Origin of the sequence: Caballeronia sp. LZ043 (assembly GCF_031451075.1) — a bacterium.
Taxonomy (GTDB): domain Bacteria; phylum Pseudomonadota; class Gammaproteobacteria; order Burkholderiales; family Burkholderiaceae; genus Caballeronia.
Map to the genome: position 1 here is coordinate 2,035,667 of NZ_JARUXT010000001.1, position 228,225 is coordinate 2,263,891.

A 228,225-nucleotide genomic window follows, 5' to 3' on the forward strand; every position below is an offset into this window, starting at 1 on the left:
GGGACTGCCGAAGTCCTGATTTGAACACACCAAAGAAAAAAGCACCCGCGAGGGTGCTTTTTTCGGAGGACTCGTGCGCGGTCTTGCTGCGACGACTTACTCGGCAGCAGCAGCCGACTTGTCCTTGAAGACCAGCTTTTCCTTGATTCGAGCCGACTTGCCCGAACGCTCGCGGAGGTAGTAGAGCTTTGCGCGGCGAACATCACCACGACGCTTCACGACGATGCTCGCGAGCAGCGGCGAGTAGGTCTGGAACGTACGCTCGACGCCTTCGCCCGACGAGATCTTGCGGACGATGAAGTTCGAGTTCAGGCCACGGTTGCGCTTCGCGATGACGACGCCTTCGTAAGCCTGGACGCGCTTGCGCGTGCCTTCGACCACGTTCACGTTGACGACGACGGTATCGCCCGGCGCGAAGTCGGGGATGCTCTTCTCGCCCAGAACGCGTGCGATCTCTTCCTTCTCGAGTTGTTCAATCAGATTCATTACTGACTCCTTGTGCCATCTTGCCGGAGTTGTGTGCCTGAAAAGCAGGCCCCGGTAGAGGATGGGTTTGCTTCAGGCGCCGATGCGACTCGACGCCCCCTGTATCCCGCTCGTCGGCCCGAAACCTAGGCAGGCTTCGACGCTTCCTTTGCGAGTTCTGCGAGCCATGCCTCGTCGGCACGGCTCAACATCTTGCTCTTGCGCGCCCGCGCAATCAGATCGGGCCGCTTGACGAGCGTATTGCGCAATGCTTCGCGCCTGCGCCACGCCTCGATTTCCTTGTGATGGCCGCCGAGCAGCACATCCGGGACACGCACGCCTTCGTACTCTTCCGGCCGCGTGTAGTGCGGACAATCCAGCAGGGTGTCCACGAAACTGTCCTGCACCGCCGATTGCGCGTCATTCAGCACGCCGGGCAAATGCCGGACCACTGCGTCCATCAGCGCCATGGCGGGAAGCTCTCCGCCGGACAGCACGAAGTCGCCGAGGCTCACTTCTTCGTCCACTTCACGATCGATCAGACGCTGGTCGATGGCTTCGTAACGGCCGCACAGCAGCACCAGACCTGGCTGTTGAGCGAACTGCATCACGCGTTCGTGATTCAGGGTGGCGCCTTGCGGCGACAACATCACGACGCGTGTAGCTGCGATGCCCTGCTCGCGCTGCGCAGCTTTCGCCGCCTGCAGCGCGGCTTCCAGCGGACGCGCCAGCATGACCATGCCGGGACCGCCGCCATAGGGGCGGTCGTCGACGGTGCGGTAGTTGTCGGTCGTGAAATCACGCGGATTCCACGTGCGCAGACCGAACCGCTCCTGCTTGACCGCCCGGCTGGTGATGCCCCAGTCGGTCAGCGCGCGAAACATCTCGGGAAAGAGCGTCACGACATCGAACTGCATCGCTCTCTCCGTAACGTGCCGAGGTTCAATAGTCGGCGTCCCAGTCCACGACGATACGCTTCGCCGCGCGGTCCACCGTCTTCACATACACGCCGACGAACGGAATCAGCCGCTCGCCGGTGACGGGCGCGCCATCCTTGCTGGTATCCGGATATTCGATCCGCAGGATGGAATGTGCGCCGTTGTCGATCAGATCCGCGACGCGGCCTAGGGCCACGCCGGCTTCGTTTTCGACATCCAGGCCGAGCAGGTCGACCCAGTAGAATTCGTCTTCGCTGGCGAGCTTCGGGAAATCGCTGCGCGCGATATGCACCGTATGCCCTTTCAGCGACATGGCCAGATCGCGGTCATCGCAGCCGCCGAGGCGCGCGACAATGGTGTCGGCGTGCACCTTGGACTGCATGCAGCGCGCGGACTTGCGTTCGCGACCCTTTACGAGCCACCAGCGCTTCGCGCTCAGCAAGGCGTCGCCGCCCTGCTTGCCGCTGGCGTGCGGCACAACCTTGACCCAGCCCTTGAGACCGTAGGCATCGGCAATGAAACCGACTTCGACGGCGTCTTCAGGCAAAGCCTCGACCGGCTCGATTGCGCCGTCCGGCTGAGTACCGCTCGCGTTGCTGCTCGAAACCTTGCCACTCGAAACGTCGGTCGCCACGCGGCGCCCGCCCGGCTTGCGGACGAATGCGCCAAACGTGGCGGAACCTTCATCTTGCCCCGGCTTCGGCTGGCCGATGCTTCCGGCAGCGCGTCCGGATTCTGAATCGCGCGTGGACATCGGCGAGCCTTTGGGCAGGTTTCGAGCGTTGTGTTGCGTGGTCTAAGCCAGCATGCGCAGCGACTTAGGCAGCCGGCTGAGCTTGCTGAGCCTGCTTGACCAGGCGCTCGACCGTCGGCGACAGTTGTGCGCCGACTTCCTTCCAGTACGTCAGGCGGTCCTGAGCGATACGGAGCGATTCGCTTTTCGTGGCGACCGGGTTGTAGAAACCCACGCGCTCGATGAAGCGGCCGTCACGACGGCTACGCGAATCAGTTGCGACGATGTTGTAGAACGGGCGCTTCTTCGAGCCGCCACGAGCCAAGCGGATGATGACCATGCTGAAATCCTTGAAAACCGGGGTTCGGAACAACGAGAACAGGCGATTATAGCCGGATTCCGCAGCGCTAACAAACACTTGAAGCATTTTTTGGATGCGGGGTCGTGCGGAGGATCGTTTCGCAAGCTTGTCGGATACCGGAAATCAGTCCCGTGCGGCATCGTGGCATCGGTGTTCGGGGCGTGCGCGGGCGTAAAATGACGCCCGCACTCCCGCTGCACTCTCCCGCACTCTTCTTTACCACCGCCTTCGCTGATGACTTCCTCGTCCGTCGCCACGCCCTCCGGCTCGAAGCCTGCCGGCAAGCAGGTCCCGCCCTATTTCCGTTCGAAGACGCTCACCGCGGCACTCGCGTTCCTGTTCGGCTCGATCGGCCTGCATCGCTTCTATCTGTATGGACTGCGCGACAAGTATGGCTGGGCGCATATCGTCGGCATCGTGCTAGGGGCGTTCGGCTATCTGCTGTTGAAGGAAACCGAGCGCGCCTCGCTGCTCGGCTGGGCGCTCGCCTTTCCCGGCGCCGTTTCGCTGCTGGCGGCGTTTCTGTCGGCCATCGTCTATGGCCTGCGCCCCGACGCCAAATGGGACGCGCAGTTCAACGCCCACACCGGGCGCAACAGCCGCTCCGGCTGGACCGTCATCTTCATCGTGATCTTTTCGCTGCTGATCGGCGCCTTCCTGCTGATGACTGGTCTCGCGCTCACCTTCCAGACCTATTTCGAAGGACAGGTCCAGGCGGCCAAGACGCTGTCGCAATAAACGCTAGAACAGGTCGAGCTGCGGATTCGGCGGCGGCGCTGCCGCCTTTGCGGCAGCCGGTTTCTCCGGGCGCTGGAACTCGGACATATCCAGAATGCCGCGCTGCCGTGCGTTCAGTCCAAGCCGCCGGGTTGCCTGGCGAAAGCGTTGCCGCAGCATGTCGGCCCACAGACCCTCGCCTTTCATGCGCGTCGAAAAATTCGCGTCGTAGTCCTTGCCGCCGCGCATGTCGCGCACGCGGCTCATCACGCGGTCCGCGCGATCCGGAAAGTGCGCGGCCAGCCAGTCCTTGAACAGCGGCGCGACTTCCCACGGCAAGCGCAGCACGATGTAGCTCGCGCTCGTCGCACCCGCCTCCGCACAAGCTTCCAGCACCCGCTCCAGATCCGGCTCCGTGACGAACGGAATCACCGGCGCGATGCTGACGCCCACCGGAATGCCCGCATCCGCGAGCGTGCGCACCGTGCGCAGACGCCGTGAAGGCGTCGATGCACGCGGCTCCAGCGTGCGCGCGATATCCGCGTCCAGTGTCGTGATGGTAACGGCGGCCATGAATTGCCCGCGCTGCGCCATGGACGCTAGCAGGTCGATGTCACGCTCGATCAGCGAATTCTTCGTGATGGCAGCGAACGGATGGCCGCAGTCGTGCAGCACCTCGATCACGCGGCGCGTCAGCCGCAGGTCGCGCTCGACGGGCTGATACGCGTCCGTGTTCACGCCGAGCGCAATGGGCTCGGGCTCGTAATTCGACTTCGCGAGTTCGCGCTTGAGCAGTTCGGGCGCGTTGACCTTGGCGTAGATGCGGCTCTCGAAATCGAGTCCTGGCGACAGCCCGAGATAGCTGTGCGTCGGCCGCGCAAAACAGTAGATGCAGCCGTGCTCGCAGCCCCGATACGGGTTGAGCGAGACTGAAAACGGGATGTCCGGCGAGCTGTTGCGCGTGAGGATGCTTTTCGCGCGCTCTTCGAAGATCTGCGTGCGCAGCGGCCGCGCGCCCTCTTCCTCGCCTTCGGCCGTATGCAGCCAGCCGTCGTCGACGCTCTCGCGCTCGTCCTTCTCGTAGCGCCCCTGGAGATTCGTGACCGCACCGCGCCCTTTCAGCGGCGCGGGCGGCGCGACAGGATATTCACGGTCAGGCGAAGCCATTGCAGCAAACCCATCAGACAATACTGTACAAATATACAGTAGTCGGACGGCAACGCAAGCTAAGAATCACACCTCGACGAGAATCTTCAGCGTCTCCTTGATCTCCTCCATCACCACGTAGCTTTTCGACTGCACCGCGCCCGGCAGTTGCAGCAGGATGTCGCCGAGCAGCTTGCGGTAGTCGGCCATTTCGCCGATGCGCGCCTTGATCAGATAGTCGAAGTCGCCGGAAACGAGATGGCACTCGAGCACCTCGGGAATCTTCTGCACCTCGCGGCGAAACTGCTCGAACATGTTGCCGCTCTTGTGATCGAGCGTGATTTCCACAAACACCAGCAGCGCCGCGCCCAGTTCGGTGGGATTCACGCGTGCGTAGTAGCCCGTGATGACGCCGTCGCGCTCCATGCGCTTGACGCGCTCGATGCACGGCGTCACCGAGAGTCCCACACGCTCCGCCAGGTCCTTCATCGCGATACGGCCGTCCTCCTGAAGAATGTTCAGGATCTTGCGGTCGAGCTTGTCGAGGGTGCGGACGGGATTTCGTTGCGTTCTCATGTCTTTTTCCTGAAAACCGTCCAAATACAATAACTAAAACTGCCTCGATGTCCATACCATAGTCGATAACACTATACGAGCTTCAGATTGCCGCGTCGATCCACTTAAAGCACGCGCATTCGGAAGCGTCACCGAATCGGGTCGGAGTTTTCATGCGAATCGTTATTCTCGGAAGCGGCGTCGTTGGCGTGACGAGCGCCTATTACCTCGCACGCGCGGGCCACGACGTCACGGTCATCGACCGCGAAGCAGGCCCCGCGCTCGAAACGAGTTTCGCGAACGCCGGACAGATCTCGCCGGGTTATGCCTCGCCGTGGGCCGCGCCGGGCGTGCCGCTCAAGGCGGTGAAATGGATGTTCGAGAAGCACGCGCCGCTCGCCATCCGGCTCGACGGCACGATGAACCAGCTGCAATGGATGTGGCAGATGCTGCGCAACTGCACGCAGGATCGCTATACGGTCAACAAGGGCCGCATGGTGCGCCTCGCCGAATACAGCCGTGACTGCCTGCAGGCGCTGCGCGCCGACACCGGCATCCAGTACGAAGGGCGCACCGGCGGCACGCTGCAACTGTTCCGCTCGCAGCAACAGTTCGATGGCGCCGGCAAGGACATCGACGTGCTGAAGGAAGCCAACGTGCCGTTCGAATTGCTGACCGCGAACGAACTGAAGCAGGCCGAGCCGGCGCTCGCCGCCGTGTCGCACAAGCTGACGGGCGGGCTGCGCCTGCCGAACGATGAAACCGGCGACTGCCAGATGTTCACGACGCGTCTCGCCGCGATGGCCGAGGCGCTCGGCGTCAAGTTCCGCTACAACACGTCCATCGATGCGCTGCTCGTCGCCAACGGCCGAATCGCGGGCGTGCAGTGCGGTCAGGAACGGGTGACGGCGGATTCGTACGTCGTCGCGCTGGGCTCCTATTCGCCGAAGCTGCTGCGCGATATCGTGAAGATTCCGGTCTATCCGCTGAAGGGCTATTCGCTCACGGCGCCGATCGTCGATGCCGGGCGTGCGCCGGTTTCCACGGTGCTCGACGAAACCTACAAGATCGCCATCACGCGTTTCGACGACCGTATCCGCGTAGGCGGCATGGCGGAGATTGTCGGGTTCAGCAAGGAACTGAAGCAGGCGCGCCGCGAAACGCTGGAAATGTGCGTGAACGACCTGTTCCCCGGCGGCGGCGATACCGCGAAGGCCAGCTTCTGGACCGGCCTGCGCCCGATGACGCCGGACGGCACGCCGATCGTCGGCCGCACGCGCATGCCGAACCTGTTCCTCAACACGGGGCACGGCACGCTTGGCTGGACGATGTCGTGCGGTTCGGGCCAGTTGCTGGCGGACCTGATGTCGGGCAAGCAGCCTGCCATCCGTGCCGACGATCTTTCGGTGCATCGCTATGAAGGCAACGTCGGCGTGAACGGCCGCCCGGGCTACGCGAACGCCTGAGCTTTCCAGGCACCAGACACAAACGGCGCCTTTCACGGCGCCGTTTGTCTTGCTAGAACTGGTCTTCGCTCAAGGCCAGCACGCCTTCGCGGCCATTCGCGCTGACGATTGACGCCTCGATGCCCGGCGCCAGCGACAGGATATGCTCCGCGAAAAATTCCGCCGTCGCAATCTTCGCCGTATGAAAGCGTTCGTCCTCCGGGCGCTTCGCGTGGGAGACGAGCATCGCGCGCGCCATCTGCCATCCGCACAGCACGACGCCCGCCAGCCGCAGATACGGCACGCTGCCCGCGAACACCGCGTTCGGATCGCTCTTGAACTTCGCGATGACGAACTCGATCGCGCGCGCCAGCGACAGCGATCCCGCGCTCAGATGCCGATGCATCGACGTGAACGGCTGGCCTTCGATCTCGGCGAGCGCCGCGATGGTCTGGTCGATCTGTGCGAGCAGCGCCTGCGCGGTGCGGCCGCCGTCGCGCACGGTCTTGCGGCCAACCAGATCGTTCGCCTGGATCGCGGTCGTGCCTTCGTAGATCGGCAGGATGCGGGCATCGCGATAATGCTGCGCCGCGCCCGTCTCCTCGATGAAGCCCATGCCGCCATGTACCTGCACACCGAGGCTCGCGACATCGACGGACATCTCCGTGCTGAACCCCTTCACGATCGGCACGAGATACTCGTAGATGGCCTGATGGCTCTGGCGCGCGTCGTCGTCGGCGTGAGCGTGGGCCAGGTCGCTGTGCGACGCCGCCACATACGCGAGCGCGCGGGCGCCTTCGGTATAGGCGCGCATCGTCGAGAGCATGCGGCGCACGTCCGGATGATGAATGATGGTCACGGGGTCCTTCGCGCTGCCGTCGACCGGACGGCTCTGCACGCGTTCCTTCGCATAGGCCACGGCCTGCTGGTAGGCGCGTTCCGCCACCGCGATGCCCTGCATGCCCACGGCAAAACGCGCCGCGTTCATCATGATGAACATGTACTCGAGGCCACGATTCTCCTCGCCGATCAGATAGCCCACCGCCCCGCCGTGATCGCCGTATTGCAGCACGGCGGTCGGGCTCGCCTTGATGCCCAGCTTGTGTTCGATCGACACACAGTGCACGTCGTTGCGCGCGCCCAGCGAGCCGTCGTCGTTGACGAGGAACTTCGGCACGAGGAACAGCGAGATGCCCTTCACGCCTTCGGGCGCGTCAGGCGTGCGCGCGAGCACCAGATGCACGATGTTCTCCGCCATATCGTGCTCGCCGTACGTGATGAAGATCTTCGTGCCGGACAGCTTGTAGGTGCCGTCGCCCTGCGGTTCGGCACGCGTGCGCACCAGCGCGAGATCGGAACCGGCCTGCGGCTCGGTCAGGTTCATCGTGCCGGTCCATTCGCCCGAGATGAACTTCGGCAGATAGCGCGCCTTCTGTGCGTCGCTGCCGGCCGTGAGCAATGCTTCGATGGCGCCATCGGTCAGGAGCGGACACAGCGCGAAGGAGAGATTCGCCGAGTTGAGCATCTCGATGCACGGCGTCGCGATCAGCTTCGGCAAGCCCTGTCCGCCGAAATCCGCCGGATGCACGACGCCCTGCCAGCCGCCCTCCGCGAACTGCCGGAAGGCCTGCTTGAAACCGGGCGTCGTGGTGACTTCGCCGTTGGCCCACGCGCTGGGTTCCCGGTCGCCCGCGACGTTCAGCGGTGCAATCACTTCGCCGCAGAAGCGCGCCGCTTCCTCGACGACCGCCTGCGCGGTCTCGAAGCCTGCGTCCTCGTGACCGGGCAGCGCGGCGATGCCGTCGATATCGGCCAGCTCCTTCATCACGAACAACATGTCCTTGAGCGGGGCGTGGTAGCTCATCGTCCTGTCTCCTCCCTTACCTGGATAGCCGAAAAAAAGGGCGCAACATCCGTCGCGCCCTCGTTCGTGTCATGGCGAATGCGATTCACCCGGCGCGGCTTCAGCCCAGCTCTTTCACCAGCTCCGGCACGACCGCGAACAGATCGCCGACGAGACCGTAATCGGCCACGCTGAAGATCGGCGCTTCCGCGTCCTTGTTGATCGCGACGATCACCTTGCTGTCCTTCATGCCCGCCAAGTGCTGGATCGCACCCGAAATGCCGACCGCCACGTACAGCTGCGGCGCGACGATCTTGCCCGTCTGGCCCACCTGGAAGTCGTTCGGCACGTAGCCGGCATCGACCGCCGCGCGCGATGCGCCCAACGCCGCGCCCAGCTTGTCCGCCAGCGGCTCGAGCGTCTTCGTGTAGTTCTCGCCGCTGCCGAGACCACGGCCGCCCGACACGATGATGTGCGCGCTCGTCAGTTCCGGACGGTCCAGCTTCGTCACTTCGCGGCTCACGAACTGCGAGATGCCTGCATCGGCGGCGGCTTCGATCTTCTCGACTGCTGCACTGCCGCCTTCGGCTGCGACCGGATCGAAGCCGGTTGCGCGCACCGTGATGACCTTGATCGGATCGCTCGATTGCACCGTCGCGATGGCATTGCCCGCGTAGATCGGACGTTCGAAGGTGTCGGCGCTGTCGACGGCCGTGATGTCGCTGATCTGCGCGACGTCGAGATGCGCGGCGATCCGCGGCGCGATGTTCTTGCCGTAGGCCGTGGCCGGAGCCAGGATGTGCGAATAGTCCTTCGCGATGTTCAGCACCGTGCCTTCGACGTTTTCCGCAAGGCCGTCGGCGAGTTGAGGCGCATCGGCGAGCAGCACCTTGGCTACGCCTGCGATCTTCGCCGCGGCATCGGCTGCGCCTTGCGCATTCGAACCCGCGACCAGCACATGCACGTCGCCGCCGATCTTCGTGGCCGCTGCAACCGTATTGAGCGTCGCTGCCTTGATCGACGCGTTGTCGTGTTCCGCAATTACCAGAATCGTCATTTTTTCGCGTCTCCTTTACAGCACCTTGGCTTCGGTCTTCAGCTTCTCGACCAGCGTCTTCACGTCCGGCACCGTGATGCCGGCGCTGCGCTTCGGCGGCTCGACGACCTTCAGCGTCTTCAGGCGCGGCGCGACATCCACGCCGAGATCCGCCGGCTTCACGGTCGTGAGCGGCTTCTTCTTCGCCTTCATGATGTTCGGCAGCGTCACATAGCGCGGCTCGTTGAGACGCAGGTCGGTGGTCACGACGGCCGGCAGCTTCAGCGACAGCGTTTCCGCGCCGCCGTCCACTTCGCGCGAGACGGTGGCTTTGCCATCGGCGATCACGACCTTCGAGGCGAACGTCGCTTGCGGCAGTCCCGCCAATGCAGCGAGCATCTGGCCGGTCTGATTCGAATCGTCGTCGATGGCCTGCTTGCCGAGAATGACGAGTTCAGGCTTTTCCTGATCGACCAGCGCTTTCAGGATCTTCGCGACGGCGAGCGGCTGAAGCTCATCGGCAGATTCGACCAGAATGCCGCGATCCGCGCCGATTGCCATGGCCGTGCGCAGCGTTTCCTGACATTGCGTCACGCCGCACGACACCGCGATCACTTCGGTTGCAACGCCCGCTTCCCTCAGACGCACCGCTTCTTCCACGGCGATCTCGTCGAACGGGTTCATCGACATCTTCACGTTGGCGATATCGACGCCCGTGTTGTCCGATTTCACGCGGACCTTCACGTTGTAGTCGACCACGCGCTTGACTGGCACCAGAATTTTCATCCACACGCTCCAAAGTTACGATTACGTCAACCCAGCGTCATTATACGAGCGACGCGGCGGCTCACTTCCCCGCAATCGGGCAGGCCGGGTCATCGTGCAATAGGATTTTCTCTATTTTTATCGAACGGTCGTTCTATTCACATCCACGAAAACCCGTACTCGTCACCTTTTGATGCTGCTTACCACGCGGTGATGACCGCACCCGCGTACTTGCCTTCCACGAACTGCTTCACGTCCGGCGAGTGATACGCCGCCACCAGTTTGGCGACCCACGGCTTGTCCTTGTCGGCGGCGCGGATCGCGATGATGTTCACGTACGGGCCGTGCGGATCCTCGATGGCAATCGCATCCGACTTCGGCTTCAGACCCGCTTCCATCGCGAAGTTCGTGTTGATGGCGGCAGCGTCGACGTCGTCGAGCGAGCGCGGGATCTGCGCCGCGTCCAGTTCGACGATCTTCAGCTTCTTCGGGTTCTCCGCGATGTCGAGCGGCGTGGCCTTCAGGCCCGCGTCGGCGCGCAGCTTGATGAGACCTTGCTTCTGCAGCAGCAGCAGCGCGCGGCCGCCGTTGGTCGGATCGTTCGGCACCGCGATGCGCGCGCCGTTCGGCAGCGCCGCCAGCGACTTCAGCTTCTTCGAATAGATGCCCATCGGGAAGGTCACCGTATCCGCGATCCGGATGAGCTTGTAGCCGCGATCCTTCACTTGCGCGTCGAGATACGGCAGATGCTGGTAGCTGTTCGCGTCGAGATCGCCGGCGGCGAGTGCGGCATTCGGCTGCACGTAGTCCGAGAATTCGATCACCGTGATCTTGAGGCCGTTCTTCGCGGCGACCTGCTTCACCACGTCCATGATCTGCGCGTGCGGGCCGCCTGTCACGCCCATCTTGATGGCGTCTTCAGCGTGAGCGAGGTTGAACAGCGATGCGCTCAGGAGCGCGGCGGCGAACTTCAGGATGAATCGACGTTGCATGGTGTGGTCTCTTGGGATGATTTCTTGGGATGATTTATTTGTGGCTGAGGCGCCGCACGAGCCAGTCGCCGAACGACTGCACGAGTTGCACGAACACGATGAGAATCACGACGACGGTGATCATCACTTCCGGCAGGAAGCGCTGATAGCCGTAGCGGATGCCGAGATCGCCCAGGCCGCCGCCGCCGATCGCGCCCGCCATTGCCGAATAGCCGACCAGCGAGACGAACGTGATGGTCAGGCCGGCGACGACGCCCGGCAGCGATTCCGGCAGCAGCACCTTGAAGACGATCTGGCGGGTGGACGCGCCCATGGCCTGCGCGGCTTCGATGAGTCCGCGATCCACTTCGCGCAGCGCCGTCTCGACAAGGCGCGCGACGAACGGCGCGGCGGCGATGGTCAGCGGCACGACGGCGGCCGCCGTGCCGATCGACGAGCCGACGATCAGGCGCGTGAACGGAATCACGGCGACCAGCAGGATGATGAACGGCGTGGAGCGCACCGCGTTGACGATGCCGCCGAGCACGCGGTTCACCGCGATATTGGGCAGCACGCTGTCGCGGTCGGTCAGATAGAGCAGCACGCCAAGCGGCAAGCCCACGGCCGCGCCCACGAGTCCCGAGATGCCGACCATGACCAGCGTTTCCCAGAACGACTGCACGAACATGTCGAACATCTCACTCAACATGGGACAACTCCTCCACCACGACGCCCTGCGAGCGCAGATAGTCGATCGCTTCCGCGACCTTCACCGGTTGCCCGCCCGCCAGCACCGCGAGCGAGCCGAACGCCTGGCCCTGGATCTCATCGATCTGGCCATGCAGGATGTTGAAATCGAGCTCGTAGCGGCGGATGGTCTCGGAGAGAATCGGCTGATCGACGCCTGAGCCCGTGAACGCGAGCCGCAGCAGATGTCCGCTGCCGGTCTTGAGGCGCTCGCTCACGCGGGCCCTCAGCGCCGGCGGCAGTTCGTGCGCGATGACATCGCCGATCAATGCGCGCGTCACTTCGTGATGCGGCCGCATGAAGACATCGACGACCTTGCCCTCTTCCACCACGCGCCCCGCCTCCAGCACCGCGACGCGGTCGCACACCTGCTTGATCACTTCCATCTGGTGCGTGATGAGCACGATGGTCAGGCCGAGTTCGCGATTGATCCGGCGCAGCAGGTCGAGAATGGCGCGTGTGGTTTCGGGATCGAGCGCGGAGGTGGCCTCGTCCGAAAGCAGCACCTTCGGCTTGCTCGCCAGCGCCCGCGCGATGCCCACACGCTGCTTCTGGCCGCCGCTGATCTGCGCGGGATATTTGTCCTTGTGCTGCGTCAGGCCGACCAGTTCGAGCAGCGGCAGCACGGCGGCTTCGATCTCGTCGCGCTTCTTGCCGGCGAGTTCGAGCGGCAGCGCGACGTTGCCGTACACGGTGCGCGAACTGAGCAGGTTGAAATGCTGGAAGATCATGCCGATGTCGCGGCGCGCGGCCCGCAGGTCGTCGCGCGAGAGCGTCATGAGGTCGCGGCCGCCCACCACGACGCTGCCTTCGCTCGGCCGCGTCAGCAGGTTGATGGTGCGCACCAGCGTGCTCTTGCCGGCGCCGCTGCGCCCGATGATGCCGAAGACTTCGCCGGCGGGAATCGTCAGATTGACGTTGTGCAACGCCTCGACCCAGCCCCGGGGCCCGGCGAAACGTTGTGAGAGATTGTGAATTTCGATCATGGAAATGCAAACGGCGGAAGGCCTCGCCAGGTGCATGCACCCGCGCAGCCGCCGCCGCTTGATGAAGCTGAAGCTGGTTTTGTCCTGTTCGCCCGCGATTTTACAGGACCGGCTTCATTCTGTTTAATAATGATTTCAGATCACCTAATAACTCATCGAAATGACAGGCAAGGCACGCACGCTCTACTCGACAAGCATGGTTACGACGCGCCACGGCGTCGATTTGCTGCTGCATCGCTGGCAACCGGCGCGGGACGGCGAGACGCAGGCGGTGCTTGCGCGCGTGGCGCTCGTGCATGGCCTGGGCGAGCACGCGGGCCGCTATGACGCGCTGGCGCTCGCGCTGAATGCGGCGGCCATCGAATTGATTGCGGTCGATTTGCGCGGGCACGGCAAGTCGTCGGGGCCGCGCGTGCAGGTGCGCGTCTTCAACGACTATCTGCGCGATACCGACGTGCTGCTCGAAGCCTGCGCCGCGACGCCGCCCGCCGCCACGCCGCTCTTCCTGATGGGCCACAGCATGGGCGGAACGATTGCGGCGCTGTATGCGATCGAGCGCGCGCCGGAAAGGAAGCTGGCTGGGCTGATCTTGTCGAGTCCTGCGCTGAAGCCGGGGCCGGGCACGCCGCGCTGGAAGCTCGCACTAAGCCGGCTGGCAGGGCTGATCGCACCGCGCATGGCCGCGTTCAGCATCGACCCTGCGTTGCTGTCGCGTGCAAGCGGTGTGGTGAGCGCGTATCAGCGTGATCCGCTCGTGCATCACGGTCCGGTGCCCACGCGCACGGCCGCACAGATTCTCGCCGGCATGGAGCGCGTGGCGGCGCAGCGCGCGACGCTCGAGTTGCCGCTGCGGATCTTCCACGGCACCGCCGACGCCATCTGCGATCCCGCCGGCAGCCGTGAATTCGAAGCGCACGTCGGCTCGACCGACAGCACCCTCGCGATGGTTCAGGACGGCGCGCACGAGACGCTCAACGACCTGGATCGGGATCGCGTGATCCGTGAACTCATCGACTGGATCCTCGTGCGCGCCGAGCATGCGCGCACGCATGCGTCCGGCTAGATCTCCGCGAGCGCGCGCAGATGCGCGACCACGCTGCGGCCGAGCGCCGAGAGGTTGTAGCCGCCTTCCAGGCAACTGACGATACGCCCTTGCGCGTGACGTTGAGCCACCCGGCGGATCTGCTCGGTGATCCACGCGTAGTCGTCCTCGACGAGGCCCATGTTGGCCATGTCGTCTTCGCGATGGGCGTCGAACCCGGCGGAGAAGAAGATCATCTGCGGCTTGAATGCCTCGAGCCGCGGCAGCCACAGCATGTCGACCACTTCGCGCACTTCCATGCCCTTGGTGCGCGCGGCGAGCGGCACGTTGACCATGTTGTCCGCATGATTGCCGGCGCCGCTGAACGGATAGAACGGATGCTGGAAGAAGCTGCACATCAGCACGCGCGGGTCGCCGCTGAAGGCGGCTTCGGTGCCGTTGCCGTGATGCACGTCGAAATCGACGATGGCGACGCGCTGCAGGCCATGCACCTCGAGCGCATGCCGCGCCGCGATCGCGACGTTGTTGAAGAGACAAAAGCCCATCGCGCGCGCGGGCTCCGCATGATGGCCCGGCGGACGCACGCTGCAGAACGCGTTGTCATAGCGTCCTTCGATGACGGCATCGGTGGCCGCGACCGCCGCGCCCGCCGCGCGCAACGCGGCCTGATAGGACGCGGGGCACATCGAGGTATCGGGGTCCAGTTCGCTGCGTCCGTGCTCGGGCGTGCGGCTCTTGATGTAGTCGATATGCGCCTGCGTATGCACGCGCGCAAGTTCGGCTTCGTCGGCGAGCGGGGCTTCCTCGCGTTCGATCAGCGCGTCGATGCGGCTCGCGATCAGTTGATCTTCAATGGCCTGCAAGCGTGCCGGGCATTCGGGATGCCATTGGCCGTTGTCGTGCTGGAGGCAGTCGGGGTGGGAGTAGAAGCCGGTCGCCATGATGTCTCGCAATGCCGCTTTCGTCGGCTCTCGTCTCGTCTTTTTTCGTCATACACGACCTCGGGCCGCGCCTTTGACGCTAAGTTACCACAGCGTTCCCGATGACGGCCGCGCCCGCGGACTTGGCCGGTACGGGCGCGAGGCGTCGGTTATACTGCCCCGACGCCTTGCCGGCCGTGCCACTGCGCGCGGCCCGTCGCAGGCCGTTGCGTCCCGTTGAGAATCGTTGCGGATCGACCCCGGTCGATCCAGATCAAAGGCCGGCTCGAGCTATCTGAAGCACCGAAGCACCGCGGCAGAATCAAGGCCCACTCGAGACCGGCTCCACGAGCGTCGTGCCGTCCGAACATCCGGCATCGCTCCAACCGCCCCAACCACGCACACCATGACTTTTCAGTTTGCTCCGTCCGACCTCGCGGCCCCGTTCAAGCCGACTCCACGCGCGTTCCTCGCTGCACTCGTCTGCGCGCTCGGCTGCCTCGGCGCAACCGGCGCCGTCGCCCAGTCCCAGCAACCCCAGACCGCGACGCCGCAAGGCCAGATGTTCGAAGAAGAGATCGTGCCGCAGCGTTACGCGAACAATCCGAATGTCGAGGCGTTCATCAACGACATGGTGGCGCGCTACGACTTCGACTCCTCCGCGCTGCACGACCTGTTCGCGCGCGTCAGCTATTCGGCCACGGCGGCGAAGCTGGTGCTGCCCTCGCCCACGCCCGCGACCAAGAACTGGCGCGCGTACCAGGCGCGCTTCATCGAGCCGGTGCGCATCAATGCGGGCGTGAAGTTCTGGCGCGCCAATCAGGCGACGCTCAAGCGCGCCGCCGAGCAGTTCGGGGTGCCGCCGGAGATCATTGTGGGCATCATCGGCGTGGAGACGATCTACGGCCGTTACATGGGCAACTTCCGCGCGCTCGACGCGCTGACCACGCTCACCTTCGATTACCCGAACACGCCGAACCGCGCCGAGCGCATGGCGACCTTCCGCAAGAACCTCGAAGACCTGCTCGTGTGGACGCGCGATTCGCAGATTCATCCGACCACGGTGCTCGGCTCCTACACGGGCGCGATCGGCATTCCGCAGTTCCTGCCGAGCAGCATCGTGCAGTACGCGGTGGACTACGACGGCAACAGCCGCATCGACCTGCGCACGAGTCCGGCGGATGCCATCGGCAGTGTCGCGAATTATCTGAAGCAGAACGGCTGGGAAGCGGGCCGTCCGGTGGTGTGGCGCATTGCCGGCGACGAAGGCAGCCAGGGCATTGCCCAGGCGGCGGCGGATGGATCGCCGGAGCCGAAGTGGTCGCTCGCGCAGCTGACCAAGGCCGGCATGCTGCTCAACGAGCCGGGCCTGAATCTCGCGGCCGAAGCTGCCACGCCGCTCACGGTCGTCGATCTGCCCACGCCGGGGCGCGCGACGGAGTACACGCTCGGGCTGAAGAACTTCTATGTGCTGACGCGCTACAACCGCAGCTTTTTCTACGCGCTTGCGGTGTATCAGCTGGGCGAGGCGGTGAAGGCGCGCATGATCGCGGGCGATACGGGCGCGAATTCACAATAGCGCGCGGTTCGCTCGAACATAAAGAAAACCCCGGCACGCCGGGGTTTTCTCATTGAGCGCTACAAACCGTCTGGACCTTAAGCGGGAAACACGCCCGTCGACAGATACCGGTCGCCGCGATCGCAGACGATGAACACGATGGTCGCGTTCTCGACCTGACGCGCGATACGCAGCGCGACTTCACACGCGCCTCCCGAAGAAATACCCGCGAAGATGCCTTCGACGGAAGCGAGGCGCCGCGCCATGGCTTCCGACGCGGCCTGGCTCACGTTCTCGACGCGATCCACGCGGCTGCGATCGAAGATCTTCGGCAGATACGCTTCCGGCCACTTGCGAATGCCCGGAATACGCGAGCCCTCTTCCGGCTGCGCGCCGATGATCTCGATCTTCTCGTTCTGCTCCTTCAGATACTTCGACACGCCCATGATCGTGCCGGTCGTGCCCATGGACGACACGAAGTGCGTAATGCGTCCTTCGGTCTGCTTCCAGAGTTCCGGGCCCGTGGCTTCGTAGTGCGCGAGCGGGTTGTCCGGATTCGCGAACTGGTCGAGGATGATGCCGCGGCCGTCGCGCTGCATCTGGTCGGCGAGGTCGCGTGCGTATTCCATGCCGCCCTTCACCGGCGTCAGGATGATCTCGGCGCCATACGCCGCCATGCTCTGACGACGTTCCACCGAGAGATCCTCGGGCATCAGCAGCACCATCTTGTAGCCGCGCATGGCGGCGGCCATGGCCAGCGCGATGCCGGTGTTGCCGCTCGTGGCTTCGATCAGCGTGTCGCCCGGCTTGATGCGGCCGCGTTCCTCGGCCTTGCGGATCATCGACGCAGCCGGACGGTCCTTCACCGAACCCGCCGGATTGTTGCCTTCGAGCTTGCCCAGCACGACATTGTTGCGGCTGCGGATTTCATCGTCCACGACGCGGACGAGCTGCACGAGCGGCGTGTTGCCGATCGTGTCTTCGATAGTCATGTAAGCCATATGCGGAGCGGAATCAGGTTTCACGCACGAGTACGGCTGGCGTGAAAACAGAGGTAAGGGGGTTGGTCGATTGTAGCCCAGCGGTCCTTTCGACGTTCACGCGGCCCTGCCGCCCGGATGGTCTGCGCCGGCGCCGTAATCCCTTCGACAGCTTCAGCCACCCATCATGCATGCAAAAAGCCCCGCGGGAGGCACACCGCGGGGAGCCCAAACGCTCTACAGGCTGAAGGAGTCCGAAGCCCAAGGCCCGGTCACGCGCTGCGCACCAGAGCGCGCCCGGAGCCATTCAACGACGCTGCCGGTTACTTCTTGACCACCACCGGCTTGGCCGAGGCGGACGCCGACACCGGCGTGGCGACCGCCGCGTTGGCCGCGCCGGGCGGTGCCGCGTTGCCGGGCGGTGCAGCTGCTGTCTTGGTGGAGGCGCCGATGGTCAGCCCCTCCGCTTCCAGACGCTGGACGGTCTTGCCGCCCATGCCCTTCACGCGCGTGCTGAGATCGCCGGCGTCCTTGAACGGGCCGTGCGCCTGACGTTCGTCGAGAATGGCCTTCGCCTTGGCCGGGCCGATGCCCTTGACGCCGCGCAGCGCGTCGACATCTGCGGTGTTGACGTCGACGGCCGCGAACGCCGAACCAAGGGAAAGGATCAGCGCGAGCGCGGCAAGGGACGAGAGTGCGTGCTTGAACATGACTGAGTCTCCGTGAGGAACCGGCCGGCGACCTGCCGACCGTGAGACCCAGTGTAGTGAGGGAAGGCGCGCGTTTATAGCTGGCCGAACAGCCAGCGCACGTAGCGGTCGACGCCTTCCTGAACCGTCAAGAACGGCGCGTCGTAGCCGGCTGCGCGCAACTTCGACTGGTCGGCCTGCGTGAAGCATTGATACTTGCCGCGCAGCGCGTCCGGAAACGCGATGTACTCCAGCAAGCCGCGCTGCACGAGTTCCGCGAGCGACAGCGTGGCCTCGCCGTCGAGCGCGCGCAAGGAGTTCACGACGGTCGAGGCGATGTCGTTGAACGGCTGCGCGCGGCCCGTGCCGAGATTGAAGATGCCCGACTTCTCCGGATGATCGAAGAAGAACAGATTCACCTTCACCACGTCTTCCACCGAGATGAAATCGCGCGTCTGCTCGCCCGCTGCATAGCCGTTGTATTCGCCGAACAGCTTGACCTTGCCTTCCGAGCGGAACTGGTTGAAGTTGTGAAACGCGACCGACGCCATGCGGCCCTTGTGCGTCTCACGCGGCCCATACACGTTGAAATAGCGGAAGCCGACAATCTGGCTCTTCGCCTGCGGCAACACCTGGCGCACGATCTGGTCGAACAGCAGCTTCGAGTAGCCGTAGACGTTGAGAGGCTTCTCGTACGCGCGCTCTTCGACGAACTTGCTTGATCCGCCGTAGGTAGCCGCCGACGATGCATACAGGAACTGCGCCCCTTGCGCGAGGCACGTGTCCATCACGTCGCGGCTGTAGCGGAAGTTGTTGTCCATCATGTAGCGGCCGTCGGTTTCCATCGTGTCCGAACAGGCACCTTCATGGAACACCGCGCGTACCTTGCCGAAATCGCCGCGCTTGAAGCGCTCGACGAATTCGGTCTTGTCGAGGTAATCGTCGATGTCGCAATCGACGAGATTCTTGAACTTGTCGGCGCGCGTGAGATTGTCGACTGCGATCACGCGCTGTTCGCCGCGCTCATTGAGCGCCTTGACGATGTTGCTGCCGATGAATCCGGCCGCACCGGTAACGATGATGGTCATGGCGGTTTATCAGAGAGAGGGAATCAGGCGAAGAGTTCGTTGTAGTCGACGGTGGCCGTGCCCAGCTTGCCGACCACGATGCCCGCCGCGCGGTTCGCATACACGATGGAGTCGACCAGCGGCACGCCCGCGCCCAGCATGGTGGCGACCGTCGCGATGACGGTGTCGCCGGCGCCCGAGACATCATACACTTCGCGTGCTTCGGCCGATGTATGCACCACCTGGCCTTCGGTGAAGAGCGTCATGCCTTCTTCCGAACGCGTCAGCAGCAGCGCGCCGAATTCGAGTTCGCGACGCAGCTTCGCCACGCGCTCATGCAGGTCTTCTTCCGACTTCCATTGTCCGACGACCTCGCGCAATTCCGCGCGGTTCGGCGTGATGAGCGTCGCGCCGCGATAGCGGTCCCAGTCGTCGCCCTTCGGATCGACCAGGACCGGTTTTCCGGCGCGGCGTGCGTCGGCGATCATCTGCGTGACGTGCGTCAGGCCACCCTTCGCGTAGTCGGACATGAGGATCACGTCGTGCTGCGGCAGGATCTCGGCAAAGCGTTCGAGGCACGCGCGCAGCACTTCGTGATTCGGCGTGTTCTCGAAGTCCACGCGCAGCAATTGCTGCTGACGCGACAACACCCGCAGCTTGATGGTCGTGAGCAGTTCGGGATCGCGTTCCAGATGCGCCGCGACCTTGCTCTCGCCGAGCAATTCGACCACGCGTTCACCCGGCTCGTCGTGTCCCACGACGCACAGCAAACCCGCCTGCGCGCCGAGCGCCGCCGCATTGCGCGCGACATTGGCCGCGCCGCCCAAGCGATCTTCCTTCTTCTGCACGTGCACGACCGGCACGGGCGCTTCGGGGGAGATGCGGTTGACGTCGCCGAACCAGTAGCGGTCGAGCATCACGTCGCCGACCACCAGCACGCGCGCCGCCGCGACGCGCGCGCGCGGCACGACGGGAATCTCCGTCCTGGTGTCGTGCTTAATGTCGTGAGCCGTTGGAGTCGAGTTCGACATGGGGACGTCCTATTGCGTAGTAGTCGATGCCCAGTTCGGCCATCGCTTCCGGTTCGTACAGATTGCGGCCATCGAAAATCACCGGCGCCTTCAGCGCGCCTTTCAGATGAGCGAAGTCGGGGCTCTTGAATTCCTTCCATTCGGTCACGATGACGAGCGCATCGGCGTTCGTCAGCGCATCCTGCTGCGTCTTCACGAAGTGCAGGCGCTTCATGTCCTCCGCACGATCCGCGAGATCGAGCGCGAAGACGCGTTCGGCCTCGTCGCGCGCGACCGGATCGTAGGCCTGCACCGACGCGCCGCGCTTCAGCAGCGCCTCGATCATGCGGCGGCTCGACGCCTCGCGCATGTCATCGGTGTTCGGCTTGAACGCCAGGCCCCAGACCGCGAAGGTACGGCCGCGCAGATCCTCGCCCATGCGCCGCACGATCTTGTTGACGAGCACTTCCTTCTGGTCGTCGTTGACGGCTTCCACGGCTTCGAGAATGCGCAGCGTGTGGCCGTTTTCACGGGCCGTCTGCGCGAGCGCCTGCACGTCCTTCGGGAAACACGAGCCGCCATACCCGCAGCCCGCATACAGGAAGTGATAGCCGATGCGCGGATCCGAGCCGATGCCGCGCCGCACCGCTTCGATATCGGCGCCGACGGTATCCGCAAGATTCGACAGGTCGTTCATGAACGAGATGCGCGTGGCGAGCATCGCGTTGGCCGCGTACTTGGTGAACTCCGCCGAGCGCACGTCCATGTAGAGCGTGCGTTCGTGATTGCGATTGAACGGCGCGTACAGGCGCTTCATCTTCTCGCGCGCGAGCTGGCCGGCATGATCGTCGTCGATGCCGATCACGATGCGGTCGGGCCGCATGAAGTCATCGACGGCCGCGCCTTCTTTCAGGAACTCCGGATTCGACACGACCGAGAAGCCGTGCTTGTCCGAGCCGTCGAGGCCGCGCGCCTTGAGTTCCTCGGCGACGACGCGTCCCACCTGGAGCGCCGTGCCGACCGGCACCGTCGACTTGTCGACGATCACCTTGAAGCCGTTCGAATACTTGCCGATGTTGCGCGCCGCCGCGAGCACGTATTGCAGGTCGGCGGAGCCGTCTTCATCCGGCGGCGTGCCGACGGCGATGAACTGGATGTCGCCGTGCTCGACGCTCGCTTTCACGTCGGTGGAAAACTGGATGCGGCCCGCGGCGCGCGTGCGCCGGAGCATTTCCTGCAGGCCCGGCTCGTGGATGGGCACGCCACCGTTGTTGAGAATCTCGATCTTGCGCGGATCGACATCCACGCAAAACACGTCATTGCCAATTTCGGCGAGACACGCGCCGGTCACTAGACCGACATAACCCGTGCCGACGATGGTCACTTTCATACGCTTTCCAGTGAGGTCTGAATTGCCGGGGCGAACGCAGCGCCCGCTTTCACGCGTGTTCCGATTCTGCTCGCGCGGCTCAGGCCGAACTCGTGATCGGCTCGACGCGGCGCGGCGCGTAGGTCTCCCAGCCGCTGCAGCCGGGGCACTGCCAATAGAATAGCCGCGCGCGGAAACCGCAGGTCTGGCACGTGTAACGCGGCAGATTCTTGGTGCGCTGCTTCACCAGATTGCGCATCAGTTCGAGTTCGCCGCGGCGCGGTTCCTCGGCCGTCGCTTCCTGCGCTTCGAGCAGGCGCGTCATGCCCGCGAGATTAGGCGCGCTCTCCATTTGCTTGCGCGCCAGCGCGTGCGCCGCTTCCAGTCCGCGCAGTTCCTGCACGTGCTTGTACGCGACATCGAGCAAATCGTTCGACGGATAGCGGCTCGCGTACTCGGTCAGCAGCGCGACGCCGTCTTCCTTGCGCTCGAGCGCGCTGTAGGCCTCCATCAGCTTTTCGGCGACCAGCGGAAGATACGCCTCGTTCTGCTCCTCGACGCGCTTCCAGTGCGCAATCGCGCCGTCCAGGTTGCCGGCGGCCGCTTCCACGTCGCCGCCGAGGATGGTCGCGCGCACGTTGTCCGGATTCGACGCCAGCGCGAGTTTCAGCTCCGCGCGCGCGCCATCGGGATTCTTGCGCTGCAACGCTTCCTGCGCGAGCTCGCAATGGAAATGCGCGATCTCCATGTGCAGCGACGGTGCGCCCATCTTCTCGATCTGCTCGGCCGTCGCGATGGACTTCGGCCAGTCCTTCTCGATCTCGTAGATGGTCAGCAGCGCGCGTTTCGCGCCGAGCGAGTATTCGCCGGAATCGAGCGAGCGGAAGGTTTCCTCGGCGCGGTCCAGCAGGCCGGCTTTCAGGAAGTCCTGGCCCAGTTCGTAGAGCGCGTGATCGCGTTCCGCGACCGGCAGATCGGCGCGGCTCAGCAGGTTCTGATGCACGCGGATCGCGCGATCAGTCTCGCCCCGGCGACGGAACAGGTTGCCGAGCGCGAAGTGCAGTTCGATGGTTTCCGGATCCAGCTTGGCAACTTCGATGAAGGCGTCGATGGCCTTGTCGTGTTGCTCGTTGAGGAGGAAGTTGAGGCCGCGGAAGTACGAGCGCGGCAGGTTCGCATTCTCGGACAGCAGCGTTTTCAGGTCATAGCGGGACGTCATCCAGCCCAGCGCGAACGCGACGGGAATGACGAGCAGCCACCAGAAGTCTAGATCCATGCGATTAGTCGAGAAGAGTGAGGTGTCTGCCGGCCGCGGGCGTCCTGTTCAGATGAGCGGCGGCATCGGCGGTTCTTCCTTCACCACCGGCGTCTCGCGCGCCACGCGCAGTTCGCGCTTGAGACGGCCGTTCTCCATGCGCAGGCGCACGCGCGCCGGCAACGCGGAGACGAGTCCCGCCAGCAATCCAACGACGAAAAACGCCAGGCCGATCAGGATCAGCGGCGCTTGCCAGGCATAGCCGGCGAGGAAATTCAGCGTCGCCGTCTGGGTGTTGGCCAGGGCCAGCACCAGAAGCAGCACGAAAACCAGGACGCGGATCAGCCAGACAATGAATTTCATACGAGGTCTCGCGGGAGCGGTTGCGGGTGGTACACGTGGCGCATGCAGCGGTGCAGGATGCGGCCGTTTATTGTGGAACGGCGAGCGAAGCATGTTACGAGGTCAAAGTGACCGGTATTGTAATTGATGCTTATGCGCACCGGCAGTCGCCGGCGCTTTGCTCGTCTTTCAGCAAGCCACGCACCCGTCGAGTACACAGCGCGTGCAAATGCAGCGCCCATGAAAAAAGCACCCCGAAGGGTGCTTTCTCTGGTCGATGGCCCGCTGGCCGACGATACGTTCGGGGCATCCCCGCCGACAAACCCGGCCGATCAGAGATCGTCCGAATCATCGTCATTCGACATCTTCAGCGGCTCGCCCGAACGGCCGTCGACGCGTTCGCGCAATTCCTTGCCCGGCTTGAAGTGCGGCACGAATTTCTCCGGCACCAGCACTTTCTCCCCCGACTTGGGATTACGCCCGACGCGCGACGGACGACGGTTGAGCCCGAAGCTGCCGAAGCCGCGAATCTCGATGCGGTGACCGTTGGCCAAGGCCTCCGACATCGCATCGAGCATCGTCTTCACCGCGAAATCCGCATCCTTGAGAACAAGTTGCGGAAATCGCGACGCCAACTGGGCGACCAATTCCGATTTGGTCATTCTGCAGCCGTGCCGTTAAGGGCTTAGCTGTTCTGGCCGTCGAGCTTGGCCTTGAGCAGCGCGCCGAGGTTGGTCGTGCCGGTCGCGGCGGCGTTCGAGTCGCCCTGCAGGCTGCGCATGGCTTCCTGCTGTTCGGCCGAATCCTTCGCCTTGATCGACAGGTTGATGCCACGCGACTTGCGATCGATGTTGATGATCATCGCGTTGACCTTGTCGCCTTCCTTCAGCACGTTGCGCGCATCTTCCACGCGGTCCTGAGCGATTTCGGAAGCACGCAGGTAGCCTTCGACATCCGCGTTCAGCGCAATGACAGCACCCTTCGGATCCACCGACTTCACGACGCCGTCGACGATGGCGCCCTTGTCGTTGATCGCGACGAAGTTGCTGAACGGGTCGCCTTCCAGCTGCTTGATGCCCAGCGAGATGCGTTCCTTCTCGACGTCGATGCCCAGAACCACGGCTTCGACTTCGTCGCCCTTCTTGTACTTGCGGACGGCTTCTTCGCCGGTTTCCGACCACGACAGGTCCGACAGGTGAACCAGACCGTCGATGCCGCCAGGCAGACCGATGAACACGCCGAAGTCGGTGATCGACTTGATGGCGCCGGACAGCTTGTCGCCCTTCTTGTAGTTGCGGCTGAAGTCATCCCACGGATTCGGCTTGCACTGCTTCATGCCGAGCGAGATACGGCGGCGGTCTTCGTCGATTTCGAGAACCATGACTTCGACTTCGTCGCCCAGCTGGACAACCTTCGACGGCGCAACGTTCTTGTTGGTCCAGTCCATTTCCGACACGTGAACCAGGCCTTCGATGCCCGATTCCACTTCGACGAATGCGCCGTAGTCGGTGATGTTGGTGACCTTGCCGAACAGGCGCGTGCCCGACGGGTAACGGCGCGAGATGCCTTCCCACGGATCGTCGCCCAGTTGCTTGATGCCCAGCGAAACGCGGTTCTTCTCTTGGTCGAACTTGAGGATCTTGGCGGTGACTTCCTGGCCAACCGACAGGACTTCCGACGGGTGACGCACGCGACGCCATGCGATGTCGGTGATGTGCAGCAGGCCGTCGATGCCGCCGAGGTCCACGAACGCGCCGTAGTCGGTGATGTTCTTGACCACGCCTTCGACGATCGCGCCTTCCTTCAGCGTCTCGAGCAGCTTTGCGCGCTCTTCGCCTTGCGTGGCTTCGATCACCGCGCGGCGCGACAGCACCACGTTGTTACGCTTGCGGTCCAGCTTGATGACGCGGAATTCGAGCGTCTTGCCTTCGTACGGGGTCGTGTCCTTGACCGGACGCGTGTCGACGAGCGAACCCGGCAGGAACGCGCGGATGCCGTTGACCATCACGGTCATGCCGCCCTTGACCTTGCCGGTAATCGTGCCGGTCACGAGTTCGTTGTTGTCCAGCGCTTTTTCCAGCGACAGCCACGAAGCGAGGCGCTTCGCCTTGTCGCGCGACAGGATGGTGTCGCCATAGCCGTTTTCCAGCGCGTCGATCGCGACGGAAACGAAGTCGCCCGCCTGCACTTCCACTTCACCCGCGTCGTTCAGGAATTCTTCGAGCGGAATATAGGCTTCGGACTTGAGACCAGCGTTGACGACCACGAAGTTGTGGTCGACGCGCACGACTTCGGCGGAGATCACTTCGCCAGCGCGCATGTCCTGCTTGGTCAGCGACTCTTCGAACAGAGCCGCGAAAGATTCGGTATTCGGGGTGGAGGTTTGCAGGTCGGACATAAAAATCTGTATTTGCACAGCCCTTGCGCGGTGGTCCGGGAACAATCCCATGCTGGACCGGTGAAACGCAAAGCCGTACGGGGTTAAGGGGTTTTACACACGTCCCGCCTCCCGGCGGAACACCTTGCTGCCTGCGTCTACTGCTTGCTGCTTGCTTGTTGCTGCACTACGCGAATCCCGCTGTACCAGCCGATGATCTGCTCGACCGCCTGGTCGATGGACAGACCGGAGGTGTCCAGCGTCTTCGCATCCGCTGCAGGCTTGAGCGGCGCGACGCTCCGGTTTATGTCCCGGGCGTCCCGTTCGCGCAAATCGCGCAGCAGGTCATCTATGTTAGCAGAAAAACCTTTTTGCATCAATTGCTTATGCCGTCTGGCAGCGCGCGCCTCGACGCTCGCCGTCAAAAACACCTTCAGCGTGGCGTCCGGGAAGATCACGGTGCCCATGTCGCGGCCGTCGGCGACCAGTCCCGGGCGCTTGCGGAAGGCCCGCTGGCGCGCGACCAGCGCCTGACGCACCTCGTGGTGGACGGCGATGGCAGAGGCGCGGTTGCCCACTTCTTCCTGCCGGATTTCGCCGGACACATCCACGCCATCGAGCTGGGCGCAGCCTTCGCGGAAGGTGATATGGAGCGACTCGATCAGCTTTGCAAGGCCGGCCGCATCGTCCGTCGCGATCTGATAGCGCACGCTCGCGAGCGCCGCCAGCCGGTACAGCGCGCCGCTGTCGAGCAGGTGGAAGCCCAGCGTCGCCGCGACGACCGCGGCGACCGTGCCCTTGCCCGAAGCGGTCGGCCCGTCGATGGTGATCACTGGAATGGGGTCGAATGGACGGGTCGGTTTCATTGAATCTGGCCGTACTGGCCCGTTAGTGTTGCCGTTGAAATCAAAGTCATCGCGCTTCACGGTACCGCACGCCGGTTACGCCTTCACGAGGGCCGCGAAGCGCTCGAAGTAATCCGGAAACGTCTTGTTCACACATTTCGGATCGTTGATGCGCACCGGCACGCCGCCCAGGCTCACCAGCGAGAAGCACATGGCCATGCGGTGATCGTCGTAGGTGTCGATCGCGGCGCCCGGCGTGAGGGTCGCGGGCGGCGTGACCACGAGATAGTCCGCGCCCTCTTCCACCGTCGCGCCGACCTTGCGCAGTTCCGTCGCCATCGCGGCGATGCGGTCGGTTTCCTTCACGCGCCAGCTCGCGATATTGCGCAGCGTCGTCGTGCCGTTCGCGAACAGCGCGGCCACCGCGATGGTCATCGCGGCATCGGGAATCAGGTTGAAATCCATGTCGATGGCAGCGAGCCTGCCGTCGTCGGACTCGACGCCCCGCACCTCGATCCAGTCCTCGCCCATCATGATGTTCGCGCCCATGCGGTTGAGCGCATCGGCGAATCCGACATCGCCCTGGATGCTCGACCGCCCGACGCCTTCCACGCGCACCGGACCATGGCCGATCGCGCCCGCCGCCAGAAAATACGAGGCCGACGAGGCATCGCCTTCCACCATGATCGCGCCCGGCGAGCGATAGCCGGCGCCGGCCGGAATCGTGAAGCGCGCCCAGCCGTCGCGCTCCACGCGCACGCCGAAGCGCTCCATCAGGCGAATGGTGATGTCGATATATGGCTTCGAAATCAGCTCGCCCTCGATCTCGATCGTCACCGGCCCGTTGCGCCCTTCGGCCACCGGCAGGCTCATCAGCAGCGCGGTGAGGAACTGGCTCGACACGTCGCCGCGCACGCGCACGGGACGGTCCACCGCGATCTTCGCCGGGTGGATCCTGAGCGGCGGAAAGCCGTCGTTGAGTTCGTAGTCGATCTGCGCGCCGATCTGACGCAGCCCGTCGACAAGATCGCCGATCGGCCGCTCGTGCATGCGCGGCACGCCGTGCACGCGGTATTCACCGCCGTTGACGGCCAGCGCCGCGGTCAGCGGGCGCACCGCCGTGCCGGCGTTGCCGAGGAACAACTCCGCCGACTTCGACGGAAACGCGCCGCCCGTCCCGGCCACGACGATCCGCTCGCCTTCCTCGCGGACGCCAACGCCGAGCGTTTTGAGCGCGGCGATCATCACGCGGGTGTCGTCGGAATCGAGCAGATTGGTGATCGAGGTTTCGCCGCTCGACAATGCCGCGAGCAGCAGCACGCGGTTCGAGATGCTCTTCGACCCGGGCAAGCGCACCGTGCCGGACGCGCGCGAGAAAGGTCCGAGATCCAGATGTTCCATAGTGTGTCCTTGTTTTACTGCGTGCTTCTCCGCGGCTCACTTTTCCGCGCTTTCACCGGCCGGCCTGACGCCGCCACGTTCCTGCCATTCCCGGCGCGCCACGCGCGAGCGCGCGAACGCTGCTTCGAGCGCGGCGCCGTCCGATGCCTCGATCGCCGCGCGAAAACGCGCGAGCACGGCCGTGTAATCGTCCAGTTCGGCGAGCAGCGCGGCGCGGTTCGCCAGACAGATGTCGCGCCACATTTCCGGACTCGACGCGGCGATGCGCGTGAAGTCGCGGAATCCGCCCGCCGCAAACGAGAATTTCAGCTCGGCGTCGGGCGTGGCAAGAATCTGGTCGACGAGCGCGAACGACAGCACGTGCGGCAAGTGGCTCACCGAAGCGAACACGCGATCGTGCTGCGCCTCGCTCATCTCGCGCACGCAGGCGCCGGTGGCGCGCCACATCGAGGCGATGCGCTCCACGTCGGCGAGCGCGTTCTCCGTCAGCGGACACAGCACGACATTGCGCCCGACATACAGCTCCGGCAACGCCGCATCGACGCCGCTCGACTCGCGGCCCGCGATCGGATGCCCCGGCACGAATTGCGCGATCCGCGCGCCCAGCGCTTGCCGCGCGGCCGCGACGACGTCGCTCTTGGTGCTGCCGGCATCGGTGACGATGGCGTGCGGGTCCAGCAACGGCGCAATCCGCGCGAGCAGCGGGCCCGTCTGCGCGACCGGCGCCGCGAGCAGCACGAGGTCGGCGCCCTGGAGCGCGCGCGTCAGCGCGGGGGTGTCGTCGAGCGCAACGGCTTCGTCGATCACGCCTAGCTCGAGCGCGCGCGCCACCGACTGCGCCGAACGCCCCACGCCGACGATCCGCCCCGCGAGTCCCGCGCGTTCACGCAGCGCGCGCGCGAGCGATCCGCCTATCAGGCCGACGCCGAGAATAACGAGTTTGTTGAAAGAGAACGCAGCCACAGGGGACATCGAGAAAAGCGCGTCGTGCGACGCAGGAAACCGGACCGCCACGCATGCGCGGCGGCAACGAGCCGCTCAGCGGGCGCGCGGGTACGAACCGAGAATCTTGAGGAACGCGGCCTTGCGCCCGAGTTCGTCGAGGGCGGCGGCGACGGACGGATCATCGCGATGACCTTCGATGTCGATGTAGAAGTAGTACTCCCACGTGCCGGCACGCGCCGGGCGCGACTCGAAACGGTTCATCGACACGCCGTGCGCCGCGAGCGGCTCAAGCAGCTTGAACACCGCGCCCGACTCGTTCTTCACCGTGACGATCAGCGAAGTCTGATCGTGGCCGCTCGACCCCGTCGGCTCCCGGCCGATGATCACAAAACGCGTGCGATTGTGCGGATCGTCCTGGATCATCGAGAACACGACACCGAGGCCGTAATGCGTGGCCGCGCGGTCGCCGGCGATGGCCGCGACCGTCGCATCTTCCACCGCCATGCGCGCCGCCTCGGCGTTGCTCGATACCGCCTGCCGCTCGAGCTGCGGCGCATTGGCGGCGAGCCAGCGCTGGCACTGCGCGAGCGCCTGCGGATGCGCGCACACGCGCTTGACGCCGTCGAGCGTGCCGGACGCCGTCAGCAGGTTGTGATGGATCGGCAAGGCCAGCTCGCCGCCGATCAGCAAGGACGTGGACAGCAACAGGTCGAGCGTGCGCGACACCGCGCCCTCGGCCGAATTCTCGACGGGCACGACGCCGTACTGGGCCGCGCCGGCTTCGACCGCGCGGAACACTTCGTCGATCGAAGGACACGGCACGCCGTGGATGGAATGTCCGAAATACTCGAACATCGCCTGTTCGCTATAGGTGCCAACCGGGCCCAGGAATGCCGCGCTGATGCTCTGTTCGAGCGCGCGGCTCGCGGCCATGATCTCGCGCCAGATCGACGCGATGTGGTCGTCGGCGAGCGGACCCTGGCTCATCTCCTGAAGCCGCGCGATGACCTGCAGCTCGCGCTCGGGACGAAACACCGGCGCGTTGAAATGCTTCTTCACCTCGCCCACTTCGAGCGCGACGGAGGCACGCTGGTTCAGCAGCGCGATGAGTTGCGCGTCGAGCGCGTCGATGCGCTCACGCAGGGGTTTGAGTTGCGAATTGAGATCGTCGTCCATGCGGTGCTAGATGTGTGATGCCGGTTTAAGCGCTGGCGCGCTCGAAATCCTTCATGTATTCGACGAGCGCCTTGACGCCCTCGACCGGCACCGCGTTGTAGATCGATGCCCGCATGCCGCCGACGGACTTGTGGCCCTTCAGTTGCAACAGCCCGCGCGCCTTCGCGCCGGCCAGGAAATCCGCGTTGCGCGATTCGTCGGCGAGGAAGAACGGCACGTTCATGCGCGAACGGTTCTGCCGCTCCACCTTGTTGACGTAGAAAGCACTGGAATCGATGGTGTCGTAGAGCAGCTTCGCCTTCTCGACGTTGCGCGCTTCGATCGCTTCCAGTCCGCCCTGCTTCTTCAGCCATTTGAAGACGAGCCCCGCGATATAGATCGCATAGGTGGGCGGCGTGTTGTACATGGAATTGTTTTCGGCGACGGTCTTCCACTCGAACGCCGACGGACAGATGGGCAGCGCGCGGTCCAGCAAGTCTTCGCGCACGATCACGACCGTGACGCCCGCCATGCCGATGTTCTTCTGCGCGCCGCCGAAGAGCACGCCGTACTTGGCGATGTCCATGGGACGCGAGAGGATGTGCGAGGAAGCGTCGGCGACCAGCGGGATATCGCCGAGATCCGGAATCTCGAAGGCCTCGACGCCGTCGATGGTTTCGTTCGAGCACAGATGCACGTAGGCCGGATCGTCGGACAGCTGCCATTCGTCGAAGGCCGGCACGCGCGTGAAGCCCGCTTCCGTCTTGCCGCTCGCCGCGAGATGGGCCGTGCCGTATTTCTGCGCTTCCTTGAACGACTTCGTGGACCACGAACCGGTCACGACGAAATCCACCGTGTGCCTTCCGCCGAGCAGGTTCATCGGCACGATGGCGTTCTCGCCGAGACCGCCGCCCTGCAGAAACAGGATGCGATGCGAAGCCGGCACCCTCAGCAGTTCACGCAGGTCGGTGAGCGCTGCCTCGTGGATCGACATGAATTCGGCGCCGCGGTGGCTCATTTCCATCACGCTCATGCCGCTGCCTTGCCAGTCGAGCATTTCATCTGCTGCCTGCTGGAGCACTTCTTCTGGCATCGCGGCGGGGCCGGCGGAGAAATTGAACACGCGCATCTGAGAAAGTCCGGATGGCAGGCGCGAAACGAACAGCGGCCAGGTAATTACCGCGTGTTCACGCCCAAAAAAAGAAATGGCTGCTTGCGCTCACGCGCAAACAGCCATTATCGCACTGTCCAGGAAACGCGCCAACGAAAGGGGCCGTCAGCCCCTTCGCCTGGTCCGTCCGGACGATGCCGCCGTGCTTACTTGCCCGGCTTGACGCTCGCCACTTCCTGGTCGGCTTGCGTGCGCGTTGCCTTGATGGCTTGCGGCATGTACTTCTGCATCAGGCCATTGACCACATCGCGGCCAACCTGGTCCTGCACCTGAATGAACTTGCGGCCCGTCGGGCTCTTGTAGAACGTGGTCAGATCCTTGATCTCGTCCGTCGTGTAGTACTTCGCGTACGCGTCGTACTGAGCCTGCATGGCGTCCTTGCGGAATGCGTCGGTCGCGAAAACCTGGCCCGCGGAGTCAACCAGCTTCGGCACTGCGTTCTTCTGCAGCGTCGGGACGGCGGCCTGCTTTTGCTTGTCGTTCAGCGACTTGTTCTCCGAGAGCGCGTCCGAGAGGATGGCCGGGACGAGTTGCTTCGACTGCATCTGCGCGCTGTTGCCGATTGCGCCAACCAGCTTCTGCGCGTCAATGGCGTCGAGCAGGTCCTTGATCGCGGCTTGCTTGGCCGGATCAACCGGTGCTGCTGCCGGCGCCGGAGCTGCCGACGTGGCCGGCGCCTGGTTCTGGAGCGACTGAGCCATTGCGAAAGTCGGCACGAATGCGGCCAGCAACATCCACTGCTTGAAACGTCCTTGCATCATTACTCCCTGTAGAAAATATCCAGTTCAGCACTGGCCACGAGCGTTTGCGTTATCTGAAGCCGAATCGGCGGACGGCCGGTTACAGCATCTTCACGCGCTGCGTCGCGCAGCTTAACCAATCCAAGCTTACAAATGCTTAACCCCGGCTTGAACCGCGGCTACGACGAGTTGGAACGAGCGACACAACACAAGCGCCATCAGGCATCCTCATCGCCCGGCGCAGATTCGTTGCCGGACTCATTGCCATTCAGCGGTGCATCGCCTTCGTCGAGTTCCGCTTCGGCTTCCGCCTCGGCGATGTGCTGCAAGCCCGACAGCTTGGTTCCCTCGTCAAGGCTGATGAGTGTAACACCTTGAGTTGCGCGGCCCATCTCGCGGATCTCGGACACTCGCGTGCGAATCAGCACGCCCGAATTCGTGATCAGCATGATCTCGCTTTCCGGCTCGACGAGCGTTGCAGCCACCACGCGGCCATTGCGCTCCGACGTCTGGATCGCGATCATGCCCTTCGTGCCGCGGCCATGACGCGTGTACTCGTTGATCGGCGTGCGCTTGCCGTAGCCATTTTCCGTTGCGGTCAGCACCGACTGGTTTTCGCCGCCCGCCACCAGCAGAGCGATGACCTGCTGCCCGTCTTCCAGCTGCATGCCCCGCACGCCGCGTGCCTCCCGGCCCATGGCGCGCACGTCGTTCTCGTCGAAACGCACGGCCTTGCCGGAATCGGAGAACAGCATGACGTCATGTTCGCCGTCGGTGATCGCGGCGCCGATCAGGTAGTCACCTTCGTCCAGACCCACCGCGATGATGCCCTTCTTCAGCGGGCGGCTGAACGCCTCGAGCGGCGTCTTCTTGACGGTGCCGAGCGACGTGGCCATGAACACGTACTTGTCTGCCGAGAATTCCTTGATCGGCAGCACGACGTTGATCTTCTCGCCGTCCTGCAGCGGGAACATGTTGACGATCGGGCGGCCGCGCGAATTGCGCGAGCCCTGCGGCACTTCGTACACCTTGATCCAGTACACGCGGCCGCGATTCGAGAAGCACAGCATGTGATCGTGCGTGTTCGCGATGAACAGCGTGTCGATCCAGTCGTCTTCCTTCATCTGCGTCGCCTGCTTGCCGCGCCCGCCGCGCTTCTGCGCGCGATATTCGGACAGCGGCTGCGACTTCACGTAGCCCGCGTGCGACATGGTGACGACCATGTCCGTGGGCGTGATCAGGTCTTCGGTGTTGAGCTCGGTCGCGTTCATCTCGATGCGCGAACGGCGGTCGTCGCCGAACTCCGCACGGATCTGGCCGAGCTCGTCGACGATCATCTGGCGAATCCGTTCCGGACGCGCGAGGATGTCGAGCAGGTCGGCGATCTGCGCCATTACTTCACGGTATTCGCCGACGATCTTGTCCTGCTCCAGACCGGTCAGGCGTTGCAGGCGCATCTGCAGGATTTCCTGCGCCTGCACGTCGGACAGACGATACAGTCCGTCCTCCTGCAGGCCATACGCCGGATTCAGCCCTTCCGGACGATAGGCCGCGCGGCCGCCCGAGGCTTCGGTCTCGGTGCGCGTGAGCATTTCGCGCACGAGCGACGAATCCCACGGACGCGCCATCAGTTCCTGACGCGCGATGGGCGGCGTGGGCGCCGCCTTGATGATGGCGATGAACTCGTCGATGTTCGCGAGCGCCACCGCCAGGCCTTCGAGCACGTGGCCGCGATCGCGCGCCTTGCGCAGTTCGTAGACCGTGCGCCGCGTCAGCACTTCCCGTCGATGCGACAGGAAGCATTCGATCATCTCCTTCAGGTTCAGGAGCTTCGGCTGGCCGTCGACGAGCGCGACCAGGTTCATGCCGAACGTGTCCTGCAGCTGCGTCTGCTTGTACAGGTTGTTCAGGATGACTTCGGGCACTTCGCCGCGCTTCAGCTCGATCACGACGCGCATGCCGCTCTTGTCGGATTCGTCGCGGATGTCGGAGATGCCTTCCAGCTTTTTCTCGTTGACGAGTTCGGCGATGCGCTCGAGCAGCGTGCGCTTGTTCACCTGATACGGGATTTCGTCGACGATGATGGCCATGCGCTGGCCGCGGTCGATCTCTTCGAAGTGCGTGGTCGCGCGCATCACGACGCGCCCGCGGCCCGTGCGATAGCCGTCGCGTACGCCGGCGACGCCGTAGATGATGCCGGCGGTCGGGAAGTCCGGCGCGGGCACGATCTCGATCAGTTCGTCGACCGTGGCCTCCGGCGTGTGCAGCAGATGCAGGCAGGCGTCGACGATTTCGCGCAGGTTGTGCGGCGGAATGTTCGTGGCCATGCCGACCGCGATACCCGCCGAACCGTTGATGAGCAAATTCGGGATTCGGGCCGGCAGAACGAGCGGCTCGTTTTCGCTGCCGTCGTAGTTCGGACCGAAGTCGACGGTTTCCTTGTCGATGTCGGCCAGCAGCTCGTGGCCGATCTTCGCCATGCGGATTTCGGTGTAGCGCATGGCGGCGGCGTTGTCGCCGTCGACCGAACCGAAATTGCCCTGGCCGTCCACCAGCATGTAGCGCAGCGAGAAGGGCTGCGCCATGCGCACGATGGTCTCGTAGACGGAGGCGTCGCCGTGAGGATGGTATTTACCGATGACGTCGCCGACGATACGCGCCGACTTCTTGTACGCGCGGTTCCAGTCGTTGTTCAGCTCGTGCATCGAATACAGCGCCCGGCGATGCACCGGCTTGAGGCCATCGCGGACATCGGGAAGCGCACGTCCGACGATCACGCTCATCGCGTAATCGAGATACGAACGGCGCATTTCCTCCTCGAGGGAGATTGGCAGAGTCTCTTTGGCGAATTGATCCATTATCCGTGTCTTGAACTGTGCAGCGGCGACACGGCAGCGCGTTCGGGAGCGTCGAATTCCGGCTTCGAATGCTCGTCACGCGCCCGCCAGCCGCGTGACATGCGCCGCGCGGCCCGGGGCCGACATCCGCTGCATGCCTCGCTGTATGCCTCGCTTCGTGGCTTTGCTTCAGGCTTTTTCACACACTGCGAACGCAGCGCATCAAGAAATTCTAACATGCGCCACCTGCTCGACCGGACGCCGTGCGTATACATAGTGTGTGTGTCACGGATCAGCCGTCGTCACCGGATGGCGAACCCGAAGTTCGCAATGCGCAACGCTGTTCCAAACATTTACAAAATCGCGGGAACGCGTATCGTCGGTTGGTCATGTGGACGGGCTATGATGCCGCCTCGCCGTTTTGTCGGCGGCAAAAGATTCAGCGTTGAAATCCCGCAGAAAATGGCGTTCAGGCACGTAATGTGCGCACGTTTTGCGCCTTCTTTGGCGTGCGCCGCTTCCTGTCCCCATCATGTTGCGGAAGCACCACATAAGGTTGCGGGGCTTGAGGGTGCGGGGATATTTTTATCGTTGCAAGGGAACGATATGGCAAAATGCCAACGCACAAAGTTAGACACTGCTCGAAGTCTATACAGGGCGTTTTGTTCCGTAGGGAATGTTATACTTCGAGCAATGTATGACTTGTCTTCGTCTACAGGCTCGCAGTAAACCTGCGGTAATCTCAATTTCGAGAGGAGAAATATGAATAAACTTTCAAAGCTCGCGTTCATTGCAGCTACCGCAGTTATGGCTGCATCGGCCTCGGCACAGTCGGTGCCGGCCTCGCGACAAGCAGTGAATGACAACTGGGTGAACGGCACGGGCGAGTATGTGTGGATGAACGGCACGAACGAACTGTGCTGGCGCGATGCATTCTGGACCCCGGCTACGGCAAACGCAAAGTGCGATGGCGCGCTGGTCGCGCAAGCACCGACGCCGCCGGCACCGGTCGCTCCGCCGCCCCCGGTCATCCAGTCGCAAAAGGTTACCTACCAGGCTGACGCCCTGTTCGACTTCGACAAGGCAGTCCTGAAGCCGGCCGGCAAGCAACAGCTCGACGATCTGGCATCGAAGATCGGCGCGCTGAACCTCGAAGTCGTGGTTGCAACGGGTTACACGGACCGCATCGGTTCGGACGCGTACAACAACCGTCTGTCGCTGCGCCGTGCGCAAGCTGTCAAGGCTTACCTGGTCAGCAAGGGCATCGAATCCAACCGTATCTACACGGAAGGCAAGGGCAAGCGTGACCCGGTCACGGGCGGCAAGTGCCAGCAGAAGAACCGCAAGCAACTCATCGCCTGCCTCGCGCCGGATCGTCGCGTGGAAGTCGAAGTTGTCGGCACGACGCGTCAGCCGCAGCAGTAATCGCGAGTCGGATTACCGCAGATCAAACCCCCGCCTCGGCGGGGGTTTTTTTATGTCTTTTCGCGTGTCCCTGGGCATGTCCTGGACACGGCGGATTCACCCTTCCCGGCAATCCCGGGCCGGCCCCTTTTTGCCCGCCTTCGGAGACGCCTATATACTCGGCCTAATCGATAACCGAGCGTTTCACGACTCAATCCAGGGCAATTCCCAACATGACCAATGTCGATCCCCACGAACTACAGAAATTCAGCGAGCTCGCGCATCGCTGGTGGGACCCGAACGCCGAGTTCAAGCCGCTGCACGAGCTGAACCCGGTCCGTCTCGACTGGATCGACGCCCACGCCCACCTGATGAGCAAGCGCGTGGTGGATATCGGCTGCGGCGGCGGCATTTTGTCGGAATCGATGGCCACGCGCGGCGCCAGCGTCAAGGGCATCGATCTTTCGTCGAGCGCGTTGGGCGTCGCGGACCTGCATAGCCTCGAAAGCGGTGTCGAAGTCGCCTATGAGGAGATTTCAGCGGAGGCGCTCGCCGCGCGCGAGCCGGCCTCCTACGACGTCGTCACCTGCATGGAAATGCTCGAGCACGTGCCGAATCCCGCCGGCACCGTGGCCGCATGCGCCACGCTCGTGAAGCCGGGCGGCTGGGTGTTCTTCTCCACGCTCAACCGCAACGCGAAGGCCTACCTGTTCGCCGTCATCGGGGCCGAATACATCGCGCGCATGCTGCCGCGCGGCACGCATGATTACGCGCGCTTCATCAAGCCGTCGGAACTCGCGACCTTCGCGCGAACGGCATCGCTGCTGCCCGTGGATATCAAGGGCATCACCTATCGGCCGATCTCGAAGCACTTCGGATTGTCGAACGACACGAGCATCAACTACATGATGGCTTGCCGCCGCGAAGCCTGACGCCATGAACCCAGAAGATCCCCTCGTTACGGGTACCCTCGACACCCAGCCATTGCCGGACGACCCCACGCCCCTGCCCCAGCGCGTCGCCGAGCGGGACGGCCTCGGGCTCTGCCAGGCCGTGCTGTTCGATCTCGACGGCACCCTCGCCGACACCGCGCCCGACCTCGTCGCGGCCGTCAACAAGATGCGTCACGACCGCGGCCTCGAAATGCGGCCGCTGGAGCTGCTGCGGCCGTTTGCGTCGGCGGGTGCGCGTGGGCTGCTGGGCGGCGCGTTCGAGATTGGCCCGGAACATCACGACTTCGCGGCGATGCGCGACGAATTCCTCGCCAACTACGAAGCCGATTTGTGTATCGAGACGACGCTCTTTTCCGGCATCCTCGAACTGCTCGACCAGCTCGATGCGCGCGGCGTGCGCTGGGGCATCGTCACGAACAAGGTGACGCGGCTGTCCGAGCCGCTCGTTGCGCTGCTCGGACTGGACGCGCGCGCCGGCTGCCTCGTCTGCGGGGACACGACGCCGCATTCGAAGCCCCATCCGGCGCCGCTGCTGCACGCGGCCGAATTGCTCGATGTCGCGCCGGAACGCATCGTCTATGTCGGCGACGATCTCCGCGACGTGCAGGCGGGCTTCGCGGCCGGCATGATCACGGTCGCGGCGGCCTACGGCTATTGCGGCGACGACATTCCGCCGCGTCGCTGGCATGCCAACCACGTGGTGGACACGCCGGAAGAGCTGCAGCAGTTGCTGCGCGATATCGGTTGAGAGAGCGCTGAAAAGCGGCCGAAAGCGCGGCTTGAGAATCCTGCGGTTCGCCCCATCTGGTGTTTCGTGGGATAATCACCGTTCCGTTTCGGGGGCGACCTGGTTTCGACAGGGGTTGTGAAGCGGTCAGGGCATACCGAGGACCCGTCACCTCGTTAATCAATGGGAAAAACGTAACTGCAAACGACGATACGTTCGCACTGGCAGCCTAAGGGCTAGCCGTCCTCTCACTAATTCGCTGACGGGTTAGGGTAGCAATACCACGAGAGGTCATATACGTCAGATAAGCCTTTGCGGCGTCACGACGCCAAGGTCGAAAATTTAGTGAATCGCCGTCACGCAGCGTGTTCGTCCGCGTCGTGGCAGTTAAATCAAATGACAGAACTAAGTATGTAGAACTGTTCGTAGAGCGCTTCTGGACGCGGGTTCGATTCCCGCCGCCTCCACCAAAAATCCTCCGGAAAACCCGCATAAGGTCATCGCCTTACGCGGGTTTTTTTTCGCCTTCACTTCAGTCGACGCGATGTGCGCGCTGACCTCCTCTGTTTCAGATTTCTCCAGTAGCGCCCGGTGCGGTTTTTTTCGAGACTCTCGTCTGATAGACACCGCGTGTTTGGGCTCATGCATGGCATGCAGCGCTGGACATCGCGATGCACGACCTCGTCTCGAACAATCCAGGGGAACGAAAGGGAGAAGCATGATGAGCGGGGAACCGCCTGTGAAGCCACGCGCAGCGCGGCGCGTTCCGCTCGAAACCGTGTCCTTCTCCGACACGCGCGGACAGGTGAAAGGGTTCGCGCACGGCTGGTTCTTCTGGGTCCATGACGCATTCAAGTGCGCACTGGACATCCGGTTCGTCGAACGGATCGACGCGGATATCACCTCGGCATTGCGCGAGAAGAACGCTCAGGAACGGTTCGGATTGTCGCTCTCGGACTTGCGTCGCCGAGGACGCGAAAGCGCCGAGATGAAACGAGCCCTCCACGAGATCATGAAAATCTCGAGGAAGGTCATGCTCGAGACAGAGACTTCGTCGCCGGCTTACACGTTTAGAGCCGGCGATTCGTTCGAGAGCCGGTGCGGCAGGTGGTACTTGCAAGTGACGCATGAAACCGTCGAGAAGATCGTAGGCATCGGAGACGACACGTTGATCAGCCATGAAGTACTCGGCGTCACGCTCTATCGTCGCGCTGACGGCTCCGACACGCGCTGGGTCAGGCAACGGTTCGTCGAACTGCAGCAATCTGATCTTGCGGCGCTTCTCAGAACCGGCTCGGCCGCGTCCGTCGATCTGGTCGGCGATGGGGCGGACCGAGGTTCTGCAACGCAGATTGCGTTGTTTTGAACGGGCGGAAAGAGAGGGTGCGGCCTCAGGTTCCCCTAACCAAAAGCTTCGGTGGTCATCAAGCGGGCCAAGGCCACTCGAAGCACACAGCGTCACGCTCCGCGATTACGAATCGCGCATCGATTCGGATTCCCAATGCATCACCTCTGGCATTTCAACCGTTCGCTGATTCTCATCAAGGCGCTCGATCCCGCGACCCGCTCGCGCCCGCGCAGCGCCGTTGCAACAGCGGCCGGCGACCTCGACGATCCACCGTTATCTTCCGGCATGACATTCGGCGCGAAGCGTTTGCAAGCGCACCAGGAGGATCTCGCCCGCGTAAGCGATCGCATGGCGCCGGGTCACTACCGCATGCGATTCGTGAGCGGATCCGACTGGCAGGCAGGCGAATGCGTGTGCGAACGCTTCGATACACCGACCGGCGCATTCCTGCTGCATGGCCTGTCGAGCACCCCGGCGGAACTGCGCTATCTTTCCCGCGCGCTCGCGAAAGAAGGCCTCACGACTCACGTGCCGACACTCGCCGGCTACAGCGCCGGCATGGGCCACGCGCCGATGGAGCAGTGGATCGACGCGGCGCTCGCCGAATTCGATGCACTCGCGGCACAACACGAGCACGTCTTGGTGTGCGGCCTGTCGATGGGCGCGACGCTGGCGGCCGCCGTCGCGCAGCAGCGTCCGAACGTGCGCGCGTTGCTTCTGCTGTCGATCACCTTCAACTACGACGGCTGGGCCATGCCGTGGTATCGCTTCCTGGTGAATGCCCTGTAGCACACGCCCTGGCGCTTGCGCGCCCGTTACCGCGAGCGCGCGCCCTATGGCCTGCGCAATGAGGCGATGCGCGAAAAGATCGCCCGCGCGATGCAGAAGGGTGACATCAGCGAAGTGGGGCCCGCGTTCATTACGATGCCTGCGATCCACGAGGCCAACCGGCTTGCCAGGGCGGTACGCCAGAAACTGGACTGCATCGGCGCTGACTGCCTGATCATTCACGCCATCGACGACGAAACCTCCAGCCCTCACAACGCGCGTCTCGTCGCGGCCAGCATCAAGGCGCCCTTCCTTCGCACCATCTGGCTCGACGACTCCTATCACATGATCGCATCCGACAACGAGCGCGAAGTCGTCGCGCGCGAATGCACGCTGTTTCTGCGCGAGAGCGCCGCGTCGTCTGCGTCCTGCACGACCCCGTCCCCGGTCGTCTCGCGAGCGCTGGCGCGACGTCTACGACAGTTGAGCGCCGTGGCGATCAAGCCGTGACCTTCGCCGCAACGGCTGCAAGTGTGCTGCGGCGCTTGCCGCGTTCACCGCCTGTTGCACGACGAGCATCGCGCACGCCGATGAACCCGAGCCGCCAGCCGACTGGACAGTCTCCCAATATTCACTATGGCCCGAAGCTGCGTCTGTTCAGCGACTACACGGTGTGGGCGTTCACCGCCGCGGCGGCGGTGTATCAGGACATTGCGGGTACCTGCCAGGGCCTGACGGCAACGGGCGATCTGCTGGTGTCGGCGCCCGTCGGCAAGTGGCTGTTTTCGATGAGTCCAGGCCTCACGTGGGCCATCGGCGAATACACGCGAACCTTCTTCGGCATCACGCCGCAGGAAAGCGCGGCATCCGGCGTGCCGCGCTACGACACGGGCGCCGGCCTGCGCGACGTTCATTTCAACGTCAGCGCGACCGGCACGCTCAGCCGGCACTGGTCGGCGAACATCGCGGCCGTCGCAGTCCGCCTCGAGCACGACGCGGCAGGCAGTCCGGTCACCGAGCGCCGCCTCGACCTCAACGGCACGGCCTCTCTGCTCTACCGCTTCTGAACGCTTCGCCGAAGCACTCCCGCACCCCATCAAAAAAAACCCCGCACGAAGCGGGGTGAAGATCCAGAGAGACGTAGCAAGGACCTCCACAGTCCCGTCTACGGACAAAAGAATAGGCGCGCAAACCTTGCCTTCGAATCAGAGCGGTCCGAATACCCCGTCTCAGGCCATTTGCGACACCACGCCGCATGACCACTCCGCACCCGTGTTCGCTCGGCCACCGACCGCCTGACCCGCACAGGCGCATTCTCCTGCTTTATCCTGTGAACCAACAGGCGCGCCGGCGTCGCTGACGGGGACAGCATGGGCAAAGGCATATCGTTGAGTCGCAGCGTGGCCGTATGGGCATCTGTCGCGCGGGCCGCGCTGCTGTCGATCCTCGCGCTGGCGCCGCTCACGGCAAGCGCCGCCCCGCCCTCCGCCGATTGCAGCGCCGGCACGCTCGTCACCGTCGTCGCGCATCTCGACGACGACCTGCTGTTCGTCAACCCCGGCATCAGCGACAAGCTGAAGGCGGGCTGGTGCGTCACCGTCGTCCATCTGATCGGCGGCTCGAACGACGCGAAGTTCGACTACGTCGTGCTGCGCGAGACCGGCACCAAGCTCGCCTATGCCCGCATGGCCGGCGTCGCCGACGAATGGGACGAATCAACCGTCATGTTCGCGGGCAAGCCGGTCCATCAGATCGTGCTCAAGCCCCAGCCGAAGGTGAAGCTGCTCGAACTGCGCCTGCCCGGCGGACATGTGCGCGGCGGCAAGGTGCCGCTCGGCCTGCTCTGGGATCGCGGCCAGACCCTCACCACTCATCCGATGAACGCCGACGGCTCCGGCGCCACCCGCTACGACCGCGCCTCGCTGAGCGCCACGCTGCGCGAGATCCTGATGCCCGCCACGGACATCTACACGCTCAATCCGGATACGGTCGCGTTCATGGAGCACCCGGACCATATCTACGCCGCCCGCATCACCCGCGCGGTCGCGCAAAGCCTGAAGCGCAGCGTGCCGATCAGCTATCACATCACGTACCCAACTGGCGGACTGCCCAAGAACCTGAGCGCCGACGAGACCCAGGCGAAGCGCGATGTCGTCGGCAGCTATTTTGCGATCGATGGCAACGATGCAGGCCACGTCTTCGGCGAATACATGTGGGACGGCAACTGGGTGGCGCGGCGCTATCGCACGACGGCCCGCTCGAACGATCCGGGCCCGGATTTCCAGTTGCGCCCTTTCCAGCTCGTCAACGAATATTCGAGCCGCTGCATCGAATCGTCCGGCACGGGCCGCGCGCCACGGCTTGCGGCATGCTCGGGCGCGCCGTCGCAGAACTGGTTCTGGCAGCAGTTGCCGGTCATGCCAGGCGAAAAGAACGACGCCCTGCTCGTCAACGCCGCCACGCGCGGCTGCATTGCGGAGCGCGACGCCGGCTTCGTCGAACAAGCCTGCAGCCCGTCGAGCCCGGCGCAGCGCTGGACGCCGTGGGACTTCGGCTTCGTCTACACGCCGCTCGATCACTGCCTCGGCGAGAAGGACGGCCTGCTGGACGCCGGCCGCTGCTCGCTGCTGACCGCGCAATACCGCTGGTCGCCGTCGCCGCAGACGGTCTGGACCGACACGCGCCAGGAAGGCGCCCTCTATGGCGACGTGAAAGGCGCGGGCCGCGACAGCGTCGTCTACGTGCAGCGTCGCAAGGACGGGCCGGGTTTCAACGTGTGGGTGGCGGAGATGTCGCGCATGGACCAGGCGTCGCCGTGGTACCTGAACGCCGTGCCCTTCGATCCGCACGCGACGCTCACGCCCACCTGCACCGGCGACGCTCTCTGCTTCGACAGCGCCCGCTTTCTGCTCGCCGATTTCGACGGCGACGGCCGCGCCGACCTGATGGTCATCACGCCGCGCAACGGCGGCACCGCGTTCTGGCTGCTGAAGAGCACGGGGTCGCATTTCGCGGCGCCGCGTCTCTGGTATCAGACAAGTTCCGAGTGGACGCCTGCCGACGCGCAGCAATACATCGCAGGCGACTTCACGGGCGATGGCCGCGCCGACGTGCTGATCGCCCGCAAGCGCCAGGACGCGGGACTTGATCTCGACGTGCTGACGGCGGGTCCGTCGGGCGGCAACGCGCCAGCGCGCTGGCTGGAGGCGCCCGAACTCGACGCGAGCGCGCGCTTCATGCCCGCGCGCGTCGCGGGCGCGGCTGACGCGCGCCGTGCGGGACTGATCGCGTTCGAGGACGTGAACGGCGCGCTCACGCTCTCGCAGTTCACGAGCAGCGCAACCGGCTTCACGCCGGCCTATCGCACGAACGTCTGGCCGCAGTTCCGGGCGGCATTCGTGAAAGTGGTGGCGGGCGATATCGACGGCGACGGCATCGACGATCTCGTCGTCCTCGAACCGCGCGGCGATGCAACCGGCACGCGCGTCTTCACGATGAAGGGCGGCAAGGTGTTCGGCGCGGTCCACGAAACCGCGACGCTCGCCGACACCTCCTACGCCGATTCGATGCCCGCGCTGATCCGCCGCAACGATCACGACAATCACGCGACGCTGGTGCTCTTCAGGCGCGCCAATGCGCGTCTGGGCGAGTTCTACTACACGGGTGGGCCGCCGAGCGTGGCGGGCCGCGACTTCGACACCGGCTTCAATCTCGGTCCTGTGCAGCTCTGGGGCGATCTGCCGGGGCTGTTCTCCGAGTCGCTGTGGCTCAAGACGCTCGGCTACTGGGGCCGATGAAACCGGCCTCCACCCTCGAACCTAGCCCAGACCGACCCGCAGATTCAGCACATCGCGCGCGATCGCCAGATAACGGTCCGCCGTGCTCTGCAAGGTGAGACCGTTGAGCGGACGTTCGGCGCGCGGCTGCGTGAGCGCGTCGAGGAGCGCGCGGGCATAGGCGTCGATGTCGGCGGTATCGAGCAACTGCACGCCGGCAAAGTTGCTCGCGAAGGCAAAGGCGGCGATCGCGCTCGCCACCACCGGTATGCCCGATGCAAGCGCCTCCAGGAAGCTGATGCCCTGCGACTCGAAGCTCGACGGCATCGCGAACACCGACGACGCACGCAGGATCTGCGCGACCTGCATCTGCGGCCCGTCGATCGCCACGCGCTCCGTGAGCCCGAGCTGCGCGACGCGCTGGACCACCGCCGCGTGATACGCGACATTCTCGATCACGCCGCACAGCCGCAGGCGCGCATCGGGATCCACGCGGGCCACGTGCGCGAACGCCTCGACCGTCTGCAATTGGTTCTTCTCGGGAATGTAGCGGCCCACCTGCACGATCTGTCTGTGGGCGACGGGCGCGGCGGGCAGCGTCTCGTCCGTGAAGTGCGAGACATCGACGCCGTTTGGCACGACGATCATCGACGGATGCGAGCCGATTTCCTGCACGTACTCGTCGATGTTCTTCTGCGACACCCCGATCACCGCCTTCGCGCGCCCCGAGAGCAGGCGTTCCGCTCGCAGCAACACGCCGTTCGCGAAATCGTTCACACCGGAATGCATGACCCATACGATCGGCACGCGCGTCGGCAAGGCGCGGACGTAGAGCGCGGGAATCGTCGCGTGCGCAAAGATGATGTCGGGCTTGAAGGTGCGGATCGCCCGCTGCAGGAACAGCAGACGTCCGAGCCGCCCAAGCGGCTTTTTCGGAAACAGGCGGATCACGTCATGGGCCTGGAGTTCCGCGCTGATGTGGGCGAAATCGTCGTGCTCGGGCATCAGCGACGCAATGCAGACGCTGTGTCCTCCCTGCTGATGACCGATCGCCACGCCCTTCGCGATCACCTCCGCCCCCGAAAGGCGAGGCGCCAGTATGACCTGGAGAATTCGCATGTATGCTGTCCCTCGGCTATTCCGAAGCGCCCGGAGCCCGATCCATCCTGCCAACGTAGGGGTGTCCTCGTTGCCGCCGGCCGCGCGCGATGAATCGCGTCACCGGCCAGTCGGCGCACTTCCTGTTTTTATCGTTATGAGAATCAAGGCGCCCGCCAGAAAAACTCGGAGCGCCGCGCACGGTTAACGTACTCCTGACGTCATATCAAACGCACGCCATCAGGTAGTGTTTTTCGGTCGCGACAGAAAAGTGGGCGGAACCGTGCGGCGCCGCGTCAATCGAACGCGTTCGCGCGGAGGGTGCGGCGGGAGGGGAAAACGCGGCGCGAGAATACGCACCGCGGAAACACAGTTCTTGACGATCAGTTCGAGCCGTCTTTCGGGCACTTCAGGTTACAGCCGTCCGGATCGCCGGCGTCGCCGCGGCGGCGCATGGCGGACTTGCCGTTCTGATACTTGTCGGACGGCGCGGAGGCAGCGAACTGCATCTGCGGATGTTCGTTGAGACGGAACTGGTCTTGCAGGATGCCGCCGGGCAGGCCGGGCGAGTTCTGGGCAAAGGCAACAGGAACCAGATAAGCGGCGCCGGCGACGAGCGCGGCGGCGGAACAAGCGAGCAACGAGAGTTTCATGGCGATACGCGCGGCGAAACCGCGCCTTGAACGGAAAGTCTGACAGCAAGGCGTTAGGTTAACCCAATTCGCCGCCCATGGCAGTTCCGCAGCCGGTCCACTCGCTTACCGCGCGTTGCGGTGTATTACCCGCGCAGTCCTTCATCGACATCGACCACCGTGCCGCAGCGCGCCGGATCATAGCCCTCGAGGTGCGCGACGCTATCGGTGAAGCCGGGGCTGCGCAAGGTCCGCAGGACCGAGGCCAGACGCGCCTCGTCGAGCCGCGCGCGTTCGCAGGCGAAGAAATAGTCCTCGTCGATGATCGGAATGAAGTCGAGCGCGAAATGCTGCGCCGCGGGCTGCACGCCGAAGCCGAGATCGGCCATGCCGCTCGCGACGAACGCGGCAATCGCCGAATGCGTGAGTTCAGTGGTTGCGTAACCGTTGATCTGGTCCGGATCCACGCCCACGCGCCGCAGCGACAGATCCAGCAGCATGCGCGTGCCCGACCCAGGCTGCCGGTTCACGAAGCGCACGTCGTGGCGCGCCAGATCGCGCAGGCCCATGATCCGCTTCGGATTGCCCTTCGGCAGAAACAGGCCCTGCGTGCGGCGCGTGAGACGGATCAGCTGATGCTTGCGCTGATCGAGCCACGGACGATAGATGTCGGCACAGGTCGAGCGAAACTCGCCGATCGGCAGATGGAAGCCCGCCAGTTCGCACTCGCCGCGCGCCAGCGCACTCACCGCCTCCGCACTTTCCCGATACTTGATGTCGACCGGCACGCGCTGCTCGCCGAGCGCACGCACGAGTGTCGCAACCGCATAGCCGTGCGACGCATGGATCCGCACCTGCATGACATCGCCCGCGAGACGGCGGTTCAATTCGCCCGCCACCTCGGTCGCCACGGCTTCCAAAGGCGCGGCGAGCCGGTCGCCGCAGACCCGCTGCGCACGCAGCACGGACTCGCCCAGTTCGGAGAGCACCGAGCCGCGCCCGCGTGACTTGGTGATGAGCGCGCCGCCAAGGCGCGCTTCGATATCACGCAATAAACCCCATGCATGCCGATAGGACAAACCCTTAGCGTTCGCGGCATTCGCGATGCTGCCTGTTTGTGCGACGAGCTGCAGCAGCGGCACAACCGCGCTGAGACTGGTTTCCCGGCCATCGGCGTCCCGCAGGACCAGCTCGGCGCGGCATTCGACATCAACCATATGTACTCTCCCCTCCTATTGCCAGGATATATCACGACGCCTATTGTTCTTTTACAGGCTCGGCACCTGAAATTATATCGACTCAAATATGTACCACAAAACATATGCCGAGCGTTGGAGGAGCCCCCAATGACATCTACGCAGCCGAACGCCGCTGCATCCGAAGAGCTGGTGCGTCGTCACGCCGTGCAAGGCGCTACCTTGATGACCATCCTGCATGCCATCCAGGACGAAGTCGGCCATGTGCCGGAGACGGCTATCGCGCCGCTTGCACGCGCCCTGTCGCTGTCGCGCGCCGAAGTGCACGGCGTCATCACCTACTACCACCATTTCCGTTCCGCGCCGCCCGCGCGCGTCACCGTGCAGCTGTGCCGAGCAGAAGCCTGCCGCAGCATGGGAACGGAGACGCTTAAGGAACACATCGAAGGCCATACCGGCTGCCGCTTCGACAGCGGTCACGCGGAAGACACCGAGCTCGAATCGGTGTTCTGCCTCGGCCAGTGCGCGCTGTCGCCTGCGCTGATGATCAACGGCGAACTGCACGCGCGCGTGACCCCCGCGAAGTTCGACCGTCTCCTTGCCGCCGCACAGGCCAAAGTGTCAGAGGTGACGGCATGACGCGCATCTATGTTCCGATCGATTCCGCCGCGCTCGCACTGGGCGCGCAAGCCGTCGCCGAAGCCGTCGCGCGCGAGGCGCAGCAACGCGGCCTCGACGTGCAGATCGTGCGCAACGGTTCGCGCGGCCTCTTCTATCTCGAACCGCTGGTCGAAGTGGAAACGGCCGAAGGCCGCATCGGCTATGCGAACGTCGAGGCCGAAGACATCGCCGCGCTGTTCGATGCCGGTTTCCACGAAGGCGGCGCGCATGCAAAGCGCGTCGGCGTCGTCGACGAGATTCCGTATCTCAAGAACCAGCAGCGCCTGACCTTTGCGCGCATCGGCATCACGGATCCGCTGTCGATCGACGATTACGCCGCGCTCGGCGGACTGCAGGGCCTGCGCAACGTGCTCGACATGAACGGCGACGCCGTGGTCGAGTCGCTCATCGATTCCGGTCTGCGCGGACGCGGCGGCGCCGCGTTCCCCGCGGGCATCAAGTGGAAGACGGTGCGCGCGGCGCTCGCGGACCAGAAGTACATCGTCTGCAACGCGGACGAAGGCGACTCGGGCACGTTCTCCGACCGTCTCGTGATGGAAAGCGATCCGTACATGCTGATCGAAGGCATGATCATCGCGGGCGTAACGGTCGGCGCAACGAAGGGCTACATCTACGTGCGCAGCGAGTATCCGCATTCGATCGCGACGCTCAATCGCGCGATCGACCGTGCCCGCGACGCCGGCTGGCTCGGCGCGAGTGTGCTGGGTTCGTCGCATGCATTCGAGCTGGTGGTCGCGAAAGGCGCCGGCGCCTATGTGTGCGGCGAGGAAACGGCGCTGCTCGAATCGCTCGAAGGCAAGCGCGGCATCGTCCGCGCGAAGCCGCCGGTGCCGGCGCTGGTCGGCCTCTACGGCAAGCCGACCGTCATCAACAACGTCATTACGCTCGCCACCGTGCCGATCATCTTCGCGAAGGGCGCGGCGTTCTATCGCGACTTCGGCATGGGCCGCTCGCGCGGCACGCTGCCGTTCCAGATCGCAGGCAACGTGAAGCAAGGCGGACTCGTCGAACTGGCGTTCGGCGTGACGCTGCGCGAGCTGATCTTCGAATACGGCGGCGGCACCGCGAGCGGCCGTCCGGCGCGTGCGGTGCAAGTAGGCGGCCCGCTCGGCACCTATCTGCCGGAAAGCCAGTGGAACATCCCGCTCGACTATGAGGAATACGCGAAGGTCGGCGCGGTGGTGGGTCACGGCGGTCTCGTGATTCACGACGACACCTCGAACCTCGCCGAACTCGCGCAATACGCGATGCACTTCTGCGCGCTCGAATCGTGCGGCAAGTGCACGCCGTGCCGCATCGGCTCGACGCGCGGCGAGGAAGTCATCGCGAAGATCCGTGAAGGCGATACCTCGGTGAAGCAGATCACCCTGCTGCGCGAACTGTGCGACACGATGGTGTCCGGTTCGCTCTGCGCGATGGGCGGCATGACGCCGTTCCCGGTGATGTCCGCACTCGATCACTTCCCGGAAGACTTCGGTCTGCCCCGTACGCCCGCACAGAAGGCGGCCTGAGCACGCGACTGAGCGAACAGAAGGAGACAAAGACAATGTCCAATACCATCAACGGCTGCGGTTCCGGCAATTGCGCGTGCAAGAGCGCGGCATCGGTGCAGCGCCGCGACCCGTTCGACGAAACCGACTACGGCACGCCGCTGCGTCATGCCGATGTCGACGTGACGCTGGAGATCGACGGCGAAAGCGTGACGGTGCCCGCGGGCACGTCCGTGATGCGCGCGGCGATCGAAGCCGGCGTCAACGTACCGAAGCTGTGCGCCACCGATTCGCTCGAACCGTGGGGTTCGTGCCGCCTGTGCCTGGTCGAGATCGAGGGCAAGCGCGGCTATCCGGCGTCGTGCACGACGCCCGTGGAAGCCGGCATGAAGGTCCGCACGCAAAGCGACAAGCTGCAATCGCTGCGTCGCAACGTGATGGAGCTCTATATCTCCGATCACCCGCTCGACTGCCTCACCTGTCCCGCCAACGGCGACTGCGAACTGCAGGACATGGCGGGCGTGGTCGGACTGCGCGAAGTGCGCTACGGCTACGAAGGCGCGAATCACCTGAAGGACAAGAAGGACGAGTCGAACCCGTACTTCACCTATGACCCGTCGAAGTGCATCGTCTGCAACCGCTGCGTGCGGGCGTGCGAAGAGACACAAGGCACCTTTGCGCTGACCATCGCCGGACGCGGCTTCGAGTCGCGCGTCGCGGCAAGCGAGAACGTGCCGTTCATGGAGTCCGAATGCGTGTCGTGCGGCGCCTGCGTGGCCGCCTGCCCGACCGCGACGCTGCAGGAAAAGAGCGTCATCATGCTGGGCCAGGCGGAACACTCGGCGATCACGACGTGCGCGTATTGCGGCGTCGGCTGCTCGCTGAAGGCGGAGATGAAGGGCAACACCGTCGTGCGCATGACGCCGAACAAGAACGGCCAGGCGAACGAAGGCCACGCCTGCGTGAAGGGCCGCTTCGCGTGGGGCTACGCGACGCACAAGGACCGCATCAAGAAGCCGATGATCCGCGCGAAGATCACCGATCCGTGGCGCGAAGTCTCGTGGGAAGAAGCGCTCAACTACGCGGCGAGCGAATTCCGCCGCATCCAGGACAAGTACGGGCGCGACAGCATCGGCGGGATTACTTCGTCGCGCTGCACGAACGAAGAAACCTATCTCGTCCAGAAGCTCGTGCGCGCCGCGTTCGGCAACAACAACGTGGACACCTGCGCGCGCGTCTGCCACTCGCCGACCGGCTACGGTCTCAAGTCCACGCTCGGCGAATCCGCCGGCACGCAGACCTTTGCGTCGGTCGAGCAGTCGGATGTGATCATCGTGATGGGCGCGAATCCGACCGACGGCCATCCGGTCTTCGGCTCGCGTCTGAAGCGCCGCGTGCGTGAAGGCGCGAAGCTGATCGTGATCGATCCGCGCCGCATCGATATCGTCGATACGCCGCACGTGAAGGCGCAGTACCACCTGCAGTTGCGTCCCGGCACGAACGTCGCGATGGTCAACTCGCTGGCTCACGTGATCGTCACCGAAGGCCTGCTGAAGGACGATTTCATCGCCGAACGCTGCGAGCCGCGCGCCTTCGGTCAATGGCGTGACTTCGTGGCGCGCGAGGAGAATTCGCCAGAAGCGATGGAAGCGACCACCGGCGTGCCGGCACAGCAAGTCCGCGAAGCCGCGCGCATCTATGCGCTCGGCGGCAACGGCGCGATCTACTACGGCCTTGGCGTCACCGAGCACGCGCAAGGCTCGACGACCGTCATGGGCATTGCCAACCTCGCGATGGCGACGGGCAACATCGGCCGGGAAGGCGTCGGCGTGAATCCGCTGCGCGGCCAGAACAACGTGCAGGGCTCGTGCGACATGGGTTCGTTCCCGCACGAGCTGCCGGGCTATCGCCATATCGGCGATGCCGCCACGCGCGCGCTGTTCGAGGAAGCCTGGAACGTGAAACTGCAGGACGAACCCGGCCTGCGCATTCCCAACATGTTCGACGCCGCGATGCACGGCACCTTCATGGGGCTGTACTGCCAGGGCGAGGACATCGTGCAGTCGGATCCGAACACGCAGCATGTGGCGGACGCGCTCTCGTCGATGGAATGCATCGTCGTGCAGGACATCTTCCTCAACGAGACCGCCAAGTACGCGCACGTGCTGCTGCCGGGCTCGACCTTCCTGGAAAAGGACGGCACCTTCACCAACGCGGAACGCCGCATTTCGCGCGTGCGCAAGGTGATGCCGCCGCTCGCCGGCTTCTCGGACTGGGAAGTGACCATCAAGCTGTCGCGCGCGCTCGGCTACGAGATGAACTACACGAATCCGTCCGAGATCATGGACGAGATTGCGCGTCTCACGCCGACCTTCCACGGCGTGTCCTACGAACGCCTCGACGAACTGGGCAGCATCCAGTGGCCGTGCAACGAACGCGCGCCGGACGGCACGCCGACCATGCACATCGACGAGTTCGTGCGCGGCAAGGGCCGTTTCGTCATCACGAAGTTCGTCGCGACGCCGGAGAAGGTCACGCGCAAGTATCCGCTGCTGCTGACCACGGGGCGCATCCTGTCGCAGTACAACGTCGGCGCGCAGACGCGGCGCACCGAGAACTCGCAATGGCACGACGAGGACCGTCTCGAGATCCACCCGGTGGATGCGGAAGATCGCGGCATCCGGGAAGACGACTGGGTGGGCATCGAGTCGCGCGCCGGACAGACCGTGTTGCGCGCGAAGATTTCGGAGCGCATGCAGCCGGGCGTCGTGTACACGACCTTCCACTTCCCGGAATCGGGCGCGAACGTCATCACGACGGACTCCTCCGACTGGGCCACCAACTGTCCCGAGTACAAGGTGACGGCGGTGCAGGTGCTGCCGGTCGAGCAGCCGTCGCAATGGCAGAAGGACTATTCGCGCTTCAACACGCAGCAGCTCGAACTGCTGAACCTCGCTACCACATCAGGAAAATAACGCATGGACGTCGACAACCTGATCGAGATGGCGAACCGCATCGGCGAATTCTTCGATTCGATGCCGGACCGCGCCGAAGCCGTCGATGGCGTGGCGGATCACATCCGCCGCTTCTGGGAGCCGCGCATGCGGCTCGCGATTCTCGCCGCGCTGGACAATCCGGAAGCAAGCGCCACGATGGAGCCGATCCTGCGCGAGGCCTTGACACTGCACAAGCAGGACCTGCAACCGAAGACCGCGCCGGCCTGATCCGATACGCCTGAGCACCAAGCCCTGCACCGCAGGGGTTTTTTAGTCCTCGTGCGGCGCAGGCCGCTCGACGCTCGTGTCCTGCGCGCCAAACCAGGTTTCGCAGTGACGCAGCAGCGCGGGCACATCGGACGGCGCGCGGCCGCGCGCGGCGATATAGCCGTCCGGACGCACCAGATAGAACGCCGGACGCGTGCGCCCGTACTGGTCGGTGAGCGACTGCGCGCCCTCGCCGCTCGTGTCGGTGATGCGCCACACGCGCACGGCGTTCGGCAGGATCGCGTCGATGGCCTTCGCCAGGCCGTCGAGGTCCGGGTCGCGCATCGCGTGCGCGACGGTGATCGTGGCGGGCGCCAGCGCGATATCGTCCTCGCCGCTCGGATTCACGAGCAGGAACAGCGAGAAGCAGCCCGGATCGTGCAGGTCGAACAGACAGCCGACGCCCGGCAGACGTCCGAGCGGACCGTCGATCACATGCACGCGCGCATCGGGCGCACGCTCGCCCGCGCGCGGACCGCCATCGAGCAGACGCTCCAGCGTCAGCGGACTCTTGCGATAGTTGATGGACAGCTCGCTCACCGTGCGCCGCATCGCGTCGCGCAACGGGCCGATCGCGGCGAGCGCGGGCATCACGTGATCGCGCATCAGCTTCATCGGACCGTGCTCCGCGCCGGCCATCTGCGTGAGCAGGTTCGATTGCCGCAGCACGTCGCGCTCGATCGGATGCCGCTCCGCGTGATAGCTGTCCAGCAGCCGCTCGGGCGCGCCGCCCGCGAGCATCCGCGCGATCTTCCAGCCGAGATTGAGCGCTTCCTGAATGCCGGTGTTCATGCCTTGCGCGCCGGCCGGGCTGTGGACATGCGCGGCATCGCCGGCAAGAAACACGCGCTCCACGCGCAGACGGTCGACCATGCGGCTGTTCAAATGAAAGTACGACGACCACGTCAGGTTCGAGAGCGTCATCTTGTGATGCACGCGGCGCGCGACGAGCGCGCGGCATTCATCGAGCGTCGGACCGGTCTTCGTGCTGTCGGCCTTGATGGCATCGGCGACGGGCGCGGGCAGGTCGGCGATCAGGCGTGCGCGCTCGCCGCCCAGCGGAAAGAGCGCGGCGAGTCCTTCGCCCGAGGCGAAGATATGGAACTCGTCGTCGGGCCAGTCGACGTCCACCTGGAGATCCGCCAGCAGGTAAGTCTGGTCGAAGGTCTTGCCGTCGAAGCCGATGCCCAGCCGATGCCGCACGAAACTGTGCGCGCCGTCGGCCGCGATCAGGTAGGACGGGCGCAGCAGTTCGTCGCGCCCGTTGGGATGCCGCAGCGTGGCCTGCACCCCCGCGGAGCCCTGCGAGAAATCGATCAGTTCCACGCCGCGTTCGATCTCGACATGAAAGCCCTTCAGATGCTCGGTGAGGAGACGCTCGGTCTCGGTCTGGTCGAGAAACAGCAGATACGGATAGCGGGTCTGCAACGGATCGAAGTCGAGGCGCGCGAGGCGCTGCCCGTTCGAATAGAGATTGGCGACCCGCGCGCGATGACCGAGTTCGAGGAACGGCGCAACGGTGCGATGCTGCTCGAAGAGTTCGAGCGTGCGGGCCTGGATGCCGATGGCGCGCGAATACGGCAGCGGCTGCCGCGCCTTGTCGACGAGTCTCACCGGGATATGCGCGCGCGAAAGACTCATGGCGGCGGCGAGGCCCGTCGGACCGGCGCCCGCGATCAGGACGGGCGCCACGTCCAGCTTGTCGTTCGGATTCAGCTTTGGCGCGTACATGCGGTCCTCCGTGAAACGTCACGGCGTCTAGTGTACGCCCGCCTCCTGCGCGGCCGCTGCGGGTTGCGGCACGCGCAGGATCAATGCTCGTGCCCGCGCTCCTCGAGAATGCATGCATGGCAGGCCATGCCGAACTCGACCTGCACGGTTGCATGATGCATCGAATAGTCGCGGCGCAAGGTGCCGACGACGCCCTGCACGAACGCATCGCCGGGATGGCCTTGCGGCATCACGAGATGCACGGTCAGCGCGTTCTCGGTCGTGGAGAGCGCCCAGACGTGGAGATCGTGCACGTCGCTCACGCCCGGCAGTTGCACCAGATAAGTCCGGATGCGCGTCACGTCGACGCCCGGCGGGACGGCGGCCATGGCGAGCCGCATCGCGTCGCGTCCGAGGCCCCAGGTGCCGTAGACGATCACCGCGACCACGATCAGGCTCATCAGCGGGTCGAGCCAGCTCCAGCCGGTGAACAGGATGACGAGGCCGCTCACCGCGACGGCGGCGGAAATGGCGGCATCGGCGGCCATGTGCATGAAGGCGCCGCGCACGTTGAGGTCGTCCTTGCTGCCGCGCATGAAGAGCCATGCCGAGAAGCCGTTGACGACCATGCCGAGCGTCGCGACGACGAACACGTCGAGGCCCGCGACGGGCGCCGGATGGATGAGCCGCTGGATGGCTTCCAGCACGATCGCGCCGCACGCGAACAACAGCAGCGCCGCGTTGGCGAGCGACGCGAGGATCGACGAGCTGCCAAGTCCGAAGGTATAGCGCGCGCTCGGCTGGCGCGTGCCGAGCCAGACGGCGGCCCATGCGAGCAGCAGGCCGAGGACATCGGAGAGATTGTGGCCGGCGTCGGCGAGCAGTGCGGTGGAGTGAGCGAGGAAGCCGTAGATCGCCTGCACGACGACGATCAGCACGTTCAGTCCGACCGCCAGCGCGAAGCTGCGGCCCTGCCCCGCCTGCGGCGCGTGGTGATGATGATGACCGCCCGGGCCATGGGCATGTGAATGACCGTGGCCTTCATGCTTGTGGTCGTGGTCGTGCTTGTGTTCGTGTTCGTCGTGTCGATGCGTATCCATCGCGATGCTCTTCGTTGGTTGATTCAATCGAGATCGGCGGCTTCCGGCTGCGGCTCGGCGACGTGTTCCAGCAATTCGCCGAGCATCGCGCTGATGTGGCGGTCGGCGGCCACGTAGAAGACCTGCTTGCCCTGGCGTTCGGCCCGCACGATGCGCGCCGCGCGCAACAGCCGCAAATGGTGGCTCACCAGCGACGCCGACAGTCCCAGTCCCTGCGCGATGGCCCCCACCGCCCGTTTCTGCTCGACGCACGCCAGCACGATGCGCAGTCGCGTGGGATCGCCCAGCAGGCGGAACAGGTCGGCCAGCGGCACGACCCGTTCGTCGGAGGTGATTTCGCCGGGAGCAACGAACGGTGCGGACATGGCAAGCTCGAACAAACATATGAACAGGTATTCATATGTTAAGCGCCGTTATCGCCGATGGTCAACCGTGCTTTTGGAAAACCGGGGCCGCCGGTGTGGGAAAATACGAGGTTTGTATTTCCGGCCTGTGTCTCTTTTCCTTCATGGACACCGTTTTCGCCCGCGGTTTCGCGGCCCATCGTGACGGCCGCCTGACCGACGCGGAGCGCGACTATCAAGCCGCGCTCGCCGCCGAACCCCATCACGTCGACGCGCTCCACTACCTCGGCGTGCTGCGCCATCAGCAAGGCCAGCACGCGGAGGCGGCCGAGCTCGTGCGCCGCGCCGTGGACCTGCGCCCGACCGACGCGGGCCTGCAGCTGAACCTCGGCAACGCGCTGAAGGCGCTCGGCCGGCTCGACGACGCCATCGAGCGCTTCCGCAATGCGCTGACGCTCGCGCCCGGTTTTCCGCTCGCGCAATACAACCTCGGCAATGCCTACACGGCGGCGGGCCGTCATGAAGACGCCGCCGATGCCTTCGAGAAAGCGCTGCGCCTGCGTCCCGACGACGCCGCCGCCTGGAACAACTTCGGCAATGCGCTGTCGGCGCTGCGGCGCTTCAAGGACGCGGCGCAGGCGTTCCGGCGCGCGCTCGTCCTGCGCCCGCGCCACGCGGGGGCGCACAACAATCTCGGCATGGCGCTGAACGCGCTCGGCGATACGCCCGGGGCCATCGAACACTTTCGCGCGGCGCTCGATGTCGAACCGAACTACGTCGCCGCGCACTTCAATCTTGGCAATCTGCTCGATGCGAACGGCAATCCCGCCGACGCGCTGCCCGTCCTGCGTCACGCCGTCGGCTTGCAGCCGCGCTTCGCGCCCGGACATTTCGGGCTGGGTCATGCGCTCGCCCGCCTCGGGCGTCATGAAGAAGCCGTGCCGCACTTCGAGCGCGCGGTCGGGCTCGATCCGAAATACGGCGTCGCGTGGCTGTCGCTCGGCAATGCGCATCTGGCGCGCGGCGCGCATCAAGCGGCATTGCGCGCCTTCGATCAGGCGTTGCGGCTCGACGCCGGCATGCCTGCCGCGCAACTGAACCGCGCGCTCGCCCTGCTGGCGACGGGCGACTATGCGCGCGGCCTGCCGGCCTACGAGGCGCGTCTGGAGACGGCCGGGAGCGAGCCCGCGCCGGCGCTGCCGCGCTGGCACGGCGAACCGATGCCGGGGCGTACGCTGCTGGTTCGCGCCGAACAGGGTTTCGGCGACACGTTGCAGTTCGTGCGCTTCGTGCCGTTCGCGGCGCAGCGGGTCGGCAGGCTCGTGCTGGAGGTGCAGCCCGCGCTCGCGCCGCTGCTGGCGCCCGCGGCCAAGGCCGCGCGCGTCGAGTTGCGAAGCCGCGCCGACGACGCGCCCTCACGCGCGGACGCCTTCTGTCCGCTGCTGAGCCTGCCGCATGCGCTCGGCGTCGCGTCGCTGGACGCGGTGCCCGCGCGCACGCCCTACCTCGTCGTGCCGGCGGACTACCGGCGCAAATGGCGCGGCTCACTCGGCGGGCAGCACAAGCGCAAGATCGGCATAGCGTGGTCCGGACGGATGCAGCCGGGCGAAACGCGCTCGGCGCCCGTGGAAGCGCTCGCGCCGCTGCTCGCGCTCGCGGATGTCGACTGGATCGTGTTGCAGCCGTTCCTCACCCCGCATGAGCGCGCCGTGCTGCGCGCGCATCCGAATGCAAAGGCCATTTACGACTTCGAAGGCCGCCTGGAGAATTTCGCGGACACGGGCGCGATCGTCGACCGGCTGGACGCGGTGGTGTCTGTGGATACGTCGGTGGCCCACCTCGCGGGCGCGCTCGGCAAACCGCTGTGGGTGATGCTGGCGCATGCCGCCGACTGGCGCTGGGGCATCGATGCCGACCGCTGTGCGTGGTATCCCGCCGCGCGGCTGGTGCGCCAGCGTGCGCCGGGCGCCTGGCGCGAGATGATCGAAAACATTGCGACGGCGCTGCGGGACTGACCACGCACCGGAAGATCACGGATGGATGAGATTCTCGACGAAGTCTGGACCCTGCTCGACTCGGGCGCGAACGCCGGCGCGCAGCGCTCGCCCTTCACGATGCTCCAGGCCGCGACGCACGGGCTGGACGGCACGCCCGCCGTGCGCACCGTGGTGCTGCGGCGCACGTGTCGCGCGCAGCGTTCGCTCATGTTTCACACCGACTTGCGGTCGACAAAAGTCGCCGAGTTGCGACGCGATGCGCGCATTGCGCTCATCGGTTGCGATATGGACGCCGGCAAGCAGCTGCGGCTGACGGGCACGGCACGCATCGTCGAGGATCCGCGCGACACCCGGCCCGTATGGGAAGCCAGCCGGCCGCGCACGCTGATTGTCTATCGCGCGCCGGTTGCGCCCGGCACGCCGGTGTCCACGCCTGCCGAAGCGCATCCGGACCCCGCCACGACGGATGGCTTCGAGCATTTCTGCCTGATCGAGATCGCCGTATCAGGCATCGACTATCTTCATCTGGCGCCGGAAGGACACGTCCGGGCGCGCTTCCACTTCGATGCAGGAAGCTGGCGCGGCCAGTGGCTCGCGCCCTGACTGCGCTCAGGCCGTCTTGTACTGGTTGCGCGCTTCCGGCGAGCGATACAGCACGCACGTCGCGATCAGCCCGCACACGGCGGCGAGTCCCATCCACAGGCCCGGCGCGGCCTTGTTGCCGGTGACATGGATCAGATACGTGGAGATGGCCGGCGTGAAGCCGCCGATGGTCGTCGCAAGGCTATAGGCCATCGAGAAGCCGGTGGTGCGCACCTCGACCGGCATGACTTCGGTGAGCGCGACGACCATCGCGCCGTTGTAGCTGCCGTACAGGAACGAGAGCCACAGTTCGCACAGCAGCAGGCGCATGAAGGACGGATCCGCCACCAGCCACTGCACCACCGGATACGACGTGAGAATGGTGAGGATCGTGAATACCAGCAGCACCGGCCGGCGTCCCACGCGATCCGACAGGGCGCCCATCACCGGCAGCCACACCAGGTTCGAAATGCCGACGCACACGGTGACGACGAGCGCATCGGTCGACGAGAGCTTCAGCACTTCCTTGCCGAAGGTCGGCGTGTAGGCGGTGATCATGTAGAACGACACGGTGGTCATGATGACCATGCCCATGCCGGCCAGCACGATGCCCCAGTTCTGCGCGATCGAACGGGCGATCTGGCCCATGCTCGGACGATGCTTGCGCGCGAGGAACTCTTCCGTTTCACGCAGCGAACGGCGAATGATGAACAGGAACGGCACGATCAGGCAGCCGATCAGGAACGGCACGCGCCAGCCCCATGCGGTCATCTGGTCGGCGGGCAGCAGCCGGTTCATGATCACGCCGATGAGCGCGGCGAAGACCACCGCCACTTGCTGGCTGCCGGACTGCCAGGAGCAATAGAAGCCCTTGTTGCCCTTGGTCGCGATCTCGGACAGGTACACCGACACCCCGCCCAGCTCCACGCCGGCCGAGAAGCCTTGCAGCAGGCGTCCGCCGAGCACGATGATCGGCGCCAGCGCGCCGATGGTGGCATAGCCCGGCACCAGCGCGACGCAGGCGGTGCCGACCGCCATCAGCCCGAGCGTCAGGATCAGGCCTTTGCGGCGGCCATGATGATCGATGTACGCGCCGAGCACGATGGCGCCCACGGGACGCATCAGGAAGCCCGCACCGAACACGGAGAGCGCGAGCATCAGTGAGGCAAACTCGTTGCCGCTCGGAAAATAGGTCTTGGCGATGGCCGAGGCGTAATAGCCGTAGACCATGAAGTCATACATCTCAAGGAAGTTTCCGCTGACGACGCGAAACACCGACTTGAACTTTGATTCGTTGGCTGGGGCGACGTGGGCTGTGGACATGAACGTTCTCGACAATCGTGAGATGAGCGCGACGGGCCTCGCGGTGCGCGGTTCAGCGACCTGCGCAGGATCCGTACAGGGACGGATGGCGGCGCGCCGTGCCGACCGGGAGGATAAGGCTTCGTTGTTATGGTTGCGGCGACCTCAATCTTAACGCTTGCGCCTTGACGGCTGCATAGAACAGCGCCTAATTTCGTTCAAATTACATTAAAAATAGCTTACATGTGCCTAACGCAAAACCGACATTCGAGATGCCGCGGCCGCAACCCGTCATGCGCGACGCCACCCTCGGCGACCGCGATCTCATCACATTGATGCACGTACGCAGCTGGATGTCGGCCTATCGCGGCATCCTGCCGGACGCATACCTCGATCGCGAGATGCAGGCGGAACGCGCCGCGCATTGGGCAACGCGCCTGCCGGAGTTGACGCAAGGCGCGGGCCGCGTAGTGATCGCCCTGCATGACGACGAGGCGGTCGGCTTCACCTGTCTGATCGAACCCGACGAGCACGGCAGCGTGCTCGTCGACAACCTGCACGCGCTGCCGGGGCACAAGGGTCTCGGCACGGGCACCGCGATGCTTGCCGAAGCCATCCGCTGGGCGCGCGAGCGCGGCGCGCGGCAACTGCACCTGTCCGTGCTGGAGGACAATGCCGCGGCGATCGGCTTCTATGAATCGCGCGGCTGGCGACGCGAGGCGCGCGAAGCCGACCACCTGGCGGGCATCGACCTGTTCTGCTTCCGCTACGTCTTCCCTCTCGACTGAGGCTCGCGGCGCCAGCCAGAAACGCACGCGGTTTTCCACTGGCGCCAGTGAAATTAGGAATGCTCTGGTCGCGGGAAGGAAATCCGTTTCGTATGATTGCCGGTCGAAAATTCGGCTTGTCCGCCCGCGCGACTAGGCCGTTTTCCGCGCCATCAGGGTCGATGCATTCCGCTGCTGCCCGCGTGCGGCGCATGTCTGTGGAATCTCGATGAGCGAACCGTTGATCGTTGTGGAAGGCGAACTGCGTCTGCCGACGGTGCGCCCGCTGCCGGACCCCGCGCTGGACTTCGGCGTCGCATGGACGCTCGCCCGCGCGCGTCCGGTTCAGTCGCCGTTCGAGATCGCGCTGTATGCGGCACGGTTCAAGACCGCTTATCTGCCGGCGTTCCGTCTGTCCGATTCCACTTCGCGTTATCGCGCGGTCAGCCTGTGGAGCGTGTTCGCGCACGGCGAACTGCCGCGCGCCATCCTCGACCTGCTCGACAGCCAGCGCGCCCGCGCGCGCGCGGAAGAAGCGCCGGTGGATCCGCTACGCCTGAGCGCGCCGATCCATGCGGGACTTGGAGCGGCGCGCCGGGGCATGTCGCGCGCCGCGCAGATCCTGACCGGCGTGGCGATCTCCGTCGGCGCGCTGTTGCTGCTGTGGTTTCTGTTCGGCAACGAGCCAGCCGCGCCGGGCGCGATGCCGGCTGTGCCCTTGGCGGAAGCTGCACGGTTCGGGCCGACGGAGAAACCGTCCACCCCTTCCGCTCTTGCGCCGCCGGCGGCAGTCGAACCAGCCGTGGCCGCTCCAGCACGCGCTATTGAGCCGGAAGCGCCTGCCGACGTCTCACGGCCCACGCCGCAAGAACCGGTGGCGGCGGTTCCCGGCCGCACTACCGTCGCGCCGGAAGCGGATCGGGCGCGTGCCGTCAAGGTGAAACGTTCGCGGCTCGAGCGCACGGACGCGCCTCGCAAGACGGCGCGGGTGAAGCCTGCCCGACCCGGCGCGATGAATGTGCACTCGCTGTATGCCTTGCTGCAGCACTCGCCGACGCTCGACAGCAACGCCCCCGCACCTGACGCACGCGATGCCGGCGAGGGAGGCGCGGCAGCGGATTAACCGCGACGAACAACCGAGGATGCACGTCAGGAAGCAGCGAACCCGTCCGATCAACCTTTTCGGCCCGAACGCCAACATGAAGCAATCCAGACCCATCCGTCACACGACGCTCACGCTCGCGCTGTCCCTCTGCCTCTGCGGGACGCTCGCGCCGTTCGCGATTGCGTCCGCTGCTTCGAGCCAGCCCAGGACCGCTGCGACTGCGCCGCGCCCGGGTCCCGGTGCGGACGCCCGCACCGCGGACAATGCCGACAACGACGCTTCCAGTCCGGCAAGCGACCCGCGTGCGCCGCGTGCTGAAGGCAACATCGCCGAACTGCAAAGCCTGGTGCAGGCGGGCAGCCTCACCGAGCTGCGCGCCACCCGCAACGGCAGCTATGGCGCGAAGCTGTTCTTCCTCGCGCAGGAGATGCTGTACTACGTGGCGTTGTCGCAGGACGACCGCTGGTGGCGCGTGGTGAAGACGCAGGACGCGGGGCGCGCCGATTCGGTCTATGCGGAGTTCGCGCGCAAAAGTTTCTCGCTTGCGGAAGGCGAAATCCGCCGCATCCAGCTGACGGCGCAAAAGGCGTTGCTCGACCGGGTGATCGCCAAATCGGCGGATCGCGCGAACCGGCTTTCCGCCGATCTCGTGCTCGCGCAACAGCAGGACTCGCAGGTGTCGCAGCGTCAGCAGCAGTTGCAGGTCGAAGCCGCAACCTTGCAGAGCGACAAGCTCGAAGCCGAACGCAAGCTGCGCGCATTGCAGATGCAGGTGGACCAGTTGCAGCGCGCGACCGAAGCCGGGCTGGGCACGTCGAATACGGCGGCCGCGCGCCGATGGTCGGATAAGGCGGCGGACTGAGCGTCCAATCCGGCGTCCTTCAACGTACAAAGCCCGCTCACCTGGAGCGGGCTTTGTCTTGTCGGCACTGGAACCGTACGGCCGGCTCAGAAACGCGTCTCGCGCGCCACGCGCAGGAAGGTATCGAGCAGCGGCGTGCAATCGAGCAGTTCCGCACCGCCCGCGCGATGGAACTCCGGATGCCACTGCACGCCCACGACGAATGGCGCCTTGCGATAGCGCACCGCTTCGATGATGCCGTCCGACGCTGACACCGCCTCGATATTCAGGTCGCGGCCGAGCGTCCGCACCGCCTGATGGTGGATCGAATTGACGAGGGCGTCGCGTTGGTTCGGAAACATGTTGGCGAGCGTCGAGCCGTCCGGAAAGCGGATGGCGTGCCGATGCTGGTCATACTGCTCGTTGACGTGCACGCCGGCCATCGGGACCTCGGTGGCGATGTCGCCGTAGAGCGTGCCGCCGAACGCCACGTTGATCAGCTGGCAACCCCGACACACGCCCAGCACCGGCTTGCCCGACTCGACGAACTCATGCAGCAGTTCGAGCTCGTACATGTCGCGCACGCGGTCGCCGGGCCATTCGGGACGCGTCGTGACTTCCTCGTAGGATTGCGGCGAGACGTCGGCGCCGCCTTGCAGCAGCAGGCCGTCGAGATGCTTCGCGTAGTCGCGCAGACGGATATTGCTCGTATGCAGCATGCCCTGGTTGCCGACGGTCGGAATCATGAAGACCAGCACGTCGCGCGACATCACCCAATGAGCGATGGATTCCTCCAGGTATTGCAGCGTCTTGCCGCGCAGCCCCTTGGCGCCGGGCTCCGGGTGAAAGATCCGTGCCGAGACGCCAATCCGCAAGGTGCGCTGCGTGACCCGCTGCCCTGCCCGGTCGAAAATCTGGCGCGCGCGCGCCGCGATGATGCGGCCAAACACCGACCACGCCGAATCCGACTGCTTCAGGTACGCAGGCTGCGGCTGCGTGGCAGCCGCGTCGGGCACAGGCGGAACATTGAGCTTGCTGAAATCCGGCGCCTCGGCGATGCCGGAAGGAAAGCCGGCGGTCGCCGGCGGCGCGGTGCGGCCAGTGGGCGAGTCCGAAGACGCCGACTGGGCGTTCGTGGTGCGTGTGACTTCGGCTTCCGCTTCCGCTTCTGTCGCCGCTTCGAGGTTCTGCGCGAGACTCGACCTGGCATCCGCCGGCGCAGGCTTCACGTGAACCGCGGCTGCCTGCGCGTCGTCACGGCGGGCCTTCTGGGTATCGACGGGTTCGACGTTCGCCGCGCTGGAAGGCGCATCCGTCGACGCGCGTTCAGTGGCGCTGGCGGCCGGCCCGGGCGCCGCAGCAACAGCCGCGGCCTCCGGCGGCGCCGTGGGATTCGCACCGCGCGAGGCGTCGTGCTGCAAGCCGCCCGCTGCAGAAGAACCCGCGCCGCTCGTGCGCCCGTCTGGAGTGGTGCTGCCTTTGGAGGTGTTGTTATCGCTCATTCCGATGTCGGACGCCCGCGCGCCTTGAAAGAATGGACAAGCCCCAATTATCCGCCAGTGAACCATCTGCGGCAAACCGGCACACAATTGGTCACATTGGCTCACATTCTCCCGGGCGCCCGTAATACTCCATCGAGCGAACCGGCATCAGTGCTCGCGCGGTTCCTCGAAGGTTTCGCGCAAGGCGATCTGCATCGTCGCGTGAATCTTCACGCACCAGCGCCACAGCACCGTCAGCAGGAGCGCCGCGCACAGCAGCACGGCGATCATCAGCCCGAACGGCGGCAGGATCGCGCCCGACAACGCGGCCACCAGCAGGAACACGCCGAACATCGCGACGATCGGAATCAGCCCCGAGATCGCCGAGCGGATCGCGCGCGTGAAGCGTCCCGCCTTGGCTGGCTGCACGCTCACTTCGGCCAGCAACAGCGCGAGCGATTCGAGCTTGCGATACACCGCCACCAGGAACGGCATCGCCACCACCAGCGCGGCGCTCCACAGCACGACACGCTGCGCATTGTCGGAGTCGAGCCAGCGCGCGAGTTGCGCGAACGCAAACGGCGCCGCATACGACGCGCTGATGAAAATCGCCGCGACGAGCGCGAGATTGACCGCGATCTGCAACACGATGCGCTTGCTCATCGAAAACAGCGTCGGGCCGCCGGAGCCGGTCGTGAGGCTCGCGAGCCATTGCGAGTACAGCCCGAACGTGTTCGACAACGGTGCGGGCATCGCGCGGGCCACGCGCATCGTCAACGGATCGGCGGCGCGGATCAGATACGGCGTGAACAGCGTGGTGAGCGCGGACACGGCCACCGCGATCGGATACAGGAAGCCGCTCGTGACCTTGAGCGACAACCCGAGCGACGCGATGATGAACGAGAACTCGCCGATCTGCGCGACGCTCATGCCGACGCGCATCGACGTGCGTCCGTCCTTGCCCGCGAGAAAGGTCCCGAGCCCGCACGAGACGATCTTGCCGAACACCACCGCGACCGTGATGACGGCGATGGGCCAGGCATAGTCGACCAGCACGGTCGGGTTCAGCAGCAGGCCGATGGTGACGAAGAAGATGGCCGAGAACATGTCGCGCACCGGCGCGATCAGATGCTCGATGCGCGCGAGATGCTTCGACTCCGCCATGATCGCGCCGATCAGGAAGGCGCCGAGCGCGATCGAATAATCCAGCTTCACGACCAACAGGCAGAAGCCGAAGCAGAAGCCGAGCACGGTGACGAGCAGCATCTCGTCGCTCTTCGCGCGCGCCACGTAGTTGAGCGCGCGCGGCACCGTCAGGATGCCGACCACCAGCGACACCGTCATGAACAGCAGCAGCTTGCCGAGCGTCGCGAACGCGATGCCGGCGCTCACCGAACCCGTCTGCGCGATGCCCGACAGCAGCACGAGCATGGCAATGGCGAGAATATCCTCGACGATCAGAATGCCGAACACGAGCTGCGCGAAGCCTTCGCGTTTCATGTTCAGCTCGGACAGCGCCTTCACGATGATGGTGGTCGACGAGATGGCGAGCATCGCGCCGAGGAACAGCGAGTCCATCGCGTTCCAGCCGAACCAGCGGCCGATCTCGTAGCCGATCCAGATCATCAGCACGATTTCCGAGAGCGCCGCGACGAACGCCGTTGCACCGACCTTGAACAGCTTGCGCAGACTGAATTCGAGCCCGAGCGAGAACATCAGGAAGACCACGCCGAGTTCGCCGAGCGTCTGGATGGTGGCTTCGTCGTGAATGAGATTGAACGGCGGCGTGTACGGCCCGATGATCACGCCCGCCACGATGTAACCGAGCACGACCGGCTGCCGCATGCGGTGGAACAGCACCGTCACGACGCCCGCGATGGCCATGATCACAGCGAGATCCTGAATGAACCCGATCGCATGATGCATTCAGCGAATCCTTTCAAATATGTAATCGATCACCGATGTTACCGCACGGACGGTGAAATCCTGCGGTCGGGCAATAAATTGGATGAACAGCGAAAGACGGCGCGCATTCCGCGAGCGTGCGCAGAACGGCTGAAGAAAGGCTCGCGCGAACGGCGAGCCCTGAAACCGGAAGAACCGCGGCGCTCAGACTGCCGCTTCGTTTTCCTCGCCGGTGCGGATACGGATCACGCGCTCGACTTCGGCGACGAAGATCTTGCCGTCGCCGATCTTGCCGGTGCGCGCGGCGCCGATGATCGCATCGATGACCTGGTCGGTCTGGTCGTTGGCGACGACCACTTCGATCTTCACCTTCGGCAGGAAGTCCACCACGTACTCTGCACCGCGATAGAGCTCCGTGTGTCCCTTCTGCCGGCCGAAGCCCTTCACTTCCGTGACCGTGAGGCCGGTGAGGCCCACTTCGGCGAGCGCTTCACGCACTTCGTCGAGCTTGAAGGGTTTGATGATGGCGGTGATGCGTTTCATGGCGTGCCTCGCATGGAGTTCGGTTCAATGGATTCGAAAGAGGTCGTGTCCCGCGCGGGACAGATGATTTCGATTCTAGCTGCGTTTCATCGCGCAAGCGGTCCGGTAAACCGCGAGGTGCAAGAAAACGCGTCGCCGCTATTCGGTGACAGGCACGCGCTCCAGGTCCTTGAGCCAGACGGTGGCCTGCGAATCGCTGGGCGCGCGCCAGTCGCCGCGCGGCGAAAGCGAGCCGCCCGAGCCGACCTTCGGCGCATTCGGCACGCATGACCGCTTGAACTGACTGGTGCGGAAGAAGCGGTCCAGAAAGATCTTCAGGTTCTTGCGGATGTCGCCGATGCCGTACTGATTGCGCACCACCGCAGGGCCTTCCGGCCAGGCGCCGGCATCGCGGTCGCGCCATGCATGCAGCGCGAGGAATGCCACCTTCGTCGGCGCAAAGCCGAAACGCAGCGTGTAGTACAGGTTGAAGTCCTGCAACTCGTACGGGCCGATGACGCTCTCGGTCTTCTGCTCCACCACGCCGCTCGTCTTGCCGGGGATCAGCTCCGGACTGATGTCGGTGGCGAGGACGTTCTCGAGCACGTCGCTGCCGGTGCTGCCGATCTGTCCCGACTCCGCCACCCAGCGCACCAGATGCGTGATCAGCGTCTTCGGCACGCTGGCGTTGACGTTGTAGTGCGACATGTGATCGCCGACGCCGTAGGTGCACCATCCGAGTGCCAGCTCGCTCAGATCGCCGGTGCCGATGACGATCGCCTGATTGAAGTTGGCGAGCCGGAACAGATGGCTCGTGCGCTCGCCGGCCTGCACGTTTTCATAAGTGATGTCGTACTGCTCGGCGCCGGTGCTGTGCGGATGACCGATGTCGGACAGCATCTGCACGCAGCTCGGCCGGATGTCGATTTCATTCGCCGTGCAGCCGATCACCTCCATCAGTTCGCGCGCCTGGCTCAAGGTGCGTTCGCTGGTGGCGAAGCCCGGCATCGTGTACGCGAGGATGTTCGCGCGCGGCAGGCCGAGCCGGTCCATCGCCTTCGCGCACACCAGCAGTGCATGGGTCGAATCGAGTCCGCCCGAGATGCCGATCACGACCTTCGACATTCCCGATGACTGCAAGCGTTGCAGCAACGCCTGCACCTGGATGTTGTAGACCTCGTTGCAGCGTTCGTCGCGGCGCGCGGCATCGGACGGAACGTAGGGGAAGCGCTCGACATGACGTTCGAGCGGCAGCTTGCTGTCGGCGGGAAGCGCGAGCGGAAATTCGACCACGTCGAAGCGCGCGACTTCGTCCGCATGCCGCTGCGTCGAGCGGCCGAAGGTGGTCTGGCGCATGCGTTCGCGCGAGAGCCGTTCGAGATCGACATCGGCGAAGATCAGATGCGAGTCGCGCGAGAAGCGCTCCGACTCGGCCAGCAACGCGCCGTTTTCGTAGATGAGACCCTGGCCGTCCCAGGCGAGATCGGTGGACGACTCGCCGTCGCCCGCCGACGTGTACAGATACGCCGCGACGCAGCGCGCCGACTGCTGGCTGACGAGCTGATGCCGGTACGCCGACTTGCCCACCACGATATTCGACGCCGACAGGTTCACGAGCACGGTCGCGCCCGCGAGCGCCGCGAAGCACGACGGCGGCACCGGCACCCAGACGTCCTCGCAGATTTCCACATGGAACCGGAACAGCGGCAGGTCCCTGATCTGGAACAGCAGCGACGCGCCGAACGGCACGTCCTGGCCGCACAGACGGAGCGTGGCGGTGGTCGCGGCATCGGCTGGACTGAACTGGCGCGCCTCGTAGAACTCGCCGTAGTTCGGCAGATAGCTTTTCGGCACGATGCCGCGAATGAAGCCATCGGCGATGACGATCGCGCAGTTGAACAGCTTGTGCTCGACGCGCAGCGGCGCGCCGACGATCATCGCGAGATTGAGTCCCTTCGAGGCGTCGAGCAGCGTCTGCAATGCGTCTTCGCAGGCATCGAGCAACGCGCGCTGATGAAACAGGTCGTCGCAGGTATAGGCGGAGAGACCGAGTTCCGGAAACGCGACCAGCACCGCGCCGCGCGCCGCGGCTTGTCTCGCGAGTTCGAGGGTCTGCGCGGCGTTGAATTCCGGATCCGCGACTTTGCAGGCCGGCACGCCCACTGCGACGCGCGCGAAGTCGTGGCTATACAGGTTGAAGAAGTTTCTGTTCATGGTCGATCTGAACGGGTGGGATGCCGGACGCCGGACACGGTATGCCCGGCCGATTATCGCATCAGGTCTTCTTTCTGAACGGCGTATGCGCCTCCAGCTCCTCGATGTGCTGGGTCATCGCCTCGGTTTCGGCGTCGAGAAACTCGGAGATCGCATGGGCGAAACGCTGGTCCGCGATCCAGTGCGCGGACCACGTGGGCGTCGGCAGCAGCCCGCGCGACATCTTGTGCACGCCCTGCGCGCCGCCTTCGAAACGCGCCAGCCGATGCTCGATGCAATAGGCGATGCCCTGCATGTAGCAGGTCTCGAAATGCAGTCCCGAGATGAACTCGCGCGTGCCCCAGTAGCGGCCATACATCGTGTCGCCGCCGATCATGTTGAGCGCGCACGCGAGCCGCTGGCCGTCCGCTTCGGCGATCACGAGCAACATGCTGTCGGGCGCGTCGGCATGGATGCGGCCGAAGAACTCGCGCGTCAGATACGGCGCGTTCCAGTGCTCGCGATAGGTGTTGTCGTAGCAGTCGTAGAAGAAGTCGAGCGCGCCCTGATCGATCTGCGCACCGCGCAGCCAGGTGTACGTGACGCCCGCTTCCGTGACGCGCCGACGATCCTGCTTGACCTTCTTGCGCTTGTCGTGGCTCATGGTCGCGAGGAATGCGTCGAAGTTCGCATAGCCTTCGCCGGGCGCGTTTTCCCAGTGGAACTGCACGCCCTCGCGCAGCATGTAGCCCGCGTCGGTCAGCGCCTCGACGTCCTGTGCCTCCGGAAACAGCACGTGCAGCGACGACAGTTCGAGCTGGCGCGTCAGTTCGATCGCACCGCGCGCCAGCATCACGCGTTCCTCGTGATGCGCCGCGATCAGGCGCGGACCCGTCACCGGCGAGAACGGCACCGCCGACAGCGCCTTCGGGTAATAGCGCAGGCCGTGGCGCTCGAAGGCGTCGGCCCAGGCGTGATCGAAGACATATTCGCCGCGCGAGTGCGACTTGAGGTACAGCGGCATGACGCCCGCGAGGGTGTCGCCGCGCTTCAGCAACAGATGATGCGCGCGCCAGCCGGTACGCTTGACCGCGCAGCCGGTGTCCTGCAACGCGGCAATGAACGCGTGGCGCACGAACGGATTGTCGCCGGCGAGCCGGTTCCAGTCGTCGGCAGGGATGTCTTCGAGCGTATCGACCACATGAATTTCGACTTCGCGATTCAACAGGCTACCTCGCTGGAATATCGATGAGCGCGCGCCACGCGGCCGCGCGCGCCCGAAAGCGGCTATTCTCGCGCAACTCGCCACGCCTCGCCGAAGCCGGTTTGAGCGTTGCAGCGTCCCGCCCCGATGCTTTCAGCCATAATGCGCGGCACATACCCTCCCGCCCGGCGAACGCAATGCCCTGGTTCCTGTATCTGATCGAATGCGCTGACGGCAGTCTCTACACCGGCATCGCCACCGACGTCGAAGCGCGCTTCGCCGCGCACCTGAGCGGCAAGGGCGCGCGCTATACGCGGGCGCGAAAGCCGCTGCGCGTGATGGCGTCGTTCGAGCTGACGGGCCGCTCGGAAGCGTCGCGCGCGGAATACTTCGTCAAGCGGCTGACGCCGCGGCAGAAGCGCGAATTGATCGAAGGCGGGCGCACGCTGGCATCGGTGGTGCCGCGCGTCGAGGCGACCGTCGATCTCGAAGACGGCGCCTGAAATGCAGACGGCCGGCGCCTGTGAGGCGCCGGCCGTCGTTTGCTGCTTCGAAAAGCGCGCTTACTTGCCGTAGTTCGCGATGCCTTCCGAGATTTCCTTGTGGGCGGCTTCGATGCCGTCCCAGCCCTCGACCTTCACCCACTTGCCCTTTTCGAGCGCCTTGTAGTTCTCGAAGAAGTGCTTGATCTGATCGCGCAGATACTCGGGCACGTCTTCGATCGACTTGATGTTCGCCGTCATCGGGCAGACCTTGTCGTGCGGCACGGCGAGCAGCTTGGCGTCGACGCCGGATTCGTCGGTCATCTTCAGCATGCCCAGCGCGCGCGAGCGGACCACGGAACCGGCCAGCAGCGGAAACGGCGTGATGACCAGCACGTCGACGGGATCGCCGTCGCCCGAGAGCGTCTGCGGAATGAAACCGTAGTTCACCGGGTAGCGCATGCCTGTGCCGACGAAGCGGTCGACGACGAGCAGGCCCATGTCCTTGTCGGCTTCATATTTGACCGGATCGCTTTGCGCGGGAATCTCGATGATGACGTTGAAATCCTGCGGAAGATCCTTGCCGGGAGGTACGTTGTTGAAGCTCATGAGCACTCTCTGGAGAAGTTGAGGTCGCAAAAAGGTAAATGCGGGAATCGCACGGGCGGCCGGGGGAACTGCCTGACCCGCTTGCCGCACATGGCCATGCATGGCGGCGTGTGATCGCCTCATTATAGCCAATCGGGCATCGCGGCCCGGCCGGTCCGGGTTGGCGCGATAATCGGTTACGGCGTTGCAGGAAGCAGCGAATTCCATTCACGACACGAACACCCATCGGGAGACACGCATGGAAGAAGCGAAGCATTTCATCAATAACCGCTTTGTCGCGCCGTCGGTCGGCGAGACGATTCCCGTGGTCGATCCGTCCGACGGCCAGATCTTCGCGCAGATTGCGCGCGGCACGCCCGCCGACATCGATCGCGCCGTGGCCGCCGCCCGCGCCGCCTACGGAGGTCCGTGGGGCGCGATGAGCGCCGCCGAACGCGGCCGCATCCTCGCGCGGCTGTCCATGTTGATCGCGACCTGCCACGAGGAGATCGCGCAGATCGAGGCGCGCGACACCGGCAAGCCGCTCAAGCAGGCGCGCGCCGACGCCACCGGCATCGCGCGCTATTTCGAGTTCTACGCCGGCGCCGCCGACAAGCTCCACGGCGAAACCCTGCCCTATCAGTCCGGCTACACCGTGCTGACGATCCGCGAGGCGCATGGCGTCACCGGGCACATCGTGCCGTGGAACTATCCGCTGCAGATCTTCGGGCGCAGCGTCGGCGCGGCGCTTGCGACGGGCAACGCGTGCGTCGTGAAACCGGCGGAGGACGCGTGCCTGTCGCTGCTGCGCGTGGCGGAACTGGCTGCGGAAGCGGGCTTGCCGGACGGCGCGCTGAACATCGTCACCGGCTACGGACATGAAGCCGGCGCGGCGCTCGCGCGGCATCCGGGCATCGATCACATCTCGTTCACCGGCTCGCCCGCGACCGGCGCCGCCGTCACCAAGATGGCCGCCGACAACCATGTGCCGGTCACGCTGGAGCTCGGCGGCAAGTCGCCGCAGATCGTCTTCGCCGACGCGGATTTCGACGCCGCGTTGCCCGTGCTCGTCGCCGCGATCGTGCAGAACGCCGGGCAGACGTGTTCGGCGGGCAGCCGCGTGCTGATCGAGCGCGCGGCCTATGAGCCGCTGCTCGAACGGCTGGCGCAGGCCTTCGCGGCGCTGCGGGTCGGGCCGAGCAAGCTCGACCTCGACTGCGGCCCGCTGATCAGCGCGAAGCAGCAACAGCGCGTATGGGATTTTCTGTCCGATGCGCAGCACGACGGCATCGCGATGGCCGCGCACGGAGAAGTGGTCGGCGACGCGCCGGAAGCCGGCTTCTATCAGGCGCCGACACTGCTGCGCGACGTCCCGCCGAGCCACCGTCTCGCGCGCGAGGAAGTGTTCGGTCCGGTGCTCGCCGCCATGGCCTTCGACGACGAAGCCGACGCGCTCCGGCTCGCCAACGGCACGGACTATGGCCTCGTGGCCGGCATCTGGACCCGCGACGGCGCGCGCCAGATGCGGCTTGCGCGGCGCGTGCGCTCGGGTCAGGTGTTCATCAACAACTATGGCGCGGGCGGCGGCATCGAGTTGCCGTTCGGCGGCGTGAAGCATTCGGGACACGGCCGCGAGAAAGGCTTCGAGGCGCTGTACGGCTTTACGACGCTGAAGACCATCGCGATCCGGCACGGCTGAGGGCTGCATCCTTTGCAGGGTTCACATCGGGAGACAAGGACATGCGACTGCAAGGCAAGACAGTGATCGTGACGGGCGGCGGCTCGGGATTCGGCGAAGGCATCGCGAAGACGTTCGCGCGCGAAGGCGCGAACGTGGTCATCAACGACCTCAACGGTCCCGCCGCCGAACGCGTGGCAAGCGAGATCGCGCTGACGCCGTCGCTGGCGGGCGCGCCTGGCCGGGCGATCGCCGTACCGGGCGACGTGACGAAACGGGAGGACTGGCAGGCATTGCACGATGCGGCCATCCAGGATTTCGGCAGCGTGCAGGTCGTCGTCAACAACGCGGGCACCACGCATCGCAACAAGCCCGTGCTCGATGTGACCGAAGCCGAGTTCGACCGCGTCTACGCCGTCAACGTGAAGAGCATTTACTGGAGCGTCGAACAGTTCGTGCCGTACTTTCGCGAGCAGGGCGGCGGCGCGTTCATCAATGTGGCATCGACGGCGGGCGTGCGGCCGCGTCCTGGACTCGTCTGGTACAACGGCAGCAAGGCGGCGGTGATCATTGCCAGCAAGGCGCTTGCCGTCGAACTGGGCCCGGACCGCATCCGCGTGAACTGCATCAATCCGGTGATGGGCGAAACCGCGCTGCTCTCCGAGTTCATGGGCATGGAGGACACGCCGGAGAACCGTCGCAAGTTCCTCGCCACCATTCCGCTCGGCCGGTTCTCGACGCCGCAGGACATCGCCAACGCGGCGCTTTATCTCGCTTCCGACGAAGCCGAGTTCATCACCGGCGTCGCCCTCGAAGTGGACGGCGGACGCTGCGTGTAAAGCGCGCTGCGCGCGTCGTGCCGGGCGTCTGCTCCGGCGCGGCGCGCGTTGCGAACCTCCGTGCTTTCCCTAGCGAAAACAAGCGCTTGGCGTGCAGGCCGAAGGGCTAGAATCCTTACGCGCCTGTAATCGCAAACGGACCGGTTCCGCACCGTGTGCCGCGCACTAAAAAACCATAAAGGAGACAAGCACCATGGCCAGCACCGCCAATCCGATGCCTCGCCCCGGCGCCGGCGCGCCGTCCGCCTTCGAGGAGGCAACCTATCGCAAGGTGGCATGGCGGCTCTCGCCGCTGCTGTTGCTCTGCTACGTGGTCGCCTATCTGGACCGCGTCAACGTGGGCTTCGCCAAGCTCCAGATGGCCGCCGACCTGCAACTCTCCGACGCCGTGTACGGCTTCGGCGCCGGCATCTTCTTTTTCGGCTACTTCATCTTCGAGATTCCGAGCAACGTCATCCTGCATCGTGTGGGCGCGCGCGTGTGGATCGCGCGGATCATGATCTCGTGGGGCATCATCTCGGCGCTCACGATGTTCGTCACCACGCCGACGATGTTCTACGTCATGCGCTTCCTGCTGGGCGCGGCCGAAGCCGGCTTCTTTCCCGGCATCATCCTCTATCTGACCTACTGGTTTCCGGCACGCCGGCGCGGCCGCATGACGACGCTGTTCATGACGGCGATCGCGCTCTCGGGGCTGATCGGCGGGCCCATCAGCGGCTGGATCATGACGCACTTCGACGGCATGCACGGCTGGCATGGCTGGCAATGGCTGCTGCTGCTCGAAGGCATTCCGTCGGTGCTGGTCGGACTGGTGGTGCTCGCGAAGCTCGATGACCGCATTGCGAAGGCTCGCTGGCTCAGCGCGGAAGAGCGCGAACTGCTCGAACGCAACATCGCCGCGGACAATGTCGAGAAGGAGGACATGCCGCTCGGCAAGATCCTGTCGAGCCCGAAGGTGTGGCTGATGAGCCTGATCTACTTCTCGTTCGTGATGGGTCTGTACGGCGTGAGCTTCTGGCTGCCGACCATCATCAAGTCGATGGGCGTGTCCGACGCGCTGCATGTCGGCCTGCTCTCGGCGATTCCGTACGGCGCGGCGGTGATCGGCATGCTGTACGCGGCCCGCAGCGCGGACCGCACCGGCGAGCGCCGCTGGCATATCGCGATTCCGGCGCTGCTCGGCGCCGTGGGGCTGGTTCTGTCGGTAGTGTGGACCGGCAACACGACGCTCGCGATGCTCGGGCTCACGCTCGCCACGATGGGCATCCTCACGACGCTGCCGCTGTTCTGGAGCCTGCCAACGGCGTTCCTCGCCGGCACGGGCGCGGCGGCGGGCATCGCGATGATCAATTCGCTCGGCAACCTGGCGGGTTTCCTGAGCCCGTATCTGGTGGGCTGGCTCAGGCAGGCGACGGCGTCGAACGCGAGCGGGATGTACATGCTCGCGGGATTCATGGTGCTCGGCGCGGCGCTGGCGTTGAGCGTGCCGGCGCGGATGGTGAATCGTTAAGAGTGTAGGCGGCGGGCGGCACGACTGCCCTGTCTTTGCCCCTCCCGCCTCGCCCCTCGCCCGCCGGCTCACGCGCGGCGTTCTCGTTTCTGAAGCGTCGCCTCACGCGGCCAACCCTTCTTCGAATGCGACCGCGGCGTTCACCGCCGCAAGCGGAACTTGGTAGCGTGCCGCCACTGTGCTCTTTTCGCCTTCCGCAACGAAGGCATCGTGAAGTTGTTTGGCCGACGCCTTGAAGCGTCGAGTCCCTCGATGATTCCAGCGATTCGCCAAACGGAGATTTCTGAAAAGTCATCTTCACGGCCACCCGGCGATCGCGACTGAAGGCACCCACGGCTCCGCCCGCATCCCATTACAGACTCGCATCCGCGCACCGCAACGATGCACGCCACCCCGCTCGTGCACCAAAACCCCGCCCCGATCACCCGTCCGTCCGCGTAAAAGCTTCCCCCGATTTCCGCCAGAGGCTTGCTGCCCGGGCATTTCGCCCTGATTGGCATAGCCCTTGCAATTTACGGGAGCAATCGACATTGCGCACACAACCATATCGGCAAGGGGAACACACTCATGAAACGTCGCAGTCTGCTGAAGCTCGGTTCCATGTCGGGCGCGCTCGCCCTCGCGGGTCAGCTTCCCATTTCGAAAGCCCAGGCCGCGCAGGGAGACACCGGTCCGATCAAGGTCGGCATTCTGCATTCGCTCTCGGGCACCATGGCGATCTCCGAGACGTCGCTGAAGGACACGGCGCTGATGACCATCGCCGACATCAACAAGAGCGGCGGCGTGATGGGCCGTCAGATCCAGCCGGTGGTCGTCGATCCCGCGTCGAACTGGCCGCTGTTCGCCGAGAAGGCGCGCCAGCTGCTGACCCAGGACAAGTGCGCTGTGGTATTCGGCTGCTGGACCTCGGTGTCGCGCAAGTCGGTGCTGCCGGTGTTCGAGGAACTGAACGGCCTGCTCTTCTACCCGGTGCAATACGAAGGCGAAGAGATGTCGCGCAACGTGTTCTACACGGGCGCCGCGCCGAACCAGCAGGCGATCCCCGCCGTCGAGTACCTGATGGGACCGGAAGGCGGCAACGCCAAGCGCTTCTTCCTGCTCGGCACAGACTACGTGTATCCGCGCACGACCAACAAGATCCTGCGCGCGTTCCTCCATTCCAAGGGCGTCAAGGATGCGGACATACAAGAGGTCTACACACCGTTCGGACATAGCGACTATCAGACCATCGTCGCGAACATCAAGACCTTTGCCCAGGGGGGAAAGACGACTGTCGTCTCTACGATCAACGGCGATTCCAACGTACCGTTCTACAAGGAGCTCGGCAACCAGGGCCTGAAGGCGACGGACGTGCCGGTGGTTGCGTTCTCGGTCGGCGAAGAGGAGTTGCGCGGCATCGACACCAAGCCGCTCGTCGGCCACCTTGCGGCCTGGAACTACTTCATGTCGGTGAAGAACCCGAACAACTCGAAGTTCGAGAAGGAATTCTTCGCGTATGCACAGGCGCAGAACCTGCCGGGCGGGAACAAGCGCGTGACGAACGATCCGATGGAAGCGACCTTCGTCGGCATCCACATGTGGAAGCAGGCCGTCGAGAAGGCGAAGAGCGCCGATGTCGACAAGGTGCGCGTCGCGATGATCGGCCAGACCTTCCCCGCGCCGTCCGGCTTCACGCTGACGATGGACGGCAATCATCACCTGCACAAGCCGGTGATGATCGGCGAGATTCGCGGCGACGGCCAGTTCAATGTCGTGTGGAAGACCAAGACCGCGATCCGCGCGCAGCCGTGGAGCCCGTTCATTGCCGGCAACGAAGGCAAGCCGGACGTGGTCAGCTCGATCCCGTCGTTCCTGCGCCGCCAGCGCGTGCGCGCCGCGTGACGCATGGCGTGTCGATGATGTAAAGCAGGTCGTCTGAAGCACAGGCCGCGCGTGCCCGACTCGCGCGGCCTTCGAAGTCTCACCAGAAAGGCCAACATGACCGGTTCCCTCGTGCGCATCCTGTGCGCACTGTGCATCGCGCTCACGCCGTTCGCGGCTCATGCGCTCACTCAAGAAGAACTCGCGCCGCTCGCGGGCGACGATTTCGAAGCCAAGGCCGCCGCGATCGACAAGCTTATCGCTCAAGCGGATGCGCCTTCGGTTGCCGTGCTGAACGCGCTGTCCGAAGGCACTGCCGTCGCGACCGACGACGGTCATGTCTATCTCCAGACTGACGACGGCAACAAGGACCCGCTTACGGGCAAGGTGGTCGAAGCGCCGGATGCGCAGCCGATCACGCTGAGCAATACCCTGCGCAGCAAGGTGTCGGGCGCGCTGTCCGGCCTGCAGCTCGCCTCCGCCGATACCGCGAAGCGCCGCGATGCGATCGCCGCGCTGCTGAAGAGCCCGGACCCGGCGATGAAGCCGCTGATCGATCGCGCCCGCGCCATCGAGAAGGATCCTGAATTGAAGAAGCGCCTCGACACGCTCTGGGCGATGACCGCGCTGCACGATCCCGACGTGAACAAGCGCCTGGAGGCGGCGCAGCTCGTGGCAGCCCGGCATGACCTCGACATGTACGAATTGCTGCGCCCGATCGTCGCGAAGAAGGCCGACGGCAGCTGGAACGAGCCCGATGAGCGCGTGCGCGGCGCGGCGCAGGAAGGCATTTACGCGCTGGACTCGATCCAGCGCCGCAGCGAGATTTTCGGCACGTTGTTCGCGGGGCTGTCGCTCGGCAGCGTGCTGCTGCTCGCGGCGCTCGGACTGGCAATCACGTACGGGCTGATCGGCGTGATCAACATGGCGCACGGCGAGTTCCTGATGATCGGCGCCTATGCGACCTATGTCGTGCAGAACCTCGTCCAGCATTACGCGCCCGCCGCGTTCAACTGGTATCCGCTGTTTGCGGTGCCGGTGTCGTTTGCCGCGGCGGCGCTGGTCGGCATCGTGCTCGAACGGCTGGTGCTGAAGCATCTCTATGGCCGTCCGCTCGAAACGCTGCTGACGACCTTCGGCATCAGCCTGATTTTGATCCAGGCGGTGCGCACGCTGTTCGGCGCGCAGAACGTGCAGGTGACCAATCCGTCGTGGATGAGCGGCGGTGTCGCCGTGATGCAGAACCTGATCCTGCCGTACAACCGTCTGACGATCCTCGCCTTCTCGCTGATCGTCGTGCTGATTGCGTGGGGCGTGCTGACGAAGACGCGTCTCGGCCTGTTCGTGCGCGCCGTGACGCAGAACCGCCGCATGGCCGCGTGCGTCGGCGTGAAGACGGCGCGTGTCGATTCCTATGCGTTTGCGTTCGGCGCGGGCATCGCCGGCTTAGGTGGCTGCGCGCTCTCGCAGATCGGCAACGTGGGACCGGATCTGGGCCAGAGCTACATCATCGATTCGTTCATGGCGGTGGTGCTGGGCGGCGTGGGCCAGCTGGCGGGCACGGTGATCGGCGGCTTTGGTCTCGGGCTGGTCAGCAAGGCGGTGGAGCCGTTCTGGGGCGCGGTGCTCGCGAAGATCGCGGTGCTGGTGCTGATCGTGTTGTTCATCCAGAAGCGTCCGCAGGGCATGTTCGCCCTGAAGGGCCGCAGCGCGGAGGCCTGAGTCATGAACGCCACGACCAATCTGTCCGCCAATCTCGACGTCGCGCCGCAACCCGACGCCGACGCCGCCCGCGCCGGCTTCGCGCTGGGCCTGCCGCCGCGCGCCGCGCTGTTGCCGCGCCGTGGCTGGATCGCGCTGCTGGCGCTCGTCATCGCGATGGGCATTGTCGTGCCGGTGTCGGCGCTGGTGCTGCCGGAGACGAGCACGTTCCATCTGTCCGCGTATGCGATGACGCTGGTCGGCAAGCTGATGTGCTATGCGATCGGCGCGCTTGCGCTGGATCTCGTGTGGGGTTACTGCGGCATCCTGAGCCTGGGCCATGCGCTCTTTTTCGCGCTGGGCGGCTATGCGATGGGCATGTACCTGATGCGCTCGATCGGCCGCGAGGGCGTGTACAAGAGCGACCTGCCCGACTTCATGGTGTTTCTCGACTGGCACAAGCTGCCGTGGTACTGGGAGGGCACGGAGCATCTCTGGTATGCGCTGCTGCTGGTGGTGCTGGTGCCGGGCGTGCTGGCATGGGTGTTCGGTTTCTTCACGTTCCGATCGCGTGTGAAGGGCGTGTATCTGTCGATCATCACGCAGGCGATGACGTTCGCGGCGATGCTGCTGTTCTACCGCAACGAGACGGGTTTCGGCGGCAACAACGGCTTCACGGACTTCAAGCGCATTGCGGGATTTCCGGTGGTGCATGCGGGCACGCGGACGGCGTTGTTCCTGATTACGTTCGCGGTGCTGGTGCTGGCGTTTCTCGCGGCGCGCTGGATTGTCACGTCGAAGCTGGGACGCGTGGTGACTGGCGTGCGCGATGGCGAGACGCGGCTGATGTTCCTTGGCTACAGCCCGCTTGCTTACAAGCTGTTCATCTGGACGGTGTCGGCGGTGTTGTGCGGGATTGCGGGGGCGCTGTATGTGCCGCAGGTGGGCATCATCAATCCGAGCGAGATGTCGCCGGCGAACTCGATCGAGATGGCGATCTGGGTGGCGGTGGGCGGACGCGGCACGTTGATCGGGCCGATCATTGGCGCGTTTGCGGTGAATGGTGCGAAGAGCTTTTTCACGGCGTATTTCGCGGAGTACTGGCTGTTTTTCCTGGGCCTGATTTTCACGCTGGTGCCTTTGCTGCTGCCCAACGGCATCATGGGACTGATTGAACTTGCGCGCCGCAGGAAGGCGCATGGCGGGGCACAACCGGAGGCGGCGGAATGACCGCGCACAATGCGTTGATCGTGGATCTTCCGCCGCTGCCGCAACTGGACGAGCGCACGGGTTTGAATGGGGTGGCGGGGCTGGGGCATGTGCTTGCGCCGGGGGAGATCGACGTATCGCACGGCACGATTCTGTATCTGGAAGACGTGACGGTGAGCTTCGATGGCTTTCGTGCGTTGAACAAGCTGACGTTGTCGATCGATGTGGGTGAGTTGCGTTGTGTGATCGGGCCGAATGGCGCGGGCAAGACGACGATGATGGACGTCATCACGGGCAAGACGCGACCTGACGATGGCCGCGTGTTTCTGGGACAGACGCTGGATCTGACGCGTTTGTCGGAGCCGGTGATTGCGCGTACGGGGATTGGGCGCAAGTTCCAGAAGCCGACGGTGTTCGAGAATCATCCGGTGTGGGAGAACCTTGAACTGGCGATGAAGACGGACAAGCGGTGGTTTGCTTCGCTGCGGGCGCGGCTGGATCGGCAGGCGCAGGCGCGGATCGAGGAGACGCTGGAGTTGATTCGCCTGCAGCATCAGGCGACGCGGCTGGCGGGGGAACTGTCGCATGGGCAGAAGCAGCGGCTGGAGATCGGGATGTTGCTGATGCAGCAGCCGGCGTTGTTGCTGCTTGATGAGCCGGCGGCGGGGATGACCGATCATGAAACGAAGGAGTTAGCGGAGTTGTTGAACACGCTGCGGGGTTCATGTTCGATGATGGTTGTGGAACATGACATGGAGTTTGTTGCTGCGCTTGCGGGGGAAAGTGGGAAGGTTACTGTCATGGCAGAGGGCAGTGTTTTGGCCGAAGGGACATTGGATTCCGTCAAGCGTGACGAGGCCGTGATTGAGTCGTATCTGGGAAGGTGAAGGTGTTCGTTTGCTTGGGCTTCGATGGACTTCCCGGCTTCGCGTCGGTCTGTTGGCACTGCCCCTCCCCGGGGCGGGGGTCTTCGCTCTCGTCATTCGCGTGGGTTGCTTGTGTTTGCCAGCGCTTCCATGGACTTCCTGTGTTCGCGTAGGTTTATTAGCACTGCCCCTCCCCGGGGCGGGGGTAACTTTCTTTGCTGCTGCAAAGAAAGTCACCAAAGAAAGCAGCTTTTTTACCGCCCACGGTCTACTAGCGACGCGACACAGAAACACCTCACTGGCCCGGCACTAGCGAGTGCCCTCGTAGGCCACACCGGGCGTGGATCGCGGACCCACTGGGACAAATTGCCGTTCAACGAACTGGTGCAGCACCTGAGAGTTCCGGCCCAGCGCTACGCGCTGCCAGAGGGTATGCAAGGGAAACCAGTGGGAGGCAAGAGCAATGAGATGGACGCGTAAGCAAGAGTGCACCGGCATCCCCGATTGACCGGTCGGCGGCGCGTAGCGCAGCGCCGGAGCATGCAAGGGCTGCACCAGTCTGTTCTGTGGTGCGATGTCACAGTGGGTCCGCGATCCACGCCCGGAGTGGCCTATGAGGGCACTCTCTACTGCAGTGCCAGAAACGTGGTTCTGTGTCGTGCCGCTAAATGACGCTGGGCGAGAAGAAAAGCTGCTTTCTTTGGTGACTTTCTTTGCAGCAGCAAAGAAAGTTACCCCCGCCCCGGGGAGGGGCAGTGCTAATAAACCTACGCGAACACAGGAAGTCCATAGAAGCGCTGGCAAACACAAGCAACCCACGCGAAGGACCAGAACGAAGACCCCGGCCCCGGGGAGGGGCAGTGCTAACAGACCGACGCGAACACGGGAAGTCCATAGAGCGCAAGCGAACAACAAACGACAACAAGCGCAAGCAAAGCAAAGCAAAACAAAACAAAACCCAACCGCAAGAGCCAAACCCATGTTGGAAATAGAAAACCTGAACCAATACTACGGCGGTAGCCATATCCTCCGCGATGTGCGGATGACCGTCCCGGAAGGCAAGCTGACCGTCCTGCTAGGCCGCAACGGCGTAGGCAAAACGACGCTCCTGCGCTGCCTGATGGGCGTAGTGCCGACCAAAACCGGCACCATAACCTGGCGAAACACGCCAATCTCCACAATCCCAACCCACTCCCGCGTGGCGAGCGGCCTCGCCTACGTCCCCCAAGGCCGGGACATCTTCGGCCGTCTGACCGTAGAAGAAAACCTGCTCGTCGGCGCCGCCAGCCGCAAGGCCCCCTCAAAAATCCCCGACCGCATCTACGAGCTCTTCCCCGTGCTACGGGACATGAAACACCGCCGCGGCGGCGACCTCTCCGGCGGGCAGCAGCAACAACTCGCCATCGGCCGCGCCCTCATGAGCGAACCCCAACTCCTGATCCTCGACGAACCCACCGAAGGCATCCAGCCTTCGATCATCCGCGATATCGGCCGCACGCTGCGCCAGCTCGTCGATGAAATGGGCATGACCGTCCTGCTCGTCGAACAGTACTACGACTTCGCCCGCGAACTCGCCGACCGCTACTGGGTCATGAGCCGCGGCGAAATCATCGCGGGCGGCGCCGGCAATGAAATGGACCAGCATGGAGTGCGCGAGCTGATCGCCGTATGATCTCGACTCACCCCTGACCCGCATCGCCCATGCACCACGAATCGCACGCCGCCCTCGCCGATCCCCACGTGTGGCGCGGCCGCCTCGAACTCGGCTTCACGCATCAGCACGGCCGCACCGTCTGCTCGCATCGCAGGCACGAAGGACCGCTGCGGCTGCAACGCCCGCTCTATCCCGAAGCCGACATCTGCCACACCGTGATCGTGCATCCGCCCGGCGGCGTCGCGGGCGGCGACCGGCTCTCCATCGACATCCACCTCCACGAACACACCCACGCCGTCATCACGACGCCCGGCGCCACCAAGTGGTACAAGGCCAACGGCCGGCTCGCCACGCAACGCATCGACATCACGCTCGCCGCCGGCGCCAGACTCGACTGGCTTCCGCAAAACAACATCGTGTTCGAATCATCCAACATCGAGCTCGACTTCAACCTGACACTCGACGACGACGCCACCGCCATCGGCTGGGACGCCATGCTGCTCGGCCGCGCCGCCGCCGGCGAGAAATGGACGCAAGGCCACATCCGGGCGATCTCGCGCATCGGGCATCGCAACGGCGCCACGCGCTGGCTCGAACGCACGCTGCTCGCCGCCGACGACCCGCTGCGCGACTCACCCCAAGGCCTCGCGGGCTTTCCGGCCTACGGCACGCTATGGGCCGTCGGCCCCGCCTGCGACGATGCGCTCGCCGAAACCCTCACCGCCGCCCTGCCCTTCGACGCCGAACTGCGCGCCGCCGCTTCCTGCGTCGCGCCGGGCGTGCTGATCGTGCGCGCCATCGGCCGCTCGATGGAACCGCTGCAGAACGCACTCGCCGCCTGCTGGACACAACTGCGTCCCGTCGTGCACGGCGTCGAGGCGCGCCCGCTGCGCCTGTGGACTACCTAGTACGCACCACGATGGCGCATCACGCTGCCCCGCAAGGGGGCGCGCCACGGCGCCCGTGAACCGGGAAGCTAGACAGGACAAGACCATCGCCCCGATGGCACGACTCTCGCTTTAAGCCTTCGCTCAAGAGCCGCACTTCCCACGCGGCCGCCAGAATCGAACCAAGACCGAAGGATCATCGATGCACACCCCGTTCTCCCGCGCCCGCCGCACGGCGCTCGCCGTCCTCGCCCTCTCCCTCGCCGCCTTCACGCCCCTCGCCGCCCACGCGGATGCGCTCGACACGATAGCCAAGAACGGCACGCTGCGCGTGGCCGTGCCCGAGGACTATCCGCCGTTCGGCTCGGTCGGCGCGGACATGAAGCCGCAAGGCTATGACGTCGACATGGCCGCGTTGCTCGCGAAGTCGCTGAACGTGAAGCTCGAACTCGTGCCCGTCAACAGCGCCAACCGCATCCCCTATCTGACGACCAACAAGGTGGACCTCGTGATCTCGTCGCTCGGCAAGACGCCCGAGCGCGAGAAGGTGCTGGACTTCTCGACCGCCTACGCACCCTACTTCCAGGGCGTGTTCGGCCCCGCCGACATCAAGGTTGCCGGCCCCGCCGATCTCACCGGCAAGACCGTCGGCGCCACGCGCGGCGCGCTCGAGGAGATCGCGCTCTCGCAGATGGCCCCGAACGCGACCATCAAGCGCTTCGAGGACAACAACGCCACCATCTCCGCCTTCCTCTCCGGACAAGTGCAGCTGATCGCGGCGGGCAACATCGTCGCGGCCGCGATCCTCGCCAAGAATCCGCCGCGCCGGCCCGAAGCGAAATTCGTCATCAAGGATTCGCCGTGCTTCGTTGGCATGAACAAGAACGAGCCGCGTCTGCTCGCCAAGGTGGACGACGCCATCGCGCAGGCGAAGAAGGACGGCACGCTCGACGGCATGTCGAAGAAGTGGTTCAGGCAGCCGCTGCCCGCCAGCCTGTGACCAGGAGCGCGGCATCGTATGGCCTATGAACTTGAGTTCGCCGATCTCGCGCAATACGCGGGCATGTTCGCGAGCGGCGCGGCGACGACGCTTGCGCTCACCGCCGTCTCGACCGCGCTGGGCGTCTCGCTCGGCGTGCTCGGCGCGGCCGGGCGCGACAGCCCGCGTCAATGGCTGAATACGCTCGTCGGCGCGTATGTCGAGGCAATCCGCAACACGCCGTTCATCGTGCAGCTGTTCTTCGTGTTCTTCGGCTTGCCGGCGCTCGGCATCCACCTGAGCGAGTACGTCGCCGCCATTCTCGCGATGACCCTCAACCTCGGCGCCTATTCCACCGAGATCATCCGCGCGGGCATCGGCGCCGTGCCGAAGGGGCATCACGAAGCGGCGGCATCGCTGGCGCTGTCGCGCGGCGAGACCTTCCGCCATGTCGTGCTGCCGCAGGCGCTCGCCAAGGTGTTTCCCGCGCTGACGAGCCAGATCGTCATCACCATGCTCGGCTCAGCCGTCGTCTCGCAGATCTCCGTGCCCGATCTCACCTATGCGGCCAGCTATATCCAGTCGCGCAATTTCCGCGCGTTCGAGACGTGCTTCTTCATCACGGGCGCGTATCTCGTGATGGCCCTCGTGTTGCGCACCGTCCTCAACGCGGCCGGCAAGCGCTTTCTCACCGCCAGCCGGAGCCACGCGCGATGATCGAATTCACTCTCGCGCAGATCGTCGAGAACCTGCTGCTCGCGGCGCGCTGGACGATCGTGCTGTCCGTCGTGTCGTTCGTGCTGGGCGGCATCGTCGGCTTCGCGCTGCTCGTCATGCGCGTGTCGAAGTCGCAAATCCTGCGCATGCTCGTCAAGGGCTACATCCAGGTATTCCAGGGCACGCCGCTGCTGATGCAGCTGTTCCTCGTGTTCTTCGGCCTGCCGCTGCTCGGCATCGACGTCGCGCCGTGGCTCGCCGCGACCGTCGGTCTCACGCTCTTCACCAGCGCCTATCTCGCGGAGATCTGGCGCGGCGCCGTGGAAGCCGTGCCGACGGGCCAGTGGGAAGCGTCGTCATCGCTCGCGATGAGCTACTTCGAGCAGTTGCGCCACGTGATCCTGCCGCAGGCGCTGCGCATCGCCGTCGGTCCCACGGTGGGCTTCGCCGTGCAGGCGGTCAAGGACACGGCGCTGGTCTCGATCATCGGCTTCACCGAGCTGACCAAGGCCGGCACGATGATTTCGAATGCAACTTTCCGGCCCTTCCTCGTGTATGGACTCGTGGCCGTGATCTATTTCGTGCTTTGCTATCCGCTCACGCGCTATGCACGCACGCTTCAAAGGAAATGGCATGCCGCTCGTTGAAACCCGCAATCTCCAGAAGCAGTTCGGCGCCAACCCGGTGCTGAGGGGCATCGACTTCTCCGTCGAGCGCGGCCAGGTGGTGTCGATCATCGGGCGCAGCGGCTCGGGCAAGAGCACCCTGCTGCGCACGCTGAACGGGCTTGAAAGCATCGACGAAGGGTCGATCGAAATCGACGGCGAGCACATGGACGCGCGCCACGCCGACCTGCGCGCGCTGCGCCTCAAGGTGGGCATGGTGTTCCAGCAGTACAACCTGTTCCCGCATCTCACCGCCGGGCAGAACGTGATGCTCGCGCAAACGGTGGTCAAGAAGATCCACAAGGCCAAGGCCCGCGCCACCGCGCATTCGGTGCTGGAACGCGTGGGCCTCGGCGACAAGTTCGACGCCTATCCCGACCAGTTGTCGGGCGGCCAGCAGCAGCGCGTGGCCATCGCCCGCGCGCTCGCGATGAAGCCCACCGTGCTGCTGTGCGACGAGATTACCTCCGCGCTCGATCCCGAACTCGTCGGCGAAGTGCTGGCCGTGGTGGAAGACCTCGCCCGCGACGGCATGACGCTCATCATGGTCACGCACGAGATGCGCTTCGCGCGCAAGGTGAGCAACAAGGTGGTGTTCATGCATCAGGGACGCGTGTGGGAATCCGGCGCGCCGGACGCCATCTTCGAACGGCCCTCGACCGTGGAGCTGCAGCGCTTCATCCAGTGAGCCGCAAGCCATCCGTAAGAACGGAAGCAGGCTAACGAAACAAGGTGTTCCGGTGCTAGCATGGCGCGGCCCGTCACGCTTTACTGCCCAAGAAGCTCATGAAACTGACACCCAGAGAAAAGGACAAGCTGCTGATCTTCACCGCGGCGCTGCTCGCGGAACGCCGCCGCGCACGCGGCCTGAAGCTCAACTATCCCGAGACCGTGGCGTTCATCTCGGCTGCGCTGATGGAAGCGGCGCGCGATGGCCAGACCGTCGCCGAGGTCATGCACTACGGCACCACGCTGCTCACCCGCGACGACGTGATGGAAGGCGTCCCCGAGATGATTCCGGACATCCAGATCGAAGCGACCTTTCCCGACGGCACGAAGCTCGTGACCGTCCATCACCCGATTCCCTGAGCAGAGCGACGCTGATGATCCCCGGCGAATATTTCATCGACGACGGCGAGCACGAACTCAACGCGGGCCGCGAGACCGTGACGGTCGTCGTCGCGAATCATGGCGACCGGCCGGTGCAGGTCGGCTCGCATTACCACTTCTACGAAGTCAACGCGGCGCTCAAGTTCGAGCGCGAGCGGGCGCGCGGCTTCCGGCTGAACATCGCGGCGGGCACCGCCGTGCGCTTCGAGCCGGGCCAGGAACGCACGGTCGAGCTCGTGGCGCTCGCGGGCGACCGCCATGTGTACGGCTTCAACGGCCTCGTCATGGGTCCGCTCTAAATCATTCCCGCAAAGGACGCTGAGAATATGACGCTACGCATCGGCCGCCGCGCTTATGCGGAAATGTTCGGCCCGACCACCGGCGACCGCGTGCGCCTCGCCGACACCGACCTCATCATCGAAGTCGAACGCGACTTCACCACCTACGGCGAAGAAGTGAAGTTCGGCGGCGGCAAGGTGATCCGCGACGGCATGGGCCAGTCGCAACGCGCCGCCGCGGACGTGGTCGATACCGTCGTGACCAACGCGCTGATCCTCGATCACTGGGGCGTCGTGAAAGCCGACATCGGCATCAAGGGCGGGCGCATTTTCGCCGTCGGCAAGGCCGGCAATCCGGATATCCAGCCAAACGTGAACATCGCCATCGGCGCGGCCACGGAAGTGATCGCGGGCGAAGGGCTGATTGTCACGGCAGGCGGCGTGGATACGCACATCCACTTCATCAGCCCGCAGCAGATCGACGAAGCGCTCGCGAGCGGCGTCACCACGATGCTCGGCGGCGGCACCGGCCCCGCGACCGGCACCAACGCAACCACTTGCACGCCCGGACCGTGGCACATGGAGCGCATGCTCCAGGCCGCCGACGGCTGGCCGATGAACCTCGGCTTCCTCGGCAAGGGCAACGCCAGCCTGCCGGCGCCGCTGATCGAACAGGTGAAGGCCGGCGCGATCGGCCTGAAGCTGCATGAGGACTGGGGCACGACGCCCGCGGCCATCGACAACTGCCTCTCTGTTGCCGACGACACCGACACGCAAGTCGCCATCCACACGGACACGCTCAACGAGGCGGGCTTCGTCGAGACGACCATCGCCGCGTTCAAGGGCCGCACGATCCACACGTATCACACCGAAGGGGCGGGCGGCGGCCATGCGCCGGACATCATCAAGGTGGCGGGCGAAACGAACGTGCTGCCCTCCTCCACCAATCCGACGCGTCCCTACACCGTCAACACGCTCGACGAACACCTCGACATGCTGATGGTGTGCCATCACCTGGATCCGTCGATTGCGGAGGACATCGCGTTCGCCGAATCGCGCATCCGCCGCGAGACCATCGCCGCCGAAGACATCCTGCACGATCTGGGCGCGCTGTCGATGCTGTCGTCGGATTCGCAGGCCATGGGCCGCGTCGGTGAAGTCATCATCCGCACCTGGCAGACGGCGCACAAGATGAAGGTGCAACGCGGCGCGCTGCCCGAGGACACCGGACGCAACGACAACTTCCGCGCGAAACGCTACGTCGCCAAGTACACGATCAATCCGGCGATCACGCACGGCATTGCGCATGAAGTGGGCTCCATCGAGCCGGGCAAGTGGGCGGACCTCGTGTTCTGGGAGCCGGCGTTCTTCGGCGTGAAGCCGTCGCTGATCGTCAAGGGCGGCATGATCGCGCTGGCGCAGATGGGCGACCCGAACGCTTCCATTCCGACGCCGCAGCCGGTGCATTACCGCGAGATGTTCGCCACGCGCGGCGGCGCGCTCGGCAAGACCTCGCTCACGTTCGTATCGCAGATGGCGATGGAAGCGCGCATCGCGGACCGCTACGGACTGACCAAGCAGGTGGTCGCGGTGCGCAACTGCCGCAATGTGAAGAAAGCCGACATGATTCACAATGCATGGCAACCGTCCATCAGCGTCGATCCGCAGACCTATCAGGTGATCGCCGACGGACAATTGCTCACTTGCGATCCCGCCACCGTCCTGCCGATGGCGCAGCGCTATTTCCTGTTCTGATGCCATGCGTACCATCGATAAACGCCTGACCGCGAAACTCGCGCCCGTGCTCGTGAAGCGCGCGCCCACCCTGACGCTGCCCTTCGACGCGCGCTGCAAGAGCCGCCTCGCCGCGACGCTCGACAGCGGCGAGGAAGTCGCGCTCGTGATGCCGCGCGGCACCGTGCTCGCGGACGGCGACATGCTGGTCGCGGAGGACGGCGGCTTCGTGCGGGTCGTCGCGGCTGCCGAAGACGTGCTGGTGGTGCGCGCGCCGAGCGTGCGGCTGTTGACGCGTGCCGCCTATCACCTTGGCAACCGCCACACGCCGGTGGAAGTCGGCGCGGACTATCTGAAGCTCGAAGCGGATGCCGTGCTCGAAGACATGCTGAAGCGCCTGGGCGTGCTGGTGGCGCACGAAACCCAGCCGTTCCAGCCCGAGACCGGCGCGTATGGCGGCGGCCACAAGCATGGTCACGACGAAACCTTCAGCGAGGACTATGCACTTGCGCAGAAGGTGTTCGACGAGCATCACGGGCATGCCCACGATCACGCACATGATCACGATCATTCGTCATGCGGCCACGATCATTCGCATGACCACGGCCACGATCACGGCCACGCTCACCACGGCCATGCGCATCGCTGAACTCACGGCGCTGCTGCATCTCGCGTCGCCGGCACTGCCGATCGGCGCGTTCAGCTATTCGCAAGGGCTCGAAGCGGCCATCGAGCACGGCCTGATCCACGACGGCGACAGCGCGCGCCAGTGGATCGAAAGCGGACTCTCGACGGTGCTGGCGCGCGGTGAACTGCCCTTGCTTGCGCATCAGATCGATTCCTGGCGCACGCATGACGCAGCCGCGCTCCGCGCCGCCAACGACGCCTACCTCGCCAGCCGCGAGTCGGCCGAGTTGCGGCGCGAGACCGAGCAGATGGGCTGGTCGCTGGCGCAGTTGTGCGCGTCGCTCGAATGGGGCGATGCCGCGCGCCGCGAGACGCTCGCATCGCTCAAGCCGATCGCGCAGCCCACCGCCTTCGCCTTTGCCGCCTTCGCGCACGACGCCGCGCCTGAGGCCGCGCTCGCCGCCTACGCGTTCAGCTGGGTCGAGAACCAGGCGGCCGCCGCGCTCAAGGCCGTGCCGCTCGGCCAGCTTGCGGGGCAGCGCATCATCGTCGCGTTGCGCGGACCCATCGACGATGCCGTGCGCCGCGCGCTCGCTACGCCGCCCGACCGGATCAACACCTTCGCGCCGCAACTGGGCATCCTGTCCGCGCGGCACGAATCCCAATACTCACGACTCTTTCGTTCCTAGCCCGACTCATGAACGCTCCCGCCTATTCCGCCGCCGCCCGTCGAACCAAGAAACTGCCGCCCTTGCGGGTCGGCGTCGGCGGGCCGGTCGGTTCCGGCAAGACGACGCTGCTCGAAATGCTCTGCAAGGCGATGCGCGAACGCTACGACCTCGTCGCCATCACCAACGACATCTACACCAAGGAAGATCAGCGCCTGCTGACGGTGGCGGGCGCGCTGCCGGCCGAGCGCATCATGGGCGTGGAGACGGGCGGCTGCCCGCACACGGCGATTCGCGAGGACGCGTCGATCAACCTCGAAGCGGTGGATCGCATGGTGTCGAAGTTTCCGGACGCCGACATCGTGTTCATCGAATCGGGCGGCGACAATCTCGCAGCCACCTTCAGCCCGGAACTCTCCGATCTCACGATCTACGTGATCGACGTCGCGGGCGGCGAGAAGATTCCGCGCAAGGGCGGCCCGGGCATCACGAAGTCGGATCTGCTGGTGATCAACAAGACCGACCTGGCGCCGCATGTCGGCGCGAACCTCGACATCATGGCGAGCGACGCCCGCAAGATGCGCGGCGAACGTCCCTTCGTCATGTGCAATCTGAAGGCGCAGGAAGGACTGGCCCAGGTGATCGCGTTCATCGAGAAGAAGGGCTTGCTGGTTTCGTGAATTGATGTCGCAGTGCGCGCCGCTTCATGAGCGCGGCACGCGCATGCGGTAGCATGACGGCTTCGCAATCATTCCACGCCCGCGCTGTGCGGCGGGCGCTGCACGGTGTCCATCGCTGCCCTGTCCCCTCGTTCGCCCGCGCATTTTCCGGCCGGCCGTGTTCCGGTGCTGTTTCACATTGTCGACTTCGGCAACGGCGGCATCGAGTCGTCGCTGATGCAATGGCTGCATGTCTTCGACCGCAACCGCTTCACGGTCACGCTGTCGGTCATGCACCCGTCGCCTGCTTTCGAGGAACGCTTTCGCCCGCTCGTGCCGGCCGATGTCGCCATCGAAATCCTCGCCGACCAGGACTGGCTCAATCACTTCCAGAAACGCCGCTATGCGCAGAGCCTGAGCAAGCTCGGGCGCGTCGGGCGCGACGTGTTCAACACGCTCGCCGTGCGTCCGTATGTGAAACGCCGCGTGGCCGAGCTTGCGCGCCGCCATGCGCTGATCGTCGACTACGACATGTCGCTGCGCCGTCTCGCCGGGCAGTTCGGCGTGGCGTGGCTGGGCGTCAATCATTTCAGTTTCGACGCGCGCCTCGCCAACCGGCCGCGCAAGCAACGCCGGCTCGCGACGCAGTTCGCCCGCTACGACGGCGTTGGCGCGCTCAACCAGCACATGGCCGACGAGGCCCGCGCCATGTTCGGCGACAGGCTGCAACGGCTGTTCACGCTGCCCAATGCCATCGACATCGAGCGGATTCGCAGCAACGGCGCCGCGCCACAGACGCCGCCTTGCGATGCGCCGTATATCGTGTCGGTCGCGCGTCTCGATGAAATCCAGAAGGACCATCGCACCCTGCTGCGGGCGTATGCGCAACTGATCCGCGATCCGGCCATTCGAGAGCATCTCGTGATCGTCGGCGACGGCGCGTTTCGCGGCGAGCTGCAGGCGTTGTCGAAGGAACTGGGTGTCGATGGCCGCGTGCATTTCATGGGCCAGCTCGACAATCCGCATGCGCTGGCAGCGGGCGCGCGGCTACAGGTGCTGAGCTCGCGCTATGAAGGCATGCCGATGGTGCTGCTCGAAGCGCTCGCGCTCGGCAAGCCGGTGATCGCCAGCGACTGCCCGACCGGTCCGCGCGAGATTCTCGGCGACGGCCGCTTCGGCATCCTGTTTCCGGTCGGTGCCGTCGATGAACTCGCACAGGCGCTGCATCGCGTGCTGACCGACGATGCGCTGCGCGCCAGCATGCAGCAGCGTGCGTCGGAGCGCGCCGAGGAGTATGGAATCGCTGCGAGCAACGAACGCTTCGCGCGCTGCGTGACGGAACTGCTCTCCCGCAAGCCGCACTGACCGCTAATCGGCGAGCGACGCGGCATCGCGCGCCGCCTCGCTTTCCTCCAGCAGCGCGCCCAGCACGCTCACCGTGCGCGCCGTCGCGCCGCGATGCGCCGCCGCGAAGGCCGAGGCCGCCGCGCTCATGGCCAGCCGCCGGGCGCGATCCTGGAGAATCTCGCGCAGGCCTTGTCCCAGTTCCTGCGGATCCTGGACGCGCAGCGCCGCACCGGCGGCAATGGCGTCGCGGGTGGCCTGCGTGAAGTTGAAGGTGTGCGGGCCGATCAGCACCGGCACGCCCGCCGCGCACGCCTCGATCAGATTCTGCCCGCCGAGAGGCAACAAACTGCCGCCGATGAACGCCACATCCGCGGCCGCGTAGTACGCGCCGAGTTCGCCCATTGAATCGCCGAGCAGGACCTGCACGTTGGCCGGCAGGGGCTCAGGGGTATCGGCGCCGGAACCCGCCGCGGCCGGTTTGGGCGCCCACACTGAACGCCGCGCGCTCGTGAGCCCATGGCTCGACAGCAGCGCGGAGACTTCGTCGAAACGTTGCGGATGACGCGGCACGAGAATCAGCAGCGCATGCGGCATGTCCAGCGCCGCGAGCGCGCGCAGCACGAGCGTTTCCTCGCCTTCGCGCGTGCTGGCCGCGACCCACACCGGGCGCTCGCCGATCGCCGCGCGCCATGCCTGGCCCCGCGCGATCAGTTCGGGCGGCGCGCTCATGTCGAACTTCAGATTGCCGAGCACCGCGACATTGCGGGCGCCGAGCGCGGTGAGCCGTTCGGCATCGGAAGGCGTCTGGGCGAGCACGCGCGAGAAGCCGCCGAACACCTCGCGCACCGCGCGGCCGAACTTCGCCGCGCGCCGGTACGAGCGCTGCGACATGCGCGCGTTGGTCAGCACGAGGGGCACGTCGGCACGCTTGCATTCGTCGATGAGCGTCGGCCAGACCTCGGTTTCCATCACGATGCCGAGCGACGGCCGCCACGCCCGCAGGAAGCGCCGCACGAGAATGGGCAGATCGTAGGGAAGATAGCTGCGCAGCACGCGGTCGCCGAACAGCTCGACACCGGTGGCGCGGCCGCTCGGCGTCATGTGGGTGAGCAGGATGAGGGCTTCGGGATGCGCGTCGATCAGCGCTTCGATGAGCGGCTGCGCGGCGCGCGTCTCGCCGACCGATACCGCGTGAACCCAGATGAGCGGTGCGAGATCGCCGGCGCTTCGGCCGCCATACGGCGGCATGTGTCCGAAGCGCTCGCCGATGTGTTCGCGATAACCGCGTTCCCTGCGCGAGCGGATCAGGAGCCGCAGCACCGCGAGCGGCGCGACGATCCACCACAGCGCGCGGTAGATCCGTCTCAGCACGCCGGCGGCCAGACTCGGAGAAGCGGCGCCGCTCAAACGAGCGCCCTGCCCTTCAGGCGCTCGAGAATGCCGAGCGGCGCGCACTCGGGACGGGCCATGGCCTTGACGGGCAGGAAGAAGGTCTGCTCCATCATGTACTGGCCGGACATCACGGCATGCGAGGTCTGATCGGAGAAGCAGACCCATACGGAGCCGGGCGGGAACGGCATGGTTTCCTGCGGCGAGACCTTTTGATAGTCGAGGTCGGCTTTCATCGCGTCGTGCAGATGCAGCATCAGATGGTCGTACTCGCTGCGGCGCGATTTGGTGATGTGCAGCACGTTCATGAGCCAGGCGGCGCCGGGCGCCTGCGCCTTGATGCCGGGCAGGAAGCGCTGCGCCATGTCCTCGAACGGCTCGCCCACGCGCCAGACGCGTGGCGCGCCTTGCGGGTTGATGTTGGTGAACACGCGCAGGATGCGCTCGCCGTAGTTCGGGCGCGACGGGAAGGCGTCGACGTGCAGGCGGCTGTCGTCCTTGCGCCACGAGGTCTCGCGGGTTTCGACCTGATGCAGCCGCAGGCTGGTGGGCGCGACGCGCAGCTTGCCGTCGTATTCGGGAAACAGGCCGTCGACGAGCGAGCGCGCGTTGTCCTGATAGCGCTTGATGAGCGAGCGCACCGCCGACTGCATCACGGCATCGCCGAGCACGCCGTTCAGCGCGCCGCCATTGGGCGCGAGGCTGATGTTCTTGCGCTTCGGATCGGCGATCTTTGGATCGAGCAGCGCGCGTTCGCCGCCTTCGATCGCGAAACGCAGATTCGGGAAATAGAGCACCTTGCCGTTTTCGACGCCGGCGAGCAGCGTCTCGCGCGGCACGGAGAGATGTTTCCCGTGCCAGTCGGCGGAGGCGACTTCGATGATTTGCGATTCCGTCATGTGACTATGACCTTGCTTCGAGCTTGAATGACCGCTGTGCTGTCCCGCGCGTTGCCCGCGCGTGCGGGCCATGCACTGAAGCGCTACAACAGGCCGAAGCCTGCGAGCGCGGTCTTGACGTCTGCAAGCGTGGGATGGCGGCTTGCGTCGCCGAGATTGACGACTTGCGGCGACCAGTAGCCGCCGGTGCGCCAGGCGGTCGAGAAATTGTACAACTCGACGGTCGGCCGCTTCAGCGCCGCGGCAATATGCACCAGGCCGGTATCGACGCCGACTGTCGCCGCCGCGCCTTCGATCAGCCCGACCACGGCCGGCAGCGAGAGCCTGGGCGGCACGATGGCGGCTGCACCGAATTCCTTCGCGAGCTTTTCGCTGGTCGCGCGTTCCGCTTCGCTGCCCCAGGGCAGCACGAGTGATGCGCCGCGCGTGACGAGGGCTTGTCCGAGTTCGATCCAGGCGGCTTCGGGCCATTGCTTGTCGGCGCGCGAGGTAGCGTGCACGAACACGACGTAGGGCACGGGCAGGTTGAGACCGAGTTCGGAGACGGCGAGCGTGGCGCGCCGGGTGTCGAGGCCGAAGTCGATGTCGTCGGTCATGTGCGGGTCGGGCAGGCTGAGCGCGGCGGCTACCAGCTTGCGGGTGCGCTCGACGACGTGGGTGCGCGGCTCGACGGGGACGCGCCGGTCGTAGAAGAAGCGCACGGGCCATTCGAAGCCGGCGCCGTCGGTGCGGTTGGCGAGGCCGGCGAGCGGCCCGCGGGCCCAGCTCGCGACCCATGCGGTTTTGATGAGGCCTTGGCAGTCGATGACGAGATCGTAGTTTTCGGCGGCGAGCGAGCGCTTGAACTGACCGATCTCGCGCCAGGTGGCGGGTGAGGCGATGGACTTGCGCCAGCGTCGGAGCGAGAACGGAATGGCGCGATGGACGCCCTGGACCAGTTCGACGAGACTTGTGAAGCTTTCTTCGACGAGCCAGTCGATTTGCGCATCCGGATAGCGGCGGCGGATGTCGGCAATGGCCGGCATATTGTGGACGACGTCGCCAAGCGACGACACGCGGACGATCAGGATCTTTTGCACGCCGGGGGAGTGGCGCCGAGGGCGCCGGGATGGAGGGTAAAGGGGGGATTTTAGCGCGGCATGGGAGTTGGACGGCTTACCGCCGTCGGGTGGGGTTGTTGGCACTTGCCGCTTGTCCCTTGCTCCTTGCTCCTTGCTCCTTGCTCCTTGCTTCCTTGCTCCTTGCTCCTTGCTCCTTGCCGGGGCCGGGGTCTTCGTTTTGGTCCTTCGCGTGGGTTGCTTGTGTTTGCCAGCGCTTCTATGGACTTCCTGTGTTCGCGTAGGTTTATTAGCACTGCCCCTCCCCGGGGCGGGGGGCTTCGCTCTGGTCCTTCGCGCGTGGGTTGCTTGTGTTTGCCAGCGCTTCTATGGACTTCCTGTGTTCGCGTAGGTTTATTAGCACTGCCCCTCCCCGGGGCGGGGGTAACTTTCTTTGCTGCTGCAAAGAAAGTCACCAAAGAAAGCAGCTTTTCTTCTCGCCCAGCGTCATTTAGCGGCACGACACAGAACCATGTTTCTGGCACTGCAGTAGAGAGTGCCCTCATAAGCCACACCCGGCGTGGATCGCGGACCCACTGTGCAGCCGCGCTCTCAAACGAACTGGTACAGCCCCTCAAAGCTCCGGCGCTGCGCTACGCGCCGCCGACCGGCCAATCGGGGATGCCAGTGCACTCTTGCTTACGCGTCCATCTCATTGCTCTTGCCTCCCACTGGTTTCCCTTGCATACCCTCCGGCAGCGCGTAGCGCTGGGCCGGAACTCTCAGGTGCTGCACCAGTTCGCTGAACGGCAGTTTGTCCCAGTGGGTCCGCGATCCACGCCCGGTGTGGCCTACGAGGGCACGCTCTACGGCCGGGCCAGAAACGGGGTTCTGTGCTGCGCCCATTTGATGACGCTGGGCGGAAAAAAAGCTGCTTTCTTTGGTGACTTTCTTTGCAGCGGCAAAGAAAGTTACCCCCGCCCCGGGGAGGGGCAGTGCTAGCAGACCGACGCGAACACAGGAAGTCCATGGAAGCGCTGGCAAACACAAGCAACCCACGCGAAGGACGAGAGCGAAGACCCCCGCCCCGGGGAGGGGCAGTGCTAACAGACCGACGCGAACACAGGAAGTCCATGGAAGCGCTGGCGAACACAAAAGACTCACGCGAAGGACCAGAGCGAAGACCCCGCCCCGGGGAGGGGCAGTGCCAACAGACCGACGCGAAACCGGGAAGTCCATCGAAGCGCAGGCGAACAACAACACCAACCAAGCGCAAGCAAAAAAAACAACGGCGCGGCCCCCAAAAAGCAACCGCACCGCTGAGTCAAGCGCCGCGAAGGCGCTTTAAAACGGCAGTTGAGCGTCCGGCTTCTCCGCCAAAATCACCCGACGAAAATCCTCCTGAATGCGCTTCAGCGCCCCTTCACTATCGGCCTCGAACCGCATCACCACGACCGGCGTCGTGTTCGATGACCTCGCCAACCCGAACCCATCCGGATACTCGACGCGCAGCCCGTCGATCGTGAGCACATCATCGGCGCCCGTGAACTTCGCGTTCTCCTGCAGCTTCGAGATCAGCTGGACGTTCTCGCCCTCTTCCATCTTGATCTGCAACTCCGGCGTCGAAAGCGAGTCCGGCAGGTCGTTCAGCAGCTTGCTCGGATCCGCCACCCGCGACAGGATCTCAAGCAACCGCGCCCCCGTGTACAACCCATCATCGAAACCGTACCAGCGGTCCTTGAAAAACACATGGCCGCTCATCTCGCCCGCCAACGGCGCGCCCGTCTCACGCAGCTTCGCCTTCACGAGCGAATGGCCCGTCTTCCACATGATCGGCTCGCCGCCCTGCTCGCGCACCCACTTCGCCAGATTGCGCGTGCACTTCACGTCATAAATGATCTGCCCACCCTTGTTGCGCGACAGCACTTCCTGCGCAAACAGCATCAGTTGACGATCCGGATAAATCACCTGCCCATCCTTCGTCACGACACCCAGACGGTCGCCGTCGCCATCGAATGCAAAGCCCACTTCGGCATCGGTTTCCTTCAAGGCCTTGATCACGTCCTGCAGGTTCTCGGCGTGCGCCGGATCCGGATGATGGTTCGGGAAATTGCCGTCGATGTCCGTGAACAACTCCACCAGCTCGCAGCCGAGCGCCTTGAACAGACGCGGCGCCAAGCCGCCCGCCACGCCGTTGCCCGCATCCACGACAATCTTCATCGCGCGCACCGGCTTCACATCCGACACGATGCGGTCCAGATACATCTGCTGCACGTCGAACTCGGTATAGCTGCCCTCGCCCGTCGTGAAGTCATTGTCGACGATGCGCTTGTACAAGCCCTGGATCTGCTCGCCATAGATCGCCGCGCCGCGCAGCACCATCTTGAAACCGTTGTAGTCGGGCGGATTGTGGCTGCCCGTCACGACGATGCACGAATCCACCCGCCGCTCACCCGACGGCAAAGGCAGCGGCACGCTCGCTGCAAAATAGCCGACCGGCGTAGGCACCATGCCGACATCGATCACATCGACGCCCGCCGCGCGCAAGCCGTCCGCCAGCGCGCCGACCAGCTCCGGACCGGACAGACGGCCGTCGCGCGCGACCACGACCGAATCGCCGCCCTGCTTCTTGATCTCGCTGCCGAACGCCTGGCCGATGCTCTTCGCAACGTCGCGATCGACCGTCTTGCCAACGATGCCGCGAATGTCGTAGGCCTTGAAAATGGATTGGGATACTTGGCTCATGAGATGGCTACCTCTTGTCGATTGATGAACGAATTCTCGGCGATGCAGCCATGAGGGCATGCAGGTCGTGACGTTGGCCGCCGTCACGGCGCCCACGCCGCGCAGACGACCGCCCGATGACGTGATGACGTGATGACGTGTCGAATTCCGCCTATGCGTCTGTTAAACCCATACGACTGAAACAAATGGATGCAAAGCGATATGCAAAGCGCAGCAGCACATGCAAAGGCAACACACTGAAGCCGTCCCCCGCCCGCCGACGCGGACGGACGCGCCCCGGATCGCACTTATAATCGCTGTCTTTCGGCGCTCTCGTGGCTTTCGCGTTGCGGTAAAAACCGGCGCGTTCATTCTAATCCAATGCTCAAACGCCCTATCGCCCCGATGCCCCCGAATGAAGCGCCTTCGCGCGTCATCCCACATAACGTGACGATTGAATGCTATTCGTCAGCCGATCACGCGGTTTCTGCAGCCGGACAGTCTTCGGTAGCACGCCGCGTGCCCGTGCGTGACGGGAAGCCGGCTGAATGAAGGCCCTGCTGCGTTCCGGCAATCCGGACGTCGCCCGCGCGCTGGCCAACATCGTCTGGCTCGGGCTCGAACGGCTCACGCAAATCGCCGTCGCCATTGTCATCGCGGGCGTGCTGGCGCGCTATCTCGGCCCGGACGACTTCGGCAAGTGGCAGTACGCCAACACGCTGCTGCTCGTGATCGCGCCGGTCACGTGGGTCTGCGGCGCCGAGATCCTGGTTCCGACCATCGTGCGCCGGCCGCCCGCCGACACCGGCATCGTGCTAGGCAGCGCGTTCGTGCTGCGCATGGGCGTCTCGATACTCGCGCTCATTGCAACCTGGATCTGGATCGCGGCAGGCGGCATCGACCCGACCGTCGGCCTCATGCTCGCCGGCCTCGCCGTGACGATGCTGTTCCGCGAACCGTTCATCGGCGTCGTCAACTCCTGGCTGCAAAGCCAGACCTACAGCAAGCCGCAACTGCTCGCCAGCATGCTGGCCGCGATCTTCAAGGCGGCGCTGGTCTACGCGCTCGTGCGCGTGGCGGCCGCGCCGTCGCGCTTCGGCTGGCTGTGGGCGCTCGAAGCGGCGGCCATCAGCGCGGCGCTCGTGCTGTACTACATGCGCAGGCACGGCGGCCGCCTCGGCTGGCGCTTCGACCGCGCGCTCTTCAGGCATTTCGCGAGCGCGGGCACGGTGTTCTGGCTCGGCCTCATCTGCATGTACCTGTTCCTGAAGCTCGACCGGCTGATGCTCGCGCATCGCGTGTCGTTCGCCGAACTGGGCCTGTATTCCGCCGCGCAGCAGCTCAACGAGAACTGGATCGCGCTCGCGCTGATGCTCGCGCAGACCATCGCGCCGGCCTTTGTGTACCGCGTACAGGACACGCGGCTGCTGCGGCGCAACCTGCTGCGCCTGTTCGCGATGACCGCCGCGCTGATGATCGCGGGCGCAGCCGTGCTGGACGCGCTCGGCGGTTTCATCATCGCGCGCGTGTTCGGCCCCAACTATGCCGACGCCGCCAGCCTGTTTCGCTGGGCCGTGTGGCTGTCGGTGCCGGCGGGCATCGAGGCGATCGGCAATCTGGTCGTGCTCAAATATCAGGCGAAGTACGTGCTGCTGTCGAAATGGCTGCTCGCGCTCGCGGTGGCGTTCGCGGTGAACCTGATCGCGATTCCGCGCTTCGACGGCTATGGCGCGCTGATGGGCCTGGCGGCGGGTTATGTGGCGGCGGCGTCGGTGAACTTCTATTACCTCCGTTTCCGGCTGCGCGCATGAATGCTCTTTCCGATGTGATGCTGCTGCTGCCCGCCTTCAACGGCCAGGCCGAAGTCGAGCGCACGCTCGCGTCGTTCCGCGAAACCTCGCCGGTGCGCGTGCTGATCGTCGACGACGGCAGCACCCCGCCCATCGCCGCGCCCGCGCTGGCGAACATGCAGATCGAGATTCTTCGGATGCCGAGGAACGGCGGTATAGAACGCGCATTGCAGACCGGCATCGACGCGCTCGCGGCGCGCGGCGTGCGCTATGCGGCGCGCATCGACGCCGGCGATCTCGCCATGCCCGGCCGGCTCGCGAAGCAGCGCGCCTATATGGAAGCGCATCCGCGCGTCGCGGTGCTGGGCATGTGGACGCATGTCGTGTCCACCGCGGGCGCGCCGCTGTTCGACCTGAAGCCGCCGTGCGAGCCGTCCGCGCTGCGCCGCCTGATGCTGGCGCGCACCTGCTTCACGCATCCTTCGCTGATGCTGCGCGTGGACGCCGTAATCGAGGCGGGCAATTATCGGGCGCAGTACCGCGCCGCGGAGGATCTCGATCTGATCCTGCGCCTGCTGCAGCGTCACGACGGCGCCAACCTGCCCGAATTCGGCCTGTATTACGAACTCAACGAGGCCGGCATCAGCGCGACGAAACGGCGGACACAGGTGCTGTCGACCCTGCGGCTGCAACTGCGCCATCTGCGGATGATGAATCCGCTCGACTGGCTGGGCATGGTCAAAAGCGTCGCGCACCTGGCGCTGCCGTACCGTCTGCTGCGCGGCCTGAAGGCGAAACTCATGCGCTCCACGCCCGTCGCCTGAGCTTTTTTTGTCGATTTGTTTTTGAATTGTTTTGCGCTACGTTGAGTGCACGGTGAATCCGCGCGGCGCCTGTCAATCGCTTGCCACTCGATGACGCGCCGCGCGATCCACGCCGTCGAACCATGACCTCCGGATGACGAAAGAAAAGTCGAGTCTTCGCATTGCCCTCGTCTGCAACACCGCATGGGCGATCTACACCTACCGGCGCGGCCTGCTGCGCATGCTGACCGCGCGCGGCGCGGAGGTGACGATCCTCGCGCCGCGCGACCGCACCTTCGAGCCGCTCGCCGAAATGGGCTGCCGCTGCGTCGAGTTGCCGGTGGCATCGAAAGGCACGGATCCGCGCCAGGACCTGAAGACCCTCGCCGCGCTGTACCGTGCCTATCGGACGACGCGCCCGCACATCGTGTTTCACTACACGATCAAGCCGAACATCTACGGCTCGCTGGCCGCGATGCTCGCCCGCGTGCCGTCGATTGCGGTCACGACGGGTCTCGGCTACGTGTTCATCCAGAAGAGCCGCACGGCGCAGGTCGCGAAACGGCTCTACCGCCTGGCGTTCCGCTTCCCGCGCGAGATCTGGTTCCTGAATCAGGACGACCATGCGGCTTTCGTGCAGGAAAAGCTGCTGGCGCATCCGGATCGTGCGCGGCGGCTGCATGGAGAAGGCGTCGATCTCGACGAATTCGCACTGACCCCGCTGCCCGCCCGCGAGGAATTCGTCTTCATCCTGATCGGGCGGCTGCTGTGGGACAAGGGCGTGGCCGAATACGTGGAAGCCGCGCGGCGCCTGAAGGCACGCTTTGCGCACGTGCGCTTCCAGTTGCTCGGGCCGGTCGGCGTCGACAATCCGAGCGCGATCAGCCGCACGGACGTGGCGCAATGGGAAGGCGAGAATATCGTCGAGTACCTGGGCGAAGCGCACGACGTGCGTCCGCTCATCGCCGCGGCGGACTGCGTCGTGCTGCCGTCGTACCGGGAAGGCGTGCCGCGCACGCTGATGGAAGCCTCGGCGATGGGCCGCCCGATCGTCGCCACCGACGTGCCGGGCTGCCGCGAAGTGGTCGAGCACGGCGTGACCGGGCTGCTTTGCGAAGTGAAGAGCGCGGACAGCCTGGCCCAGGCACTCGAGCGCATGCTGACGCTGCCCGCCGCCGAACGCGCGGCGATGGCGCAGCACGGCCGCGCGAAGGTGGCCCGTGAATTCGACGAGAAGAATGTCGTCGAACGCTACAAAGGCACAATACATGCCATCACCGGCATTTCACTCTGATTCGAGTTATTTGGAGAGCGCATGATGAATGGCAAGCAGTCGCTGAACAACGCGACCCAGGGCACGATTCTCGTCACCGGCGGGGCAGGCTTTATCGGCACGCACACCTGCGTCGAACTGCTCGACGCGGGCTATGACGTGGCGGTCATCGACAATCTCGTGAACAGCCGTGCCGAATCGCTGCAGCGCGTGGAGCAGATCACCGGCAAGCGGGTGGCGTTCTATCAGGAAGATTCCCGCGATGAAGCCGCGCTCGAACGCATCTTCGACGCGCACGACATCACCGGCGCCATCCACTTCGCGGCGCTGAAGGCCGTGGGCGAGTCCGTGGCGAAGCCGGTCGAGTACTACGCAAACAATGTGGGCAGCCTGCTGGCCGTGCTCAAGGTGATGAAGGCGCGCAACGTGCGCAACTTCGTGTTCAGTTCGTCCGCGACCGTTTATGGCGTGCCGAAAAGCGTGCCGATCGACGAAAGCTTCCCGCTCTCGGCGACCAACCCCTACGGCCAGTCGAAGCTCATCGCCGAGCAGATCCTGCGCGATCTCGAAGTCTCGGACCCGTCATGGCGGATCGCCACGCTGCGCTATTTCAATCCGGTGGGTGCGCACGAAAGCGGCTTGATCGGCGAGGATCCGGCGGGCGTACCGAACAACCTGATGCCGTTCGTGGCGCAGGTCGCCGTGGGCAAGCTGGAGCGGCTGCGCGTGTTCGGCAGCGACTACGAGACCCACGACGGCACCGGCGTGCGTGATTACATTCACGTCGTGGATTTGGCGCGCGGGCATATCGCGGCCATCGACGCGCTGCGCCGCCTCGACCGCAGTTTCGTCGTGAACCTGGGGACGGGCCAGGGCTACAGCGTGCTCGATGTCGTGAAGGCGTTCGAGGCGGCGTCCGGCAAGCCGGTGCCCTACGAACTGGTGCCGCGTCGTCCGGGCGATATCGCCGCGTGTTACGCCGACCCCGCCGCCGCCGCCGAGTTGATCGGCTGGCGCGCGCAGCATGGCATCGAACGCATGTGCGAGGATCACTGGCGCTGGCAGTCGCAGAATCCGCGCGGTTTTGCTTGAGGGTTCGCCAGGAGCGTGGCTCCGGGCATCGCGCTCCGGATCGTCCCTGCCGATAAGGTACGATGCGGGGCGCAACCCCTCCTCCGGTTCATCTTCATGCTCAGTTTCGCGCTTGCCTTCCTGATTTCGCTGCTGGTGACGCTGTTCATCGTGCGCTTCGCCCATCTCCAGGAAGGCGTGCTCGGCGATACCGACCTCGCCGGCGTGCAGAAATTTCATGCGTATCCGGTGCCGCGTATCGGCGGCGTCGGCATCCTGTGCGGACTGACCGCTTCCGCCGTGCAGTTGCGCTGGGGTTATCCGGCTGTGTCGGGCGGCATCCTCGGCATCATTGCGTGCGGCATGCCGGCGTTCCTGTCCGGGCTCGTCGAGGACCTGACCAAGCGCGTGTCGCCGCTGGTGCGACTGCTGTGCACGATGGCCGCCGCCGGACTGGCGTACGCGTTTCTCGACATTGCCGTGACGCGCATCAGCGTGCCGCCGCTCGATTTCGTGCTTTCCTACGCGGTCGTTTCCTGCGCGGTAACGGTGCTCGCGGTCGCGGCGCTCGCCAATGCGGTGAACATCATCGACGGCTTCAACGGCCTCGCCTCGATGGTCACCTTCATGATGTTCGCCTCGCTCGCCTATGTGGCGTTCCAGGTGCACGATCCGGTGGTGCTGTCGGGCTCGCTCATCATGATGGGCGCGGTGATGGGCTTCTTCATCTGGAACTTCCCGGCCGGGCTGATCTTTCTCGGCGACGGCGGCGCCTACTTCGTCGGCTTCATGCTCGGCGAGCTCGCCATCATGCTCGTGATGCGCAACCGCGATGTTTCGGCCTGGTATCCGGTACTGCTGTTCATGTACCCGATCTTCGAAACCTGTTTCTCGATCTATCGCAAGAAATTCATTCGCGGCATCTCGCCGGGCATTCCGGATGGCGTGCATCTGCACATGCTCGTCTACAAGCGTCTGATGCGCTGGGCCGTCGGCGTCAAGAACGCGCACGAACTGACGCGCCGCAATTCGCTCACCTCGCCGTACCTCTGGCTGCTGTGCCTGATCGCCGTGATTCCGGCGACGCTCTTCTGGCGGCATACGTTGCACCTGTTCTGCTTCGTCGTGGTGTTCGCGGCGACCTATGTGTGGCTGTATGTGAGCATCGTGCGCTTCAAGTCGCCCCGCTGGCTGGTGTTTCGACGGCCGCATACGGTGAAGAAATGAACTCGAATGGATGAACGCGCGCCGCCCTGCTCCGGGCGGCGTTTTTTCTGGCGCATCCGACGCGCGTCATTTCAGGTGCTGCGCGAAGAACGCAAAGGTGCGGCCGTTGGCGAGCTGCGCGGCGGCGGCATCGTAATGCACGCCCTGGTTGCGCGCGAACGCATGATGACAGCCGGGATAGGTGAACGCCTCGATGTTCGCCTGTCCCTGTACGGCAGCAAGCACGCGGTTGCGCGCATCCGCCGGAATGAATTCATCCGCTTCGGCGAGATGCAGCAGCAGCGGAATGCGTATCTTCGGCACTTCGCCGAGATGCTGGTCCGTGCCGCCGCCGTAGTACGCGACCGCGGCGTCGACGTCCGTGCGCGCCGCCGTCAGGAAGGACAATAGCCCGCCGAGACAGAAGCCGACCGCGCCGATCTTTCCCCGCACCTGCGGCAGCCCGCGCGCGAAGCCGATGGTCGCGGCAATGTCCTCGACGCCCGTGTTCAGATCGAACGCGTTGTAGTACTTCATGGCTTGCTGCCATTCGGCTTCGGTGCGATCCGTCAGAACGACATTGGGTTCGAGGCGCCAGAACAGGTCGGGGCACAACGCGACGTACCCTTGGCGCGCGTATTCGTCGCAGGTTTCGCGCATGTCGCCGTTGATGCCGAAGATTTCCTGGATGACGATGACTGCCGGTGCGGACGCCTGCGCGGAAGTCGAGGCCGGACAGGCGACGTAGGCGTCGAAGTTGCCGTCAGGGGTGGAGATGCTGAGCATGTCGGACATGAAAGTCTCCTGTGCGAAGTGGAAATGGATGGTGCAATGCGCGGTAAGGTTGGTCAGGTTGCGGGTCTGCTGCGGTTCAGGTACTGCTTGAGAAGGTCGGCCAGTTCCTTGAGCAGGGCTTGCCAGAGGGTGGGTGACGCAGGTTCGTCGTCGCTGGAGGCGTCCCGGAACACGAAGCGAACGAGCGCGAGCAACGGCAAGACGACCGAAGCAGACATCACGATCATGGGCGTGAGAAGGAATACGCTCAAGGCAGGATCCGCTCGAAAACTCTCATGGAGTTTCATGCCGAATGACGCAGTCCACGCCACGAACAAGGTTGCCAGCGTGGCGATCAGTCCCGCCACACCGTAGAAAGAAAACGCTCTGAGCTGACGATACTGCTCTCGATCAGCAATTTCCTCTTCAATGAGCGCGGGATGCGCCGCCGCCCGCTTCTTGAGCTCAGGCGGCGGTATGGTGAGATCCGAGGTTTCATCGCGCTCGGCCACGACAGGAAGACGATTCATATGCGTGCTCGTTTGATCCATCCAAGTTGCTTCAGACGAAGCTTCATCGCAAGTTCGCTGACTTCGAAAGCATCGGTCAGGCGATGAAAGTTGGTGATGTTCCGCTTCTGGATAAGGATGTTGAGCGCAAACCCGGGTACGAGCATTTCCAGCGCGAAGCGATTGGCCTGGTTCTCGATTTCGTCCAGCTGATACAGTGAAAACTGGCGTGAGGCACACGTGAAATGCGTGCCGTGCTCCAGCGCCAGATGTCCCAGATGGTGCGCAACGACAAAACGCTGCCTCAGCTCCGGGGCATCGCCATTGACGACAATGCGCGGCTGTCCGTCAACGAATTCGAAGCGCCCGTACACGGCGCCCATGTCCGGTTCACGCTGCACAGTCACGTTCTCGGACCGGGCAATCGCAAAAGCGTCGACGGGCAATTTCCCGTCCCAATGCTTCGCAAGCATGTAACGCGCAATCCTTTTCAGCATGTTTCCTTTCCCTTCATCATCCGTTACCAAAACAGATACTTCGCCATCCTTGGCGATATGGCGATGCAGTCTATCATCGGCTTTTGCGCGTCTCTACGCACCTAGTCCGAATGGCTGGCGTCATGAAGAAGAAAAGGAAGTGGCGCGCGTCGAGGGCATCGATAAACCCCGACGAAAGGGCAGAAAGGAAACCGCGTTAGAAGCCGAAAGGCAACAAGGAATCAGACCGCCGCCGCGCGCAGCGGCCGCGTGACCTCGCGTGCGACGGCAAGATAACGCGCTGCCGTATCCGCGAGCGTGAGCCCCGGCAGCGGCCGATGCGAACGCGGTTCGGCCAGTGCGCGCACGAGGGCATCGGCGTAGGCCTGGGTATCGTCGGGATCGCACAGATGCACGCCGGGCAGATCGGCGGCGAAACCGAACGGCCGGATGGTGCTGGCCACCACCGGCAGTCCCGAGGCGAGCGCCTCGAGAAACGCGATGCTGTGCCCTTCCGAGCGCGACGGCATCGCAAACACGCTGGAAGAAAACAGCAGGTCGGCGACATCCGTGCGCGGCCCTTGCAGGCTGACGCGGTCCGCCAGCCCGAGCTTGTCGATCAGATCGCCCACTGCCGCGTGATAGGCCGGATCCTCAATCACGCCGCACAGCAGCAGCCGCGCGGCGGGCACCCGTTCGACGACCTGGCGGAACGCATGCACCGTCGAGAGCTGGTTCTTGACCGACGTATAGCGCCCGATCTGCACGATTTGCGCCGTCTCCGGCGCCTGGGTGCGCGTGCGCATGCCGAAGCGCGACATGTCGACGCCATTCGGGATCAGCGTCATCGACGGATGGCGGCCCACCGCGCCGACGTAATCGTCGATGTTGTTCGGCGACACCGCGATCACCGCACGCGCCCGGTGCGACAGCAGGCGTTCGACGCTGCGGAACATCGAGCGCTCGAAGTCGTTGGCGGCCGAATGCATCACATACACGACCGGCACCGCGAGCGGCAGCGCGCGCGCATAGAACGCGGGAATGGTCGCGTGGGCGAACAGCACGTCGGCGCGATAGTTGCGGATGGTGCGGTACAGGTTCCACAGCTTGCCGAAGCGGCCGTGCCTGCGCTCCGGAAACAGACATTGCACCCCGCCGGCAACGAGTTCCGCCCTGAGCGCCATGAAATCCTCGTGCGCTGGCATCAGCGAAGCGACCGCGACGGTTTCGCCCCCCTTCTGCTGATGAATCGCGAGATCTTTCGCCAGGACTTCGGCACCCGACAGGCGCGGCGTCAGCACGAGGTGGACTATGCGCATTCACGCCTCCCGCATGATTCGGAACAGCATCCAGCTCGCGGCCGCGCCGAGCCCCAGCGTCATGGCCCAGGCAATGCCCGTCACGCCCCACAGATGCGTCGCGACCGGCACGGTCACGCACAGCACGATGGCCTGCAGAATCGATGCATGCGTCGCGACCTTCGGCAGCCCGGCTGCCCGCAGCCACGACACCAGCACGGCGATGATCGCGCCGATCGCCATGTTGATGGCGAAGATCCTGAAGAGCGGCACGGCGGACAGCCACGCCGGGCCGAGCACGAAGTTGAAGAGCGGCTCGGCGGCCCAGCGCAGCACGATGACGAACAGCGCCAGCCCGAGCGCCGCGAGCAGCAGATAGCGGCGGAACAGCTTGCGCGCGGCCTGCACGTCGCGCCGGTGATGTTCGGAGAAGGTGGGAAACAGGTATTGCGACATCGCGATGGCGGCATCGGCGAGCAGCATCTGCGCGAGTTTCGAGGACATCTGGTACGCGCCCAGCTGGACCGGGCCGAGCAGCTTGGCGACGACCACCTTGTCGAACTGGTTGAGCAGCAGGTTGACCACGCTGCCCGCCCAGATCCAGCGGCTGAAATTCACGTAATGGCCGATTCCCGCGAAGGAGAAGCGCAGCGGCGGGCGCGGCGACATGCTGGTCCAGGTGAGCGCGGTCTTGAGCAGTTCGCCGGCGACCAGCCCGATCAGCACGGAATACGCGCCCGCGCCGGACAGCGCGCATACGAGGCCGATGGCGCAGTCGGTGAACGCGGCCGAGGTTTCGACGCCCGCCAGCTTCTGGAAGCCGCGCTGGCGGGTGACGACGAAATACGCCGGAGAGGCGATGCCGCGCAGCAGCGGCAGCACGGCGGCGAGCAGGATCAGTCCGACGGAACCGCTCAGATGAAACTGACTGCTCATGAACGGTGCGAGGGCGGCGAGCAGCAGGCCGATCGCCAGGCCGCGCATGGCGAGGGTGGTCCAGACGGCGCCGAGTTCGCTGTGGGTGGGCGCGTCGCGTCCTTGCACGACGGCCTGGGCGAGACCCGTATCGGAGAGCGATTCGGCGATGGCGACGGCGAGCAGCGCGATGCTGACGGCGCCGATGGCTTCCGGCCCGAGGATCCGGCCGATGGCGAGAAACTTGATGGCCACGAACCCGCGCACGACGACTTGCTGGAGCAGCACCCAGAACGCCGCATCGTGCTCGAAACGCGCGCGTGCCGGAAGAAAAGGAAGCCGGACCGATCTCACTCGAATTCCCCGCGCAGCTGAGATTTCAATTCGTGGCGCCGCGATATGTCGGTATCGCGTGCGGACCACCTTGCGAGCCGTTGCATTGCCTTGTCCGGACGGCGATGCGAGCGCGGCCACGCTTCTTTTCAGGCGACTGTGGCAAACGTATCGTGCGCCGTGCCGCGACGGACGCCAACGCGTAGTCGAAATCGGCCCGAAATGGGTAGCAATGCGGATTGCGGGCGCGTCGCGGTTGCGAAGGGTGTTTTGGACGCCGCTCGGGGCATGCGGACGGCACGCAGAGGGCACGCGGATAAACGCTCACATATGGCGTCCGATGACGTGCGGCCGGTGCTAGTGTTGATTCGTCGGCGCAATCGACGGAGGTCGGCGGCGTTGTCCTGTCCGCTTCACGCGTGACCCACGTGCACAGAGACCGCAAGGGCCCCTGCGATGACCGAAAGCGTCTTCATCATCGAACCCGACTTCAGCGGCCACCGCTGGCGTTATGCCGAATGGGCGGCGAACGCGTACATGGAAGCGGGATTCCGTTGTGCGATCGTGACGGACCCGTGCAACGAAGACCATCCGCTGGCGCGCAGGATTCGCGAGGCGGCACCGTCCGGTCTCGACATCGTGTTCGTCGCGCCACCTGCGCGAAGCGGCGCGCTGGCCTCGAAGCTGGGTTATGTCCGGATGCACCGGCAGTTCCGGCACATGTACGACGAAGCGAGCCGTGAGCGGCGGGCGGCGCTGGTCGTCGTGCCTTATGTCGATTACTTCCTGCTTGCGCTGCCGTTCCTGGGATCGCCGTTTGGCGCGACGCCGTGGGTGGGCATCACGATGCGCTCGAACTTTCATCATCACCGTGTGGGCGTGCGTGCGCCGCGCCGGCCTTTGGTCAATGCGGTCAAGGGGACGCTGTTCGCACGCGCGATCCGGGCGGGCGGCATGAAGACCTTGCTGACGATCGACCCGACCTTGCCGGACTGGTGGAAGCGCCGGTCGCATGCGGCAGGCGCGAGCATCGGCTATCTGGCTGATCCCTTTCCGGATGCGCGCGCCGCCGATCCGGCTGCCGCCCGTGCGCGGCTGGGGCTGTCGGACGGCACGCATGTGCTGGTGTACGGGGCGATCAACGATCGCAAGGGCGTGTTCGAGTTGATCGAGGCGTTGGGGCGGCGGGCGAGTGGATCGCATGGGCCGACGCTGGTGATTGCGGGGTCGCAGGATGTGGAGACGCGCGCCCGGCTGAGTGCGGCGCTGGCGGCGCTGACACCGGCGCCGGTGGTGTTCGACCGCTTCATTTCGAGCGAGGAGGAACTTGATCTGTTTTCGGCTTGCGATGTGGTGTGGCTGGGGTACAAGGGGCATTACGGGATGAGCGGCGTGCTGGTGCAGGCATATCGCTTCGGGAAGCCGGTCGTGGCGACGGCGGATGGACTGATTGGATGGTTCTGCCGGACCGGGGAGCTTGGACCCGTGGTCGAGGATCTGGCGGTTGCGTCGATCAACCGGGCACTCGATGATGTCCTCGCGACGAGGGGCCGGCCGCAGGTGGCCGGGCATCTGTTGGAGCGCAACACACTTGCGCAGTTTAAGGAGACTTTGAGGCAGGCGGTTTGAAGGTTTTCTGCTTGCGCTTGTTGTCGTTCGTTGTTCGCTTGCGCTTCGATGAACTTCCCGTTTTCGCGTCGGTCTGTTCGCGCTGCCCCTCCCCGGGGCGGGATTCTGCGCGCTGGTCCTTCGTGTGTGTCTTTTGTGTTCGCCTGCGCTTCGATGGACTTCCCGCATTCGCGTCGGTGTATCAGCACTGCCCCTCCCCGGGGCGGGGGTAACTTTCTTTGCCGCTGCAAAGAAAGTCACCAAAGAAAGCAGCTTTCTTACCGCCCAGCGTCATCCTATGGGCGCAGCACAGAATCATGTTTCTGGCCCAGCACTAGCGAGTGCCCTTGTAGACCTGACCGGGCGTGGATCGCGGACCCACTGTGACATCGCACCACTGAACAAACTGGTACAGCCATTGAAAGCGCCGGCCCAGCGCTACGCGCTGCCGAAGGGTGTACACGGGAAACCAACGAGCGATTTGCGCGGTGAGATGGATTTGCCGGATAACAAGTTACGCGCGGACCTTTTTGACCGGACAGCAGCGCGCAGGAATCGAGACATGTAACACGTGTGTCAGGACATGGGTAACCTTCGGACCAATGACTCGTCCCGAGTCGATCATGAGTGGATTAGCAGCCTCGCGCATCTGAGCGGAGAGCGACACAAACTTGCTGTGTTACCTATGTCCTGACACACCTGTTACCCATGTCCTGAATCTACGCACGCCGATCGATACACCGGGTTCACGCGTGCACGCTCATCGGGCCATCTATCTCACCGCGCAAACCACTAGTTGGTGTCCCTTGCATACCCTTCGGCAGCGCGTAGCGCTGGGCCGGAACTTTCAGGTGCTGCACCAGTTCGTTGAACGGCAGTTTGTCCCAGTGGGTCCGCGATCCACGCCCGGTTAGGCCTATGAGGGCACTCTCTACTGCCGGGCCAGAAACATGGTTCTGTGTCGTGCCGCTAGATGACGCTGGGCGAGAAAAAAAGCTGCTTTCTTTGGTGACTTTCTTTGCAGCAGCAAAGAAAGTTACCCCCGCCCCGGGGAGGGGCAGTGCCAATAGACCGACGCGAAAGCGGGAAGTCCATGGAAGCGCTGGCGAACACAAAAGACTCACGTAAAGGACGAGAGCGCAGAATCCCGCCCCGGGGAGCGGCAATGCCAATAGACCGACGCGAATACAGGAAGCCCATAGAAGCGCAGGCGAACAACAACCAAGCGCACCGCAATGAAAACCGATCAAGCCTGCCTCCCCCCCACAAGATCAACCTCAACCTTCCTGCGAGCGGGAAACCACGCATCCCTGATGCGAAGAAAGGGAAACTCGACGGCCCGCGTCGTCACATACCCGACCACGATGGCGATAGCAAACTGCGCCCCCATGATGGCGAACCAGGCCGGAACAGCTGGCAGATGCAACGCCGCGGCCTTGCGAATCAGCATATCCCCGGGTGCGAGTGCAAGCGAGTGCCACAGATAGATGCCATACGAATAAACGCCGATCCACCCGATCACCCGATACACCTTCGACATCCGCCAGGAACCAGAATATTCGAGCGTCAGCACAATCAACGCGCAGAACCCGACAGCCTGAACCGTGTACCCGATACTCTGATCCAGCGCGACATCGCGCGTCCCGAGCACGAGCCAGAGCACGACCCCCACGACCATCGCGATCAACATCCGCTTGCGCCGCGCAATCGCCTGATACACCGCCGGCTTCATCCAGTAAAGCGCCGCGAGCATCACCCCGAACAACAGGCTGTCGATACGGTTCTGCGTATAAAAAAACGTCCCCTGCAGATCCCCGCGATACACCGCGACACTGCGCGCAACGAGCACAACGAGACACAAGGTCCCGAGCACGCCAAGCAACGCATCCACCCGCGTACGCCAGCGCGCAAGCACGATCAACAACACCGGCAGGAACAGATAAAAATGCTCCTCGACCGCAAGACTCCAGGTCTGCGCAATCGACGACCCGAAGTAGTTCTGCATATGCGTGAGGTTCTGCACGAGAAAGGTATTCGCCGGATGCCGCCCGACAATCACATGGAACAGGATCAGCACGTAATACGCCGGCCAGATCTTGAAGATCCGCCGCACAATGAAGCGCCCCGCGTCGATGCGCCCCTGCTGCGCATACTGCTTGAGCAACAGCCCGCCCACCAGAAACCCCGACAACGTGAAGAACAGATTGACGCCCTCGTGACCGAAGTTCTTCAGCGGATACTCGATCGCCGCAATGAACGCGCTGCCCGTCGGATACGAATGAAAGTGATACCCCATCACAGCGATGATCGCGAGCCCCCGGATGAAATCCAGTTCGATCGACCGGCTGGGTCCCTGCATGCGTGTCGCGCCGAACAAGCCCATGCTCTACCCCGTCTGCGAAGGTCGTTTATCGTCATCGAATCGCGCGCGTGCAACCGCGCCGCCGCAAACCGGCTCCGGCTTATCAATCTTCGTTCCGCCAATCCGGGACGATCCGCCAGAATCACGCCGTTTGCGGACATCGGCCCGCGCCGCCAGGGCACGCGACGCCAGCGTGGTGCGGCGCACATGCGCATCCGTCCTTTCGCGCCGAACGCTAGTCGCTGGACGCCGCCGCCGGCGGCACGCCGCATGGCCCGCTGTATAGTCGGTTCACCTTTCCGGCACGCCGGAAACGACGCATTCGCCGGGCGCATCGGCCCGGCACGGCATCGACACCGCGTTGAAGACTCGAAAGAGTGCTGCGATTCTCGAGAGAACGCCATGCGCAACAAGTTCGCCGTCGTCTGGGTCTGGCTGTTCCTGCTTCCGCTCGCGTTCGATTTCAAGGGCGCCGAAACGGCCAGCAAAGCCATCCAGATCCTGCTCACCGTGCCCTCGATTCTCGCGGGCTGCTTCCTGCTGCTCATCGCGCCGCGTTTCGCACAGCGCTCGCGCCTGCGCACGCTGGTTACATCGCTGTTCCTCATCACGATACTCGGCAGCATCGCCACCCAGGCCATGCAGGGCAACGACTCCGGCAACTACATGCGCGTGATCCTGCCGTTCGGGCAAATGCTGCTCGGCTATTTCGTCGCCTGCCGGCCATGGGACCCGAAGCGCCTCGGTCAGCTCGAACACGCCATGTACTGGTCGATGATCGCCTCCCTCGTCTTCAGCTTCGGCTTCGGCATGGCCACCGGCGGCAATCTCGAAAGCGTGCGCTTTCGCATCGTCTCGGTCACCTTCCTCTGTCTGCAGGGGCTGCTGCTGCACGAGTTCGTCGTGGTCAAGCGCTATACCCGCTTCACCGTGCTGCTGTTCCTCGCGACCATCGTCATCGAGTTGCTCAGCGTGACGCGCAGTCTCGTCGTCGGCACCGTGCTGCTGTTCGCCTTCGCCACCTGGCTCGCCGCGCCCTCGTTCAAGAAGCTGGTGCGCGCCGGCCTGCGCGCCGTCGCCTTGATGGCCCTGCTCGGCGCGCTCGCCGTCGCGGCCAGCACGTTCTTCCCCGGCGTCGGCGAACACTGGGTCCAGCGCATGTCGTTCAAGAAGGACACCGAGTCCGGCCGCGATCCGACCACCATCACGCGGCTCGCCGAAATGAAGGACCAGCTCGATCAGACCACCGCCTCGACGCTCGGCACGCTCGTCGGCATGGGCTACGGTCACGACTATCGCTATTCGCCCACTTACCTGCCCGACCTCGCCGGCCAGTTCACCAAGAAGGATTTCTACGCGATCAAGGAATGGTCCGCAGGCCACAATTTCTGGGTCTACCAGTTCTTCGCGGGCGGCCTGCTGTTCGGGCTCGCGCTGCCCATCGCGCTGCTCTGGGCGCTCTGGAAAGGCTCGATGGCCTATCGCTCGTGGCGTCATCGCGCGCCCGAAACGCTCTATCTGCCCGTGCTCGGCCGCGCGCTGCTGGTCGTCGCGGCGCTGCCCGCCACGTCGATCGGCGGCAATCCGCTCGGCAACCGCTTCTCGGGCGTCGTGTTCGGCGTGGCGCTCGGGCTGCTGGTCGCGTCCTATGCGCGCATCGCTCACGCCATGCGCATGCGCGCCGCCGAAACCGCCTCGCAGCAGGCACGCGCACGCCGGCGACAGGACGGCATGCCCGGCGCCATGCCGCCCGACCTGCGCCCGCACGACGAACCGTTGCCGGAAATCCTGCCGGCGCACAGCGCCGCCGCGCCAGGCCTGCCGCACGGCGCCGGACGCCACGAGCCGCCGTCCGGCGCCGGTTCGTTCGCGCCCAACGCCTGAAGTCGCTGCGCTCGCTCACGGACCCGCCCGCCCGTCATGAAGATCCTGCACCTGCTCTCCACCGTCGATCCACGCGCCGGCGGCCCCACCGAAGGCGTGCTGCAAAGCGGCCTCAGCCTGCGCGCGTTGGGCCACGAGGTCGAAGCGGCATCGCTGGATGCGCCCGATGCGCCCCATGTGGCGGGATTCGGCTTGCCACTGCACGCGCTCGGACCATCGCGCGGCTTCTACGGCCTGTGTCCGGCGCTGGTGCCCTGGCTGAAGGAACACGCGCCGCGCTTCGACGCGGTGATCGTCAACGGGCTGTGGCAGTACCACAGTTTCGGCGCATGGAAGGCCTTGCACGGCGGCGGCGTGCCGTACTACGTGTTTCCGCACGGCATGCTCGACCCTTGGTTCAAGCGGACCTATCCGCTCAAGCATCTGAAGAAATGCCTTTACTGGCCCTGGGCCGAGTATCGCGTGCTGCGCGATGCGCGCCGGGTATTGTTCACGACCGAGGAGGAGCGGCTGCTCGCGCGCGAATCCTTCCGGCTGTATCGCGCGAACGAGGAAGTGGTGGCATTCGGTACGCGGCCGCCACCCGCGGATTCGGCGGCCTTGCGCGAGGCCTTCCTCGCGAAGTTTCCGCAACTGGCGGGCCGGCGCATCATCCTGTTCCTCGGCCGCATCCACGAAAAGAAAGCGTGCGACGTGCTGCTGAAGGCTTTCGCGCGCGTGCGCGACATCGATGCGAACGCCCACCTCGTCATGGCAGGCCCCGACGACAACGCCTACGCCGCGCAGATGCGCGCACTGGCTGGCGAACTGGGTATCGCAGAGCGAATGACCTGGACCGGCATGCTGGCCGGCGATCTGAAATGGGGCGCCTTCCGCACGAGCGACCTCTTCGCGCTGACCTCGCATCAGGAAAACTTCGGCATTGCGGTGGCGGAGGCGCTTGGTTCGGGCCTGCCGGTGCTGATCTCCGACAAGGTCAACATCTGGCGCGAGGTACAGTCCGATGGCGCGGGCATCGTGACGGCGGATACCGTCGAAGGCGCGAGCTCAGGGCTGTCAGCCTGGCTGGCAATGGACCCCGCCGCGCGCGACGCGATGCGCAAGCAGGCGCTCGACACCTTCACGACACGCTTTCATGTGGAAGCGATGTCGCAGGATCTGCTGCGGGTCTTGCGCGAGAACGCCGACCTGCAAGGCGGCGCCTTCTCGCGCGATCAGTTCGCCGGCAAGCGCGCCTTGAGATAAGGCACGAAACCGTTCTGCACCGAGAGGATTTTCTTCGCGCAGTCGTCGAAGTCGGAGCCGCGTGCGCGCTCGTCTTCATACATGCCCTTGCATTGCGCAAACAGCGACACCGTCGCGCCGCCGCCGGCCGCGGCCACGCGCGTCGCCGAGAACACCGGCTTGCCCGAGCCGGACGGCACGTCGGTCTCGATCGCGTCGGCATCGGCGCGGGTCAGCCGCTCCTTCGAATTCTGCTCGACGTAGGTCTTGGTCAGCGCCCACACGGCGTCGCATTGCGCGGCATCGCGGCAGGCGACGGTGGCGTTGCGCTGGGCGTCGTCGAGCGATTGCTGGGAGAGCATGAACAGGCGCTCCTTGCTTTGCTCCTTCTCGACGGACGAGCAGGCGGCGAGAGACATCGAAACGAGTGCGAGTGCAAGTAAGGCGGGCTTTTTCACGAGCGGGACACCAAAAAACCAGGTCGGACGGCGATTATAGCGATGCCCGCCCGCCCCACGCCGTTTCCCGCCCGCGCTACTTCTTCGCCATCTGCAAGGGCAACGCGACCCCGGGCATATGCAGCGCCGACGCCGCCATGGGCAGCGTCTCGCCCGGCGCGTCACTCCTGGCCGGCATGCCGGACGGCGTGACAGGCGCGCTGACGCTGTCGTCGCCTTTGATGACGCGCCCGAGATGACCCGCGAGCCGCAGGGTCAGCGCCGCGATCGTGATGGTCGGGAAATTCGCCCCGACCGTCGGAAAGACCGAGCTGCCCGCCACATACAAATTGCTCATGCCGTGGATCTTCAGGTTGCGATCCACCACGCCCTGCTTCTCCGAATCATGCATGCGCGTCGTGCCCATGTGATGCCACGTGCCTTCCAGCTGCGCGGGCCAGGGCTTGCCTTCGAGCGGCTCGTCGAGCGTCACGTCGGCCACGCCGCCGCGCTTCAGATCCGCCGCGATATGCGCCACCGTGCGGTCGAAGGTGCGCTTCACGAGCTCGGTCACGCGCCAGTCCACCTTCACGCGGTTCATGCCAAGGAAGTCCTTCTGGGCCGACAGCGTCACGCGGCTGTCGCGATTGGGCTCGGCTTCGACGATCGTCTGGATCTTCACCTCGGTGATCAGCGGACGCGGCTGCAACAGGCGGGCGAGACCGAAGCACGCGGTATCGACGGGATGGGTCGCCATCGCGAGCAGGTCCGCGGCCGTGCTGTAGCCGGGTTCGTCTTTCTTCAACAGCCGCTGCTTCATGCGGATCAGCGCCTCCGATCCCTTCGTGTTCTCGCCGCGGAACACCGAATAGAACCAGGCGCGCGCATTCAGCAGTTGCTCCTTTTCGAGCACCTGCTGCGTGAGCGCGAACTGCGACGAGATGAAGGTGCCGTGCGCCGATACCGCGCGGTTCTGATAGTGATATTTGATGTCGTAGAGCTTGTTGCGCGCCCACTGCTTCGTGAAGTGCACGTTCGCCGACATGATGCGCGGATGATCCATGAAATAGCGGCCCACCAGGTCATGGGCGTTGCCGAGGCCCGCCGCCTGCACCCGGTTCGAGGCCAGCAACAGGCGCGCATTCTCGATGCCGCCCGTCGCCAGCACGAAGACCTTCGCGCGCACCGCGAAGCGCCGGCCCGTCAGCGTGCCGACATCGATTTTCGTGACCGAACGCGCGTCGGCGTCGGTGTCGATATTGAGCGCGTTCGCGAACAGCATCACGCGCACGTGCTTCGCGTCCAGCAGATGCTGCCGATACACCTTGCCGAAGCGCACCGGCGGGCTGAACTGCGAGATCGTGTCGCGCACGGCGCCGCTCGGGAAAGGGTGGCGCCTGACGTCGTCGCGATGAATCGCCGCTTCCCAGTACGCCGGCTCGAAGTTGCCCTCGCCCAGTTGCAGCAACTGATGCGTGCGGGCGTAGTACGGCCGCAGTTCGTCGATACCGAACGGCCAGCCGCTGTCGGTCACCCAGTCGCGCTTCTCGAAGTCCCATGGGTCGAGCGGACGGCACCAGCCGCCCCAGCAATTGCTGCTGCCGCCGAGATAGCGGCTGCGGCAGCCGTCGGCGAATTCATACGGCACGCCGACGTTCTCGCCGCGATACAGGTCGCGGGTGTCGTCGTCCGGCTTGTAGCCGCCGCTTTCCAGCATGCAGGCGTCGATGCCCTGCTTTTCGAGTTCCAGCGCCAGCGTAATGCCCGCCACCCCCGCGCCGATGATGCACACCGTGGTCTCTATGACTGCGCCTTCTTCCACACTCCGGCTGTCGATGAACATGCCCCGTGCTCCCTCGTTCCGTGCTGTAGAGCGGTGTCACGCAATGCTCGATTGGTCACCGCGCTTCTCTGATCCAAGATCCCTGACGCCGTATCGCGCCCGCCGTGCGCACCGTGCACGCGGGCGATACGAACGATCCCGACGGTGTTCCTTTCGCGTGTTCGCAGCGCGCGCCTGTCGCGCAGCCGCGTTCCCCCGGGAATACCGCTTCGGCTTCACGGCCTCCTTCGCAAGTCGGTCCACAAATCCCGGTGCTCGGGGCGGCTCCTTCGTGGAGCTCTTGGGCCGTCGCGCCGGCGCGTTGCCTGTCTCGCCGTCTACAACGTCAGGTGCAACGTTGCAACGGCACACGCCACGAGCAGGGACGCCCTGCGCGTGGCGCATCGGTTCAAACGGGAAAACGCTTTCTGATGAAACGCACGGGATTGCCGCCGTACACGCCGTCCGCTTCGAGCGAGCGATGCACGACCGAGAGCGGCGTGACGACCGCCGACCGTCCGATGGTGACGCCCATCTGCACCACGCATTTGGATGTGATCCAGACGCCGTCCTCGATCACGATCGGTGCGACTTGCAGGTCCATGTTGCCGGCCACGTCATGCGAGCCCGTCGTCAGGAAGACGCCCTGCGAGATGCAGACATGATTGCCGATGCGAATCCCGGCCTGGTTGTAGATCCAGGCATCGACGCCGAACCAGCAGTGAGCGCCGACCTCGAGGTTCCACGGCGCCTTGACGCGAATGGGATGCGGCATGCGGCAGCCGCGGCCGATGCGTGCGCCGAACGCGCGCAGCAGCGCCACGCGCACGAACGACACGGGAATGAGTTTGTTGTTGATGAAACAGGCTTCGACGAAGAACCATACGAGCTCGGTCAGGAAGCCACGCCTGGCGACGAAGTTGCCGGGACCGGCCCGTGACAGGTCGATCACGCGGCCCGACGCCTTGGCGCCACGCGTCGCGCGTGCGCCGGCCTCCTCGGCGTGGCCGGCGCAACGCTCCCCGATCGCTTCGTCCATATGCCCCCCGCCCGTGTGCTGCTGCTCGCTGCTTCTGGCCCAAGGGCGCCTTGCGGCGCGCCACGCATATCGTTTGAATCGTTCGTCGTTCGCAGCTTCGTCTGCCGTCGAAGACCTGCGCGCGATGACGTGCACGAAGTCTTCCGGCGTCTGCTTGTCTTGCCCGCATGATCCGCGCTGAAGAGCGTTCTGTCGTTCACCCATTCGCGGGGAACGGACGCCTTCGCAGCGGCGGCATGCGGCGTGTGGTGCATGGATTATCAGCGAAGGGCGCGCGGCGTCACCCGCGCCTTCATGCGAATGGCCGCTTCAGCAAGGCTTTTGGCGTTAGCGGGCGGTGCCGCGCAATATGCTGTTTTCATGCGCCGGACAAGCGTTTCCGCAGGCGGTCCGGCGCTCCCCGAAACGATGCGCGATGCCTCGTTGCGAAGCATGGCGAAACGTTGCAACAGGCCCGGAGAATCCGATGAAACATCAACCGCGCACGGCGCTGCGCTCGCTGTTCATGACCGCTCTCGCGGCCGCTGCATGCATGGCGACGGCCATCGCGCACGCGGGCAACTTCTCGGATGCGGCGATCAGCAAGGGCGAAGCCGGCGGCGCCGCGCCGGCGGAAATGGACCTGCTCGGCAGCCCGGGCGCGTATGCGGACCCGTATGGCGCGCCGACCAACGGGCGCGGCGGACAGCGCGGCCCGATCACCAACGGGCAGACCGCGCAAGGCGTCTCTCCGACGGACAAGCTGCTCGCGCAACAGAACGGTTATGCCGGCAATGCGGGCGCGGGTGCGCGCCTGCGTGCGACCGGACGCAAGCCCGACACGAAGGCCACGATGATGCCGCAAGGCGCGGCGGCGGCGCTCTATCCGACGCCCAACGGCCTCAGGCCGCCCGCCGCCAATGCGGCGCGCGCGCGGGACATCTACAAGTCGCCTTATTGATTTGAAGGTCCGCGTTACGGGCGCGGTTCATGACGAACCGCGCCGAGGCAGACGCTATTCGATCTTCTCGACCTGCGGCAGGATCGGCGCGCGTTCCGTCATGCGCGCGAGCGTGACTTCAGGGCTGTCGACGGGCCGGGTCTGGGACACTGCCTCGCGCACTTCTGCCGCATTCGGCAGACGCGAGCCCGACAACTCGAACAGACGCTCTTCGAGCCGCGCGAACACCGCCGCCGGTGCGAGCCGTTCCTGCGCGAACAGACGGCCTTCCTCGCCGTGACGCGCGCGCTGTTCCGGATCGGCGACGAGCCGTTCGATCGCGCCGATCAGCGCCTGCGCATTCTCCGGCTCGATCACCTCGCCGCGCCCGCTGACGGCTTCGAACAATTCGGTGCCCGGATGCGCCATCGCGATCACGGCGCGCGCGCTCGCGAACATGCCGGTGAGCTTCGACGGCATCACGAGATCGGCGACGTCGCCGCGTTGCGGCAGCACGTGGATGTCGGCGAGATTGAGCAGTTCGTTGAGACGCTCGAGCGGCTGGAGACTGAGAAAGCGCGTGTTCGGCAAGCCGGCGCAGCGCTTCTGCAATTGCAGCCGCGTCGCGCCGTTGCCGCAGAACACGAAGACGATTTCCGTGCGGCCGGCCAGCGCGGCGGCCGCCTCCGCCAGCACTTCGAGACCCTGCTTCGCACCCATGTTGCCGGAATAGAGCACGACCGGCGTATGCTCGCCGATGCCGAGTTCCCGACGGAAGGCGCTCGGACGATCGAGCGGAAAGATCGCGGCGGTGTCCACCCAGTTCGGCAGATGGAACACGCGTGACAGCGCGACGCCCTTGTTCACCGCGCGATCGACCATCTTGTCGGAGATCGACGACACCACGTCGAAGCGCTTCATCAGCCAGCGTTCGAACGCGAGCGCCAGGCGCCCGGCGCGCGGGTTCCTGAGCATGCCGAGGTCGAAGGCGGCATCGACCTCGAAGTCCTGGATATGCAGCCACGCGCGCGCGCCCGTCATGCGCGACAGCATCAGCGCGCCGGGCGCGTTGAGCAGGCTCGGCGCGATCGTCATCACGACATGGGGCCGCCACAGCGCATGACAGGCCAGCGCGGGCAGCGACGAACACGCGAACGAAGCCAGATGCAGCATGCGCTTCGCGCCGCTGGGCTTGGCCGGCACCCACAGCGGCGCGCGCCACAGCCGCACGCCCTCGCGCGTTTCGAAGCGATGCAGCCAGCTCCGGTAGCCCTGCCCCACCTTCCACTCCGGGTAATACGGCGGCGCGCAGACGACGCGTACCCGGTGGCCCGCGCAGGCCAGCGCCTCCGCCATTTCCGCCGTGTACTTGCCGGTACCCGTCAACTCGGGCGCATAGTTCAGCCCGTAGATAAGTATTCTCATGTGGTCCCTCGCCCGACATGCGCGCCTGGATGCGCGGGCGTGTCCTCGCCGCCCGGCAAAGCGCAGGCCGCCGGGTACGCAGGACCGCGTGCCCGACGGCGTTGGTGACAGCCTGTGGTCCCTCCTTAAGCGTCCTTCGGGTTCCTCCGCTCCAGTCTTGCTCAGTTCGTCAGCAGCAGCGCGCAGCCGCGCGCGATGTTGGCCGCCGCGGACGGCGGATCGAAGCGCTGGATCACGTCGGTGCAGCGCACGGCGACACCCGCCGTATCCGCGAACGCCTCCAGCGACTTCAGCATCACGCGATGCAGCGCCGGCACATCGCCGGCGGGAAAGGCATAGCCGGACACGCCGTCGACGACGAGTTCGGGCACACAGCCGCAACTCTCGCTGACGAGGACCGGACAACCATGGGCCAGCGCCTCGTTCGTCACGAGACCCCACGGCTCGCGCACGCTCGGCAGCACCATGCAGGTGGCGCCGAAATACTCGCGCGAGAGCGGCTCGTCCTGCAGACTGCCCAGGAACTGCACGGAGTCTTGCAGACCGGCATCGGCGACTTGCTGTTTCAACTGATTGCCGAGCGGTCCCGTGCCGACGATGCGCAACTCCGCATCCGGCACACGCTCCTTCAGCATCCTGAACGCTTCGACGAGCGTGTTTATTCCTTTCTCCGCCGAGAGCCGTCCGACGAAGAGAAACACCGGCCGGCCGCCTTGCCGGTGCGCGCGCCGGTCGGACACGACGGTGCCCGGCGAGAACGCGCGCGGCATGGCGGCCGCCTGACACGGACTGAAGATCGCGTCCTGCTTCGCGCCGAGCGACATCAGATACTCGCGGCTGCGCATGCCGAACGCGAAGTAGCCGTCGCACAGCGTGAAGAACACGCGCTTCGGAATCGAGGTGAGCATGCGGCGCGGGTTGTCGCGCGCGGTCGAATCGCAGAACACCGCGCGACGCTTGCCCGTCACGATGCAGGCTCCCAGCATCGCCCAGTATTCGGGACGATGGTAGCCCGGCAAAACCACGAGATCCGCCTTGGTCCGGAGCACTTCCCACGTGAGGCGCATCGTCATGCGCCATCTCGGCACGTCTTCATAACAGCCGTTGAAGAGCTTCTTCATCGGGTAGCGGTGAAACGAATAGTCCACTTCCGAGAAGCCGATGCGGTCGTGTTCCGTGTCCGCGATCTGCACCATCGAATAGCGGATCGCGCCGGACCCGGAGATGTGGTGCAGCGCCGACAGCACCTCGCCCTTGTGCCGCGACCACACGACGTTGTGAAAGATGGTCACTGATGCAGACATTGTTGTTCTACCCTGTGTCGTTTTTGTCGTAAGCGATGCCGTCGCGCAACCGCTCACGCGGCAACCGGCGTCTGCTGCATCGATGCGTAGCGCACCAGGAACTCCTCATACGTCGCGCGGATTCCCTCCTCCAGTCCGATCGACGCCTGCCATCCCATGCCGCCCAGCTTCGAGACATCGAGCAGTTTGCGCGGCGTGCCGTCGGGCCTGGTCGGATCGAACACCAGGTCGCCGTGGAAGCCCACCACGCGGCAGATCGTCTCCGCCAGCTCGCGGATGGTGAGATCCGTGCCCACGCCCACGTTGAACACGCCTTCGCCCACGTCCTGTTCCATCAGGAAGACGGCGGCGGCGGCGAGGTCGTCGACATGCAGGAACTCGCGGCGCGGCGTGCCCGAACCCCACACGGGCAGCGTCGTGTCGCCACGCAGGCGGGCTTCATGTGCCTTGCGCAGCAGCGCGGGCAGCACGTGACTGCTCTTCAGGTCGTAGTTGTCGTTCGGCCCGTAGAGGTTGGTCGGCATCAGCGAGACGAACTTCGTGCCGTACTGGCGGTTGTAGGCCTCGCACATCTTGAGACCGGCAATCTTCGCGATCGCGTAGGCCTCGTTGGTCGGCTCCAGCGCGGACTGCAGCAGGTATTCCTCGCGGATAGGCTGCGGACAGTCCTTCGGATAGATGCACGACGACCCGAAGAAGATCAGCTTCGACACGTTCCAGCGGCACGCCGCATGGATCACGTTGGTTTCGATCGCCAGGTTCTCGTAGATGAACGAGGCGGGCAGCGTCGAATTCGCGAGAATGCCGCCCACGCGCGCCGCCGCGAGCAGCACCACGTCGATCTTCTCTTCCTCGAAGAACAGGTTCACGCCGCCCTGGTCGGTCAGGTCGAGATGCGCCTTCGTGCGGGTGACGATGTTCCGGTAGCCGGCGTCCGTGAGGCGGCGCACGAGCGCCGAGCCGACCATGCCGCGATGTCCTGCCACGAAGATTCGTGCGTGCTTGTCCATGCGCTTACTCGTGATGTTCGAGGGCCTTGAAACCGGCGAGCGTGACGAGCGCGTCGCGCCGGGCAATTTGAAAATCGGCGCGCACCATCTCCTTGACGAGCGCCGCGAACGGAGTGGCGGGCCGCCAGCCGAGCCGGGCGTGCGCCTTGGAGGGATCGCCGAGCAGGGTTTCGACTTCGGTCGGCCGGAAGTAGCGCGGATCCACCCGCACGATCACCTGGCCCGGCGCGAGCTTGGTTTCGCGGCTCTCGACGTGATCCACGATGCCCACCTCGTTCACGCCCTCGCCCTCGAAGCGCACGTGCACGCCGAGTTCGGCGGCCGCCTGCTGGACGAATTCGCGCACGCTGTACTGCACCCCGGTGGCGATGACGAAATCCTCAGGCTTGTCCTGCTGGAGCATCATCCACTGCATCTCGACGTAATCGCGCGCATGGCCCCAGTCGCGCAGCGCGGAGAGGTTGCCGAGATAGACGTCGTCCTGCAGGCCCACGCCGATGCGGGCGATCGCGCGCGTGATCTTGCGCGTAACGAAGGTTTCCCCGCGCACCGGCGACTCGTGGTTGAAGAGAATCCCGTTGCACGCGTACATGCCGTAGGCCTCGCGGTAGTTCACCGTGATCCAGTAGGCATACAGCTTGGCGACCGCATACGGGCTGCGCGGATAGAACGGCGTGGTCTCGCGCTGCGGGATTTCCTGGACCAGCCCGTATAGTTCGGATGTCGAAGCTTGATAGAACCGCGTTTTTTTCTCGAGGCCGAGAATGCGTATCGCCTCGAGAATGCGCAGCGCGCCGAGGCCGTCGGCGTTCGCGGTGTACTCGGGTTCCTCGAACGACACCGCCACATGGCTCTGCGCGGCGAGGTTGTAGATCTCATCCGGCATCACGCGCTGGATGATGCGCACGAGGCTCGTCGAATCCGTCAGGTCTCCGTGATGCAGGAACAGGCGCTGGTCCGCTTCGTGCGGATCGCGGTACAGATGGTCGATGCGGTCGGTGTTGAAGAGCGAACTCCGGCGTTTGATGCCGTGCACTTCGTACCCCTTGCTGAGCAGCAGTTCGGCAAGATACGACCCGTCTTGCCCAGTGATGCCCGTGATCAACGCGACTTTGCGGTCCATGCGTAACCTCTCCATCTTCGGTCTCAAGATGCGGCGCGCGGGGACGCGCCGACATTGTTGTACCGGGCACTTCTACCGAGCTATTGTTTTGCGCTGGTCACTCCGCGATGCTTTCGTAGCCGTAATACCCGGCGTATGTACTTCCCATCAACATTTTCGACTGCGGCACGTCGGTCAGCAGCACGCCCTTCATGTTCACGCCGCCGTGGTGCAGGCGCTTCATCGTCTCGCCGATCTCCTGCACCTGGTTCTTGCCATGCCGCACGACGAGCAGGCTCGTGCCCGCGTGCTTGCCGATGACGGTCGCGTCGGTGACAGCCAGCACGGGCGGCGTGTCGATGATCACGAGGTCGTAGCGCTGCTTCAGTTCACCGAGCACCTCGCCCAGCCGGTCGCTCGCGAGCAGCTCCGACGGATGCGAGGGCAGCGAGCCCTTGGTGATGAGGTCGACGCCCGGCAGGACGTCGGTGAGGATCGCGCTCGCCACGTCCGCGCCCATCAGCACGTCGGAGAGGCCCGGCGAGTGACGCACGCCGAAGTGCGAGTGGATGTCGCCGCGGCGCATGTCGCCGTCGATCAGCAGCACGCGCTTGCGGGTCGAGGCCACCAGGGTCGCGAGGTTCACGGAAAGGAACGACTTGCCCGCCTCCGGCCGCGAGCCGGTCAGCATGACGACGTTGTTGCGCGCATCGGCGAGTTGCAGCTGCAGCGACGTGCGCAGGCCGCGAATGCCTTCCACGGCCGCATCTTCCGGCGCCTGCGCCGCGAGCACGTGCAGCCCCTCGCGGCGCATGCCGACCTTGCGTTGCAGGCGCAGTTGCTGGGTGCTGCGCGGCACGATCGCGAAGACGCGCACGCCCAGTTGCTTCTCGATCTCCTCCGGCCGCTCGACGCCGCCATACAGCGACTTGCGCACGAACGCGAGCAGGATGCCGAGCACGAGGCCCACGCCCGCCGAGATCAGGATCACGAGCACGCGCTTCGGGCGCACCGGATCGTCCGGCGTCTGCGCGAAATCGACGACGCGCACGTTGCCGATCTGCCCCGCCTTGGCGATGCGCAGCTGCTGCGCGCTGTTCAGGAGATTGGTGTAGAGCTCGGTATTGACGCGCACGTCGCGCAGATAGCGCAGCGCGGTCTGCTCGGTATCGGGCAGCGTCGACACGTTCTTGGCCATGCGCGACTGCGCGCCGGTCAGCGAGGCAATCTGTGCGTCGAGCGCCTGCACCGAAGGATGGTTCGCGGTGAAGCGCAGCGACAGTTCGGCGCGCTGCTGTTGCAGGTCCGAGAGCTTGGTCTTGTTGTCGACGATCTGCTGGAGCAGCAGGCGGCTCTCTTCCGAAAGATCCACCGTGCCCTGCTTGTTGCGGAACGAGTTGTATTTCTGCTCGGATTCGTCGAGCTGCTTCTTGAGGATCGGCAACTGCTGGTCGAGGAACGCGAGCGTGTGCTCCGCTTCGGCCGAGCGCTTCTCCGAATCCTGCGCGACATAGCGGTTCGCGATGTTGTTGACGATCTGCGCGACTTCCTTCGGGTTGCTGCCTTCCAGGCTGAGTCCGATGATTCCCGACTGCAATGCCGTTTCCGCGACCGTCAGGCGCTTCTGCAGGCTGTCGATGGTGGTGAGCGTCGAGAAGCGCTGCAACTCGAACTGCACGCCCGGGTTGCCGACGAGCTTGTCCACCTTGAGCTTGACCGGCCCCTGCTGCGTCACGCCGGTTGCTTCCTGGCCCACGCGGCCCGTGAGAATGGCGACCCCGTCCGGATCGTTCAGCACATAGCTGCCGTTCTCGCCCGCGACCAGCGTGAACTTCTTGTCGTAGAGATCCTTCGGCGTATCGAAGAGCGGCACCTCGATCTGCTCGCCGCCCCATGCGAAGCGCGACAGATAACCCGAGGGCACCGCCATGTTGAACATCGAGAACGCGCTGCCGAGCAGTCCGCCCAGCACCGGGAAGCCATGCGGCACCGCGCTGATGTCGAGATGCAGGCGGCGCACCGCGTCGTCCACCACGAGGCGCGAACGCAGCAGTTCGATCTGCGCGGCCGTGGTGGCCTTGCCGTCGAACATCTGCGACACGGCCTGCACGGCATTGGCGTTCGCGTTCGGGTTGTTGTTCGGGTTCGTTTCCTCGACCTGGATGAGCGCGTCCGCCTTGTAGGTCGGCGTCGCGATGAACGCGTACGCTGTGCCCAGTGCGACCACGGCGAGCATCACGATTGTCACGAGCTTCCAGTTGCCGAGTACGGCCGCCAGATAGTCGGAAAGCCGCAATTCGTCGCCCGTCGATACGTCGGAGTATCGTGAATCGAAGTTCATCGCCATGGTCTCGCTCGCTCAGTTCTTGAAAACGAACAAACAAACCACCGGCGCGCCCCTGCGCGCCGGTCACAACCCTTACTTCGTCAGGACGGCTGCCGTCAGACCGGCGTTGATGGCAGGCAGGAGCAGGTTCAGCACACGCGAGAAGCGAACCAGTCCGTTGTTGTCCACGTAGACCACGTCATGCGGCTGCAGCTCGAAGCCGTTCGCGAGCAGCATCGACACCGGCGAACGCGCGTCGAGGTGATACACCTCGGGCTGGTCGGTCTGGCCGTTGCGGATCACGTACACCTGCTTCGGATCGGACGTCTCCGGGTTGAAGCTGCCCGCCTGCGACACCGCATCCGACAGCGTCAGCTTGCCGTTGCGCATCGGGATCACGGTGGCCGGCTTCGACACTTCGCCCATCACATAGACGCCGTTGTCTTCGCGCGAGTCGATGCGCAGCGCATCGCCCGGCTTGAGCATGATGTCCGACGGGCTCTTGCCCTTCGACGTCATGCCCGCCATGTTGATGTGATACGTGACGCCGTCGCGGATCAGCGTGACGCGGCTTTGATCCGCCGTCGTCGCGAAGCCGCCCGCGCGGCCGATGGCCTCGGTGAGCGTCATCGGAATGTCGTTGATCTGCTGCGAGCCCGGCGTGCGGACATCGCCGTCGATATACACCTGCGACGCACGGAACGATGCAACCCGCACCGTCACCTGCGGCTTCACGAATACCTTCGAGAGCTCCTGATAGAGCTCGCGCTGCACCTGGCCTTCGGTCTTGCCTTCCACATGCAGCGGACGGTTGACGTACGGGAACTGCAGGTTGCCGTCGGCATCGACGACGAAGCCCGGCGCGGCATCCGCGGTACGCGTCTGCTGCGGCGGCTGGCCGAGCGCGGCGACGAGTTCCGGGTGATCCCACACGGTGATCTGCAGCACGTCGCCGACGCCGAGCTTGTACGCGCCGGCCTTGCCGTACAGCGAGGCGTTCGGATCGCCCGTGACGACCGGTTGCGCGGCCTTCATCTTGCGCACGAGCGAGAGGTCGATCGGCGTGATCGGAATGTTGACCGTGGATGCAGGATCGCCCTGGTCGTTCGAGGTCTCGACGAGTTGCGCCGGTTGTTCGAAGTGCATGCCCGGCGCCAGACCGCAGCCCGCGAACAGCACGGTGAAGGAAGCAGCCGCAGCCAGGCTCGTGAGGCGGAACATGCGCGACACGTTGGTATTGGCGGCCATGGAGGTGGTGCCCGGTTGTTGTTGATTGTGCATAATGGTCGTCCCCTACATCAGTAAGCGTTGGTGTGGCGTAGTCCCTTGAAGATCGTTGCGGCGATGATTCTCATGTCGAGGCCGAACGACCAGTTACCCAGGTAGTACAAATCGTGTGCGACGCGTCCTTCCATCTTCTCGATGCGATCAGTCTCTCCTCGAAATCCGTTGACCTGGGCCCAGCCGGTAATGCCCGGCTTGATCCGGTAACGATGGATGTACCCCGATACGACCTTCTGATACAGGTCGTCATGCTCCAGTGCGTGTGGACGCGGGCCCACGACCGACATGTCGCCGAACAGAACGTTGAGGAACTGCGGCAGCTCATCGAGGCTGGTACGGCGCAGGAACGCTCCGACCCGGGTCACGCGCGGGTCGCCGCGCGTGGCCTGCTGGAGCACTCCGGCCTGTTCCGTATGCAGACGCATTGAACGGAATTTGTAGATTCGGAAGACGCGGCCATCCGCGCCCTTGCGGCGTTGCCTGAAGAACACCGGGCCGCGCGAGGTCAGCTTGACCGCAAGCGCGATGCCGATCATCAGCGGCGCGACGACGATCAGCGCGGCGAGCGCGAACGCGCGGTCGAACAGTTCCTTCTTCAGCAGCGCCGACGCCGACAGCGGCGACGCCACCAGGTTGATCGCGGGCGTGCCGAGCAGATCCGTCACGCCGCTTTCGAACAGCGCGAGACTGCGCACGTCCGGGATGAAACGCACGTTGATGAGGTCGTCGCGGAACTCGTTCACGAAGCGCAGGATCATGCGTTCCTGCGACAGCGGCAGCGCGAGCCACACTTCATCGACATGCTGGGTGCGCACGTAGTTGACGAACGCCTCGTAATTCTCGAACACCGGCACATGCGTGTTGATCGTGCCGGTCTCCGGCGCCGCATTGAAGACGGCGGTGGCGCGAAAACCAGAGTCGGTGGCGCGGTCGACCTTGCGGATCATCGAATGGCAGTGCCGCCCGCAGCCGACGATCGCCACCTGATGCAGGTTCATGCCCGCATGACGCATGTGCGCGAGCACCGCGTGCGTGATCAGCCGGCCGGCGATCATCAGGCCGCCGGACATCGCGGTCCAGTAGGCGAACCAGAGGCGCGACACATAGTCGAGGCGATGCAGCGAGAACATCAGCGCCAAGGCGCAGCCTTGCACGACCAGCCAGCCGAGCGACACCTGGCAGGCCAGTTGCAGCTTGCTGCGGCCGCGCCACGACTGATACACGCCGAAGCCCGGAAACAGGGCGAGCGAGAACGCCGCCGCGAACGCGACGAACGCCACCGAATAGGCGTGAGCCTCGATGTACTCGAACCTGATCTGCGATGCCACGGCCGCGCCGCCGACGATCACGATGACGTCGAACAGCCTGGCCAGCAATCCCTGTAAATCGCGCATGTCATTCCCCCGAATGCTTATCGCCCGTGTACCGCACCCGCTCGTGTCCTCCCTCGCCAGCCAGTCTTGGATCTGGTGTGAAGCCGCTGCAAAGAAGTGTCGCGTGTTGCCCGTTTGTTACTCTCAAGCCGTGCTCAGTTGCAGCGGCCGTAGGTGTCGTCGAAGCGCACGATGTCGTCTTCGCCGAGATAACTGCCCGACTGCACCTCGATGATCTCGAGCGGCACCTTGCCCGGGTTCTCCAGCCGATGCGTCACGCCGAGCGGAATGAAGGTCGACTGGTTCTCGGACAACATGAACTGCTCGTCGCCGCGCGTGACCAGCGCCGTGCCGCACACGACGATCCAGTGCTCCGCGCGGTGGTGATGCATCTGCAACGAGAGCTTCGAACCCGGCGACACCACGATGCGTTTCACCTGGAAGCGCTCGCCGTGTTCGATCGAATCGTAGAAGCCCCACGGACGGCGCACCTTGCGATGCGCGTTCGCTTCAGGCGCGTGCTGCTCGCGGATGCGCGCCACCAGCCCCTTGATGTCCTGCACGCGCGAACGGTCCGCCACCAGCACGGCGTCGTCCGTCTCGACCACGATGATGTTGGTCGTGCCGACGCACGCCACCAGGCGGCCGCCTTCGGAACGCGCATAGCTCGACGTGGCGCCTTCGAACATCACCCGGCCGCTCGCGACGTTGCCCGACTCGTCCTTGTCCATCGCGTCCCACACGGCGTCCCACGAGCCGAGGTCGGACCAGCCCGCCACCAGCGGCACCACCACGCCGTCGCACGGCCGGTTGTTCGTGCCGATGTGCTCCATCACCGCGTAGTCGATCGAATCCGACGGCGCGCGGCCAAACTCGGCAGCCGACGGACGCATGAACTTGCCGTCGTCGCGGCCTTCCGCGAGCGCGGCGCGGCAGGCCGCGTGCATCTCGCCATTGAGCTTCTGCAACGCGGCGAGCCACACGCTCGCGCGCACCACGAAAATGCCGCTGTTCCACCAGTACGTGCCCGCCGCGACGTATTGCGTCGCGAGCTCGGCCGCGGGCTTCTCGACGAAGCGCTCGATCTTGTGCGCGCCGTCTTCCAGCGCCTCGCCCAGGCGGATGTAGCCGAAGCCGGTGTCGGGGCGCGTCGGCGGAATGCCGAGCGTCGCGATCACGCCGCGCGCCGCGTGCTCCGCCGCGATGGCGATCGCGCGATGCAGCGCCGGCAGGTCGGCGATCGAGTGATCGGCGGGCATCGCGACCATGATCGCGTCCTCGCCGTCCTTGATCGCCGCGAGTGCTGCGAGCGTCAGCGCGGGCGCCGTATCGCGGCGCGCCGGCTCGACGATGATGCGGGCATCGACACCTGCCTCGCGGGTCTGCTCTTCCGTGGTGAAGCGATGTTCCTCGCCGCACACGATGATCGGTGCAGCGGCCACCTTGAAATCGCCCGAGAAACCCTTGAGGCGCCCGACGGTGGCCTGCAGCAGCGAATCACGGCCGACGATGCCGATCAGCTGCTTCGGGAATTGTTCACGGGACATCGGCCACAGGCGTGTACCCGAGCCGCCGGCGAGAATGACCGGGACAAGCCTGCGGCACGCGGCCGTCTCCATGCTCGTCGTGCCAGTCATCGTCTCGCCTACCGTGCGTGCCTCATTCGTCATATGGACTCCTGCCTGCGATTTCGGTCGGGCAGCACACTGCCGCCCGAGAATGATTGAGTGCCGAACCGTTCTGGTCCGGCCAAACCTTCGACGCTTTACGCCATCGTTGTTCAGACCATGCGCGCTAGCGCGCTTATCAGCCGTTGGGCCGTTCAGCCGTTTGCTTCGCGCCTGCTCTGCGTCCGGTACTCGGTCGGAGAGATCAGGAGGCGCTTGCGGAAAATCTTCGCCAGCCGGTCGCCGTTGCCCATGCCGCTGCGGCGCGCGATCTTGTCGACCGGCAGTTCCGAATCCGTCAGCAGCGCACAGGTGACGGCAAGCCGCGCCTGCAACAGGTAATCGGACGGCGTGATGCCCATCTCGATCTTGAAGCGGCGCAGGAAGTTGCGTTCGCTCATCGCGGCTACCTGCGCCGCATCCACCACCGAGATTGGCCGCTCGCAGTTGTCCTGCAACCAGCGCGCCGCCGCCCGGATCTTGTCGCCGGCGGACGCCGCGCCGCTGTCGCCGAGAATCGACACCAGCTTCGCCGCCGAACCCGGCATCAGGCGCTCCGCGACGCTGCGCGACACGTCGATGCCGAGGTCGCGCTTCACGATCAGCAGCGCGCCCTTCATCGACTCGTAGCGGTCGCCAGCGTCGGCCGACTGCTCTTCGCGCACCAGATGGATCATGGCGCCGCCGTAGCGCGCCTGCGGATCCTGCACCTGGCCGATGCCCGCGGCGTCGAGCACCTTGCGGCCCTCGGAGATGGCGCGGACCACGGTGGTCTTGGTCTGCACGCGGCGCAGCCATTCGACGATGCGATCGTCCTTCGCGGCGCTTTCCGCGCCACGGCCGCCGGCGACGAACAGCGCGTCGAAGCCGCCGTAGTGACGCGCGTCCAGGCCGTCGGTCCACACTCGCACCGACGAGGAGCACGCAACGTTGCCGCCTTCCACCGACAGGAAACGGACGTCGTAGGTGCAGTCCACGCGGGACCGTGCCGACGACAGCTCGTTGGCCATGTGGAAGACTTCCGCGACGATCCCCGCGCCCAGCAGGGAGAATCCGTCGAACAGCAGGATCGCAATGCGGCGGACCTCGGTCTGCGAGGTTCGCGCCGCGGGCGGCGTCCAACCCATGACTGCGGGTTCGAGATTGGCGTAAGGCATGGTCATCCTCTGCAGCTTTGTTTCCAATGAGGTGCGGAAGAGTTCTCGGTCATTGCGGCGCATCAAAGGAGTTTCCCGAACTTCGCCGGGTTACCGTGACCGATTGGAACGGAGTGATGGCGGAATCGATCCGCTGGCTTGAATAATAAGCAGACAAACTTTTTTGTGCTCTAGATTTTCGCGCTTGAACCACAAAATCTGTCGCGCTATGAGGGTGAGCGCACATTGATATCCCTCCCCAAATTCGGAATGCGCCGCTTTCTAAAGAATCACGCGATAAAGACGCGATTTGTCATACAAACTTTTAGTCCGCGACTTAGTGCAATCCGCGCCCGCGAGCCGCTTGATCGGCCATGGACAAAGCCTGAAAGCCACGCCCCGCGGCCCTGTACGGCTGGCGCGGCGAGGTTTGGCGCAGGTCGGAGCAAAGAAACTGATTCAACCATGAAACATCGCGCGGTTCAGAGACCGGCCAACGTATCGCGTCAATCGGAAATTTTTTGCCGTTCGCGGCGGTTCAGAACTCGGTCTTAATCCGGCTTTCGTACACCCGGTTAATCCCGTAATTGGCGATGTATTAACTGATTGCTATTTTTTCCCGGTGATTAAATCACGCGTTTTTTGATTTTAAATTAATCATCATAATGCCGGCTTACTGGCAAATCTGAAGACATGGCTTATTAACTCCGATGCTGCACCGCAAAACGGCCGCAAGCGCGGCACGTCCGCGTATCCGCCGGGAAACGGCAACTGACGCGTCCGCCATTCTCTAGCGTTTTGCGGCGGCGCAGGGTCCGTCGCGGATTTTCTCCACGCCATTGAAAGCGGCTGTAATCATCGGGAGAATACGTGCGCTTGCTTGCAAACCTCTCATGTCATTCAAATCACGCTGTTTAGACGCAGCGAAACAGTGTCCGCGCCGGTCAGCTTTGCCGATTTTCAAGGTCGGATGCAGTTGTCGTGGTCATCCTTCCATGTTTCACTCCTGAAATTGGATGAGCGCTCACGCACATGGCTGCCATCCCGGAGCGTTCACATTCGCAACGCAGGCACCCGGTCCAGCATTCTTCCGACGACGCACGCCCACGCGTGCGCGCGCGCACGGTAGCCCGCCGGCGCAGGCAGCATCGTGTGCGCTTGGCGCGTGGCCCGAGCGCCTTCGCCGCATCGGCGGCACGCAGCGCTCATGCGCCAGGCTCACGATGAACCGGAAACCCGCTTCGCGTTTCACCGCCCCTCGTCGAACCCTGCGCGTCCCGCAGGCACGCATCGCCATGGCCGCGGGCGCGCTGCTGGCGCTGAGCGCCTGCGACAAGCCAGGCCCCGCCGAGACGCTGGCCACCCGCATCGAGACGCTCGCGGCGGAGGGACCCGGCGCCCCGCGCGCGGCGCTCGTGAAGGTCGCCGAAAACGAGGCGCCGGACCCGGCCGACACCCCGCCCCTGCGTTGCAGCGCGCCCACGCCGCCCGTCGCGGCGAAAGCGGGCGGCGATCCGATCGAAGCCGATACGCCCGGCAGCGACGGCACGCGCATGTTTCCGCTCGATGCCCCCGTGCGCATCGCGATCACCACGCGAACCCAGGCCGCCGACACCGTCGAATGGCAGATCCGCGATGCCTGGAACACCCGGAAGGCCAGCGGCAGTTTTCCGGTGAAGGCCCAGCCGGGCACCTACACGCTCGCCTGCACGTCGGAGGCGGCGGGATACTTCTCCGTCAGCGCCTCGCTCGCTTCGGGCAAGAGCACGCTGCCGATGCGCGGCACCCGGGCCGCGGGCATCGCGACTTTCGGCGTGCTGCCGGACGTGTCGCCCGCGCTTCCGCCCATCACCTTCGCGCATCCCGACCAGCATCGCTTCGGCGGGCAAGGCTCCGCGTATCTCAAGCCCGGCGAGGAATGCTGCTCGGGCGACGGCTATCGGCCGCTGTACACGGACCTCGGCCTCACCTGGGTGAACGACAACCGCAACTGGTACGTGACCGAGGAAAAAGGCCCGAACACCTTCAACGCCAGCGCCGACAATCTCGCGGCCTATTTCAAGCCCGGCGACCTGCTGCGCCTCATCCAGCTCGACGGCATCCCCGCCTGGGCCAGTCCGACGAAGGAGCGCACGCACAGCTGGGCGCCGGTCTCGCTCGATGCATACAGCGCCTATATGAAGCGTGTGGGCGAGGAATCGAACACGGTGCGCAAGACCTGGTTCGCGCGGCAGACGCACAACTACTACCAGGTGACCTGGGAGCCCGACTACGAAGGCGGACTGCCGTGGAAGGATACGGACGCCCATCTCGTCGCGCTGTACAAGGCCACGCACGATGCCATCCACGCCGGCGATCCGAACGCGGTCGTGATGGGGCTGACGCTGTCGAATCTGGCGTCGAACACGAAATGGCTGAGACGCCTCGCGCCGCTCGGCATCGGCAAGTATCTCGACGGCGTCAGCGCGCATGGCTATTACGATGTCGGCACGTCGCCGTCGCATCCGCCGGAGCGCTTCGACGCCTCCCCGGCCACCGCCGCGAAAGCGATGCCGGGCATGATGCGCGACCTGCGCCGCACAATGACCGAGGTGGTCAGGCCCGGCGCGAAGCTGTTCGTCACCGAGACGGGCGTGAGCTATGACATCGGCAGCAAATACGGGCCGACCTCGCCCGGCTGGAACGTGCTGTATGCGCAGGGCGCGGTGGTCGCGCGCGCCCATCTGATCCTGCTCGGCGAAGGCGCGGACGTGAGCTTCGTGTTCTATTCCGCCGACATCCCCAACGAGATCGGCTACGGCATCTTCTTCGACCTAGTGAATCCACAGGGCGGCTTCGGGCAGAAGCAGATCAGTCCGAAGCCCGCCGCGATGGCGGTCGCCGCGATGACGCGTCTCATCGACGGCACGACCACGCTGGGCCCGGTGAAGGACACGCCGAAGGGCGTCTATGCCTATGCGTTCCAGCGCCTCAACAACGGCCGCGTCGTGACCGCGCTGTGGACGCACGACAATGCCGCCTGGCCCGGCGCCAACGGCTTCGATGCCACGCGCGCGGTGAACTACCGGCTTGCCGTGGACGCGCCGGGCAAGTCCGGCTCGGTCACCGTGTTCGACATGATGGGCAACGCCTCGACGGTGCCGTACAGCGACGGCCAGGTGCCGCTCGTGCTCACGGCCGCGCCGGTCTATGTCGTGTCGAACAATGCCGAATCGATGCGCGCGAACGTGATGCGTCCGGCCGGCTATGTCGGTCAGTGAGCGATGGTCCAGGCCGCGTGCCGCATGGCCTGCGCTGACGGCATTCAGGCGGTTTTCGCCAGTGCCGCGCATGCCGGCGGAGCGACCCCGCGCGCTACACTCGATTCGCAATGAACCCGGCCACGATGGACGCGACCTACGGAGCGGCGATGCTGAGCGAGGCGGATTTCCTGACCGTGGTGCGGCTCACGCCGCTGGTCTCGATCGACCTGATCGTCACCGACGGCAACCGGCATGTTTTGTTAGGACGGCGGCGCAACCGGCCGGCGCAGGGCACCTGGTTCGTGCCGGGCGGACGCATCGCCAAGGACGAATCGCTCGATGGCGCATTCACGCGCATCGCCCACAACGAGCTGGGCGTGGCCAGCATGGAGCGCGCGGGAGCGCGCTTCTTCGGCGTGTATGAACACCGCTACGACGACAACTTCGCGGGCGCCGGCGGCTTCGGCACGCACTATGTCGTGCTCGCCTACACGCTGACGCTGAACGCCACGGCGGCCATCGGCCGCTTCGACCAGCACAGCGAATATCAATGGCTCTCGCGCGACGAACTGCTCGCGCGCGACGACGTCCACGAGAACACCAAGGCGTACTTCCGCTGAGCGTGCGCACGTGCGCCGGCGCTCAAAAGACAAACGGCGCGCATCGCTGCGCGCCGCCCATCCTTCCCGCCAAGAAACTGGTTATGCCTCGACCACCGGGCACGCGCTCGCGTCGTCCGCGGCAGGCGTGGCCACTGCCTGTTGCTCCTGTTGCTGCGCTTGTTGCTGCTCTTGCTGCGCACCGAACTGCGCGCGCAGATAGCGCTCGAACTCGTCGCGCACTTCAGGATGACGCAGCGCGAATTCGACCGTTGCCTTCAGGTAGCCGAGCTTGCTGCCGCAATCGAAGCGCTTGCCGCGATAACGGAACGCCAGCACTTGCTCCTGCGTAAGCAGCGCCTGGATCGCATCGGTCAGCTGGATCTCGCCGCCTGCGCCGGGCGTCTGCTTGCGCAGGAAGTCGAACACGCGCGGCATCAGCACATAGCGGCCGACCACGCCGAAGTTCGACGGCGCCAGCGCCGGCTCCGGCTTCTCGACCATGCGCGAGAGCTTGAAGAGCCCGTCGTCCCACGGCTTGCCTTCGATCACGCCATACGAGCGCGAGTCCTGCCGGTCGATCTCTTCCACGCCGATCACCGACGAATGATAGTGATCGAAGACATCGACCATCTGCGAGAGCACCGGCGGCTCGCCGTCGAGCAGGTCATCGGCGAGCACGACCGCGAACGGCTCGGCACCGACCAGCTTTTCCGCGCACAGCACCGCGTGACCCAGTCCGAGCGCTTCCGCCTGGCGCACATAGATGCAGTTGACATGACTCGGCTTGATGCTGCGCACGAGGTCGAGCAGCTTCTGCTTGCCGCGCGCTTCGAGCTCGGACTCGATCTCGTAGGACTTGTCGAAATGATCTTCGATCGCGCGCTTGCTGCGGCCGGTGACGAAGATCATCTCGGTGATGCCCGCGGCCATCGCTTCCTCGACCGCATACTGGATCAGCGGCTTGTCGACCACCGGCAGCATTTCCTTTGGGCTCGCCTTGGTGGCCGGAAGGAAGCGCGTGCCGAGGCCCGCGACAGGAAACACCGCCTTGCGTACTTTGAGCATCGGCTCACCTCGTGTCATGGTTGTCGGGGAGGCATGCCCGATGCGTCGTCGAGCGTTTGCGGCACGCCTCTTGTTATGAGAAAAGCGTCGTCGGTTTCGTCAGACGACAGGAATGAAGTGAGCTTATTCCTCGAGTATCGAAATCATCTGCCAACACTTCGCCTTTTTCCGACTGCGAGCGTGGCGAATGTTGCCTGCCGCGTATAGTGCGACGCATGTGAGCTCACATTGCCGCACCTTGCGCCGCCTTCAACGGAGGTTCGCGTTCCTTGCATGTGACCGGTCCGGATGCCGTGAGGGCCCGTTCCGGTCGAGGGAGAAAGTCGATGGAATACGCCAATGGCATGGGCCGGCTTCAGGTGGTGCGCGGGGTCACGCCCGGCATCGAGCCTGAGCCCGTCAGCATGGCCGGCACGGAGAAGCGGATCGGCATTCTGGTCTTCGAGGAATTCTCGCTCGTCGAAGTGAGTTCCATCTCCGAGGTCTTTTCGCTTGCCAACGAAGTCCATCTGCCGGCGGATGCTGGCCACCGCACGGAAGCGCCGCACTATTCGCTGCTATTTTTGTCCAGTGAAGGCGGCAGCGTGGCGAGCAGTTGTTCGATGCGCATCTGGACCGACAGCCTGGAGACGCGCTGGATGAACGAATGCGATGCATTGTTCATCGCGGGCGGCGCGGGCGCGCGCCAGGCGCGGCACGACACGATGCTGCGCAAGCGCCTCGGCCGCGTGGCGCCGAAGATTCCGTTCATCAAGGCGATCGGCGAAGGCGCGCATATTCTCACGGCGGCCAATCTCACCGTGCAGAGCCGTTCGCTCGATTTCGCCGGAGAAGCAGCGGCGCCGGCGTTCCCGGCCGCGCACCTGCCCGGCATGGCGAACCCGCTGTTCATCGCCGAGCAGACGCTCACGCTCGATGATCCGAAAGGACCGATCGCGGCGGCGCTGTCCATCATCAAGCGGGACTATGGGTCGGCGGTGGCGCGCGAAGTATCGGAACGCTCGATTCCGGGCGCATGGCACAAGCTCGCGACGGTCCTCGACGACACCGACGGCGGCGGCGTGCGCCAGAAGATCGACGCGGCCGCGCGCTGGATTCGCGAGAACTACGTGCGGCCGATCTCGATCGCCGATGCGGCGCGCGTCGCGGCGATGAGCGAACGCAATTTCCTGCGCCGTTTCAAGGCGCAGATCGGACTGACGCCGTCGGAGTATCTGTTGCGCGCACGGCTCGATGCGAGCTGCATGCTGCTCGCCGGCACCGACCTGCCGGTGGACAAGATCGCGCGGCGTTGCGGCGCCGGCAGCGGCGACGGTCTCGCGAAGATCTTCCGCAAGCGGCTGTCGATTTCGCCGACCGAATACCGTCTGGCGGGCCGCCGCAAGGAGGCCGATGCCGGAAGTACATAGGCGCATGCGCCGTCACGTTCGTTGACCTTTTCGTCGGCGCCCGTGAAGTTACCTGGAACGAATACGCATGGAAACAAGGGTACTCTGGACTCTCTCGAATCTCGGCGACGCGGCGCTCCTGCTACCGCTCGCGCTCGTCTGCGCGCTCTGGCTGCGCTCGGTGGACCTGCGCCTCGCGATCCGCTGGGCCGTGCTGCTCACGCTCGGCATGGGACTCGTCGGGCTCTCCAAGGTGCTGTATGCGGGCTGCGGCGTCGAAATCTCCGCCATCCAGCTGCGCATGATCAGCGGCCATACGATGCTCGCCGCCTCGATCTATACCGTGGCCGGCGGACTGCTGTTCGGCGGCCTGGGCGGCGCGTGGTACCGGCTGGGCGCGCTGGGCGGGCTCGCGCTCGCGGCGGCCATCGGCGCGAGCCGCATCATCCAGGATGCGCACACGCCGGCCGAAGTCGTGGCCGGCTGGCTGCTCGGCGCATTGGTGGCAGGCCTCCTGCTCACGCGCGTCTTCGACCAGCCGCGCAAGATGCCGCGCGCGCTCGCCGCGGGCGTCGGCCTGCTCGCCGTCTCCTCGATCGCCTACGGCCATCACGCGCCGTTCCAGCGGATGATCGAACACTACTCGTGGTGGCTCTGCCAGGGACTCGGACTCTGACGCGCGGCTTGCCCGGTTCACGCGTCACGGCGTCCCGTTCATGTTTGGCGCGCGCCGGTGCGATCTTCAGTATGATCGTCGCTTGAAAAAAAGCAGGCCGCCGGCATGCTGAGTCTTCGCGCGCGACCACGCGACCCCGCGGCCGCGCCGACACGTTTCCGGACCCCGAGCATGGATCGCTTCCTTGCAATGAAAGTCTTCGCGCGGGTCGTCGAGGCGGGCAGTTTCTCCAAAGCCGCCGACGCCCTGCGCCTGCCTCCCGCCAGCGTGTCACGCACGCTCCAGGCGCTCGAAGCGCATCTCGGCGCGCGCCTCATCAACCGCACCACGCGCAGCATCAGCATCACCGAGGACGGCGAAGCCTATTACGAGCGCTGCGTGCGCGTGCTGGGCGAAGTGGACGACATGGAAGCGTCGCTCACGCATTCGAAGACCAATCCCAAAGGACACATCAAGATCAGCCTGCCGCAGGTGATGGCCAAGAGCACCATCATCCCCGCGCTGCCGGAATTCTTCGCGGCGTATCCGGACATCGGCGTCGAGCTGCTGCTGACCGACCGGCAGGTGGATCTCGTCGAGGAAGCCGTGGATTGTGTCGTGCGCGTGGGCGCGGTCGGCGACGTCGGACTCGTGGCGAAGCGCATCGGCGCCTATACGCAGATCACCTGCGCCGCACCGAAGTACATCGAGGCGCACGGCGAGCCGCAGACGCTCGACGATCTCGAACAGCACCTCGCCATCGGCTACGTGCTGAACCACTCGGGACGGGTGCGCAACTGGGAATTCGGCGTCAACGGCGAGACGCGCAGCTTCACCATGAAACACCAGATCGCGGTCAACGACGGCGATTCGTACATCGCCGCCGGCGTCGCGGGACTCGGGCTGATCCAGGCCTCCAGCTATACGCTCGACCCGCTGCTGAAAAGCGGCGCGCTCAAGGAAATCCTGCAGGAGTATCCGTCGTATCCGCGCGTGGTGTCGGTGCTGTATGCGGCCAACCGGCATCAGCCGAGGCGCGTGCGCGTGTTCATCGACTGGGTCGCGGAACTCTACAGCCGCCTGCCCACCTTCCAGGTGCGCAGCGCCGGCAAGCCGGACTGAGCGGTCAGGCGGCGTTCGCGGTTAATGGTTGCACGAGCGGCATGGCGCGCCAGTCGTAGTCGCGGAACGCGCGCTCCAGTTGCAGCAGGTCAGTGGCGCGGGCGCTCGCATGCATGCCGCGCAGACCGGGCACGTCCATCTCGACAGCAACGCAGTTCGCGTAATCGCGCGCCCGCAGGTTGGCGGGAATCGTCGTGAAGAACGCGGTGGTCGGCACGTTGAAACCCGCTGCGACATGCAGTGCCGCCGAATCCGCCGTCACCAGGCAGCGCGCGTGCCCGACCCAAGCAAGGAAGGCCTCGGTATCGACCGACAGCGGCGCGATATCGCGGTAACGCGGGTGATCGACGGGGCCGAAGCCCAGCACGTCGAGCCCGGTTGCATCGGCGAGACGCTCGACGATGCTGGCATGCGCCGACGCGCTGATGCTGCGCACCGGCGTGCTCGCGCCCGGACAGAACAACGCATAGGGCGGGTGCTCGAACGGCGCCAGCGGCAGGTCCGCGAGCCAGCGATTGCACTTGTCGTGCGCGGCGACGCTCGCCGGTTCGAGCCCGAGCGCCCACAGGAAGAAATCGATCATCGGCAGCGTGGCGAACGGCGGCCAGAACAATTGATTGCCGAGATCGATTTTCAGGTCGGCTTCCGGGAGCGTCGCGAACGGCACCGGCAGCGCGGCCAGCTCGCCGAACTGCGGCGCGGCCAGTTCATAGAGCCGCTGCACGTAACGCGGCGCGCGCGACGGTCGGTAGATCGTGAAGCTCAGATGAGGATGGCGGCGCTTGAGCGCGAACAGCGCCGTCAGCCCGATGATCGAATCGCCCAGCGTCACGCCGAACGCGTTGATGAGATGCACGCGCTGTGCGTTCGCATAGTCTGCCTGGAACGGCGCCCGCCCCGCGTGCAGGATGCCGGCGCATGCGCCCAGCGGCTGATGCCCGGCAGCGTCGCCGCCCGCGATTTCGAGGTCGTACGGCGCGACGATCATGCCCTCGCCCGACAACAGCGAGCCCGCGTGGGTCAGCGCCTGTACGTCGTCGAGCGTCGCCTTCATGCGTCGCCTCGCTGTGTCTCAACGCCCCGCGTTGCGCTCGTTCGCCGCCTTCACGACCGGCACGCTCTGCAACACCGGCAGCATCGTGGTCTGATATTCCGGCACCCAGCGGCGCAGGTCGCGGCGCACCTCTTCGTCGGACAGCACGCGATGCTGCATCAGCCACGGCAGCAGCTCGTCGATGAAATCGTCCGGCACGCCCCGCGCCTGCGCAATGCGGAGCTTCGGATGCGGCGTGCGCGTGGTGGTTTCGTCGTCGGCGAGCAGTTCCTCGTAGAGCTTCTCGCCCGGCCGCAAGCCCGTGAACACGATGCGGATCTGCTCTTCCGAATAGCCGTACAGGCGGATCAGGTCGCGCGCGAGATCGACGATCTTCACCGGCTGACCCATGTCGAGAATGAAGATCTCGCCGCCGCGCCCCATGCTGGATGCCTGCAGCACCAGCTGCGCCGCCTCGGGAATGGTCATGAAGAAGCGCGTGATCTCCGGATGCGTGACCGTGACCGGACCGCCCTTCGAAATCTGCTGCTGGAACTTCGGAATCACGCTGCCCGCACTGCCGAGCACGTTGCCGAAGCGCACCGTCTCGAACTGCGTGCGCGGCGCGGATTGCTGCAAGGCCTGGCACGCCATCTCGGCGAGGCGCTTGGAGGCGCCCATCACGTTGGTCGGGTTGACGGCCTTGTCGGTGGAAATCAGCACGAAGTGACGCACGTCATGACGGATCGCCGAACGCGCCACCCGCAGCGTGCCGAGCACGTTGTTGCGCACGGCCTGCCAAGCGTTCTGTTCTTCCATCAGCGGCACATGCTTGTAGGCCGCCGCGTGGAAGACGATGTGCGGCGTGAAGCGCGCCATGGTCTGGTCGAGCAGCAGCGAGTCCTTCGCGTCGCCCACGACCGGAATCACCGAGCAATCCGGAAACTTCTCGTGCAGCTCCTCGATGAGCCGGTACATCGCGTATTCGCTGAGGTCGTAGGCCACCAGTTGCGCGGGCGAAAAGCGCAGGATCTGCCGGCACAGCTCCGAGCCGATCGAGCCGCCCGCGCCCGTCACCATCACGACGCGCCCGTGCAGCAGGCGTTCGACGTGCGGCATGTCGATCTTCACCGGCTCGCGGCCCAGCAGGTCTTCGAGGTCGATCTGCCGCACGCGCGACAGGAAATTGCCCTCGCCCGCCGTCAGCTGGCTCAGCGCCGGCAGCACCATCACCTTGACGCCGGCGCGCACGCACAGCGTGGCGACGCGCCGCTGCTCGTCGACGGAGGCCGACGGGATCGCGATGATCGCGTAATCGGTCTTGTACTGCTCCGCGAACTTCGGCAGGTCGCCGAACTTGCCGAGCACCTTGTGCCCGAGGACTTCGCGGCCCTGCTTGGCCGGATCGTCATCGAGCAGGCCGACGAGACGCCATTCGCTGGAGCGCGCCAGTTCGCGCGCCAGCATCGCGCCGGCCGTGCCCGCGCCGAGCACGATCACGGGCTTGCCCTGTCCGACCAGGCCGCCGTAAAGATAGAACTCCTTGCCCGCGCGATACAGCGCGCGCGCGCCGCCCATGGTGAGGAACAGCAGCAGCGGGGAGACGATGAGCACGGAACGCGGGATGACAGGCAGCGGCTGCCACATCACGGCGCCAATCATCACGAGCAGCGCGCCCACCACGACCGACTTCGAGATGCGCATCAGGTCCGGCAGGCTCGCGAACACCCACATGCCGCGATACAGGCCGAACACGCGGAACACGATGCCGTAGACCGGCAGCACCCAGACGAGCGCGCCGAGCGCGTTCTCGCGGAACGTAGGCGGCACACTGCCGTTGAAGCGAATGACGTAGGCGGCAACCCAGGAACCGGCGACCGCGACCAGATCGAAGAAGAATGCGCCCGCCGATAGCCACGAAGCTTTGATTCGATTCATCAGCAGGACCTCAAAGTTGTTCGGAACGGCGCGTTTCATGCCGCCGCCAACGCGCGTCGACCACCGCGCCCGCGGCCACAACCACGACTGCCCAGCCCGCTACCGCCAGCCACTGCATGGAGAGGGAACAATGCAGCGCCCCATTGGCGAGAATTATGCCCGCCGCCATGAACAGATACCAGACAAGCGCCGTACGCGCGTGTCCGAAACCCATACGCACCATTCGTTGATAGTAATGCTCGCGATGTGCTCGCCAAAATTTTTCGCCGCGCGCGAGCCGCCGGACCAGCGTGACCGAGGCGTCGGCGATGAACGGCGCGAACACCAGCGCCGGGAACCAGATGGGCCACACACCGTGCTGCCAACCCCAGTACCCCAGTGCGCCAGCGAGGAAACCCAGGGAAATAGACCCGGCATCGCCGAGAAAAATCCGGGCCGGATGAAAATTCAGGGTCAGGAAGCCGGCGGCCGCGCCGGCAATGCCGACGCTTGCCAGGCCCAGGCCGAATGCCGGCGCAGGCGCGGGCCCGGCGAGCGCGGCGGCGGCGTAGCCCGCGAAACCGAACAGCGCCATGCCGCCGGCGAGGCCGTCCGAGCCGTCCATGAAGTTGTAGAGATTGACGAGCCAGAGCATCAGGAAGCCGATCACCACGAGCGCCCACCACGGCACCGCCGCCGGATGCGCGACGATCACCGCGATCACGGCGACGAAGTGCGCGGCGAAGCGCACGCGCGCGGGCAGGCCGCGACGGTCGTCGATCAGCGAGACGGCGGCAAGGAACAGCACGCAGACGGCGATCAGCCACATGGACGGCGCGCAGACCAGCAGCGCGGCGGCGGCCGCCGGCACGATGCCCCAGCCGCCGACGCGCGGCGTGGGCCGCTCGTGCAGCGAGCGTTCGTTGGGGATATCGGTGGCGAGGCGCCAGGCGAGGCCGGTGCGCAGCAGCGTCTGGAGGATCAGCACGCACGCGACGAAGGCCAGCACCGCGACGATGATCGCGGCGATGAACGGCGAGTTGTCAGATAACGAAAGCGGCATGCAGGGTTATTGGATTATCCAGGCGAAGAGCGCCCGCCGAAGGGCGAGTTTCGCTTGGCAAAACCCCAAAGGATACGCGATTGTCCGGCGGCTCCGGTTTTTAAAATCAGACGAATACAGCCGGTCGCGCGCCGCTTCGTTGCTGCGTCTGGCGCGCGCAGGTCAACGTTGCTTCGAGCGATACCACTCGGCTGTCACGGCCAGTCCCTGATCGAGCGTCTGCGGCGCCCGCCAGCCCAGCGTCTCGCGAATCCGGCTGGAATCCACCCGCAAGCTGTTCGTCAGGCGTTCGATCTGCGCGGTCTTGCCTGCCAGCCGCGCCATGCCGCGCAGCCATCCCGGCGGCACCGGGACCAGCCGCGCCGGCCTGCCAAGATGCTCGCCCAGCTTGCGCACGAGTTCCGCGACGCCCGGGTCTTCGCCGTCCGTCACGTGGAACACGCGGCCCGCGGCGGCGGGATGCAGCGCGCATTCGACCGTCGCGCTCGCGAGGTTGTCCACCGACACGAGGCTGCGGCGCGCGTCGATCGCGCCGAGCGGCAGCGGCACGCCGCGCGCGACCGCGTTCATCATCGCGAGAAAATTGGCGCGCACGCCGGGACCGTACACGAGCGGCGGGCGCACCACCACTACTTCCATGCCAGTGCGGCTGCCGAATTCGAGCAGCCGGACCTCGGCTTCCGCCTTCGAGACGCCGTACGCGTCCGGCGGACGGCGCTCGTCGTCCTCGGTGAAGGGACGGCCCGGGTCGTGTTCCCCCAGCGCCTTGATGCTGCTCATCAGCACGAAGCGGGTCGCGCCCGCGCGGCGCGCGGCCTCGGCGGCGCCGAGCGCGCCCGCCACGTTGACCGCCCGGTAGGCTTCGAGCACCGCCTCGGCTTGTGAGGCAGCCTCACCCATCACATGCACGCGCGCGGCGAGATGGATCACCGCTTCGCAACCCGCGAAGGCTTCGGGACCGAGCGCGTCGAGTCCTTCGACCACACGCACCTCGACGTCCGGCCCGCACGCCGCGCCGGCGCGCACGAGACCCGTCGCCGCGATGCCGCGTGCGAGCAGCGCCCGGCTCACCGCCCGGCCGACGAACCCGTTCGCGCCGGTCACCGCGATGCGTTGGCCCGGCGCGCTCACAGCCACTTCCAGCCGAAGCGGTTGAAGAAGCGGAACGCCGACGTGACGAACAGCTTCACATGCGTCGAACCCTTGCGTGCCGCGCCGCCGCCGTGATGCAGGATGCGCACCGACGGCACATACACGACGCGCGCGAAGTTTCGCGTACGCAGGCTCAGATCGTAGTCTTCGAAGTAGAGGAAATAACGCGGATCGAAACCGCCGAGCGATTTGAGCACGCCGGTCCGGAACAGCATGAAGCAGCCGCTCACGATGGGCGGATCCCATACGATGTCCCGCTCGCCGATGACATCGCGCATTTCATAACGCGCCAGGCGCCGCGCGAACAACTTGCGCAGCGACGCGGGCAGGAAGCCGCGCGCGAACAAATCGAGGACGGTCGGGTAGCGGCGGCACAGGAACTGCTGCGCACCGTCTTCGCCGCCGATCCACGGCGCGAGCAATCCGGCATCGGGCTCCGCCTGAAGAAAGGCGAGTGCGCGGCGCAGGCCGTCGGCGTTGAGCTCGACATCGGGATTGAGGATCAGATGAAAGCGGCTGCGGGTCCGCTCGATCGCGAGATTGTGGCCACGTCCGTAGCCGACATTGCCATGCCCCCGGATCACGACGGTCTCGAGGCCTTCGTCGGATGGCGCCGGAAGATCGGCGAACTCGCCGGGATTGCCGTTGTCGATCAGGTAAAGCTGCGTATGTCCGGCCACGTCGTGCAACTGGCCCAGCGCGGCGTCGAGTGTTTCGACCGTGCGTGCGAGCAGCGCCGCATCCGGCCGATAGACCACGATGGAGATGCTGAGCGGGCAATCATCGCCGGTTTGCTCCGGCCTTGAGGTGCTCCGGCCTTGCGGTGGGATCGCGTTCATCGGACAAGGAGAGGTGTCCGCGCCACGAAAGGAATACGGACCGCGTCATGAAGTGGAAACCGCACCGATTGTGCTCAAAGTCACCCTTTTCGGCAACCGCACGAGCCTCCGGAAAAGCCGCGGCCGGGAAGATTTGTAAAATTTTGAGCTTGGGTTTGTGCTAAATTCCGCCCACTCGCAGTGACCATGCCCTATCCGAATCGGCCCCTGCTGTTGCTTCGGCTCCGACCGGACCCTCGCAGTGGGCTTACCCTGATCACCTTATCGTGAACTGAATGAGCAAGCCCATCGTCGTCGATCTCGACGGTACGTTGATTCGCTCCGACATTCTCGTCGAGAGCGGATTCGCCTTCCTGAGATCGTTTCCGCAGAAGTTCTTCCAGCCGCTGCAATGGCTCGCGAGCGGCGGCAAGCCCGCGCTCAAGGCGGGGCTCGCGGAGCACGTGTCGATCGACGTGACCACCCTGCCGTACAACCTCCAGGTCATCAACTGGCTGACGGAGATGCGCGCGGCGGGCCGCGAGCTCGTGCTGGCCACGGCAAGCCACGAGTCGTTCGCCAAGCGCATCGCCGAACATCTCGGCCTCTTCGTCCGCGTCTTCGCCAGCGACGAGCGCGTCAATCTTTCGTCGCATCGCAAGCGTGAGCGGCTGGTCGCCGAATACGGCGAGAAGGGCTTCGACTACGTCGGCAATTCGCACGACGACATCGCCGTCTGGCAATCGGCCGACCGTGCCTATGTCGTGAATCCGCATGCGGGCGTGATGCGCGCCGCGAATCGCGGCGCCAACGTCGAGCAGGTGTTCGAAAACCGTCCGCCGCAGTTCAAGGTCTGGGCCAAGGCGCTGCGCCTGCACCAGTGGCTCAAGAATCTGCTGATCCTGGTGCCGCTGCTCGCCGGACATCATCTCGCCAACCTGGCTCTGCTCGGGCATGCCGTGCTCGCGTTCGTATCGTTCGGCCTGTGCGCGTCGAGCGTCTATCTGCTGAACGACCTGCTCGATCTCGAGGACGACCGCCATCATCCGGTCAAGCGCAGGCGGCCGCTCGCCGCCGGCACCCTGCCGCTGCTGTGGGGCATGGCCTTGTGTCCGGTGCTGCTCGCCGTGGCCTTCGGCATCGCCGCCGCGTTCCTGCCATGGCGCTTCAGCGCGGTGCTGCTCGGCTATTACGTGCTGACGCTCGCGTATTCGCTCGTGCTCAAGCGGCGCGTGATGATCGATGTGGTCACGCTCGCCGCGCTCTATACGACGCGCATCATCGCCGGGGCGGCCGCGATCAGCGTGCATCTGACTTTCTGGCTGCTCGCCTTCTCGATGTTCTTCTTCCTGAGCCTCGCGTTCGTGAAGCGTTACGCCGAACTGCACGCGATGGTGCAGGCCGGCCGCGAAAAAACCCGCGGACGCGGCTATCTGTCCGACGACCTCTCGATGGTATCGTCGCTCGGCACGGCCTCGGGCTACATCTCGGTGCTGGTGCTCGCCATGTACATCCAGGACGGGGGCACGACGGTGCTGTACCGGCATCCGCAATACATCTGGCTCGCCTGCCCGGTCATGCTCTACTGGATCAGCCGCACCTGGATCATCACGCATCGCGGCGGCATGAACGACGATCCCATCGTGTTCGCCGCGCGCGACCGCATGAGCCTGCTGGTGGTCGCGCTGTGCGGCCTGGCCTTCTGGCTCGCGACCTGACCGATGAGCGAACTGCTTTCCTGGGGCCGCTATCCCCGTCTGCCGCAGACGCCGCACGCCGCTCACTGGCGCGATCAGGCGCAGGCGCAGTGGCGCGGGGTGCAAGAGACGCACGGCACGACGCTCGCCTTCGGCAACGGCCGCAGTTACGGCGATGTCTGCCTCGCCAGTTCCGATCACGTGTTCCAGACGCTCGCGCTCGACCGCATCATTTCGGCCGACTGGACCCGCGGCATCGTGCGCGCCGAGCCCGGCATCACCTTCGAGCAGATCCTCGCCGTCGCGGTGCCGCGCGGCTGGATGCTGCCGGTCACGCCGGGCACGAAATACGTGACGCTGGGCGGCGCCATCGCCAATGACGTGCACGGCAAGAACCATCATGTGCGCGGCACTTTCGGCCGTCACGTGCGCGCGTTCGGCCTCGCGCGCAGCGACGGCACGGTGCTCGAATGCTCGCCGGACACGAACCCCGAGTGGTTCAAGGCAACCATCGGCGGACTCGGGCTTACCGGGCTGATCCTGTGGGCCGAGTTCGCGCTGATGCCGATCCGCACGAGCCTGATCGACGTGACGAGCATCCGTTTCGGCAAGCTCGACGAGTTCTTCGATCTCTCGGAAGAGTACGACGCGAAGCACGAGTACTGCGTCGCCTGGGTGGATTGCGCGAGCCGCGGCGCCTCGCTCGGACGCGGCATCTTCATGGCGGGCGATCACGCGATCCACGGCTCGCTCGATGTCGAGCAACGCCGCAAGCGCAGCGTGCCGTTCACGCCGCCCGTGTCGCTCATCAACGGCCTCACGCTGCGCGCGTTCAACGAGCTGTACTACCGCAAGCAGCGCAAGCCGGTCGAGGTGTCGCGCGTCGACTACGACGGCTACTTCTATCCGCTCGACAGCCTGCTCGAATGGAACCGCATCTACGGACCTGCGGGCTTCCAGCAGTACCAGTGCGTCGTGCCGGCCGCGACCGCGCGCGATGCGGTGCGCGCGATGCTCGATCGCATCTCGTCGAGCGGGACGGGATCGTTCCTCGCGGTGCTCAAGCGCTGCGGCGACATTGCGTCGCCCGGGCTGCTGTCCTTTCCGATGGAAGGCACCTCGCTCGCACTCGACTTCCCGCAGCACGAGGCCCGTAACGCGCCGCTGTTCGCCGCGCTCGACACCCTCGTGCGCGAAGCGGGCGGACGCATCTATCCGGCGAAGGACGCGCACATGTCCGCCGCCGATTTCCGCGCCGCTTATCCTCAATGGCAGCAGCTCGAATCGCTTCGCGATCCCGCGATGCTGTCGCACTTCTGGAAACGAATGATCGCCTCATGAAGAACATCGTCATCGTAGGCGCCACGTCCGCCATCGCCATTGCCTGTGCCCGCGAATGGGCCGCGAAAGGCGCGCGCTTCTTCCTCGTGGCGCGCAACCAGGACCGCATGGAGCAGGTCGCCGCCGATCTCACGGCGCGCGGCGCGGCTTCGGCGGCTGTGTACCGGCTCGACCTCGACACGCTCGACGAGCACGCCGCGATGCTCGCCGCCTGCGCCGCGCAGATGGATTCCATCGATATCGCGCTGGTCGCCTCCGGCACCCTGCCCGATCAGGCCGCTTGCCAGAACGACCCGGCGGTGGCCGTGCGCGAATTTCACACCAATGCGCTCTCGCTGATCGCGCTTCTCACGCCGCTCGCCAACCGGCTCGAAGCGCAGCGGCACGGCGTGCTTGCCGTGATCTCGTCGGTGGCGGGCGATCGCGGGCGGCCGTCGAATTATCTGTATGGCAGCGCCAAGGCCGCGCTGCAGGCCTTCCTTGAAGGGCTGCGCGCGCGCCTCTTCAAGGTCGGCGTGCATGTGCTGGACATCAAGCCGGGCTTCGTCGCCACGCCGATGACCGAAGGGCTGCCGCTGCCGGGTCCGCTGGTCGCGACGCCGGAGAAGGTCGCGAAGGACATCGTGCGCGCGGTCGAGCGCAAGAAGGACGTGCTTTATACGCCGTGGTTCTGGTGGGGCATCATGCTCATCATCCGCAACGTGCCGCGCTTCCTCTTCAAGCGCGCGTCGCTCTGACGTGTCGCCACGGCGCCGGCGGGACGAGCGATCAGTCGCGGGCGGCCAGCGCGGGCTGCTCGCCGCCGAAGCTGCGGAACACGTAGCGCTTGTCGAGCCGGTACTTGATCACATAGCCGATCGCCAGGCCGATGCACGCGCCCACGTAGCGCATGGTGGCCGTCCCGAAGACATGCTCGAACGCGAATTCGACGCCCCAGAAGATCGCGGTGGTGACGAGGCCCATCGTCACGTAGAGCGTGAACATGGTGGCGTCGTGACGGGCGTTCTCCGCCTTGAAGCGGAAGATCCATTTCTTGTCGAGCACGTATTTCACGACCAGCCCGACGCCCGTGCCCACGAGCACGGACAGCACGATATGCCACGGACCGCCGTAGATGCGCGTCGAGAGATCCTGCGCGCCGATGTTGGCGAGCGTCGCGATGGCGGCGAAGAACGAATAGAGCAACACGAGCTGCATGGAAATTCCGGATCCGGTTGATGGAGCGACGGGGATAAGGCGCTGAATCAGGCGTGTTCCTGCGCGTCCGCCGGCTCGGCGCCGCGTCCGCGCAGCAGCAATGCCAGCACGCCCGGCACGAAGAATACCGCGGACAGCGACAGCGCATAGCTCGCGCCGATCAGATGGCGGGTATTGTCCGCGAGACCATCGCCGAAGGACGTGGCATAGCCCACGAAGCCGAACAGCCCCAGGAAGGACGCGATCTTCAGCAGCACGAGCCGGCCTGCCCGCGCGCTGCCGCGGTATTGCGCGATGAGCACGAGCGCCACGACGAGCGACGCGAGCATCGCATAGTTGAGCCGCTCCCGATACAGGTCGCGCCACCACGAGAACACGGGCAGGTTGAAGAAATTGTCGCCGTGCTCGAGCTTCGTGCCGAGATAGCCGATGCGAATCTCGTTGCCTGTGTCGAACACGGCCTGCGCGATGCGCGGCACGATCACCGGCTTGACGAGGGCGAGGCGCACCACATCGGCATAGCGGGCGTGCGCGCGTTCCATGCAGGACGGCCCGTCGGGTGCATAGGCGATCACGTTGACGCATTCGCGCAGGACGGGCTTGTCGCCGATGCGCTCGATGCCTGCGATTTCCCGCGGCGACAGCACGCTCAACGCGCCCGCATAGACCGCATGGTACTGGTTGATGCTCTTGAACGCGCCCGAGAACACCGGCAGCAAGGTCGCGGCGACGCAGACCGTCAGCACGGCCGCCGTCTTGAGCCGCGCGCGCCGTGCGTCGAACAACGGCATCACGAAGGGCGCGACAATCAGCGGCAGCGGGAAGAAGGCCGTCTTGGCCGCGCCGACGAACGTGGCGAGCAGCAGCGCGCACCAGCGCGGGGCGCGCGCCGGCTGCGCATCCCGTTCGCTGCGGTAGATGCACAGTGCGATCACCGGCAGGAACACGATGACCAGCTGATCCTCGAAGAAGGTATTGAAATACGCTGAGAAATCCGCCGACAGCGCGAGTACCGCGGCAATCAGCATGAATATCCAGGTGGTCAGCAGATGCTCGGCGCGGCGCAGGCGCATGAACAGCGCAATGAACGCGCAGAAGTAGATGGCGCGCGAGATCAGCGAGCCGATGATCAGCGAATACCGGCCCGACCCGCAGTCGATCAGCCTGACGAACAGCGACTGCACGAACACATAGGCCTTGTAGGACGACAGCGTCAACAGCGCGGGCCGCTGCAACCAGCTCTGCGCGAACACCCATTTGTCGTGCCACGAAGAGAGGAATAGCCGATGTGCTTCATCGCTGCCTGGCGGCGGAAACAGCGAACTGAATCCGGCCGGCCTGTCGATGAAGAACGTGATGCTGCGGTTGAAGTCCATGTTGTCGGCGAGGCCGCTCAACAAATGGAGTGATCCTAATGTGACCAGCAGCACCGCGAAGGCGCGGAATAGCGTTCGGGATGCGAAGAAGCCCTTGATGTACGCTGGCATGAACCTCTGGGGACGTATCGATGAGCGGCGCGCGCGTGTTTGCAACTGCGGCCTGAAGGAAGAGAATGCCTGGTCGACGATACCGGCGAAGGCAGTTACACGACAGCGACCAAGTGTAACGGACGTTTCAAATCAAAAGATGACTTGCCCGCAGGTTGTCCGGCGGGGGAACATTTCGGATTCTTTCTTATTTACGCCGTGGTGCGTGCGTCACTGGCGCGCCCTGATGCCCGTCTTTGGACCAGCCCGCGGGCCGCGGCACGGAACGGAATGGAACGGGCATGCAGTATAATTTGCCGCCCCTGCGTCCCACTGCAAAGGCAGGCGGCGGCGCTCCAGCCGTATGAAGAAATACGATAACGTCGTGCTGTTTTTACCGGCTGAAGGCGTGATCGCACTACAAAACGGTTGATTTTGCATCCTGCGACGGGCGGACCACCCATATCACCGTCGCGCGCTACGAGCAGGGGTGATGTGCTGCGCGCTTGATGAAACGCGCCCGGCCATTGCAACAGCATTCGCAAAACTTGATGAATCCACATTCGAAGCATCCCGCGTCATTCGCCGCGATTCTGAAGACCGTATGGCGCAACCGCGGATTGATCGTCCAGATGACGCAGCGTGAAGTGATCGGCCGCTATCGCGGTTCGGCGATGGGGCTCGCCTGGTCGTTCTTCAATCCGGTGCTGATGCTGGTGGTCTACACGTTCTTCTTCTCGGTGGTGTTCAAGGCGCGCTGGGGCACGCTCGACGACAACAAGGGCGCGTTCGCCGTCGTCCTGTTCGTCGGCCTGATCCTGCACAGCCTGCTCGCCGAATGCATCAACCGCGCGCCCACGCTGATCCTCGCCAACGTCAACTACGTGAAGAAAGTGATCTTCCCGCTGGAGATCCTGCCGATCGTCGCGCTCGGCTCGGCGCTGTTTCACAGCGCCATCAGCCTGCTGGTGCTGCTCATCGCGGAAGTGATCCTGCTGCATGCGCTGCCGTGGACCGCGCTGCTCTTCCCGCTGATCCTCGCGCCGCTGCTGATCGGCGCGATGGGCTTCGCGTGGTTCCTGTCGGCGTTCGGCGTGTATGTGCGCGACATCGCGCAGATCACGGGCATCCTCACCTCGGTGCTGATGTTCCTCTCGCCGGTGTTCTATCCCGTGTCGAACCTGCCGCCGCAGTACCAGACCTGGATCCGGCTGAATCCGCTGACCTTCATCATCGAGGAAGGCCGCAATACGCTCATTTTCGGCAAGCAGCCCGACTGGACCAGTTGGCTCGTCTGCATGGCCGGCTCGATCCTCGTCTGCTGGTTCGGCTTCTGGTGGTTCCAGCGCGCCCGCCGAGGCTTCGCCGATGTACTGTAAGCTTGACGGCGGACCTGTTCCGGCTGTCGGCACTTGAGAGATCGCGCGCGCGGCAGGGTCCGCGCGCAGGAATTGTCGAAGTTATCCGGAGGCTAGCAACACATGTCGGCTCAACTCGTCCCCACCATTCTTTGCGGCGGCGCCGGATCTCGCCTGTGGCCGGTCTCGCGCGAATCGCATCCGAAGCCGTTCATCCGGCTGGAAGACGGCGAAAGCCTGCTGCAGAAAGCATTCAAGCGCGGCGCCGAGCTTCCGGGCGTCGCCCAGGTCCTGACGGTCACCAACCGTGACCTGTTCTTCAAGACCAACGACGAGTATCGCGAAGTGAATCCGGCGGCCCTGCCCGCCTCGTTCATCCTTGAACCGTTCGGCCGCAACACGGCAGTTGCCGTGGCGGCCGCGGCGCTGCACGTCGCCGCCACGCTCGGCGAAGACGCGCTGCTGCTCGTGCTGCCGGCAGACCATCTGGTGCGCAACCACGCCGCGTTCGCGCAAGCGGTGACGCAGGCCGTGCAGCTCGCGCAGGCGGGCGCGCTCGTCACCTTCGGCATTGCGCCGACCTTTCCCGAAACCGCCTACGGCTATATCGAGGCGGACGGCACGAAGGTACGGCGCTTCGTCGAGAAGCCGGATGCCGAGACCGCGCAAGCCTACGTCGACTCGGGCAACTTCCTGTGGAATGCCGGCATGTTCTGCCTGCGGGCCGGCACGGTGCTCGCCGAGATGGCGCAGCACTGCCCCGACGTGCTCGACGCCACCCGCACCTGCCTGGACGCCGCCCGCCGCGCCGCCGGTGCGGACGGCGCGCAGATCGAACTCGATGCCGACACGCTCGCGCGCGCCCCGGACATCTCGATCGACTATGCGCTGATGGAGCGTTCCTCGAACGTCGCGGTCGTGCGCTGCGATATCGGCTGGAGCGACATCGGCTCGTGGAACGCAATGGGCGAACTCTCGCCCGCCGACGAACGCGGCAATCGCGTGGAAGGCGAAGCGCTGCTGCACGACGTCTCGAACTGCTATGTGCGCAGCGAGAGCCGTCTGGTGGGCGCGGTGGGCGTGGAAGATTTGCTGATCGTCGATACCTCGGACGCGCTGCTGGTGGCCAACCGCCACCGCGCGCAGGACGTGCGGCACGTGTATGCCGCGCTCAAGGCGAGCGGCCACGAAGCCTACAAGGTGCATCGCAGCGTCCACCGGCCGTGGGGCATCTATACGGTGCTCGAGGAAGGCTCGCGCTTCAAGATCAAGCGCATCGAAGTGAAGCCCGGCGCGAGCCTCAGCCTGCAACTGCATCATCATCGCAGCGAGCACTGGATCGTCGTGAGCGGCATGGCGCTCGTGGTCAACGGCGAGAACGAGTTCTACGTACGCACCAACGAATCGACCTACATTCCCGCGGGACACAAGCACCGGCTGACGAATCCGGGCGTCGTGGATCTCGTGATGATCGAGGTGCAGAGCGGCGAATATCTGGGCGAAGACGATATCGTCCGCTTCGACGACAACTACGGACGCAGCTGACGCGGCCCGCGTCCTGCGCATCGTCCAAGGCAGCCACTCACTCCATCACGACCCATGAGCCAAGCCAGCGCGCGCCCGAGCCTGAAACATCGCATCAAGGCGAGGCTCCTGCGCTCCTCGACCTATTACTTCCTCGCGGCGCTGAAATACTACGTCGGCAACAACGTGATTGCGCGCGTGCCGTTCGAGCGCCTGCGCAACGCGTACTACCGGCGCGTGCTGGGCATCCGTATCGGCCAGCGCACGCACGTCAGCATGCGGCAGTTCTTCACGGGCTATCACTCGCGCTGCAACGTGACGATCGGGAACAACTGCGTGCTCAACCGCGAGATCTATCTCGACGGCCGCACCGGCGTGACCATCGGCAACAACGTCAACATCTCGTTCCAGTGCTGCATTCTCTCGCTGCATCACGACCACAATCATCCGGGCTTTGCGTCCATCGGCGGCGTGGTCGAGATTCACGATCACGCGTGGCTCGGCGCCCGTGCCACCCTGCTGCCGGGCGTGACCATCGGCGAAGGCGCGGTGGTCGCGGCCGGTGCGGTCGTGACGAAGGACGTCGCGCCGTACACGGTGGTCGGCGGCGTGCCCGCAAAACAGATTGGCGAGCGCAATCGCGAGATCGCCTACCTGACCGATTTTTCACCTTTCTTTGACACCGACGTTTTCGACGAATCTCATGGCCACGCGTAAAAAGAACGTTCTCGTCTTCACCCTGGCGCCGCCGCTGCCGGCCAACGCCGGTGGCGCGATCTATACGATGAACACGCTCGCGCCGCTCGTCGACGACTACGACTTCCATCTGTTCACCATCGGCGGCGAGGAAGAGCAGAAGAAAGTGGCGCAGCATCGCGAGCTGTACGAGCGGCACTTCAAGTCGGTGCACGTCGAGCCGCGCGCGCCGATGCCGTCCGACAAGACCACCGCCGGCCGCGCGCTGCACTCGCTGGTGCATTCGCTGCACGGCCTGCCGTTCATGGACGCGAGCTATTTCAGCCGCGCCGCCGTGCGCAATGCGCGCCGCATCATTCGCGAGCAGCACATCGACATGCTCGAAGTGCACACCACGCACCTCGCGTTCTTCCGCAAGTTCGCGCGCGAGTTGCCGGCCGTGCTGGTGAGCCACAACATCGAGTCGGACCTGTTCCCGTTCTGGATTCCGGGCGGACTCGGCGGCTGGCAGAAGCTCGCGGTGTCGAAAGTGGCGGAGATCAGCCGCCGCAACGCGCGGAAGGTCGAGATCGACAACGCCTGGAATTTCGACGCGATGACCTTCATCTCGCGCGAGGACATGGAGCGCGTCACCGCGCCGGTCGAGAAGCACTACATTCCGCTGTGCTTCCCGGTGAAGCCGTCCGACTACGACAAGAAGCCGAAGGATGCCGTGAACCTGCTGTGGATGGGCGGCTTCTGGTGGTATCCGAACGCGGAAGGCGTGTCGTGGTTCGTGCGCGAGATCCTGCCGCTCGTGAAGGACCGCCTCGCCGAAAACAACATCCGGCTGCAATTCCTCGGCGCGAATCCGCCCGACGACCTGAAGGCGCTGCATGACGGCAAGCACATCTTCGTGCATGGCTTCGTGCCCTCCATCGAGCCGATTCTCGCCGAAGCGCATCTGCTGTTCGTGCCGCTCCTGTCGGGCAGCGGCGTGCGCGTGAAGATCCTGGAGTCGATGAGCAACGGCATTCCCATTCTCAGCACCTCCAAGGGCTGCGAAGGGCTCGGCGCGGTGGACGGCCGCGATCTCGTCATCGCCGACACCGCCGCCGATTTTGCCGAAGCCATGATCCGCCTCGCGCAGGATCCGGCGCAACGCGCCGCCATGGCCCGCAACGCTCAGGAGCTGCTGCGCACGCGCTACGACCTCGACGCCTGCGTCGACATCAAGCGCCGCCTTTACAACAAGCTGCTGGGCATCAACGCCGCATAGCTCGCGCCGGCCGGCCGCACGGCCGGCCCCGTATCGGAGACCTTCATCAGCACACTTGAGCCGACCCCGCCGTTCATCGAAATGTCCATGCCACCTGTCGCGAACCCCTCGCCGGATAACGCGGATCACGTGCTCGTGAATGTCGAGCGCATCTCCAAGCTGTTCCGGATCTACGACAAGCCCGCCGACCGCCTGCGCCAGTCGCTGGCCTCGCGCATCCGCATGCCGGGCCGCGCCCCGCGCGAGTACGGCCGCAACTTCTGGGCATTGCACAATGTCTCGTTTTCGGTGAAGCGTGGCGAGACCATCGGCATCATCGGACGCAATGGTTCGGGCAAGTCCACGCTGCTGCAGATCATCGCGGGCACGCTTTCGCCCACCAGCGGCGAGATCGACGTCAACGGCCGCATCTCCGCGCTGCTCGAACTGGGCGCGGGCTTCAATCCGGAATTCAGCGGGCGCGAGAACGTGCTGCTGTCGGCGCGCATCATGGGCGTGTCGGGCGAGGAAATCGCGGCGCGCTTCCACGAGATCGAAGCCTTTGCCGATATCGGCGAGTTCATCGACCAGCCGGTCAAGACCTATTCGTCCGGCATGTACGTGCGGCTCGCGTTCGCCGTGGCAATCCACGTCTCGCCGGACCTGCTGGTCGTCGACGAGGCGCTGGCTGTCGGCGACACCGCGTTCCAGACCAAGTGCCTCACGCGCATCCGCGACATGCAGAAGGCGGGCGTCACCATCCTGCTGGTCACGCACTCCACCAACACGCTGGTCGAGTACTGCGACCGCGCCATCTACCTGAAGCGCGGCCACTTGATCAAGGACGGTCCGTGCCGCGACGTCGTGAAGCTCTATGCGAACGATCTCGTCGATGAGGAAGGCGGCCGGGCGATCGACATCGACGTGCCCGAAGGCGAGCGCGCGGCGTCGGAGAGCGGCGCGGAAACGAAGAAGGTGGAGTCCGACAAGACCTCGATCCTCGACGTGAAGATCACCAACGAAGACGGCCGCGAACGCACCACTTTCTCGTTCGACGATCCGTTCCGCGTCACCGTGTCGATCCGGGTGTCGCAGCCGAATCTCCGGCCGTGCTTCGGCGTGCAGCTGAAAAGCGTGGACGACATCGTGCTGTGGAGCACCACGACACAGCACATGAACATTGCGATGGACGCGCTCGAGCCGGGCACGTATCACTTCACGTGGTCGCTGCGCGCCAACTTCTCGGGCAACCGCTATGTGGTTGCGATCGGCGTCGGCGATGTCGAGTCGGGCGAATACAAGCGTCATGCGCGGCTGCCCTATGCCGGGCACATCGACGTGCTGCCGCAGGCCGACGGCGGCTCGGGCTGGCTCGCGCCTTGCCCCGCTTTCGACTTTTCGCAATGAGCACGGAGGATCGCGTGATGTCGGACCGGATCAGGGTGGTCGCCGTCGGCTATTACGGCGCGCCCAATATCGGCGATGAACTGCTGCTCGCCGCGCTCGCCGCGCAGGTGCAGGCGCGCGGCGGCGAGCTCGTCGCGCTGAGCAACAACCCCGCCTACACGCGCGAGGCGTTCGGCATCGAGGCGGTGGACTACTTCAATCTCGGCGAAGTCGGCCGCGCGCTTGCCGGCGCCGACCTGCTGGTGTTCGGCGGCGGCGGGATCTTCCAGGATCATCATCCGTTCCACCTCGAGGCGCTATACGACCCGACGCAGAACGACATCGCGGCCTACGCGCGCGTCTTCTACATGGCTCGCCAGTTCGGCGTGCGCACGGCGATCTGGGGACACGGCGTCGGACCGCTCAACCAGCCGCAGGCGCAAGAGGTGGTGAAGGACGTCTTCGAGCACGCCGACGACGTGACGCTGCGCGATGCCGATTCGCTCGCGCTGCTGCGCTCGCTCGGCGTGACGCGCGAGATCGCGATCGGCCCCGATCCCGGCTGGGGCTATGTGGCGGACGCCGCGAGCCGCGAGCCGGCCGCATTCGAAGCGCCGGGCATCGAGGCGCTTGCCGGACGCAAGAAGCTCGCGATCATCGCGCGGCTGTGGGAGTTCTCGCACGACTGGGAGGAGAAGCTGCTCACGGCCTTGCGCGAAACATTGACGCCAGAATGGTCGGTGGTGTGGGTGGGCTTCCAGTGGTCGGAGAGCGCGCGCGAGCAGACCTCGGACCGCGCGTTCCTCGAAACGATGCAGAGCCAGCTGGGCGACGCCATTCCCGGCATCGTCGTGGACCGGCTCACGCCGGACGAAGCACTGACGCTGCTGCGCCAGTGCGACGCCGCGTTCTCGATGCGCCTGCACGCGAGCATCATGACGATCGCCTCGGAGATCCCGACGGCCGCGCTCGAATACGACCGCAAGATGACGCTGGCGCACGACATGGCCGGCATGCCCGCGGACCTGCGTTTGCAACTCACTGACAACAATGCGCGTTTCAGCCACGCGCTGCATCGCCTGACCGGCGGCGACGCACCGGCGTGGACGATCGCACCGGAGCGGCTGACGGAACTGGCGGCGTCGTCGGGCGTGCATGACGCCATGCTCGACGCCGCGATGGCGCGCGCGCGCGAGGCGGCCCGTCCGAAGGACAGCTGGCAGAACCGCGACTTCGACTGGTTGAGCACGTGGCTCGAACAGACCATCTGGCAGAAGAATGCGGCTCAGCGCATGCGCGAGAAAGCCCTCGAACTCCTGCGCTTTCGCGACGGCCAGCTCGCGATGAGCGAAGCGCAGGCCGCCTCGGCGAAGGCGGCGGAACAGGCGGCGCTCGCGCAGTCCGCCGAGCACGAGAAGCGCGTGCAGGAGCTGAGCGAGATGTTCAACGCGTTGCAGCGCGCGGGCGCGGCTCCCGGCGTGCAGAACGCGGAAGAGGCGCAAGAGGCGGACGCCGGCCTCGCCACGCTGCGACGCGAACTCGAAGCAAGCCGGCAGAAAAACGAAGCACTCTACGAGTCGCTCACGTTCGCGCAGGACGAGCTGGCCGCCGCGCAAGCCGAACTCGCCCAGATGCGCAAAAGTCTCGAGAATCACCGCAATCACGAGAATCGCGAGATTCGCGAGAATCAAACCCGACACGAACCAACACTGGGCATGACGCCTGCCGCGACTGCCGCACCGGACGCCTCGAACGTCGAGCCGGCCGGGACCGCGACCGTAAGCGTCCCCTCATCATCACTGGGTCCGAACATGCTTGTCCGCAAGTTTTTTTCCGCTCCGCGCACCTATACGGAACGCGCGCTCTACATCCTGCGCAACGGCGGCCTGCGCGCGCTCGCGTCAGCGGCGAAACGTCACACTCGCTCGCGCCAGGCGCTGCAGAACGGGCAGGTCCGGGAGATTCTCGACGCCTCCCGCCATGGGCTCTCGCCAACGGATCCGGACCTGTGGTTCCAGGCATCGGCGCAGTTGCAGCGTTCCGAGCTGGTGATCGTCTCGCAGCATCGCTACGACTGGGCTGGCGGGACGCACCGTCATGCGCAGCTGGCGCTGGCGGCGCTGCATGCGGGCCATCGCGTGATCTATCTGTACGTGTCGCCGCAGGACAAGGCGTCCGTTGCGCCGCGTTCGGACGCCTTGCAGATCCCCGGCCTGATTCACCATTCGATCGACGCCGTCACGCTCGAATACGTGTTCGAGCGCGTGTCCGAAGCCGCGCGCCTCGTGATCGGCGTGCCGGACGCGCGCGTGAGCCCGTTCTTCCTGTTCGCGAAGCATCGCGGCGTCGAGACCGTGTTCGATGTCGCCTACGACTGGACCCACGCCGCCGAGCCGCATCGCGCAATGCTGTCGACGCTGCTCGCGCAGGCCGACCGCTGCACGGTCGCGACGCCCGCGCTCGCGGACGCCGTGCGGCAGCAGCGCGACGCCGTGGAAGTGCTGCCGGGCGCCGCGCTGCACACCGTGTTCGATCCGTACAAGACCTACGACGCGCCCGCCGGCTTCGTGCCGAAGAACGGCCGCGTGGCGCTGTGCTTCTGCGTGAACGGTCTCGAAGCGATCGACTGGTCGCTCGTGCGGCGCAGCGCGGAACAGGCGCCGGAACTCACCTTCTGCTTCATCGGCACCGGTGCGGCCGCGCCGGGCATGCCGGCGAACGTCGTCGTGCGCGCCGCCGAGCCGCTCGCAGCGCTGCCGGCCTATGTCGCGCATGCCCATTTCCTGTTCTTCCCGCTGCTGCGCAACGCGCTCGTCGACGGCGACGCGACCGCGGGCCTCTATGCCGGCCTGCATCTGCGCAAGCCGGTCGTGACCTCGCTCGATTTCGGCATCACGCCGTCGGCGGACCTCCATGTCTGCGAGGACGAAGCGTCGTTCGTCGCGCGCTGCGCCGAGCTTGGCCGGGCGGAGCCGTCCGCGCGCCCCGACGACGCCTTCGTCGCGAGGAACAGCTGGCTCGGCCGCCTCGAACATCTGTGCCCGCCTGTACCGCGCCATGACGTGAGCGTCGTGATCCTGATCCACAACAACGCGAAGATCATCGCGCGGGCGCTCGAAACCCTGCTCGCGCATTGTTCGCCGTATCTCGCGGATGTCGTCGTGGTGGACAACGCGAGCGTCGATGGCGGCGCGGAGATCGTCGAGCAGCAGTTCCCGCAAGTGAAGCTCGTGCGCAATCCGGAGAATGGCTGCTCGTCGGGCCGCAATCTCGGCGTCGAGCACAGCACTGGCCGGTACATCGCCTTCTTCGACAGCGACCAGTGGTTCGCGGGCTCGTCGGGCTTCGCCGAGGCGCTGCGCGTGCTGGAAACCGATGCGAGCGTGGGCGTGATCGGCTGGAACGCCGGCTGGTTCGACAAGACCCGCACCGACCTGGGCGGGATGATCGCGGACTACTGCCCGAACCGCGCGATGAACGCCGTGGCGATCCGCGACGGCTATCGCGCCGACATCGGCTTCCTTGGCACGAGCGGCTTCTTCATGCGCCGCCGCACCTTCGACGCGACACATGGCTTCGATACCTTCTACGATCCCACCTGCTTCGAGGACACCGATCTCTGCTTCCAGATCAAGGCGCTCGACATGAAGGTGACGTTCCGCGATCTCTCGGGCATCCGGCATCAGCCGCACCAGACCACGCAGGCCAATTCGGGCAGCGACAAGTACACCGCGCTGTTCCTGCGCAACGCGCAGTACTTCAAGGAAAAGTGGCGCGACTATCCGCAGTTCTATGTCGACTACACGTGGTGAGGAACCCGCGCATGCCGTCCGCCACGCCTCGTCACGCAAGCAGCCTTCACTGATGCGGCAACTCGTCTATCTCTCGCCGCTGCCGTGGGCCAGCTTCGCGCAGCGCCCGCACAAGTTTGTCGAATGGTTCCATGCCGCGACCGGCGGCCGTGTCTTGTGGATCGATCCCTACGCGACGCGCCTGCCCGCCTTGCGCGACCTGCGGCGGCCTTCGAGCGGCGCTTCGGGCGCGAGCGTGGCTCGTCCTGACTGGGTCACCGTCGAGGGCGTGCGCGCGCTGCCGCTCGAACCGATGCCCGGCGGCACGCTGCTCAATCGCATGGGCTGGCGGTCGCTGGCGGGCCGCGTGGCGCGCTTCTGCGCCGAGGGCGAGACGCTGCTGGTCATCGGCAAGCCGAGTGCGCTGGCCTTCGACCTGCTGCGTCATGCACGTGCGGCGCGTTCGGCCTATGACAGCATGGACGATTTTCCGGCCTTCTATACCGGCATCTCGCGCACGGCGCTGGCGCGGGTCGAGGCGCGCATCGCCACGGACGTGGACCGGCTGCTGGTGTCATCGACGGCGTTGCGCGCCCGCTGGCAGACGCTTCGTCCCGACGCGCGGCTCGTCTACAACGGCCTGGACCCGGCGATCCTGCCCGCCGCCGACCTGGAGAAGCTCGCGCGGCTCGGCGACGGCCAGCCGAAGGTCATCGGCTATCTCGGCACGATGGGGCCGTGGTTCGACTGGGCGTGGCTTACCGCGCTCGCGCGCCAGCGTCCCGCCGACACCATCCGGCTGATCGGTCCGGTGTTCTCCGCGCCGCCGGGCGCGCTGCCGGGCAACGTGCAGATGCTGCCGCCGGTCGCGCATGCGGAAGCGCTCGAAGCGATGCGCGCGTTCGACATCGGGCTGATTCCGTTCATCCGCAACCAGCTGACGGACGGTGTCGATCCGATCAAGTACTACGAGTATCGGGCGATGGGGCTGCCCGTCATCTCGACGGCGTTCGGTGAGATGAAGCTGCGCGGCGGCGAGCCCGCGACCTTTCTGGTGGATGCGCCGGAACAGCTCGGCGGCGCCGTGGAAGCCGCGTTGCGCAGTCAGGCGGGCGCGGCGGAAATCGAGGCTTATCGCGTGGAGAACAGCTGGGCGGCGCGGTTTGATGCGGCGGGGGTGCTGGACTAGATTCGCGTTCGTGGCTGACGGACAACGCGCGCACGGATCTGTCAGCGGAACAAGGACATCGCGTAACAGTACGACCTGGAGTGGAATGGGAAACATGGGCGCAGTCGGAGTTGTGCACTCGGCCTTTCTCCCCCGATCATCAGCGGCGCTGTTTGTACGGCGTAATTCAGAATATCGGCTGCAAACGGCACGGCCAACAGCACAAGCAGCGCTGCTAGAATCAATCGCTGCACACGCCTCAATCCAAGCTTCCATGCGGTTAAGCTCGGAATGCGTGTCGGAGCAAACCGCGCTGACGCGTGCACAAGGTGGTGTTCGGTTTCCGTGGAGTAATGAAGATTTACAGCACAATGCAATTGTTCGCTTTGACTCGGCTGTTCTCCGCCACCGTTTTCCGTGAACTGGCGAAGAAGGGCCAATCAGGCTCGTTCCGCCGGCTGCTCGACCAGACCGGTTTGGTCGAACACGCCAACCCGCAAGCGACTGTCGGTGAAGTCTTCGATTCCGCATTCGAAATCCTGAAAGTCGCCGGGCACCGTGACGAGTATGTCTATCGTGCAGCTATCAGCCACAAAGTGTTGATGGGCACGCACTCGCTCCGCACAGCTTCGATGCTCAATGAGTTTCGTGCCGGCAGTTGCAAGGCAGATCTTGTCATCCTGAACGGGACCGCGACCGTCTATGAAATCAAGTCGGAGCGTGATTCACTCGCCCGACTCGCCAGTCAGGTCGAGAACTACAAGCGCGTTTTTGCCAAAGTCAACGTCATCGCGAGTGAAAACCACATTGAAGGTGTTCTGGCGACTGTCCCGGACGACGTAGGCGTAATGTGCCTTTCCAGGAGATACCGGATCACGACAGTTCGCGAAGCAGTCGATTGCCCGGCGCGTATCTGCCCCGTAACTGTATTCAACTCGCTGCGTATAACGGAAGCCACTGCAATACTCGAGGCGATGGGAGTGCCTGTGCCGCAGGTTCCCAATACACAGCGGCATGCCGCTCTGCAGCATCTTTTCAGCAAGCTCGACCCGGTCGCGCTTCACAACGAAATGGTGCAGACACTCAAACGAACGCGCGATCTCGCATCACTCGGCGAACTTGTCGACCGTCTGCCGGAGTCCTTGCAAGCGGCCGCGCTTTCCGTATCGGTGCGCCGCGCGGATCATCCGCGCCTGGTTGACGCGGTTACCACCCCGCTGCACGCGGCAATGGCGTGGAGTTGATTCGCGTATGTATTACCCTTATTTCCGCGGAAAGCAATTCGAGCTGATCACGATTCGCGAAATGGCGCCACTTCTTGCCAGGAAGAATTTCGTGCCGGTGATCGAACCTGTGCGCGAGGCGCTCGGCGGCCTCAAGAAGACTCTGGCCGCAGTCTGTTCAGGCGGTGGCCACGCGATCGTGATTGTGAATCCGTATCACGGCGATCATCAGGAAGACGGAACGAGCATCTCCGGCCTGCTGCAAGAGGGTTTTATCGGCTCCGCCAATATCGCAGCCGGCATACTGCTGCGTAGCGACATGACCGTCGAAGAAGTCATGGCCTGCTATCGTCTTCATGCCGCGCATCATCCAGTACTCGTCCATGCCGGCTTTAACGCACCCAAGGCGCTGGCAACTGAGTTGGAGCATGACATGTCCGGCCTGACGAACGTGTTCGTCGAGGATCATGCGAAGCTGCTGTACCGGAAACATTTTGACCGCAGCACACGCATCCTGGTGCGCGACGGCTTCAAGCGACTGCGCAATGCCGACTATCCAGAGATGGAGGAGTTCTCCGACCTCCACGTTACCTGTGACGATCTCGGCATGGCGGGCTTTGGCGATTTTCTGATCGTCGGTGACGTCTACAGCGAGGGCGGAGGTCCAGCCTATGCGGTTGCCATCCACCTTACTTTCATCGATCCTGACAAGGACGATGTCATGTACATCTATCACTTCGTCTCGGACACGAAGGATACGCCGACTGACCCCGCCGGCAAGTTCGCTCAAGCGCTGGCAAAGTTGATTGCAAAACTGGACAGTGGAACCTCCCACATTCTCGAGACCGATGCGGTCAAGGAGTTTCGTGAACTCCATGCCAAGGGCCACTTTCCGGGACTTGGCTACGTGAAGAAACTCTCGATGAAACATCATATCGAGACGCTTGCAGACTATCTTGACTGAGTCCTATGGCAAGCCGTTTCTGCTGTCCAGAATGCTTCGGCGATCACGCTTTGCGCGACACGATCTTCCCTTTTCTCCAAGCTGGTCACGGGACATGTGATTTTTGCGGCACTGCTGATACTCAGCTCCTCGAGCCGACTAAGCTCGCCAACTATTTCGAGCTGCTTGTGAACGTCTACGAACCAGCTAAAGACGGGAAATCGCTGGTCGAATGGATGAAGGACGATTGGAATCTCTTTAGCCATCAGCGCATGGACCTTGCACATGCGAAAGAACTTCTCAGTGAAATTCTTGATGATGGCGAGATCGTTCGGCGCGGTTTTACTCCTTCGGAAAGCTATAAGAGTGAAGGCCTCGCCCAGTGGGATAAGCTGCGCGACGAGATGATGTATGCGAATCGCTGGTTTCTGGATATTGCCATCGACTTGGACCGTCTCCATCAACTACTTCATATGCTGATCGCACCGAAGTTGCCTCGCCAATGGTATCGCGCCCGAATGCGTACCGACGATGAGCTCTTCCCGATTGACAAGATGGGGGCACCGCCGAAGCGACGCTCGTCACATGGCAGAGCCAATCCAGCGGGCATTCCGTATCTCTATCTGGGCTCGCATCCCGAAACGGCCGCTGCGGAGATCAGGCCGCATACCGGCGAGGTTGCGTGCGTGGCTGATTTCACGATTCCCGAGATCAAGGCGGTGGACTTGCGTAATCCGCGCAAGCTGGTTTCACCGTTCATCCTGACCGATGCAAGCGAGATCGGCCAGTTACGTGCTGATTTGCCGTTCCTCGAACGCTTGGGCGAGGAATTGACTCGACCCGTTCAGCCGGCAGGAGCGGCCATCGACTACATCCCGAGCCAATATCTGTGTGAATTCATCAAGAAGAGCAGCTTCGACGGTGTGGTGTATCGAAGCTCGGTCAGCGAAGGCATTAACCTTGCGTTGTTCAATCCGGCGAAGGCGGTCGGCGGGAAAGTCGTGCTCTACAACGTATCCAAGGTCTCAGTCGAAGTAGCCGTCGCTCAGAACTAACGCACAGGCGCGACCGGTCAGCGCATTGACAAGCAGCGATCGGCATAACCGTAAAGGAACACTCGGGACGCCAGAAGCTGGGCTTTATCAGCGGATCGTGTGCCCGCGCCGCAAGACAGCGCCGGACAGCACACCCAAGCTGCTCCATAATGACCCGATCCGTCCCTTCCCCGCTTCTTCTTCAATGACCGACGCCCTGACCTCCAGCCTCGACACCGCTCTCGCTCCTCTCGTCTTCGGCGACCTGCAAGGCTGCTGCGAGCCCTTCGAGCGCCTGCTCAAAAAGGCGGCCGTCGCCGACGACGTGCCGCTCTGGTTCGCGGGCGACCTGATCAATCGCGGGCCGCAGTCCTTGCAGACCTTGCGCGAAGTGATCGCGCTCGGCTCGCGCGCCACGGTCGTGCTCGGCAATCACGACCTGAACCTGCTGTCGGTCGCGGCGGGTCTGCGCAAGCCGAAGAAAGGCGACACGCTCGACGAGATCCTCGCCGCCCCCGATGCGCCCGACCTCATCGAATGGGTGCGGCACAAACCCGTCGCGCACTTCGAGCACGGCATGCTGATGGTGCACGCGGGCGTGCTGCCGCAATGGGACGCCGCGCTGACCATGACGCTCGCGCATGAACTCGAAACCGCCTTGCGCGCACCGGACTGGAAGGAGACGCTGGCGGGCCTGTACGGGAATGAGCCGCATCGCTGGGATGACACGCTCACGGGCCTCGACCGCCTGCGCGTGATCTACAACGCGCTGACGCGCATCCGCTTCTGCACGCCCGAAGGCGCGATGGAGTTCGCCAACAACGGCGGCCCGGATGCCGCGCCGCCCGGCTATCTGCCGTGGTTCGACGTGCCCGGACGCCGCACGCAGGACGTGACGGTGGTGTTCGGCCACTGGGCTGCGCTCGGTCTGATGATCCGCGACAACGTGCTGTGCCTGGACTCGGGCTGCGTGTGGGGCAACAAGCTGTCGGCGGTGCGGCTCACGGCCGATCCGGCGCAGCGCGTCGTCACGCAGGTGAGTTGTTCGATAAAGAAGTGACGACCGGCTCGACCAACAGCGGCTCGCTGACGACAGCCGGCGCGCCGCGCATCTGATCGAGCGCCGCGCTCACCGCAGCCTGCGCCTCGCTCGCGAGCAGCCGCCGGTCCGCGCCCGGCGCAAGCGGATTGCACACATAGAGATGCGCGGTGATCTCGCCCGCGCGCAACAGCGCATTGAGCGAATCGTTGAGCGACATGTCGCCGATATACGCAGGCGCCACCGATTGCCGGCCCTGCGCATCCTCGTACCTCAGGCAGATCGGCTGCACCGGCACCGACGCCGACACGGCCGCCTGGAACAAATTCGCATGGAACGGCAGCAGCGTGCGGCCATCGCTCGTGGTGCCTTCGGGAAACACGCACATCTTCTCGCCCGCCATCAGCCGTTGCGCGAGTTCGTGCATGATGCGCTTCGCGTCGCTGCGCTTCTCGCGCTGCACGAACACCGTGTCCAGTTGCTGCGCGAGCCAGCCGACCACCGGCCACTTGCGGATCTCCGCCTTCGACACGAACGGCGTCGGACGCCACGCGTTGATCACATAAATATCGATCCACGACACGTGATTGCCGACCACCAGCACGCCGGCATCGAGCCGTGCTTCGTCGTTGTGCACGACGAGCTTCATGCCCGCGAGCCGCAGCATCTCGATCGACCAGACGCGGTTCATCGCGCTGCGCTCGCTCGCGGAAGCACGCGGAAACCGCGTTGCGACGATCCCCATGCCCACCAGCAAGTGGACGAGCAGCCGCAGTTTGCGCAGCGTCAGTCTCATGTTCAGCGGCTCTCGTAGGCGAGATGGCCGCCCACCACCGTCGCACGCACGCGCGCCGGCAGTTCGTAGCCCAGGAACGGCGTATTGCGGCCCTGGCTCCTGAGCTTGCGCGGATCGACGCGCCAGTCGGCGTTCGCATCGAACACGCAGACATCGGCGAGCGCGCCCGTCACGATGCGTCCCGCCGGCAGCTTCAGCGCATCCGCCGGCGCCGACGTGATGCGCGAAAGCGCCTTCGCCAGCGGCACGTCCGCCTCGCGCGCCCACTTCACCGTCAGCGACAGCAGCAGTTCGAGGCCCGTCGCGCCCGGTGTCGCTTCGGCAAACGGCAACAGCTTTTCGTCTTCGTCGAGCGGCGTGTGATCGGAACAGATCGCGTCGATGGTGCCGTCCACCAGACCCGCGCGAATCGCCTCGCGGTCGCGCTGCGAGCGCAGCGGCGGATCGAGGCGGAACTGCGAATCGAAATAGCCGATGTCCACGTCCACCAGATGCACGTGATTGATGGTCACGTCGGCGGAGACGGCGAGCCCTTCGGCCTTCGCCGCGCGCACCAGCGCGATGCCCGCCGCCGACGACAGATGCGACAGGTGCACGCGCGCGCCCGTCACGCGCATCAGTTCGAACAGCGTGTGCAGCGCGATGGTCTCCGCCGACACCGGCACGCCGGACAGCCCGAGCCGCGACGCCACCGGGCCGCTCGCCGCGACGCCGCCCTTCGACATGTACGCATCCTGCGGACGCAGCCACACGGTATAGCCGTAGGTGGTCGCGTATTGCAGCGCGCGTTGCAGTGTGCGCGTATCGACGATCGGGTTATCGGCCTGCGAGAAGCCGATGCAGCCCGCTTCGGTCAGCTCGACCATCTCGGTGATGGTCTCGCCCTTCAGTCCCACCGTCAGCGCGCCGAGCGGATACACATGCGCCTGATGCAGCTTCTGCGCGCGGAACTTGAGCATCTCGACGAGACCGGGTTCGTCGAGCGTCGGGTCGGTGTCGGGCGGACACACGAGACTCGTCACGCCGCCCGCCATGGCCGCGGCCATTTCCGATTCGAGCGTCGCCTTGTGTTCGAAGCCCGGTTCGCGCAGCCGCGCCGACAAATCGACGAAGCCCGGCGCCACGTACAGCCCATTGGCGTCGATCACCTTCGCCGCCGTGAAGTCGGCGGGCGCCGCGCCCACGCCGACGATCCTGCCCGCCGCAATGAACACGTCCTGGCGTGTTTCGGTGCCCGCGGCCGGATCGATGATCGTGCCGCCTTGAATCTGGATCTTCATGTCGCGTTCTTAGTCACTGTTGCCGGCCACGATGCCCATGACCGCCATGCGCACGGCGATACCGAAGGTCACCTGGTTGAGGATCACCGACTGCGGGCCATCGGCCACCTGCGAGTCGATCTCGACGCCGCGGTTCATCGGTCCCGGATGCATCACGATGGCATCGGGCGCGGCGAGCGCGAGACGCTCGGGCGTGAGACCCCAGCTCTTGAAGTACTCCTGCGCCGACGGCAGCAGCGCGCCGCTCATGCGCTCGTTCTGCAGGCGCAGCATGATGATGACGTCGACGCCCTTCAGGCCTTCGTCGAGATTGTGATAGACGTGCACGCCCATCTGCTCGAGGTTGCCCGGCAACAGCGTGCGCGGACCGATGGCGCGCACTTCGGGCACGCCGAGCGTGGTCAGCGCATGAATGTCCGAACGCGCGACGCGCGAATGCAGGATGTCGCCGACGATCGCCACGCGCAGCTTCGTGAAGTCGCGCTTGTAGTGGCGGATCGTGTACATGTCGAGCAGACCCTGCGTGGGGTGCGCGTGACGGCCGTCGCCTGCGTTGATGACGTGCACGTGCGGCGCGCAATGCTCGGCGATCAGATACGGCGCGCCGCTCGATGCGTGACGCACGACGAACATGTCGGCATGCATCGCCGAGAGATTGTTGATCGTGTCGAGCAGCGATTCGCCCTTGCTCGTCGACGACGCGTTGATGTTGAGGTTCAGCACGTCCGCCGACAAGCGCTTGGCCGCGATCTCGAACGTGGTGCGCGTGCGTGTGGAGTTCTCGAAGAACAGGTTGAACACCGACTTGCCGCGCAGCAGCGGCACCTTCTTCACTTCGCGGTCGGTCACGCTCACGAACTGCTCGGCGGTGTCGAGGATGTGCGTGACGATCGAACGCGGCAAGCCCTCGATGGTCAGCAGATGCTTGAGTTCGCCGTTCTTCGTGAGCTGCGGATTGCCCTTGAGGAAGCCGTAGCGGAAGGGTTCGGCCGGGGGATTCGCCGCGCTGTCCGCGCCCTGGGTTGCCGTATTCATGATGATCCCGGGTGTTTCTCTGGAGAAAGCTCGAAGCCGCGCGTCACTGCGCGCGCGGTTCCGTCGTGAAAGTGAACGCGTTGGATTCGTTGCGCGCCAGCACGAGGGTGTCGCCCGCCGGCACGTCGACCATGCCGCCGGTGAAGCGCGCCGCGATCGGCATCTCGCGTCCGCCGCGATCCGCGAGCACCGCGAGGTCGATCGACGCGGGCCGGCCGTAGTCGTACAGCTCGTTGATCGCCGCGCGCACGGTGCGGCCGGTGGACAGCACGTCGTCGATCAGGATGATGCGGCGGCCATTCACGTCGAACGGCAGTTCAGTCGGGCGCGCCTGGCTGTGCAGGCCCTTTTTCGCGTAATCGTCGCGATGCAGCGCCACGTTCACCACGCCGAAATGCGGCGCACCGAGGTCCTGCGCGAGCCGTTCGGCCAGCCACACGCCGCCGCTGTAGATGCCGGCGAGCACGGCGCCGTCGGGTGCGTCGAGCGAGGGACCGTAAGCGCTGCGAATCTGCTCGACGAGCGCGCGATACAGCGCTTCGGCGTCAATGGAACTCATGATCGTCGGCTAGTTCGTCAAGATATTGTTGAAGGATGACGCGGGCGGCTTCGGCATCGATTTCGTCGAAGCGGCCGCGCGCATTGGTGTGCACGCCGCGTTCGCGCAGGTCGGCTTTGGCATCGACGGAGGAATAACGTTCGTCCACCCATTGCACGGGCACGTTGAAACGCCCGTTCACCTGATTGCCGAAGCGCTTGGCCAGCGCGCTCATCTTGTGCGGCGTGCCGTCGGGATGCATCGGCATGCCGACCACCACGGCGTTCGGCTTCCATTCATCCAGCAGCTTGCCGACTTCGAGGAAGCGATAGTCCGAGTTGCGGTTTTCCAGCGTGAGAAGTGCGCGTGCCTGACGGGTGAGCGTATTGCCGACGGCGACACCGATCCGTTTTTCGCCGTAGTCGAATGCCAGCAGCGTGGCTTCGCGGCTCATGCGTGCCCTGCTTCGCCGGACAACATCGAGCGCGACACGCCGAGCAGCGAGAGCGCGGCTTCGAGACGGTCTTCGGCAGGGACGTCGAAGATGATGCGCGGATCGGCTTCCACGGTGAGCCAGCCGTTCTTCGAGATTTCTTCCTCGAGCTGGCCCGCGCCCCAGCCTGCATGACCCAACGTGAGCAGGAAACGTTCGGGACCCGTGCCGCTTGCGACGGCTTCGAGCACGTCCTTCGACGTGGTCATGGCCAGGCCGCCGGGCACGCTCATGGATGAGCTATACGGCTCGCCGTCGCCGGCTTCGTGCAGCACGAAGCCGCGCTCGGTCTGCACGGGACCGCCGAAGTACACGGGCAAGTGAACCAGCGGCTCGATCTCGAGCTTGAGATCGATGCGGTTGAAGAGGGACTGCAGATCGATGTCGGTCGGCCGGTTGATGACGAGACCCAGCGCGCCCTTCTCGGTGTGATCGCAAAGATAGACCACGGTTCCTGAGAACGTCGGATCGGCCATGCTCGGCATGGCGATCAGGAACTGATTCGTCAAATTGATGCGATCGGAAGTCTTGGACATAATTCAGGATTTTAACAAAGGCGCTGCGAGATGGCCGACTTCGATGTGGGATTGGTCTGGTTTCGGCGGGACCTGCGCGCGGCAGACAATGCTGCACTCTATCACGCGCTTACACGCTGCCGCCGCGTGCTGTGCGCGTTCGTTTTCGATCGCGAAATCCTCGCGCCGCTGGCCCGGCAGGACCGCCGCGTGCCGTTCATTCATGCCAGTTGCGTCGAACTCAATCGCACCTTGCACGATGCGGGCGGCGCGCTGATCGTGCGGCATGGCGCGCCGCTGCACGAGATTCCCGCGCTGGCGCGCGCATGCGGCGTGAATGCGGTCTTCGCCAACCGCGACTACGAGCCGTCCGCGAAAGCGCGCGACGAAGCGGTGGCGAAGCGGCTCGCCAGCGACGACATCGCGTTCTTCACCTTCAAGGATCAGGCCGTCTTCGATCACGACGACGTGCTGACCGGCGCGAACAAGCCCTACACCGTGTTCACGCCGTACAAGCGCAAATGGCTCGCGACGCTCACGCCTGATGCGCTGAAACCGTATGCGTCGGAGGACCATCTGCAGGCGCTGGCGAAGCCGCCTTCCGATGTGAAGCACGCGATGCCGTCGCTCGCGCAACTCGGTTTCGCGGAGGCAAACGGTCCGGCGTTTCCCGCCGGCACGAGCGGCGCGTATGAACTCTTCGACGACTTCCGCGAGCGCATGACCGACTACGGCCGCACGCGCGACTTTCCCGCGCAGAAGGGCCCGAGCTATCTCAGCGTGCATTTGCGGCACGGCACCGTGTCCGCTCGCGCGCTTGCCCGCAGCGCGCACGATGCGCAGCGGCACGGCGACAAGGGCGCCGAGACCTGGCTCGGCGAGCTGATCTGGCGTGAGTTCTACTTCTCCGTGCTGCACCATTTCCCGCATGTTGGCGTGCCGGGGGATCATCGTGCGTTCAAGCCGGAGTACGACCGGATCGAATGGGAAACCGGCGACGCCGCAGAGGCCGACTTCGCCGCGTGGTGCGCCGGCCAGACAGGCTATCCGCTCGTCGATGCGGCCATGCGGCAGATCAACACATCGGGCTATATGCACAACCGTCTGCGCATGGTGGTGGCGAGCTTCCTGACCAAGGATCTCGGCATCGACTGGCGGCGTGGCGAAGCCTATTTCGAAGCGCTGCTGAACGATTTCGAGCTGTCGAACAACAACGGCGGATGGCAGTGGGCCGCGTCGAGCGGCTGCGATGCGCAGCCGTATTTCCGCATCTTCAATCCGGTCACGCAGTCACAGAAGTTCGACTCGGCGGGCAAGTTCATCCGCCATTACGTGCCGGAGATCGCGGGGCTGTCGGATCGCGACATCCACGCGCCGTGGCGCGCGAAACCGGACGCGCTCAAGGCCGCGAAGATCGCGCTCGGCGCGGACTATCCGCAACCGGTGGTGGATCACGAAGCAGCGCGCAAACGCACGCTCGCGCGCTATGACGCGGTGCGCAGGCCGGGCAAGCGGCCAGACGAGCCCCGGTCCAGCGATGACGATTAACGCGTAGCGGGCATCGGTTTTTCGATCATCCCGGTAAGCGCGACGATCGAGCCACGCCCTTCCGACGGCGCAATCCCCGCCGCCGCCTGATGCAGCATCGAGCGCAGCATGTGCGCGGCGCGTTCGGGCACGGTGGCGTCGAGACCGCGGGTCGCGCCTTCGGCTGCTGCAGGCGCTGCGCCGCGGGCCTCGCCGTGATACGCGACGCGCCGCCACGCGAGACCGAGCGTATCGGCGAGCAACGCGACATGGCCCAGCCCCAGCGCGCACGCCGCCGCGCCCAGCCGATGCGAAGCATTCGCCGCCGACAGCGCCGCCGCCTCATCCACCGTGCCGGTTTCGCTCGCCTGCGCACCCCGCTCGACCAGCGCCTCGATGGCCGTCTCCGCGCTCTGCAGAAAATCCTCGTAGGCGAACGCGTTCACGCGCAGCACGCCGAGATCGCGCGTGGCGGCGTCGCGGGCAAGTTCCCCGGCCTGCGCCGCGCCCTCTTCCCACGCCGCCTCCGACGCCGGCGTAGACGCCACGTGCCACGCGACCGTCAGGCCGTAGTCGCGCAGCACGTCGACGTGCTCCGCCTCCTCCGGCGCCGCGCCGTACAGCGCGAAATCGCGCCACAGCAGTGCGAGGGTCGCGCGCACCAGCGAGCGCGGGGCGTAGGTCAGCGCGTGCGCCTGATCGGCCAGCACGAGGTTGAAGCGCGCGTACAGACGTCTCGCATCGGCGTCATGAGCGTTCTGCCGGGCGCTGTCGTCAGGTTCGGCACGCGCGGCCCGCGCGCGCAACGACGTGACACACGACGACGCCAGCCGCCAGAAATCGTAAGGATCCGGGCCGCGCAGATCGGCCAGGCACGCATCCAGGCGAGCGTAGGCAGCGGCGGATTCGTCGGCCGGTCCGCGCAGCAGCCTGAGCAGCGCTTCCTCGTAATGCGCCCGCACGCGCGCGAGCCGCTCGGGCGCGAAGCCGCGCAGCGTCGCCGGAGCGATCGCGCGGCCGGCAAGCGCCAGGTCGTCGTACGAAACGGGCGCCACCCGCGTGTGCGCCGCCAGCAGCGCATGCAGCCCGCGATAGTGATCGAAGAGTGCTGTCGAGCAGGCCAGCTCGCGCAGATTGTGACGTTCCACGGCGGCGCCGAAGATGGCGATCGCATCCGCGATGCGCGCACGGTTGGCGTCGGATTCATCGCCCAGCGGCGCGACCAGCGCCAGTGCCTCCGCAAAGCGCTGCGCCGGCAGCCAGCCGGCCGAATGCAGCGCGGCGATCGCCCGTTTCAGCGCCGCGCCGGTTTCGCCCTGGCGCTGGAAGGCGTGCTGGGCATCGGTGAGGGCCATCTCGGCGAGCCGCACCGATCCGCCGCGCGGATTGGGCAAGGCTTCGAACGGAACGTGCAGATCGGGACGTGATGTCATGTCGGGCGCTCACAAGCCGTTGCGCGGGCGTGTGGCTCGATGGGCCGCCGCACGCGGTTGAACTGCGTCACTGCGTCTTCGGTCGATGCGAAGCCGGCGTCGCGGGAGGGCCGGCCGTTGCGCGCACATGCTGCGTGCATGCTGCATACGTGCTGCCAAGGCGCAACGCCTGATCGGGAAGGTCCGCATGCCCTGCGCCCGGCGGCGATGTGCTCCACCTCGGCCGGCGTCTCGCCAAAAAACGCGCGCCGCATGACGGAGGTCATGCGGCGCGTCAAAACATGTCAGTCAGATCTGCACCATCTCGAAGTCTTCCTTGCGGGCTCCGCATTCGGGACAGGTCCAGTTGATCGGGACGTCATCCCAGCGGGTTCCCGGCGGGATGCCCTCTTCGGGCAGGCCCGCCGCTTCGTCATAGATCCAGCCACAGATCAGGCACATCCAGCTGCGCGGTTCGTGTTGAGATTCGCTCTGTTCCATACTGACGCCAGGTCGATTGGTCGGTTGAAATTAGGACAAGATGGTACCGTGTTGCTGTAGTGATGCCTAGCAAGCGTCCCGCCCGCAAGGCGGGTTGTAATCTTGTCGCTCCGGTGCCGCTCCCATGCGGAGGCTAGCGCGTCGGAAAAAAGTGCGCAAAGAGAACAGTCGGACGGCATTAGGCCGCATAATCGGTGCGTGTCCGAGCGGGCATTCCTTCGCGCGAACAGTTGAACACGCGCGGGCGGACCCGCTCCGAGCCGCCATGTCCATCCAAGCAATCCAATACCACAATGTCCGCTTTTGCCATGACCGGCGACTCCCCACCGATCGTACTCACCTTCGGCCTCTCGGATCCCACCGGCGGCTCCGGCCTGCAGGCCGACCTGCTGACGCTCGCGAGCATGGGCTGTCACGGCGTCACGGTGCTGACTGGTTACGCGGTGCGCGACTCCGCGTCCTGCGACGAAGTGACCGGCCTCGATCCCGATACCGTGGCAACCCAGGCGCGCATGTTGCTGGAGGACATGCCGGTGGCCGCGTTCAAGATCGGCGCGGCGACCCGGGCCGAAGTCGTGTCGGCGATCGCCGAAGTGGTCTCCGACTACGATGACGTCCCGCTGATCCTCGCCCCCGACTTCACCCTCGACGACGAGCACGTCCTCGCCGCGGATGAGTTGCGCGAGTCGCTGGCCGATCTGCTCGTGCCGCAGACCACCATGCTGATTGCCGATCACGCCACGCTGCTGCAGCTCGCGCAACCGGACAGCGACGCGGAATCGCCCACGCTGGACACGGCGATTTCACACCTGCTGTCGCAGGGCTGCGAGTACGTGCTGGCCCTGGAAGCGGGTACGCACCGGCACGTGATCACGTTGTACAGCGAAGAGGGACAAGTGCGTCAGGACATATGGGACCGGGCGGTGCATCGCGTCGTCGGTCTGACGGATACCATGGGTTCGGCCATCGCCGCCTTGCTGGCGAACGGCCAGGAGCCTGCGGAAGCCGCGCGCGAGGCTCAGGAATATGTGTTCCAGGCGGCGCGCGCCGCGTTTCGACCGGGCATGGGCGCCTATCTGCCTGACCGCTTTTTCTGGGCGCGCTCGAATGACGCGGACGAGGAAGGCGAGGCGTCCTCGCTGTCCGACGATTCCACCGGTCTGCCGGGAGAAGCGCGGCACTGAGTTCTTGCAGTGAACCACTTGCAGTGAACCCCAAGAGGGAGGCTTCGCGAACGCATGCCGTACCGACTGCCCCATCTGCACAAGCCCGGCCCACAAGGCGCGATCCGCATCGGCTGCGCGGGCTGGGGTCTGTCGAGCGCTGTCGCAGCCAGCTTCCCCGGCGAAGGCTCGCATCTCGAGCGCTACGCGCACACGCTGACTTGCGTCGAAATCAACACGAGTTTCTACAAGCCGCATCGGCCGGAAACCTACGCGCACTGGGCGGAGAGCGTCCCCGACTCGTTTCGCTTTTCGGTCAAGCTGCCGAAGGCCATCACGCACGAAGCGCGACTGGTCGACAGCGAAGCGCTGCTCGACGAATTCCTGCACGCCGCCGGCAAACTGGGCGACCGGCTGGGTTGCTGGCTCGTGCAACTGCCGCCCAGCCTGCCCTTCGATCACGACATCGCCGAGCCTTTCTTCAAGACGCTGCGTGCGCGCACGGATCTGCCGATTGCCTGCGAAGCGCGCGAGCACGGCTGGTTCACGACGCACGCGGCCGCGCTGCTGAAGGCGCATCACATCGCCTATGTCGACGCCGACCCGATTCCCGACGACTGCGAAATCCGGCACCGGGCGGATGGCGGACTGGTGTATGTGCGGCTGCACGGTTCGCCGGAGCTCTACAAGAGTTCCTACAACTACACCTATCTCGACGATCTGGCGCGCACGCTGCACACCCGCGCCAAAAAGACGGCCGAGGTCTGGTGCGTCTTCGACAACACGGCCGAAGGCCATGCCCAGCCCAACGCGCTGCATCTGATGGAGCGCTTGCGGATTCATCACAAGGTCTGAAGCGTTCGACGCGATGGAGGTTCACGCGATGCACAAGCCGGCAGGACGACTCACTCGCTTACTGGAAGCCGCGCTGCTGGCTGGTCTGCTTGGCCTCTGCGTTCCCGCGCAAGCGCAGAACGCAGCGCCGCCACCCGCCGCCACACCCGCCGGCGACGGCACTTTCCTGCTGACGATCTTCCTCAAGCACGATGAATCGAAGACGCTTCCGCAGATCAATCAGCAACTCAAGGAACAGGGCTACTTCAAGCAGTTCCCGCCGCCGGGCGTGGAAGTGGTGTCGTGGTACGTGATGATGGGCATCGGCCAGGTGGTAACGCTGCGCGTGCCGGCCGACCGGCTGCGCGAGGTGAATCGCGCGATAGAGAGTACCGCGTGGGGCGGATATCGCACGGAGTTCTATCCGACCTACGACTACAAGGCCGCGGCGCAGAAGCTGCGCGACGACATGAACAAGTAGGCGTGTCGTGTCAGGAAAAGGCGGACGAAAAAAAAAACCTGCATCGCTGCAGGTTTTTTTCTGACATGACGCGAGTCCCTTTCGAGACTCGCGCCCATGTAGTCCGGCGTGAAGCCAGATTTACATGTCCATGCCCATGCCGCCCATGCCGCCGGGCATGCCGCCAGGCATCGGAGCATCTTCCTTCGGCAGTTCGGCAACGGCTGCGTCGGTCGTCAGCAGCAGGCCTGCCACCGATGCCGCGTTTTGCAGCGCCGTACGCGTGACCTTCGTCGGGTCCACGACACCGGCTTCAACCAGGTCGCCGTACTCGCCCGTTGCAGCGTTGTAGCCGTAGTTGCCCGAACCTTGAGCAACCGCTGCCACCACGACCGACGCTTCTTCGCCGCCGTTCGTCACGATCTGGCGCAGCGGTTCTTCCATTGCACGCAGAACGATCTTGATACCGGCGTCCTGGTCGGCGTTCGCACCCTTCAGGCCGTCGATCGCACGACGTGCACGAATCAGCGCCACACCGCCGCCCGCCACGATGCCTTCTTCCACAGCTGCACGGGTTGCGTGCAGTGCGTCTTCAACACGTGCCTTCTTTTCCTTCATTTCGACTTCGGTCGCAGCGCCGACCTTGATCACTGCAACACCGCCGGCCAGCTTGGCCACGCGCTCTTGCAGCTTTTCACGGTCGTAGTCCGACGTCGCTTCTTCGATCTGCTTGCGCACTTGCTTCACGCGCGCTTCGATGTTCACGGCTTCGCCAGCGCCGTCGATGATCGTCGTGTTTTCCTTGCCCACTTCGATGCGCTTCGCCTGGCCCAGTTCAGCCAGCGTTGCCTTTTCGAGCGTCAGGCCGGTTTCTTCCGCGACGACTTGACCGCCGGTCAGGATCGCGATGTCTTCCAGCATGGCCTTGCGACGGTCGCCGAAGCCCGGAGCCTTGACAGCAACGGTCTTCAGGATGCCGCGGATGTTGTTGACGACCAGCGTAGCGAGCGCTTCGCCTTCGACGTCTTCAGCGATGATCAGCAGCGGACGGCCAGCCTTCGCGACTTGTTCCAGCACCGGCAGCAGGTCACGGATGTTCGAAACCTTCTTGTCGTGCAGCAGCACGAACGGGTTTTCGAGGACGGCGACTTGCTTGTCCGGGTTGTTGATGAAGTACGGCGACAGGTAGCCGCGGTCGAACTGCATGCCTTCGACGACGTCGAGTTCGTCTTCCAGCGACTTGCCGTCTTCGACGGTGATGACGCCTTCCTTGCCGACCTTGTCCATGGCTTCAGCGATGCGGTCACCGATGGAGGTGTCGCTGTTCGCCGAGATCGAGCCGACTTGCGCGATTTCCTTGTTGGTCGTGCAAGGCTTGCTGATCTTGCGCAGTTCTTCGATGGCGGCAGCAACGGCCTTGTCGATGCCGCGCTTCAGGTCCATCGGGTTCATGCCCGAGGCAACGTACTTCATGCCTTCACGGACGATGGATTGCGCCAGGACCGTAGCGGTCGTGGTGCCGTCGCCGGCGTTGTCGCTGGTCTTGGAAGCCACTTCCTTGACCATTTGCGCGCCCATGTTCTGGAGCTTGTCCTTCAGTTCGATTTCCTTCGCGACCGAGACACCGTCCTTGGTGACCGTCGGGCCGCCGAACGAACGCTCGAGCACGACATTGCGACCCTTCGGACCCAGCGTGACCTTGACCGCGTTGGCCAGGATGTTCACGCCTTCGACCATCTTGGCGCGTGCGGAATCGCCAAAAGTAACTTCTTTAGCTGCCATATCAAGACTCCTTGATTCGATTCAGTTTTCCGGCTTCGCCATGCGCGCCCGAGGGGCTGCTGCAAAGGGCGAAGCCAGACGTGCAGGAAGGATGCTTACTTGACCAGGACGGCCATGATGTCTTCTTCGCGCATGACGAGCAGTTCCTGCCCGTCCACCTTGACGGTCTGGCCGGCGTACTTGCCGAACAGCACGCGGTCACCGACCTTCACGTCGAGGGCGATTTGCGCGCCCTTGTCATCGCGCTTGCCCGGGCCGATGGCCAGGACTTCGCCTTGATCCGGCTTTTCTGCCGCGGCTTCCGGGATCACGATGCCCGATGCGGTCTTGGTTTCCTGATCCAGACGCTTGACGATGACGCGATCGTGCAAAGGACGAAGGTTCATACACACTCCTCTCTTGATTGAGACTGAAATCGCTGGAAAACCCGTCCTGCAAGGCAATGCCCGCGGAACGGCAAACTTGTTAGCACTCGCGTGCGGTGAGTGCCAATTATATGGACCGGATTTGACAATTTCAAGGATGGGGACGGCGGGTAATCCCGTAGCGGTGAAATTTTTTCGAATTTGCCGGCCAGTTGGCGAGAACCGCACGGATTCGTCTTGACCGGGTCCGCGAGGAAAAGGTTCACCGGAGGCCCGCATTTGCAGGCGTGAAATCAGCACGTGTCCTATGAGACCTCAGACCCCGATTGAATCGATTAATGTCGATTGAAGAATTCTGATTTATCCGAATCAGGGTTTTTACCTAGATCGCCGCGAACTAGACTGCCTTCACCGACGAAGCAACAGCAAGCAGCACCACCACTTACTGCCGCATCGTTTCCCCAATCAAGATTCGGAGGTCGTCATGTTGAAGTCCATCGTTCCCGCCCTTGCCATCGTTGCCGTCCTGGCCGCTCCCGGTTTTGCCCAGGCCCGCGAAGACGGTCCCGTCACCCGTGCCCAGGTGCGTGCCGAACTGGTCCAGCTCGAGCGCGCCGGCTATAACCCGGTCGGCGATCAAACCACCTATCCGGCCGACATCCAGGCTGCGGAAGCCCGGGTCGGCGCCAGCCAGCCCAATGCAAGCGCCTTCGGCGGCGCCGCTGAAGGCGCCTCTGCGGCAGGCCATGCGCATCGGCTGAACTTCCTGGATCGCGTCGTGCGTCCAGAAGCCGCCAATCCGGTCGATTTCAATCGTCCGTAATCCGGCTGGCCGCAGCATAAGCGGCAGCGCCAGCAGCAGACAACCCGGCCCCGCGCCGGGTTTTGCGCCTTCCGATGAACCTCAAGCGCACGCCGGTTCATCACGCTGTCAGTCACGGATCGGACGAGGGTTGCAGACCGCGTTTTTTCATCGTCCAATCCGACGGCACTACAATTTGTCTCTGCCGTTGACCCACACTCCGGATCCGCCGCTTTATGTCCATGCCGTCGCTGCGCTCAAGTCTCGTTCTCCTTGGTTTGATTGCCCTCACCGCTTGCGGAGGCCGCTCGGCCACCACCCCCAGTTACCAGCAGGAGCTGTTCAACACCGGCGCGAGCCCGTTCGCGCGCAACTACGACGCCACCGTCAACGAAACCTGCGAGGCCGCGCGCCGCGCCCTGCTCTCGCAAGGTTTCCTGACGACCATGGGCCAGCCCGATACCGTCGACGCCACCAAGAATTTCCAGCCGAGCGCCGAAACCCACGTCGTGGTGTCGTTTCATGTGGTCTGCACGCCGGGGGAAAACGCGACGAATCAGAGCATCGCGTATGTGAACGCCGTCCAGGACGGCTATGCGCTCAAGAAAAGCGATACGTCGGCGAGCGTGGGACTGAGCGTGCTCGGTTCGCTGTCGCTGCCGATCCGCTCGAACAGCGACGCGATGGTCAAGATCTCGAGCGAAACGGTGCCCGCCGGCAAGTTCTACGATCGCTTCTTCAACCTGATGAGCCACTATCTGAACACGGTGCCGCGCAGCGCGCCCGTCGCCGCCGACGAGGTGAAGAGCAAGCCCCTCGCGCCCTCGCTGATCGTGAACTCGCCGGACCTCACGCCCACGCCGATCGTCGTGCAGACGCCCGCCGCCGCCACCGCCATCCCGACTTCGGAGGCGGTCGCGGCGAGCGCTTCACAGGCGTCGTCGGCAGCAGCGGCGCCCGTCAGTTCGGCACGTTGACCGCGCCGCCCGACACGCTGATCGCATTGGCGCCGGGATCGGCGGCGATCGCCGGCAGGTTTGCGGTCGTGAGCGCGGGCGCCGAGCCCGCCGTGCCGCCACGCGCCACCGTCCGCACCACTTGCGAAGGCGGCAGCGTCGCGTTGTTCTTCAGATGATTCCACATCAGGTTCAGCGCCTGAATGTTGTAGTAGTGGACCGGAATGAAGCGCGTGTCGAAGCCCGCGACGCTCAGGAATGCGTCGAAATGCTGGCCGTTGGTGATCTCGTACAGCGACAGCTGGCTCTTGTTGCCCTCCGCCACGCGATTCGCGCCCAGATACGGCCGACCGGCATGGTTGATCGGCACCAGCGCATCCGCGCGTCCCTGCACGATGATCGCCGGCTTGCCGCGCAGGTTCGCGTTCACGCGGATCGCATTCACGCTGGCCGCCATCGTCGCGTTGCCGATGGTCCACAGCGAGCGCAGGCAGGCCGCGCCCGCATAACTCGCGTCGGGCGTGGCAAAGCGATGATCCGCCGCGCCGCTCGTCCCCACGTTGTAGACCAGGTTGATCCCGTTGGTCGGCGGCACGCCATTGCCGTTGCCGAAGACCGTGAGCATCGGCGACACCAGCGGCGCCACGCCCGCCGCGCCGCTCACCGCGTTGGTCGTGCCGAAGCTGAAGTTGCACAGGTTGTCGAGCACGCTCGCCTTCATGTAGGCGTCGGCATACGTGACCGCCACCGCCGGCACCGCCTGCGAATCCCACATCGGCGCCTGCAAGGTATCGGAATCAGTTTCGTAGCCGGCCTGGTGCAGCTGGTCGAGCGCGCTGTTGGCCTGGGCGATCGTCGTGGCGCCCGAGATCAGTCCGCCCGCCGCCAGCGACGCGCAGCGCGCGGTGCGGATCGCCGTGGTCGTGGCGAGCGGCAGCGTCGTCAGGTACGGCGCGCCGGCCGCGGCGGGGGCAAGCGCGGCGCACGGCTGCAGCAGGTTGGCGAGCGTCATGTAGTCGGCAAGCGGCCGGCCGAACGAGCCGACCGGCAGGCCGCCCTGCCGCACCGACACCTGCGACGGCAGGTTCAGATTGATCTGCGGCTCGCCGACGACGACCGCGGTGATCCAGCCGTCGGTATCCTGCTCGGCTGCCGCCAGCGCCGCGCCGCCGCCGTTGCTCACCGATGCGGCGATGGTCGTGATGCTGCCCTTGCCATAGCGCACCTGATGGTTCGAACCGTTCAGTGGCCCGAACATGTCGTTGAGCGCCCAGTAAGCGAACTGGATCGCCTGCAGGGTATTCGCGCCCCAGTCCTTCTCGGGATTCTGCTGTGAATGCGCGTGCTTGTAGGCGTAGCGGTTCGGGAAGGCCGAGTTGAACGATGCGATGGCGGACGCGCTTGCATTCGCCTTGAAGATCGCGCTGGTGCCGGCGAAATCGGCATTGACGAGCGTGCCGTCGATGCGCGTGACGAGGTTGCTCGCCAGTTCGTGCGCGCCGTTGCCGCTGCCCTTGTCGGTATAGGCCACCGCGCAGCCGCGCTTCAGGCCCCACTCGCCCGCCGCCGAGATCGCGCCATACACGCCGCGCGATCCCGACGACGTCGCCGTCACGATGCACGGCTGGTCGGGATTGAAGCTCGCCGGCACCTGGACCATCAACGAAACGTTCTGCGTGCCGCTGCCGTCGTCGGCGAACGCGAGGTATTCCTTGCCCGCGATCTTGCCTTCGCCGAGCGTGTCGTTGCCGTTCAGGTCGACATTCGGCCCCCAGAAACGCCCGTAGCCGCCGTTCGCCGACATGTCGACGAGCGCGCGGTAATTCGACCAGATGGCGAGGCGCCGCAGGTCGGCGGCGCTCGGCGACGCCGGGTTGGCAATCGAAGGCGCGGTCGCCGCAGCGAGCCCGGTCTTGCCGAGGCCGGCGGTCAGCAGATCGTCGGACTGGCCGTCGTAGGTTTGTGACTTGATCGCGCCGGAGACGAATTTCGGCACGCTGTTGTTCGCCGGGCCGCCGCCGTTGTCGTCATCGCCGCCGTGGCAGGCAGCGAGCGTCGCGGCTGCCAGCAGCGCGATCACAGCCGTGCGTGGCCAAGTTCCCGAACACTGAAAACGTGCGAATCGCTTCATTTTCGTCTCCCGTATTGTTGTGCTTCACGCCTTGTTTCAGAACACGCTACGCTTCGCTTTCGATCCGTCAGTATCACGCGGAAGCTGAAAACAGTCGCTGCTGAGTTTCCCTGTCTGCAACGCGACGGGCCGGAAGAGACACACCCGGCGTAAACGACAACGGGCTCCGGCGATCAAGCCGGAGCCCGTTGCATGGCGATGGCGTCAGACCGGGCGGCGGTGCGACGCCGCCCGAAGTCTGCCGCCTGCGTCCCGGATCAGCCTCCGCCGCCGTTCTGGACGCCGAGGGTGATCTTGTTGCTCACCGATGTGACGCCCTGGACGCCCTTCGCCACTTCTTCCGCCTGGGCGATCTGGCCGCCTTCCGGCACCGTGCCGGTCAGCGTCACCGCGCCGCCGCGGGCGCGTACGAAGACGTTGGAGACATCGAAGCCTTGCGCCTTGGACAGCGCGCGGCGCACCGCGTAGCCGAGCTTGCGGTCTTCCTTCTTGACCGCGGACTTCTGCGCCTTGGTCGGCGCAGCCGACGTGTCGCTCGACTGGGCATAGGCGCTCGAGGCAATGGTCACGCACAGCACCACGCCCAGCGCCTTCAAGAGATCAACTGCTTTCATGGTTTCTCCTTTTGTTTCGCTTGTTGACTTCGCACAGTTTGCTACTTCGCTCGTTTTGCACTTCAAATCCGGGCCGCGCTTGCTGGCGGCTGGCTACGACATCGAGCGGTTGCCCCGTGACCACGCGCTTCGCCCGAAGCGCTGAACGGCTTGAGGGCATGGCGGAGGCAAGCCGGCAGATGCGGCTCACGGTGCTGCGAGAGGCTGGCGAACGAAACAATTAGTGGCCGGTTGATCGGGTGGCATGCCCGTCGGCTCGAATATGTCCTGACACATGGCGCGATACTGCGTTGCGCGGCTCAACCTGACGCTGCGGCCCAAACTGCGGGCAGCGGCGCGCGAGGCTCCTGACATGCGGCGGCGATCGTCAATTTAGCCCAGCGCGGCCATTAGCGCAAAACATTTAACGACGCGGCCCGTGCGAGCAACATCGGCGGCGGCGAAGACACATCGATGTCACAGTCGGCGTTCATGAGGGCACGCCAGGAAGCGCCGCCCGTTTCCGGCAATCCGCGACGTCAGGCCGGTGCTTTCGGAACCTGCGCAGAGGAAGCCGCGGTGCGATCGGGTAAGCTCGCTTGCACGAAGTTTCACGATCACTCATCAAATGACTCAATCCACAGGCCCCGATCCGCGCGGCAATCCGGGCGGCGAACCGGGCGGCGAACCGGACGCGCCCCAGCGGCGGCGGCCGCAGCCGAAAATCGTCGCCCGCTTCGTGGCGATCTCCTGGCGCGACCTGGCGCTCACCTTCGGGCCCATCCTGCTGGTCTGCGCCGCCGCGCTCTACCTGGCCGTCCGGCTGATCCAGCCCGCGCCGCCGAACACGCTGACCCTCGCGGCCGGCCCGAAGGGCAGTTCGTTCTGGAACGCCGCGCAGAAGTACAAGACGATTCTCGCGCGCAACCGCGTCACGCTGAACGTGCTGGAAACCCAGGGCTCGCTCGACAACCTGACGCGCCTGGAAGCCCCCGATTCGAAGGTCGATGTCGGCTTCGTGCAGGGCGGCCTGACCAAGCCGGGCGAGACGCACGACAACCTGGAATCGCTCGGCAGCGTGTCGTACGTGCCGCTCGCGGTGTTCTACCGCAGCCCGACGGTCGTCAACCGGCTGTCCGAGCTGAAGGGCAAGCGCCTGGCGATCGGCGCGGAGGGCAGCGGCTCGCGCGTGCTGGCGCTCACGCTGCTGAAGGCGAACGGCATCGAACCGGGCGGCGACACGGAACTGCTGCCGCTCGCCGGCGACGAAGCCGCGCAGGCGCTCGAAGCCGGGCGCGTCGACGCCGTCTTCCTCGCGGGCGATTCCGCCCAGCCGCCGACAATGGCCAAGCTCCTGCGCACGCCCGGCATCCGCTTCATGGATTTCGCCCAGGCCGACGCCTATGCGCGCCGCTTCCCCTATCTCACCGAGATCCAGCTGCCGATGGGCGCGTTCGACTTCGCGCGCAACCTGCCGCCGCGCCCGGTGCACATGATCGCGCCGACAGCCGAACTGGTCGCGCGCGACAGCCTGCATCCGGCCTTGTCGGATCTGCTGATCGAGGCGGCGCGCGAAGTGCATGGCCGCGCGAATCTCTTGCAACGCGCGAACGAGTTTCCGGCGCCGCTCGTCCACGAATTCCGCATCAGCGACAACGCCGAGCGTTATTACAAATCGGGCAAGAGCTTTCTGTACCGCTCGCTGCCGTTCTGGCTCGCCAGTCTCGCGGACCGCGCGGTGTGGCTGCTGGTGCCGCTGATCGTGGTCCTGATTCCAGGCCTGCGGCTGGTGCCGGGGCTGTACCGGTGGCGGGTGAAATCGCGCATCTACCGCTGGTATGGCGCGCTCATTGCGATAGAGCGGGAAGCGATCAACGGTCCCGACCTCGCGCAGCGGGATGCGTTGCTCGACCGTATCGACGCGATCGAAACCGCCGTGAACCGGATGAAGATGCCGCTCGCCTTCGCGGATCAGTTCTATGTGCTGCGCGAGCACATCGGTTTCGTGCGGCAGCGGCTGGCGAATGCACCGGCGGCGGCGCCCGGCAGTGGGGCAGGCGACGCGAAGGACGGCAGCCCCGAAGGCGACGTGGCGCAGGCCGATTCCCCGGCCATCGCAACGCAGGCAGACACCGGGCCGCGCAGCACATAATATCGATAGCAGCGACGTTGCAAAGCGCGCCGTTCCGCTCTCGCCAACCGGGCTGGACGCCGCGCACGACGAATAACAGACGCAGCCCGGGTGTCCGCCGCGTGGGACCGCCAGGGAAAATCAGGGAGAGGCAACATGAGTGCCCCGCTTTCGAGCAATTCCAGTCAGCCGTACTTTTTCTTCGATTTCATTTCGCCGTTTTCGTACCTGCTGCTCGAGCAGCACGAGAAATGGCCCGACATGCCCTTCGAACTCGTGCCCGTCCAGTTGATGACGCTGCTCGAACGCTGGGGCCAGCCGCACGCCGCGACGATTCCCTCCAAGCGCGTCTTCACCTACCGCCATGCGCTGTTCCGGGCGGAGCAACTGGGCATTCCCTTCAAGATGCCTCCCGCCCATCCGTTCGATCCCGCCAAGGCGCTGCGGCTCGCAGTGTTGGCGAACGGCGAGATCAACTGCGTGCGGGAGATCTTCCGCTACATCTGGCGCGAAGGGCGCGATCCCGCCACCAGGGACGGCTTTCGCGGACTGTGCGAGCACGTCGGCATGCCGGACGCGGTGGCGCGCGTGGAAGACGAGGACATCAAGGCGAAGCTGCGCGACAACAATGACCGGGCGGTCCAGATGGGCGTGTTCGGGGTGCCGACCTTCCTCGTCAACGAGCAGATCTTCTGGGGCGAGGACACGCTGCCGATGGTGCTGTATGTCGCGCGGTCGCCGAACTGGCTGGACGGCAAGGAGGTGAAGCGCATCAGTGCCTTGCCGACCGCGCCACGGGACGCCGATTTCGCCTGACGCGACTGGATGAGGCTCGAAATACCGGGAAGGCGTCCGTACGCGACGAACCGCGCCGGCGCCTATCTCATAAATAGCGCTCCCGCTATGGCGTCAAAAAGGGATAAGCGGTTTACTTCGGAACAGGCTGCGTGACATATCGGTGACCTGGGCGTTTCCGGACGTCCGGGCAGCGTCGCGCGCGGCGCGCGGACGCACACGAACACTGACGGACGCGCGTTCTCGGCCTGACCGAACCCATCGCCCGATCATGAACGAACCCGCCGACTCCCTCGATATCTGGCTCATCCGCGTGCTGCGCACCTTGTTGCAGGAGCGCAGCGTCACGCAAACAGCGCAGCGGCTGAACCAGACCCAGCCGGCTATCAGCACGGCGCTGCGCCGCCTGCGCGAGATCCTGAACGACCCGATCCTGGTGCGCGGCAAGCAGGGCATGGTGCCGACCGAATACGGCGAGTCGCTGCTGGCGCCGGCCCAGCGGGCGCTGCGCGAAGTGGAATTCGTCGCGACCCCGCACGGCGACTTCGATCCGGCCAGTTCGCGCCGCACCTTCCGCCTCGCCGCCCCCGACTACCTGAACGACTTCTTCATGCCGACGCTCGTCGCCGCCTTTCGCGACGCGGCGCCGCACGCCCGGCTGGAGATCGAGTCCCTGAATCCGATGCGCGATCACGAGCGCATGCTCGACCAGGGCGAGATCGACGTGATGGTCGCGAACTGGACCAAGCCCGAGCCGCGCTTCGAACGCCGCGACCTGTTCTCCGACGTCTTCGTCTGCCTGATGCGCGCGAACCATCCGCTCGCCCGCGAGCCGCTCACCATCGACCGCTATGCACGCGCCGCGCATCTCGCGCCCACGCCGTACAGCGGCGGCCGGCGGCATCCGATCGACATCGGACTGGCGCGGGCGGGCATCGAGCGGCGCATCGTCACGACGATCCCCTACTTCGGCCTGGTGCCGCAGGTGCTGCTGCAGTCAGACCTGATCTTCACGGCGCCGCGCCGCTTCGCGCAGCACTATGCGTCGATGCTGCCGCTCGCCGTGCTCGAATCGCCGGTGCCGTTTCCGCGCATCAAGTGCTACCAGCTGTCGCTGCCGCAACCCGATCAACCCACCGATGTCGCGTGGCTGCGCACCCTGATTTCGACGGTGTCCGCCTCCCTCACGGGCAGGAAAGGCGCGGCGACCGCGTTCAGCGCGCCCGACACACCCGACGCATCCGGTACGGACGACAGCGCCGAACTCGGCGAACTGGCGAAGTAAAACTGCCGAAGCGAGCGCGCGGGCGGCGCGGCGGCTGGACTTTCGGTAGTATCCGAAGCGAATCGCCGCCCTCCGTCCGACCCCGACCGTTCCCATGGATGCTCTCGACAAACTGATCCAGCTGGCGAATCTGTCCGGCGCGCTCGATCTGCGCTGCCTGCTGAGCGGACCGCTCGAACTCGATCACGCGCCCGCGCCGGCGGGCGAAGCGGTTTATCACGTCGTGCTGGACGGGGCCTGCGCGGTCCTGCGTCCGGGTCACGCGCCGCTCGAACTGCGCGCCGGCGATATCTTCGTCCTGCCGCGCGGCGACGCGCACGTGCTGAGCATCGAGGCGCGCGCTGCCGGCGCCTTGCGTATTGAAGCTCATGGGGAGGTGGAGAAGCGCCACAACGGCGCAGTGATCGTGAAGAGCAATTGCAGCGAGCGCGATCCGGCGGTCGACCTGCTGTGCGGCCGCTTCCTGTACGCACCGCGCGCCTTGCTCGTCGATGTCCTGCCGGACGTCGTGCATGTGTCGTTCTCGCGCACGTCCGCGCCCTATCTCGATCCGCTCGTGCAGACCATGCGGCGCGAAGCCGAGGATGCACAACTGGGCGCGCCGTCGATCGTCACGGCACTCTCCACCGCACTCTTCACGATGGTGCTGCGCGCGTGGCTGGCCAGCCAGCCGTCGCTCGCGGGCGTGCTCGGCCTGCTGTCGAACCGGCGGCTCGGAGCATCGATCATCGCGATGCTGGAGCGCCCCGCCGAGCCCTGAACACTGGAGATGCTGGCCAGGGAAGCGGCGATGTCGCGCGCCACCTTCATGCGCGCCTTCTCCGCGCATTCGGAGAGCTCGCCGCTGGCGTTGCTGAGCCACGTCCGCATGCAGCTTGCGAGCACGATGCTGACACGGACCCGCAAAAGCATTGCGGACGTCGCGGCGGATGTCGGCTATCAGTCAGAGGCCGCCTTCAGCAAGCGTTTCAAGGAACTCTACGGCGTGGCGCCGGGACGCTTCCGGCAGGCCAACGGCATTACTTGAGCGTCGTCGTCACGCGGTTGCGCGGACGGTCTTCCACGCATCGGCGCCATAGCGCGCGGTCATCTCGCGCACGCGCAGCAGCTGCGCGGTGACTGCCAGCGCGATCGAGCCGGGCGCCTTGTCGACGATGCCTTCCACGCCGATCGGACAGGTGATCTCCGCCAGCCGGTCCGCCGCGACGCCGCGCTCCAGCAGACGGCGCTCGAACTTCACGCGCTTGGTCTTCGAGCCGATCAGCCCGAAATACGCGAAGTCGTCGCGCCGCATGATGCGCTGCGTGAGCGAGAAATCGAGCGCGTGATCGTGCGTCATCACGATGAAGTAGGCGCCGGCAGGCGCTTCGTCGACGATGGCATCGGGCAGGTCGGTGGCTTCGACCTGCACGTTGGCCGGGACTTCGTCGGGGAACAGTTCGTCGCGCGCATCCACCCATTGCACGACGCACGGCAAGGTGCCGAGCACCTTCACGAGCGCATGACCGACATGGCCCGCGCCGAACAGGACGACGTGCATCATGAGCGTGCGCTCCTGACCGCGTTGACCGCCTTGAGAATCTCTTCGGCCGTCGCGGGCGCGTTGAGCGGCGGATTCACCGTGTGATCGCCGACTGCCGAAACGGCGTCGCGGATCGCGAAGAACACCGAGAACGGCAGCAGCAGCGGCGGCTCGCCGACCGCCTTCGAACGATGGATGCTGTCCTCGACGTTGCGGTTGTTGAACAGCTCGACGCGGAAGTCCGCGGGCATGTCGTTGGTGGTCGGGATCTTGTAGGTGGACGGCGCGTGGGTCATCAGCTTGCCCTGGTCGTTCCACCACAGTTCTTCCGTGGTCAACCAGCCCATGCCCTGCACGAACGCGCCTTCCACCTGACCCTTGTCGAGCGCGGGATTGAGCGACGCGCCTACGTCGTGCAGCGCGTCCGCGCGCAGCACGCGCATCTCGCCGGTGAGCGTGTCGATCACCACTTCCGATACCGCCGCGCCGTACGAGTAGTAGAAGAACGGACGCCCCTGCATGGTCGCCTGATCCCAGTAGAGCTTGGGCGTGGCATAGAAGCCGTCGGACCACAGCTGGACGCGCGCGAGATAGGCCTTCTGCACGACTTCGCCGAACGGAATCGCATCGCCGCCGACGATCACGCGGTCGTTCGCGAAGCGCACTTCCTCGGCTGTCACCGTGCCGCCGCCGAACTTATCGGCCGCGAACTTCGCGAGCCGCTCGCGCAACTGGCGCGCGGCGTCCTGCGCGGCCTTGCCGTTGAGGTCGGTGCCGGTGGAAGCCGCCGTCGCCGACGTGTTGGCCACCTTGCTCGTGTCCGTCGCCGTGACGCGCACGCGTTCGAAGTTCACGCCCAGTTCGTGCGCGACCACCTGCGCAACCTTCGTGTTCAAGCCCTGGCCCATTTCCGTGCCGCCGTGATTCACGAGCATGGAGCCGTCGGTATAGATGTGCACCAGCGCGCCGGCCTGGTTGAAGTGCGTCACGTTGAACGCGATGCCAAACTTCACCGGCGTCAGCGCCATGCCCTTCTTCAGGATTGTGTTGCTGGCGTTGAAGGCGTCGATGGCTTCGCGGCGGCGGCGATAGTCGCTCGTCTCTTCCAGCTCGGCGATCAGTTCGTGGATGACGTTGTCTTCGACCGTCTGCCCGTACGGCGTCTGGTTGTTGTCCGTCTTGCTGTAGAAATTCGCGCGGCGCACGTCGAGCGAATCGCGGCCGACCGCACGCGCGACGTTGTCCATGATGTATTCGATCGCGAACGCGCCCTGCGGCCCGCCGAAGCCGCGGAACGCGGTGTTCGACTGCGTGTTGGTCTTGCCGCAATAGCCTTCGATCTTCACGTCCGACAGCCAGTAGGCGTTGTCGAAGTGGCAGACGGCGCGCGTCATCACGGGGCCGGACAGGTCGGCGGAAAAGCCGCAGCGCGACGTCATGTCGACGGCCACGCCTTCGATCTTGCCGTCGTCGTCGTAACCGACTTCGAAGTCATAGATGAAGTCATGGCGCTTGCCGGTGATCATCATGTCGTCGTCGCGGTCCGGGCGCAGCTTCACCGGGCACAGCAGCTTCCACGCGGCCAGCGCCGCGCAGCACGCGAAAATGCCCGACTGCGATTCCTTGCCGCCGAAGCCGCCGCCCATGCGCCGGCATTCGACCAGCACGTTGTGCGAATGCACCTTCAGCACGTGGGCAACGAGATGCTGCATTTCCGTCGGGTGCTGCGTCGAGCAGTAGACGTGCATGCCGTCGTCGTCCTTCGGCACGGCGTAGGCAATCTGGCCTTCCAGATAGAACTGTTCCTGGCCGCCCAGCTTCATCGCGCCGCGCTCGTGATGCGCGGCCTGCGCCATGCGGCCGGCGGCGTCGCCACGGGAGAGCTTCAGCGGGTTCAGCACGTAGGACTCGGCCTTGCGCGCGTCGGCCGGCGTGAGCACCGGCACGAGATCCTCGAACTCGATCTTCGCGCGGCGCGCGGCGAGACGCGCGGTGTCGTGCGACGTCGCGACGACGATGAACATCGGCTGGCCGACGAACTGCACGATGCCCTGCGCGAGCACCGGATCGTCGTGGATGATCGGGCCGCAGTCGTTGACGCCGGGAATGTCGTCGGCGGTGAAGACGGCGACGACGCCCGGCGTCGCGCGCACGGCGTCGAAGTTCATCGACACGATCTTCGCGTGCGCCTTCGGACTCGTGCCGAGCGCCGCGTGCAGCGTGCCCGCGACGATCGGAATGTCGTCGGTGTAGCTGGCGCGCCCGCTCACGTGCAGATGCGCCGACTCATGCGGACGCGACACGTGGACCTGCTTGAAATCGTCCGCTTCGTTCGCGAGCGACTTGGCTTCGGCGAGGAAAGCTTCTGCTTGCTGATTCATGTTCGTGTCCCCTTCTTACTTCGCTTCGACCAGTTCGATGGCGCGCACATCCAGCTTCGACTTGTCCAGCGGATCGTTCGGACGCGTCTCCAGCCAGAACCGATACAACAGGCTCTTGGCCGTGTCGAGACGGTAGTCGCTGCTCGCGCGCATGTCGGTGAGCGGCTGGTAGTCCTTGCTCAATGCGATCATCGCGGCCTGGACGGTGGCTTCGTGCCACTGGGCATCGGCGAGAATGGCTTCGGCGTGCGCGGCGCGCTTCGGCGTCGCGGCCATGCCGCCGTAGGCCAGGCGCGGCTCGCGAATGAATTCGCCATCGGCGATGAACGAGAACGCGGCGTAGACGGCGGAAATGTCGGAGTCGAAGCGCTTCGAGAGCTTGTACGCGCGGAACTGGCGCTTCGCATGCTGGCCCGCGCGGGTCGGCACCCGGATGGCCGCGACGAATTCATTCGCCGCCATGTCCTTCTTCTGATACGCGATATACAGGTCTTCGAGCGGCATCTCGCGCGTGCCGTTCACGCTCTGCAGCACGACGCGCGCATTCAGCGCGATGAGACCGGGCATCGAATCGCCGATCGGCGAGCCGTTGGCGACGTTGCCGCCGAGCGTTCCCGCATTGCGGATCGGCAGCGACGCGAAGCGCAATTGCGTTTCCTCGAGTTCCGGATACGTCTTGACGAGTTCCGCGTAGGCGCGTTCGAGCGACACGCCCGCGCCGATCTCGATCCACTCGCCGGTCGTCTCCAGGCGCTTGAGCGCGTCGATCTGCCCGACATAGGCGATGTCGCCGAGATCGCGCAACTGCTTCGTCACCCACAGACCGACGTCCGTGCTGCCCGAGAGAATCCGCACGTCCGGATTGCTGTCCTTGAGCGCGGCGAGCGCCTCGACGGTGCGGGGCGCGTCGAAACGGCGGCCCGCGTGTTCGTAATGGAAGGTATCGGTGCGGCGGATGCTGTCGAGCGAACGCGCGAGCGCCGGGACGTTGACGGGCGCGAGCGGCGCGTGATCGAACATCTGCTCGGCGGCGTCGATGATCGGCCGATAGCCCGTGCAGCGGCACAGGTTGCCGGTCAGCGCGTCGCTGATTTCCTGGCGCGAGGGCTTCGACTTCTCGCAGGCGCCTGCACAACCGGTGGTCGCATGACCGTGCTTTTCGTACAGCGCGAACATCGACATGGCAAAACCCGGGGTGCAAAAACCGCACTGCGAGCCATGGCAGTCCACCAAGGCGCGCTGCACCGGATGCAGCGTGCCGTCGGGCTGGCGCAGGTCTTCGACGGTGAAGAGCGCGCGGCCGTCGAGCGTCGGCAGGAACTGCACGCACGAATTGACGGCCTTGAACGCGACGCCGCCCCGGCCGTCCGGCTCGCCGATGACCACGGTGCACGCGCCGCAGTCGCCTTCCGCGCAGCCTTCCTTGGTGCCGGTGCAGCGCGCGTCTTCGCGCAGGTATTGCAGGACGGTGCGCGTCGTCGCTGCGTCGCTCACTTCCTGGATCGCGTTGCGGTGATAGAAGCGGATCGGCTGGCTCATGGGGATGTGGGCTCTTCGATGCTGTTCTGCTGGTTGCGCGGGGTGCGCAGCCGGTGGCATGCGCGACAGGGACGAACGGTCGGGCCGGTCCTGTCGCCTCGATGGTTCAAAAGCTATCACTGCCAAAATCCGCAACCCATAGGTGACATTGCATGGTGGGCATACTCCTGTCCCGATATGCCGTCAAAGCCTTACGCGACAAGGCGTCGGCCGATGCCTTCCGATCGTTCGGACAGGCGGTTTGTCCTACCTGGTTACAAAACCGGTGCGACGCTGCGACGCAACATATGTAACAATCACGCCTTCGCGCCGAATACAAGTCCGCACTTTCCCTATGTCCACCGAGCCCCGCTCCGCCGCCGCGTCACAAAGCGACTTCGCCGTCACGCTGCGCATCCTGCCTGTCGTGCTGTACACGTTCCTGTGCTACCTGACCATCGGCATTCCGCTGGCGGTGCTGCCGGGCTTCGTGCATACGGATCTCGGCTATGGCTCGGTGATGGCCGGCGCGGCGATCAGCGTGCAGTATCTGGCCACCCTGATGTCGCGACCGCTCGCGGGCCGCACCGCCGACACCCTCGGTCCCAAGAAGACCGTGCTGTACGGACTCGCGGCGTGTGCCGTGAGCGGCGTGCTGCTGCTGGGCTCGGCGCTCGCGGCGCAATGGCATGTGGCGAGCCTGGTGCTGCTGGTGATCGCGCGGCTCGTGCTCGGCTTCGGCGAAAGCTGGGTGGGCACCGGTTCGATCACGTGGGGCATCGGGCGCGTGGGCGTGACGAACAACGCGAAGGTGATCTCGTGGAACGGCATCGCGACGTATGGGGCGCTGGCGATCGGCGCGCCGCTGGGCGTGGCGATCGATCATGCGCTGGGGTTCGCGGTGCTCGGGCTGCTCGTGATCGCACTGGGCGGCTTCGGCTACTGGCTCGCGACGCGCATGGCCAGCGTACCGGTCGTGCATGGCGAGCGCATGTCGTATCGCAGCGTGTTCTTTCGCGTGCTGCCGCATGGCCTCGGCCTGGCGCTCGGTTCGGCGGGCTTCGGTTCGATCGCCACCTTCATCACGCTGTACTACGCGGCGCACAACTGGCCGAACGCGGCGCTGTCGCTCACCGTGTTCGGCACGATGTTCATCGGCGCGCGCCTGCTGTTCGCCAACACGATCAAGGCCTATGGCGGCTTTCGGGTGGCAATCGTGTCGTTCGCGTTCGAATGCGCCGGCCTGCTGATGCTGTGGCTCGCCGCGGAACCGACCTTCGCGCTCGCGGGCGCGGCGCTGACCGGCTTCGGCTTCGCGCTCGTGTTTCCAGCGCTCGGCGTGGAAGCGGTCGGACTCGTGCCGCCGGCGAGCCGGGGCGCGGCATTGTCGGCTTATTCGGTGTTCCTGGATTTGTCGCTCGGGCTGACCGGGCCGCTCGCCGGGTATGTCGCGGGTGAATTCGGCTACGGCTCGGTGTTCCTGTTCGCCGCGCTGGCGGCGGCCGCGGCGGTGGCGCTTTCCGTGGCGCTGTATGTGCGCACGGGACGCGGCGTGGGCGGGCCGGCGACGGCTTGACGGCTTCTGCGATCGGCAAGCGGCTGCAATCCTGATTCCAATGCGGGGATCACCGCATTCCGGCAAGGCCCTCCCGGGCGATTCCGATCCCGCGCACAGGCAACGACGCCCAGCGCATGAGCGATGAACGCCGGATCGTCGCCGCTGTCCTGAAGGCAGGCTTTCGAATACCCGGCGATGTCCTCTTCGGTACGCAGACGACCGGCGGAATCCCACGGTCTTGTCCTGATCCTGCCTGACGTCATTGCCTGCTCCATGTGAAGGCGAAGTGTGGATCGAGTGAACCGAAGGACGTGCGAAAGCCGCTCCGAAACCACGTGATCGCAGACAGGATAAGAATCCGCGCGACCTTCGTCATCGAGGTTTGTCTTAAAATCGCCGCTTGGCCCCTCTGCGTCCGCTTATGAACTCGACATCGGAAGACCGTTGGCGCGACTTGCGCCCGGACCCGGACAGCGACACCCCGCTCTATCTCCAGCTCGCCCGCAAGCTCGCCAACGCCATCCACGAGAATCGCTGGAACGCAGGCGAGGCACTGCCCTCCGAACGCGTCCTGTCCGATGCACTCGGCGTATCGAGGATCACCTCGCGCAAGGCCATCGCGCTGCTCGTCGAGCAAGGGCTGATCCGGCGCGAGCAAGGCGCGGGCAGCTTCATCACGCCGCGCTATGAAGACCCGCTCTCGCGTCTGTCGAGCTTTTCGGAGATGCTCAGGCGGCGCGGCTTCACCCCCAGTTCCAAGTGGCTCTCGCGCAGCATCGAGCCCGCCAATCGCGAAGAGGTCATCCAGCTCGGCCTCTCGCCCGCCGCCGCGGTGACGCGCCTGAAGCGCCTGCGTCTCGCCGACGACATCGTCATGGCCGTCGAGAACTCCACCTTTCCGGCCGCCTGCATTCCCGAGCCGCAGGCCATCGGCGATTCGCTCTACAGCTATCTCGACTCGCGCGGCCTCTCGATCGTGCGCGCGCTCCAGCACTTCCGCGCGGTGAACGCGAGCCAGGAGATCGCCGCGCAGATGGGCATCGCGCCGCACGACGCGCTGCTGCTCATCACGCGCGTCGGCTATACGGCGGACCAGCGCGCCATCGAACTCACCGACACCTACTGTCGCAACGACTACTACGACTTCGTCGCGGAACTCCGCAAATAAGCGCCCCATGACCGATATCGCCACACGCACGCCGTCCGACCGCTCGCTTTCAGTCATGCTGTGGATCGTCGCGACGGGCTTCTTCATGCAGACGCTGGACTCGACGATCGTCAACACCGCGCTCCCCGCGATGGCCCGCAGCCTCGGCGAAGCGCCGCTGCGCATGCAGGGCGTCGTGATCGGGTATTCGCTCACGATGGCGATGATGATCCCCGTCTCCGGCTGGCTCGCGGACAAGCTCGGCACGCGGCGCGTGTTCTTCAGCGCGATCCTCGTGTTCACCATCGGCTCCCTGCTCTGCGCCAAGGCCCAGTCGCTGCAGGCGCTGGTGGCGTTCCGCGTCGTGCAGGGCATCGGCGGCGCGATGCTGCTGCCGGTCGGCCGGCTCGCGGTGCTGCGCGTGTTTCCCGCCGAACGCTATCTGTCGGCGCTGGCCTTCGTCGCGATTCCGGGGCTGATCGGTCCGCTCATTGGTCCGACGCTCGGCGGCTGGCTCGTGCAGATCGCCTCGTGGCACTGGATCTTCCTGATCAACGTGCCGGTGGGCATCGTCGGCTGCATCGCCACCAACATGTACATGCCCGACAGCCGCAATCCCGCCGTTGCGCCCTTCGATCTCGCCGGCTACCTGCTGCTGGCGATCGGCATGGTGTCGCTCACGATCTCGCTCGACGGGCTCGCCGATCTCGGCTTGCAGCACGCCGTTGTCATCGTGCTGCTGGTGCTGTCGTTCGGCTGCTTCGTCGCCTACGGCCTGCACGCGACACGCGCCGCCCAGCCGATCTTCTCGCTCGATCTGTTCAAGATCCACACCTTCAGCGTCGGGCTGCTCGGCAATCTGTTCGCGCGGATCGGCAGCGGCGCGATGCCGTATCTGATTCCGCTGCTGCTGCAGGTGAGTCTCGGCTACACGGCGTTCCAGGCGGGGATGATGATGCTGCCTGTGGCTGCCGCCGGCATGCTGTCCAAGCGCGTGGTGACGCGGCTGATCGAGCGGCGCGGCTACCGGCGCGTGCTGGTGGTGAACACGGTGCTCGTCGGGCTGATGATGGCGAGCTTCTCGCTCGCCAGCGCGCATCAGCCGCTGTGGCTGCGGCTCGTGCAGCTGGCGGTGTTCGGCGCGGTCAACTCGGTGCAGTTCACGGCGATGAACACGCTCACGCTGAAGGATCTCGGCACGGGTGGCGCGAGCAGCGGCAACAGCCTGTTCTCGCTCGTGCAAATGCTTTCGATGAGCCTGGGCGTGACCGTCGCCGGCGCGATTCTCTCGACCTTCACCAGTCTGCTGCCGCAGGTGACCGCGTCGAATTCGCTGCCGGCCTTTCACGCGACGTTCCTGTGCGTCGGCGTCATCACGGCGGCGACGGCGTGGATCTTCGGCCAATTGGCGCCCGAAGTGCGTTCGGCGCCACGCAAGCCCGATCCATCGGAAGCCAACTAGACTGCGCACCGGGACCGCGCACCGCGCCGGTGCCCGCGCGCACAGCGGCGCGGCGTGCGCTCCCGGGCGCGCAGCATGATTCGCGTATCTGCACACGAATTGTCGCGGGCATTGCGCCGCAAGCCTGCCGGAAGCCGCTTGCGGCTTGAATTTGCACGCTTTTTGCTCAAACGGAGGTAAGCCGTTCCTGTAAACTAGCGCTGTTCAGTTTCCCTGCCCCGATGCCTCGACACCATGAGCATGGTTGATCTCGACCCTCCCCGCTTTCAGCCGCCGCGCCCCGTCGCCGGCGACGACGGCTCGCGACGCACCGTGCTGTACGGCGAATACACCGTCTTCAGCGTATTTCAGCCCGTGTTCTCGGTGTCGCACCGGCGCGCCATCGGCTATCACGCTTCGCTGCGCGCCCGCGACGACACACATCGTCATGTGCCGTCGCACGAAGTATTCACCCAGGCCGCGCGGCGCGGCGATCTGCTCGAACTCGGACGGCTCGCCGAATCCCTTCATCTTGGCAATTTCAACGCATTCGACAGCCATGACGAATGGCTCTTCCTGAGCCTGCATCCCGCCGCGCTGATGGACATGAGCTACGGCGACGCTCTGGTCGCGGCGCTGAAGGACATTGGACTGTTGCCGCAGCGCGTAGTGCTGGAGGTGCCCGAGCAGGCCGGCGGCGAAACGACGCGCTTTACCGAGATCATCGATTCGCTGCGCAAGTCGGGCTTCCTGATTGCGCTGGACGGTTTCGGCGTCAAGCATTCGAACATCGATCGCGTGTGGCAATTGCGGCCGGACATCGTGACGCTCGACCGCTGCATCCTTCAGCAGGCCACCGAGCATTCGCATATCGAGCGCGTGCTGCCGCGGCTCGTGTCGCTGCTGCACGAGTCCGGCCAGCTCGTGCTGATGGGCGGTCTTTCGACCGAACGTGATGCGTTGATCGCGCTGGAGTGCAACGTGGATTTCGTGCAGGGCGCATATTTCGCGCAGCCGAGCGTCGATGCCGTGCATCCGCAGGTTGCGGCAAGCGTGATGGATGCGTTGACGGCGGCATCGCGCGAGCGCATCGGCGCGCGCGACCGCGCCCAGGCAACGCGTCTCGAACCGTATGTGAGCGGGCTCGAACGGGCGTCGGTGAAACTGATGGAGGGTGAAACGCTCGTTGCCGCTACGAGCGAACTGCTGCAACTCGCCGACACCGCCCGCTGCTTCCTGCTCGATCAGGCCGGACGGCAGATCGGCGATAACGTGGTGCCCATCGTGCGCACGTCGCAGCGCGCGAAACGCTTCAGCCCGCTGCTGCATTCCGAAGGCGCGAGCTGGGAGCGGCGCCCGTATTTCATCGAGGCGCTGCGCGCGCCGGGACGGGTTCAGTTGACGGCGCCGTATCTGTCGATCAACGAGGCGCATCTGTGCGTGACGGCGTCGATCGCGGCGCAGACGCCTTATGGGTTGCAGGTGCTGTGCGTCGACATCAACTGGGAAGCGATGCCGCGACGGCGGTAGCGGGTTGCGCGTTGCGCCTGATTGACGGAGCGGGAGCCTTCCATCGGGGAGGCTTTTTCGTTTCTGGAATCAGGCGTTGTGGTCGGGTTCGGGACGGACGAGATCGAAGCCCGCCAGCATGATCACGCCGGACAGCACGATCAGCGCGACGGAATGACGTCCGAAATACAGCAGCGCGGCGGCGGACCAGGCTGCGACGCATAGGCCTGCGAGGTGTCTCATGGCGGTGGTGCGGGGATCCAAAGCGATATTTTAGGGTTTTGGGATTTGTCGCGCTGGGATGGGGCGGCGTAGTCTGCTAAGGTTCGTAAAACTACGTGGAGCGGGTGAGAAAAGCGTAGCGCCGCCCGGGAAACCGGGTCCCACCTGGAGTGGGTGTTTCACCTCACGGTGAATAGAGAGTCCCGCGTACAACGGCTGCCCTTGGGCAGCCGTTGGTCTTTTGAGCTCGACTCCTCCCCGCCGCACATAAGTGTCATTGTCCGAGCTCCAAAAACAAAAAAGCCGCATCGAACTGAATCGATGCGGCTCTTGCCGAAGCGACCCACCGGGCCGCAACAACCCAAAACTTACGCGCCGAAATTCTGCGCAGCGAAGTCCCAGTTCACGATGTTCCAGTAAGCCTCGATGAACTTCGGACGCGCATTGCGATAGTCGATGTAATACGCGTGTTCCCACACGTCGATGGTCAGCAGCGCCTTGGCGTCCGTCGTGAGCGGCGTGGCGGCGTTGCTGGTCGACACGATGTCGAGGCTGCCGTCGGTCTTCTTCACGAGCCAGGTCCAGCCCGAACCGAACGTGCCGGTGGCAACCTTGGCGAACTCTTCCTTGAACTTGTCGAACGAGCCGTACTTCGCGTTGATCGCGTCAGCCAGCGCGCCGGTGGGTGCGCCGCCGCCCTGAGGCGACAGGCTGTTCCAGAAGAACGTGTGGTTCCAGACCTGAGCGGAGTTGTTGAACACGCCACCCGAAGACTTCTTCACAATTTCTTCGAGCGACAGGTTCTCGAATTCAGTACCCGGAATCAGCTTGTTCAGGTTGGTCACATAGGTCTGGTGATGCTTGCCATAGTGATACTCGAGCGTTTCTTCCGACATGTGCGGAGCGAGCGCGTTCTTTTCGAACGGCAGCGGCGGGAGCTTATGTTCCATGATGCGAGCCTTCCTTTCTATGTGGAATGTGTGTTTGCGGGGGAGTGAGGCAGTGGAGCAATGGATTGTAGGCGAGTTGGGATAACCCAGCAAACCGTGTGCCCTTTATGAGTAAGATCGATTTCCAATCGCCTTGGACGGCGTAAAAAGTGCTTCCACGGGCTGCACGGCGTCCTTGAATGTACGCCTGAACACGCCAGTTTTCAGGCATCAGAATTCATCTGACAGACGCGGCTGGACATCGGCGAGCAACACATCCGCCGATCCTTCCGCCAGATGCACCGTCAGCGGACGCTTCGGTTTCAATGCGTTCGGCGCACGCAGCGCGCGTCCCGTCTGGGCATCGATCAACGCCGCATAGCCGCGTTCCAGCGTGCGCTGCGGACTGAGCACCTGCAAGCGCGCCGCGAGTTCCGACACACACGCGCGCTCGCGCTCCGCACGGCGCTCGTGCGCGCGTTGCAGGCGCTGCGCGAGCCTCGACACCTGCTCGCGCGCCGCAGCGACATCCGGGCGTTTGCGCTGCCAGCGATACTGAACCAGCGCGAAGTGCGCGCGCGCATCGCGCACGGGCCGCGCCCCCGCCGACACCAGACGCCCCGACAGTTGCCGCAAATGTTCACGCTGCCGCGCCAGCCGCTCAGCGGGACTCACGAGCCGGCGCGCCAGCCAGTCGAGCTGCTGGGCACGGCGTTCCATCGCCCGGCCGAAACCGCGCGCGAGCGCCGCATGACGATGATCGAGTTCGCGCAACAACAGCACGCGTTGCGGACTCACGAGTTCGGCGGCGGCCGTGGGCGTCGGGGCGCGGACATCGGCGGCGAAATCGGCGATGGTGAAATCCGTTTCGTGGCCGACGCCGCTCACCACCGGCAACGCGCTCTCCGCAATCGCGCGGGCCAGCACTTCCTCGTTGAAGGCCCACAGATCCTCGATCGATCCGCCGCCGCGGCACACGATCAGCACATCCACCTCGCGCCGCGCGTTGGCAGCTTCGACCATCGCGGCGAGCTTCGCGCTGACGCCCGCGCCCTGCACCGGCGCCGGATACACCACCACCGGCACGTGCGGCGCGCGCCGCGCAAGCGTCGTGAGCACGTCGCGCAGCGCCGCCGCCTGCAACGACGTCACGATGCCGATGCCGCGCGGATGCGACGGCAGCGCGCGCTTGCGCTCGGCCGCGAACAACCCTTCGCCTTCGAGCTGCGCCTTGAGCCGCAGGAACGCTTCGTAGAGCCGCCCCTGACCGGTACGCCGCACCGCCTCGACGTTCAGTTGCAGTTCGCCGCGCGGCTCGTACATCGTGACGAGCGCGCGCACCTCGATGCGGTCGCCTTCGCGCGGCGTGAACTCGGCGTATTGCGCGCGGCCGCGGAACATCACGCAGCGCATCTGCGCGCCCGCGTCCTTGATCGAGAAATACCAGTGGCCGCTCGCCGCCCGCGTGAAGTTCGACACCTCGCCCGACACCCAGACGAGCGGAAAGCTGCGCTCGAGCATCGAACTGATCGCGCGATTGAGCGCGGATACGGGAATGACGGCTTCGCCGCCTGGCGATGGCAGGGAATCGGGAGTCATGGCTGAACCGGAAAGAAACAGGCTGCTACGGCTGATTGGCCCAATGGACAGGAACCGCTCGGCGAGGTACGGCAGTGTAACAAGTGTCCACACAGAAAGACTTACCGGCCCCATCGCCGCGCGCCCGTGAAAGCTTTAGGATTCGTCCTAAGTCGTTGATTTTGCAAAAATAGATTGATATGAGCACTGTCTTCGCCGAAGCAACTCTTTCCTGACGCGACTTGCTGCTTCCAGCTCCGGAAGTTTTTCACAGAGTTATCCACAGGCGCGCGGTGCTGAAGCCGGGCCCGGAAACGACCGGGCGACTGGCGCGCATGGCCCGCGCGCGCTAGAGTGCCGGGTTCCAGCACCGGCCCGGCACGCATGCGCAAGCGCGGCGCGTCGTCGCCATCGCCGGTCGATCCGTTCAACGCCAACCGACACTCGAGGAGCTGCCGTTGCACGCCACGCCTTATCCGCTTTGTTCCGATTCTGTCCCGCCGGCGTTCCGCGTAAAGGCGGTCCATGTCTGATTTCAAGCCGCCGGTCGAAAACTTCCTCGCCCGCGAGTGGCGCCGCCGCGGTCCGGTCGCCTGGGCGCTGACGCCCTTCGCCTGCGTGTTCGGCGCGATCGCCGCGCTGCGCCGCGCATGTTTCGAACTCGGCTGGCTCAAGCGGATCGACGTGGGCGTGCCGGTGGTCGTCGTCGGCAATGTGACGGTGGGCGGGACGGGCAAGACGCCGACCGTCATCGCGCTGGTCGAAGCGCTGCGCGCCGCCGGCTTCCAGCCGGGCGTGGTGTCGCGCGGCTACGGCGCGAAAGTGCCGAAGCCGCTGAGCGTGACGCCGGCCAGCGAGGCCGCGCAGGTCGGCGACGAACCGCTCCTGATCGCGCGCCGCACCCACGCGCCGGTGTTCGTCTGCCCGGACCGCGTGGCCGCCGCGCGAGCGCTGCTCGCGGCGCATCCGAATGTCGACGTCCTTGTGTCCGACGACGGCCTGCAGCACTATCGGCTGGCTCGCGCGTTCGAACTCGTCGTCTTCGACGATCGTCTGGGCGGCAACGGCTTCCTGCTGCCGGCGGGCCCGTTGCGCGAGCCGATGTCGCGCCGCCGCGATGCGACGCTCATCAACAGTCCCTACGAGCGCACCTTGCCGCCGTGGCCGGACACCTTCTCGCTCGACCTCGAGACTGGCGACGCATGGCTGCTCGACGATCCGTCGGTACGCCGGCCGCTCAGCGAGTTCGCCGGCGAGCGGGTGACGGCGGCGGCGGGCATCGGTTCGCCCGAGCGCTTTTTCGCGACGCTGCGCGCGGCGGGCATTACCCTCGCGACGCGCGCCTTCCCGGATCACTACGCGTATCGCGAGAATCCGTTCGCCGGCGTAGAGGCGGATGCGATCCTGATCACCGAAAAGGATGCAGTAAAATTGGGCGCCTGGCGCGACGCACGCATCTGGGTCGTTCCGGTGCAAGCCGTGCTCCGGCCGCGCCTCATCGCTCTTGTTGTGGAGAAACTCCGTGGACGCACGTCTGCTTGAAATCCTCGTTTGTCCGATCTGCAAAGGCCCGCTCAGCTATGACCGCGCCGCGCAGGAACTCGTCTGCAGCGCGGACAAACTCGCTTATCCGATCCGCGACGGCATTCCCGTGATGCTCGTCGATGAAGCGCGCCAGACCGTCGAGGGCACGCCCGTCGAACCGATCCAGCCGCTCAAGCCGGCCGGCGACGTCTGATCAGCAGCCTGACCATGCCTGACATGTCCGTACCGTTCATCGCCGTCGTTCCCGCGCGCCTCGCGTCCACCCGTCTGCCCAACAAGCCGCTCGCCGACATCGGCGGCAAGCCGATGGTCGTGCGCGTCGCCGAGCGCGCACGCGAATCGGGCGCGCGCCAGGTGATTGTCGCGACCGACTCGGACCGCGTGGTCGAAGCCGCGCGCGATCACGGCATCGAAGTGATGTTGACGCGTTCGGATCATCCGACCGGCACCGACCGCCTCGCCGAAGTCGCGACCCGGCTCGGCTGGGCCGACGACACCATCGTCGTCAACGTGCAGGGCGACGAACCGCTGATCGATCCGCAACTCGTCCGCGACGTGGCGTCGCACCTCGCGGCGTTTCCCGCCTGCGCCATCGCGACCGCCGCGCATCCGATCCACGACCCCGCCGACGTCTTCAATCCGAACGTGGTGAAGGTCGTGCTCGATGCGAAGAGCATCGCGCTGTACTTCTCGCGCGCGCCGATTCCCTGGACGCGCGATCTCTGGCAGCCGCACTGGCCGGACGTCGCCGCGCTCGGACAACTGCCCGCGGTGCCGGACAACGTGCTGCGCCACATCGGCCTGTACGCCTATCGCGCGAAGTTCCTGCGCGACTTTCCGAACCTCGCGCAGGCGCCGATCGAAGCCGCCGAAGCGCTCGAACAACTGCGCGCGCTGTGGCATGGCGAACGCATCGCGGTGCGCGTGACGCAGGATGCGCCGCCGCCGGGCGTCGATACGCCTGCCGATCTCGCCCGCGTACAAGCGCTCTTCCCCGCGTCGAACTGAAACACTGAAAGCTGGAGACAACCCGTGTAAACCCCGCCGGAACGCCCGGCCGGCGCGGTTCTCGGGGTTTCCTATGCGCGTTATTACGGTCGCGGCCGTAAAGAGCCGTGGCATAATCGAACGATTGCGCGAGCCTTCCGGCCAGCGCCACGCTCAACGTTGCGCCGCTGTCCGCAGGTGCCCGCCGTCTCCAATCGGCTGCGCGCCCTGTCGTCGACGCCGCACGAGCCAGGCCATCGGATGTCAACGAGCCTCGCGGCGTGAAGCGGTTTCTAGACGATTCGGAGATATCACCATGCGTTTGATCCTGTTGGGGGCACCCGGTGCGGGCAAGGGCACCCAGGCAAACTTCATCAAGGAAAAATTCGGCATTCCGCAGATTTCCACCGGCGACATGCTGCGCGCGGCCGTCAAGGCTGGCTCGCCGCTCGGCGTCGAGGCGAAGCGTTTCATGGACGCGGGCGAACTGGTGCCGGACTCGCTCATCATCAATCTCGTCAAGGAACGCCTCCAGTCCGATGACTGCAAGAACGGCTATCTGTTCGACGGTTTTCCGCGCACGCTGCCGCAAGCCGAAGCAATGAAGGAGGCGGGCGTCGCCATCGACTACGTGCTCGAGATCGACGTTCCCTTCGACGAAATCATCACGCGCATGAGCGGCCGCCGGGTTCACGCGGCGTCGGGCCGTACGTACCACGTCAAGTTCAATCCGCCGAAGGTGGACATGACCGACGACGTCACCGGCGAACCGCTGATCCAGCGCGACGACGACAAGGAAGAGACCGTGAAGAAGCGGCTCGACGTGTACGTCGCGCAGACCAAGCCGCTGATTTCGTACTACAACGACTGGGCGAAGAACGGCACCGCGCCGAATGGCCTGAAGGCGCCGGCGTACCGCGCAATTTCGGGTCTCGGCACTGTCGATGAAATCCGCACGCGCGTGTTCGACGCGCTGAAGTAAGCGCGCTTCGCTTCGCGTTCTTCGCGTTCTCCAGAACCCGCTTCCCAGGAGCGGGTTTTTTTACGCCTGCCGATCGCGGGCGCGGCGAGCGGCTTCGCTACAATCGACGCGGCTCCCACAAGGACACCACAACGACACACTTCCGGCGAGCGGCATCCACCCCGCCCTCGCCTGCACGCATCACACAAAGGAGAAGAGACATGGAGATTCAGGGCAACGTGTTCCTCATCACCGGCGGCGCATCGGGCCTGGGCGCCGCGACGGCGCGCCTCGTCGCGTCGCTCGGCGGCAAGGTCGTGCTCGCCGACATGAACGAGGCCGCGGGCGAAGCGCTCGCACAGGAACTGTCGGGCGCGTTCGTCAAGTGCGACGTGAGCCAGGAAAGCGACGGTCAACGCGCCATCGAATCGGCGCTGTCGCTCGGCACGCTGCGCGGCCTCGTGAACTGCGCGGGCATCGCACCGGCGGCAAAGACCGTGGGCCGGGACGGCCCGCATGCGCTCGATCTGTTCTCGAAAGTGATCGCGGTGAATCTCATCGGCACCTTCAACATGATCCGGCTCGCGGCCAATGTGATGTCGAAGAACGAGCCCAACGGCGCGGGCGAGCGCGGCGTGATCGTGAATACGGCGTCGGTGGCCGCGTACGACGGACAGATGGGCCAGGCGGCCTATGCGGCCTCGAAGAGCGGCGTGGCGGGCATGACGTTGCCCATCGCCCGCGACCTGAGCAGAAGCGGCATTCGCGTGATGACCATCGCGCCGGGCCTGTTCGAGACGCCGATGCTGCTCGGCATGCCGCAGGAGGTGCAGGACGCGCTCGGCGCGATGGTGCCGTTCCCGCCGCGCCTCGGCAAGCCCGACGAATACGCAATGCTCGTCAAGCAGATCTTCGACAACCCGATGCTCAACGGCGAGGTGATCCGTCTGGACGGCGCGATCCGCATGCAGCCGAAGTGATGGCGTTTCAGTTATGAAAACGGCGGGCTTCTTTCGAAGTCCGCCGTTTTTTATTCAGTCGCCGTTTTGCTGGGTGCGCTGCCGCAGCTCGTGCAGTTCGGTTTCGACGACCGTCGCATCTTCCGCGTCGGGCCGATGTTCGATGTAGCGCTGCAAGTCCTCCAGCGCCGGACGCAGGTAATCGAGCCGCGCATAGGCGAAGCCGCGGTCGCGCACTTCCTCGATGCTGTGCGGCAACGTGATCACCAGCCGCTCCTGCACCGCGAGCAGGCGCTGCCAGCGCTCCGTCTGCAGATAGATGGACTTGAGGTTGCGCAGCATGCGCGCGACGATCTCGCGCCGCGTCGCGGGCTGCAACAGCACGCGCAACGCACTGCCGATCGATTCGCCGGCACGCTGCACATACGGCTCCAGCATCTCGACCATCTGCGCTTCGGAGAGCGTCTGGCCGGTGGTCGGATCGAGCATCAGATCTTCTGCGGGCAACGCGACGCGCAGCAGGAAATGCCCCGGAAACGACACGCCCCGCACCGGCAGGCCGAGCTGGTCGGCCATTTCCAGATAGATCACCGCGAGCGAGATCGGAATGCCGCGCCGGCGCCGCAGCACGACATTCAGATGGCTGTTGTCGGGATCGTAGTAATCGTTGAGATTGCTGGAGAAACCCAGCTCGCGGAAAAAGTATCGGTTGAGCGCATCGACGCGCGTCCGGACGTCAGCGTCGTCGGGCAGGCGGCGGCGGGCGCGCACGACCAGCTCGTCGATCTCGGCGAGCACGGTCTGCATGTCGAGATCCGGGTACGCGTCCTGGGCCAGCGACAACGCCGCTTCCGTGAGCGGAAGCGTGTCGTCGTCCGCCATCAGCGACGAGAAGTAGTCGAGGATACGCGTTGTCGTCATCAAAGCGTGCGTCTCTTGAAGTAGGCGTACTTGAAGCCCATCGCGGAAAGAATACCGAAATATAGCGCCGCGAACACGACCAGGCTCGCGCCCAGCAACGCGATGCGCAGCATCGGGGTGGCGCGCATGCCGATCCAGTCGAAATTGATCGCCACCCAGTGCATCACGCCCGCAAGAATCAGGCACGCGCCGAGCAGCTGCACGACAAAACGCGCCCAGCCCGCGGACGGCCGGTAGATCTGGCGGCGGCGCAGGCCCACGAACAGCAGCGACGCATTGGCAAGCGCGCCGAGGCCGATCGACAGCGTCAGGCCCGCATGGGAGAAGATCGGCACGAACAGATAATTGCTCACCTGGGTCATGACCAGCACGAAAATCGCGATCTTCACCGGCGTCTTGATGTCCTGCTTCGCGTAGAAACCCGGCGCCAGGATCTTGATGAGGATCAGGCCGATCAGCCCGATGCCGTACGCCGACAGCGCGCGGCCCACCATCACCACCGAATGACTGTCGAACTTGCCGTAGTGGAAGAGCGTCGCGGTAAGCGGCTCGGCGAAGAAGAACAGCGCGACCGCGCTCGGCGCGGCCAGCAGGAAGGTGATGCGCAGGCCCCAGTCGAGCAGCGCGGAGTATTCGTCGTTATTGGCGTCGACGTGCGCCTTAGAAAGGCTCGGCAGCAGGATGGTGCCGAGCGCCGCGCCCAGCAGCGCGGTGGGGAATTCCATCAGGCGGTCGGCGTAGTTGATCCACGACACGGCGCCCGGCCCGATGTTCGATGCAATGTTCGTGTTGATGATGAGGCTCAGTTGCCCGACCGAGACGGCGAAGGTCGCGGGCACCATCTTGAGCAGCACGCGCTTCACGCCCGGATGCGCGAGCGCGCGCCGGAAGTTGAAACTGATGCGCGGCATCATGTCGATCTTCTTCAGGCCCGGCAGCTGCACGAGCAACTGCAGGATGCCCCCGGCGATCACCGCGTAGGCGAGCGCATACACCGGCACCTTCAGGTGCGGCGCGACGAACACCGCCGCGAAGATGAACGCCACGTTGAGCAGCACCGGCGCGAACGCGGGCAGCGAGAACTGCTTGTAGGTGTTGAGCACGCCGGACGCGAGCGTCGTCATCGAGATGAAGACGATGTACGGGAACATGATGCGCGTCATCTCGACGGCAAGGCCGTACGCGGCGCCTTCGTGGGCAAGCCCCGACGCGACCGCGAACACGACCCAGCTCGCGCCCGCCATGCCCGCCAGCGACAGCACGACGAGCCCCCACGTCAGCACGGTCGACATGGCGTTGACGAGCGCCTTGGTCGGATCGTGGCCCTGGCTGTTCTTGAACTCGGCGAGGATCGGCACGAACGCCTGCGCGAACGCACCCTCGGCGGACAGACGCCGCAGCAGGTTGGGGATACGGAACGCGACGTAGAACGCGTCGGTATAGAGACTGGCGCCGAAGGCTCGGGCGATCAGCGTTTCGCGGATCAGGCCGGTCACGCGGGACAGCAGCGTGAAGCCGCTGACCGTCAGTAGGGCTCGGAATAGATTCATGGGGCGCCCATTATACGGGCCACGTGCGGCGCGTCTGCGACACACCGCCGCTCGCTGGCGGCAAAGCCCGCAACCTTGACCGATCGTGCCAATCCTGCGCGCCATCGCGCGGATGACGTCGCGCTTGTCACGACTCCGGTTCCGTTGCTATAATCGCGGGTTTCGAAGCTCCGAAAACGCCCGGATTGCCCCTTGTGTATCCGGATCCGTGGAGCTTCGCGTCTCTCCCCGGCTCCGGCCGGCGAAGTATCAGCGGTTCCCGGGCCATCACAACGCTGCGTCGCTGCACGCGTTCCCGGGAGTTCAGGCAAGACAAACAGGACAAGGCAGCACGCTCGAACCACCGGCTCAGGCCAGTTCAAGGCCCTCTCCGGCCCGCGCGCTCCAGACAAGTAACAGCAGAAACAGGACAAGGAACCGTCATGGCAAATACCGCACAAGCTCGCAAGCGCGCCCGTCAGGCCGCTAAAGCCAATTCGCACAACTCGGCGCTGCGCTCGAAGTTCCGCACGGCCATCAAGGCAGTTCGCAAGGCTATCGACGCCGGCGACCAAGCCAAGGCTGCCGAAGTGTTCAAGTCGTCGATCAAGACGATCGACATCATCGCGGACAAGAAGATCGTCCACAAGAACAAGGCCGCTCGTCACAAGAGCCGCCTGGCTGCAGCCATCAAGGGCCTGCAAGCCCCGGCTGCCCAGTAATTCCGGCCCGCTTCAGGCGGGCGCCTTACGCTTTCCGCGTTCCGGCGTTCGTCGAAGCAGCTTCCTGTTTCCGCTGCGCAGTAACGAAAAAGCCCGCTTCGGCGGGCTTTTTTGCGTCTGCTCTGCTCCGGTCGGCTTACGACTGGGCGTGCGGACTTCCAGCGTTCGGCACCTCGGATTCCTGCCGCGGCTGCTCGTGCGCCGGCGCGGTCTGCGTGGCGGACGCGCCCTGCGTGCCATGATGCGGCGGCAATTCACACGCCTCGGTCACGAGCAGGTCATTGTCCTTCGCAAAGTTCAGCACGAAGTCGAACGCCATCGGCTCGATGTCGCGCAGGCGGGAATCGACGATCACGACCTTGATGTCGCCGATCATCGTCGGACGCACGTAGATGGAATACTGCAGCCGTGCGTTCGGCCCTCTTGCCTTTGGACCGAAACCCGACATCACACCGCACAGGCGCTCCGACCAGTCGCTCGGCCGAAACTTCCTCCCGTTCTTGGTGATGCCTTGTATGAAATATTCGGTAGGGGATGATTCAGCCATGTAGCAATACCTGTTGACGGCCGGTGACGCGCACCGGCGAACGCACATCCGCACGACGGAAACCGCGGGAGCCAGCGCAGCGAAAGGCGCCGGGCGGTTGTTCGCGAGCTGCTCTCCGTTGAGGAGGAACATTCGCGTCCGCGAGAGGATGGCAGACTCGACAGCACTGGGTCATTCACCGCGATCCGTATGCACAAAACACGCACAAATACACGCCTGCGGGACGCTTGCGAGCCCCTTCGCACATGCGAGTGAAACGGTGCTTGATGTTGCAGAACTGTTGAAACGAGCGAACGCGATTATACCGCAGCGACCTTTTTTCCGCAGCGCACACAAACACGACGCACGCTGCGAAGACGTCCGTGAAGGCCGTCGGACGGGCACGTGCGGCGCATGTGACGGCGCGGACGGCCTCGTCAAACATCGTGAAATCCTTTATGCTCAAACGCGATACCACTCCCGACGGCGGCGCCGTCCGGCCAGGCGCCTCGCAACAGAGTGCAGCGCCACGCGCCGGTTCGGAGCCGCCGCTTGCGTTTCATGACCTCCAAGAAAATTCGCCACTATCTTCAGTTCAAGGATTTTTCGCTCGATGACTACGAGTACGTGCTCGAACGCGCGCGCATCCTGAAGCGCAAGTTCAAGAACTACGAGACCTATCATCCGCTGCACGACCGCACGCTCGCGATGATCTTCGAGAAGAGTTCCACGCGCACGCGCCTTTCGTTCGAAGCCGGCATCTTCCAGCTCGGCGGCCACGCAGTGTTCATGAACACGCGCGATACGCAACTCGGACGCGGCGAGCCGATCGAGGATTCCGCGCAGGTCATCTCGCGCATGGTCGACATCATCATGATCCGCACCTTCGGCCAGGACATCATCGAGCGATTCGCGGAAAGCTCGCGCGTGCCGGTCATCAACGGTCTCACCAACGAATACCATCCGTGCCAGGTGCTCGCGGACATCTTCACGTTCTACGAGCATCGCGGGCCGATTCACGGCAAGACGGTCGCGTGGGTCGGCGACGCGAACAACATGCTGTACACGTGGATCCAGGCGGCGCAGATTCTCGGCTTCAGGCTGCGGCTGTCGACGCCGGCAGGCTACAAGCTCGACGCCGCGCTGGTCTCCGAAGACAGCAAGCCGTTCTTCGAGGAATTCGACGATCCCAACGAAGCCTGTACGGGCGCTCACCTCGTGACCACGGACGTGTGGACCAGCATGGGCTTCGAGGCGGAGAACGAAGCGCGCATGAAGGCGTTCGCCGACTATTGCGTCGATGCCGACATGATGGCGCGCGCCCAGCCCGACGCGCTGTTCATGCACTGCCTGCCCGCGCATCGCGGCGAGGAAGTGAGCGCGGAGGTCATCGACGGTCCGCAGAGCGTCGTCTGGGATGAAGCGGAAAACCGTCTGCACGTGCAGAAGGCGCTGATGGAGTATTTGTTGCTCGGCAAGCTCAATCACTGAAGCCCGCAGCACGCTCATCATGCTGAACGTACAAAACCCGCGCCAGCGGGTTTTTTTCTTTTGCGAGCCACGCTTTCAGAGCGTCACCGGCTCGATTTCCAGTTCCACGTCGAAGCGCGCCCGCACGTCGCGCTGAATGGCTCTGGCCAGTTTGAGCACCTGCGCGCCCGTCGCGCCGCCGCGATTCACCAGCACGAGCGCCTGACGATCATGCACCGCCGCGCCGCCGATGCCGCGCCCTTTCCATCCGCACTGGTCGATGAGCCAGCCCGCCGCGAGTTTCACGCTGCCGTCGGCCTGCGGATAGGAGACGATGCCCGGCTCGCGCTGCCTGAGCGTGTCGAACGCCTGCGCGCTCACGACCGGATTCTTGAAGAAACTGCCCGCGTTGCCCAAGACGGTCCAGTCGGGCAGCTTGGCGCGGCGCACGGCGACCACGGCGTCGAAGATCGCTTGCGCGTCGTAGCCAGAGGCGCCTTCGAGCGCGCGTGCGATGTCGGCGTAATCCGCGCGCGGCTGCCAGCGCTTCGGCAAGCGAAACACCACGGACGTGATCATGAAACGCCCGCGCCCTGCCCGCTTGAAGAAACTGTCGCGGTAGCCAAACGCGCACTGGGTGCGATCGAACTCGACGCGCGCGCCCGTCGCCAGTTCGACGGCGCTGAGGCGCTCGAAGCGCTCGCCCATCTCCAGCCCGTAGGCGCCGATGTTCTGAATGGGCGCGGCGCCGACCGTGCCCGGAATCAGCGCGAGATTCTCGAGCCCCGGCATGCCCTGCGCGAGCGTCCACGCGACAAAGCCATGCCAGTTCTCACCCGCGCCGGCTTCCACGAGCCATGAGCCGGCGTCCTCGGCGATCACGCGCTTGCCCTCGATATTCACGATCAGCGCCACGCCGTCGAAGTCGCGCGTCAATACGAGATTGCTGCCGCCGCCGAGCACCAGTTGCGTGATCCCGGCGAGGCGGCCATCGCGGCACAGCAGCGACGCGGCCTCGACGCTGTCGATCTTCATCGCATGGCGCGCGCGCACGTCGAAGCCGAACGTGTTGTGCGAGCGCAGCGAATAAGCGTCGAGAAGTTCGGGCGCGTGGGATGCGTGAGGCATGAATGACCGCAGGGAGATTCAGGAGAATCGGCGCGGCCTTGGGGAACTCGGCGCCGCGTCGGTAGAATGACGGGAGATCGAATTATAACCAATGCCATTATGCGAGCCGCGCCCAGCGCGCTTGCCTCAACGAAGGAGAAGGCACATGCCGTCGTTTGACGTCGTCAGCGAAGCAAACATGATCGAAGTGAAGAACGCCATCGAGCAGGCGAACAAGGAAATCTCCACGCGCTTCGATTTCAAGGGCTCGGATTCGCGCGTCGAGCAGAAGGAGCGTGAACTCACGCTCTACGCCGACGACGACTTCAAGCTCGGCCAGGTCAAGGACGTGTTGTTGAACAAGATGGCCAAGCGCGGCGTCGACGTGCGCTTCCTCGACTACGGCAAGCAGGAAAAGATCGGCGGCGACAAGCTCAAGCAGGTCGTCACCGTGAAGAAGGGCGTGTCGGGCGACCTCGCGAAGAAGATCGTCAAGATCGTGAAGGACAGCAAGATCAAGGTGCAGGCGAGCATTCAGGGCGACACGGTGCGCGTGCAAGGCACCAAGCGCGACGACCTGCAAAGCGCCATTGCACTGTTGAAGAAGGACGTCACGGATACGCCGCTCGACTTCAACAATTTCCGCGACTGATCGTTCGCGGATTTCAGCTTTCGGAAAAGCCGTTCCGGGTTGTACCGGAACGGCTTTTGTTTGATCGGCCGCTTTTTGACTTCCGAGGCCTTCAAGTCCCGGTCGCGTAACGGCGGCAATGCTCCAGATAGCCGGCCTCGTGACTGCTCACCAGCTGGACGATGCTGTTCCAGAGCCACAACGGCGCATCGATGGTTTTCGACCGGTTGCGGCGCAAGTCGGCCTGCCATTCCTTCCGCGTCGCCGCCTCCATTTGCCGTGCGTGCGCCTTGCCGACCACAGCGGCCAGATAGTGCGCCACGTACATCGCGTCGTCCTTGTCCAGTTGCTCGATTTCGAGCTTCATGTCCTGCGGCAGCAGTTCGCGAATGACGACCGCGCGATCGAGCAGACGCGCCGCCCGCATGCGTTCGCCGAGAAACGGCGAAAGATGCCGCGCGCCTTCGATGACGCGCAACGCGTTGTCGCGCGGCATCGTGACGTCCTTGTAACGCGGAGCGGCCGCCTTCACGCCCTCCTTGATGTCGATGAGACACAGATCGTCTCCCTCGACCACGCCGCCATCCACGTCGAGCAAGACCGCATAGCGCGCGCGGCCGAGCGAACTGCAGCCCTTTACCCAATAGGCGGCGTCGAGCATCACGACGTCACCGGAGTCGTCGCGGCCCCGCAGGCCCGTCGCGAGGCTGGCGATGTCCTTCTCCTGGAAGAGCGCTTCGATCTCGCGACGCTCGCCCTTCGCGAGCGGCCAGAACCGCTTGCCCAGTGGTATCGACGGATGGAGATTCTCGATGCGTTCGCGCGCGAGATGTTGCCACGAGCGCCGGACGGCCTCTTTCATCGTCACGTGAACGGGTTCGGGACGCCGGGACTCGATGTCCAGATTCGAGAACGCTGATTCGTAGCCGGCGGCCAGCGCCTCGATCGTGCGCACGACATTCAGTCCGGACAGCGACGAGCCCCGCGCAGCCGTTGCAAGCGACAGCCCGAGCCGCACCAGGTCATGCACCGGATTGCCGATGACGGTCTGATCGAGATCGCGAATCTGGATCTCGACTTTGCCCTTCGCGTTGGCGATCGGGCCCAGGTTGCCCGTGTGGCAGTCGCCGCAAATCCAGACAGCGGGTCCGTGCGGCAGGGTATCGCCGTTTGCTTCGAGCACCCACTCGTAGAAGCGCTCCGTATTGCCCCTGACGTAGGCGTGCGGGGAACGCGCCATCTTCCATCGGCGTCGTTCCGTCAGTACGGCCTGCCGGCCCTCGGCTTCAGGCAGCCCCTTCCTTGCTCTTGTGATTTTGTTCATGTGCCTTTGCGCCCAGGTTCGAACGCTCCAGGCGCAGAATGCGTGCCGCGGTCTTGCAGTCGTCTTACAGCGGGCATGGCGGATGCGAGTGTGCCCTGCCCAACATAATCATCAGACGATGCAGGCTAGGCTTGGCGCATCACTGCAAGCCACGCACCGCCACGCACGCATGGACAACTATTTCACGACACAGGAAGGCGCGATCCGACGGCTCGTCGGCATCAGGCGCGGCTCGCCGGGCACGCCCGGGCCGTCGATCATCGTCGGCAAGAGGAAGGACGGCGCCGAGGTCAACGGCATCGCCGATATCCTGTCCGCCGTCCGTGCAGGACGCATCGCGAGCTTCTTCTATTCGAGTCCGGCGGATACGTACGTGGTCTTCGTCAGCTGAGCCGGTCCGGCCGGCATCTTATTCGGCTGCTCCCGCAGCCTTCTTCTTGTCGCCGATGCGGCTTTCCTGCCCCGCCAGCAGCTTCGAAATATTCGCGCGATGCCGCCAGATGAGCAGCAGGCTCATGGCCAGCACCGCGAGCGAAATACGGCTGGGGCCGAACAGGAACACTTGGTAGAACGGCGCGAACACCGCTGCGACGAGCGCCGCCAGCGACGAATAGCGGAAGAAGAACGCAATGATGAGCCAGGTCAGCAGCGTGGCGAGTCCGAGCACCGGATGAACGGCGAGCAGCACGCCCGCCGCCGTGGCCACGCCCTTGCCGCCCTGGAAGCGGAAGAAAACCGGGTACAGATGCCCGAGGAACACGGCGATGGCCGCGAGCGCCGTGGCCGTGTTGATGAGCGCCGGATCCCAGCCGAAGCTCGCGCCGAAATGCACGACGACCCACACTGGCAGCCAGCCCTTGAACGCATCGCCGATCAGCGTGAGGATCGCGGCCTTCTTGTTGCCGGTGCGCAGGACGTTGGTGGCGCCGGGGTTGCCGGAGCCGTAGGAGCGCGGATCGGCGAGACCCATTGCGTGGCTGACGACGACGGCAAATGAAATCGAGCCGATCAGATAGGACACGACGGCGACGATCAAAGGAATCATGGTGTCTTTTCGGTGGTGACGAGAGCGGAGTGCATTCTAATCGACGCTTGCGCACTGCACGGGCGTGGCATGCAGCAGGCGCGTCAGGACCTCCGGCGCGAGACTGACGAGATAACCACGCCTTCCGCCGTTCAGATAGATGCGGTCCAGTTCGAGGATGCTGGCTTCGACATACACCGGCATGGCCTTCTTCGTGCCGAACGGCGACGTGCCGCCCACCAGGAAGCCCGAATGGCGGTTCGCGACTTCCGGCTTGCACGGCTCGATGCGCTTCGCCCCTGTCTGCCGCGCGAGGTTCTTGGTGGACACGGTGCGATCCCCGTGCATGAGCACGATGAGCGGCTTGGCGTACTCGTCTTCCATCACCAGCGTCTTGACGACTTGATGCTCGTCCACGCCGAGCTGGCGCGCGGATTCCTCGGTGCCGCCGTGCTCGACGTACTCATACGGATGCTCGCCGAACGCAACCTGATGACGGCGCAGGAACTGCGTCGCGGGCGTTTCGGATACGTGTTTGCTTTTCGACATGGACGCATTGTAGCGGCGCGTCCGGCGCGTCACCATTGGCCGAATGGCCGAGTGTGCGTGCCCCGGCACCTGTGGCACGATCGTTCTCCAGCACAAGGAGATTCCATGATCCGCGACACCGAAATCCAGACCCTTCTCGAAGACACCATTCGCCGCTTCGTGCGCGAGCAGCTCGTGCCGCGCGAGCGCGAAGTCGACGAAACCGACGAGATCCCCGCGGACCTCATCGGCGCCATGCGCGAGATCGGCATGTTCGGCCTGACCATTCCCGAAGCCTATGGCGGTCTCGGCCTCACCATGGAAGAGGAAGTGCGCATCGCTTTCGAACTGGGGCAGACCTCGCCGGCGTTCCGCTCGGTGATCGGCACGAACAACGGCATCGGCTCCATCGGTATCGTGCTCGACGGCACCGAGGCGCAAAAGTCGCACTATCTGCCGAAGCTTGCTTCCGGCGAATTGATCGGCTCGTTCTGTCTCACTGAGCCGGATGCCGGCTCGGACGCGGCCTCGCTCAAGACCAGCGCGCGCAGGGAAGGCGAGTTCTACGTGCTCAACGGCACCAAGCGCTTCATCACCAACGCGCCCGAAGCCGGCCTCTACACCGTCATGGCGCGCACCGGCGACCCTCAGGAAGCGAAGGGCGCGAGCGGCATCTCGGCGTTCATCGTCGAGCGCGGCACGCCTGGGCTCTCCATCGGCAAACCGGACCGCAAGATGGGCCAGCGCGGCGCGCATACTGCCGACGTCATCTTCGAGAACTGCCGGGTGCCGGCGAGCCAGTTGATCGGCGGCGTGGAAGGCGTGGGCTTCAAGACGGCGATGAAGACGCTCGACAAGGGCCGCATTCACATTGCGGCCATCGCGGTGGGCGCAGCCCGGCGCATGCTGCGCGACGCCGTTGCCTATGCCCAGGAGCGCCGTCAGTTCGGCCAGCCCATCGGCGAGTTCCAGCTGGTGCAAGGCATGCTCGCCGACAGCAAGGCCGAGCTTTACGCCGCTGAATGCATGGTGCTGGACGTGGCCCGCCGCCGCGACGAAGGACGCGACGTGTCCGTGGAAGCGTCATGCGCGAAGTATTTCGCCACCGAGATGTGCGGACGCGTCGCGGACCGCGCGGTGCAGGTTCATGGTGGCGCGGGGTATGTCGCCGAGTACGGCATCGAGCGCTTCTACCGCGACGTGCGGCTCTTCAGGCTGTATGAAGGCACGTCGCAGATCCAGCAGGTGATCATCGCGCGCGGACTCATGCGCGGCGCGGAAATCTGAAGCGCTTCCAACGTTCGCGCCTACCCGCGCGGATGATGCTCACGATGCAGCTTGTGCAGCCGCTCGCGCGCCACGTGCGTGTAGATCTGGGTCGTCGAGATGTCGGAGTGGCCGAGCAGGAGTTGCACGACGCGCAGGTCCGCGCCGTGGTTGAGCAGATGGGTGGCGAACGCGTGCCGCAAGGTGTGCGGCGAGAGAGGCGCATGCACGCCGCCGTTCAGCGCATGGCGCTTGATGATGTTCCAGAACTGCTGGCGCGTCATGCCCTCGCCGCGCGAGGTGACGAACAGCGCATCGGCGGCGCGGGGGCCGAGCAATGCCGGGCGCGATTCGCGCAGATAACGCTCGATCCATTCGTGCGCCTGCTCGCCGAACGGCACCAGGCGTTCCTTCGAACCCTTGCCCATCACGCGCACCACGCCCTCGTTCAGGCCCAGTTCCACCGTCTTCAGCGTCACTAGCTCGGTCACGCGCAGGCCGCTCGCGTACATCAGTTCGAGCATGGTGCGGTCGCGCAGGCCGCGCGGGGTGTCGGTATCGGGAGCGTGGAGCAGCGCCTCGACCTGCACTTCGTTCAAGGTGGAGGGAAAGCGCGGCGGCTGCTTGGCCGAACGCAGCTTGAGCGTCGGATCCGCCGCGGTGCGATGTTCGCGCATCGCCCATGCGTAGTAGCGGCGGAAGACGGACAAACGCCGGTTCGCCGAAGTCGCCTTGTCGCCGCGCCGGGCCGCCATGTAGCCGTTCATGTCGTTCTCGACGGCGGCATCGATCGACGCGCCGCGCGTCTTGCCGAGCCATTCGGCGAAGAGCTTCAGGTCGCGCCGGTAAGCTTCGAGCGAGTTCTTGGCAAGGCCGTGTTCGAGCCAGAGCGCGTCGCAGAAGAGGTCGATGGCGTCCCGGCTCGCGGCCAGCCCGGGCGTGTGGACCGGGTCGGTCGCCGCGTCCGTCGCGTCCGTTGCGTCCGCGGTGTCCGCTGGGTCCGTTGCGTTGATTGCGCTCGTCATGCGATGGATACACCTTCATGCGCCAGTAGCCAGCGCTTCACGTTGCGATAGAAACCGTCGCGGGGATGATGCGCGAATCCGCCGATTCCGCTCGCCGCGACGACCCGGTGGCACGGTATCACGATCGGCAGCGGATTGGAGCCGCACGCCTGCCCCACCGCGCGCGGCACGCTGCCTATCACCCGCGCCAGTTGCCCGTAGGTCCACACCTGTCCCTGCGCAATGCCGCTGATGCCCTGCCACACGCGCCGCTGAAACGCCGTACCGCCGATGCCGAGCGGCAGCTCGAAGCGCATCGACGGACTGTCGAAGTAACGGCGGATCTGCCCGGCCGCTTCGCGTGCCAGCGTCCCATGCGGCTCGATGCTGTCCGCGTCATCGGGCAAATAGACGATCTCGCGCACGCACGCTTCATCGGCGCGGATGCCCACCTTGCCGAACGGCGCGTCGATCACGGCATCGAATGGCTTCATGGTTGTTCCCCCTGGCTCTCTTGCTTTAGCGCCCACGCTACGTGCTCACGGACCAGCGCAGAAGCATCGTCCGCACGGGCTTCCAATGCGGCGACGATGGCCTCCCGCTCGCGGGCATCGAGCCCGGATGCGCGCAACGCATTGCCCATCGCCACCGCGATATTGCGCAGCCAGCGTTCGTGCCCGATGCGACGAATCGCGCTGCCCTGCATGCGCGTGTCGAAATCGTCCGCGCTCCAGGCGAACAGTTCAACCAGCGTCGCGCGATCCAGCCCGTGACGCACGTCGAAATCCGCGACCGGCGCAGCCTGCGCGAACTTGTTCCACGGACAGATCAGCTGGCAGTCGTCGCAGCCATAGACACGGTTGCCGATCAGCGGACGCATCTCTTCGGGAATGCTGCCATGCAGTTCGATCGTCAGGTACGAGATGCAGCGCCGCGCATCCACCCGATACGGCGCGACGATCGCCCCCGTCGGACAGGCGTCGATGCAGCGCGCGCACTGCCCGCAGTGCGCGCCGTCGTGCTGGGGATCCGGATCCACGGGCAGCGGCACGTCCACGAAAATCTCGCCGAGGAAGAACAGCGAACCCGCGTCGCTATCGAGCAGCAAGGTGTGCTTGCCGCGCCAGCCATTGCCCGCCTTCTGCGCCAGCGCCACCTCCAGCACCGGCGCGGAATCCGTGAACGCGCGATAGCCGAAGGCGCCGATCCCCCCTTCGATGCGCTCCGCGAGCTGCTGCAGCCGCTGCCGCATGACCTTGTGATAGTCGCGGCCGCGGGCGTAGACCGAGACCATCGCCTGCTCGGGCTGCGCAAGCCGCGACCACTCGATAGCACGCCAGTCGTTCTTCTGACCGTCGCCTGTCGCGACGCTTTCAGCGCCCGTTTGTGCGAGCGTCGCCGCGGGCAGATAGGCCATCCGCGCGGTGATGACACGTCGCGTGCCGGCCACAAGCTCGGCCGGCCGCGCGCGTTTCATCCCATGTTTGGCCATATAATCCATGTCGCCGTGATAGCCTGCTTCGAGCCACTCAGCAAGGCCTTGCTCGGCATCCGCCAGGTCGATATCGCTGATGCCGACCGCACCGAATCCCAACTCGCGCCCCCAGGTCTTGATGCGGTGCGCGAGTTCCGCCAGCGCAGCCTCCTCCATGCGAGTCGAGGCGCGCGACTCTGAGACGGACTCAGCGGCGGCGTCGCTGGACGCGGTCGTGATTTCAACGGAATGTTCCGGCAATCGGTTCATCACGATATTTTACGAGCAATGCCCGAAAGCCCCGACCGCATCACGCCCGATTCTTCTGCCGCGCTGCTCGAACGCCGCTTCGACCTGCGCGACGAAGCGGCCACGCTCGCGTTCGGCGCGCGCTTCGCGCAGGCCATCGACGCCACCCGCCAGCTCATTTCGCCTGAACGTTTCGCGGGCCTGCAAGTCCAGTTGATCGGGGATCTGGGCGCGGGCAAGACCACGCTCGTGCGCGCGACCTTGCGCGCGCTCGGGCACGAGGGCCGCGTCAAGAGTCCGACATACACGCTCGTCGAGCCGTACTCGCTCGCTACCCGCAGCGGTCCGCTCGACGTCTATCACTTCGATCTCTACCGCTTCGCCGATCCGGCCGAATGGGCCGATGCCGGCTTTCGCGAATATTTCGACCGGGGCGCCGTGTGCCTGGTCGAGTGGCCGCAGCAGGCAGGCGGACTGCTCGGCGTGCCGGATCTCGTGTTCCAGCTATCGCTGCCGGGCGAGCATGATGCGCCCGGCGATTCGAACGAAGAAGGCCGCGTGCTGACCGCGCGGGCGTTTAGCGAAACAGGAAAGACATGTCTCGAAAGATGTTGATCAAGCCGTTCCACTCGATCGAATCGAGCGCCACCGCGCCGCACAACTGGCGTCGCCGCCAGGTGCTGCGCGCAGGCGCTTCGACGCTCGTGCTCGCGCTCGTCGCGCCGAAGCTCGCCCATGCCAGCTCGGTGCTCGGCGTGCGCGTGTGGCCCGCGCGCGACTACACCCGCGTGACGATCGAATCGGACCAGCCGCTGCAGAACACCAACCAGATGCTGCAGGGACCGGACCGGCTCGTCGTCGATCTCTCCGGCATCGATCTCGACCAGGCGCTGCGCGACCTCGTCTCGAAGATCGCGCCGAACGATCCGCAGATCCAGGCCGTGCGCATCGGGCAATATCAGCCGCACGTGGTGCGCATGGTGTTCGACCTGAAGGGATCGGTGAAGCCGCAGGTGTTCACGCTGGGGCCGATCGGCAGCTACAAGTACCGGCTCGTGTTCGACCTGTACCCGGCCGTCGCGCCGGATCCGCTGATGGAATTGCTCGCGGAAACCGAGCGCAAGCAGGAAGCGCTCGACCGCGCCAATCCGAATCCGTCCGCGCCGCCGCCCGCCACACTGTCCGGGCCGACGACCGCGCAGAAGCCCGGCGCGTCCGACTCGACCGACGAGTTCTTCCAGAAGTACGCGCAGAACGACGCCGCGCCGACCGTTCCTGGGGCGCCGTCCATCCCCGTGCCGAAGCCCGCGCCGAAACCGCGCGTGCCGTCGGCGCCGCCGGTCATCGCCCAGAAGGACGACGACGATCAATACACCTTCTCCGCGCCCAAGCAGGGCGCCGGCACCACGCGCCTGCTGACGGTCGCGATCGATCCGGGACATGGCGGCGAGGATCCGGGCGCGATCGGCGGTCAGGGTACGTACGAGAAGCACATCGCGCTCGACATCGCGAAGAAGCTGCGCGCGAAGATCGACGCCCAGCCGAACATGCGCGCGATGATGACCCGCGACGCCGACTTCTTCGTGCCGCTCAACGTGCGCGTGCAGAAGGCCCAGCGCGTGTCCGCCGACCTGTTCGTGTCGATTCACGCCGACGCCTTCACCTCGCCCGATGCGCGCGGCTCGTCGGTGTTCGCGCTGTCGGACCATGGTGCGTCGAGCGCGGCGGCGCGCTGGATGGCGAACAAGGAGAATGCGTCGGACCAGGTGGGCGGCATCAACGTGAAGTCGCAGGATGCCAGCGTAAACCGCGCGCTGTTCGACATGTCGACGACCGCGCAGATCCGCGATTCCATGCGCTACGGCAGCTTCGTGCTGAACGAGATTGGCGGTATCAACAAGCTGCACAAGGGTTCGGTCGAACAAGCGGGCTTCGCCGTGCTGAAGGCACCGGACATTCCGTCGATCCTCGTGGAAACGGCCTTCATCAGCAACCCGGACGAGGAAACGCGCCTCAACGACGACGCCTATCGCGACAAGATGGCCAACGCCATTCTCAAGGGCATCAAGCGCTACTTCGCGGCCAATCCGCCGCTCGCGAAAAGCCGCATGACTTGAGACTCGCGCAGGAATTCGTTCAGCGCGCCGCCGGCATCAGCCGCTGAACGAGCCACTTGCCGAACACGTTCACTGCCAGTCCCGCCATCACCAGCGCCGCGCCGGCGATCTGCGCGGCGCTCAGGTCTTCGCCGAGATACACCGCCGCCGACACCAGTCCGATCACCGGCACGAGCAGCGAAAACGGTGCGACGCTCGCCGCCGGATAGCGCGCGAGCAGCTTGCCCCACAGGCTGTAGCCGACGATCGTCGCGACGAACGCGAGATAACCGATGGCGAGGACCGACACGAGCGGAATGGCGGCGAGACTGGATTCGATGCGCGCCGGGCCCTCGAAGATCAGCGACAGCGCGAGGAACGGCAACGGCGGGATCAGGCTGCCCCAGACGACGAGTGACAGCAGATCGACCTTGCCCATCGCTTTCGTCACGACGTTGCCGAGCGCCCACATCGCGGCGGCTGCCAGAGTGAAGAGGAAGCCGGTCAGGGTCATGGCGTGGCCGCCCTGGATGCCGATCAGCGCAAGACCGGCCGCGGCGATCACGAGTCCGACGAGATTGGCCGCGTGAATGCGCTCGCCGAGGAACATTGCAGCGAAGAACAGCGTGAAGAAGGCCTGCGCCTGCAGCACGAGCGAAGCAAGCCCCGCCGGCATGCCGACCGACATGCCATAGAACAGCAGCGCAAATTGTCCGAGCGAGATGGTGAGGCCGTACGCGAAGAGCCAGCGCAGCGGGATCTGGGGACGCTTGATGAAGACCGCGGGCGTGGCGGCCAACGCGAAGCGCAACGCGCCGAGCAGCATCGGCGGCACGCCGTGCAGGCCCAGCTTGATGACGACGAAGTTCACGCCCCACGCGAAAATGACCACCGTGGCGATCAGCAAGTCCCTTGGCGACATCGCCCTTCCCCTCGTGCCTGACGCAATGTTGTCGAGGCGCAAAGTGTAATTGAGCGACGCTTTGTTGCGCTTGTCAGATCGTGCACAAAACAGCACGGCGCTCGCGCCACCGAAGGGACGCGAGCGCCGGTAGACACGCAGCAGCGTATTACTTGCTCTGGCCCGACTCGGCCGCCGCGTTGTTGCCGGTGGTCGCCTCAGGCGTCTTCTTGCCCGACGACGGACGCGCCATATGCTTGCGCGGCTTCTTGTGCTGGGTCATGCCGCTCGAATTATCCGTGGTCGCTGCGGCGGCATCGTTGCCCATTGCCCCCGACGAATTGCCCGACGACGTTTGTGCAAACGCGCCGCCCGCGGCGGTCGCGGTGAATACGCCTGCGGCAATGGCCATCAACAGTTTGTTCTTGCTCATGTCTTTACTCCCCAGTCAGGTTGGATGACGTCGCGCGCGGCTGCGCGCATTTTCGAGAACGCGACGGCAGAAGATGGAGGACCGAATCAGAACCGGGAAGCGCATCTGCGCCGCGCGGCGTCGGCCGGTAGAATCGAAAGTTCCGCGAGCGCCAATCCGGCACTCCCATCACGTCCGCTTCCGCTCATGCCCTCGACCCCGCGCACGCTGCTCAAGCCTCACCAACACGACGTCGGCGGCCTGACAGTGCGGCGTGTCCTGCCCGCCCTGGCTGCCCGGACGGTCGGGCCATTCATCTTCTTCGACCACATCGGTCCCGCAACGCTCGTGCCCGGCAAGGGTCTCGACGTGCGTCCGCACCCGCACATCGGGCTCGCGACCGTCACCTATCTGTTCGAAGGCGCGATCATGCATCGCGACAGCGTAGGCTCAGTGCAGAAGATCGTTCCCGGCGACGTCAACTGGATGACCGCCGGACGCGGCATCGTCCATTCGGAACGCACGCCCGACGCGGAGCGCGCCGCCGGCCAGACGATGCACGGCATCCAGACGTGGGTGGCGCTGCCGGTGGCGAGCGAAGAGGTGGAGCCGTCGTTCGAGCATCACGCCGCCGCCGCGCTGCCGCAGATCGAACGCGATGGCGTCACATTGCGCGTGATTGCCGGCAGTGCGTTCGGCGCCACCGCGCCCACGCGCACTTTCTCGCCGACGCTCTACGTGGCCGCGCAGTTCGCGCCCGGCAGCGCGATCACGCTCGACACCGAGCACGAAGAGCGCGGCATCTATCTCGTCAGCGGCGACCTGAGCCTCGACGGCGAAGCGCTGCCCGAACAGCAGATGGCCGTGCTCGCGCCGGGCGCCGACGTGCGGCTCACGAGCGCCGGCGGCGCCGTCGCGATGCTGCTGGGCGGCGCGCCGCTCGACGGCACGCGCTTCATCGAATGGAATTTCGTGTCGAGTTCGCGCGACAAGATCGCGGCGGCCAAGACGGCCTGGAGCGAACAGCGCATGGGCCACGTGCCCGGCGAAAGCGAGTTCATCCCGTTGCCGCCGCAGCGCCGCGAACCGCAGGCGCCGGAAGCCTGACGCGCGGCGGAACTTGAAAAACCGCGCATCGTCCCTATTTGTACGAGATTGACTGCAGGCACTTGGAGAACGCATGGAAACGACCCTCGCCACTTTCGAGAACGATGTCATCAACGCGTCGATGCTGGCGCCCGTGCTCGTCGATTTCTGGGCGCCGTGGTGCGGCCCGTGCAAGACGCTCGGACCGATGCTCGAAAAGCTCGAAGCCGAAGCCGCCGGGAAATGGAAGCTCGTCAAGGTGAACGTCGATGAAAACCAGGAGCTCGCCGGGCACTTTCAGGTGCGCAGCATTCCGCACGTGATCGCCTTTGCAGAAGGCCGTCCGGTCGACCAGTTCATCGGCGTGCTGCCGGAAGGCCAGTTGCGCGAATTCCTGGACCGGCTCGTGCCGGCCGGGGCCGACGCCGAACGGCTCAGCGCGCAGGCCGCCTGGGCGGCGGGCAATCGCAAGCTCGCCATCGACACCATCAAGGCCGCCATCGCGCTCGATCCCGGCTATGACGACGCCCGTCTCGACCTGATCGAATGGCTGATCGCCGAGCGCCGCTACGACGAAGCGAAGGAAGAAGACAAGCTGCTGTCGCCGAAGACGACGCAAGGCATCGACGCACGCTACAACGCGCTGAAGACCGAGCTCGACGCCGCCGACGCAGCCGCCGATCTCCCGCCCGCCGACGCCCTGTACGCCGCCGTCGAAGCCCATCCGGACGATCTCGACGCCCGTTTCGCGCTGGCCAACCGGCTGATCGCGGGCCGCGAATTCGACGGCGCGCTGGAGCATCTGCTGGAAATCGTCGTGCGCGACCGCGCCTTCATGGACGATGTCGGCCGCAAGACCATGCTTTCGGTCTTCGAACTTGCCGCGAATCAGCCGGACGTCGTCTCGCGCTGGCGGCGCAGGCTCAGCGCGGCGATGAACTGAGCGGCGCTCGACGCTCCCTCAAAGACAAACGGCCAGCTCGTGCAGTTGGCCGTTTTGCATTGGCAACGCGCGACGCTCAGCCCGCGCGTTTCGCCAGATCCCTCAGCACGCGCGCGGCCGCCGCGAAGCCGAAGCTCGCCGTCACGCACACGCTCGAACCGAAGCCCGCGCAGTTGAGCCCGACCGGCCCCTGTTGTCCGCCGCCGGTTTCCAGATGCTCCGCGCCCTCGCTCAGATCGCAGACGGGCGCTTCGGGATAGATCAGCGGCTCGTCGGAATACACCGCGTTCACCTTGAAACGCGCCTTCGGGCCGCGCGGAAAGCCGTGCAGCTTGCGCAACTGGCCACGCACCTTCGACAGCAGCGGGTCCTGGATGGTCAGCGCGAGATCGTCGATGCGGATGCGCGTCGGATCGAGCTGCCCGCCCGCGCCGCCCACCGTGATCAACGCCTGCCTGTTCTTCACGCACCACGCGATCAATGCGGTCTTCGTGCGCACGCTGTCGATGGCGTCGACCACGTAGTCGAAGCCGGTGCCGAGCACCGCATCGAAGTTGCCGGGCTCGATGAAGTCCTCGATCTCGCGCACCTCGCACGCCGGATCGATCAGCCGGATGCGTTCGGCCATCGCCGTGACCTTGGCCTTGCCGTAGTTGCCGTCGAGCGCGTGGATCTGCCGGTTCGTATTGCTCTCGGCGACGTTGTCCAGATCGATCAGCGTCAGGCGGCCCACCGCGCTGCGCGCCAGCGCCTCCGCCACCCACGAACCGACGCCGCCAATGCCGATCACCGCGACGTGCGCGCGTTCGAACGCGGCCAGCGCGGGCGCACCGTACAGACGCGCAATGCCGCCGAAACGGCGCTCGCGGTCGGCGTCGTCGGCAGGGAAGGATGCGGGGAAAACGGAAGAAGCGTTCATGGCGGACGAGGTAAAAGCACACTGCACTGAAAGCAAATCTGAAGCCTGCCACAAGCCGAAAATCGCCCGAAGCTTGTGCTGCCTCAACACACGCTTTCAAATGCCTGTCGGTGTTTCGTTCAGGGGTACGGATTCATGCAAAATACGGCCGGATTGCGTATTCTGCCTTATCGAAACCCGTGACGTGATAGCCGCTCACGATCCTTCCTGTGCCTCCGGAGTCGCGCCCGGGTAATCAGGGCAAGATCGTTTCACGTTGGCTATACTGTCGCGACTGTAGCGTTTGCATAAAAATGACGACCCTCGCAGATCTTCGCCAAAACTACTCGCGCGGCGCGCTGGACGCGGCCGACGTGGACCCGAACCCAGTGCGTCAATTCGAAACCTGGTTCGCACAAGCACTCGATGCGAAGTTGCCCGAACCAAACGCCATGACGCTCGCCACCGTCGATGCAGCGGGCCGGCCTTCTGCCCGCATCGTGCTCATCAAGGGCGTCGACGAACGCGGCTTCGTCTTCTTCACCAATTACGACAGCCGCAAGGGCCGCGAGCTCGCCGCCAACTCCGCGGCAAGCCTGCTGTTCCATTGGATCGAACTCGAGCGCCAGGTGCGCATCGAGGGGCGCGTCGAAAAGACCAGCGACGCGGAAAGCGACACCTACTACGCCTCGCGTCCGCTCGGTTCGCGGATCGGCGCGTGGGCCTCGCCGCAGAGCGAGCCGCTCGACAGCCGCGCGACGCTCGAAGCGCGCGAGCGCGAGATGATCGCCCGCTACGGCGACGCGCCGCCGCGTCCGCCGCACTGGGGCGGTTATCGCGTCGTGCCCGACACCATCGAATTCTGGCAGGGACGCCCTTCGCGCCTGCACGACCGCATCGTCTACACGCGGGATCGTGCGGACGACGCATGGCGAATCACGAGACTCGCGCCCTGACGCGAGCACTGCGGCAAGCGAGACGACAACGGCAACGAGCATGAAGGCACACGCCTTCCCCTTGATTTTCTTAGCGCGGAGAAACAAGCATGTTCTGGGAGAAGAAGCTGACGCAATGGGTTGAGGAAGTGCGGGACCGGGCCAACCTGCCCGCGCGTCTCGTGCTGTGGGATGGCCAGCAGCATGACTTCGGCCAGTTCGCCGCGCCTCAGGTGACGCTGCATGTGAAGAGCGCGACCGCGCTGCAATACCTGCTCGAACCGACCCTCGACAATCTCGGTGAAGCCTATGTGAAGGGCAAGATCGACATCGAAGGGAAGCTGAGCGACATCATCAACATCGGCTATTCGCTCGCGAAGAGCACGGTGACCAACGCCAGCAAGCTGGCCCGCGTGCGGCGTTACTTCACGCACACGAAGGCGTCGGACAAGAAAGCCATCCAGTACCACTACGACGTGTCGAACGAGTTTTACCAGCTCTGGCTCGACAAGAACATGGTCTACTCCTGCGCGTACTTCGAGAACGGCGACGAAGACATCGACACCGCGCAGCTCAAGAAGATCGACCACATCCTGACCAAGATCCAGGTGCAGCCGGGGCACACGCTGCTCGACATCGGCTGCGGCTGGGGCGCGCTCGTGATTCGCGCGGCGCAGAAGTTCGGCGCGAAGTGCGTTGGCGTCACGCTCTCGGAAAACCAGTTCAAGCTGGCGACCGAACGCGTCAAGGCCGCCGGGCTCGAAGACAGGATCGAGATCCGCCTGCAGGATTACCGCGACATCCCGGGGCAGTTCGACCGCATCACGAGCGTCGGCATGTTCGAGCACGTCGGGCGCAAGAATCTGCCGGCCTATTTCGCGAAGATCCGCGAGCTGCTCGTCGATGACGGCGTCGCGATGAATCACGGCATCACCTCGTCGGATGCCGACAGCGGTGAAACGTCCTTCGGCGGCGGCGAGTTCATCGACAAATACGTGTTCCCGGACGGCGAACTGCCACACATCAGCCTCGCCTTGCAGACGATGCAGGAAGGCGGGCTGGAGGCGCTCGACGTCGAGAGCCTGCGCCGCCAC

Annotated in this window: 201 protein-coding genes, 1 other RNA gene and 3 pseudogenes (1 of these 205 running past the window's edge); 101 read left to right on the plus strand and 104 right to left on the minus strand. The window is 65.1% G+C overall.

Annotation, left to right across the window (positions count from 1 at the left end; all coding sequences use genetic code 11):
* Positions 1–96: 96 nt before the first annotated feature.
* From rplS to rpsP, 4 genes are all read right to left on the minus strand, one after another.
* Complete coding sequence (gene rplS, locus QCE64_RS09260; RefSeq protein ID WP_309809258.1) at positions 97–486, minus strand: 50S ribosomal protein L19; 390 nt, start codon at positions 484–486, stop codon at positions 97–99.
* A 125-nt stretch (positions 487–611) separates the two neighbouring features.
* Entirely contained in the window at positions 612–1,382 is a 771-nt protein-coding gene (trmD, locus tag QCE64_RS09265) for a tRNA (guanosine(37)-N1)-methyltransferase TrmD (protein ID WP_310003521.1), read from the minus strand.
* Positions 1,383–1,407: 25 nt separating this feature from the next.
* Entirely contained in the window at positions 1,408–2,157 is a 750-nt protein-coding gene (gene rimM / locus QCE64_RS09270; RefSeq protein WP_309917543.1) for a ribosome maturation factor RimM, read from the minus strand.
* Between the two features lie 64 nt (positions 2,158–2,221).
* Complete coding sequence (gene rpsP / locus QCE64_RS09275; protein ID WP_310004194.1) at positions 2,222–2,476, minus strand: 30S ribosomal protein S16; 255 nt, start codon at positions 2,474–2,476, stop codon at positions 2,222–2,224.
* Positions 2,477–2,731: 255 nt separating this feature from the next.
* On the opposite strand from rpsP, the gene QCE64_RS09280 reads away from it, so the two are divergent.
* Complete coding sequence (locus tag QCE64_RS09280) at positions 2,732–3,235, plus strand: hypothetical protein (RefSeq protein WP_310003523.1); 504 nt, start codon at positions 2,732–2,734, stop codon at positions 3,233–3,235.
* Positions 3,236–3,238: 3 nt separating this feature from the next.
* Here QCE64_RS09280 and QCE64_RS09285 read toward each other — a convergent pair whose 3' ends face one another.
* Complete coding sequence (locus tag QCE64_RS09285) at positions 3,239–4,381, minus strand: PA0069 family radical SAM protein (protein ID WP_310003525.1); 1,143 nt, start codon at positions 4,379–4,381, stop codon at positions 3,239–3,241.
* A 66-nt stretch (positions 4,382–4,447) separates the two neighbouring features.
* Positions 4,448–4,936 carry a winged helix-turn-helix transcriptional regulator gene (locus QCE64_RS09290; protein WP_309809267.1) on the minus strand — a complete coding sequence of 163 codons (489 nt, stop codon included), beginning with the start codon at positions 4,934–4,936 and terminating at the stop codon, positions 4,448–4,450.
* A 152-nt stretch (positions 4,937–5,088) separates the two neighbouring features.
* Between QCE64_RS09290 and QCE64_RS09295 the strand changes: the two genes are divergently transcribed.
* Positions 5,089–6,381 carry a D-amino acid dehydrogenase gene (locus QCE64_RS09295; RefSeq protein WP_309917551.1) on the plus strand — a complete coding sequence of 431 codons (1,293 nt, stop codon included), beginning with the start codon at positions 5,089–5,091 and terminating at the stop codon, positions 6,379–6,381.
* A gap of 52 nt (positions 6,382–6,433) precedes the next feature.
* On the opposite strand, the gene QCE64_RS09300 is transcribed toward QCE64_RS09295, so the two are convergent.
* From QCE64_RS09300 to QCE64_RS09325, 6 genes are all read right to left on the minus strand, one after another.
* Entirely contained in the window at positions 6,434–8,224 is a 1,791-nt protein-coding gene (locus QCE64_RS09300; protein WP_309917554.1) for an acyl-CoA dehydrogenase, read from the minus strand.
* A gap of 100 nt (positions 8,225–8,324) precedes the next feature.
* On the minus strand, positions 8,325–9,260 hold the full coding sequence (locus QCE64_RS09305; RefSeq protein WP_309809272.1) for an FAD-binding protein: 936 nt from the start codon (positions 9,258–9,260) through the stop codon (positions 8,325–8,327).
* Between the two features lie 15 nt (positions 9,261–9,275).
* Complete coding sequence (locus QCE64_RS09310; RefSeq protein ID WP_309809274.1) at positions 9,276–10,025, minus strand: electron transfer flavoprotein subunit beta/FixA family protein; 750 nt, start codon at positions 10,023–10,025, stop codon at positions 9,276–9,278.
* Between the two features lie 179 nt (positions 10,026–10,204).
* A complete protein-coding gene (locus QCE64_RS09315; RefSeq protein ID WP_310003527.1) occupies positions 10,205–10,996 on the minus strand; it encodes a MetQ/NlpA family ABC transporter substrate-binding protein in 792 nt (263 codons plus the stop codon).
* 34 nt (positions 10,997–11,030) lie between these two features.
* Positions 11,031–11,684 (minus strand): methionine ABC transporter permease, encoded by a 654-nt coding sequence (locus QCE64_RS09320; protein WP_309809278.1) that lies wholly within the window; start codon positions 11,682–11,684, stop codon positions 11,031–11,033.
* Positions 11,674–12,708, minus strand: a complete 1,035-nt coding sequence (locus QCE64_RS09325; RefSeq protein WP_310003529.1) for a methionine ABC transporter ATP-binding protein — start codon at positions 12,706–12,708, stop codon at positions 11,674–11,676. The genes QCE64_RS09320 and QCE64_RS09325 overlap by 11 nt, the downstream gene beginning before the upstream one ends.
* A gap of 196 nt (positions 12,709–12,904) precedes the next feature.
* On the opposite strand from QCE64_RS09325, the gene QCE64_RS09330 reads away from it, so the two are divergent.
* A complete protein-coding gene (locus QCE64_RS09330) occupies positions 12,905–13,771 on the plus strand; it encodes an alpha/beta hydrolase (RefSeq protein WP_310003530.1) in 867 nt (288 codons plus the stop codon).
* On the opposite strand, the gene QCE64_RS09335 is transcribed toward QCE64_RS09330, so the two are convergent.
* Positions 13,768–14,691 carry a histone deacetylase family protein gene (locus QCE64_RS09335; RefSeq protein WP_309917866.1) on the minus strand — a complete coding sequence of 308 codons (924 nt, stop codon included), beginning with the start codon at positions 14,689–14,691 and terminating at the stop codon, positions 13,768–13,770. The genes QCE64_RS09330 and QCE64_RS09335 overlap by 4 nt on opposite strands.
* A 385-nt stretch (positions 14,692–15,076) precedes the next feature.
* Between QCE64_RS09335 and mltB the strand changes: the two genes are divergently transcribed.
* Complete coding sequence (gene mltB / locus QCE64_RS09340; RefSeq protein WP_310003532.1) at positions 15,077–16,249, plus strand: lytic murein transglycosylase B; 1,173 nt, start codon at positions 15,077–15,079, stop codon at positions 16,247–16,249.
* Positions 16,250–16,326: 77 nt separating this feature from the next.
* Here mltB and cysM read toward each other — a convergent pair whose 3' ends face one another.
* From cysM to gyrA, 16 genes are all read right to left on the minus strand, one after another.
* Positions 16,327–17,229 carry a cysteine synthase CysM gene (cysM, locus tag QCE64_RS09345; RefSeq protein WP_309917872.1) on the minus strand — a complete coding sequence of 301 codons (903 nt, stop codon included), beginning with the start codon at positions 17,227–17,229 and terminating at the stop codon, positions 16,327–16,329.
* 302 nt (positions 17,230–17,531) lie between these two features.
* The gene (locus tag QCE64_RS09350) at positions 17,532–17,918 is read right to left on the minus strand and encodes a helix-hairpin-helix domain-containing protein (RefSeq protein WP_309917875.1); all 387 of its coding nucleotides are present in this window, start codon (positions 17,916–17,918) and stop codon (positions 17,532–17,534) included.
* Positions 17,919–17,992: 74 nt separating this feature from the next.
* A complete protein-coding gene (gene rfaD, locus QCE64_RS09355; protein WP_309809291.1) occupies positions 17,993–18,985 on the minus strand; it encodes an ADP-glyceromanno-heptose 6-epimerase in 993 nt (330 codons plus the stop codon).
* Between the two features lie 23 nt (positions 18,986–19,008).
* Positions 19,009–19,995, minus strand: a complete 987-nt coding sequence (rfaE1, locus tag QCE64_RS09360) for a D-glycero-beta-D-manno-heptose-7-phosphate kinase (protein ID WP_309809293.1) — start codon at positions 19,993–19,995, stop codon at positions 19,009–19,011.
* Positions 19,961–21,364: a UDP-glucose/GDP-mannose dehydrogenase family protein gene (locus QCE64_RS09365; protein WP_310003534.1), complete on the minus strand. Its 1,404-nt coding sequence runs from the start codon at positions 21,362–21,364 to the stop codon at positions 19,961–19,963. Before QCE64_RS09365 ends, rfaE1 begins: the two co-directional genes overlap by 35 nt.
* Positions 21,365–21,443: 79 nt before the next feature.
* Positions 21,444–22,619, minus strand: a complete 1,176-nt coding sequence (gene lapB, locus QCE64_RS09370; protein WP_310003536.1) for a lipopolysaccharide assembly protein LapB — start codon at positions 22,617–22,619, stop codon at positions 21,444–21,446.
* Positions 22,620–22,667: 48 nt separating this feature from the next.
* Positions 22,668–22,961, minus strand: a complete 294-nt coding sequence (locus QCE64_RS09375) for a LapA family protein (RefSeq protein ID WP_309809299.1) — start codon at positions 22,959–22,961, stop codon at positions 22,668–22,670.
* Between the two features lie 311 nt (positions 22,962–23,272).
* The gene (locus QCE64_RS09380; protein WP_309809301.1) at positions 23,273–23,602 is read right to left on the minus strand and encodes an integration host factor subunit beta; all 330 of its coding nucleotides are present in this window, start codon (positions 23,600–23,602) and stop codon (positions 23,273–23,275) included.
* Positions 23,603–23,625: 23 nt separating this feature from the next.
* Positions 23,626–25,356: a 30S ribosomal protein S1 gene (rpsA, locus tag QCE64_RS09385; RefSeq protein ID WP_309809303.1), complete on the minus strand. Its 1,731-nt coding sequence runs from the start codon at positions 25,354–25,356 to the stop codon at positions 23,626–23,628.
* Between the two features lie 119 nt (positions 25,357–25,475).
* Positions 25,476–26,183 (minus strand): (d)CMP kinase, encoded by a 708-nt coding sequence (gene cmk, locus QCE64_RS09390; RefSeq protein ID WP_309917881.1) that lies wholly within the window; start codon positions 26,181–26,183, stop codon positions 25,476–25,478.
* 75 nt (positions 26,184–26,258) lie between these two features.
* Positions 26,259–27,563, minus strand: coding sequence for a 3-phosphoshikimate 1-carboxyvinyltransferase (gene aroA / locus QCE64_RS09395; RefSeq protein WP_309917884.1), 1,305 nt, complete (start codon positions 27,561–27,563; stop codon positions 26,259–26,261).
* A gap of 36 nt (positions 27,564–27,599) precedes the next feature.
* On the minus strand, positions 27,600–28,535 hold the full coding sequence (locus tag QCE64_RS09400) for a prephenate dehydrogenase/arogenate dehydrogenase family protein (protein ID WP_309917886.1): 936 nt from the start codon (positions 28,533–28,535) through the stop codon (positions 27,600–27,602).
* Between the two features lie 66 nt (positions 28,536–28,601).
* Positions 28,602–29,684: a prephenate dehydratase gene (gene pheA, locus QCE64_RS09405; RefSeq protein WP_310003539.1), complete on the minus strand. Its 1,083-nt coding sequence runs from the start codon at positions 29,682–29,684 to the stop codon at positions 28,602–28,604.
* Positions 29,685–29,709: 25 nt separating this feature from the next.
* Positions 29,710–30,792: a 3-phosphoserine/phosphohydroxythreonine transaminase gene (serC, locus tag QCE64_RS09410; protein WP_310003540.1), complete on the minus strand. Its 1,083-nt coding sequence runs from the start codon at positions 30,790–30,792 to the stop codon at positions 29,710–29,712.
* Positions 30,793–30,980: 188 nt separating this feature from the next.
* Positions 30,981–31,592, minus strand: coding sequence for a DUF2059 domain-containing protein (locus QCE64_RS09415; protein WP_309811638.1), 612 nt, complete (start codon positions 31,590–31,592; stop codon positions 30,981–30,983).
* 200 nt (positions 31,593–31,792) lie between these two features.
* Positions 31,793–34,432 (minus strand): DNA gyrase subunit A, encoded by a 2,640-nt coding sequence (gene gyrA / locus QCE64_RS09420; RefSeq protein ID WP_309917896.1) that lies wholly within the window; start codon positions 34,430–34,432, stop codon positions 31,793–31,795.
* A gap of 741 nt (positions 34,433–35,173) precedes the next feature.
* Here gyrA and ompA point away from each other — a divergent pair.
* The 8 genes and pseudogenes from ompA (at position 35,174) to QCE64_RS09460 (ending at position 43,408) form a co-directional block, all read left to right on the plus strand.
* On the plus strand, positions 35,174–35,836 hold the full coding sequence (gene ompA, locus QCE64_RS09425; protein ID WP_309809318.1) for an outer membrane protein OmpA: 663 nt from the start codon (positions 35,174–35,176) through the stop codon (positions 35,834–35,836).
* A gap of 212 nt (positions 35,837–36,048) precedes the next feature.
* The gene (gene ubiG, locus QCE64_RS09430) at positions 36,049–36,747 is read left to right on the plus strand and encodes a bifunctional 2-polyprenyl-6-hydroxyphenol methylase/3-demethylubiquinol 3-O-methyltransferase UbiG (protein WP_309902286.1); all 699 of its coding nucleotides are present in this window, start codon (positions 36,049–36,051) and stop codon (positions 36,745–36,747) included.
* Between the two features lie 4 nt (positions 36,748–36,751).
* Positions 36,752–37,516 (plus strand): HAD-IA family hydrolase, encoded by a 765-nt coding sequence (locus tag QCE64_RS09435; protein WP_310003543.1) that lies wholly within the window; start codon positions 36,752–36,754, stop codon positions 37,514–37,516.
* 90 nt (positions 37,517–37,606) lie between these two features.
* Positions 37,607–37,965: a transfer-messenger RNA gene (ssrA, locus tag QCE64_RS09440) on the plus strand.
* 251 nt (positions 37,966–38,216) lie between these two features.
* Positions 38,217–38,861, plus strand: a complete 645-nt coding sequence (locus QCE64_RS09445; protein ID WP_310003545.1) for a hypothetical protein — start codon at positions 38,217–38,219, stop codon at positions 38,859–38,861.
* 393 nt (positions 38,862–39,254) lie between these two features.
* Positions 39,255–40,121, plus strand: a pseudogene (locus QCE64_RS09450) (alpha/beta hydrolase).
* An 80-nt stretch (positions 40,122–40,201) separates the two neighbouring features.
* On the plus strand, positions 40,202–40,678 hold the full coding sequence (locus QCE64_RS09455; protein WP_309930707.1) for a MipA/OmpV family protein: 477 nt from the start codon (positions 40,202–40,204) through the stop codon (positions 40,676–40,678).
* 321 nt (positions 40,679–40,999) lie between these two features.
* The gene (locus QCE64_RS09460; RefSeq protein WP_310003547.1) at positions 41,000–43,408 is read left to right on the plus strand and encodes a VCBS repeat-containing protein; all 2,409 of its coding nucleotides are present in this window, start codon (positions 41,000–41,002) and stop codon (positions 43,406–43,408) included.
* Positions 43,409–43,429: 21 nt separating this feature from the next.
* On the opposite strand, the gene QCE64_RS09465 is transcribed toward QCE64_RS09460, so the two are convergent.
* The 3 genes from QCE64_RS09465 to QCE64_RS09475 form a co-directional block, all read right to left on the minus strand.
* The gene (locus QCE64_RS09465; protein WP_310003550.1) at positions 43,430–44,506 is read right to left on the minus strand and encodes a glycosyltransferase family 4 protein; all 1,077 of its coding nucleotides are present in this window, start codon (positions 44,504–44,506) and stop codon (positions 43,430–43,432) included.
* Between the two features lie 362 nt (positions 44,507–44,868).
* Positions 44,869–45,138 carry a hypothetical protein gene (locus QCE64_RS09470; RefSeq protein ID WP_309809342.1) on the minus strand — a complete coding sequence of 90 codons (270 nt, stop codon included), beginning with the start codon at positions 45,136–45,138 and terminating at the stop codon, positions 44,869–44,871.
* Positions 45,139–45,263: 125 nt separating this feature from the next.
* Positions 45,264–46,334: a substrate-binding domain-containing protein gene (locus QCE64_RS09475; RefSeq protein ID WP_309809344.1), complete on the minus strand. Its 1,071-nt coding sequence runs from the start codon at positions 46,332–46,334 to the stop codon at positions 45,264–45,266.
* Between the two features lie 129 nt (positions 46,335–46,463).
* Between QCE64_RS09475 and QCE64_RS09480 the strand changes: the two genes are divergently transcribed.
* The 4 genes from QCE64_RS09480 to QCE64_RS09495 are packed head-to-tail and all read left to right on the plus strand — an operon-like array spanning position 46,464 to position 51,708.
* Complete coding sequence (locus tag QCE64_RS09480; RefSeq protein ID WP_309917915.1) at positions 46,464–46,952, plus strand: NAD(P)H-dependent oxidoreductase subunit E; 489 nt, start codon at positions 46,464–46,466, stop codon at positions 46,950–46,952.
* Entirely contained in the window at positions 46,949–48,505 is a 1,557-nt protein-coding gene (locus tag QCE64_RS09485) for an NADH-ubiquinone oxidoreductase-F iron-sulfur binding region domain-containing protein (protein ID WP_310003552.1), read from the plus strand. Before QCE64_RS09480 ends, QCE64_RS09485 begins: the two co-directional genes overlap by 4 nt.
* Before the next feature lie 35 nt (positions 48,506–48,540).
* The gene (gene fdhF, locus QCE64_RS09490; RefSeq protein ID WP_309930712.1) at positions 48,541–51,459 is read left to right on the plus strand and encodes a formate dehydrogenase subunit alpha; all 2,919 of its coding nucleotides are present in this window, start codon (positions 48,541–48,543) and stop codon (positions 51,457–51,459) included.
* 3 nt (positions 51,460–51,462) lie between these two features.
* Positions 51,463–51,708 (plus strand): formate dehydrogenase subunit delta, encoded by a 246-nt coding sequence (locus QCE64_RS09495; protein ID WP_309930714.1) that lies wholly within the window; start codon positions 51,463–51,465, stop codon positions 51,706–51,708.
* A 42-nt stretch (positions 51,709–51,750) separates the two neighbouring features.
* On the opposite strand, the gene QCE64_RS09500 is transcribed toward QCE64_RS09495, so the two are convergent.
* The 3 genes from QCE64_RS09500 to QCE64_RS09510 all read right to left on the minus strand — a co-directional run bounded on the left by QCE64_RS09500 (position 51,751) and on the right by QCE64_RS09510 (position 54,922).
* On the minus strand, positions 51,751–53,478 hold the full coding sequence (locus tag QCE64_RS09500; protein WP_309930716.1) for an FAD-dependent monooxygenase: 1,728 nt from the start codon (positions 53,476–53,478) through the stop codon (positions 51,751–51,753).
* 80 nt (positions 53,479–53,558) lie between these two features.
* Complete coding sequence (locus QCE64_RS09505) at positions 53,559–54,557, minus strand: cation diffusion facilitator family transporter (RefSeq protein ID WP_310003554.1); 999 nt, start codon at positions 54,555–54,557, stop codon at positions 53,559–53,561.
* 23 nt (positions 54,558–54,580) lie between these two features.
* Positions 54,581–54,922, minus strand: coding sequence for a metalloregulator ArsR/SmtB family transcription factor (locus tag QCE64_RS09510; protein WP_309809358.1), 342 nt, complete (start codon positions 54,920–54,922; stop codon positions 54,581–54,583).
* 143 nt (positions 54,923–55,065) lie between these two features.
* Between QCE64_RS09510 and QCE64_RS09515 the strand changes: the two genes are divergently transcribed.
* A complete protein-coding gene (locus tag QCE64_RS09515) occupies positions 55,066–56,916 on the plus strand; it encodes a tetratricopeptide repeat protein (RefSeq protein ID WP_309917934.1) in 1,851 nt (616 codons plus the stop codon).
* A gap of 21 nt (positions 56,917–56,937) precedes the next feature.
* The gene (locus QCE64_RS09520) at positions 56,938–57,501 is read left to right on the plus strand and encodes a pyridoxamine 5'-phosphate oxidase family protein (RefSeq protein WP_310003556.1); all 564 of its coding nucleotides are present in this window, start codon (positions 56,938–56,940) and stop codon (positions 57,499–57,501) included.
* A gap of 6 nt (positions 57,502–57,507) precedes the next feature.
* On the opposite strand, the gene QCE64_RS09525 is transcribed toward QCE64_RS09520, so the two are convergent.
* A complete protein-coding gene (locus QCE64_RS09525) occupies positions 57,508–58,803 on the minus strand; it encodes an MFS transporter (protein WP_310003558.1) in 1,296 nt (431 codons plus the stop codon).
* A 272-nt stretch (positions 58,804–59,075) separates the two neighbouring features.
* On the opposite strand from QCE64_RS09525, the gene QCE64_RS09530 reads away from it, so the two are divergent.
* The 3 genes from QCE64_RS09530 to QCE64_RS09540 all read left to right on the plus strand — a co-directional run bounded on the left by QCE64_RS09530 (position 59,076) and on the right by QCE64_RS09540 (position 61,516).
* The gene (locus QCE64_RS09530; RefSeq protein WP_310003560.1) at positions 59,076–59,570 is read left to right on the plus strand and encodes a GNAT family N-acetyltransferase; all 495 of its coding nucleotides are present in this window, start codon (positions 59,076–59,078) and stop codon (positions 59,568–59,570) included.
* Positions 59,571–59,778: 208 nt separating this feature from the next.
* Entirely contained in the window at positions 59,779–60,672 is an 894-nt protein-coding gene (locus QCE64_RS09535; protein ID WP_310003563.1) for a hypothetical protein, read from the plus strand.
* A gap of 76 nt (positions 60,673–60,748) precedes the next feature.
* Positions 60,749–61,516: a DUF2968 domain-containing protein gene (locus tag QCE64_RS09540; RefSeq protein WP_309917946.1), complete on the plus strand. Its 768-nt coding sequence runs from the start codon at positions 60,749–60,751 to the stop codon at positions 61,514–61,516.
* An 86-nt stretch (positions 61,517–61,602) separates the two neighbouring features.
* On the opposite strand, the gene QCE64_RS09545 is transcribed toward QCE64_RS09540, so the two are convergent.
* The 5 genes from QCE64_RS09545 to QCE64_RS09565 form a co-directional block, all read right to left on the minus strand.
* Positions 61,603–62,997, minus strand: a complete 1,395-nt coding sequence (locus QCE64_RS09545) for a type 1 glutamine amidotransferase (protein WP_309930726.1) — start codon at positions 62,995–62,997, stop codon at positions 61,603–61,605.
* Positions 62,998–63,144: 147 nt separating this feature from the next.
* Complete coding sequence (locus QCE64_RS09550) at positions 63,145–64,902, minus strand: cation:proton antiporter (protein ID WP_309917951.1); 1,758 nt, start codon at positions 64,900–64,902, stop codon at positions 63,145–63,147.
* Between the two features lie 183 nt (positions 64,903–65,085).
* Entirely contained in the window at positions 65,086–65,424 is a 339-nt protein-coding gene (glnK, locus tag QCE64_RS09555) for a P-II family nitrogen regulator (protein WP_086969848.1), read from the minus strand.
* A gap of 138 nt (positions 65,425–65,562) precedes the next feature.
* Positions 65,563–67,617 carry an NAD(+) synthase gene (locus tag QCE64_RS09560; RefSeq protein WP_310003565.1) on the minus strand — a complete coding sequence of 685 codons (2,055 nt, stop codon included), beginning with the start codon at positions 67,615–67,617 and terminating at the stop codon, positions 65,563–65,565.
* 61 nt (positions 67,618–67,678) lie between these two features.
* Positions 67,679–68,821, minus strand: a complete 1,143-nt coding sequence (locus tag QCE64_RS09565) for a GNAT family N-acetyltransferase (RefSeq protein WP_309917957.1) — start codon at positions 68,819–68,821, stop codon at positions 67,679–67,681.
* Between the two features lie 176 nt (positions 68,822–68,997).
* Here QCE64_RS09565 and QCE64_RS09570 point away from each other — a divergent pair, with 176 nt between their 5' ends.
* Positions 68,998–69,303: a GIY-YIG nuclease family protein gene (locus QCE64_RS09570; protein ID WP_309917960.1), complete on the plus strand. Its 306-nt coding sequence runs from the start codon at positions 68,998–69,000 to the stop codon at positions 69,301–69,303.
* Positions 69,304–69,363: 60 nt separating this feature from the next.
* Here QCE64_RS09570 and ppa read toward each other — a convergent pair whose 3' ends face one another.
* The gene (gene ppa / locus QCE64_RS09575) at positions 69,364–69,891 is read right to left on the minus strand and encodes an inorganic diphosphatase (RefSeq protein ID WP_309809382.1); all 528 of its coding nucleotides are present in this window, start codon (positions 69,889–69,891) and stop codon (positions 69,364–69,366) included.
* A 238-nt stretch (positions 69,892–70,129) separates the two neighbouring features.
* Here ppa and QCE64_RS09580 point away from each other — a divergent pair, with 238 nt between their 5' ends.
* The 20 genes from QCE64_RS09580 to QCE64_RS09675 all read left to right on the plus strand — a co-directional run bounded on the left by QCE64_RS09580 (position 70,130) and on the right by QCE64_RS09675 (position 90,876).
* On the plus strand, positions 70,130–71,569 hold the full coding sequence (locus QCE64_RS09580) for an aldehyde dehydrogenase family protein (RefSeq protein ID WP_310003567.1): 1,440 nt from the start codon (positions 70,130–70,132) through the stop codon (positions 71,567–71,569).
* A gap of 41 nt (positions 71,570–71,610) precedes the next feature.
* Positions 71,611–72,387, plus strand: coding sequence for an SDR family oxidoreductase (locus tag QCE64_RS09585; RefSeq protein WP_310003569.1), 777 nt, complete (start codon positions 71,611–71,613; stop codon positions 72,385–72,387).
* 193 nt (positions 72,388–72,580) lie between these two features.
* On the plus strand, positions 72,581–73,897 hold the full coding sequence (locus QCE64_RS09590; protein ID WP_309930737.1) for an MFS transporter: 1,317 nt from the start codon (positions 72,581–72,583) through the stop codon (positions 73,895–73,897).
* A gap of 567 nt (positions 73,898–74,464) precedes the next feature.
* The gene (urtA, locus tag QCE64_RS09595) at positions 74,465–75,778 is read left to right on the plus strand and encodes an urea ABC transporter substrate-binding protein (protein WP_309917972.1); all 1,314 of its coding nucleotides are present in this window, start codon (positions 74,465–74,467) and stop codon (positions 75,776–75,778) included.
* 96 nt (positions 75,779–75,874) lie between these two features.
* The gene (gene urtB / locus QCE64_RS09600) at positions 75,875–77,479 is read left to right on the plus strand and encodes an urea ABC transporter permease subunit UrtB (protein WP_309930739.1); all 1,605 of its coding nucleotides are present in this window, start codon (positions 75,875–75,877) and stop codon (positions 77,477–77,479) included.
* 3 nt (positions 77,480–77,482) lie between these two features.
* Entirely contained in the window at positions 77,483–78,688 is a 1,206-nt protein-coding gene (urtC, locus tag QCE64_RS09605; RefSeq protein ID WP_310003571.1) for an urea ABC transporter permease subunit UrtC, read from the plus strand.
* Positions 78,685–79,554, plus strand: coding sequence for an urea ABC transporter ATP-binding protein UrtD (urtD, locus tag QCE64_RS09610; protein ID WP_310003573.1), 870 nt, complete (start codon positions 78,685–78,687; stop codon positions 79,552–79,554). The genes urtC and urtD overlap by 4 nt, the downstream gene beginning before the upstream one ends.
* Before the next feature lie 958 nt (positions 79,555–80,512).
* On the plus strand, positions 80,513–81,205 hold the full coding sequence (gene urtE / locus QCE64_RS09615; RefSeq protein WP_310003576.1) for an urea ABC transporter ATP-binding subunit UrtE: 693 nt from the start codon (positions 80,513–80,515) through the stop codon (positions 81,203–81,205).
* A 29-nt stretch (positions 81,206–81,234) separates the two neighbouring features.
* Positions 81,235–82,095 (plus strand): urease accessory protein UreD, encoded by an 861-nt coding sequence (locus QCE64_RS09620; RefSeq protein ID WP_310003578.1) that lies wholly within the window; start codon positions 81,235–81,237, stop codon positions 82,093–82,095.
* A gap of 181 nt (positions 82,096–82,276) precedes the next feature.
* The gene (locus QCE64_RS09625; RefSeq protein ID WP_310003579.1) at positions 82,277–83,074 is read left to right on the plus strand and encodes a transporter substrate-binding domain-containing protein; all 798 of its coding nucleotides are present in this window, start codon (positions 82,277–82,279) and stop codon (positions 83,072–83,074) included.
* 18 nt (positions 83,075–83,092) lie between these two features.
* A complete protein-coding gene (locus QCE64_RS09630; protein WP_309809426.1) occupies positions 83,093–83,770 on the plus strand; it encodes an amino acid ABC transporter permease in 678 nt (225 codons plus the stop codon).
* On the plus strand, positions 83,767–84,417 hold the full coding sequence (locus QCE64_RS09635; RefSeq protein WP_309917997.1) for an amino acid ABC transporter permease: 651 nt from the start codon (positions 83,767–83,769) through the stop codon (positions 84,415–84,417). The genes QCE64_RS09630 and QCE64_RS09635 overlap by 4 nt, the downstream gene beginning before the upstream one ends.
* Positions 84,404–85,123 (plus strand): amino acid ABC transporter ATP-binding protein, encoded by a 720-nt coding sequence (locus tag QCE64_RS09640; protein WP_310003580.1) that lies wholly within the window; start codon positions 84,404–84,406, stop codon positions 85,121–85,123. Before QCE64_RS09635 ends, QCE64_RS09640 begins: the two co-directional genes overlap by 14 nt.
* A 98-nt stretch (positions 85,124–85,221) precedes the next feature.
* A complete protein-coding gene (gene ureA, locus QCE64_RS09645) occupies positions 85,222–85,524 on the plus strand; it encodes an urease subunit gamma (RefSeq protein ID WP_309918003.1) in 303 nt (100 codons plus the stop codon).
* A gap of 14 nt (positions 85,525–85,538) precedes the next feature.
* Positions 85,539–85,844: an urease subunit beta gene (locus QCE64_RS09650; RefSeq protein ID WP_309809435.1), complete on the plus strand. Its 306-nt coding sequence runs from the start codon at positions 85,539–85,541 to the stop codon at positions 85,842–85,844.
* Positions 85,845–85,871: 27 nt separating this feature from the next.
* Complete coding sequence (ureC, locus tag QCE64_RS09655; RefSeq protein WP_310003583.1) at positions 85,872–87,578, plus strand: urease subunit alpha; 1,707 nt, start codon at positions 85,872–85,874, stop codon at positions 87,576–87,578.
* Between the two features lie 4 nt (positions 87,579–87,582).
* Positions 87,583–88,206 (plus strand): urease accessory protein UreE, encoded by a 624-nt coding sequence (gene ureE, locus QCE64_RS09660; RefSeq protein ID WP_310003585.1) that lies wholly within the window; start codon positions 87,583–87,585, stop codon positions 88,204–88,206.
* On the plus strand, positions 88,193–88,873 hold the full coding sequence (locus tag QCE64_RS09665) for an urease accessory UreF family protein (protein ID WP_310004196.1): 681 nt from the start codon (positions 88,193–88,195) through the stop codon (positions 88,871–88,873). Before ureE ends, QCE64_RS09665 begins: the two co-directional genes overlap by 14 nt.
* 8 nt (positions 88,874–88,881) lie before the next feature.
* The gene (gene ureG, locus QCE64_RS09670; protein ID WP_309809441.1) at positions 88,882–89,532 is read left to right on the plus strand and encodes an urease accessory protein UreG; all 651 of its coding nucleotides are present in this window, start codon (positions 88,882–88,884) and stop codon (positions 89,530–89,532) included.
* A 165-nt stretch (positions 89,533–89,697) separates the two neighbouring features.
* A complete protein-coding gene (locus QCE64_RS09675; RefSeq protein WP_404987359.1) occupies positions 89,698–90,876 on the plus strand; it encodes a glycosyltransferase in 1,179 nt (392 codons plus the stop codon).
* A gap of 3 nt (positions 90,877–90,879) precedes the next feature.
* Here QCE64_RS09675 and waaA read toward each other — a convergent pair whose 3' ends face one another.
* The 4 genes from waaA to QCE64_RS09695 form a co-directional block, all read right to left on the minus strand.
* Positions 90,880–92,229 carry a lipid IV(A) 3-deoxy-D-manno-octulosonic acid transferase gene (waaA, locus tag QCE64_RS09680; protein ID WP_309918012.1) on the minus strand — a complete coding sequence of 450 codons (1,350 nt, stop codon included), beginning with the start codon at positions 92,227–92,229 and terminating at the stop codon, positions 90,880–90,882.
* 32 nt (positions 92,230–92,261) lie between these two features.
* A complete protein-coding gene (locus QCE64_RS09685; RefSeq protein ID WP_309918014.1) occupies positions 92,262–93,146 on the minus strand; it encodes a Kdo hydroxylase family protein in 885 nt (294 codons plus the stop codon).
* Positions 93,147–93,229: 83 nt separating this feature from the next.
* Entirely contained in the window at positions 93,230–94,225 is a 996-nt protein-coding gene (gene waaC / locus QCE64_RS09690; RefSeq protein WP_309918017.1) for a lipopolysaccharide heptosyltransferase I, read from the minus strand.
* A gap of 1,302 nt (positions 94,226–95,527) precedes the next feature.
* Positions 95,528–96,928 carry a phosphomannomutase/phosphoglucomutase gene (locus tag QCE64_RS09695; protein ID WP_310003588.1) on the minus strand — a complete coding sequence of 467 codons (1,401 nt, stop codon included), beginning with the start codon at positions 96,926–96,928 and terminating at the stop codon, positions 95,528–95,530.
* Between the two features lie 527 nt (positions 96,929–97,455).
* Between QCE64_RS09695 and QCE64_RS09700 the strand changes: the two genes are divergently transcribed.
* From QCE64_RS09700 to QCE64_RS09720, 5 genes are all read left to right on the plus strand, one after another.
* Entirely contained in the window at positions 97,456–98,718 is a 1,263-nt protein-coding gene (locus tag QCE64_RS09700) for an oligosaccharide flippase family protein (RefSeq protein ID WP_310003589.1), read from the plus strand.
* On the plus strand, positions 98,715–99,521 hold the full coding sequence (locus QCE64_RS09705) for a glycosyltransferase (protein WP_310003591.1): 807 nt from the start codon (positions 98,715–98,717) through the stop codon (positions 99,519–99,521). The genes QCE64_RS09700 and QCE64_RS09705 overlap by 4 nt, the downstream gene beginning before the upstream one ends.
* Positions 99,522–99,654: 133 nt before the next feature.
* Positions 99,655–100,794 (plus strand): glycosyltransferase family 4 protein, encoded by a 1,140-nt coding sequence (locus QCE64_RS09710; RefSeq protein ID WP_310003594.1) that lies wholly within the window; start codon positions 99,655–99,657, stop codon positions 100,792–100,794.
* A 21-nt stretch (positions 100,795–100,815) separates the two neighbouring features.
* Complete coding sequence (gene galE, locus QCE64_RS09715; RefSeq protein WP_404987313.1) at positions 100,816–101,865, plus strand: UDP-glucose 4-epimerase GalE; 1,050 nt, start codon at positions 100,816–100,818, stop codon at positions 101,863–101,865.
* A 96-nt stretch (positions 101,866–101,961) separates the two neighbouring features.
* Complete coding sequence (locus QCE64_RS09720) at positions 101,962–103,071, plus strand: glycosyltransferase (protein ID WP_309809457.1); 1,110 nt, start codon at positions 101,962–101,964, stop codon at positions 103,069–103,071.
* Between the two features lie 66 nt (positions 103,072–103,137).
* Here the strand turns inward: QCE64_RS09720 and QCE64_RS09725 are convergent, their stop codons facing one another.
* The 5 genes from QCE64_RS09725 to QCE64_RS09745 form a co-directional block, all read right to left on the minus strand.
* The gene (locus tag QCE64_RS09725; RefSeq protein WP_309930757.1) at positions 103,138–103,845 is read right to left on the minus strand and encodes a dienelactone hydrolase family protein; all 708 of its coding nucleotides are present in this window, start codon (positions 103,843–103,845) and stop codon (positions 103,138–103,140) included.
* Positions 103,846–103,898: 53 nt separating this feature from the next.
* On the minus strand, positions 103,899–104,354 hold the full coding sequence (locus tag QCE64_RS09730) for a hypothetical protein (RefSeq protein ID WP_310003596.1): 456 nt from the start codon (positions 104,352–104,354) through the stop codon (positions 103,899–103,901).
* Positions 104,351–104,830: an ImmA/IrrE family metallo-endopeptidase gene (locus QCE64_RS09735; protein ID WP_310003598.1), complete on the minus strand. Its 480-nt coding sequence runs from the start codon at positions 104,828–104,830 to the stop codon at positions 104,351–104,353. Before QCE64_RS09735 ends, QCE64_RS09730 begins: the two co-directional genes overlap by 4 nt.
* 221 nt (positions 104,831–105,051) lie before the next feature.
* Complete coding sequence (locus QCE64_RS09740; RefSeq protein WP_310003600.1) at positions 105,052–106,128, minus strand: glycosyltransferase; 1,077 nt, start codon at positions 106,126–106,128, stop codon at positions 105,052–105,054.
* The gene (locus tag QCE64_RS09745; protein WP_309918046.1) at positions 106,129–107,376 is read right to left on the minus strand and encodes an oligosaccharide flippase family protein; all 1,248 of its coding nucleotides are present in this window, start codon (positions 107,374–107,376) and stop codon (positions 106,129–106,131) included. It lies immediately after the preceding gene.
* Between the two features lie 435 nt (positions 107,377–107,811).
* On the opposite strand from QCE64_RS09745, the gene QCE64_RS09750 reads away from it, so the two are divergent.
* The gene (locus QCE64_RS09750) at positions 107,812–108,984 is read left to right on the plus strand and encodes a glycosyltransferase (protein ID WP_310003602.1); all 1,173 of its coding nucleotides are present in this window, start codon (positions 107,812–107,814) and stop codon (positions 108,982–108,984) included.
* Positions 108,985–110,209: 1,225 nt separating this feature from the next.
* Here the strand turns inward: QCE64_RS09750 and QCE64_RS09755 are convergent.
* On the minus strand, positions 110,210–111,346 hold the full coding sequence (locus QCE64_RS09755) for an acyltransferase (RefSeq protein ID WP_310003605.1): 1,137 nt from the start codon (positions 111,344–111,346) through the stop codon (positions 110,210–110,212).
* 381 nt (positions 111,347–111,727) lie between these two features.
* Here QCE64_RS09755 and QCE64_RS09760 point away from each other — a divergent pair, with 381 nt between their 5' ends.
* Together QCE64_RS09760 and QCE64_RS09765 are read left to right on the plus strand one after the other, a co-directional pair.
* The gene (locus QCE64_RS09760; protein ID WP_310003607.1) at positions 111,728–113,209 is read left to right on the plus strand and encodes a hypothetical protein; all 1,482 of its coding nucleotides are present in this window, start codon (positions 111,728–111,730) and stop codon (positions 113,207–113,209) included.
* A gap of 36 nt (positions 113,210–113,245) precedes the next feature.
* Complete coding sequence (locus QCE64_RS09765; protein WP_310003609.1) at positions 113,246–114,454, plus strand: glycosyltransferase; 1,209 nt, start codon at positions 113,246–113,248, stop codon at positions 114,452–114,454.
* Here the strand turns inward: QCE64_RS09765 and QCE64_RS09770 are convergent.
* The 3 genes from QCE64_RS09770 to QCE64_RS09780 form a co-directional block, all read right to left on the minus strand.
* Complete coding sequence (locus QCE64_RS09770) at positions 114,424–114,852, minus strand: hypothetical protein (protein ID WP_404987314.1); 429 nt, start codon at positions 114,850–114,852, stop codon at positions 114,424–114,426. The two genes, QCE64_RS09765 and QCE64_RS09770, sit on opposite strands and share 31 nt — an antisense overlap.
* 115 nt (positions 114,853–114,967) lie before the next feature.
* Positions 114,968–116,713: a GMC family oxidoreductase gene (locus QCE64_RS09775; protein WP_310003610.1), complete on the minus strand. Its 1,746-nt coding sequence runs from the start codon at positions 116,711–116,713 to the stop codon at positions 114,968–114,970.
* A gap of 388 nt (positions 116,714–117,101) precedes the next feature.
* Positions 117,102–117,731 (minus strand): DapH/DapD/GlmU-related protein, encoded by a 630-nt coding sequence (locus QCE64_RS09780; RefSeq protein ID WP_309918064.1) that lies wholly within the window; start codon positions 117,729–117,731, stop codon positions 117,102–117,104.
* Between the two features lie 466 nt (positions 117,732–118,197).
* Here QCE64_RS09780 and QCE64_RS09785 point away from each other — a divergent pair, with 466 nt between their 5' ends.
* Positions 118,198–118,671 (plus strand): hypothetical protein, encoded by a 474-nt coding sequence (locus tag QCE64_RS09785; RefSeq protein ID WP_310003613.1) that lies wholly within the window; start codon positions 118,198–118,200, stop codon positions 118,669–118,671.
* A 54-nt stretch (positions 118,672–118,725) separates the two neighbouring features.
* Here QCE64_RS09785 and QCE64_RS09790 read toward each other — a convergent pair whose 3' ends face one another.
* The 9 genes from QCE64_RS09790 to QCE64_RS09830 all read right to left on the minus strand — a co-directional run bounded on the left by QCE64_RS09790 (position 118,726) and on the right by QCE64_RS09830 (position 131,298).
* Positions 118,726–120,075 carry a glycosyltransferase WbuB gene (locus QCE64_RS09790; protein WP_310003614.1) on the minus strand — a complete coding sequence of 450 codons (1,350 nt, stop codon included), beginning with the start codon at positions 120,073–120,075 and terminating at the stop codon, positions 118,726–118,728.
* Between the two features lie 161 nt (positions 120,076–120,236).
* Positions 120,237–121,379, minus strand: a complete 1,143-nt coding sequence (locus QCE64_RS09795; protein WP_310003616.1) for a glycosyltransferase family 4 protein — start codon at positions 121,377–121,379, stop codon at positions 120,237–120,239.
* Positions 121,380–121,432: 53 nt separating this feature from the next.
* Positions 121,433–122,389, minus strand: a complete 957-nt coding sequence (locus tag QCE64_RS09800) for a GDP-L-fucose synthase (RefSeq protein WP_310003618.1) — start codon at positions 122,387–122,389, stop codon at positions 121,433–121,435.
* Positions 122,390–122,393: 4 nt separating this feature from the next.
* On the minus strand, positions 122,394–123,512 hold the full coding sequence (gene gmd / locus QCE64_RS09805; RefSeq protein WP_310003620.1) for a GDP-mannose 4,6-dehydratase: 1,119 nt from the start codon (positions 123,510–123,512) through the stop codon (positions 122,394–122,396).
* Positions 123,513–123,609: 97 nt separating this feature from the next.
* On the minus strand, positions 123,610–125,838 hold the full coding sequence (locus tag QCE64_RS09810) for a polysaccharide biosynthesis tyrosine autokinase (RefSeq protein WP_309930774.1): 2,229 nt from the start codon (positions 125,836–125,838) through the stop codon (positions 123,610–123,612).
* Between the two features lie 72 nt (positions 125,839–125,910).
* The gene (locus QCE64_RS09815) at positions 125,911–127,065 is read right to left on the minus strand and encodes a polysaccharide biosynthesis/export family protein (RefSeq protein ID WP_309919814.1); all 1,155 of its coding nucleotides are present in this window, start codon (positions 127,063–127,065) and stop codon (positions 125,911–125,913) included.
* 50 nt (positions 127,066–127,115) lie between these two features.
* Positions 127,116–128,495, minus strand: a complete 1,380-nt coding sequence (locus tag QCE64_RS09820; RefSeq protein WP_310003623.1) for an undecaprenyl-phosphate glucose phosphotransferase — start codon at positions 128,493–128,495, stop codon at positions 127,116–127,118.
* 134 nt (positions 128,496–128,629) lie between these two features.
* Positions 128,630–130,111: a mannose-1-phosphate guanylyltransferase/mannose-6-phosphate isomerase gene (locus QCE64_RS09825; RefSeq protein WP_309931632.1), complete on the minus strand. Its 1,482-nt coding sequence runs from the start codon at positions 130,109–130,111 to the stop codon at positions 128,630–128,632.
* A 185-nt stretch (positions 130,112–130,296) separates the two neighbouring features.
* Positions 130,297–131,298, minus strand: a complete 1,002-nt coding sequence (locus tag QCE64_RS09830) for a helix-turn-helix domain-containing protein (RefSeq protein WP_309918085.1) — start codon at positions 131,296–131,298, stop codon at positions 130,297–130,299.
* Positions 131,299–132,500: 1,202 nt separating this feature from the next.
* On the opposite strand from QCE64_RS09830, the gene QCE64_RS09835 reads away from it, so the two are divergent.
* Together QCE64_RS09835 and QCE64_RS09840 are read left to right on the plus strand one after the other, a co-directional pair.
* Entirely contained in the window at positions 132,501–134,537 is a 2,037-nt protein-coding gene (locus QCE64_RS09835) for a hypothetical protein (RefSeq protein WP_310003624.1), read from the plus strand.
* Positions 134,538–134,686: 149 nt separating this feature from the next.
* Entirely contained in the window at positions 134,687–135,139 is a 453-nt protein-coding gene (locus QCE64_RS09840; RefSeq protein WP_310004198.1) for a GDP-mannose mannosyl hydrolase, read from the plus strand.
* Between the two features lie 81 nt (positions 135,140–135,220).
* Here the strand turns inward: QCE64_RS09840 and galU are convergent, their stop codons facing one another.
* Complete coding sequence (galU, locus tag QCE64_RS09845; protein ID WP_309918091.1) at positions 135,221–136,186, minus strand: UTP--glucose-1-phosphate uridylyltransferase GalU; 966 nt, start codon at positions 136,184–136,186, stop codon at positions 135,221–135,223.
* Positions 136,187–136,512: 326 nt separating this feature from the next.
* Here galU and QCE64_RS09850 point away from each other — a divergent pair, with 326 nt between their 5' ends.
* The 3 genes from QCE64_RS09850 to QCE64_RS09860 all read left to right on the plus strand — a co-directional run bounded on the left by QCE64_RS09850 (position 136,513) and on the right by QCE64_RS09860 (position 139,351).
* On the plus strand, positions 136,513–137,595 hold the full coding sequence (locus tag QCE64_RS09850) for a helix-turn-helix domain-containing protein (protein WP_310003625.1): 1,083 nt from the start codon (positions 136,513–136,515) through the stop codon (positions 137,593–137,595).
* Positions 137,596–137,662: 67 nt separating this feature from the next.
* Positions 137,663–138,250 carry a phosphatase PAP2 family protein gene (locus QCE64_RS09855; RefSeq protein WP_309918095.1) on the plus strand — a complete coding sequence of 196 codons (588 nt, stop codon included), beginning with the start codon at positions 137,663–137,665 and terminating at the stop codon, positions 138,248–138,250.
* 171 nt (positions 138,251–138,421) lie between these two features.
* The gene (locus tag QCE64_RS09860) at positions 138,422–139,351 is read left to right on the plus strand and encodes a LysR family transcriptional regulator (RefSeq protein WP_309918097.1); all 930 of its coding nucleotides are present in this window, start codon (positions 138,422–138,424) and stop codon (positions 139,349–139,351) included.
* Between the two features lie 4 nt (positions 139,352–139,355).
* Here the strand turns inward: QCE64_RS09860 and QCE64_RS09865 are convergent, their stop codons facing one another.
* From QCE64_RS09865 to QCE64_RS09885, 5 genes are all read right to left on the minus strand, one after another.
* A complete protein-coding gene (locus QCE64_RS09865; RefSeq protein ID WP_310003627.1) occupies positions 139,356–140,405 on the minus strand; it encodes an ADP-heptose--LPS heptosyltransferase in 1,050 nt (349 codons plus the stop codon).
* Between the two features lie 18 nt (positions 140,406–140,423).
* The gene (locus tag QCE64_RS09870) at positions 140,424–142,322 is read right to left on the minus strand and encodes a nucleoside-diphosphate sugar epimerase/dehydratase (protein WP_309918102.1); all 1,899 of its coding nucleotides are present in this window, start codon (positions 142,320–142,322) and stop codon (positions 140,424–140,426) included.
* A 10-nt stretch (positions 142,323–142,332) separates the two neighbouring features.
* Positions 142,333–143,364 (minus strand): glycosyltransferase family 4 protein, encoded by a 1,032-nt coding sequence (locus tag QCE64_RS09875; RefSeq protein ID WP_310003629.1) that lies wholly within the window; start codon positions 143,362–143,364, stop codon positions 142,333–142,335.
* A 162-nt stretch (positions 143,365–143,526) separates the two neighbouring features.
* Complete coding sequence (locus tag QCE64_RS09880; protein ID WP_310003631.1) at positions 143,527–144,495, minus strand: NAD-dependent epimerase/dehydratase family protein; 969 nt, start codon at positions 144,493–144,495, stop codon at positions 143,527–143,529.
* Positions 144,492–145,355, minus strand: a complete 864-nt coding sequence (locus QCE64_RS09885) for a glycosyltransferase family 2 protein (RefSeq protein WP_309918110.1) — start codon at positions 145,353–145,355, stop codon at positions 144,492–144,494. Before QCE64_RS09885 ends, QCE64_RS09880 begins: the two co-directional genes overlap by 4 nt.
* 275 nt (positions 145,356–145,630) lie before the next feature.
* Between QCE64_RS09885 and QCE64_RS09890 the strand changes: the two genes are divergently transcribed.
* The 3 genes from QCE64_RS09890 to QCE64_RS09900 are packed head-to-tail and all read left to right on the plus strand — an operon-like array spanning position 145,631 to position 149,109.
* Positions 145,631–147,052 (plus strand): UbiA family prenyltransferase, encoded by a 1,422-nt coding sequence (locus QCE64_RS09890; RefSeq protein ID WP_310003633.1) that lies wholly within the window; start codon positions 145,631–145,633, stop codon positions 147,050–147,052.
* A gap of 3 nt (positions 147,053–147,055) precedes the next feature.
* A complete protein-coding gene (locus tag QCE64_RS09895; RefSeq protein ID WP_310003635.1) occupies positions 147,056–148,372 on the plus strand; it encodes an FAD-binding oxidoreductase in 1,317 nt (438 codons plus the stop codon).
* A complete protein-coding gene (locus QCE64_RS09900) occupies positions 148,369–149,109 on the plus strand; it encodes an SDR family oxidoreductase (protein WP_310003638.1) in 741 nt (246 codons plus the stop codon). Before QCE64_RS09895 ends, QCE64_RS09900 begins: the two co-directional genes overlap by 4 nt.
* Positions 149,110–149,140: 31 nt before the next feature.
* Here QCE64_RS09900 and QCE64_RS09905 read toward each other — a convergent pair whose 3' ends face one another.
* A complete protein-coding gene (locus QCE64_RS09905; RefSeq protein WP_309918119.1) occupies positions 149,141–149,569 on the minus strand; it encodes a GtrA family protein in 429 nt (142 codons plus the stop codon).
* A gap of 47 nt (positions 149,570–149,616) precedes the next feature.
* A complete protein-coding gene (locus QCE64_RS09910) occupies positions 149,617–151,056 on the minus strand; it encodes a hypothetical protein (RefSeq protein ID WP_309918123.1) in 1,440 nt (479 codons plus the stop codon).
* Positions 151,057–151,586: 530 nt separating this feature from the next.
* Here QCE64_RS09910 and QCE64_RS09915 point away from each other — a divergent pair.
* From QCE64_RS09915 to QCE64_RS09965, 11 genes are all read left to right on the plus strand, one after another.
* Complete coding sequence (locus QCE64_RS09915; RefSeq protein WP_309918125.1) at positions 151,587–152,414, plus strand: ABC transporter permease; 828 nt, start codon at positions 151,587–151,589, stop codon at positions 152,412–152,414.
* 102 nt (positions 152,415–152,516) lie between these two features.
* Positions 152,517–153,938, plus strand: a complete 1,422-nt coding sequence (locus QCE64_RS09920) for a mannose-1-phosphate guanylyltransferase/mannose-6-phosphate isomerase (protein ID WP_309918128.1) — start codon at positions 152,517–152,519, stop codon at positions 153,936–153,938.
* A 54-nt stretch (positions 153,939–153,992) separates the two neighbouring features.
* On the plus strand, positions 153,993–154,634 hold the full coding sequence (locus QCE64_RS09925) for an acyltransferase (RefSeq protein WP_309809533.1): 642 nt from the start codon (positions 153,993–153,995) through the stop codon (positions 154,632–154,634).
* Entirely contained in the window at positions 154,621–155,871 is a 1,251-nt protein-coding gene (locus tag QCE64_RS09930) for a glycosyltransferase (protein ID WP_309930792.1), read from the plus strand. The genes QCE64_RS09925 and QCE64_RS09930 overlap by 14 nt, the downstream gene beginning before the upstream one ends.
* A gap of 87 nt (positions 155,872–155,958) precedes the next feature.
* Entirely contained in the window at positions 155,959–157,257 is a 1,299-nt protein-coding gene (locus tag QCE64_RS09935; protein WP_309918132.1) for an ABC transporter ATP-binding protein, read from the plus strand.
* Positions 157,254–161,048 carry a polysaccharide pyruvyl transferase family protein gene (locus QCE64_RS09940; protein WP_310003640.1) on the plus strand — a complete coding sequence of 1,265 codons (3,795 nt, stop codon included), beginning with the start codon at positions 157,254–157,256 and terminating at the stop codon, positions 161,046–161,048. Before QCE64_RS09935 ends, QCE64_RS09940 begins: the two co-directional genes overlap by 4 nt.
* A 52-nt stretch (positions 161,049–161,100) precedes the next feature.
* Positions 161,101–162,216, plus strand: a complete 1,116-nt coding sequence (locus QCE64_RS09945) for a glycosyl transferase (RefSeq protein ID WP_309918137.1) — start codon at positions 161,101–161,103, stop codon at positions 162,214–162,216.
* 332 nt (positions 162,217–162,548) lie between these two features.
* A complete protein-coding gene (locus tag QCE64_RS09950; RefSeq protein ID WP_310003641.1) occupies positions 162,549–163,439 on the plus strand; it encodes a sce7726 family protein in 891 nt (296 codons plus the stop codon).
* 7 nt (positions 163,440–163,446) lie between these two features.
* Positions 163,447–164,382: a sce7725 family protein gene (locus QCE64_RS09955; protein WP_310003643.1), complete on the plus strand. Its 936-nt coding sequence runs from the start codon at positions 163,447–163,449 to the stop codon at positions 164,380–164,382.
* Positions 164,383–164,387: 5 nt separating this feature from the next.
* Entirely contained in the window at positions 164,388–165,416 is a 1,029-nt protein-coding gene (locus QCE64_RS09960) for an RES family NAD+ phosphorylase (protein WP_310003645.1), read from the plus strand.
* A 184-nt stretch (positions 165,417–165,600) separates the two neighbouring features.
* Positions 165,601–166,455, plus strand: a complete 855-nt coding sequence (locus tag QCE64_RS09965) for a symmetrical bis(5'-nucleosyl)-tetraphosphatase (protein ID WP_310003647.1) — start codon at positions 165,601–165,603, stop codon at positions 166,453–166,455.
* Here QCE64_RS09965 and QCE64_RS09970 read toward each other — a convergent pair.
* Genes QCE64_RS09970 through QCE64_RS09995 form a run of 6 tightly spaced genes read right to left on the minus strand, consistent with a single transcriptional unit; the run spans position 166,424 to position 171,112 of the window.
* Complete coding sequence (locus tag QCE64_RS09970; RefSeq protein ID WP_310003649.1) at positions 166,424–167,230, minus strand: lysophospholipid acyltransferase family protein; 807 nt, start codon at positions 167,228–167,230, stop codon at positions 166,424–166,426. The genes QCE64_RS09965 and QCE64_RS09970 overlap by 32 nt on opposite strands.
* Positions 167,231–167,232: 2 nt before the next feature.
* Positions 167,233–168,510, minus strand: a complete 1,278-nt coding sequence (locus QCE64_RS09975) for a dihydroorotase (protein WP_309918146.1) — start codon at positions 168,508–168,510, stop codon at positions 167,233–167,235.
* 9 nt (positions 168,511–168,519) lie between these two features.
* A complete protein-coding gene (locus QCE64_RS09980; protein WP_309902624.1) occupies positions 168,520–169,545 on the minus strand; it encodes an aspartate carbamoyltransferase catalytic subunit in 1,026 nt (341 codons plus the stop codon).
* A gap of 43 nt (positions 169,546–169,588) precedes the next feature.
* Positions 169,589–170,104, minus strand: coding sequence for a bifunctional pyr operon transcriptional regulator/uracil phosphoribosyltransferase PyrR (gene pyrR / locus QCE64_RS09985; protein WP_309930800.1), 516 nt, complete (start codon positions 170,102–170,104; stop codon positions 169,589–169,591).
* Complete coding sequence (gene ruvX, locus QCE64_RS09990) at positions 170,091–170,537, minus strand: Holliday junction resolvase RuvX (protein ID WP_310003651.1); 447 nt, start codon at positions 170,535–170,537, stop codon at positions 170,091–170,093. The genes pyrR and ruvX overlap by 14 nt, the downstream gene beginning before the upstream one ends.
* Positions 170,534–171,112 (minus strand): YqgE/AlgH family protein, encoded by a 579-nt coding sequence (locus QCE64_RS09995; RefSeq protein WP_309809555.1) that lies wholly within the window; start codon positions 171,110–171,112, stop codon positions 170,534–170,536. The genes ruvX and QCE64_RS09995 overlap by 4 nt, the downstream gene beginning before the upstream one ends.
* Before the next feature lie 30 nt (positions 171,113–171,142).
* On the opposite strand from QCE64_RS09995, the gene QCE64_RS10000 reads away from it, so the two are divergent.
* Positions 171,143–172,639: a deoxyribodipyrimidine photo-lyase gene (locus tag QCE64_RS10000; RefSeq protein ID WP_310003653.1), complete on the plus strand. Its 1,497-nt coding sequence runs from the start codon at positions 171,143–171,145 to the stop codon at positions 172,637–172,639.
* Here QCE64_RS10000 and QCE64_RS10005 read toward each other — a convergent pair.
* A complete protein-coding gene (locus QCE64_RS10005) occupies positions 172,636–174,051 on the minus strand; it encodes a hypothetical protein (RefSeq protein ID WP_310003654.1) in 1,416 nt (471 codons plus the stop codon). The genes QCE64_RS10000 and QCE64_RS10005 overlap by 4 nt on opposite strands.
* A 288-nt stretch (positions 174,052–174,339) precedes the next feature.
* Entirely contained in the window at positions 174,340–174,531 is a 192-nt protein-coding gene (locus tag QCE64_RS10010; protein ID WP_310003656.1) for a rubredoxin, read from the minus strand.
* Between the two features lie 308 nt (positions 174,532–174,839).
* Here QCE64_RS10010 and QCE64_RS10015 point away from each other — a divergent pair, with 308 nt between their 5' ends.
* From QCE64_RS10015 to QCE64_RS10025, 3 genes are read left to right on the plus strand one after another with little or no spacing between them, the layout of a single operon-like run.
* Entirely contained in the window at positions 174,840–175,715 is an 876-nt protein-coding gene (locus QCE64_RS10015; protein ID WP_309931635.1) for a hydroxymethylpyrimidine/phosphomethylpyrimidine kinase, read from the plus strand.
* Positions 175,716–175,769: 54 nt separating this feature from the next.
* Positions 175,770–176,549: a DUF72 domain-containing protein gene (locus QCE64_RS10020; protein ID WP_309918163.1), complete on the plus strand. Its 780-nt coding sequence runs from the start codon at positions 175,770–175,772 to the stop codon at positions 176,547–176,549.
* 28 nt (positions 176,550–176,577) lie between these two features.
* Entirely contained in the window at positions 176,578–177,009 is a 432-nt protein-coding gene (locus tag QCE64_RS10025; protein ID WP_309918166.1) for a hypothetical protein, read from the plus strand.
* A 120-nt stretch (positions 177,010–177,129) separates the two neighbouring features.
* Here QCE64_RS10025 and groL read toward each other — a convergent pair whose 3' ends face one another.
* Both groL and QCE64_RS10035 read right to left on the minus strand, forming a co-directional pair.
* Positions 177,130–178,770, minus strand: coding sequence for a chaperonin GroEL (groL, locus tag QCE64_RS10030; protein WP_309809566.1), 1,641 nt, complete (start codon positions 178,768–178,770; stop codon positions 177,130–177,132).
* A gap of 95 nt (positions 178,771–178,865) precedes the next feature.
* The gene (locus QCE64_RS10035) at positions 178,866–179,156 is read right to left on the minus strand and encodes a co-chaperone GroES (RefSeq protein ID WP_006999126.1); all 291 of its coding nucleotides are present in this window, start codon (positions 179,154–179,156) and stop codon (positions 178,866–178,868) included.
* A gap of 463 nt (positions 179,157–179,619) precedes the next feature.
* Between QCE64_RS10035 and QCE64_RS10040 the strand changes: the two genes are divergently transcribed.
* Both QCE64_RS10040 and QCE64_RS10045 read left to right on the plus strand, forming a co-directional pair.
* A complete protein-coding gene (locus tag QCE64_RS10040; protein WP_309918168.1) occupies positions 179,620–179,958 on the plus strand; it encodes a DUF4148 domain-containing protein in 339 nt (112 codons plus the stop codon).
* A gap of 215 nt (positions 179,959–180,173) precedes the next feature.
* Positions 180,174–180,914 (plus strand): DUF2242 domain-containing protein, encoded by a 741-nt coding sequence (locus QCE64_RS10045; protein WP_404987315.1) that lies wholly within the window; start codon positions 180,174–180,176, stop codon positions 180,912–180,914.
* Here QCE64_RS10045 and QCE64_RS10050 read toward each other — a convergent pair.
* Both QCE64_RS10050 and QCE64_RS10055 read right to left on the minus strand, forming a co-directional pair.
* Complete coding sequence (locus QCE64_RS10050; RefSeq protein WP_310003657.1) at positions 180,898–183,024, minus strand: 3-hydroxybutyrate oligomer hydrolase family protein; 2,127 nt, start codon at positions 183,022–183,024, stop codon at positions 180,898–180,900. The genes QCE64_RS10045 and QCE64_RS10050 overlap by 17 nt on opposite strands.
* A 257-nt stretch (positions 183,025–183,281) precedes the next feature.
* Positions 183,282–183,638 (minus strand): BON domain-containing protein, encoded by a 357-nt coding sequence (locus tag QCE64_RS10055; protein ID WP_309918174.1) that lies wholly within the window; start codon positions 183,636–183,638, stop codon positions 183,282–183,284.
* A gap of 607 nt (positions 183,639–184,245) precedes the next feature.
* On the opposite strand from QCE64_RS10055, the gene QCE64_RS10060 reads away from it, so the two are divergent.
* From QCE64_RS10060 to QCE64_RS10080, 5 genes are all read left to right on the plus strand, one after another.
* Positions 184,246–185,769: a TAXI family TRAP transporter solute-binding subunit gene (locus QCE64_RS10060; RefSeq protein WP_310003658.1), complete on the plus strand. Its 1,524-nt coding sequence runs from the start codon at positions 184,246–184,248 to the stop codon at positions 185,767–185,769.
* Between the two features lie 135 nt (positions 185,770–185,904).
* Complete coding sequence (locus tag QCE64_RS10065) at positions 185,905–186,564, plus strand: 2-hydroxychromene-2-carboxylate isomerase (RefSeq protein ID WP_309930810.1); 660 nt, start codon at positions 185,905–185,907, stop codon at positions 186,562–186,564.
* Positions 186,565–186,814: 250 nt separating this feature from the next.
* Positions 186,815–187,828: a LysR family transcriptional regulator gene (locus QCE64_RS10070; RefSeq protein ID WP_309918184.1), complete on the plus strand. Its 1,014-nt coding sequence runs from the start codon at positions 186,815–186,817 to the stop codon at positions 187,826–187,828.
* 94 nt (positions 187,829–187,922) lie between these two features.
* The gene (locus QCE64_RS10075) at positions 187,923–188,588 is read left to right on the plus strand and encodes a cupin domain-containing protein (protein WP_310003659.1); all 666 of its coding nucleotides are present in this window, start codon (positions 187,923–187,925) and stop codon (positions 188,586–188,588) included.
* A gap of 9 nt (positions 188,589–188,597) precedes the next feature.
* Positions 188,598–188,855 carry a helix-turn-helix transcriptional regulator gene (locus tag QCE64_RS10080; protein WP_310003660.1) on the plus strand — a complete coding sequence of 86 codons (258 nt, stop codon included), beginning with the start codon at positions 188,598–188,600 and terminating at the stop codon, positions 188,853–188,855.
* 9 nt (positions 188,856–188,864) lie between these two features.
* Here the strand turns inward: QCE64_RS10080 and xdhC are convergent, their stop codons facing one another.
* The 3 genes from xdhC to xdhA are packed head-to-tail and all read right to left on the minus strand — an operon-like array spanning position 188,865 to position 193,270.
* Complete coding sequence (gene xdhC, locus QCE64_RS10085) at positions 188,865–189,371, minus strand: xanthine dehydrogenase accessory protein XdhC (RefSeq protein ID WP_309809582.1); 507 nt, start codon at positions 189,369–189,371, stop codon at positions 188,865–188,867.
* Positions 189,368–191,731, minus strand: a complete 2,364-nt coding sequence (gene xdhB, locus QCE64_RS10090) for a xanthine dehydrogenase molybdopterin binding subunit (protein ID WP_310003661.1) — start codon at positions 191,729–191,731, stop codon at positions 189,368–189,370. The genes xdhC and xdhB overlap by 4 nt, the downstream gene beginning before the upstream one ends.
* A 15-nt stretch (positions 191,732–191,746) precedes the next feature.
* On the minus strand, positions 191,747–193,270 hold the full coding sequence (gene xdhA / locus QCE64_RS10095; RefSeq protein WP_309918192.1) for a xanthine dehydrogenase small subunit: 1,524 nt from the start codon (positions 193,268–193,270) through the stop codon (positions 191,747–191,749).
* A gap of 334 nt (positions 193,271–193,604) precedes the next feature.
* On the opposite strand from xdhA, the gene QCE64_RS10100 reads away from it, so the two are divergent.
* A complete protein-coding gene (locus QCE64_RS10100; protein ID WP_309918195.1) occupies positions 193,605–194,825 on the plus strand; it encodes an MFS transporter in 1,221 nt (406 codons plus the stop codon).
* Positions 194,826–194,913: 88 nt separating this feature from the next.
* On the opposite strand, the pseudogene QCE64_RS10105 reads toward QCE64_RS10100, so the two are convergent.
* Positions 194,914–195,070: pseudogene (locus tag QCE64_RS10105) on the minus strand (DNA-binding protein); the annotation flags it as partial.
* A gap of 158 nt (positions 195,071–195,228) precedes the next feature.
* On the opposite strand from QCE64_RS10105, the gene QCE64_RS10110 reads away from it, so the two are divergent.
* The 3 genes from QCE64_RS10110 (at position 195,229) to QCE64_RS10120 (ending at position 198,925) form a co-directional block, all read left to right on the plus strand.
* Entirely contained in the window at positions 195,229–195,975 is a 747-nt protein-coding gene (locus QCE64_RS10110) for a GntR family transcriptional regulator (protein WP_309809590.1), read from the plus strand.
* Positions 195,976–195,982: 7 nt separating this feature from the next.
* A complete protein-coding gene (gene mdtD, locus QCE64_RS10115) occupies positions 195,983–197,416 on the plus strand; it encodes a multidrug transporter subunit MdtD (RefSeq protein ID WP_309918199.1) in 1,434 nt (477 codons plus the stop codon).
* A 234-nt stretch (positions 197,417–197,650) separates the two neighbouring features.
* Entirely contained in the window at positions 197,651–198,925 is a 1,275-nt protein-coding gene (locus QCE64_RS10120; RefSeq protein ID WP_309918202.1) for an EAL domain-containing protein, read from the plus strand.
* Positions 198,926–198,994: 69 nt separating this feature from the next.
* On the opposite strand, the gene QCE64_RS10125 is transcribed toward QCE64_RS10120, so the two are convergent.
* From QCE64_RS10125 to xseA, 3 genes are all read right to left on the minus strand, one after another.
* Complete coding sequence (locus QCE64_RS10125) at positions 198,995–199,147, minus strand: hypothetical protein (protein ID WP_310003663.1); 153 nt, start codon at positions 199,145–199,147, stop codon at positions 198,995–198,997.
* A gap of 347 nt (positions 199,148–199,494) precedes the next feature.
* Entirely contained in the window at positions 199,495–200,076 is a 582-nt protein-coding gene (locus tag QCE64_RS10130) for a Fe-Mn family superoxide dismutase (protein WP_309918208.1), read from the minus strand.
* Positions 200,077–200,286: 210 nt separating this feature from the next.
* Positions 200,287–201,654, minus strand: a complete 1,368-nt coding sequence (gene xseA, locus QCE64_RS10135; RefSeq protein ID WP_309930819.1) for an exodeoxyribonuclease VII large subunit — start codon at positions 201,652–201,654, stop codon at positions 200,287–200,289.
* Positions 201,655–202,158: 504 nt separating this feature from the next.
* Here xseA and lpxK point away from each other — a divergent pair.
* From lpxK to QCE64_RS10160, 5 genes are all read left to right on the plus strand, one after another.
* The gene (gene lpxK / locus QCE64_RS10140) at positions 202,159–203,175 is read left to right on the plus strand and encodes a tetraacyldisaccharide 4'-kinase (protein WP_310003665.1); all 1,017 of its coding nucleotides are present in this window, start codon (positions 202,159–202,161) and stop codon (positions 203,173–203,175) included.
* Positions 203,156–203,371 (plus strand): Trm112 family protein, encoded by a 216-nt coding sequence (locus tag QCE64_RS10145; RefSeq protein WP_309809605.1) that lies wholly within the window; start codon positions 203,156–203,158, stop codon positions 203,369–203,371. Before lpxK ends, QCE64_RS10145 begins: the two co-directional genes overlap by 20 nt.
* Before the next feature lie 23 nt (positions 203,372–203,394).
* Positions 203,395–204,186 (plus strand): 3-deoxy-manno-octulosonate cytidylyltransferase, encoded by a 792-nt coding sequence (gene kdsB / locus QCE64_RS10150; protein ID WP_310004200.1) that lies wholly within the window; start codon positions 203,395–203,397, stop codon positions 204,184–204,186.
* 295 nt (positions 204,187–204,481) lie between these two features.
* Entirely contained in the window at positions 204,482–205,147 is a 666-nt protein-coding gene (adk, locus tag QCE64_RS10155; protein WP_309918220.1) for an adenylate kinase, read from the plus strand.
* 200 nt (positions 205,148–205,347) lie between these two features.
* The gene (locus tag QCE64_RS10160) at positions 205,348–206,106 is read left to right on the plus strand and encodes a 3-hydroxyacyl-CoA dehydrogenase (protein ID WP_309918222.1); all 759 of its coding nucleotides are present in this window, start codon (positions 205,348–205,350) and stop codon (positions 206,104–206,106) included.
* Between the two features lie 54 nt (positions 206,107–206,160).
* Here QCE64_RS10160 and QCE64_RS10165 read toward each other — a convergent pair whose 3' ends face one another.
* Positions 206,161–207,006, minus strand: coding sequence for a SirB1 family protein (locus QCE64_RS10165; RefSeq protein ID WP_309918225.1), 846 nt, complete (start codon positions 207,004–207,006; stop codon positions 206,161–206,163).
* Positions 207,006–208,556, minus strand: coding sequence for a murein biosynthesis integral membrane protein MurJ (gene murJ, locus QCE64_RS10170; RefSeq protein WP_309918228.1), 1,551 nt, complete (start codon positions 208,554–208,556; stop codon positions 207,006–207,008). Before murJ ends, QCE64_RS10165 begins: the two co-directional genes overlap by 1 nt.
* A 422-nt stretch (positions 208,557–208,978) precedes the next feature.
* Here murJ and rpsT point away from each other — a divergent pair, with 422 nt between their 5' ends.
* On the plus strand, positions 208,979–209,257 hold the full coding sequence (rpsT, locus tag QCE64_RS10175) for a 30S ribosomal protein S20 (RefSeq protein WP_309918231.1): 279 nt from the start codon (positions 208,979–208,981) through the stop codon (positions 209,255–209,257).
* Between the two features lie 229 nt (positions 209,258–209,486).
* On the opposite strand, the pseudogene QCE64_RS10180 reads toward rpsT, so the two are convergent.
* A pseudogene (locus QCE64_RS10180) lies at positions 209,487–209,804 on the minus strand (DUF3579 domain-containing protein); the annotation flags it as partial.
* Between the two features lie 540 nt (positions 209,805–210,344).
* Between QCE64_RS10180 and argF the strand changes: the two are divergent.
* A complete protein-coding gene (gene argF, locus QCE64_RS10185) occupies positions 210,345–211,274 on the plus strand; it encodes an ornithine carbamoyltransferase (RefSeq protein ID WP_309930823.1) in 930 nt (309 codons plus the stop codon).
* 75 nt (positions 211,275–211,349) lie between these two features.
* Here the strand turns inward: argF and murB are convergent, their stop codons facing one another.
* On the minus strand, positions 211,350–212,381 hold the full coding sequence (gene murB, locus QCE64_RS10190) for a UDP-N-acetylmuramate dehydrogenase (RefSeq protein ID WP_310003667.1): 1,032 nt from the start codon (positions 212,379–212,381) through the stop codon (positions 211,350–211,352).
* Positions 212,382–212,526: 145 nt separating this feature from the next.
* Here murB and QCE64_RS10195 point away from each other — a divergent pair, with 145 nt between their 5' ends.
* Positions 212,527–213,012 (plus strand): YajQ family cyclic di-GMP-binding protein, encoded by a 486-nt coding sequence (locus QCE64_RS10195; RefSeq protein WP_309918242.1) that lies wholly within the window; start codon positions 212,527–212,529, stop codon positions 213,010–213,012.
* A 91-nt stretch (positions 213,013–213,103) separates the two neighbouring features.
* On the opposite strand, the gene QCE64_RS10200 is transcribed toward QCE64_RS10195, so the two are convergent.
* Positions 213,104–214,315 (minus strand): DUF2252 family protein, encoded by a 1,212-nt coding sequence (locus QCE64_RS10200; RefSeq protein WP_309930825.1) that lies wholly within the window; start codon positions 214,313–214,315, stop codon positions 213,104–213,106.
* A gap of 169 nt (positions 214,316–214,484) precedes the next feature.
* Between QCE64_RS10200 and QCE64_RS10205 the strand changes: the two genes are divergently transcribed.
* Positions 214,485–214,706: a hypothetical protein gene (locus tag QCE64_RS10205; protein WP_309918247.1), complete on the plus strand. Its 222-nt coding sequence runs from the start codon at positions 214,485–214,487 to the stop codon at positions 214,704–214,706.
* 18 nt (positions 214,707–214,724) lie between these two features.
* On the opposite strand, the gene plsY is transcribed toward QCE64_RS10205, so the two are convergent.
* Positions 214,725–215,360, minus strand: a complete 636-nt coding sequence (plsY, locus tag QCE64_RS10210) for a glycerol-3-phosphate 1-O-acyltransferase PlsY (RefSeq protein ID WP_309918250.1) — start codon at positions 215,358–215,360, stop codon at positions 214,725–214,727.
* 36 nt (positions 215,361–215,396) lie between these two features.
* Positions 215,397–215,888 (minus strand): Cys-tRNA(Pro) deacylase, encoded by a 492-nt coding sequence (gene ybaK / locus QCE64_RS10215; RefSeq protein ID WP_309918252.1) that lies wholly within the window; start codon positions 215,886–215,888, stop codon positions 215,397–215,399.
* Positions 215,889–215,993: 105 nt separating this feature from the next.
* Between ybaK and QCE64_RS10220 the strand changes: the two genes are divergently transcribed.
* Positions 215,994–217,154 carry an acyl-CoA dehydrogenase family protein gene (locus QCE64_RS10220; protein ID WP_309918256.1) on the plus strand — a complete coding sequence of 387 codons (1,161 nt, stop codon included), beginning with the start codon at positions 215,994–215,996 and terminating at the stop codon, positions 217,152–217,154.
* Positions 217,155–217,174: 20 nt separating this feature from the next.
* Here the strand turns inward: QCE64_RS10220 and xerD are convergent, their stop codons facing one another.
* From xerD to queG, 3 genes are read right to left on the minus strand one after another with little or no spacing between them, the layout of a single operon-like run.
* Positions 217,175–218,158 (minus strand): site-specific tyrosine recombinase XerD, encoded by a 984-nt coding sequence (xerD, locus tag QCE64_RS10225; RefSeq protein WP_309918257.1) that lies wholly within the window; start codon positions 218,156–218,158, stop codon positions 217,175–217,177.
* Positions 218,155–218,631 (minus strand): methylated-DNA--[protein]-cysteine S-methyltransferase, encoded by a 477-nt coding sequence (locus QCE64_RS10230; RefSeq protein WP_310003668.1) that lies wholly within the window; start codon positions 218,629–218,631, stop codon positions 218,155–218,157. Before QCE64_RS10230 ends, xerD begins: the two co-directional genes overlap by 4 nt.
* On the minus strand, positions 218,628–219,881 hold the full coding sequence (gene queG, locus QCE64_RS10235) for a tRNA epoxyqueuosine(34) reductase QueG (RefSeq protein WP_310004202.1): 1,254 nt from the start codon (positions 219,879–219,881) through the stop codon (positions 218,628–218,630). The genes QCE64_RS10230 and queG overlap by 4 nt, the downstream gene beginning before the upstream one ends.
* 18 nt (positions 219,882–219,899) lie before the next feature.
* On the opposite strand from queG, the gene tsaE reads away from it, so the two are divergent.
* Complete coding sequence (gene tsaE / locus QCE64_RS10240; protein ID WP_310003669.1) at positions 219,900–220,475, plus strand: tRNA (adenosine(37)-N6)-threonylcarbamoyltransferase complex ATPase subunit type 1 TsaE; 576 nt, start codon at positions 219,900–219,902, stop codon at positions 220,473–220,475.
* Entirely contained in the window at positions 220,457–221,977 is a 1,521-nt protein-coding gene (locus tag QCE64_RS10245) for an N-acetylmuramoyl-L-alanine amidase (protein ID WP_310003671.1), read from the plus strand. The genes tsaE and QCE64_RS10245 overlap by 19 nt, the downstream gene beginning before the upstream one ends.
* A gap of 19 nt (positions 221,978–221,996) precedes the next feature.
* On the opposite strand, the gene QCE64_RS10250 is transcribed toward QCE64_RS10245, so the two are convergent.
* A complete protein-coding gene (locus QCE64_RS10250) occupies positions 221,997–222,878 on the minus strand; it encodes an EamA family transporter (protein ID WP_310003674.1) in 882 nt (293 codons plus the stop codon).
* A gap of 148 nt (positions 222,879–223,026) precedes the next feature.
* The gene (locus QCE64_RS10255; RefSeq protein WP_309918276.1) at positions 223,027–223,290 is read right to left on the minus strand and encodes a hypothetical protein; all 264 of its coding nucleotides are present in this window, start codon (positions 223,288–223,290) and stop codon (positions 223,027–223,029) included.
* Positions 223,291–223,476: 186 nt separating this feature from the next.
* Here QCE64_RS10255 and QCE64_RS10260 point away from each other — a divergent pair, with 186 nt between their 5' ends.
* Both QCE64_RS10260 and trxA read left to right on the plus strand, forming a co-directional pair.
* Positions 223,477–224,376 carry a pirin family protein gene (locus tag QCE64_RS10260; protein WP_310003676.1) on the plus strand — a complete coding sequence of 300 codons (900 nt, stop codon included), beginning with the start codon at positions 223,477–223,479 and terminating at the stop codon, positions 224,374–224,376.
* A 73-nt stretch (positions 224,377–224,449) separates the two neighbouring features.
* Positions 224,450–225,298, plus strand: a complete 849-nt coding sequence (trxA, locus tag QCE64_RS10265) for a thioredoxin (RefSeq protein WP_309918280.1) — start codon at positions 224,450–224,452, stop codon at positions 225,296–225,298.
* 76 nt (positions 225,299–225,374) lie between these two features.
* Here trxA and QCE64_RS10270 read toward each other — a convergent pair whose 3' ends face one another.
* The gene (locus QCE64_RS10270; RefSeq protein ID WP_310003678.1) at positions 225,375–226,217 is read right to left on the minus strand and encodes a tRNA threonylcarbamoyladenosine dehydratase; all 843 of its coding nucleotides are present in this window, start codon (positions 226,215–226,217) and stop codon (positions 225,375–225,377) included.
* A gap of 293 nt (positions 226,218–226,510) precedes the next feature.
* Here QCE64_RS10270 and pdxH point away from each other — a divergent pair, with 293 nt between their 5' ends.
* Positions 226,511–227,152 carry a pyridoxamine 5'-phosphate oxidase gene (pdxH, locus tag QCE64_RS10275; RefSeq protein ID WP_309918285.1) on the plus strand — a complete coding sequence of 214 codons (642 nt, stop codon included), beginning with the start codon at positions 226,511–226,513 and terminating at the stop codon, positions 227,150–227,152.
* Between the two features lie 89 nt (positions 227,153–227,241).
* Positions 227,242–228,225, plus strand: partial view of a cyclopropane-fatty-acyl-phospholipid synthase family protein gene (locus tag QCE64_RS10280; RefSeq protein ID WP_309918288.1) — the 5' portion only. 231 nt of this gene lie beyond the right edge of the window; only the first 984 of its 1,215 coding nucleotides appear in the window; its start codon is at positions 227,242–227,244; its stop codon lies beyond the right edge, outside the window.

Bases quoted from the DNA above. Each gene is read 5' to 3' on its own strand.
- rplS (WP_309809258.1), bottom strand. From the start codon at position 486: ATGAATCTGATTGAACAACTCGAGAAGGAAGAGATCGCACGCGTTCTG.
- trmD (WP_310003521.1), bottom strand. From the start codon at position 1,382: ATGCAGTTCGATGTCGTGACGCTCTTTCCCGAGATGTTTCGCGCGCTG.
- rimM (WP_309917543.1), bottom strand. From the start codon at position 2,157: ATGTCCACGCGCGATTCAGAATCCGGACGCGCTGCCGGAAGCATCGGC.
- rpsP (WP_310004194.1), bottom strand. From the start codon at position 2,476: ATGGTCATCATCCGCTTGGCTCGTGGCGGCTCGAAGAAGCGCCCGTTC.
- QCE64_RS09280 (WP_310003523.1), top strand. From the start codon at position 2,732: ATGACTTCCTCGTCCGTCGCCACGCCCTCCGGCTCGAAGCCTGCCGGC.
- QCE64_RS09285 (WP_310003525.1), bottom strand. From the start codon at position 4,381: ATGGCTTCGCCTGACCGTGAATATCCTGTCGCGCCGCCCGCGCCGCTG.
- QCE64_RS09290 (WP_309809267.1), bottom strand. From the start codon at position 4,936: ATGAGAACGCAACGAAATCCCGTCCGCACCCTCGACAAGCTCGACCGC.
- QCE64_RS09295 (WP_309917551.1), top strand. From the start codon at position 5,089: ATGCGAATCGTTATTCTCGGAAGCGGCGTCGTTGGCGTGACGAGCGCC.
- QCE64_RS09300 (WP_309917554.1), bottom strand. From the start codon at position 8,224: ATGAGCTACCACGCCCCGCTCAAGGACATGTTGTTCGTGATGAAGGAG.
- QCE64_RS09305 (WP_309809272.1), bottom strand. From the start codon at position 9,260: ATGACGATTCTGGTAATTGCGGAACACGACAACGCGTCGATCAAGGCA.
- QCE64_RS09310 (WP_309809274.1), bottom strand. From the start codon at position 10,025: ATGAAAATTCTGGTGCCAGTCAAGCGCGTGGTCGACTACAACGTGAAG.
- QCE64_RS09315 (WP_310003527.1), bottom strand. From the start codon at position 10,996: ATGCAACGTCGATTCATCCTGAAGTTCGCCGCCGCGCTCCTGAGCGCA.
- QCE64_RS09320 (WP_309809278.1), bottom strand. From the start codon at position 11,684: ATGTTGAGTGAGATGTTCGACATGTTCGTGCAGTCGTTCTGGGAAACG.
- QCE64_RS09325 (WP_310003529.1), bottom strand. From the start codon at position 12,708: ATGATCGAAATTCACAATCTCTCACAACGTTTCGCCGGGCCCCGGGGC.
- QCE64_RS09330 (WP_310003530.1), top strand. From the start codon at position 12,905: ATGGTTACGACGCGCCACGGCGTCGATTTGCTGCTGCATCGCTGGCAA.
- QCE64_RS09335 (WP_309917866.1), bottom strand. From the start codon at position 14,691: ATGGCGACCGGCTTCTACTCCCACCCCGACTGCCTCCAGCACGACAAC.
- mltB (WP_310003532.1), top strand. From the start codon at position 15,077: ATGACTTTTCAGTTTGCTCCGTCCGACCTCGCGGCCCCGTTCAAGCCG.
- cysM (WP_309917872.1), bottom strand. From the start codon at position 17,229: ATGGCTTACATGACTATCGAAGACACGATCGGCAACACGCCGCTCGTG.
- QCE64_RS09350 (WP_309917875.1), bottom strand. From the start codon at position 17,918: ATGTTCAAGCACGCACTCTCGTCCCTTGCCGCGCTCGCGCTGATCCTT.
- rfaD (WP_309809291.1), bottom strand. From the start codon at position 18,985: ATGACCATCATCGTTACCGGTGCGGCCGGATTCATCGGCAGCAACATC.
- rfaE1 (WP_309809293.1), bottom strand. From the start codon at position 19,995: ATGTCGAACTCGACTCCAACGGCTCACGACATTAAGCACGACACCAGG.
- QCE64_RS09365 (WP_310003534.1), bottom strand. From the start codon at position 21,364: ATGAAAGTGACCATCGTCGGCACGGGTTATGTCGGTCTAGTGACCGGC.
- lapB (WP_310003536.1), bottom strand. From the start codon at position 22,619: ATGGATCTAGACTTCTGGTGGCTGCTCGTCATTCCCGTCGCGTTCGCG.
- QCE64_RS09375 (WP_309809299.1), bottom strand. From the start codon at position 22,961: ATGAAATTCATTGTCTGGCTGATCCGCGTCCTGGTTTTCGTGCTGCTT.
- QCE64_RS09380 (WP_309809301.1), bottom strand. From the start codon at position 23,602: ATGACCAAATCGGAATTGGTCGCCCAGTTGGCGTCGCGATTTCCGCAA.
- cmk (WP_309917881.1), bottom strand. From the start codon at position 26,183: ATGAAACCGACCCGTCCATTCGACCCCATTCCAGTGATCACCATCGAC.
- aroA (WP_309917884.1), bottom strand. From the start codon at position 27,563: ATGGAACATCTGGATCTCGGACCTTTCTCGCGCGCGTCCGGCACGGTG.
- QCE64_RS09400 (WP_309917886.1), bottom strand. From the start codon at position 28,535: ATGTCCCCTGTGGCTGCGTTCTCTTTCAACAAACTCGTTATTCTCGGC.
- pheA (WP_310003539.1), bottom strand. From the start codon at position 29,684: ATGGACGACGATCTCAATTCGCAACTCAAACCCCTGCGTGAGCGCATC.
- serC (WP_310003540.1), bottom strand. From the start codon at position 30,792: ATGCGCGTGTTCAATTTCTCCGCCGGCCCCGCCGCGATGCCAGAAGAA.
- QCE64_RS09415 (WP_309811638.1), bottom strand. From the start codon at position 31,592: ATGCAAGGACGTTTCAAGCAGTGGATGTTGCTGGCCGCATTCGTGCCG.
- gyrA (WP_309917896.1), bottom strand. From the start codon at position 34,432: ATGGATCAATTCGCCAAAGAGACTCTGCCAATCTCCCTCGAGGAGGAA.
- ompA (WP_309809318.1), top strand. From the start codon at position 35,174: ATGAATAAACTTTCAAAGCTCGCGTTCATTGCAGCTACCGCAGTTATG.
- ubiG (WP_309902286.1), top strand. From the start codon at position 36,049: ATGACCAATGTCGATCCCCACGAACTACAGAAATTCAGCGAGCTCGCG.
- QCE64_RS09435 (WP_310003543.1), top strand. From the start codon at position 36,752: ATGAACCCAGAAGATCCCCTCGTTACGGGTACCCTCGACACCCAGCCA.
- QCE64_RS09445 (WP_310003545.1), top strand. From the start codon at position 38,217: ATGAGCGGGGAACCGCCTGTGAAGCCACGCGCAGCGCGGCGCGTTCCG.
- QCE64_RS09455 (WP_309930707.1), top strand. From the start codon at position 40,202: ATGAACCCGAGCCGCCAGCCGACTGGACAGTCTCCCAATATTCACTAT.
- QCE64_RS09465 (WP_310003550.1), bottom strand. From the start codon at position 44,506: ATGCGAATTCTCCAGGTCATACTGGCGCCTCGCCTTTCGGGGGCGGAG.
- QCE64_RS09470 (WP_309809342.1), bottom strand. From the start codon at position 45,138: ATGAAACTCTCGTTGCTCGCTTGTTCCGCCGCCGCGCTCGTCGCCGGC.
- QCE64_RS09475 (WP_309809344.1), bottom strand. From the start codon at position 46,334: ATGGTTGATGTCGAATGCCGCGCCGAGCTGGTCCTGCGGGACGCCGAT.
- QCE64_RS09480 (WP_309917915.1), top strand. From the start codon at position 46,464: ATGACATCTACGCAGCCGAACGCCGCTGCATCCGAAGAGCTGGTGCGT.
- QCE64_RS09485 (WP_310003552.1), top strand. From the start codon at position 46,949: ATGACGCGCATCTATGTTCCGATCGATTCCGCCGCGCTCGCACTGGGC.
- fdhF (WP_309930712.1), top strand. From the start codon at position 48,541: ATGTCCAATACCATCAACGGCTGCGGTTCCGGCAATTGCGCGTGCAAG.
- QCE64_RS09495 (WP_309930714.1), top strand. From the start codon at position 51,463: ATGGACGTCGACAACCTGATCGAGATGGCGAACCGCATCGGCGAATTC.
- QCE64_RS09500 (WP_309930716.1), bottom strand. From the start codon at position 53,478: ATGTACGCGCCAAAGCTGAATCCGAACGACAAGCTGGACGTGGCGCCC.
- QCE64_RS09505 (WP_310003554.1), bottom strand. From the start codon at position 54,557: ATGGATACGCATCGACACGACGAACACGAACACAAGCACGACCACGAC.
- QCE64_RS09510 (WP_309809358.1), bottom strand. From the start codon at position 54,922: ATGTCCGCACCGTTCGTTGCTCCCGGCGAAATCACCTCCGACGAACGG.
- QCE64_RS09515 (WP_309917934.1), top strand. From the start codon at position 55,066: ATGGACACCGTTTTCGCCCGCGGTTTCGCGGCCCATCGTGACGGCCGC.
- QCE64_RS09520 (WP_310003556.1), top strand. From the start codon at position 56,938: ATGGATGAGATTCTCGACGAAGTCTGGACCCTGCTCGACTCGGGCGCG.
- QCE64_RS09525 (WP_310003558.1), bottom strand. From the start codon at position 58,803: ATGTCCACAGCCCACGTCGCCCCAGCCAACGAATCAAAGTTCAAGTCG.
- QCE64_RS09530 (WP_310003560.1), top strand. From the start codon at position 59,076: ATGCGCGACGCCACCCTCGGCGACCGCGATCTCATCACATTGATGCAC.
- QCE64_RS09535 (WP_310003563.1), top strand. From the start codon at position 59,779: ATGAGCGAACCGTTGATCGTTGTGGAAGGCGAACTGCGTCTGCCGACG.
- QCE64_RS09540 (WP_309917946.1), top strand. From the start codon at position 60,749: ATGAAGCAATCCAGACCCATCCGTCACACGACGCTCACGCTCGCGCTG.
- QCE64_RS09545 (WP_309930726.1), bottom strand. From the start codon at position 62,997: ATGAGCGATAACAACACCTCCAAAGGCAGCACCACTCCAGACGGGCGC.
- QCE64_RS09550 (WP_309917951.1), bottom strand. From the start codon at position 64,902: ATGCATCATGCGATCGGGTTCATTCAGGATCTCGCTGTGATCATGGCC.
- glnK (WP_086969848.1), bottom strand. From the start codon at position 65,424: ATGAAACGCATCACCGCCATCATCAAACCCTTCAAGCTCGACGAAGTG.
- QCE64_RS09560 (WP_310003565.1), bottom strand. From the start codon at position 67,617: ATGAACAGAAACTTCTTCAACCTGTATAGCCACGACTTCGCGCGCGTC.
- QCE64_RS09570 (WP_309917960.1), top strand. From the start codon at position 68,998: ATGCCCTGGTTCCTGTATCTGATCGAATGCGCTGACGGCAGTCTCTAC.
- ppa (WP_309809382.1), bottom strand. From the start codon at position 69,891: ATGAGCTTCAACAACGTACCTCCCGGCAAGGATCTTCCGCAGGATTTC.
- QCE64_RS09580 (WP_310003567.1), top strand. From the start codon at position 70,130: ATGGAAGAAGCGAAGCATTTCATCAATAACCGCTTTGTCGCGCCGTCG.
- QCE64_RS09585 (WP_310003569.1), top strand. From the start codon at position 71,611: ATGCGACTGCAAGGCAAGACAGTGATCGTGACGGGCGGCGGCTCGGGA.
- QCE64_RS09590 (WP_309930737.1), top strand. From the start codon at position 72,581: ATGGCCAGCACCGCCAATCCGATGCCTCGCCCCGGCGCCGGCGCGCCG.
- urtA (WP_309917972.1), top strand. From the start codon at position 74,465: ATGAAACGTCGCAGTCTGCTGAAGCTCGGTTCCATGTCGGGCGCGCTC.
- urtB (WP_309930739.1), top strand. From the start codon at position 75,875: ATGACCGGTTCCCTCGTGCGCATCCTGTGCGCACTGTGCATCGCGCTC.
- urtC (WP_310003571.1), top strand. From the start codon at position 77,483: ATGAACGCCACGACCAATCTGTCCGCCAATCTCGACGTCGCGCCGCAA.
- urtD (WP_310003573.1), top strand. From the start codon at position 78,685: ATGACCGCGCACAATGCGTTGATCGTGGATCTTCCGCCGCTGCCGCAA.
- urtE (WP_310003576.1), top strand. From the start codon at position 80,513: ATGTTGGAAATAGAAAACCTGAACCAATACTACGGCGGTAGCCATATC.
- QCE64_RS09620 (WP_310003578.1), top strand. From the start codon at position 81,235: ATGCACCACGAATCGCACGCCGCCCTCGCCGATCCCCACGTGTGGCGC.
- QCE64_RS09625 (WP_310003579.1), top strand. From the start codon at position 82,277: ATGCACACCCCGTTCTCCCGCGCCCGCCGCACGGCGCTCGCCGTCCTC.
- QCE64_RS09630 (WP_309809426.1), top strand. From the start codon at position 83,093: ATGGCCTATGAACTTGAGTTCGCCGATCTCGCGCAATACGCGGGCATG.
- QCE64_RS09635 (WP_309917997.1), top strand. From the start codon at position 83,767: ATGATCGAATTCACTCTCGCGCAGATCGTCGAGAACCTGCTGCTCGCG.
- QCE64_RS09640 (WP_310003580.1), top strand. From the start codon at position 84,404: ATGCCGCTCGTTGAAACCCGCAATCTCCAGAAGCAGTTCGGCGCCAAC.
- ureA (WP_309918003.1), top strand. From the start codon at position 85,222: ATGAAACTGACACCCAGAGAAAAGGACAAGCTGCTGATCTTCACCGCG.
- QCE64_RS09650 (WP_309809435.1), top strand. From the start codon at position 85,539: ATGATCCCCGGCGAATATTTCATCGACGACGGCGAGCACGAACTCAAC.
- ureC (WP_310003583.1), top strand. From the start codon at position 85,872: ATGACGCTACGCATCGGCCGCCGCGCTTATGCGGAAATGTTCGGCCCG.
- ureE (WP_310003585.1), top strand. From the start codon at position 87,583: ATGCGTACCATCGATAAACGCCTGACCGCGAAACTCGCGCCCGTGCTC.
- QCE64_RS09665 (WP_310004196.1), top strand. From the start codon at position 88,193: ATGCGCATCGCTGAACTCACGGCGCTGCTGCATCTCGCGTCGCCGGCA.
- ureG (WP_309809441.1), top strand. From the start codon at position 88,882: ATGAACGCTCCCGCCTATTCCGCCGCCGCCCGTCGAACCAAGAAACTG.
- QCE64_RS09685 (WP_309918014.1), bottom strand. From the start codon at position 93,146: ATGACGGAATCGCAAATCATCGAAGTCGCCTCCGCCGACTGGCACGGG.
- QCE64_RS09695 (WP_310003588.1), bottom strand. From the start codon at position 96,928: ATGAGCCAAGTATCCCAATCCATTTTCAAGGCCTACGACATTCGCGGC.
- QCE64_RS09700 (WP_310003589.1), top strand. From the start codon at position 97,456: ATGAAGGCCCTGCTGCGTTCCGGCAATCCGGACGTCGCCCGCGCGCTG.
- QCE64_RS09705 (WP_310003591.1), top strand. From the start codon at position 98,715: ATGAATGCTCTTTCCGATGTGATGCTGCTGCTGCCCGCCTTCAACGGC.
- QCE64_RS09710 (WP_310003594.1), top strand. From the start codon at position 99,655: ATGACGAAAGAAAAGTCGAGTCTTCGCATTGCCCTCGTCTGCAACACC.
- galE (WP_404987313.1), top strand. From the start codon at position 100,816: ATGATGAATGGCAAGCAGTCGCTGAACAACGCGACCCAGGGCACGATT.
- QCE64_RS09720 (WP_309809457.1), top strand. From the start codon at position 101,962: ATGCTCAGTTTCGCGCTTGCCTTCCTGATTTCGCTGCTGGTGACGCTG.
- QCE64_RS09725 (WP_309930757.1), bottom strand. From the start codon at position 103,845: ATGTCCGACATGCTCAGCATCTCCACCCCTGACGGCAACTTCGACGCC.
- QCE64_RS09730 (WP_310003596.1), bottom strand. From the start codon at position 104,354: ATGAATCGTCTTCCTGTCGTGGCCGAGCGCGATGAAACCTCGGATCTC.
- QCE64_RS09735 (WP_310003598.1), bottom strand. From the start codon at position 104,830: ATGCTGAAAAGGATTGCGCGTTACATGCTTGCGAAGCATTGGGACGGG.
- QCE64_RS09740 (WP_310003600.1), bottom strand. From the start codon at position 106,128: ATGCGCATAGTCCACCTCGTGCTGACGCCGCGCCTGTCGGGTGCCGAA.
- QCE64_RS09750 (WP_310003602.1), top strand. From the start codon at position 107,812: ATGACCGAAAGCGTCTTCATCATCGAACCCGACTTCAGCGGCCACCGC.
- QCE64_RS09755 (WP_310003605.1), bottom strand. From the start codon at position 111,346: ATGGGCTTGTTCGGCGCGACACGCATGCAGGGACCCAGCCGGTCGATC.
- QCE64_RS09760 (WP_310003607.1), top strand. From the start codon at position 111,728: ATGCGCAACAAGTTCGCCGTCGTCTGGGTCTGGCTGTTCCTGCTTCCG.
- QCE64_RS09765 (WP_310003609.1), top strand. From the start codon at position 113,246: ATGAAGATCCTGCACCTGCTCTCCACCGTCGATCCACGCGCCGGCGGC.
- QCE64_RS09770 (WP_404987314.1), bottom strand. From the start codon at position 114,852: ATGTCTCTCGCCGCCTGCTCGTCCGTCGAGAAGGAGCAAAGCAAGGAG.
- QCE64_RS09775 (WP_310003610.1), bottom strand. From the start codon at position 116,713: ATGTTCATCGACAGCCGGAGTGTGGAAGAAGGCGCAGTCATAGAGACC.
- QCE64_RS09780 (WP_309918064.1), bottom strand. From the start codon at position 117,731: ATGGACGAAGCGATCGGGGAGCGTTGCGCCGGCCACGCCGAGGAGGCC.
- QCE64_RS09785 (WP_310003613.1), top strand. From the start codon at position 118,198: ATGAAACATCAACCGCGCACGGCGCTGCGCTCGCTGTTCATGACCGCT.
- QCE64_RS09790 (WP_310003614.1), bottom strand. From the start codon at position 120,075: ATGAGAATACTTATCTACGGGCTGAACTATGCGCCCGAGTTGACGGGT.
- QCE64_RS09795 (WP_310003616.1), bottom strand. From the start codon at position 121,379: ATGTCTGCATCAGTGACCATCTTTCACAACGTCGTGTGGTCGCGGCAC.
- QCE64_RS09800 (WP_310003618.1), bottom strand. From the start codon at position 122,389: ATGGACAAGCACGCACGAATCTTCGTGGCAGGACATCGCGGCATGGTC.
- gmd (WP_310003620.1), bottom strand. From the start codon at position 123,512: ATGGACCGCAAAGTCGCGTTGATCACGGGCATCACTGGGCAAGACGGG.
- QCE64_RS09810 (WP_309930774.1), bottom strand. From the start codon at position 125,838: ATGGCGATGAACTTCGATTCACGATACTCCGACGTATCGACGGGCGAC.
- QCE64_RS09815 (WP_309919814.1), bottom strand. From the start codon at position 127,065: ATGGCCGCCAATACCAACGTGTCGCGCATGTTCCGCCTCACGAGCCTG.
- QCE64_RS09820 (WP_310003623.1), bottom strand. From the start codon at position 128,495: ATGCGCGATTTACAGGGATTGCTGGCCAGGCTGTTCGACGTCATCGTG.
- QCE64_RS09825 (WP_309931632.1), bottom strand. From the start codon at position 130,111: ATGACTGGCACGACGAGCATGGAGACGGCCGCGTGCCGCAGGCTTGTC.
- QCE64_RS09830 (WP_309918085.1), bottom strand. From the start codon at position 131,298: ATGCCTTACGCCAATCTCGAACCCGCAGTCATGGGTTGGACGCCGCCC.
- QCE64_RS09835 (WP_310003624.1), top strand. From the start codon at position 132,501: ATGAACCGGAAACCCGCTTCGCGTTTCACCGCCCCTCGTCGAACCCTG.
- QCE64_RS09840 (WP_310004198.1), top strand. From the start codon at position 134,687: ATGCTGAGCGAGGCGGATTTCCTGACCGTGGTGCGGCTCACGCCGCTG.
- galU (WP_309918091.1), bottom strand. From the start codon at position 136,186: ATGCTCAAAGTACGCAAGGCGGTGTTTCCTGTCGCGGGCCTCGGCACG.
- QCE64_RS09850 (WP_310003625.1), top strand. From the start codon at position 136,513: ATGGAATACGCCAATGGCATGGGCCGGCTTCAGGTGGTGCGCGGGGTC.
- QCE64_RS09855 (WP_309918095.1), top strand. From the start codon at position 137,663: ATGGAAACAAGGGTACTCTGGACTCTCTCGAATCTCGGCGACGCGGCG.
- QCE64_RS09860 (WP_309918097.1), top strand. From the start codon at position 138,422: ATGGATCGCTTCCTTGCAATGAAAGTCTTCGCGCGGGTCGTCGAGGCG.
- QCE64_RS09865 (WP_310003627.1), bottom strand. From the start codon at position 140,405: ATGAAGGCGACGCTCGACGACGTACAGGCGCTGACCCACGCGGGCTCG.
- QCE64_RS09870 (WP_309918102.1), bottom strand. From the start codon at position 142,322: ATGAATCGAATCAAAGCTTCGTGGCTATCGGCGGGCGCATTCTTCTTC.
- QCE64_RS09875 (WP_310003629.1), bottom strand. From the start codon at position 143,364: ATGCCGCTTTCGTTATCTGACAACTCGCCGTTCATCGCCGCGATCATC.
- QCE64_RS09885 (WP_309918110.1), bottom strand. From the start codon at position 145,355: ATGAACGCGATCCCACCGCAAGGCCGGAGCACCTCAAGGCCGGAGCAA.
- QCE64_RS09890 (WP_310003633.1), top strand. From the start codon at position 145,631: ATGAGCAAGCCCATCGTCGTCGATCTCGACGGTACGTTGATTCGCTCC.
- QCE64_RS09895 (WP_310003635.1), top strand. From the start codon at position 147,056: ATGAGCGAACTGCTTTCCTGGGGCCGCTATCCCCGTCTGCCGCAGACG.
- QCE64_RS09900 (WP_310003638.1), top strand. From the start codon at position 148,369: ATGAAGAACATCGTCATCGTAGGCGCCACGTCCGCCATCGCCATTGCC.
- QCE64_RS09905 (WP_309918119.1), bottom strand. From the start codon at position 149,569: ATGCAGCTCGTGTTGCTCTATTCGTTCTTCGCCGCCATCGCGACGCTC.
- QCE64_RS09910 (WP_309918123.1), bottom strand. From the start codon at position 151,056: ATGCCAGCGTACATCAAGGGCTTCTTCGCATCCCGAACGCTATTCCGC.
- QCE64_RS09915 (WP_309918125.1), top strand. From the start codon at position 151,587: ATGAATCCACATTCGAAGCATCCCGCGTCATTCGCCGCGATTCTGAAG.
- QCE64_RS09920 (WP_309918128.1), top strand. From the start codon at position 152,517: ATGTCGGCTCAACTCGTCCCCACCATTCTTTGCGGCGGCGCCGGATCT.
- QCE64_RS09925 (WP_309809533.1), top strand. From the start codon at position 153,993: ATGAGCCAAGCCAGCGCGCGCCCGAGCCTGAAACATCGCATCAAGGCG.
- QCE64_RS09930 (WP_309930792.1), top strand. From the start codon at position 154,621: ATGGCCACGCGTAAAAAGAACGTTCTCGTCTTCACCCTGGCGCCGCCG.
- QCE64_RS09935 (WP_309918132.1), top strand. From the start codon at position 155,959: ATGCCACCTGTCGCGAACCCCTCGCCGGATAACGCGGATCACGTGCTC.
- QCE64_RS09940 (WP_310003640.1), top strand. From the start codon at position 157,254: ATGAGCACGGAGGATCGCGTGATGTCGGACCGGATCAGGGTGGTCGCC.
- QCE64_RS09945 (WP_309918137.1), top strand. From the start codon at position 161,101: ATGCGGCAACTCGTCTATCTCTCGCCGCTGCCGTGGGCCAGCTTCGCG.
- QCE64_RS09950 (WP_310003641.1), top strand. From the start codon at position 162,549: ATGAAGATTTACAGCACAATGCAATTGTTCGCTTTGACTCGGCTGTTC.
- QCE64_RS09955 (WP_310003643.1), top strand. From the start codon at position 163,447: ATGTATTACCCTTATTTCCGCGGAAAGCAATTCGAGCTGATCACGATT.
- QCE64_RS09960 (WP_310003645.1), top strand. From the start codon at position 164,388: ATGGCAAGCCGTTTCTGCTGTCCAGAATGCTTCGGCGATCACGCTTTG.
- QCE64_RS09965 (WP_310003647.1), top strand. From the start codon at position 165,601: ATGACCGACGCCCTGACCTCCAGCCTCGACACCGCTCTCGCTCCTCTC.
- QCE64_RS09970 (WP_310003649.1), bottom strand. From the start codon at position 167,230: ATGAGACTGACGCTGCGCAAACTGCGGCTGCTCGTCCACTTGCTGGTG.
- QCE64_RS09975 (WP_309918146.1), bottom strand. From the start codon at position 168,510: ATGAAGATCCAGATTCAAGGCGGCACGATCATCGATCCGGCCGCGGGC.
- QCE64_RS09980 (WP_309902624.1), bottom strand. From the start codon at position 169,545: ATGAATACGGCAACCCAGGGCGCGGACAGCGCGGCGAATCCCCCGGCC.
- pyrR (WP_309930800.1), bottom strand. From the start codon at position 170,104: ATGAGTTCCATTGACGCCGAAGCGCTGTATCGCGCGCTCGTCGAGCAG.
- ruvX (WP_310003651.1), bottom strand. From the start codon at position 170,537: ATGAGCCGCGAAGCCACGCTGCTGGCATTCGACTACGGCGAAAAACGG.
- QCE64_RS09995 (WP_309809555.1), bottom strand. From the start codon at position 171,112: ATGTCCAAGACTTCCGATCGCATCAATTTGACGAATCAGTTCCTGATC.
- QCE64_RS10000 (WP_310003653.1), top strand. From the start codon at position 171,143: ATGGCCGACTTCGATGTGGGATTGGTCTGGTTTCGGCGGGACCTGCGC.
- QCE64_RS10005 (WP_310003654.1), bottom strand. From the start codon at position 174,051: ATGACATCACGTCCCGATCTGCACGTTCCGTTCGAAGCCTTGCCCAAT.
- QCE64_RS10010 (WP_310003656.1), bottom strand. From the start codon at position 174,531: ATGGAACAGAGCGAATCTCAACACGAACCGCGCAGCTGGATGTGCCTG.
- QCE64_RS10015 (WP_309931635.1), top strand. From the start codon at position 174,840: ATGACCGGCGACTCCCCACCGATCGTACTCACCTTCGGCCTCTCGGAT.
- QCE64_RS10020 (WP_309918163.1), top strand. From the start codon at position 175,770: ATGCCGTACCGACTGCCCCATCTGCACAAGCCCGGCCCACAAGGCGCG.
- QCE64_RS10025 (WP_309918166.1), top strand. From the start codon at position 176,578: ATGCACAAGCCGGCAGGACGACTCACTCGCTTACTGGAAGCCGCGCTG.
- groL (WP_309809566.1), bottom strand. From the start codon at position 178,770: ATGGCAGCTAAAGAAGTTACTTTTGGCGATTCCGCACGCGCCAAGATG.
- QCE64_RS10035 (WP_006999126.1), bottom strand. From the start codon at position 179,156: ATGAACCTTCGTCCTTTGCACGATCGCGTCATCGTCAAGCGTCTGGAT.
- QCE64_RS10040 (WP_309918168.1), top strand. From the start codon at position 179,620: ATGTTGAAGTCCATCGTTCCCGCCCTTGCCATCGTTGCCGTCCTGGCC.
- QCE64_RS10045 (WP_404987315.1), top strand. From the start codon at position 180,174: ATGTCCATGCCGTCGCTGCGCTCAAGTCTCGTTCTCCTTGGTTTGATT.
- QCE64_RS10050 (WP_310003657.1), bottom strand. From the start codon at position 183,024: ATGAAGCGATTCGCACGTTTTCAGTGTTCGGGAACTTGGCCACGCACG.
- QCE64_RS10055 (WP_309918174.1), bottom strand. From the start codon at position 183,638: ATGAAAGCAGTTGATCTCTTGAAGGCGCTGGGCGTGGTGCTGTGCGTG.
- QCE64_RS10060 (WP_310003658.1), top strand. From the start codon at position 184,246: ATGACTCAATCCACAGGCCCCGATCCGCGCGGCAATCCGGGCGGCGAA.
- QCE64_RS10065 (WP_309930810.1), top strand. From the start codon at position 185,905: ATGAGTGCCCCGCTTTCGAGCAATTCCAGTCAGCCGTACTTTTTCTTC.
- QCE64_RS10070 (WP_309918184.1), top strand. From the start codon at position 186,815: ATGAACGAACCCGCCGACTCCCTCGATATCTGGCTCATCCGCGTGCTG.
- QCE64_RS10075 (WP_310003659.1), top strand. From the start codon at position 187,923: ATGGATGCTCTCGACAAACTGATCCAGCTGGCGAATCTGTCCGGCGCG.
- QCE64_RS10080 (WP_310003660.1), top strand. From the start codon at position 188,598: ATGCTGGCCAGGGAAGCGGCGATGTCGCGCGCCACCTTCATGCGCGCC.
- xdhC (WP_309809582.1), bottom strand. From the start codon at position 189,371: ATGATGCACGTCGTCCTGTTCGGCGCGGGCCATGTCGGTCATGCGCTC.
- xdhB (WP_310003661.1), bottom strand. From the start codon at position 191,731: ATGAATCAGCAAGCAGAAGCTTTCCTCGCCGAAGCCAAGTCGCTCGCG.
- xdhA (WP_309918192.1), bottom strand. From the start codon at position 193,270: ATGAGCCAGCCGATCCGCTTCTATCACCGCAACGCGATCCAGGAAGTG.
- QCE64_RS10100 (WP_309918195.1), top strand. From the start codon at position 193,605: ATGTCCACCGAGCCCCGCTCCGCCGCCGCGTCACAAAGCGACTTCGCC.
- QCE64_RS10110 (WP_309809590.1), top strand. From the start codon at position 195,229: ATGAACTCGACATCGGAAGACCGTTGGCGCGACTTGCGCCCGGACCCG.
- mdtD (WP_309918199.1), top strand. From the start codon at position 195,983: ATGACCGATATCGCCACACGCACGCCGTCCGACCGCTCGCTTTCAGTC.
- QCE64_RS10120 (WP_309918202.1), top strand. From the start codon at position 197,651: ATGAGCATGGTTGATCTCGACCCTCCCCGCTTTCAGCCGCCGCGCCCC.
- QCE64_RS10125 (WP_310003663.1), bottom strand. From the start codon at position 199,147: ATGAGACACCTCGCAGGCCTATGCGTCGCAGCCTGGTCCGCCGCCGCG.
- QCE64_RS10130 (WP_309918208.1), bottom strand. From the start codon at position 200,076: ATGGAACATAAGCTCCCGCCGCTGCCGTTCGAAAAGAACGCGCTCGCT.
- xseA (WP_309930819.1), bottom strand. From the start codon at position 201,654: ATGACTCCCGATTCCCTGCCATCGCCAGGCGGCGAAGCCGTCATTCCC.
- lpxK (WP_310003665.1), top strand. From the start codon at position 202,159: ATGTCTGATTTCAAGCCGCCGGTCGAAAACTTCCTCGCCCGCGAGTGG.
- kdsB (WP_310004200.1), top strand. From the start codon at position 203,395: ATGTCCGTACCGTTCATCGCCGTCGTTCCCGCGCGCCTCGCGTCCACC.
- adk (WP_309918220.1), top strand. From the start codon at position 204,482: ATGCGTTTGATCCTGTTGGGGGCACCCGGTGCGGGCAAGGGCACCCAG.
- QCE64_RS10160 (WP_309918222.1), top strand. From the start codon at position 205,348: ATGGAGATTCAGGGCAACGTGTTCCTCATCACCGGCGGCGCATCGGGC.
- QCE64_RS10165 (WP_309918225.1), bottom strand. From the start codon at position 207,006: ATGACGACAACGCGTATCCTCGACTACTTCTCGTCGCTGATGGCGGAC.
- murJ (WP_309918228.1), bottom strand. From the start codon at position 208,556: ATGAATCTATTCCGAGCCCTACTGACGGTCAGCGGCTTCACGCTGCTG.
- rpsT (WP_309918231.1), top strand. From the start codon at position 208,979: ATGGCAAATACCGCACAAGCTCGCAAGCGCGCCCGTCAGGCCGCTAAA.
- argF (WP_309930823.1), top strand. From the start codon at position 210,345: ATGACCTCCAAGAAAATTCGCCACTATCTTCAGTTCAAGGATTTTTCG.
- murB (WP_310003667.1), bottom strand. From the start codon at position 212,381: ATGCCTCACGCATCCCACGCGCCCGAACTTCTCGACGCTTATTCGCTG.
- QCE64_RS10195 (WP_309918242.1), top strand. From the start codon at position 212,527: ATGCCGTCGTTTGACGTCGTCAGCGAAGCAAACATGATCGAAGTGAAG.
- QCE64_RS10200 (WP_309930825.1), bottom strand. From the start codon at position 214,315: ATGAACAAAATCACAAGAGCAAGGAAGGGGCTGCCTGAAGCCGAGGGC.
- QCE64_RS10205 (WP_309918247.1), top strand. From the start codon at position 214,485: ATGGACAACTATTTCACGACACAGGAAGGCGCGATCCGACGGCTCGTC.
- plsY (WP_309918250.1), bottom strand. From the start codon at position 215,360: ATGATTCCTTTGATCGTCGCCGTCGTGTCCTATCTGATCGGCTCGATT.
- ybaK (WP_309918252.1), bottom strand. From the start codon at position 215,888: ATGTCGAAAAGCAAACACGTATCCGAAACGCCCGCGACGCAGTTCCTG.
- QCE64_RS10220 (WP_309918256.1), top strand. From the start codon at position 215,994: ATGATCCGCGACACCGAAATCCAGACCCTTCTCGAAGACACCATTCGC.
- xerD (WP_309918257.1), bottom strand. From the start codon at position 218,158: ATGACGAGCGCAATCAACGCAACGGACCCAGCGGACACCGCGGACGCA.
- QCE64_RS10230 (WP_310003668.1), bottom strand. From the start codon at position 218,631: ATGAAGCCATTCGATGCCGTGATCGACGCGCCGTTCGGCAAGGTGGGC.
- queG (WP_310004202.1), bottom strand. From the start codon at position 219,881: ATGAACCGATTGCCGGAACATTCCGTTGAAATCACGACCGCGTCCAGC.
- tsaE (WP_310003669.1), top strand. From the start codon at position 219,900: ATGCCCGAAAGCCCCGACCGCATCACGCCCGATTCTTCTGCCGCGCTG.
- QCE64_RS10245 (WP_310003671.1), top strand. From the start codon at position 220,457: ATGTCTCGAAAGATGTTGATCAAGCCGTTCCACTCGATCGAATCGAGC.
- QCE64_RS10250 (WP_310003674.1), bottom strand. From the start codon at position 222,878: ATGTCGCCAAGGGACTTGCTGATCGCCACGGTGGTCATTTTCGCGTGG.
- QCE64_RS10255 (WP_309918276.1), bottom strand. From the start codon at position 223,290: ATGAGCAAGAACAAACTGTTGATGGCCATTGCCGCAGGCGTATTCACC.
- QCE64_RS10260 (WP_310003676.1), top strand. From the start codon at position 223,477: ATGCCCTCGACCCCGCGCACGCTGCTCAAGCCTCACCAACACGACGTC.
- trxA (WP_309918280.1), top strand. From the start codon at position 224,450: ATGGAAACGACCCTCGCCACTTTCGAGAACGATGTCATCAACGCGTCG.
- QCE64_RS10270 (WP_310003678.1), bottom strand. From the start codon at position 226,217: ATGAACGCTTCTTCCGTTTTCCCCGCATCCTTCCCTGCCGACGACGCC.
- pdxH (WP_309918285.1), top strand. From the start codon at position 226,511: ATGACGACCCTCGCAGATCTTCGCCAAAACTACTCGCGCGGCGCGCTG.